The 201,389-nt window shown below is 67.8% G+C and carries 153 protein-coding genes and 7 pseudogenes; 83 read left to right on the forward strand and 77 right to left on the reverse strand.

Going from position 1 to position 201,389, the window contains the following annotated elements:
• Positions 1-105: pseudogene (locus WS62_RS37550) on the reverse strand (IS5-like element ISCARN85 family transposase); the annotation flags it as partial.
• A 245-nt stretch (positions 106-350) separates the two neighbouring features.
• On the opposite strand from WS62_RS37550, the gene WS62_RS34605 reads away from it, so the two are divergent.
• Positions 351-1,088, forward strand: coding sequence for a hypothetical protein (locus WS62_RS34605; RefSeq protein WP_082721196.1), 738 nt, complete (start codon positions 351-353; stop codon positions 1,086-1,088).
• Positions 1,089-1,787: 699 nt separating this feature from the next.
• Positions 1,788-2,813, forward strand: coding sequence for a PhnD/SsuA/transferrin family substrate-binding protein (locus WS62_RS22420; protein WP_066575423.1), 1,026 nt, complete (start codon positions 1,788-1,790; stop codon positions 2,811-2,813).
• Between the two features lie 109 nt (positions 2,814-2,922).
• On the opposite strand, the pseudogene WS62_RS22425 reads toward WS62_RS22420, so the two are convergent.
• Positions 2,923-3,198, reverse strand: a pseudogene (locus tag WS62_RS22425) (nuclear transport factor 2 family protein); the annotation flags it as partial.
• 108 nt (positions 3,199-3,306) lie between these two features.
• Here WS62_RS22425 and WS62_RS22430 point away from each other — a divergent pair.
• A complete protein-coding gene (locus WS62_RS22430; protein WP_066575431.1) occupies positions 3,307-3,696 on the forward strand; it encodes a VOC family protein in 390 nt (129 codons plus the stop codon).
• Here the strand turns inward: WS62_RS22430 and WS62_RS22435 are convergent.
• Complete coding sequence (locus tag WS62_RS22435; RefSeq protein WP_066575435.1) at positions 3,672-4,649, reverse strand: LysR family transcriptional regulator; 978 nt, start codon at positions 4,647-4,649, stop codon at positions 3,672-3,674. The genes WS62_RS22430 and WS62_RS22435 overlap by 25 nt on opposite strands.
• Before the next feature lie 157 nt (positions 4,650-4,806).
• On the opposite strand from WS62_RS22435, the gene WS62_RS22440 reads away from it, so the two are divergent.
• From WS62_RS22440 to WS62_RS22485, 11 genes are all read left to right on the forward strand, one after another.
• Positions 4,807-6,315 carry a M81 family metallopeptidase gene (locus tag WS62_RS22440; RefSeq protein ID WP_066575436.1) on the forward strand — a complete coding sequence of 503 codons (1,509 nt, stop codon included), beginning with the start codon at positions 4,807-4,809 and terminating at the stop codon, positions 6,313-6,315.
• A 281-nt stretch (positions 6,316-6,596) separates the two neighbouring features.
• The gene (locus WS62_RS22445; RefSeq protein WP_066575784.1) at positions 6,597-7,676 is read left to right on the forward strand and encodes an alpha/beta fold hydrolase; all 1,080 of its coding nucleotides are present in this window, start codon (positions 6,597-6,599) and stop codon (positions 7,674-7,676) included.
• 23 nt (positions 7,677-7,699) lie between these two features.
• Positions 7,700-8,212 (forward strand): cytochrome P460 family protein, encoded by a 513-nt coding sequence (locus WS62_RS22450; RefSeq protein WP_082721215.1) that lies wholly within the window; start codon positions 7,700-7,702, stop codon positions 8,210-8,212.
• A 249-nt stretch (positions 8,213-8,461) separates the two neighbouring features.
• A complete protein-coding gene (locus tag WS62_RS22455; RefSeq protein ID WP_066575441.1) occupies positions 8,462-10,540 on the forward strand; it encodes a carbon starvation CstA family protein in 2,079 nt (692 codons plus the stop codon).
• A 10-nt stretch (positions 10,541-10,550) separates the two neighbouring features.
• Positions 10,551-10,757, forward strand: coding sequence for a YbdD/YjiX family protein (locus WS62_RS22460; RefSeq protein WP_059469902.1), 207 nt, complete (start codon positions 10,551-10,553; stop codon positions 10,755-10,757).
• A gap of 69 nt (positions 10,758-10,826) precedes the next feature.
• Complete coding sequence (locus WS62_RS36800) at positions 10,827-11,480, forward strand: hypothetical protein (protein ID WP_156441083.1); 654 nt, start codon at positions 10,827-10,829, stop codon at positions 11,478-11,480.
• Between the two features lie 123 nt (positions 11,481-11,603).
• Positions 11,604-13,655 carry a multicopper oxidase family protein gene (locus WS62_RS22465; protein ID WP_066575443.1) on the forward strand — a complete coding sequence of 684 codons (2,052 nt, stop codon included), beginning with the start codon at positions 11,604-11,606 and terminating at the stop codon, positions 13,653-13,655.
• A 114-nt stretch (positions 13,656-13,769) separates the two neighbouring features.
• Positions 13,770-15,851, forward strand: a complete 2,082-nt coding sequence (locus WS62_RS22470) for a tyrosinase family protein (protein WP_156441084.1) — start codon at positions 13,770-13,772, stop codon at positions 15,849-15,851.
• A gap of 78 nt (positions 15,852-15,929) precedes the next feature.
• Positions 15,930-18,167 (forward strand): LodA/GoxA family CTQ-dependent oxidase, encoded by a 2,238-nt coding sequence (locus WS62_RS22475; RefSeq protein WP_066575454.1) that lies wholly within the window; start codon positions 15,930-15,932, stop codon positions 18,165-18,167.
• 50 nt (positions 18,168-18,217) lie between these two features.
• On the forward strand, positions 18,218-18,655 hold the full coding sequence (locus WS62_RS37555) for a hypothetical protein (protein WP_197422899.1): 438 nt from the start codon (positions 18,218-18,220) through the stop codon (positions 18,653-18,655).
• On the forward strand, positions 18,652-19,740 hold the full coding sequence (locus tag WS62_RS22485; RefSeq protein WP_082721197.1) for a tryptophan 7-halogenase: 1,089 nt from the start codon (positions 18,652-18,654) through the stop codon (positions 19,738-19,740). The genes WS62_RS37555 and WS62_RS22485 overlap by 4 nt, the downstream gene beginning before the upstream one ends.
• 231 nt (positions 19,741-19,971) lie before the next feature.
• Here the strand turns inward: WS62_RS22485 and WS62_RS22490 are convergent, their stop codons facing one another.
• The 6 genes and pseudogenes from WS62_RS22490 to ispH form a co-directional block, all read right to left on the reverse strand.
• On the reverse strand, positions 19,972-20,397 hold the full coding sequence (locus tag WS62_RS22490) for a transcriptional regulator (RefSeq protein ID WP_066575790.1): 426 nt from the start codon (positions 20,395-20,397) through the stop codon (positions 19,972-19,974).
• A 682-nt stretch (positions 20,398-21,079) separates the two neighbouring features.
• Positions 21,080-22,438: an aspartate aminotransferase family protein gene (locus tag WS62_RS22495; protein ID WP_066575458.1), complete on the reverse strand. Its 1,359-nt coding sequence runs from the start codon at positions 22,436-22,438 to the stop codon at positions 21,080-21,082.
• A 437-nt stretch (positions 22,439-22,875) separates the two neighbouring features.
• Positions 22,876-23,328: pseudogene (locus WS62_RS22500) on the reverse strand (LysR family transcriptional regulator); the annotation flags it as partial.
• A 207-nt stretch (positions 23,329-23,535) separates the two neighbouring features.
• Complete coding sequence (locus WS62_RS22505) at positions 23,536-23,889, reverse strand: DOPA 4,5-dioxygenase family protein (RefSeq protein WP_066575461.1); 354 nt, start codon at positions 23,887-23,889, stop codon at positions 23,536-23,538.
• Between the two features lie 524 nt (positions 23,890-24,413).
• Positions 24,414-25,574, reverse strand: coding sequence for an adenosyl-hopene transferase HpnH (gene hpnH / locus WS62_RS22515; protein ID WP_059598135.1), 1,161 nt, complete (start codon positions 25,572-25,574; stop codon positions 24,414-24,416).
• 12 nt (positions 25,575-25,586) lie between these two features.
• A complete protein-coding gene (ispH, locus tag WS62_RS22520; RefSeq protein WP_066575469.1) occupies positions 25,587-26,528 on the reverse strand; it encodes a 4-hydroxy-3-methylbut-2-enyl diphosphate reductase in 942 nt (313 codons plus the stop codon).
• 383 nt (positions 26,529-26,911) lie between these two features.
• Here ispH and WS62_RS22525 point away from each other — a divergent pair, with 383 nt between their 5' ends.
• Complete coding sequence (locus WS62_RS22525; RefSeq protein WP_066575472.1) at positions 26,912-28,102, forward strand: glycosyltransferase; 1,191 nt, start codon at positions 26,912-26,914, stop codon at positions 28,100-28,102.
• 73 nt (positions 28,103-28,175) lie between these two features.
• Here the strand turns inward: WS62_RS22525 and WS62_RS22530 are convergent, their stop codons facing one another.
• A complete protein-coding gene (locus WS62_RS22530) occupies positions 28,176-29,873 on the reverse strand; it encodes a hypothetical protein (RefSeq protein WP_066575474.1) in 1,698 nt (565 codons plus the stop codon).
• 935 nt (positions 29,874-30,808) lie between these two features.
• Positions 30,809-31,816, reverse strand: a complete 1,008-nt coding sequence (gene hpnA / locus WS62_RS22540; protein WP_066575481.1) for a hopanoid-associated sugar epimerase — start codon at positions 31,814-31,816, stop codon at positions 30,809-30,811.
• 158 nt (positions 31,817-31,974) lie between these two features.
• Between hpnA and WS62_RS22545 the strand changes: the two genes are divergently transcribed.
• The 3 genes from WS62_RS22545 (at position 31,975) to WS62_RS22555 (ending at position 35,914) form a co-directional block, all read left to right on the forward strand.
• A complete protein-coding gene (locus tag WS62_RS22545) occupies positions 31,975-32,271 on the forward strand; it encodes an acylphosphatase (RefSeq protein ID WP_059469796.1) in 297 nt (98 codons plus the stop codon).
• A gap of 424 nt (positions 32,272-32,695) precedes the next feature.
• Positions 32,696-33,811, forward strand: a complete 1,116-nt coding sequence (locus WS62_RS22550; RefSeq protein WP_066575483.1) for an OpgC domain-containing protein — start codon at positions 32,696-32,698, stop codon at positions 33,809-33,811.
• A gap of 423 nt (positions 33,812-34,234) precedes the next feature.
• Positions 34,235-35,914 carry a phosphodiester glycosidase family protein gene (locus WS62_RS22555; RefSeq protein WP_066575485.1) on the forward strand — a complete coding sequence of 560 codons (1,680 nt, stop codon included), beginning with the start codon at positions 34,235-34,237 and terminating at the stop codon, positions 35,912-35,914.
• 41 nt (positions 35,915-35,955) lie between these two features.
• Here the strand turns inward: WS62_RS22555 and WS62_RS37560 are convergent, their stop codons facing one another.
• From WS62_RS37560 to WS62_RS38390, 3 genes are all read right to left on the reverse strand, one after another.
• Positions 35,956-36,159 carry a hypothetical protein gene (locus WS62_RS37560; protein WP_066575487.1) on the reverse strand — a complete coding sequence of 68 codons (204 nt, stop codon included), beginning with the start codon at positions 36,157-36,159 and terminating at the stop codon, positions 35,956-35,958.
• A gap of 111 nt (positions 36,160-36,270) precedes the next feature.
• Positions 36,271-37,773 (reverse strand): peptide MFS transporter, encoded by a 1,503-nt coding sequence (locus WS62_RS22565; protein WP_066575489.1) that lies wholly within the window; start codon positions 37,771-37,773, stop codon positions 36,271-36,273.
• Positions 37,770-38,201 (reverse strand): hypothetical protein, encoded by a 432-nt coding sequence (locus WS62_RS38390; protein ID WP_231748383.1) that lies wholly within the window; start codon positions 38,199-38,201, stop codon positions 37,770-37,772. The genes WS62_RS22565 and WS62_RS38390 overlap by 4 nt, the downstream gene beginning before the upstream one ends.
• Here WS62_RS38390 and WS62_RS38890 point away from each other — a divergent pair.
• The 8 genes from WS62_RS38890 to WS62_RS22600 all read left to right on the forward strand — a co-directional run bounded on the left by WS62_RS38890 (position 38,181) and on the right by WS62_RS22600 (position 46,399).
• A complete protein-coding gene (locus tag WS62_RS38890) occupies positions 38,181-38,426 on the forward strand; it encodes a hypothetical protein (protein WP_082721199.1) in 246 nt (81 codons plus the stop codon). The two genes, WS62_RS38390 and WS62_RS38890, sit on opposite strands and share 21 nt — an antisense overlap.
• Positions 38,410-38,991, forward strand: a complete 582-nt coding sequence (locus WS62_RS22570; RefSeq protein WP_066493108.1) for a cupin domain-containing protein — start codon at positions 38,410-38,412, stop codon at positions 38,989-38,991. Before WS62_RS38890 ends, WS62_RS22570 begins: the two co-directional genes overlap by 17 nt.
• Before the next feature lie 183 nt (positions 38,992-39,174).
• Positions 39,175-40,794, forward strand: a complete 1,620-nt coding sequence (locus tag WS62_RS22575; protein ID WP_156441087.1) for a peptide ABC transporter substrate-binding protein — start codon at positions 39,175-39,177, stop codon at positions 40,792-40,794.
• 12 nt (positions 40,795-40,806) lie between these two features.
• Positions 40,807-41,745 carry an ABC transporter permease subunit gene (locus WS62_RS22580; protein ID WP_066493110.1) on the forward strand — a complete coding sequence of 313 codons (939 nt, stop codon included), beginning with the start codon at positions 40,807-40,809 and terminating at the stop codon, positions 41,743-41,745.
• Positions 41,746-41,757: 12 nt separating this feature from the next.
• Positions 41,758-42,660 (forward strand): ABC transporter permease, encoded by a 903-nt coding sequence (locus WS62_RS22585; protein ID WP_066575494.1) that lies wholly within the window; start codon positions 41,758-41,760, stop codon positions 42,658-42,660.
• A gap of 1 nt (position 42,661) precedes the next feature.
• Positions 42,662-43,651, forward strand: a complete 990-nt coding sequence (locus tag WS62_RS22590) for an ABC transporter ATP-binding protein (RefSeq protein ID WP_066575499.1) — start codon at positions 42,662-42,664, stop codon at positions 43,649-43,651.
• On the forward strand, positions 43,648-44,781 hold the full coding sequence (locus WS62_RS22595; RefSeq protein ID WP_066575500.1) for an ABC transporter ATP-binding protein: 1,134 nt from the start codon (positions 43,648-43,650) through the stop codon (positions 44,779-44,781). Before WS62_RS22590 ends, WS62_RS22595 begins: the two co-directional genes overlap by 4 nt.
• A 157-nt stretch (positions 44,782-44,938) precedes the next feature.
• Positions 44,939-46,399 carry an OprD family porin gene (locus tag WS62_RS22600; RefSeq protein ID WP_066575501.1) on the forward strand — a complete coding sequence of 487 codons (1,461 nt, stop codon included), beginning with the start codon at positions 44,939-44,941 and terminating at the stop codon, positions 46,397-46,399.
• 154 nt (positions 46,400-46,553) lie between these two features.
• On the opposite strand, the gene WS62_RS22605 is transcribed toward WS62_RS22600, so the two are convergent.
• From WS62_RS22605 to WS62_RS22615, 4 genes and pseudogenes are all read right to left on the reverse strand, one after another.
• Positions 46,554-47,543 carry a DedA family protein/thiosulfate sulfurtransferase GlpE gene (locus tag WS62_RS22605; RefSeq protein ID WP_066575506.1) on the reverse strand — a complete coding sequence of 330 codons (990 nt, stop codon included), beginning with the start codon at positions 47,541-47,543 and terminating at the stop codon, positions 46,554-46,556.
• 158 nt (positions 47,544-47,701) lie between these two features.
• On the reverse strand, positions 47,702-47,974 hold the full coding sequence (locus WS62_RS22610) for an ATPase (RefSeq protein ID WP_066493121.1): 273 nt from the start codon (positions 47,972-47,974) through the stop codon (positions 47,702-47,704).
• Positions 47,944-48,176: pseudogene (locus tag WS62_RS38895) on the reverse strand (hypothetical protein). Before WS62_RS38895 ends, WS62_RS22610 begins: the two are co-directional and overlap by 31 nt.
• A gap of 151 nt (positions 48,177-48,327) precedes the next feature.
• Positions 48,328-49,731, reverse strand: a complete 1,404-nt coding sequence (locus WS62_RS22615; RefSeq protein WP_066575507.1) for a GntP family permease — start codon at positions 49,729-49,731, stop codon at positions 48,328-48,330.
• A gap of 285 nt (positions 49,732-50,016) precedes the next feature.
• Between WS62_RS22615 and WS62_RS22620 the strand changes: the two genes are divergently transcribed.
• From WS62_RS22620 to WS62_RS22635, 5 genes are all read left to right on the forward strand, one after another.
• Positions 50,017-51,558 (forward strand): sigma-54 interaction domain-containing protein, encoded by a 1,542-nt coding sequence (locus tag WS62_RS22620; protein WP_066575508.1) that lies wholly within the window; start codon positions 50,017-50,019, stop codon positions 51,556-51,558.
• Between the two features lie 109 nt (positions 51,559-51,667).
• Positions 51,668-52,273: a BON domain-containing protein gene (locus tag WS62_RS22625; RefSeq protein ID WP_442855097.1), complete on the forward strand. Its 606-nt coding sequence runs from the start codon at positions 51,668-51,670 to the stop codon at positions 52,271-52,273.
• A 67-nt stretch (positions 52,274-52,340) separates the two neighbouring features.
• Positions 52,341-52,628 carry a hypothetical protein gene (locus WS62_RS37565; protein ID WP_197422906.1) on the forward strand — a complete coding sequence of 96 codons (288 nt, stop codon included), beginning with the start codon at positions 52,341-52,343 and terminating at the stop codon, positions 52,626-52,628.
• Positions 52,629-52,730: 102 nt separating this feature from the next.
• Positions 52,731-53,021 carry an H-NS histone family protein gene (locus WS62_RS22630; RefSeq protein WP_066493124.1) on the forward strand — a complete coding sequence of 97 codons (291 nt, stop codon included), beginning with the start codon at positions 52,731-52,733 and terminating at the stop codon, positions 53,019-53,021.
• Positions 53,022-54,556: 1,535 nt separating this feature from the next.
• On the forward strand, positions 54,557-56,911 hold the full coding sequence (locus WS62_RS22635; protein ID WP_066575510.1) for a bifunctional acetate--CoA ligase family protein/GNAT family N-acetyltransferase: 2,355 nt from the start codon (positions 54,557-54,559) through the stop codon (positions 56,909-56,911).
• 424 nt (positions 56,912-57,335) lie between these two features.
• On the opposite strand, the gene WS62_RS22640 is transcribed toward WS62_RS22635, so the two are convergent.
• The 4 genes from WS62_RS22640 to WS62_RS36810 form a co-directional block, all read right to left on the reverse strand.
• Positions 57,336-57,887 carry a hypothetical protein gene (locus WS62_RS22640; protein ID WP_066575513.1) on the reverse strand — a complete coding sequence of 184 codons (552 nt, stop codon included), beginning with the start codon at positions 57,885-57,887 and terminating at the stop codon, positions 57,336-57,338.
• 131 nt (positions 57,888-58,018) lie between these two features.
• Positions 58,019-59,422 (reverse strand): indoleacetamide hydrolase, encoded by a 1,404-nt coding sequence (gene iaaH, locus WS62_RS22645; protein WP_066575516.1) that lies wholly within the window; start codon positions 59,420-59,422, stop codon positions 58,019-58,021.
• 102 nt (positions 59,423-59,524) lie between these two features.
• Entirely contained in the window at positions 59,525-60,349 is an 825-nt protein-coding gene (locus WS62_RS22650) for an IclR family transcriptional regulator (protein WP_066575796.1), read from the reverse strand.
• 101 nt (positions 60,350-60,450) lie between these two features.
• Complete coding sequence (locus WS62_RS36810) at positions 60,451-60,639, reverse strand: hypothetical protein (RefSeq protein WP_156441088.1); 189 nt, start codon at positions 60,637-60,639, stop codon at positions 60,451-60,453.
• Between the two features lie 388 nt (positions 60,640-61,027).
• Between WS62_RS36810 and WS62_RS22655 the strand changes: the two genes are divergently transcribed.
• On the forward strand, positions 61,028-61,876 hold the full coding sequence (locus WS62_RS22655; protein WP_066575519.1) for an ureidoglycolate lyase: 849 nt from the start codon (positions 61,028-61,030) through the stop codon (positions 61,874-61,876).
• 178 nt (positions 61,877-62,054) lie between these two features.
• On the opposite strand, the gene WS62_RS22660 is transcribed toward WS62_RS22655, so the two are convergent.
• The 10 genes from WS62_RS22660 to WS62_RS22710 form a co-directional block, all read right to left on the reverse strand.
• Positions 62,055-63,350, reverse strand: a complete 1,296-nt coding sequence (locus tag WS62_RS22660; RefSeq protein ID WP_066575521.1) for an O-acetylhomoserine aminocarboxypropyltransferase/cysteine synthase family protein — start codon at positions 63,348-63,350, stop codon at positions 62,055-62,057.
• A 230-nt stretch (positions 63,351-63,580) separates the two neighbouring features.
• A complete protein-coding gene (locus tag WS62_RS22665) occupies positions 63,581-63,973 on the reverse strand; it encodes a VOC family protein (protein WP_066575524.1) in 393 nt (130 codons plus the stop codon).
• Positions 63,974-64,609: 636 nt separating this feature from the next.
• A complete protein-coding gene (locus WS62_RS22670) occupies positions 64,610-67,570 on the reverse strand; it encodes a salicylate synthase (protein ID WP_066575527.1) in 2,961 nt (986 codons plus the stop codon).
• Positions 67,571-67,585: 15 nt separating this feature from the next.
• Positions 67,586-68,353, reverse strand: a complete 768-nt coding sequence (locus WS62_RS22675) for a thioesterase II family protein (RefSeq protein ID WP_066575530.1) — start codon at positions 68,351-68,353, stop codon at positions 67,586-67,588.
• Positions 68,350-69,468: a Gfo/Idh/MocA family oxidoreductase gene (locus WS62_RS22680; protein ID WP_066575533.1), complete on the reverse strand. Its 1,119-nt coding sequence runs from the start codon at positions 69,466-69,468 to the stop codon at positions 68,350-68,352. Before WS62_RS22680 ends, WS62_RS22675 begins: the two co-directional genes overlap by 4 nt.
• The gene (locus WS62_RS22685) at positions 69,465-79,247 is read right to left on the reverse strand and encodes a type I polyketide synthase (RefSeq protein WP_066575537.1); all 9,783 of its coding nucleotides are present in this window, start codon (positions 79,245-79,247) and stop codon (positions 69,465-69,467) included. Before WS62_RS22685 ends, WS62_RS22680 begins: the two co-directional genes overlap by 4 nt.
• Positions 79,240-80,472, reverse strand: coding sequence for an MFS transporter (locus tag WS62_RS22690; RefSeq protein ID WP_066575538.1), 1,233 nt, complete (start codon positions 80,470-80,472; stop codon positions 79,240-79,242). The genes WS62_RS22685 and WS62_RS22690 overlap by 8 nt, the downstream gene beginning before the upstream one ends.
• Positions 80,469-86,915 (reverse strand): non-ribosomal peptide synthetase, encoded by a 6,447-nt coding sequence (locus WS62_RS22695; RefSeq protein ID WP_066575539.1) that lies wholly within the window; start codon positions 86,913-86,915, stop codon positions 80,469-80,471. The genes WS62_RS22690 and WS62_RS22695 overlap by 4 nt, the downstream gene beginning before the upstream one ends.
• A 228-nt stretch (positions 86,916-87,143) precedes the next feature.
• Positions 87,144-87,587 (reverse strand): hypothetical protein, encoded by a 444-nt coding sequence (locus WS62_RS22700; RefSeq protein ID WP_066575541.1) that lies wholly within the window; start codon positions 87,585-87,587, stop codon positions 87,144-87,146.
• 457 nt (positions 87,588-88,044) lie between these two features.
• Positions 88,045-89,004, reverse strand: a complete 960-nt coding sequence (locus WS62_RS22710) for a helix-turn-helix transcriptional regulator (protein WP_066575545.1) — start codon at positions 89,002-89,004, stop codon at positions 88,045-88,047.
• Between the two features lie 341 nt (positions 89,005-89,345).
• On the opposite strand from WS62_RS22710, the gene WS62_RS22715 reads away from it, so the two are divergent.
• From WS62_RS22715 to WS62_RS22730, 3 genes are all read left to right on the forward strand, one after another.
• Positions 89,346-91,421: a TonB-dependent receptor gene (locus tag WS62_RS22715; protein WP_082721204.1), complete on the forward strand. Its 2,076-nt coding sequence runs from the start codon at positions 89,346-89,348 to the stop codon at positions 91,419-91,421.
• A gap of 396 nt (positions 91,422-91,817) precedes the next feature.
• Complete coding sequence (locus WS62_RS22725; RefSeq protein WP_066575549.1) at positions 91,818-93,656, forward strand: ABC transporter ATP-binding protein; 1,839 nt, start codon at positions 91,818-91,820, stop codon at positions 93,654-93,656.
• Positions 93,653-95,503, forward strand: coding sequence for an ABC transporter ATP-binding protein (locus WS62_RS22730; protein ID WP_066575551.1), 1,851 nt, complete (start codon positions 93,653-93,655; stop codon positions 95,501-95,503). Before WS62_RS22725 ends, WS62_RS22730 begins: the two co-directional genes overlap by 4 nt.
• Positions 95,504-95,662: 159 nt before the next feature.
• Here the strand turns inward: WS62_RS22730 and WS62_RS22735 are convergent, their stop codons facing one another.
• The 7 genes from WS62_RS22735 to WS62_RS22765 all read right to left on the reverse strand — a co-directional run bounded on the left by WS62_RS22735 (position 95,663) and on the right by WS62_RS22765 (position 102,968).
• The gene (locus WS62_RS22735; protein WP_231748386.1) at positions 95,663-96,820 is read right to left on the reverse strand and encodes a hypothetical protein; all 1,158 of its coding nucleotides are present in this window, start codon (positions 96,818-96,820) and stop codon (positions 95,663-95,665) included.
• A 320-nt stretch (positions 96,821-97,140) separates the two neighbouring features.
• Positions 97,141-98,499 carry a purine-cytosine permease family protein gene (locus WS62_RS22740; RefSeq protein ID WP_066575556.1) on the reverse strand — a complete coding sequence of 453 codons (1,359 nt, stop codon included), beginning with the start codon at positions 98,497-98,499 and terminating at the stop codon, positions 97,141-97,143.
• A 104-nt stretch (positions 98,500-98,603) separates the two neighbouring features.
• Positions 98,604-99,608 carry a biotin-dependent carboxyltransferase family protein gene (locus tag WS62_RS22745; protein ID WP_066575558.1) on the reverse strand — a complete coding sequence of 335 codons (1,005 nt, stop codon included), beginning with the start codon at positions 99,606-99,608 and terminating at the stop codon, positions 98,604-98,606.
• Complete coding sequence (locus tag WS62_RS22750; protein ID WP_066575560.1) at positions 99,598-100,473, reverse strand: 5-oxoprolinase subunit B family protein; 876 nt, start codon at positions 100,471-100,473, stop codon at positions 99,598-99,600. Before WS62_RS22750 ends, WS62_RS22745 begins: the two co-directional genes overlap by 11 nt.
• On the reverse strand, positions 100,470-101,915 hold the full coding sequence (locus WS62_RS22755) for an acetyl-CoA carboxylase biotin carboxylase subunit (protein ID WP_066575801.1): 1,446 nt from the start codon (positions 101,913-101,915) through the stop codon (positions 100,470-100,472). The genes WS62_RS22750 and WS62_RS22755 overlap by 4 nt, the downstream gene beginning before the upstream one ends.
• 5 nt (positions 101,916-101,920) lie before the next feature.
• On the reverse strand, positions 101,921-102,163 hold the full coding sequence (locus WS62_RS22760; RefSeq protein ID WP_066575562.1) for an acetyl-CoA carboxylase: 243 nt from the start codon (positions 102,161-102,163) through the stop codon (positions 101,921-101,923).
• Positions 102,164-102,176: 13 nt separating this feature from the next.
• Entirely contained in the window at positions 102,177-102,968 is a 792-nt protein-coding gene (locus WS62_RS22765) for a 5-oxoprolinase subunit PxpA (RefSeq protein ID WP_066575799.1), read from the reverse strand.
• 264 nt (positions 102,969-103,232) lie between these two features.
• On the opposite strand from WS62_RS22765, the gene WS62_RS22770 reads away from it, so the two are divergent.
• Positions 103,233-104,147: a LysR family transcriptional regulator gene (locus tag WS62_RS22770; protein WP_066493163.1), complete on the forward strand. Its 915-nt coding sequence runs from the start codon at positions 103,233-103,235 to the stop codon at positions 104,145-104,147.
• Positions 104,148-104,421: 274 nt separating this feature from the next.
• Here the strand turns inward: WS62_RS22770 and WS62_RS22780 are convergent, their stop codons facing one another.
• Positions 104,422-105,804, reverse strand: coding sequence for an HdeD family acid-resistance protein (locus tag WS62_RS22780; RefSeq protein WP_066575566.1), 1,383 nt, complete (start codon positions 105,802-105,804; stop codon positions 104,422-104,424).
• A gap of 186 nt (positions 105,805-105,990) precedes the next feature.
• Between WS62_RS22780 and WS62_RS36820 the strand changes: the two genes are divergently transcribed.
• The 4 genes from WS62_RS36820 to WS62_RS22800 all read left to right on the forward strand — a co-directional run bounded on the left by WS62_RS36820 (position 105,991) and on the right by WS62_RS22800 (position 109,652).
• Positions 105,991-106,137 carry a hypothetical protein gene (locus WS62_RS36820; protein ID WP_156441090.1) on the forward strand — a complete coding sequence of 49 codons (147 nt, stop codon included), beginning with the start codon at positions 105,991-105,993 and terminating at the stop codon, positions 106,135-106,137.
• Between the two features lie 311 nt (positions 106,138-106,448).
• The gene (locus tag WS62_RS22785; protein WP_197422900.1) at positions 106,449-107,309 is read left to right on the forward strand and encodes an SAM-dependent methyltransferase; all 861 of its coding nucleotides are present in this window, start codon (positions 106,449-106,451) and stop codon (positions 107,307-107,309) included.
• Positions 107,310-107,683: 374 nt separating this feature from the next.
• A complete protein-coding gene (gene pip / locus WS62_RS22795) occupies positions 107,684-108,622 on the forward strand; it encodes a prolyl aminopeptidase (RefSeq protein WP_066575575.1) in 939 nt (312 codons plus the stop codon).
• A 205-nt stretch (positions 108,623-108,827) separates the two neighbouring features.
• Positions 108,828-109,652 carry a class I SAM-dependent methyltransferase gene (locus tag WS62_RS22800; RefSeq protein ID WP_066575803.1) on the forward strand — a complete coding sequence of 275 codons (825 nt, stop codon included), beginning with the start codon at positions 108,828-108,830 and terminating at the stop codon, positions 109,650-109,652.
• Between the two features lie 296 nt (positions 109,653-109,948).
• Here the strand turns inward: WS62_RS22800 and WS62_RS22805 are convergent, their stop codons facing one another.
• Entirely contained in the window at positions 109,949-111,568 is a 1,620-nt protein-coding gene (locus tag WS62_RS22805; protein WP_066575577.1) for a methyl-accepting chemotaxis protein, read from the reverse strand.
• Between the two features lie 292 nt (positions 111,569-111,860).
• Positions 111,861-113,894: a propionate catabolism operon regulatory protein PrpR gene (gene prpR, locus WS62_RS22810; protein ID WP_066575580.1), complete on the reverse strand. Its 2,034-nt coding sequence runs from the start codon at positions 113,892-113,894 to the stop codon at positions 111,861-111,863.
• 214 nt (positions 113,895-114,108) lie between these two features.
• Between prpR and prpB the strand changes: the two genes are divergently transcribed.
• The 4 genes from prpB to prpF all read left to right on the forward strand — a co-directional run bounded on the left by prpB (position 114,109) and on the right by prpF (position 120,489).
• On the forward strand, positions 114,109-115,002 hold the full coding sequence (gene prpB / locus WS62_RS22815) for a methylisocitrate lyase (protein ID WP_066575586.1): 894 nt from the start codon (positions 114,109-114,111) through the stop codon (positions 115,000-115,002).
• A 72-nt stretch (positions 115,003-115,074) separates the two neighbouring features.
• A complete protein-coding gene (gene prpC, locus WS62_RS22820; protein WP_066575593.1) occupies positions 115,075-116,247 on the forward strand; it encodes a bifunctional 2-methylcitrate synthase/citrate synthase in 1,173 nt (390 codons plus the stop codon).
• Positions 116,248-116,320: 73 nt separating this feature from the next.
• Positions 116,321-118,915 (forward strand): Fe/S-dependent 2-methylisocitrate dehydratase AcnD, encoded by a 2,595-nt coding sequence (gene acnD / locus WS62_RS22825; RefSeq protein WP_066575595.1) that lies wholly within the window; start codon positions 116,321-116,323, stop codon positions 118,913-118,915.
• 383 nt (positions 118,916-119,298) lie between these two features.
• Positions 119,299-120,489: a 2-methylaconitate cis-trans isomerase PrpF gene (prpF, locus tag WS62_RS22830; RefSeq protein ID WP_066575804.1), complete on the forward strand. Its 1,191-nt coding sequence runs from the start codon at positions 119,299-119,301 to the stop codon at positions 120,487-120,489.
• Positions 120,490-120,891: 402 nt separating this feature from the next.
• Here the strand turns inward: prpF and WS62_RS22835 are convergent, their stop codons facing one another.
• Together WS62_RS22835 and WS62_RS36825 are read right to left on the reverse strand one after the other, a co-directional pair.
• A complete protein-coding gene (locus WS62_RS22835; RefSeq protein ID WP_066575597.1) occupies positions 120,892-121,335 on the reverse strand; it encodes a PaaI family thioesterase in 444 nt (147 codons plus the stop codon).
• A gap of 520 nt (positions 121,336-121,855) precedes the next feature.
• Complete coding sequence (locus tag WS62_RS36825) at positions 121,856-122,080, reverse strand: hypothetical protein (protein WP_156441091.1); 225 nt, start codon at positions 122,078-122,080, stop codon at positions 121,856-121,858.
• On the opposite strand from WS62_RS36825, the gene WS62_RS22840 reads away from it, so the two are divergent.
• The 5 genes from WS62_RS22840 (at position 122,079) to WS62_RS22860 (ending at position 126,954) form a co-directional block, all read left to right on the forward strand.
• The gene (locus WS62_RS22840) at positions 122,079-122,270 is read left to right on the forward strand and encodes a DUF1843 domain-containing protein (RefSeq protein WP_066493179.1); all 192 of its coding nucleotides are present in this window, start codon (positions 122,079-122,081) and stop codon (positions 122,268-122,270) included. The two genes, WS62_RS36825 and WS62_RS22840, sit on opposite strands and share 2 nt — an antisense overlap.
• A 90-nt stretch (positions 122,271-122,360) precedes the next feature.
• A complete protein-coding gene (locus WS62_RS22845; RefSeq protein ID WP_066575599.1) occupies positions 122,361-123,005 on the forward strand; it encodes a DUF1842 domain-containing protein in 645 nt (214 codons plus the stop codon).
• A 52-nt stretch (positions 123,006-123,057) separates the two neighbouring features.
• The gene (locus WS62_RS22850) at positions 123,058-123,648 is read left to right on the forward strand and encodes a DUF1842 domain-containing protein (protein WP_066575601.1); all 591 of its coding nucleotides are present in this window, start codon (positions 123,058-123,060) and stop codon (positions 123,646-123,648) included.
• 75 nt (positions 123,649-123,723) lie between these two features.
• Positions 123,724-125,199 (forward strand): GDL motif peptide-associated radical SAM/SPASM maturase, encoded by a 1,476-nt coding sequence (locus tag WS62_RS22855; RefSeq protein ID WP_066575603.1) that lies wholly within the window; start codon positions 123,724-123,726, stop codon positions 125,197-125,199.
• A 141-nt stretch (positions 125,200-125,340) separates the two neighbouring features.
• Positions 125,341-126,954 carry a methyl-accepting chemotaxis protein gene (locus tag WS62_RS22860; protein ID WP_066575606.1) on the forward strand — a complete coding sequence of 538 codons (1,614 nt, stop codon included), beginning with the start codon at positions 125,341-125,343 and terminating at the stop codon, positions 126,952-126,954.
• An 83-nt stretch (positions 126,955-127,037) separates the two neighbouring features.
• On the opposite strand, the gene WS62_RS22865 is transcribed toward WS62_RS22860, so the two are convergent.
• Positions 127,038-128,636, reverse strand: coding sequence for an MFS transporter (locus WS62_RS22865; RefSeq protein WP_066575609.1), 1,599 nt, complete (start codon positions 128,634-128,636; stop codon positions 127,038-127,040).
• 102 nt (positions 128,637-128,738) lie between these two features.
• On the opposite strand from WS62_RS22865, the gene WS62_RS22870 reads away from it, so the two are divergent.
• Positions 128,739-129,620, forward strand: a complete 882-nt coding sequence (locus WS62_RS22870; protein WP_066575611.1) for a LysR family transcriptional regulator — start codon at positions 128,739-128,741, stop codon at positions 129,618-129,620.
• 216 nt (positions 129,621-129,836) lie between these two features.
• Here the strand turns inward: WS62_RS22870 and WS62_RS22880 are convergent, their stop codons facing one another.
• On the reverse strand, positions 129,837-130,940 hold the full coding sequence (locus WS62_RS22880; protein ID WP_066575616.1) for an AGE family epimerase/isomerase: 1,104 nt from the start codon (positions 130,938-130,940) through the stop codon (positions 129,837-129,839).
• Positions 130,941-131,048: 108 nt separating this feature from the next.
• On the opposite strand from WS62_RS22880, the gene WS62_RS22885 reads away from it, so the two are divergent.
• From WS62_RS22885 to WS62_RS37570, 3 genes are all read left to right on the forward strand, one after another.
• Positions 131,049-131,744 (forward strand): MgtC/SapB family protein, encoded by a 696-nt coding sequence (locus WS62_RS22885; RefSeq protein ID WP_010117834.1) that lies wholly within the window; start codon positions 131,049-131,051, stop codon positions 131,742-131,744.
• Positions 131,745-131,840: 96 nt separating this feature from the next.
• Entirely contained in the window at positions 131,841-133,346 is a 1,506-nt protein-coding gene (locus WS62_RS22890) for a hypothetical protein (RefSeq protein ID WP_442855098.1), read from the forward strand.
• A gap of 191 nt (positions 133,347-133,537) precedes the next feature.
• Positions 133,538-133,693, forward strand: a complete 156-nt coding sequence (locus WS62_RS37570; protein ID WP_197419210.1) for a hypothetical protein — start codon at positions 133,538-133,540, stop codon at positions 133,691-133,693.
• Between the two features lie 337 nt (positions 133,694-134,030).
• On the opposite strand, the gene WS62_RS22895 is transcribed toward WS62_RS37570, so the two are convergent.
• Complete coding sequence (locus WS62_RS22895; RefSeq protein ID WP_082721207.1) at positions 134,031-135,233, reverse strand: MFS transporter; 1,203 nt, start codon at positions 135,231-135,233, stop codon at positions 134,031-134,033.
• A gap of 158 nt (positions 135,234-135,391) precedes the next feature.
• Between WS62_RS22895 and WS62_RS22900 the strand changes: the two genes are divergently transcribed.
• A complete protein-coding gene (locus WS62_RS22900) occupies positions 135,392-135,580 on the forward strand; it encodes a hypothetical protein (protein WP_066575623.1) in 189 nt (62 codons plus the stop codon).
• A gap of 173 nt (positions 135,581-135,753) precedes the next feature.
• Positions 135,754-136,233 (forward strand): GNAT family N-acetyltransferase, encoded by a 480-nt coding sequence (locus WS62_RS22905; protein ID WP_066575624.1) that lies wholly within the window; start codon positions 135,754-135,756, stop codon positions 136,231-136,233.
• A gap of 149 nt (positions 136,234-136,382) precedes the next feature.
• On the opposite strand, the gene WS62_RS22910 is transcribed toward WS62_RS22905, so the two are convergent.
• Together WS62_RS22910 and WS62_RS22915 are read right to left on the reverse strand one after the other, a co-directional pair.
• Positions 136,383-136,811 carry a DUF4087 domain-containing protein gene (locus WS62_RS22910; protein ID WP_066575626.1) on the reverse strand — a complete coding sequence of 143 codons (429 nt, stop codon included), beginning with the start codon at positions 136,809-136,811 and terminating at the stop codon, positions 136,383-136,385.
• 212 nt (positions 136,812-137,023) lie between these two features.
• Positions 137,024-139,948: a heavy metal translocating P-type ATPase gene (locus WS62_RS22915; protein WP_082721209.1), complete on the reverse strand. Its 2,925-nt coding sequence runs from the start codon at positions 139,946-139,948 to the stop codon at positions 137,024-137,026.
• A gap of 557 nt (positions 139,949-140,505) precedes the next feature.
• Here WS62_RS22915 and WS62_RS22920 point away from each other — a divergent pair.
• The 3 genes and pseudogenes from WS62_RS22920 to WS62_RS22925 all read left to right on the forward strand — a co-directional run bounded on the left by WS62_RS22920 (position 140,506) and on the right by WS62_RS22925 (position 146,034).
• Entirely contained in the window at positions 140,506-141,942 is a 1,437-nt protein-coding gene (locus WS62_RS22920; protein WP_066575628.1) for a DUF1254 domain-containing protein, read from the forward strand.
• Positions 141,939-142,096, forward strand: a pseudogene (locus tag WS62_RS38395) (transcriptional regulator). The gene WS62_RS22920 and the pseudogene WS62_RS38395 overlap by 4 nt, the downstream one beginning before the upstream one ends.
• On the forward strand, positions 142,096-146,034 hold the full coding sequence (locus WS62_RS22925) for a DUF748 domain-containing protein (protein ID WP_066575630.1): 3,939 nt from the start codon (positions 142,096-142,098) through the stop codon (positions 146,032-146,034). Before WS62_RS38395 ends, WS62_RS22925 begins: the two are co-directional and overlap by 1 nt.
• A 118-nt stretch (positions 146,035-146,152) precedes the next feature.
• On the opposite strand, the gene WS62_RS22930 is transcribed toward WS62_RS22925, so the two are convergent.
• From WS62_RS22930 to WS62_RS22950, 4 genes are all read right to left on the reverse strand, one after another.
• Positions 146,153-146,374, reverse strand: a complete 222-nt coding sequence (locus WS62_RS22930; protein ID WP_066493208.1) for a hypothetical protein — start codon at positions 146,372-146,374, stop codon at positions 146,153-146,155.
• Positions 146,375-146,639: 265 nt separating this feature from the next.
• A complete protein-coding gene (locus tag WS62_RS22935) occupies positions 146,640-148,301 on the reverse strand; it encodes an alkaline phosphatase family protein (RefSeq protein ID WP_066575632.1) in 1,662 nt (553 codons plus the stop codon).
• Positions 148,302-149,145: 844 nt separating this feature from the next.
• Positions 149,146-149,535 carry a VOC family protein gene (locus WS62_RS22945; RefSeq protein ID WP_066493211.1) on the reverse strand — a complete coding sequence of 130 codons (390 nt, stop codon included), beginning with the start codon at positions 149,533-149,535 and terminating at the stop codon, positions 149,146-149,148.
• 127 nt (positions 149,536-149,662) lie between these two features.
• Positions 149,663-149,956 carry a hypothetical protein gene (locus WS62_RS22950; protein WP_197422901.1) on the reverse strand — a complete coding sequence of 98 codons (294 nt, stop codon included), beginning with the start codon at positions 149,954-149,956 and terminating at the stop codon, positions 149,663-149,665.
• Between WS62_RS22950 and WS62_RS36835 the strand changes: the two genes are divergently transcribed.
• The 3 genes from WS62_RS36835 (at position 149,940) to WS62_RS22965 (ending at position 151,645) form a co-directional block, all read left to right on the forward strand.
• Positions 149,940-150,128, forward strand: coding sequence for a hypothetical protein (locus WS62_RS36835; protein ID WP_066575639.1), 189 nt, complete (start codon positions 149,940-149,942; stop codon positions 150,126-150,128). The genes WS62_RS22950 and WS62_RS36835 overlap by 17 nt on opposite strands.
• A gap of 17 nt (positions 150,129-150,145) precedes the next feature.
• On the forward strand, positions 150,146-151,195 hold the full coding sequence (locus WS62_RS22960) for a phytoene/squalene synthase family protein (protein WP_066575641.1): 1,050 nt from the start codon (positions 150,146-150,148) through the stop codon (positions 151,193-151,195).
• 255 nt (positions 151,196-151,450) lie between these two features.
• Positions 151,451-151,645, forward strand: a complete 195-nt coding sequence (locus WS62_RS22965) for a YqaE/Pmp3 family membrane protein (RefSeq protein WP_066493295.1) — start codon at positions 151,451-151,453, stop codon at positions 151,643-151,645.
• A gap of 310 nt (positions 151,646-151,955) precedes the next feature.
• Here WS62_RS22965 and WS62_RS34685 read toward each other — a convergent pair whose 3' ends face one another.
• Genes WS62_RS34685 through WS62_RS22975 form a run of 3 tightly spaced genes read right to left on the reverse strand, consistent with a single transcriptional unit; the run spans position 151,956 to position 154,550 of the window.
• Positions 151,956-152,126 (reverse strand): hypothetical protein, encoded by a 171-nt coding sequence (locus WS62_RS34685; protein ID WP_197422902.1) that lies wholly within the window; start codon positions 152,124-152,126, stop codon positions 151,956-151,958.
• Positions 152,098-153,105: a cytochrome d ubiquinol oxidase subunit II gene (cydB, locus tag WS62_RS22970; protein WP_066575643.1), complete on the reverse strand. Its 1,008-nt coding sequence runs from the start codon at positions 153,103-153,105 to the stop codon at positions 152,098-152,100. Before cydB ends, WS62_RS34685 begins: the two co-directional genes overlap by 29 nt.
• 32 nt (positions 153,106-153,137) lie before the next feature.
• Complete coding sequence (locus tag WS62_RS22975; RefSeq protein WP_066575654.1) at positions 153,138-154,550, reverse strand: cytochrome ubiquinol oxidase subunit I; 1,413 nt, start codon at positions 154,548-154,550, stop codon at positions 153,138-153,140.
• A gap of 498 nt (positions 154,551-155,048) precedes the next feature.
• On the opposite strand from WS62_RS22975, the gene WS62_RS22980 reads away from it, so the two are divergent.
• The 3 genes from WS62_RS22980 to ltaE all read left to right on the forward strand — a co-directional run bounded on the left by WS62_RS22980 (position 155,049) and on the right by ltaE (position 157,147).
• Positions 155,049-155,393: a hypothetical protein gene (locus WS62_RS22980; protein ID WP_066575659.1), complete on the forward strand. Its 345-nt coding sequence runs from the start codon at positions 155,049-155,051 to the stop codon at positions 155,391-155,393.
• A 15-nt stretch (positions 155,394-155,408) separates the two neighbouring features.
• Positions 155,409-155,963, forward strand: a complete 555-nt coding sequence (locus tag WS62_RS22985; RefSeq protein ID WP_066575662.1) for a glycine zipper family protein — start codon at positions 155,409-155,411, stop codon at positions 155,961-155,963.
• 182 nt (positions 155,964-156,145) lie between these two features.
• Positions 156,146-157,147 carry a low-specificity L-threonine aldolase gene (ltaE, locus tag WS62_RS22990; RefSeq protein ID WP_066575670.1) on the forward strand — a complete coding sequence of 334 codons (1,002 nt, stop codon included), beginning with the start codon at positions 156,146-156,148 and terminating at the stop codon, positions 157,145-157,147.
• A gap of 491 nt (positions 157,148-157,638) precedes the next feature.
• Here the strand turns inward: ltaE and WS62_RS22995 are convergent, their stop codons facing one another.
• Complete coding sequence (locus WS62_RS22995; RefSeq protein WP_066493223.1) at positions 157,639-158,535, reverse strand: HTH-type transcriptional regulator ArgP; 897 nt, start codon at positions 158,533-158,535, stop codon at positions 157,639-157,641.
• Positions 158,532-158,727, reverse strand: a pseudogene (locus tag WS62_RS39065) (hypothetical protein). Before WS62_RS39065 ends, WS62_RS22995 begins: the two are co-directional and overlap by 4 nt.
• Between WS62_RS39065 and WS62_RS23000 the strand changes: the two are divergent.
• Positions 158,716-160,848, forward strand: coding sequence for a penicillin-binding protein 1A (locus WS62_RS23000; RefSeq protein ID WP_066575671.1), 2,133 nt, complete (start codon positions 158,716-158,718; stop codon positions 160,846-160,848). The pseudogene WS62_RS39065 and the gene WS62_RS23000 overlap by 12 nt on opposite strands.
• A 12-nt stretch (positions 160,849-160,860) precedes the next feature.
• Entirely contained in the window at positions 160,861-161,469 is a 609-nt protein-coding gene (locus tag WS62_RS23005; RefSeq protein ID WP_066493225.1) for a trimeric intracellular cation channel family protein, read from the forward strand.
• Positions 161,470-161,487: 18 nt separating this feature from the next.
• Here the strand turns inward: WS62_RS23005 and WS62_RS23010 are convergent, their stop codons facing one another.
• The 7 genes from WS62_RS23010 to WS62_RS23045 form a co-directional block, all read right to left on the reverse strand.
• Positions 161,488-162,306: a heme ABC transporter ATP-binding protein gene (locus tag WS62_RS23010; RefSeq protein WP_066575672.1), complete on the reverse strand. Its 819-nt coding sequence runs from the start codon at positions 162,304-162,306 to the stop codon at positions 161,488-161,490.
• A 160-nt stretch (positions 162,307-162,466) separates the two neighbouring features.
• On the reverse strand, positions 162,467-163,591 hold the full coding sequence (locus WS62_RS23015; protein WP_066575679.1) for a FecCD family ABC transporter permease: 1,125 nt from the start codon (positions 163,589-163,591) through the stop codon (positions 162,467-162,469).
• A 289-nt stretch (positions 163,592-163,880) separates the two neighbouring features.
• Positions 163,881-164,807, reverse strand: coding sequence for a heme/hemin ABC transporter substrate-binding protein (locus WS62_RS23025; RefSeq protein ID WP_066575691.1), 927 nt, complete (start codon positions 164,805-164,807; stop codon positions 163,881-163,883).
• Positions 164,804-165,937 (reverse strand): hemin-degrading factor, encoded by a 1,134-nt coding sequence (locus tag WS62_RS23030; protein WP_066575695.1) that lies wholly within the window; start codon positions 165,935-165,937, stop codon positions 164,804-164,806. Before WS62_RS23030 ends, WS62_RS23025 begins: the two co-directional genes overlap by 4 nt.
• Before the next feature lie 56 nt (positions 165,938-165,993).
• The gene (locus WS62_RS23035; RefSeq protein WP_066575702.1) at positions 165,994-168,273 is read right to left on the reverse strand and encodes a TonB-dependent hemoglobin/transferrin/lactoferrin family receptor; all 2,280 of its coding nucleotides are present in this window, start codon (positions 168,271-168,273) and stop codon (positions 165,994-165,996) included.
• Between the two features lie 497 nt (positions 168,274-168,770).
• Positions 168,771-168,998 carry a hypothetical protein gene (locus WS62_RS23040; RefSeq protein ID WP_066575707.1) on the reverse strand — a complete coding sequence of 76 codons (228 nt, stop codon included), beginning with the start codon at positions 168,996-168,998 and terminating at the stop codon, positions 168,771-168,773.
• A gap of 152 nt (positions 168,999-169,150) precedes the next feature.
• Positions 169,151-170,047, reverse strand: a complete 897-nt coding sequence (locus tag WS62_RS23045; protein ID WP_066575708.1) for a LysR substrate-binding domain-containing protein — start codon at positions 170,045-170,047, stop codon at positions 169,151-169,153.
• 166 nt (positions 170,048-170,213) lie between these two features.
• On the opposite strand from WS62_RS23045, the gene WS62_RS23050 reads away from it, so the two are divergent.
• The 6 genes from WS62_RS23050 (at position 170,214) to WS62_RS23075 (ending at position 175,863) form a co-directional block, all read left to right on the forward strand.
• Entirely contained in the window at positions 170,214-171,065 is an 852-nt protein-coding gene (locus WS62_RS23050; RefSeq protein WP_066575710.1) for an ABC transporter permease, read from the forward strand.
• 4 nt (positions 171,066-171,069) lie between these two features.
• The gene (locus WS62_RS23055) at positions 171,070-172,113 is read left to right on the forward strand and encodes an ABC transporter ATP-binding protein (RefSeq protein ID WP_066493241.1); all 1,044 of its coding nucleotides are present in this window, start codon (positions 171,070-171,072) and stop codon (positions 172,111-172,113) included.
• Between the two features lie 25 nt (positions 172,114-172,138).
• Positions 172,139-173,233, forward strand: a complete 1,095-nt coding sequence (locus WS62_RS23060) for an extracellular solute-binding protein (protein WP_066575717.1) — start codon at positions 172,139-172,141, stop codon at positions 173,231-173,233.
• Positions 173,234-173,243: 10 nt separating this feature from the next.
• Positions 173,244-174,071: an ABC transporter permease gene (locus WS62_RS23065; RefSeq protein WP_066575720.1), complete on the forward strand. Its 828-nt coding sequence runs from the start codon at positions 173,244-173,246 to the stop codon at positions 174,069-174,071.
• The gene (locus tag WS62_RS23070) at positions 174,052-174,597 is read left to right on the forward strand and encodes a lysine decarboxylase (protein WP_442855099.1); all 546 of its coding nucleotides are present in this window, start codon (positions 174,052-174,054) and stop codon (positions 174,595-174,597) included. Before WS62_RS23065 ends, WS62_RS23070 begins: the two co-directional genes overlap by 20 nt.
• A gap of 66 nt (positions 174,598-174,663) precedes the next feature.
• Positions 174,664-175,863, forward strand: a complete 1,200-nt coding sequence (locus WS62_RS23075; protein ID WP_066575731.1) for a porin — start codon at positions 174,664-174,666, stop codon at positions 175,861-175,863.
• Between the two features lie 69 nt (positions 175,864-175,932).
• On the opposite strand, the gene WS62_RS23080 is transcribed toward WS62_RS23075, so the two are convergent.
• From WS62_RS23080 to rpiB, 3 genes are all read right to left on the reverse strand, one after another.
• A complete protein-coding gene (locus WS62_RS23080; protein WP_066575737.1) occupies positions 175,933-178,134 on the reverse strand; it encodes a S46 family peptidase in 2,202 nt (733 codons plus the stop codon).
• Positions 178,135-178,405: 271 nt separating this feature from the next.
• The gene (locus tag WS62_RS23085) at positions 178,406-179,368 is read right to left on the reverse strand and encodes a sugar-binding transcriptional regulator (RefSeq protein ID WP_066575742.1); all 963 of its coding nucleotides are present in this window, start codon (positions 179,366-179,368) and stop codon (positions 178,406-178,408) included.
• Positions 179,369-179,402: 34 nt separating this feature from the next.
• Positions 179,403-179,897 carry a ribose 5-phosphate isomerase B gene (gene rpiB / locus WS62_RS23090; protein WP_066575744.1) on the reverse strand — a complete coding sequence of 165 codons (495 nt, stop codon included), beginning with the start codon at positions 179,895-179,897 and terminating at the stop codon, positions 179,403-179,405.
• A 237-nt stretch (positions 179,898-180,134) separates the two neighbouring features.
• Here rpiB and WS62_RS23095 point away from each other — a divergent pair, with 237 nt between their 5' ends.
• The 7 genes from WS62_RS23095 (at position 180,135) to dhaL (ending at position 187,355) form a co-directional block, all read left to right on the forward strand.
• Positions 180,135-181,652 (forward strand): sugar ABC transporter ATP-binding protein, encoded by a 1,518-nt coding sequence (locus WS62_RS23095; RefSeq protein WP_066575745.1) that lies wholly within the window; start codon positions 180,135-180,137, stop codon positions 181,650-181,652.
• The gene (locus WS62_RS23100) at positions 181,649-182,638 is read left to right on the forward strand and encodes an ABC transporter permease (protein ID WP_197422903.1); all 990 of its coding nucleotides are present in this window, start codon (positions 181,649-181,651) and stop codon (positions 182,636-182,638) included. Before WS62_RS23095 ends, WS62_RS23100 begins: the two co-directional genes overlap by 4 nt.
• Before the next feature lie 31 nt (positions 182,639-182,669).
• Positions 182,670-183,698 carry a substrate-binding domain-containing protein gene (locus WS62_RS23105; RefSeq protein WP_066575747.1) on the forward strand — a complete coding sequence of 343 codons (1,029 nt, stop codon included), beginning with the start codon at positions 182,670-182,672 and terminating at the stop codon, positions 183,696-183,698.
• Between the two features lie 11 nt (positions 183,699-183,709).
• Complete coding sequence (locus tag WS62_RS23110) at positions 183,710-184,480, forward strand: SDR family oxidoreductase (protein WP_066575748.1); 771 nt, start codon at positions 183,710-183,712, stop codon at positions 184,478-184,480.
• Positions 184,481-184,553: 73 nt separating this feature from the next.
• Positions 184,554-185,690, forward strand: coding sequence for an MDR/zinc-dependent alcohol dehydrogenase-like family protein (locus WS62_RS23115; protein WP_066575751.1), 1,137 nt, complete (start codon positions 184,554-184,556; stop codon positions 185,688-185,690).
• Positions 185,691-185,694: 4 nt separating this feature from the next.
• A complete protein-coding gene (locus WS62_RS23120) occupies positions 185,695-186,699 on the forward strand; it encodes a dihydroxyacetone kinase subunit DhaK (protein WP_066575753.1) in 1,005 nt (334 codons plus the stop codon).
• Positions 186,696-187,355 (forward strand): dihydroxyacetone kinase subunit DhaL, encoded by a 660-nt coding sequence (gene dhaL, locus WS62_RS23125; RefSeq protein WP_066575755.1) that lies wholly within the window; start codon positions 186,696-186,698, stop codon positions 187,353-187,355. Before WS62_RS23120 ends, dhaL begins: the two co-directional genes overlap by 4 nt.
• Before the next feature lie 245 nt (positions 187,356-187,600).
• Here dhaL and aac(6')-III read toward each other — a convergent pair whose 3' ends face one another.
• The 4 genes from aac(6')-III to WS62_RS23145 all read right to left on the reverse strand — a co-directional run bounded on the left by aac(6')-III (position 187,601) and on the right by WS62_RS23145 (position 190,435).
• Positions 187,601-188,071: a tobramycin N-acetyltransferase AAC(6')-III gene (aac(6')-III, locus tag WS62_RS23130; RefSeq protein ID WP_066575760.1), complete on the reverse strand. Its 471-nt coding sequence runs from the start codon at positions 188,069-188,071 to the stop codon at positions 187,601-187,603.
• Entirely contained in the window at positions 188,068-188,451 is a 384-nt protein-coding gene (locus WS62_RS23135) for a DUF6232 family protein (protein ID WP_066575766.1), read from the reverse strand. The genes aac(6')-III and WS62_RS23135 overlap by 4 nt, the downstream gene beginning before the upstream one ends.
• 366 nt (positions 188,452-188,817) lie before the next feature.
• Positions 188,818-189,078 carry a DUF2866 domain-containing protein gene (locus tag WS62_RS23140; protein WP_066575768.1) on the reverse strand — a complete coding sequence of 87 codons (261 nt, stop codon included), beginning with the start codon at positions 189,076-189,078 and terminating at the stop codon, positions 188,818-188,820.
• Positions 189,079-189,286: 208 nt separating this feature from the next.
• The gene (locus tag WS62_RS23145; protein ID WP_066575771.1) at positions 189,287-190,435 is read right to left on the reverse strand and encodes a porin; all 1,149 of its coding nucleotides are present in this window, start codon (positions 190,433-190,435) and stop codon (positions 189,287-189,289) included.
• A gap of 301 nt (positions 190,436-190,736) precedes the next feature.
• Here WS62_RS23145 and WS62_RS23150 point away from each other — a divergent pair, with 301 nt between their 5' ends.
• On the forward strand, positions 190,737-191,546 hold the full coding sequence (locus WS62_RS23150; RefSeq protein WP_066493260.1) for a MetQ/NlpA family ABC transporter substrate-binding protein: 810 nt from the start codon (positions 190,737-190,739) through the stop codon (positions 191,544-191,546).
• Between the two features lie 417 nt (positions 191,547-191,963).
• Here WS62_RS23150 and WS62_RS23155 read toward each other — a convergent pair whose 3' ends face one another.
• Entirely contained in the window at positions 191,964-193,079 is a 1,116-nt protein-coding gene (locus WS62_RS23155) for a succinylglutamate desuccinylase/aspartoacylase family protein (protein ID WP_066575773.1), read from the reverse strand.
• A gap of 270 nt (positions 193,080-193,349) precedes the next feature.
• Here WS62_RS23155 and WS62_RS23160 point away from each other — a divergent pair, with 270 nt between their 5' ends.
• On the forward strand, positions 193,350-195,470 hold the full coding sequence (locus WS62_RS23160) for an acyltransferase family protein (RefSeq protein WP_082721213.1): 2,121 nt from the start codon (positions 193,350-193,352) through the stop codon (positions 195,468-195,470).
• Positions 195,471-195,690: 220 nt separating this feature from the next.
• Here the strand turns inward: WS62_RS23160 and WS62_RS23165 are convergent, their stop codons facing one another.
• Positions 195,691-196,473, reverse strand: coding sequence for an ABC transporter substrate-binding protein (locus tag WS62_RS23165; RefSeq protein WP_066493266.1), 783 nt, complete (start codon positions 196,471-196,473; stop codon positions 195,691-195,693).
• A 234-nt stretch (positions 196,474-196,707) separates the two neighbouring features.
• Positions 196,708-197,607 carry a LysR family transcriptional regulator gene (locus WS62_RS23170; protein WP_066575776.1) on the reverse strand — a complete coding sequence of 300 codons (900 nt, stop codon included), beginning with the start codon at positions 197,605-197,607 and terminating at the stop codon, positions 196,708-196,710.
• A gap of 134 nt (positions 197,608-197,741) precedes the next feature.
• Here WS62_RS23170 and WS62_RS23175 point away from each other — a divergent pair, with 134 nt between their 5' ends.
• Entirely contained in the window at positions 197,742-198,932 is a 1,191-nt protein-coding gene (locus WS62_RS23175; protein WP_066575812.1) for a M20 aminoacylase family protein, read from the forward strand.
• Between the two features lie 283 nt (positions 198,933-199,215).
• Here WS62_RS23175 and WS62_RS23180 read toward each other — a convergent pair whose 3' ends face one another.
• Together WS62_RS23180 and WS62_RS23185 are read right to left on the reverse strand one after the other, a co-directional pair.
• On the reverse strand, positions 199,216-199,941 hold the full coding sequence (locus WS62_RS23180; RefSeq protein ID WP_066575778.1) for a TetR/AcrR family transcriptional regulator: 726 nt from the start codon (positions 199,939-199,941) through the stop codon (positions 199,216-199,218).
• Positions 199,942-200,249: 308 nt separating this feature from the next.
• Positions 200,250-201,035 carry an IclR family transcriptional regulator gene (locus WS62_RS23185; RefSeq protein WP_066575781.1) on the reverse strand — a complete coding sequence of 262 codons (786 nt, stop codon included), beginning with the start codon at positions 201,033-201,035 and terminating at the stop codon, positions 200,250-200,252.
• A 227-nt stretch (positions 201,036-201,262) separates the two neighbouring features.
• On the opposite strand from WS62_RS23185, the pseudogene WS62_RS34700 reads away from it, so the two are divergent.
• Positions 201,263-201,389, forward strand: a pseudogene (locus WS62_RS34700) (3-oxoadipyl-CoA thiolase); the annotation flags it as partial.

A 201,389-nucleotide genomic window follows, 5' to 3' on the forward strand; every position in this document is an offset into this window, starting at 1 on the left:
ATAGAGGATCGCGTTGAGCACTTGCAGGTTCGGCAGGCTCACATTGCCTCGCTGTCGCGGCAGGCAATGTTCGATCTGTTTGAATTGGGCTTCGGAGATTTCCATCCCCGAAGCATAACCTTAAATCAATGTGTGTGAACACGCCCTAGCCGGATCGACATCGCAGCACTCACGATAACCACCGTTCGCCGACGGCGGCTTCTGCCGATGACTCGTCCTCAATTGAATACACCGAATGACCGTTCCGATTTGCTACCTACCCTTGGAACCCCGACTGCTCGACCGGTAGCAACGGGTCGATAGGATCCCCTGTCTTCCGCGCTCCAGCGGCTCGTTACCTCAAACGTTAGATGCTCGATATTTATCAGACATACATCACCACTGCAAAGTGGTTAAATGACAACCAAGGGGTTGTCGGTGTTGCCATCTTCGCGGTAACCCTCGGGCTTGGATGGATCAGTGGCATCTTCTCGGCACTTCGTCGCAGGCCGAAGTTCAAGATTCGATTGATTGATGGCCCGACTTTTGTATGCACATTTCGTATAGGCAAAAGGCAAAATGAATTCGATATTCATAGAACCGGAGTCGCGCTGTATTTAAAGATTGCCAATATTGGATCGGCAGCGTCGAGCATCGAACGGATATCGGTCGGGTATCACTGGTACGTCACTCCATTCACACGATCTTGGTTCAAGTATGGGATTGGATGGTTCTGGCTACACGACCAGGCTGTCGCCATATCGGATTTTCAGGCCACGATCGGCGATAACATCAAATTCTATCCATTCTTGACTCAGAGAAGCATTCATGCGCCGACTCCTGTCTCGACATATCTGGAGCCTGGTCAATCCGAAAATGGGGTTGTTTATTTCGAGCAATCAGACAGTTGGGGTGGTTGCTTTCCTACGGCGGGCGCTAAAGGAACTCGAATCAAGATCTGTTTGCGAGATGTTTTTGGTGGGAAACATGTTGCTCGTTTCACGATTCCAAATGTCACACTGGAATATGCCAGAAAGTACAACCCATCATTCGGAAAAACACTCGCGGAACTCCGCAACGAACCACTACCTCACGATGCGAACTTATAGCCCTTCCATCGGGAGGCGCTGTCCAGAGTACGGCCATCTAAAGCGGCCTCACAAACGCCCGCACCTGAGCAGAAGCTAAGGCCGACAACGTCTAGACCAATTCAGCGGGGTAAGCGCCCGTTGTAGCCCGGAAGCGGTCATAGTGGCGTCAGAAATCCGAACGGCAGTTCCGGGTCGGAAAGCGCCCTCCGTCTCCCACAAATCTACGAAGCAATTTTTTACGGGCGTTCATGGGCGATCGCTCGCGACGTGTCGGCGGATGAGGCGAAGTCGTTCGACCGCATCCTCGGACGCGGTGATGAACGTCACGTCTTTCGTCTATCGCAGACGCCGCGTCAAGGCGCTCACGAGAATCACCTGCTCGATGTTCGTGATGGTCGGCTGACGTCGACGTCGATTGCGATTGCGATATCGCCAATGCGACATTCCGTGTGGAATGCCGCGGCCCGCGATTGTTCGACGCGGCTCGACATATCGTCCGAAGCGCGCCTCGATCGCGACGCCATTCAACGCAAGTCTGATGCGGCAAGCGCTGCGCGAACGCGAAAGACGCCCGCGCCCATGTGCATCGGCCATGCACGTTCCCGATAAGCATTTCGCAAATCGATGTTTGTTCGGCCGCGAGCGATTCCCTAAGCTTGGCGTCTGCCGCGCGATCGTGCGCGGCCGCGTCATTCGTCATTCGAGAGGCCGCCGCCGATGAGCCGTCCCGCTTTTCCGCCGTCGTTCGCCGTGCGCCGTCGCGCGTTGCGATGCGTTGCCGCCGCCGTTTCGGGTGCTGTGCTGGCCGGGCGCTTCGCGTCGGCGCTGGCCGCGCAACAGACAACGGCCGCGGCGGCAGGCGTCGACGTGTCCGGCGTCACGCTCGTGCTCGGCGACCAGGCGGGCGGCCTGCGCGCGCTCGCCGAAGCGGCGCGCGTGCTGAACGACACGCCGTATCGATTCCGCTGGGCGAATTTCCAGGGCGCGGCGCCGCTCTTCGAGGCCCAGCGCGCGGGCGCGATCGACCTCGCGCCTGCGGGCGACCTGCCGGTGCTCACGGCCGCGCTCGGCGACCCGGCGCTGCGGATCGTCGCGACGCGCGTCGGTTCGCCGGCGTCGCTCGGCATCGTCGTGCAGCTCGATTCGCCGGTGCGCGGCGTCGCCGATCTGAAAGGGCGGACGGTCGTCGTGTCGTCCGCGCGCGGCAGTATTTCGCAGTACCAGCTATACGGCGCGCTCGAGGAGCGCGGGCTGTCGCGGCAGGACGTCGACGTGCGCTTCGTGCTGCCCGTCGACGCGTTCGCCGCGTTCGAAGCGAAGCGGATCGATATCTGGGCGACGTTCGATCCGTACTATGGGCACGTCGTCAGGCGCGGCGCGCGCGTCGTGCGCGACGGCGGCGGCATCAATTCAGGTCTCGCATTCCTGACGTCGCCCGTCGGCACGCTCGAAGACCGCGCGAAGCGCGCGGCGCTCGCCGACGCGCTTGCGCGGCTCGAACGGGCGGGCCGCTGGGCGCTCGCGCATCCGGACGATTACGCGAAAGTCTACGCGTCGCTCACGCGCCTTTCGCTCGATACGGCCGCCGACATCACGCGCCGCGCGGCGCTCGCGCAGCGGGCCGTCGGCGCGGCCGACATCGCGACGCTGCAGCAGGTTGCCGATCGCGCGTTGCGCGACGCGATCCTGCCGCGACGCGTCGACGTCGCATCGATCGCGGTGCAACGTATCGGCGCGGTCTGATCCGCGCGCAGCGGGCGACGGGTGGCGGGTGACGGGCGGCGAGCGACCGGCGACGGGCGACGGGTGACGGGCGGCGAGCGGCGAGCGACGAGCGTGGCGCGAGCCGCTTTTACCTGCCGCCCTTGCGATACGCGTCGGCCTCGATGATCGGCACGCCGCGCCAGCCCCAATACACGCGATGTCGACGGATCTGGCCGTTCTCGATCTCCATCGTCTCGACGAAATCCATCTGCTCGCCCGTCGGCGTCGCACGCGGGCACGCTCGGATCAGCCGCTTGCGGTCGTTGAAATAGCCAACACGATGGCGCGTGCGCGCGTCCGGCTTGCGCGTCGCCGCCTTCTCGAGCCGCGCGCGAATCCGGTCGCGTCCTTCGAGCATGCCCGATGTGGCCGTTTCCTCCGAAATTTCGCACCGCGACCTATTCTGTATTCGGAGGCGATTCGCGCGGCCCGAGCGCCATTCCCATGGGGCCGCATCCGGCAAGGAGACGACATGAGCGCGCAACTGAACCATACGATCGTCTGGTGCCGCGACAAGCGGCGCTCGACGCAATTCCTGACGGACATCCTCGGCTTGCCTGAGCCCGTTCCGTTTGGCCCGATGCTGGTCGTGTCGCTCGCGAACGGCGTGTCGCTCGACTTCCACGAAAGCGACGATCCGATCTCGACGCAGCATTACGCGTTCCTCGTCGGCGACGACGAATTCGATCGCGCGTTCGCGCGCATTCGTGAGCGAGGGCTCACATATTGGGCCGATCCGGCGAAGCGCCACGCGGGCGAGATCAATGCGCACAGCGGCGGGCGCGGTGTGTATTTCGACGATCCGGACGGTCACTTCCTCGAACTGCTGACGCAACCCTACGATTTGGGAACGGGGGGCTGACTTTTCCGACGCTTGTCTCGCCCGGCGGGACCGCGACCGGCCGCCACGGAAAACACCGCCAACCGCGTCTCGATCCACTTGAGCAACTCGAGCGGAGCGGGGGCGAGCGGACGCCCCGACTTGACGAGCAGCCGCGCATGCGTGCTCTCGAACAGCGGATGGGCGATCGGAACCGTCGTCAGCTCGCCGTTCGCGATTTCCCGGTACGCAGCGAATTCTCCGATCAGCGTGATGAAGTTCTCGGCGGTGACGACGCGCTTCAGCGCGGTGAGCGAATTCGTCGTCATCGTCGGCCGAATCTCGATGTTCTCGGCCAGTTCCAGCATCCTGACCACGTGACCGATGCCGAACGTCGGCGGCATCAGCGCGAGTGGGTACGCGCGAAGATCGTCGATGGTCGCCGGCCGCTTTCGCCGCGCCAGCGGATGATCGCGGCGCAGCAGCAGAACGACCGGCTGCCGCGAGCTCGTGCGATAGGCGATGAGCGGATGGGGCGGCGGATTGTATGCGAGCCCGATGTGCGCGCGGCTTTCCGCGACGTCCTGCAGGATGGTGTCGACCGCCAGCATGTCCAGGCCGATGTCCAGCTTCGGATATTTCGCGCAGAACGGCGCCAGCACGTCGTCGACCAGCGTATCGACGAACCCTTCGCTGACGACGATCCGGACGTGCCCTTGCTGAAGGCCCGTGAGCGCATGAAGCTGGTCTTCGAGCTTTTCCTGTTGAGACCGGTAGCCCCGCCAGAACTCGAGCAGATGAGCGGCGGCTTCCGTCGGCCGCACGCCGCGCGCCTGCCGCTCGAACAGTGTGGCGCCCAGTTCTTCTTCGAGCAGCCTGATCTGCCGCGTGATGACGGACGGCGACGTGTTGATGTGCTCGGCGGCGCCGCGAATGGTGCCGTGCGTCAGGACTTCGTGGAAATACCGAAGGCGCTGCTGATTGATTTCTCGCATCGAGTCGCTCGCGGATCGATTGTGTGTTGTTCATAAGGCAACGATATGTGAACTTAGTTGCTCTTGCTAGTCAGGCATTGCCCTGCCAACATGAACTCAACGCAGCGATCGTCCGGCGGAGGTAAGCGAGACGCCGCGCGTCATACAGGAAAACGAAATGAACATTCTGATTGCAGGCTTCCAGCACGAGACCAATACGTTCGCGCCGACGCGAGCGTCGTATCAGAGCTTCATTCGCGGCGAGGGCTTCCCGCCGTTGACGCGCGGCGCCGACGTGCTGGCGCTGCGCGGCGTCAACGTGCCGATCGGCGGATTCATCAAGGCCGCATCGGCCCACGGGCATGTGCTGCTGCCCGTGATCTGGGCGGGCGCGTGTCCGTCCGCGCACGTCACGACCGACGCATTCGAGCGAATTTGCGGCGAGATCGTCGCGGCGGTCGAGGCGGGCGGGTTCGACGCGATCTATCTCGACTTGCACGGCGCGATGGTCACCGAGCAGATCGACGATGGCGAAGGCGAGATCCTCGCGCGCGTGAGGCGGATCGTCGGCGACCGGATGCCGATCGTCGCGTCGCTCGATCTGCACGCGAACATCACCGCGCGAATGGTTGCGCACGCGAGTGCGCTGATCGCATACCGCACCTATCCTCACGTCGACATGGCGGAAACCGGCGAGCGCGCCGCGCAGGTTCTCGAGCGAATCGTATCCGAAGGCCGGCCGTTGCATTGCGCGATGCGCCGGCTGCCGTTCCTGATCCCGATCAACGGCATGTGCACGCATATGGAACCCGCCGGCGGCACGTATCGGCTGCTCGCGCAGCTCGAACGCGACGGCGTCGTATCGATGTCGTTCGCGCCGGGCTTTCCGGCCGCGGACTTCCCGGAATGCGGGCCGACGGTGTGGGCGCACGCGTTCGACAGCGAGGCCGCCGAGCGTGCCGTTGATGCGCTGTTTTCGAGGCTCGTCGACGAAGAGTCGCGCTGGGACGTGCCGTTCCTGACGCCCGACGCGGCCGCAATCGAGGCGATCCGCCTGAGCCGCGCGGCGGCGAAGCCCGTCGTCATCGCCGACACGCAGGACAATCCCGGCGCGGGCGGCGATGCCGATACGATGGGCATGGTGCGCGCGCTGCTTCGCAACGGAGCGAAGGAGGCGGCGGTGGGCGTGATCTGGGATCCCGATGCCGCCGCCGCGGCGCACCGGGCGGGCGTGGGCGCGCGCATCGGCCTGAGTCTCGGCGGCCGCTCGGGCGTGCGAGGCGATGCGCCGCTCGCGGCCGAGTTCGAGGTCGAGCATCTGTCCGACGGGCGTTTTCGTTTCGACGGTCCGATGTTCAACGGCATGCGCGGCGATCTCGGGCCGGTGGCGTGCCTGCGGATCGAAGGCGTCCGGATCGCGGTGAGCACGATCAAGATGCAGACGTTCGAGCGCAACCTGTTCCGTGTCGCGGGAATCGAGCCCGAGCGGATGAAGATCCTCGTGAACAAGAGCTCGGTTCATTTTCGTGCGGACTTCGAAGCGATCGCCGAGGCGATCCTCGTCGCAAAGGCGCCCAGGCCGATGGCCGCCGATCCCGCGGACCTTGCGTGGGCGCGTCTCGATCCGGATATCCGCATCCGGCCGAAGGGGCGGACCTTCAGGTCGCTTCGCGCGTCGACGCGTTAGTCCATATCCATTTCCATTCGATGGCACGTCACCGGCGCGAGCGATGTCCGCCGGTCGGCCCGGCTCGTGTTTGCCGTTGCGCCGGTGCGGGCCCGGGCCACGTTTCCGGCGACGCCGACGGATCGCGGTCGATTCGATGAACGGCGTCGTTCCGGGAGACGGGGCGACGCATCGAAATGCGGAGCGATCGTTTGTTCACGCGACGCGACGCGTCGCGCGCCGCAAGTTTCGCCGCCGCATGCGATGCGGCGTTTTCCGACAACCTTGAAGGAGGACTGATCATGTCCGATGCGATAAACGTCCGACGCCGTCGGCTGATGGGAACCACGCTCGCGGGCGTCGGCTTGATGAACCTCGGCCTCGACGGTCTCGCTCGCGCACAGTCCGCGCCACGCTCGACGAGCGCGGACAGTGCGCCGGGCGTCCCGAGCGTCCCGAGCGTCCTGAGCGTCGCGAGCGCGGCGTCGTTCGACGCGATCCATCAGATCGACGCCGGCCCGCTCAACGTCGGCTACGCGCAACTCGGGCCGAAGGACGGTCCGGTCGTCATCCTGCTGCACGGATGGCCGTACGACATCCATAGCTTCGTCGACGTGGCGCCGCTCCTCGCATCGGCCGGATACCGGGTTGTCGTGCCGTACCTGCGCGGCTACGGTTCGACGCGCTTCCTGTCCGAAGACACGCCGCGCAACGGCCAGCAGGCGGTCATCGCCGCCGACATCGTCGCGCTGATGGATGCGCTGAAGATCGATCAGGCCGTGCTCGGCGGCTTCGACTGGGGCGCGCGCACGGCGGCCATCGTCGCGGCGTTGTGGCCGCAGCGATGCAAGGCGCTCGTATCGGTGAGCGGCTATCTGATCGGCAGCCAGGAGGCGAACCGCAATCCGTTGCCGCCGAAAGCCGAGCTTGCATGGTGGTATCAGTTCTACTTCACGACCGAGCGCGGCGCGGCCGGGTATGCGGCGAACCGCGACGATTTCAACCGGTTGATCTGGCAGCTCGCGTCGCCGAAGTGGCGCTTCGACGACGCGACGTACGAACGCTCCGCGCAATCGTTTCGGAATCCGGATCACGTGGCGATCGTCATCCACAATTACCGATGGCGTCTGGGGCTCGCGCAGGGCGAGCGTCGATACGACGTGCTCGAAAAGCGTCTCGCGGCCGCGCCGACGATCTCGGTGCCGACGATCACGCTCGAAGGCGATGCCAACGGCGCGCCGCATCCTGAGCCCGCCGCTTACGCGAAGAAGTTCACCGGCAAGTATCTGCATCGCGACATCGCGGGCGGCATCGGACACAACCTGCCGCAGGAGGCGCCGAAGGCGTTCGCCGACGCGATCGCGCAGGTCGCGCAGCTGTGACGAGAGGAGAACATGCGATGTCGATACGAAGTCTTCGAATGGCTCGCGCGCTCGTCGCGGGTGCATTGCTGCTGTTCGCGGCGCAGGGCGGCGGCGCGTTCGCGGAGGCCACGAAGCCGGCCGCGTCGCCGATCTACGGCGTGACGCTTCCCGACGGCTATCGGAAATGGGAGATGATCGCGCCGGCCGAGGAGGCGGCGCCGCTCGACGAATTGCGCGTGGTGCTCGGCAATCCCGCGGCCGTGAAGGCGATCGAGCATGCGACGTTGCCGTTTCCGGACGGCGCGATGTTCGTGAAGCTCGCGTACAGGCGCAAGCCGTCCGACGATTTCGGGCCGGCGACGGTGCCGGGGCCGGCGACGACGGTGCAGGTGATGGTCAAGGATTCGCGCCGGTATGCGTCGACGGGAGGCTGGGGCTTCGGCCGTTTCGTCGGCGGCGTGCCGGCCGACGTAGCGCAGCATCAGACCTGCTTCGCCTGCCATCAGGCCCGGGTGAAGGACCGCGATTTCGTCTTCACGCGGTTCGCGCCGTAGCGCGTCCGCGCGCGGGCGGTTTTCTTTGTCGCCGTTCGGTCTTATATTCCGAAGCATCGAACGGCGCTCGTCCCCTCGCAAACCCGTACGCAATGCTACGTAGCCCCCGTACGTAGTCATGCGCTTGTTAGGTTTGTTCCAAAGGCGAACAATATGGCCCCATCGCTACGTCCCGACGCAGCGTGACGCTTGCCGTCGTTGCGCGCGGCCGCCCGCCGCGCATATTTCGAAAAATAGACAGGAGACGCCATGAATCGGGCTTCCAGTTATCTGCTCTGGATTGCAGTCGCGCTGCTCGGCGCGTTCGCGTTCGGCACGATCGCGCTCGCGCACGGCGAGCGGGTCAGCGCGCTGTGGATCGTGATCGCCGCCGTTTGCGTGTATTTGATCGCATATCGCTTCTACAGCCGCTTCATCGCGAGCAAGGTCGTCCAGCTCGACGGGCTGCGGATGACGCCCGCCGTCAAGTTCAACGACGGCCTCGACTACGTGCCGACCAACAAATACGTGCTGTTCGGCCATCACTTCGCCGCGATCGCCGGCGCCGGGCCGCTCGTCGGCCCCGTGCTCGCCGCGCAGATGGGCTACACGCCGGGGATGCTGTGGATTCTCGCGGGCGTCGTGTTCGCCGGCGCGGTGCAGGATTTCATCGTGCTGTTCATCTCGACGCGCCGCGACGGCCGCTCGCTCGGCGATCTCGTCAAGATGGAGCTCGGCACGGTGCCCGGCGTGATCGCGCTGTTCGGCGCGTTCCTGATCATGGTGATCATCCTCGCGGTGCTCGCGCTGATTGTCGTGAAGGCGCTGACGAACTCGCCGTGGGGCACGTTCACCGTCGCCGCGACGATTCCGATCGCACTCTTCATGGGCGTCTACACGCGCTACATCCGGCCCGGCCGGATCGGCGAAGTGTCGATCATCGGCTTCGTGCTGCTGATGGCGTCGATCGCGTACGGCCAGCACGTGCACGATTCGCCGGCGCTCGCCGCGTGGTTCACGTTCAGCGGCACGGAGCTCACGTGGATTCTGATCGGCTACGGCTTCGTCGCATCGGTGTTGCCGGTGTGGCTGCTGCTCGCGCCGCGCGATTACCTGTCGACGTTCCTGAAGATCGGCACGATCGTCGGTCTTGCGATCGGCATCCTGATCGTCGCGCCCGAGCTGAAAATGCCGGCGCTGACGAGGTTCGTCGACGGCACGGGCCCGGTGTGGTCGGGCAGCCTGTTCCCGTTCCTGTTCATCACGATCGCGTGCGGCGCGGTGTCGGGCTTTCATTCGCTGATTGCGTCGGGCACGACGCCGAAGCTGCTCGACAACGAAACCAACGCGCGCTTCATCGGTTACGGCGCGATGCTGATGGAATCGTTCGTCGCGATCATGGCGCTCGTCGCCGCGTGCGTAATCGAGCCGGGCGTCTACTTCGCGATGAACGCGCCCGCGGCCGTGCTCGGCACGACGCCGGAGGCGGTCGCGCAGACCGTCACGCAATGGGGCTTCATGCTGACGCCCGACATGCTGACCGAAACCGCGAAGGCGGTCGGCGAGACGACGATCATCGCGCGCGCCGGCGGCGCGCCGACGCTCGCGGTCGGCATGGCGCAGATCCTGCATCAGGTGATCGGCGGCCAGGCGATGATGGCGTTCTGGTATCACTTCGCGATCCTGTTCGAAGCGCTCTTCATCCTGACCGCGGTCGACGCGGGCACGCGCGCGGGCCGCTTCATGCTGCAGGATCTGCTCGGCACGTTCCATCCGGCGTTGAAGCGCACCGAATCGCTGCCCGCGAACCTGATCGCGACGGCGCTCTGCGTCGCCGCGTGGGGCTACTTCCTGTATCAGGGCGTGGTCGATCCGCTCGGCGGCATCAACACGCTGTGGCCGCTGTTCGGCATCTCGAACCAGATGCTTGCCGCGATCGCGCTCGTGCTCGGCACGGTCGTGCTGTTCAAGATGAAGCGCGAGCGCTATGCGTGGGTGACGATCGTGCCGACCGTGTGGCTGCTGATCTGCACGCTGACGGCCGGCTGGCAGAAGGTGTTCGACGCGAATCCGAAGGTCGGTTTCCTCGCGCACGCGGCGAAGCTGCAGGCGGCCGCGGCCGAAGGCAAGGTGCTCGCGCCGGCGAAGTCGCTCGCGCAGATGCAGCGGATCATCTTCAACGACTACGTCGACGCGGCGCTCGCGGGGCTCTTCATCCTCGTCGTCGTGAGCATCGCGGCGTACGGCGTGATTGCGGTCGTGCGCGCGCGGCGCGTCGAGCAGCCGACGTCGCGCGAGACGCCGTACGAGCCGATGCCGGCCGCGCAAGCGCTCGGCAGCGGGCGATAAGGAGGCCGCGATGTTCTCCGATCTCGGCGGCGAATTGCGCACGGCGGGCCGTTATCTGGGGCAGGCGTTGCGGCTGATGGTCGGCCTGCCCGACTACGACGGCTACGTCGCGCACATGCGCGCGACGCATCCCGATCGTCCGGTGATGTCGTACGAGGCGTTTTTCCGCGAACGACAGAACGCGCGGTACGGTTCGGGGGCGGGGAAGTGCTGCTGACGGCGTAGTTCGCGGGCGGTGGTGCTTTCGCGATTTCTGCGATAAAGGAAAAGCGTCATGGCGTAAGCCGTGGCGCTTTTTTTCATGGGCGGATTTTCTCGAATCGGCAATGATTTGCCGAGCGCGATCGGCGAGTGCATGAATCGCGGCAGCCGGCATCGCGGTGTTGCATTGCCTTCGCGCAATCGATACTCCACCTGTGGTTCATCGCGCGCTTGCTGGATATTTCATCCCGTGCGTGGCTGTACCGTTCTTCCGCTTCTCATGATCGCGATGAAGGGCCGGTCGGAGACGGCGGCGCTTGCTGCGCTCGGCGGATCGCGCCACGCTTACCGGCATCGGTTGTATTCCAGGCGGCGAGATTGCAATCAATCGGGTTCCGGGTTGCCGGCGTGCCCTCGGGCGGTAGAGCACGCGGTCGTAGCGTACTGTCGGCAATTTCATCGCTTTTCGAGTCTTCCGTCGGTAGAGATTCTGTTCCGGAGGATTGCCCGATGGATCGGATCGACCGTCGGCTGGCTCGATTCCGTCTGCTCAAGTCCCACCGCAATCTGCTCCGCCGAGACGGTTTTGATTGCATCGTCGACTTCCCGGGAAAAAGGCAAGCTCACGCCGGGATGCCAGCATTCTTTTCGATCCGATTTCACTGAAAGGATCGCCATCAAGAAACAGATGGCTCGAATTCACGGTGTCGACTTTTTCCTACAAGTTTTAATAGGTTAAATCGGTTCCATTACCCGTCGCATTGACTTCGTTTTGACCGTCTCCTAAAAAACAGAAAAGCGTAGCCGCGCAATTAAAGACTCATGCCGTTCATTAAGAATATAAAATGCGGGGGTCTAAACCATGTCGCTTATTTTCACGAGTCGCTACTATAAATTGCGGTGCGCCGCGCTGCTGTGCGGCATGCTCGCGAGCACCTTCTCGGCGGCAGCGACCGATGAGAGCCCGGCGGATGTGCGCCTTTTCATGAACCCGCTTGCGCTCTCGGTAAACCGCGTTCCGAAAATGCTGCCGGGCAGGAAGATTTACGATCTGCACGTCAACTACGTTCAAAACAAACTCTACAATCCGGCGACCAACCGTAATGACGACGTCAAATTACGCAGTTACAGCGGCACCGGTACGGATCCCAAAAAACCGTATGTCGCTCCGACAATCGAAGTCAATCCCGGCGAAACGGTCGACATTACGCTGCACGACGATTTGCCGTCCGATTCGAGTTGCAGTCCGGCAAACATGAAGCACAACGTTCCGCATTGCTTCAACGGAACGAATCTGCATTCCCACGGAATCTGGGTCAGTCCGGCCGGTAATAGCGACAACGTCCTGATATCGATCGATCCGGGCGTCAGCTTCAAATACGAATACAACATTCCGCCCGATCATCCGGCCGGGACGTTCTGGTATCACCCGCACCGGCACGGTTCGACGGCACTGCAAGTGTCGAGCGGCATGGCCGGCGCGCTGATCGTGCGGGGCAACCGCCCGCCTACGCGGGATGCGCATGGCGACATCGACGTGATCCTCAAGAAACGCGACGGCACCAGCTTCGCCGAGCGGATTCTGGTGCTGCAGCAGATTCAATACGGCTGCCTCGACAAGGACGGGAACATCAAGGTCAAGAAGGAAGGCGGCAAAGTCGTCGCCTGGGTCTGCGGCGAGGGCGACGTCGGCGGCATCGAATCATATTCGGACAAGAACGGCAATGGGTTCGGCCCCGGATCATGGGCAGAGTCTGGACGCTATACCAGCGTCAATGGCCTTGTGCTTCCCACCTTCAAGGCGAAGGCCGGCGATGTCGAGCGCTGGCGTTTCATTCACGGCGGCGTGCGCGATACGATCGCGGTGCAGTTCTTCAAAGCGAGCGCGCAGCACGCGCCCCTGCTCAAGGGGCTGAACGCCGAGGCTGTCGAGCGCGCCATCTACCAAGACTGCACGGGAGAGCCCTTGTCCTATGAGGTCATTGCCTCGGACGGATTGACGATGGCCGCCGCGCAACGACGCAATATCGACACGCTGCAACCGGGCTATCGCAGCGACGCGCTGGTCGTGTTTCCCAAGCCGGGACGCTATTGCATCGTCAATGCCGAGATATCGGCTCCCGCCTCTGTGTCGAGGCAGGCGGTTCCGCGCCGGTTGCTCGGCTTCGTCGATGTCTCGCCCGGCACGCAGGTGAAGCACGTCGATAGCTACATTCAGAGCCAACTCATCGCCGGTGCGCAGCGTGCATTGCCTGCTCCCATTGCTTCTGAGGTCGTGGCCGATCTGAAAAACGGCATGCGCCTGACTCGCTTCACGCCCCACGCCGAAATCGCCGAGGCTGACGTGCGGGGCCTGCCCATTCAATACCTGACGTTCTTCATCAATACCCACGCGCAACCGATCCAATTCGAGGTCGGCAGCGGGCCGTTCGACAAGGACCTCAAACTCGCGCCTTATGATCCGAATCGGATCGATCGCCAACTCACTGTGGGCACGGCGCAAGAATGGCAAATTCAATCCCACTTCGTTGGCCATCCTTACCATATTCACGTCAACCCGTTCCAGATCGTCAAGATTCTCGATCCGAATGGCAAGGACGTGAGCGAGCCCGGTGCGATCGACGTCGGCGGAGCAGCCAAGGAACCGCCGGATCCGCAATATCGAGGGCTGAAGGGGGTCTGGAAGGACACGCTCTGGATCAAGGGACCCAGCAAGCCCAACGACAAGAAGGGTATCTACACGATCGTCTTGCGAACCCGCTATGAGCGTTACATCGGAGACTTCGTGCTGCATTGTCATATCCTCGATCACGAGGATCAGGGAATGATGCAGAACGTTCGCATCGCGTTGCCCGAGGCTTCGACGTCGAACGCCCAGGCCAGCAATATGGTCCGTTCGGACATGTCGCACTAGGATCGACCGTTTGACGGTGATCGGGCGATCGCCGTCGAAACCGTTGCGAACAAGGTTGCTGCATGTGCCCGTCGAGCGGCACCATCTCGACGCGCTCGCGTGGAGATCCCGTTCATGAGCGATTACACCAGAGTCAAGAAAATACTCGCCGCCGCGGCGGGCGGCGGCCCATGGAAATACGCGGAGCTCGGCAGCTTCTGGGAACTGCCGCTCGAGCAGTTGATGGAGGTCAAGATCCTCGATCTCCACCTCATTGCCCCAGCCGGAACATCATCCTGCTGCGACCAACAAGAGCGCCGGAGTGCGCGCTCCGGGCTCATCCGGGCGCTGCGCGGCACGGCGCCTTTCGACGGCTCGCGTTTCGCGCAGTTCCGATGGGACGGCAAGCCCATGGCCGAAGCCGATATCGGTGTCGTGGCCGCTTGGATCGATGAAGGCTGTCCGTGCGACGATCCTCGCTCGATCCGGCTCGCGATGGGCGAGCCGGAGATATTTCATGCGCAGGTGACGGACCTCGAGTTCGCGATCGGCAACACGAATGCTCGGCGATACGTGTACCACGAGGGCGAGCCGCGCCAGCGCGCCAATATCGATTGCCTTTCCGACACGGAGCTCGACCGCCTGGGCAATGCATTTCGCCAGCTTTACGAGCTCGACAAGCACGAACAGGATCGCCGCAACTACAACAATCAAGCATTGATCCACCAGAATCACTGCCAGCACGGCTGGGAGCGCTTTCTTCCGTGGCATCGAGCCTACGTCTACGAATTCGAGCAGAACCTGCAAGACTTCGATTCCGGCCTCATGCTGCCTTACTGGGACTGGACGATGCCGTGCTATCGGCCGCACGAACCCGAGCACGGACGCATCATTCCGAGTGCATTTCAGGGCTATCTGCGCGAAGAGCAGGCGAACGAGCTGATCAATCGGCTGTCTCCCCGGCTCACGTCCGAACAGGAGCGCGGCTTTCGCGAATTGGCGCGGCTGCGGAAGGGCTTCGTTTCGCAGGACAAGTTCTTCCGCCACGTGATCGAGGAGATCGGCTATACGCACGTCAAGCCCGCTCCCGCTGACCAGAACCGGCGAGCGATGATCGACGCGCTGCTGGCGTCGAATGCACTCTGGTATCCGTTGCGCTATCCGGCTGAATTCCCGGGCGGCCGGACGATCGAGCAGCACATTCACTATCACTACCCGAGCGCGGAAGACATCGCGCAGATCCTGCGCCTGAACAACTTCCGGGATTTCGGCGGCGGCAACGTCTACAACGCGTCGTTTGGTTTTCTCGACCAGAATCCGCACAACACGATGCATATCTGGACCGGCGGTCAAAATCCCCAGATCGACGAAGACGGAAAGCTGCGCCCGGACTACGACTGGGATCGAGATCGAGCGGCGGCGGTCGAATATGCAGCCGGCGAGCGGCTCGCGGAAACACGCAACTTCGCCGTATCGATCAAGCGCCGCAGGTTCCATTCGAGAGACGATCTCTACTCGCAGCCGCCGGCGGGCGACATGTTCTCCAACCTGACAGCCTCTTATGATCCGGTGTTCTGGCCAATCCACGTCAACGTCGACCGTCTCTGGCACGAATGGCAAACGAGAAATCCGACGGCCCTGCCTTATGACCTCGATGCGGTGTTGTCACCCTGGAACTACACGATCAGGGACATGCTGGAGATTTCCCGCTTCGGCTACGAATACGTGCGCAGTTCCTTCTTCATGCCCGTGGGCACGGAAGCGCCCATTGGCCGTTTCACTTCGGCGCCGATCAAGATCGGCACGCAGGCGCGGCATTTCAAGCATGCCGAGATCCGCTTGCACTGGGTTCCCCAACTGCCGCGCTCCTGCTTCGTGCGCGCGTTCCTGAATCTGCCCGGGGCGGATGCGTCGACGCCGATTCGCGACAACGAACATTACGCCGGTTACCTGGCGATTTTCGGCCACGGCGAATGTTATGGCGGGCCTGGCCACTGCGATTTGCCGCCGGCTCGCACGCGCGCATTCGATCAGCGCACGCGCAACCACAATACCCCGCGCAATCATCGTCTCGACGTCACCGCCGCCGTGCGAAAGATGCTTGAACGCGCCCCCGATCAGGAGTTGCGAATCACCCTGCTCGTCATCGGTGCCGATTATCGCGAAGACAAGGAACTGTTGAGGCTCGAAGGCGTTTCGCTCAACCTGCTCGATTGACGCACGCTCGGCAAAGAAGCATCGAGACAGCGCGCGCAAGTGCCGTTCGACAACCATCGCACTCGACGGAGAAGGCAAATGGCCACGTACAAGATCCATCCCGGTATCGGCATCGCGAGGCTCGGAAACAGCGATACGGAGTTCTATCTTGCCCCCGAGACGCCAGCCGGCCTGCCGCTGGCATGCGACGACGCGGGTAATCAGCGATTCGATTCTGACGGAGTCGGTCCTTTGTTCGTGACCAACTTTCGCGACGCTCGAGGCCTCATCAAGCGCCAAGCCGCACGCTTCCAGGTCTTCGTGTACGACGACGACTCGCCGCAAGGTCGTCCGCTCAAGATAGGCGAGCCCATCGAGGGCGGCGGCAATCACGGCACCCTGAAAGAGATCGTCTGGCGAGTCCATCTCGCCAACAAGAAGGCCTGCTGGTATCGCTTCGATGCGACGCTCGGCGAGCACGGCTACTCGCCTCGTCATCCTCGCCGCAATCCTCACGTCGTCGACCGCAGCCGGCTGATCATCGATCCCGGCCCGCGCACGGTCGAACATAATAGGCGACGCGCGACATTTGACCGCTCCGGCGGGGAGGGGCGGTATGCCGCGACGTTTCCGCCGCCGCTCGTTCCCCAATCGATCGATACCCTCGGCGAACTGAGACTCGACGACGCACAGCGGCTGCTCGTGCTGGGCGGACATGGCTGCTCGGGCTCGGAGCGAAGCGGCCCGGGCGAACCGCATATCGAAGACTACGCCAACAACGACGGCTGGTACGACGACGTGTCGGACGGGCCGGTGATGGCCCGGTTGGTCATGGACTCGAAGCAGGTCGAGCGCACCCGGTTTATCGACGTGGAATACCCGGCCTGGGTCATCGTCGGCTATCCGCGCTATGTGCCGGAGATCCTCGACATGGTGACGATGGACGAGGTGCTGCACGATCTGTTCCTGCGCAAGTTCGCCACGGATACGCGCGTCTACGGCCGTCTCGGAACCTTCAAGGATCCGGAGCGCGTCGATTTTCGCAATGAAGCCCAGCTCCGGCAATGGCGCGACAGCGGCCGGCTCACCTGGAACGACGCATGCCGGCCGGATTTTTATCGCGACGTTTGGACGATTCTGTATCGCGCCGACCAGTACCGCTATCTTTGCGATATTTTGGCGCAATCGAATTTTCCTCATGACCAGCAGCAGCGCGGTCTGTTCGATCCCGACAAGCTGTCCGTCGTGCCGGGCAGTTCAGCCGCGCGAGCACAGGCGCAGGACCCGGAGAAAAGCAGCGCCCCGCACTTCGCCCGACGCCTGGATTTCCTCGGCGCGATGCCCGGCCGCGCGGCGTCCGCGCAGGACGATCCCTACGGCCCGCTGCGGCAGTACCTGTTCGGATTGCTGCGTTTGGCCGGCGAGGAAAACGAATTCAAGATCGAGGACCGTGTCAGCAGCCGCATACACAACTTGCCGCTGATGCCGCTGCTGTGCGGCGACAATCCGCTGACCAACCATGCGCCGTCGAAGTTTCTGCGCTTGACGGACCATATGCTGTTCATTCTCAAGCAATGGGCGAACGGATGCTTCGACAACGAACTCGATGACGGCCGGCTCGCACGCCCTCCTTACACGCCTTATCGACCGTATTCGACGGCGCTTCCCGCGACAGGGCGCGAACTCGACCGCGGCGTGCTGAGCAATGTCCTCGGCGGCGCCTTCTGCCCCGGCGGGGAGGCCGGCTGGATCATGCGCAATCCGGCGATTTACTGGGAACCCTATCGCATCAAGGCCGACCGCTCGCTCTCCGACTTTGCCGTGAGCGCGGCGCAACAGAACACAGGCATCGGCGGCATCGAGGCCGATTACACGTTCAATGTGGATCGGCCGCTCAGCCAAGACAGCGATTTCGCCAAGGGGCTGCAGCCGGGCGATATCACCAAGTATTCCGCATTGCCGTGGCAAGCGGATTTCAACGAATGCACGACAAACAAGATCGACGTCACCTATGCCGACTGGAACGTCAACTATCCGGACAGCGAAAACGACGACGAGCTGCGCAGGAACACGCAGACATGGGCGACGCTTTGGTGGCCGGCCCATCGCCCGCTGCAATATTGGGAAAGGTCCGCCGCGGGAGAGGAGAATCACGCGTACGCCTGGACAAACTGGAGCGGCGGTGTCCCGCAAACGCTCGCGGGCGATCTCAAGATGGTGACTGAGTGGGCGAGGCTCGGCTTTATCATCCGCAACCCTTTCCTGCCGCCGTCGAGCGACGACTCGGCCCCGACCAGTCTTTACGTTTACGTCTCGCTGGAAAGCCAGCAGCGCTGACATCGCACGTCATGGCGCCGACGAGGCGCCTCTCGCACGAGAGACTTGCCGTGGACGACCTCACGAGCAGAGCACTGTCCTTCGATCGCCGAGCCCATCGCCGTTGCCTTGGCGATCCCGACATCGAGCCGGCTCTCGACGAGCCCGAATCCGATCGCGGTGCCACGGTCATCGACGAAGCGCCGTTGCCGTCCGTGCCCGGCCGCATCGGTGACGACGGCGGGCCCGTTGGACCCGGGGGCGCTCGCGGCGACGGCAACCTCATGCATGCGCGTCTCCAGCGCGCCGGCATCGTCAATGTCGAGCAGCGGATCTACGGCGACGAGGGATGTCGGGCACCGGATCGTCCGAGCGACATCGCGCGGGTTCCGGCGATCGACGGCTCGGTCGTCCGCAGGCTCCCGCGTTGGGGCGGCGGTCCCGGTACATTACTGACCGGCGGCATCGTGTGCGCTTGCTGCCCATTCCGGGGCGGCCCAGACGCATGACGATATTCGACGTATTGATCGCGGGCGCCGGGCCCGCCGGATGTGCGACGGCTTTGTCGTTCGCGAGCTTCGCGCCGCAATTGCGTATCGGGCTCATCGATGCCGCGCGCCCGGGCGAATCGCGCCTGGGCGAAGTAGCGCCTCCATACATCCAGCCTCTGCTCGCCCACCTCGGCTTATGGGATGAATTTGCCGCTGCCGGACATCGCGCATCGTATCGAACAGTGTCGGCATGGGGGCAGCCGGGCTTGACCAGCAACGAATTCCTCTTTCATGCCCATCAGGTCGGCTGGCGCCTCGAGCGTGGCGACTTCGATTGCATGCTTCGCAGAGCGGCGTCCGCACGGGTCGCATCCGCGATCAATGCGAAGGTGACGAGGATCGCGCGTCCGTTGACCGAATGGCAGGTGTTTCTCTCCGACGGCACGACACTGGCCGCACGCTATGTTGTGGACGCCACGGGAACGGCGGCGGCCTTGGCGCGTCGCTGCGGCCTGCGCGCCATCGCGAGCGACCGGTTGGTCGGTTGCAGCCTTCGCACCGGCTCGCTCAGCGATGGCAGCGAAGGCCTGATGATCGAAGCCGTCGAGCACGGCTGGTGGTACAGCGCCGCCACCCCCGGCGCACGCGTGGTCGCCTTTATGACTGACGCCGATCGGCTGCGCCCGCTCGGGCTGTTGTCCGCCGCGAGTTTCCGCCGTCTTGCCGAGAACACGCGATACATACGGCAGGTCGCAGACCTTGATCACCTCCACGGCCGCCCCATGACCTGCCCCGCGAGTTCGCGGTTCATCGAGACAACGCCGGCCGTGCCGCTCCTGTGTGTGGGCGACGCGGCCATTCGCTACGATCCGCTGTCCGGCCAGGGCATCGCCAAGGCATTGCAAAGCGGGATTTTCGCCGCTTATGCGATCGCCGATTCGCTATTGCGCGGGGACGCGCGTGGGCTGTCGCGTTATCGATTGATGCTGCAGCGTGATTTCGGGAGCTATCGCCAATCGCTGCACGAGTACTACGCCACGGAACGTCGCTGGCCGAATGAACCGTTCTGGCAACGCCGTCACCAGGATCTTCCGCGCCGCTAGTCGGCAGTCGACATGCCGCCGATCAGCGGCGAGGCGTGCTTGAGTTCCTGCCATTCCACACGTTCCAGCGGACAGTCTCTTCAGCAGCCCTGCACCTGACGTGCGTTACGGTCTAGTTCGTCACGCGCGTCTCGGTGGCGCCGCCACGCGGTTTCTGAGCAAGCTTCGGCGTGAGGCGCCCCCTTTGTTCACAAGCAGTCCGGAATCGGCGAGCGAGACACGATGCGCCGCTCAGCGGCGTTTCGGCGGATCGCCGTAAAAATGCTCGATCAATTCCTGCATCAAATAGCGCTGATGCGGCGACAGCGCCTCGATTTTCGACGCGAGTTCGATCGTCTCCGGCATCGGCGCGTATTTCTCGTTGCGCCGCAGCGGTTGCGACGTCTTGCTGCCGGGCGCGCCGGGCGGCGGGCCGTAATGGAGCCAATGCAGGTCGACGCGCAGCCAGTCGGCGAGCGTGCGCAACTTGTCCGGCGTCGGGATCGTGCGGCCCGTCAGCCATTTGTGCGCGGTCTGCGGCGAAATCGGCTGCGCGCCGTGATGCCGCAGGTTGAAGTGCAGCGCGAGGGCGGTCGCACCGGGGATTTTCTCCGGATTGCGCTTCAAGGCGAATTTGAGGCGTTCTGCGAACGCCGCTTTTTCTTCGAGCGTCGGCATGGCCGCATTGTGCGGCTGCACATCCTCGAGGCGGACAACCAAATAGGATATAAATAACCTATATAAGGTATATTTGGCTTGGTGCTGAAAGGTTGTCCAGGTGATTTTTGGTCGCCAGATTGCCTGTTTGAATGGTGTTTATTTTCTGTTTAGCGCGTGCCGTGTTTTCGATTGTCAGGTTTTAATTAACTTATATGAGATAATCGATGTGCCGCTTAGGCATTCGCGCAAACCGGCATCTCGTTTTATACCGTGCCATTTTTCTACGGTATTTCGCGATCGCGTCGCGTGTATTGATCGCTGTCGGCGCGGCTTTTGCACGTTCCGATGCAGATTCGGGATCGGGATCGAATTGCGGATCTTGCCATAATTGCCACCTTCGAAGGGGCCACGCAACAATGTGGCGAGCGTCTGTGGCAGCGGATTGCTTGCGTTGCTTCGTTGCCGGGCGGCGGGGCGTTTGCGATGCGCGTACATGCGGCCGACGCGCCGCCGTGGAGCAACCGGCCTGCGCCAAGAACGGCCCGCGCAAGGGCGGCGTGATCGTCGCGCACCGTCGCGCACCTCGATGCCCGTCCGTCGAACGGCTGCCGAATCGGCCGATCGCGACGCAACGCATGCCCGGTGCGCGTTCCCGCAACACGCACGCACGGCGCCACTCGCGCCACTCGCGCAACGTCGCTCACGTCATCTCGCCGACGCACGCGTCGAACGCCGCGATCAGCCGATCGACGTCGTCCTTCGTCGTTTCCCGGCACACCAGCATCATGTTGTGGAACGGCGTGATCAGCACGCCGCGGTTCAGCAGATACAGATGCACGATGTGCTCGAGTTCGCTGTCGAGCTGCATCCCGGCGTCCGTGCCGCTGCGCGGCGGCGTCGGCGCGAACTGGAATTCGGTGCGCGCGCCGATCCGCGTCACGCACCATGGCAGCCCGCGTCGCGTGATCACGTGTTCGAGGCCGGCCGCGAGCCGCTCGGCGAGATCGAACATGTGCGCGTATGCGGCGTCCGTCATCACGTCGGCGAGCGTCGCGCGGATCGCGCGCATCGCGAGCATGTTCGCGGTCAGCGTCGTGCCGATCCCGGAGTGGCCGGGCGGCGCGCTCGCCTTCGCGTGCTGCGCGCGCTCGGCGAACCGCGCGCTGAAGCCGTACACCGCGCACGGCACGCCGCCGCCGATCGGCTTGCCGACGACGAGCAGATCCGGCTCGAGCCCATGCGCGACCGCGTAGCCGCCGGGGCCGCTGCTGATCGTATGGGTTTCGTCGATCGCGAGCAGCGTGCCGTGGCGGCGCGTCAGCGCGCGCGCTTCGCGCCAGAAGCCGGGGTCGGGCAGCACCATGCCGATGTTGGTCAGCGCCGGCTCGGCGAGCACGCACGCGACGTCGCCGCTCTCCAGCGCGGCTTCGAGCGCGGCGAGATCGTTGAATTCGACGACGCGTGTGTACGCGAGCAGATCGTGCGCCTGGCCGAGCAGGCTGTCGCGCTGCACCGGCTTGCCGTCGACGAGATCGACGAACACGTCGTCGACGGTGCCGTGATAGCAGCCGTTGAAGACGACGATGTGCTTGCGGCCCGTCGCCGCGCGCGCCCAGCGCAGCACGAAGCGGTTCGCGTCGCTCGCGCTCAGCGCGAACTGCCAGTACGGCAGCCGGAAGCGGCGCGCGAGTTCCGCGCCGACCCACGCGGCATCCTCGCTCGGCAGCATCGTCGTGTAGCCGCGCGTTGCCTGCTCGGCGAGCGCGCGCGCGACGGGCTCGGGCGCGTGGCCGAACATCGCGCCCGTGTCGCCGAGGCAGAAGTCGACGTAGCGATGACCGTCGATGTCGGTGAAATGCGCGCCGCGCGCGTGATCGACAGACAGCGGGAATGGCGTCGACCAGTCGCGCATCCAGTGCAGCGGCACGCCGAACAGCAGGTGTTGCGCCGCTTCGGCGGAGCGTGCGCGCGATTTCGGCATCGCCCGTTCGAAAGCGTCGCGTTCGCGTGCGAGGAGCGCGCGGGCGCGCGCCAGGTTGACTCCGTGGCGGATCTCCAAGTTTGGCTCCTTGTGCGGGGTGAAACGGAATCGCGAAACGTTGGTGAAAGCTTCGCATATTCGTTCGGGTTGGTCGATCCGGGCGGGATGGGTTGGGGCGGGCGGGGGGTGGCGAAGGTTGGCGTTCGGGCGGATGCGCCGCGAGAGGCGGGAAGCGGCGGGAAGTGCCAAGACGTGCCGGGCAATGGCGGCGAGCGGTGGAGAGCGGTGATTGCGGGTCGTCGATAAGTCCGCCGAGCGTCGCGCGACGCGGGGGCGGTGCCAGGTCGCGCGGGCGCGTCTATGGTAATCAGCTACGGCGAAAGTTTGTGCAATCGATGAGATCGGATTGATCACGAGCAGCACGGTCGATGCGGCCGAATACGGTGTTTCCAGCGCCAGCAGGTACGCGACGCCGAGCGCGAGCGCGGCCGCGACGTTCGAGCGTGCGATATAGGCGCTGCGCTGATGAACAGGTCGATGCGGCCGCTGCGCAGCGCGTCGTCGTCGACATCGTCTTCCTCGGGCGTGAAGCGCAGCATCGCGCGCGGCATCCCGCGCGCCATCTCCTCGAGCAGCCGGCCGCCGTGCATGCCGACGAAGATGTCGTTCGCGCGCACGTTGAACTGCTTGTCGAGCGTGCGCAAATCGACATCGGCGCTCGGCGCGAGCAGTTGCGACGCGCGCTCGACCGTCTCGCGCACGACGCCCCGCAGCGCGAGCGCGCGCGGCGTCGGTACCATCTTGCGGCCGGCCTGGACGAAGATCGGGTCGCCGACGGTTTCGCGAATGCGCGCGAGGGTGCGGCTCTTCGCGGGCGGACTGAGATTCATGCGGCGTGCGGCGCCGGCGACGCTGCCTTCTTCGAGCAGCGCGTCGAGCGCAATCAGCAGATTCAGGTCAGGTGCCATCGGCTCCTCCGTGTCGTAGCGTGCGTGCCACGCAATGGTATTGCGGGAGCCGATTGTCTGGCGATCCGCGTAATTGCATATCACGCATGCAACGCGTGTGCGCGACGGCATTGACGATCCGGCTTCGCGGCCGCGCGATGCTTGTCGCAGGAACGCTGCGTGCTGCGTGCTGCGTGCGGCGTGCGGCGTGCGGCGGCGCGCCGTCTGTCAGCCGCCGAGCGCTTCGAGATTCAGCGTGTACGAATGGCCGATCCAGACCGCAGCGTCGCGATGATCGCGCAGTTCGTCGCCCGTGTTCGGATGCAGGAAGACATCGAGCGCGTCGTGATGGAGCACGAGCCACGGAACCACTTCGGCGAATTGCGCCGGTTCGAACGCGATCTGATACGACCACGCCGGATGCGGCCCGACCAGGCGCTCGTGAAAGCGGCCGAGCTGCACGGTCGCGCCGAAGCGCCGTTCGATGATCTCGCGAAACGCCCACGCCGCGTCGCGGCTCGCTGCGTCGAAATACACATGGGCATGCCAGCCGGTGATGGCGGCTACATTGGATGAAGTCATGGCGGTTCTCGGAATGTCTGCGCGTGCATGGCGGTGTCGGGCGGTTGCACGCGGCGTTGTCGATGGCGGCGCGTCATCGGGCGCCGGTTCGAGAGGATCGTAACGCGACACGGGCTAGCGCGCTCGCCGACGGGCAACGTCTTCGTTGCCGATCGATGTGCGACGGGCGTCGCGCGTCGCGCTGGTCGTCGTGCCGGAAAGCGCGGCGATGGGCGAAGCCGAAGGGCGCGCGCCATGGATTCCGGGTTGCCCGCGCTCGCGATGGACGACGCAGCGGGCATCGCCCGAACGCGTCGACTGTCGCGAGCGGCGCTGCCTGTCGTCGGCCGCACGCCGCACGACAACACGCCACGCACCGCGAAACGCGAAACGCGCGACACGTCGACCGACGCGTCGCAAAGCGCGATGAAAACGCCGGCCCAAACCGTAAAAATTACGCCCAAAACAAAAGGCGCCCCGGACGGAATCCGGGGCGCCCTCGTCGACGACGGCGGACGCTGCCGCGTCCGCATCGCCTGCGGCCGTCAGGCAGTCGCGGCCGGCTTCACCGACTTCTGCAGCTTGCCCTTGCCCGCGCGCTGGATCTCTTCGAGCTTGATCTCGACGTGGCGCGAGAACACGTACTCGGCCGGACGCTGCTTGTCGATCGAGATGTCCGGCGCGAACTTGCCTTCCGTCTTGATGCCGCTCATCGACACCTTCAGCGCCTTCAGCGGATGCGCGATGGTGTCCATCACGGCCGTCGCCTCGAAGCCGCAGTGGACCATGCAGTCCGCGCACTTCTCGTAGTTGCCGACGCCGTAGTTGTCCCACTCGGTCGTCTCCATCAGCTCCTTGAAGGTCTTCACGTAGCCTTCGCCAACCAGGTAGCACGGCTTCTGCCAGCCGAACACCGTGCGCGCCGGGTTGCCCCACGGCGTGCACTTGTAGGTCTGGTTGCCGGCGAGGAAGTCGAGGAACAGCGACGACTGGCTGAACGACCAGCGCTTGCCGCCTTCGCCGCGTTTCAGGATCTCGCGGAACAGGTTCTTCGTCTTGTCGCGGTTCAGGAAGTGCTGCTGGTCCGGCGCGCGCTCGTACGCGTAGCCCGGCGACACCGTGATGCCGTCGACGCCGATCGGCTTGAGCGTATCGAAGAACTTCGCGACGCGCTCGGGGATCGCATCGTTGAACAGCGTGCAGTTGATGTTCACGCGGAAGCCGCGGCGCTTCGCTTCCTTGATCGCCGCGACGGCCTTCTCGTAGACGCCTTCCTGCGACACCGAGTGATCGTGCATCTGCTCGTCGCCGTCGAGGTGGACCGACCAGACGAAGTACGGGCTCGGCTGGTAGTCGTCCATCTTCTTTTCCATCAGGAGCGCGTTCGTGCACAGGTACACGAACTTCTTGCGCTTCATGATGCCCTTGACGATTTCCGGCATGTCCTTGTGCAGCAGCGGCTCGCCGCCCGCGATCGACACGACGGGCGCGCCGCACTCGTCCACGGCCTGCAGGCATTCTTCGATCGACAGCCGCTGGTTCAGGATCGGATCGGGGTAATCGATCTTGCCGCAGCCGTTGCACGCGAGGTTGCAGCGGAACAGCGGCTCGAGCATCAGCGCGAGCGGATAGCGTTTGTTGCCGGACAGATGTTGGCGCACGATGTACGCGCCGACGCGGGCTTGCTGGAGCAGCGGAATAGACAAGAGATGTCCTCCTTAAACTTCGCGGGCGACAGCTTGCGTGAGCTTCGCCGGCAACTTGAATTCGACTTTTTCCTCGCGGCCGGACATCGTCGCGACCTCGACCGGACCGAGCGCGCGCAGTGCGGCGATCACGTCCTCGACCATTTCTTCGGGCGCCGACGCGCCGGCCGTGAGACCGACTGTGCGTGCGTCGGCGAACCAATCGGCGCGGATTTCCGAGCCGTCCGCGACGAGATAGCTCGGCACGCCGCTTTCGGTGCCGATCTCGCGCAGCCGGTTCGAGTTCGAGCTGTTCGTCGCGCCGACGACGAGCAGCACATCGACCTGTTCGCTCAGCTCGCGCACGGCTGCCTGGCGGTTCTGCGTCGCGTAGCAGATGTCGCGCGTGTCCGGGCCGATGATGTCGTTGAACCGGCGTTGCAGCGCCTCGATGATGCCGCGCGTGTCGTCGACCGACAGCGTCGTCTGCGTGACGTACGCGATGGGCGTATCGGCGGGCAGCGTCAGCGTGTCGGCCTCGGCTTCACTCTGGACGAGGATCACCTCGCCCGGAATCTGGCCGATCGTGCCTTCGACTTCCGGGTGGCCGGCGTGACCGATCAGGATCAGCCGGCGGCCGGCCGCGACGTACTGGCGCCCCTGCACGTGCACTTTCGTGACGAGCGGGCAGGTCGCGTCGAGGACGTCGAGGCCCCGGGCCTCGGCATCCTTTTCGACCGTCTGGGCGACGCCGTGCGCACTGAAGATCGCGACGGCGCCGTGCGGCACTTCGTCGAGTTCCTCAACGAATCGCGCCCCTTTATTTCTCAGGTTTTCAACGACGTGCCGATTATGAACGATCTCGTGACGTACATAGACCGGCGCGCCGTGCTGTTGCAGCGCGCGATCGACGATCTCGATCGCGCGGACAACTCCCGCACAAAAGCCGCGAGGCTGGGCAAGGATGACTCGCATATTTGGGCGAACTCCGACGACTGACGCGGGTTGCGAGCGGCCGGCAGGCCGGGCCGATCGCCCCAACTTGGATGTTATGAATGCAGGAACGGGCCCGGCACCCCGAAGTAATCGCGCATTTTAACCCTATCGGCTTTTGCGTGCTTTACCGTTCCTGACGTTGTGGCAATTGGAGCAACCCCGGGGGTCCGGCGCTTGCGCGCGCGTCAAACCCAGTAAACTAGGCGGTTTTCACCGATCCTTTCGGTTCGCTGACGCCGGAAGGCACTTAAAGGGCTGATTTGCATGGAAGTCGATCGTAACGAAACGGGCGCGGCGGCGCGCCGGGCCGCCTGCGCGGGCCGCGCGCCGGGCCGCCGCGGCGCACGGGCGGAGGGCCGCGCATGACGCTGATCGTCGTGTTTCTGCTGTCGTGCCTGTCGCTCGTGATCTGGCTCGTGCTGCTGTTCGCGCGCGGCGGCTTCTGGCGCGCGCGCCCCGCGCGGCGCCTGCCGCCCGACGCGCGCGGCGCGGCCACCGACGCCGGCTGGCCCGCGATTGCGGCCGTCGTGCCCGCCCGCAACGAGGCCGACGTGATCGGCGAGGCCGTCAAATCGCTCGTCGAGCAGGACTACGCGGGCCCGTTCCGTCTGATCGTCGTCGACGACCACAGCACCGACGGCACCGCCGACGCAGCACGCGCGGCCGCGGCGGCCGCCGGCCGCGCCGACCGGCTGACCGTGCTGAGCGCCGAGGCGCTGCCTGCCGGCTGGTCGGGCAAGGTGTGGGCGCAGTCGCAGGGGATCGCCGCGGTGCGCTCGCTCGGGCTGCCCGCCGACTATCTGCTGCTGACGGATGCCGACATCGGCCATCCGCCGGACGCGGTCGCGCAGCTCGTCACACGCGCGCAGGCCGAGAAGCGCGATCTCGTGTCGCTGATGGTGCGGCTGCGGTGCGATTCGTTCTGGGAAAAGGCGCTGATCCCGGCGTTCGTGTTCTTCTTCGCGAAGCTCTACCCGTTCTCGTGGGTCAACGATCCGCGCAACAAGACGGCGGGCGCGGCGGGCGGCTGCATGCTGGTGCGGCGCGACGCGCTTGAGGAGGCGGGCGGCATCGAATCGATCCGCGGCGCGCTGATCGACGATTGCAGCCTCGCCGCGCAGATCAAGCATCGCGGCGCCGGGCATCATCCGATCCGGCTCGACCTGGCCGAGCGTAGCGTGTCGTTGCGCCCGTACGACAGCTGGCGCGACATCTGGAACATGATCGCGCGGACCGCGTTCACGCAGCTCCGCTACTCGCCGGTGCTGCTGCTGGGCACGCTCGTCGGAATGACGATCATCTATCTGGTGCCGCCCGTCGCCGCGCTCGCGTATGGCGCGCGCGCGTGGCCGGCGTGGCTCGCGTGGGCGTCGATGTGCACCGCGTACGCGCCGATGCTGAGCTATTACCGCCGCTCGCCGTGGTGGGCGCCCGCGCTGCCGCTCGTCGCGCTGTTCTATGTCGGCGCGACGGTCGCGTCGGCGATGCGCTACTGGCGCGGCAAGGGCGGGCAGTGGAAGGCGCGCGTGCAGGCGCCGGTGCAGGACCGTTGACGCGTCGTGACGGCGGCGCGGCCGCCGATAGCGGTTCGGCGCGCCGGCAACGAGACGGCGCGCCGCCGCCGCCTCACTTCTGCGTGAGCAGCATGTATAGCTGGATCACGATGTCCGGCGAGAACGTGAACGGCACCCAGCCGTAGCCGCTGTGCCGCGCGACGAGCAGGCGGTCGCCGTTCATCTGCTTCTGCACAGCCATCAGCGGATTGCGCGTCGACACGAAGCGCCAGCCGGTCGGCAGACCGGTCGGCTGCTCGATCGTCATCGACGCACGCGCGTGCGCCAATTCCTCGATCAGTTGACTGAGCTGCTGCGGCGGCAGCGACACCGAGCGTTCGCCGAGCGCGAGCGTGATCTCGTCCTGCGACGGCCGTGCGACGTGCAGCGACGGCTGGCTCGGCTGGCCGTTCGCCGCTTGCATCGTCGCGACCGGCGCAGCGGCAACGACGACCGCGCGGTTCTGCTCGGTCTGCGACGCGAGCGATTCGGCCGTCGCCTTGTAGCTCGCGGCGCGCGCGGCAGCGGCTTCCGCAGCCGAGCGTTCGGTCATGGCCTGCGTGAACAGCGACTCCGCCGCCTCCTTGTCGGCCGCCGCCTGGACGGCGGCCTGCTCGGCAGCCGTGCGGTCCGCCGCGGCTTGTGCGGCGAGCGACTCGGCCGCGGCCTTGTCGCTGGCAGTCTGCGCGGCCGCGGCCGCGGCGTCGGCGGTTGCGCGGTCCGTCGCGGCTTGTTCGGTCGCGTGCGCGTCGGCGGCTGCGCGCTCGGCGCTCGCCTGCGCGGCGAGCAATTCCGCTGCCGCCCGGTCGGCCGCTGCCTGGGCGGCGGCCTGCTCGGCAGCAGCGCGGTCCGCGGCCGCTTGGGCGGCGAGCGCTTCGGCCTTCGCCTTGTCGTCGGCGGCCTGCGCAGCTGCCTGTTCGGCCGAGGTGCGATCGGCTGCGTCCCGCTCGGCGATGCTCGCATCCGCCGTCACGTGCGCGGTCGCCGCTTGGGCGGCAAGCGATTCGGCTGCGGTCTTGTCGGCTGCTGCCTGAGCGGCGGCTTGTTCGGCCGCTGCGCGATCCGCCGTCGCTTGGGCGGCGAGCGATTCGGCCGTGGCCTTGTCGGTCGCGGCCTGGCGTGCGGTGTGTTCGGCTGCGGCCCGGTCGGCGGCCGCTTGCGTGACCGCGTGCTCGGCGGTCGCGCGCTCCGATGCTGCCTGCGCGACGAGCGATTCGGCGGAGCTCCTGTCGGCGGCGGCTTGAGCCGCCGCGTGTTCCGCGGCTGCGCGAGCGGCGGCCGCCTGCGCAGCAAGCGCTTCGGCGGCGGCCTTGTCGGTCGCGGCCTGTTCCGCAGCCGCGCGTTCGGTTGCGGCGAGCGACTCGGCGGCCGATTTGTCCGCCGCCGCTTGCGCCGCGGCGTGCTCGGCAGTGGCGCGATCCGCTGCCGCCCGGGTGGCGAGCACTTCGGCTGCGGCCTTGTCGGTGACCGCCTGCGCAGCGGCGGCTTCGGCCGCGGCCCGGACGGCGGCAGCCTGCGTCGCGAGCGACTCGGCGGCGTTCTTGTCGGCGGCCGCCTGAGCGGCGAGGGCTTCGAGCGTCGACCGTTCGACGGACCTCTCGGCGGCTTCCGCGTGCTTCGTGGCGGCTTCTTCGGCGGCGGCCCGCGCGGCGGCCTTGTCTGCGGCGGCAGTGGCGGCGGCTTCCTGGGCTGCGCTCGCCACCGCACACACCGTATGGATGAGCTGATCGACGCGGCTGTCGAGCGTATCGATCTGATCGTTCAAGTTCATGCGTGCATTCTCTAGTAAGACCCGCGATTTTACCCGCAGGCCCTGCGTAGGTTCGAGCGTTGCATGTAACAAAATGCTGGTAACGCCATGGCGATGGCTATTGCGACGGTTGCCGGGCGTGTTGGTTTGCGTCGTTGGAGGCGGTTCGGCACTATTCGAGACAGCATCGGGCAAGATGTCGATGGATGGCGGCATGAAGGTCATGCGCCCATGCTTCGCCGCGTTTGGCGATCATCCGATTGCCGATTCTGTCTGTCGGCATGTGGCGGCGCGCTTCACGTCGGCTGCGATCGGACGGCGCCGGCAGACACTGCCGGCGACGGGCTGGCGATGTTCGTCGCCGTATCGGCCGGGATATGCACAAGTGGCGACATGAATGCCGATGCAGGTGAGGCTGCGCTGTGTTTGGCGATCTCGAATCGCGTGTAATTCTCTTCTCGTCGGCCGCACGAAGTTGCCGGCATGGCTTCCGCAGCCGGATGCTCCGGTCGGCGCCGTTGACAACGTGGCGGCTTCGATCGCCTCCGTATTGCGTGAGACGCGGGCGGATGGCCGTGCGAAGAGCCGATACGCGCATGGCCGCATGCCGCTCGTTGCATGCCGTATACCGCGCGACGCGCTTTCGATCGCCGATTCCCGCGTCGGCGATTGGGCGCCGGGCTTCGCGCTTTCCGCAAGGAGGAGGCGATGCGCCGATATCCTGCCGCGAGCCACGAAAGAACCGGAATGTCGCAAGGGCCGTGAGAAGCGCGTGCCAAATCGCCGCTTGGCCGCGCCGCCCGTTCGATTCTGAAGCGCGTTTTCAAAGCGTTTTCAAAGCGCCTCCGAATCGCCTCCGAAGCACCCCGAAGCACCCGAAGCACCCGAAGCGCCTCCGAATCGCCTCCGAGGCGCCCACGAATCGCCGCGGCGATCCGCCCACGCTCGCGCGCCGCTCAGCGCAAGTAGCCCGCCTGCCGGAACCAGTCGAGTGCGTCGCGGATGCCTTCGCGATACGGCCGCGCGCGATAGCCGAGCTCGCATTCCGCCTTCGCCGACGTGAAATACATCTTGTTCTTCGACATCCTGAGCGCGTCGACCGTCACGAACGGCTCGCGCTTCGTCACCTTCGCGACCGCCTCCGCGCCGAGCGCGATCGGATACAGCGGCCAGCGCGGCAGCGCGAGCGTCGGCGCCTTGCGGCCCGTCAATTGCGCGATGTCGGCGAGCATCGTCTGCAGCGGCAGGTTCTCGCCGCCGAGGATGTAGCGTTCGCCGATCCGCCCGCGCTCGAGCGCGAGCAGGTGGCCGAGCGCGACGTCGTCGACGTGCACGAGGTTCAGCCCCGTGTCGACGAACGCCGGCATCTTGCCGAGCGCGGCTTCGACGATGATCCGGCCGGTCGGCGTCGGCTTCACGTCGCGCGGGCCGATCGGCGTCGACGGATTGACGATCACCGCCGGCAGCTTGTCGTCGGCGATCATCCGCTCGACCGCGCGCTCCGCGAGCACCTTGCTGCGCTTGTATACGCCGATTGCCTGCTCGGCCGCGAGCGGCGACGATTCGTCGGCCGATGCGCCCGACGGCGTCACCTTCAGCGTTGCGACGCTGCTCGTGTAGACGATCCGCTCGACGCCCTCGGCGAGCGCCGCGCGCATCGTCGCGACCGCGCCTTCGAGATTCGCGCGCTCGATCTCGAGCGGGTCGGGCGCCCACAGCCGGTAATCGGCCGCGACGTGCAGCAGGTAGCGCACGCCGCGCAGGGCGGCGCGCATCGACGCCTCGTCGCGCATGTCGCCCGTCGCGATCTCGGCGTCGAGATCCGCGACGTTCGTGCGCGGGCTCGTCGGCCGCACGAGCACGCGCACCCGATAGCCTTGCTGCCGCGCGGCGCGCGCGACGGCAGAGCCGACAAAACCGGAAGCGCCGGTCACCAGAACGAGATCGCGTTGTGTGTCAGTCATAGTCCTCATGGCCGCGCGGTCGTGCGGCGCGGCTTGTTGTGCGTCGTGCGAGATTGTACGTGGTCGCCTCGCATGGGCGGCGCGCTGTGCGTCGAGCGCCGTTCACGGCGCGCGACTACAATGCCGGGCTTGATCGATTGGATGACACGGGGGATGCGATGAACGGCGACGATCTGGACGAACGGATCGAAACCTATTACGTGCGGGTGCGCGGCGTGGTGCAGGGCGTGGGCTTCCGGCACGCGACCGTGCGCGAGGCGCATGCGCTTCGTCTGCGCGGCTGGGTTGCGAATCTCGACGACGGCTCGGTCGAGGCGATGCTGCAAGGCACGGCGCCGCAGATCGACCGGATGCTCGCGTGGCTGCGGCACGGGCCGCCCGCCGCGCACGTGACCGAGGTGACGTTCGAGGAGCGCCGGACCGACAAGCGCTTCGAGCGCTTCCAGCAGCATTGACCGCCGCGTTCGAGTATTCGCGGGCGGGGCGGGGGATCGCGCTGTCGGTGGCGGCGTCGGCGCGCATCGATCGCGCGACACGCATGTGAATCCCGCTCATCGCCACAGCGGGCACGCCGCATGCCCATCCGCATTCGCGACGAGCGATCCGTCTTGTAATCTGTCTAAAGATTTCGTTTCATTTTGTTACTTAGGGCATACCCTTAGCGGCGATTAGAATTTTTGAACGAATTCTTGCGCCTACGGGCCCGCCCATGAACGGTCATGTTTTCACGTCGCAGGGGCGCTGCTCCTTTACGGCGGCGCATCGCCGGACAATCCCCCGGTACTCGCTTCCGATCGCGGCCGAACGGCTCGCGAGCCTGATTGTTCCGCTCCCCGCCGCCAGCGCCGCGCTCGCCACACGCATTGGCCCGGCCGTGCGATGAGTTTTCCCGCCATGTCTGCCCAAGCGGCCGCCGGACGCTCGATCGAGGTCGACTTCTTTCGCGGCCTCGTGTTGCTGACGATCGTCGTCGATCACATCGGCGCGAGCGTGCTGTCGCGCGTGACGCTGCACGCGTTCGCGCTGTGCGACGCGGCCGAGGTGTTCGTGTTCCTCGGCGGCTTCGCGACCGCGAGCGCGTATCTCGCCGTTAGCGCGCGGCACGGCGCGGGCGCCGCGCGGCGGCGTTTCGTGCGGCGCGCCGCGCAGATCTATCGCGCGTTTCTCGCGACGTCGACGCTGATGCTCGTCGTGTCGGCCGTGCTCGACCATTACGGGATCGACGCGCCGAACATGGCGCTCGACGACATCAGCGTGCTGCTCGCGTCGCCGCTCGCGGGGCTTATCGAACTGCTGACGTTCAAGCGCCAGCCGTATCTCGCGTCGGTGTTGCCGATGTACGTGCTGTTCGCGCTCGCAACGCCCGTCGTCGTGCCGCTCGCGCGGGCGAAGCCATGGTGGCTGCTGTTCGGCAGTGTGCTGCTGTGGAGTTGCGCGGGCTGGCTCGCGGCCGAGCTCCTCGACACCGATTCGTTCCGTTGGAATTTCAATCCGTTCGCGTGGCAGCTGATGTTCGTGCTCGGCGTGCTCGTGCGCTGCTGGCCGCTGCATCGCGATGTCGCGGCGGGGCCGGGTGGCGCCGCGATCACCGCAGTCGCGCTCACGGTCGTACTCGCGTGCGCGTACTACAAGCTGTTTTCCGGATTGCCGCTGCCGGAAGGCGAGCTCAAGCGCAATCTCGCGTGGCCGCGCGTGATGAACTTCATCGCATTCGCGTGGCTGATGGCCGAACTCGTTCGCTACGGCTGGATCGCGCGGATCGCGCGCGCGGCGTGGCCTGTCGTGGCGGTCGGGCGGCGCGGGATGCTGTGCTTCGTCGTCGGCGCGGCAATATCGCTGACGCTCGATTCGGTGCTGCACGGGATGAACGGCAACGCGCGGATGCTGCAGGTCGGAGTCGGTCTTGCCGCGGATGCGTGCGCGCTCGCGCTGATGCTGACCGTCGCGAGCTCGGGACAATTGTTCCAGCGCATTCGCAGGAGCGTGGCCGCGTAACGCAAGCAGGTGGTGCGCACTGCCAATCTTTTTCACGTGCGCTTGCCGTTCGCGTCGTCGTATGCGCCGCACGTATCGCTCATTGCGCGATGAGCATCGGCGGTACCGCCGCGACGTCCTGCCGGTCGTCGAGCCGCCACGGCCCGCCGCGCGCCGCCGCGCGCGTCCGTTCGGCGCTTGAGCGCGTGTCGCCACGCTTCACGCATATCGCATCGAAATCCTCGCGTCGCATCGGCCGGGGCGACGCGAGCCGGGCAGCGCCGCGTTGCGTGCTGGGGATTCGGCATCGGCTGAGCGCTGTTCGGCGCGCGGCCGCTCGCTCGTGCAGGTCGCCTCGCCTTTAACCGCGCCGTCATGGGCAGTTCGTATACTCGGTCCCCGCCGCGTTGCCTTGCAACGGACGAAATCGATCGAGGAAAAATCGTGCGGACAACGAAATCAATCAGAATCTTCGCGGCACGTCTGCTGCCCGTCGTCGCGTTGACGCTCACGCTCGCGAGCTGCGGCGGGGACGATCTGACGCCGGCTGCGCAGCGCTGGGCAATGCCCGCGAACGAGATGCCGCTCGGTCCGCAAGGCCTTGCGCAGGGCGTGTCGTCGCAGTCCGTCGCGACGGGCGTCACTTATTACCAGATCAAGCGCGGCGCACCGAGCGCGGCCGACTTCTGGACTGTCAACATCGGCTTCTATGCGACGCAGGCCGCGACGCAAACCGATGCGGCGAATCTCGCCGCCGCCGGCTTCACGGCGCGCGTCGACGCGTCGGCGGGCACCGACCTGCAGGGCAACGTGCTCGGCTACTGGCTGTCGGTCGGCCGCTACGCGGCGCAGGCCGACGCGACGGCGGCGGCCGTGCAGATCGCGCAGGCGACGCGAAATCGCTACAAGCCCGGCACGCGGCATACGTCGCTCGCCGGCAATCCGACAACGGGACCGTGGATCGTCAACGTGCTCGCGATCGACCCGTCGCGGGCCGGCGCGGCGCTGTCGGTCGCGCTGCCGGGCGGCAACGATCTCGGCGCGGGCGGCGAGACGGTATCGGCGGCGCAGGCGCGCGTCAACGCGCTCGCCGGCATCAACGGCGGCTTCTTCACGAACATCAATCCGTTCGGCGCGCCGCTGCCGCCGCGATCGCCCGTCGGCGCGACGGTCGTCGACGGACGCCTTGCCGCCGCGGCGATCGGCAAGCGTCCCGGCCTGCTGCTCGCGCGCGACGCGAACGGCCGCCAGCGCGCGACGATCGTGCGCAACCTCGCGACGACGATCACGCTGACCGACGCGCAGGGCAGCGCGATCGCGGTCCAGACGCTGAACCGGCCGATCCTCGGCACGGTCGTCAATTGCGGCGTGCAGGCGCAGACGCCGACGCGCGAGCCGGCGCAGGACACGGTCTGCACGAACTACGACGACCTCGTGATGTACGACGCACTGTATCTGCGCGGCGGCGCGTCGAACACGCTCGTCGACGCCGGCTATCGGGGGGCGCGCTACGAGCTGGTGGTCGATGCGAACGGCGCGGTGGTGTCGGGCCACGCGACGCTCGGCGCGGCGCCGCCGCCGAACGGCTACGTGCTGCAGGGGCTCGGCGCGAGCGCCGCGTGGCTGCAGGCGCACGCGACGCCGGGCACGCGCCTCGCCGTATCGCAACGGCTGTCGGCGAACGGCGCGAACCTGGCGTTCGCATCGGGCACGTCGCTCGTCGAGGCGGGGCCGACGCTATCGGTGCCGAATCTCGCGCAGAGCGCCGCGCAGGAGGGATTCGCGCCGACGGTGGGCGGCGTCGACGCAGGCGAAGGCGGCACCGCGAACGGCAACTGGTACAACGGCTGGTACGTTGCGCGCAACGGGCGCACGGCGGTCGGTGTCGCGGCCGACGGCACGATCCTGCTCGTCGAGATCGACGGCCGGCAGCCGGCGCTGAGCCTCGGCACGAGCATTCCGGAGACGGCGGCGGTGATGGCGTGGCTGGGCGCGACGTCCGCCGTCAATCTCGACGGCGGCGGCTCGAGCAACATGGTGATTGGCGGAAAGACGGTCGGACATCCGTCCGACACGACGGGCGAGCGAGGCGTCGGCGACACACTGATGCTGTTGCCGAGCTGACGAAGAAGCCGTGCGCAAGCGGCGCGCGCGGCGTGGCGGCATCAATGGCGCAGATCTGTCCTCGTTTGCTTCGCGCTCGCCGCGTCGTCCTGCGTCGCGGCGTCCGCGTCGGGGGGATCGTCGTCGCGCTCGGTCAGAAGCGCATCCACGTCGGTTGCCGCGGCCGCCGCGCGCAGCGCCGTGCAGCGTTGCGCGTGGCGGATGTCCGACAGCATCCGCCAAAGCCTCGTTGACTTGTTTTTCATCGTTCTCTCCCTGCCGATGTCGCCCGTGCCGGCGAGTTGTTTCAGTGTAGGACGCTTATGGGCGAACCGTAGGGAGAATGTGGCGCGCAAGTCACACGTCGAGGGATTTCACTAGTGCGCGGCGACCGCCTGCGCGTTGCGGCGCTCCGCTTCGCAGCGAAGATGCTCGCGCGACAGCTTGTTCATCAGCGGCAACAGCAGCAGGCCGATCGCCATGCCGCCCGCCGCGAGCCAGCCGAGGCCCGTGAACAGCTCGATGTAGAGCGGCAGCGACGCGGTCGCGGGGAGATCGTGCGACGGCATCTGCGCGAAGTTCGCGATGACGCTGCCGAGATATTGCGATACGCCCGTCGCGACGAAGTACGCGCCCATCATGAAGCCGCCCATCCGGGCCGGCACGTAGCGCGCGATCATCGCGAGGCCGAGGCCGCTCACGAGCAGTTCGCCGAGCGAGTAGAAGCCGTAGCCCGCCACCATGAACCACGACGACACGCGGCCGTCGACCGCGAAGCGCCCGCTCATCGCGAACGCCAGGTAGCCGAGCGCGACGACGCCGAAGCCGAGCGCGTACTTCCCGGCGACGGGCAGATCGCGGCCGCGCTTCGCGAGACCGTTGTAGATCACGACGAGCACGGGGCTCAGCAGCATGATCCAGATCGGATTGAGCGCCTGGAATTGCGCGGCGCTCCACGTGAAGAGCGTCGTGCCGAACAGGATGAAGCGCGGATCGACGTTGCGCAGCGCGAACAGCGTGAGCGACGTCGACATCTGCACATAGAAGACGAAGAACAGGATCACCTGCGCGATCAGCAGCAGCGCGGCGATGAGGCCCGCGCGCTCGGAGCGGTTCGACTTCACGATCATGTACGCGAAGATCGCGAGAATCGCGAATGCGGCGGTCCACACGCTCGCGACCGCGAGCCGCTTGTGGCCCAGCACGTACATCGTGACGAGACCGAGCGCGACACTGCCCGCCGCGACGGCCGCGAGGCGTCGCCAGTGGACGGGCTCCGCGTCGGGCTGCGAGCCGATGTGCGCGAGCGTGCGATGCATCAGCACGAAGTTGAGGACGCCGAGCGCCATCCCGGCGCAGCAGACGGCGAACGCCGCGTGCCAGCCCCAGTGATCCTTGATCCACGGCGTCGCGAGCATCGACGCGGTGGAGCCGATGTTGACCGCCATGTAGTAGATCGTGAACGCGCTGTCGATTCGTGCGTTGTCGCCTTCATAAATGCGGCGCACGAGATTCGCGGCGTTCGACTTGAAGAGCCCGTTGCCGACGACGATCACGCCGAGCGACGCATACATGAACGCAAGATGATCGTTCGGAATCGCAAGCATCAGGTAGCCCGCGCACAGCACGATCGCGCCGGCGATCATCGAGCGGCGCGCGCCGAGCACCTTGTCGCCGATCCAGCCGCCGATCGACGGCGACGCATAGACGAGCGCGGTGAACGCGCCCCAGGTCAGGTTCGCATGGCCGTCGGTGAAGCCGAGCTTGTCGACCATGAAGAGGACGAGCAGGGCCGCCATCCCGTAGTAGCCGAAACGCTCCCACATTTCGATCAGAAAGACCGTGGTAAACGAGCGGGTCCGCGACACGCGAGTATTCATTGTGCACCTCCGGATTGAGCAGACGAAACGCCGCGCGCGACGACGCGACGGATAGCGGGCGAGACGCCGGCCGCGACGCGGCGGCGGGCCGGGCCCGGCGGATCGGCGCTGGCGCGAGGGCGGTGCAGTGCGGGTGGCGAGATGCGAAAACGTGCGCGCGCGGCGCGCGAGAAAGAGGAAAGGGAAGTCATGTCGATAGGCGGGCAAGCGCCCGGATCGGGGCGCACGACGAGGCGCCGCGCGCAGCGGATGGGCCGCGCGCCGTCGCCGGTGAAAAACGGGCGGTCCGCGAGATCGTCGCGGCTCGCGAGGCGGCCGCGATTCTCGCGGCCTGTCGGATCTTCGTCACTCAGGGTAATCCCCGAAAAAGAGGGCTGTCTTCTTTGCTGCTCATGGTCGTGGGCTGATTGAAAGCCGTCTGCCGTCATTTGCCGCAACACGCGCAAACCCGCGTGGAGCTTGCCTGTGAAGGCGGTGAGTCTGGCAAGATAGCGTGCCGTCTCGATCTCGGCGCCGCGGCTCGCGGCATCCGATTCGGGCTGGCAGCGCTATTCGAGACGACGAAGAGTAAGTCATATCTATCAAACTTCGTTATTTTCCATCAAACATTTTTTGACGATAAGATTTCGGCCTGCTATGGTTCCTTCCACTGAAAACACGCGGCCTGCCAATGCTGGCGTCGCGCTCGGTAGCAAGATTCGGGCGCTGCGGCAGAGGCTGAAGCGCACGCTCGACGAAACAGCGACTGCCGCGGGTATTTCCAAGCCGTTTTTGTCGCAGGTCGAACGCGGGCTCGCGTCGCCGTCCATCACGTCGCTGGCCGGCATCGCGCATGCGCTGGGCGTCACGGTGCAGTACTTCGTCGAGACGCCGAGCGAGGAGCGTTCGGTTTGCCGCGGCGATCAGCTGCGTTTCTTCAGCTTCGCCGATTCGGCGAACCTGTTCGCGCGGCTGACGAACGTGCCGGAAGGGCGCCAGCTCGAGGCGATTCTCGTGCGGATGCCGCCGGGGCAGAAGCGGTCCGAGGTCACGACGCATGCAGGCGAGGAATTCCTGTATGTGATCGAAGGTGAAGTGTCGTTGACGCTGGAGGGCAAGACGTTCGTCCTGTACGCCGGCGACAGCGCGCATTACCAGTCGACGGTCCCGCATAGCTGGGTCAACACCGCGAAGATCGAGTCGGTGGTGGTCTGGGTCGGGACGCCGAGGTTGTTCTAAGGCGGGGCATTCCTTCGTTTTCTCGAACGGGATGCCTGTCGAAAGCAACGTAAGGATGACTAACATGAAATACAGGCACCAGGGGCCCCCCGTTTCTTCGCAGCCTTAAGCGTTCTTCGCGCCGCGCCGCGCACGGCCTTGTACCGCGCGCCGCTTTCCCGCTATCACTACCAATCGCACACGATGAAACACACGCATGCCCTCGCGGCCGTGCTGGCCGCGCTCGCCCTGACCACGGCGCAGTTCGCCTCGGCCGTCTCCGTTCCCTCGAACGTCGTTCTCGCCGATCAGCAGGATCTGACGCGGCAGGTGCCCGCCGAAGTCGAATCGCTCGATCCCGCTCACATCGAATCGTGGACCGGCAACACGATCGGTCTCGATCTGTTCGAAGGGCTCGCGCGCATCGCCGCGGACGGGAGCGTGGTGCCGGGCGTCGCGCAGTCGTGGGAGCACAAGGCGCCGGATACGTGGATCTTCAAGCTGCGCCGCGACGCGAAGTGGAGCAACGGCCAGCCGGTGACGGCCGCCGATTTCGTGTATTCGTGGCAGCGTCTCGCCGATCCGAAGACGGGCTCGAAATACACGATCCTCGTCGAGTTCGTGAAGAACGCGTCGGCGATCGTTGCGGGCAAGCAGCCGCCGACGAACCTGGGCATTCGCGCGGTTGACCCGTACACGGTCGAAGTGACGACCGAGGTGCCGGTGTCGTACTTCCCCGAGCTGACCGCGATGGCGCCGCTCACGCCCGTCAACAAGGACACGGTGACGAAGTTCGGCGGCGCATGGACGCAGCCGAAGAACATCGTGAGCAATGGCCCGTACACGCTCGTCGACTGGCAGCCGAACAACCGCATCTTGATGGCGAAGAGCGGCAAGTACTGGAACGCGCGCAACGTCGTGATCCGCAAGGTCACCTATCTGCCGATCGAGAACGACGAGACCGCGCTGCGGATGTACCAGGCGGGCCAGATCGATTACACGTATTCGATTCCCGCGGGCGGCTTCGGCCAGGTCAGCAAGCAGTTCGGCAAGGAGTTGCGGCCGGGGTTGCAGCTTGCGACGTATTACTACTTCCTGAAGAACAGCGACCCGGCGCTGAAGGACAAGCGCGTGCGGGAGGCGCTTGCGATGGTGCTCGATCGCGAGATCCTGACGTCGAAGATCACGCAGGCGGGCGAAGTGCCGATGTACGGGCTGATGCCGAAGGGCGTGAAGGGCGTGCAGCGGCCGTTCACGCCGGACTGGGCGTCGTGGCCGATGGGCAAACGCGTCGAGTATGCGAAGAACCTGCTGAAGCAGGCGGGCTACGGCGACTCGAATCCGCTCACGTTCACGCTGACCTACAACACGAACGACCTGCACAAGAAGGTTGCGCTTTTCGCGGCGTCCGAATGGCGCACGAAGCTCGGCGTGACGGCGAAGCTCGAGAACGTCGAGTTCAAGGTGCTGATGAAGCAACGTCATGACGGCAAGGTGCAGGTCGCGCGCGACGGCTGGTTCGCCGACTACAACGACGCAATGACGTTCTTCGACCTGATTCGCTGCGGCAGCCCGCAGAACACGGTCGGCTATTGCAATCCGAAGGTCGACGCGCTCGTCGCCGAAGCGAACCAGAAGCTCGACGACGGCTCGCGCACGGCGCTCCTCACGCAGGCGCACGATCTCGCGATGAGCGACTATCCGATGGTGTCGCTCTTCCAGTATTCGGCGGACCGTCTCGTGAAGCCGTATGTCGCCGGCTACACGCTGACGAACTACATCGACATGCGCGCGTCGCAGGACATGTATCTGACCAAGCACTGAGCGGAGCCGATCATGCTGGCCTATGCATTGCGGCGCACGCTATGGGCGGTGCCGACGATTCTCGCCGTCATCACCGTCTGCTATCTGCTGCTGCATTTCACGCCCGGCGGGCCATTCGACAGCGAGAAGCAGATGTCCGCCGCGACGCTCGCGAACCTGAACGCGAAGTACCACCTCGACGAGCCGCTGTGGAAGCAGTACCTGCTGTATCTCGGCTCGCTGCTGCACGGCGATCTCGGTCCGTCGTTCCGTTATACGGACTGGACCGTCAACGATCTCGTGCGCAAGGCGCTGCCCGTGAGTCTCGGCGTCGGCGGCGTGTCGATTCCGCTGTCGATCGTGCTCGGCGTGCTGCTCGGCACGATCGCGGCCGTGCGGCGCGACAGCATCGTCGATCGCGTCGTGATGCTGATCGGCAACTTCGGCAACGTGATTCCGCCGTTCGTGCTCGGCCCCGTGCTCGTGCTGATCTTCGCGATCCTGCTGAAGACGTCCGAGGGCGCCGGCTGGCTGCCCGCGGGCGGCTGGGGCGACGGCGGCTGGCGCTATCGCGTGCTGCCCGTCGCGCTGCTCACGCTGATCAACGTGTCGCTGCTCGCGCGCGTGATGCGCGGCTCGATGATCGAGACGCTGTCGAGCAACTTCATCCGCACCGCGCGCGCGAAAGGCCTGCCCGGCCGCACGATCGTGATGCGCCATGCGCTGAAGCCCGCGCTGATGCCCGTCGTGTCGCTGTTCGGCACGGTCTGCATCTCGTCGATCACCGCGGCCGTCGTGACGGAATCGGTGTTCGCGCTGCCGGGCCTCGGACAGCTCGTCGTCAACGGCGCGATCAATCGCGACTACACGCTCGTACTCGGTCTCGTCGTGCTGACGACCGTCTGCGCGGTGCTGTTCAACCTGCTGGTCGATCTCGCCTACGCTTGGCTCGATCCGCGCATCCGTTATTGAGAGGGCGACGCGATGACGCCTGTTTCTCCTTCGATCGATCTGCCGCAGCCGGCCGATGCGCCGCCGCGCTCGCGCACGCCGCTCGAGCTCGCCGCACGGCGCTTCGTGCGCAACCGCGCGGCGCTTGCGAGCCTTGCGGTGCTCGTGCTGATCACGCTCGCGTGCTTCGTCGGGCCGCTTCTTTCTCCTAACGATCCGGCCGCGAGCGACTGGTCGTCGATCAGCCTCGCGCCGACGCTCGCGAACATGCACTGGCTCGGCACCGACGAGCTCGGCCGCGATCTGCTCGTGCGCACGCTGGTTGGCGGGCGCGTGTCGCTCGAAGTCGGCTTGCTCGGCACGCTCGTGTCGGGACTCTTCGGCGTTGCGTGGGGCGCAATCGCGGGCTTTGCCGGCGGACGCGCCGACGCGACGATGATGCGGATCGTCGACATGATGTATGCGATTCCGTATCTGCTGATCGCGATCCTGATGATGACGCTGTTCGGCCGCTCGTTCATCCTCGTCGTGCTGACGATCAGTGCGTTCTCGTGGCTCGACATGGCGCGCGTCGTGCGCGGCCAGACGCTGTCGCTGCGCACGCGCGAGTTCGTCGACGCGGCGCGCGCGATCGGCGTCGCCCCCGCGACGATCGTCCGGCGCCACATCGTGCCGAATCTGCTCGGCGTCGTGGTCGTCTACGCGACCGTCAGCGTGCCGACGATCGTGCTGACCGAATCGGTGCTGTCGTTCCTCGGACTCGGCGTGCAGGAGCCGATGACGAGCTGGGGCGTCCTGATCCAGGACGGCGCGCAGAAGCTCGAAGCGATGCCGTGGCTGCTCCTCGCGCCCGCGGTGATGCTGTGCGTGACGCTCTACTGCGTGAACTTCGTCGGCGACGGTCTGCGCGACGCACTCGACCCGAAGGACCGCTGAGATGGCGCTACTCGAAGTCAAGAATCTCGGCGTGCGCTTCACGCGCCGGGAAGGCGAGCCGGTCGACGCTGTGTCGGGGGTGTCGTTCTCGCTCGACGCGGGCAAGACGCTCGGCATCGTCGGCGAATCGGGCTCCGGCAAGAGCCAGACGGTGATGGCGCTGCTGGGCCTGCTCGCGGGCAACGGCTCGACGTCCGGCGAAGCGCTGTTCGACGGCGAGAACCTGCTCGACATGGGCATGCGGCAGTTGAACGAAGTGCGCGGCAACCGGATCGGGATGATCTTCCAGGACCCGATGACGTCGCTCAATCCGTTCCTGACGATCGAGCGGCAGATGACAGAGAGCCTGCAACTGCATCGGAAGATGTCGCGCAAGGACGCGATCGGGCGCGCGATCGAAGCGCTCGAAGCGGTCAGGATTCCTGACGCCGCGCGCCGGATCGGGATGTACCCGCACGAGTTCTCGGGCGGCATGCGTCAGCGCGTGATGATCGCGATGGCGCTGCTGCTCGAGCCCGAGATCCTGATCGCCGACGAGCCGACGACCGCGCTCGACGTCACCGTGCAGGCGCAGATCATCGAGCTGCTGCGCGAGCTGAACCGCGAGCACGGCACGTCGATCGTGCTGATCACGCACGACATGGGCGTCGTTGCGGGGCTCGCGGACGACGTGATGGTGATGTATGCGGGCCGTACGGTCGAATACGCGAGCGCCGACGCGATCTTCGCCGCGCCGTCGCATCCGTACACGATCGGCCTGCTGAACGCGCTGCCGCGACTCGACGCGCCCGACGACACGCCGCTTGTCGCGATTCCCGGCAACCCGCCGCTACCCGGCCAAGGCATGCTCGGCTGCGCGTTCGCGAAGCGCTGTTCGCATGCATCGGATCGGTGCGGCGCCGAGCGCCCCGAGCTGATCGCCTATTCGGACACGGGCGCCGTGCGCGCGTGTCATCGGCCCATTGCGGAAATCATGGGAGGGCTGCGATGAGCGCCGCGACCGATCTCGTTTCTTCGACTTCGTCGTTCGTTTCCGCTTCGCCGGACGCGCCGGGCGGCGTCGGACCCTCCGGTGTCGGTGCGCCGGACGCAGGTGCGCGAGGCAACGACGCTTCGCACGACGCCGATGCGCTGCTGTCGGTGCGCGATCTCAAGGTGCATTTCCGCGTGCCGCTCGGCGGCTACCCGTGGTCGCCCAAAGGCACGCTGCGCGCGGTCGACGGCGTGTCGTTCGACGTGAAGCGCGGCGAGACCGTCGGGCTCGTCGGCGAATCGGGTTGCGGCAAGTCGACGCTCGCACGCGCGCTGATCGGCCTCGTACCGGTCACGGCGGGCACCGTGCAATGGCGCGGCGAGCCGATCGTGAGCGGCGCGCGCCGCGACGCGCGCAAGATCCGCCGCGAGATGCAGATGATCTTTCAGGATCCGCTCGCGTCGCTCGATCCACGGATGACGATCGAGCAGGTCGTCGCCGAGCCGCTCGTCACGCATCGGCCGGGCATCGGCCGCGAAGAAGTGCGCCGCCGCGTGCTGACGATGCTCGAGCGCGTCGGCCTGAACGTCCATCATCTGCTTCGTTATCCGCACGAATTTTCCGGCGGCCAGTGCCAGCGCGTCGGCATTGCGCGCGCGTTGATCGGCGAGCCGCATCTCGTGATCTGCGACGAGCCCGTGTCCGCGCTCGACGTGTCGATCCAGGCGCAGATCGTCAACTTGCTGCGCGATCTGCAGCGCGAGCTGTCGTTGTCCTATCTGTTCGTCGCGCACGATCTCGCGGTCGTCAAGGCGATCAGCCAGCGCGTGCTCGTGATGTATCTCGGCCGCGTGATGGAATTCGGCACGCGCCGCGACGTGTACGGCGCGCCTCAGCATCCGTACACGCGTGCGCTGCTCGCCGCCGCGCCGACGCCGGAGCCCGCGCGCGAGCGCGCGCGGCGGCCGCTGTTGCTCGCGAGCGAGATGCCGTCTCCGCTCGATCCGCCTTCGGGCTGCGCGTTCCGCACGCGATGTCCGGAAGCGATCGACGCCTGCGCGCGCGAGGTGCCGCAGCCCGAGGTGCGCGGCGGATCGGCCGCGCGCGTCGCTTGCATTCGGGCCGGCATCGCGGGCGCGCGACGCTGAGCAGTACCGACAAAGACACAACAAGCCAACAGGGGTGTGGACGGCGCGGAGGATCTTCGCGTCGTGGGAAGGCGCGTCGTCACGGCGGCGCGCCGGGGTGTCGCCGGCCGCGATGCGCGGCCGGCGCGTGGGTCGTCAACATAAAAAGAGAAGCGCAATGACACAACATCAATCGATGAAGAGGGTCGCGCGAGCAGTCCTGCTCGCGTGGGGACTGCCGATGCTCGCCGGCGTGTCGATCGCCGGCGCGGCGCGTGCGGATGACGCGGCGCCGGCCGCGCCGGCTCAGGCGGCGCCCGCCGCGACGCTTGCGCAGCAGGCGACGACGCCAAACGCGATCATCAACGCCGACGCCACGCAGGAGATCATGCCGCCGGAGCCGGTGTCGAGCCAGTCGAAGTCGAAGGGCTTCATTGCCGACAGTCATTTCGACGTGCTGTTGCGCAACTACTCGGACGTGCTCGATTCGAAGGGCGGACCGCATCGCCACGCGTGGGTCCAGGGTGTGATGGCGAACTTCGAGTCCGGCTATACGGGCGGGCTGATCGGCTTCGGCGTCGACGCGTCGATTTACGCGGCACTGAAGCTCGACGGCGGCGCGGGCGCGGGCAACATGGTGCACATCGCGAAGGGCGGCGGCGGCTCGAACCAGCTCGCATGGGCGTTTCCCGGCATCTACGACGTGAAGGCGCGCATTTCGAACACGGTGATCAAGTACGGTTTGCAGGCGGTCGACAATCCGTTCATGGAGCAGCACGATAACCGCGCGCTGCCGCCGACGTTCCTCGGCGCGACGATCGTCAGCAACGAATTCAAGAACGTGATGCTCGAAGCGGGCAGCTTCACGAAGACGAACGCGCGCGGCCACACGACGCTCACGAACCTGACGACCCAATACGGCGGCACGCGCGTCGATCGCTTCACGTACCTGGGCGGCACCTGGGATTATTCGTCGGCGGGCTCGGCGTCGTTCTACGCGAGCCAGGCCGACGACGTATGGCGCCAGTACTACGGCTCGGTCAAGCAGAGCTACGGCTCGCCGCAGGCGATCAAGTGGACGGGCTTTGGCAACTTCTATTCGACGCACGACACGGGCGACGCGCGCCAGGGCAAGATCGACAACAACGCGTACAGCCTGTCGCTCGCCGCGCAGCACGGTCCGCACGAGCTGCTGCTCGGCTATCAGCAGGTGCTCGGCGACCAATTCTTCGATTACCTGAACGAAACGAACGGCATCTTCCTCGTCGATTCGATGGACGTCGACTACAACGCGCCGCACGAAAAATCGCTGCAGTTGCGCTATACGTTCTACGGCAAGGAGGCGGGGCTGCCCGGCTTCAAGGCGATGGTGTGGGGCGTGACGGGCTGGGGCGCGGATGGCTCCGCGAGCGCGGCGCTCGATCCGACGCGCTCGAGCATCTACTGGAAGGACGGCGCGCCGGTGCAGGGCCGCCACCACGAGTTCGGCTTCATCCCATCGTACACGATCCAGAGCGGCAAGTTCAAGGACACGAAGATCACGTTCATCGCGATGTGGCACGTCGGCTCGACGCACTACTCGGACAGCACCAACCAGGAATACCGGCTGGTCGTGAACGTGCCGGTGAAGGTGTTCTGAGCATTCCGAAACGATTCGCGCGGCGGCGCAAGCTCGGCTGCCGCCCGACATCGACATTTCTGCGGCGGCATGCGGCCCGCGTCCGAATGCGCAAGCCGCCGCCGTTCGCCGCGCCCCGGACGATGCGCGTGCACGCAGCCGCGCATCCGTTCGATCAGGCGGTCTTCGTTGCGGGGGCGAGCACCGCTTCGCTCGCTGCTTGCGGATCGAGTTCGATCAATTGCCGGCCCGTGTCGCGCCATGCGTCGAGGCCGCCGCGAAGTGCGAGCGCGTCGGCAAAGCCGGCCTGCTTGAGGCGCTGAGCCATCAGCGCCGCCGACACTTCGTTCGGGCACGAGCAATAGATCACGAATTTCTGCGTCGCCGGATAGTGCGCGACGATGGCGTGCAGATCGCGTTCGTCGGCGAACTGCGCGCCCGGGATCGCGTACGGATCGAGCTTGCGGTGCTCGGGCGAGCGCGCGTCGACGATGACCGGCGCGGGATCGGCTTGCAGCAACTGGCCGAGTTCGTCGACGTCGATCCGCGCGTTCGCGAGCTGGCGAATCAGCGCGCGGCGGCGCATCCAGCGCGTGGCCGTATAGAGCGCGAGCAGCACGACGATCACGACGAGCACCGCGCGGCCGAGCCGGTTCGCGCCGGTGAAAAGCCAATCGATCTGTTTCGCGAACACGAACCCGACGGCGATGCCGCAGCTCGCCCACAGCAGCGCGCCAAGGCCGTCGTAGCCGACGAACGTCCGATAGCGCGTGCCGAGCGCGCCCGCCATCGGCACCGAGATCAGCGACAGACCGGGGATGAAGCGCGCGACGGCGAGCACGCGCACGCCCCAGCGGCCGAAGAAGCGTTCGGTTTTTTTCACGCAGCTGTCACGCGACAGCGAAAGCTTGCATAAGGTTTTCAGCGCGCGGCCGCCGAAATGCCGGCCGGCGACGTACCACGCGGTGTCGCCGATCAGCGCCGCGAGCACCGCGAGTGCGAGCACGGGCGCGAGCTGCGCGCCGATCGCGTCCGGATGCAGCGTCGCCATTGCGCCGAACAGCACGAGCGTCGGCATGGCGGGCACGGGCAGGCCGATCGCGGCCGCGAGCACGTTGGCGAACACGATGAGCGGCCCGAAACGGGCGACGAGATCATGAAGCATGACGAAACGATGGAGGGTCGCCGCGAGAAGCGCGCGGCATGGAGCGCGTGGATGTGCCGATTATCGGCTATTTTCGGGAAGGGGATCACAGCGCGCATCGGCGCGCGGCGGAGACGGTGAGGGCGCGGGTCGGCCGCGGCCTCACCATGGCGGCGGGATCAGGGCGTCGTGCTGCGGACGAGCGGGGTGGTGCCGTGCGTTTCGCCCGGCAGTTCCGCGCCGTGCGAACGAATCGCGGCGATCAACTCGGCGGGCGTGATTTCGTAGCGTACTTCCCGATGGATGCCGGGCTTGCGTTCGTCGATTTCGATGAGCAGTACGCTTTTGCCGTCTTCGGTGGCCGCGAGACGCAGCGAGCGAAGCTCGCGGCCGTCGGCCGGATCGAATTCGGTCAGCAGGGTCATGGCCCCGGAAGAACCGGTCGTGCGCATTGAACGTGTCCTCGTGTCGTGAAGTAGGAAATGTTGCTTTGCGGACTGCTTGAATGCAGTTTAACCGAACCGGGCGGCGGCAATGAGAATTTCGCGAGGCGTTCGATCGGTATGGCCGGGCGGCCTGGCGGAGCGTTGCCGCGCGTTGCGCGGCGGGCCCGTCGGCGTTCGCGTAAATCCGCATGTTGCGGCGGCGCGTCACGATAAAAGTATGAGAGAAAACGGAATCGGCCCGGCGCGCCGTCGAGCGGCGGGCGCCGGGCCGATTTGTTCGCCGGCGCTTCGTCGAAGCCGGCCGGCGGCCGTCGCGAGACGGGCGCGTTGTGCCCGTCGTCATTGCGCCCGTCGTCAGATCACACGAGCCCCGTCAGATAATAGACGGCGATCACGAAGAACACCGCGAGCGTCTTGATGATGGTCACCGCGAAGATGTCGCGATACGACTCGCGGTGCGTGAGGCCCGTCACCGCGAGCAGCGTGATCACCGCGCCGTTGTGCGGCAGCGTGTCCATGCCGCCGCTTGCCATCGCGACGACCCGGTGCAGCACGTCCATCGGAATCTGCGCGGCCTGCGCGCCCTTGATGAAGAGATCCGACATCGCCGCGAGCGCGATGCTCATCCCGCCCGACGCCGAGCCCGTGATCCCCGCGAGCGAGCTGACCGACACAGCGGCGTTGACGAGCGGATTCGGGATGTGCTTCAGCGCATCGCCGACGACGATGAAGCCCGGCAGCGCGGCGATCACGCCGCCGAAGCCGTATTCGGACGCGGTGTTCATCGCGGCGAGGAGCGCGCCGCCGACTGCCGCCTTGGTACCGGTCGCAAAGCGCTCGTGCACGCGCTTGAACGCGGTGATGACGACGAGCAGGATGCCGAGCAACAGCGCCGCTTCAACCGACCAGATCGCGACGACGGTCTTGATCGGCGTCGTGATCGGCGCGTGGACGCCGGGCAGCACGTCGGGCGGCACCGTGTACGACGCGCCGCCGTACCACACTGGAATCAGTTTCGTCAGCGTGAAGTTCGCGACGCCGACGAGCACGAGCGGCGACACCGCGAGGATCGGATGCGGCAGCGACTGCGTTTCGACGCGCTCGGGCTCGTTGATGAGCGACGTGCCGTAGCCTTCGCCGCGCGCGAGCGCCGAGCGGCGGCGCCATTCGAGATACGACAGGCCGACGACGATGATGAACACCGACCCGATCGTGCCGAGCGCGGGCGCGGCCCACGCGGTGGTCTTGAAGAACGTCGTCGGGATGATGTTCTGGATCTGCGGCGTGCCCGGCAGCGAGTCCATCGTGAACGAGAACGCGCCGAGCGCGATCGCGCCCGGCATCAGCCGCTTCGGAATGTTGCTCTGACGATAGAGCTCGGCCGCGAACGGATAGACGGCGAACACCACGACGAACAGCGACACGCCGCCATAGGTGAGGAGCGCGCAGACCGCGACGATCACCGCATTCGCGCGCGAGCGGCCGATGTAGCGGATCGCGGCCGCGACGATCGCCTCGGAGAAGCCGGATAGCTCGATGACCTTGCCGAACACCGCGCCGAGCAGGAACACCGGGAAGTAGAGTTTGACGAAGCCGACCATCTTTTCCATGAAGATGCCGGAGAAGACGGGGGCGACGGCGGCGGGATCGGTCAGCAGCACCGCGCCCAGCGCGGCGACGGGCGCGAACAGGATCACGCTGTAGCCGCGGTACGCGGCGAACATCAGGAAGGCCAGCGCAGCGAGGACGATCAAGAATGACAAGAGAGTCTCCTAAATCTTGGTTGTTGTGCGGGCGGGCGCGCCAGACAGACGGCGCGACGCTCCGGCAGCACTTCCGCAGGATTCGTGCCATCGGCCGTGCGGCGGGCCGCAGCCGCGCCGGCAGCGGGGCGTGCTGGGTCGCCGGCTGCCGGCTGCGTCCGATTCTACAGAAAACGTCTCTATGTGTAGACGAATGCGGTGCGGCCGGCGTCTCGATCGGCCCGCCAGGCTTGTGCGGCGGCCTCTTGCTGTCTGTCTCCTGCGTGAGATAATCCGTCTCGCTTTGTGGACAAGAAAGAAATAGTGGAGACGAACGCACAGATTTCGGACGGCTGGGTCGCGCTGCCCGTCGATTACGGCGACGTGCTGCGGCGCGCGGCGGAGTCCCTTTTCAAGACCTTCGAGCATTCGAGCGTCGGCACGCTGATCGTCGACAAGGATGCGCGCGTCGTCTGGATCAATCAGCGCTATGCCGCGCGCTTCGGCTTTGCCGATCCGCTGCAGGCGATCGGCCGCGATTGCGAGGCGGTGATTCCGCACAGCCTGATGCGCGAGGTGGTCGCGACCGGCCGCCCGATCCTGCTCGACATCATGGAGACCGGCCGCGAGCCGCTCATCGTCACGCGCCTGCCGCTCACGGGCGAGGCGGGCGAGACCGTCGGCGCGATCGGCTTCGCGCTGTTCGATGAGCTGAAGACGCTGACGCCGCTCTTTTCCCGCTACATGCAGCTCCAGCAGGAACTGATCGCGACGCAGCGCTCGCTCGCGCAGGCGCGGCGTCCGAAATACACGTTCGCGAGCTTTGTCGGCACGAGCGCGGTGAGCCTCGAAACGAAGCGGCAGGGGCGGCGCGCCGCGCAGGTCGATTCGCCCGTCTTGCTGCTCGGCGAGACGGGCACCGGCAAGGAACTGCTCGCCCATGCGATTCATGCGGCGTCCGCGCGCGCGCTGAAGCCGCTTGTGACGGTCAACGTCGCGGCGATTCCCGACGCGCTGCTCGAAACCGAGTTCTTCGGCGCGGCACCGGGCGCGTATACGGGCGCGGACCGCAAGGGCCGCGTCGGCAAGTTCGAGCTCGCCGACGGCGGCACGCTCTTTCTCGACGAAATCGGCGACATGCCGCTGCCGCTGCAGGGCAAGCTGCTGCGCGTGCTGCAGGACAAGGAGTTCGAGCCGGTCGGCTCGAACCGGATCGTGCGCGCGAACGTGCGGATCATCGCGGCGACGTCGGCCGAGCTGCCGGCGCTCGTCGCCGAGGGGCGCTTTCGCGCGGATCTCTATTACCGGCTGAACGTGCTGACGATCCTTGCGCCGCCGCTGCGCGAGCGCGCATCGGATATCGAGGCGCTCGTCTATACGATGCTCGAGGCGCTTGCCGCGCAGCACGGACTTGCCGAGCACTGCGAACTGACCGACGATGCGCTGCGTCTGCTGTGTGCCTATCCGTGGCCCGGCAACGTGCGCGAACTACGCAACACGCTCGAGCGTGCGCTGATGCTGTCCGATCGCGCGCTGATCGATGCGCGCGCGCTCGCGCCGTTCATCGGGCCGGGGCGCGGGGCGGCCGCGGTTTCCGGTGCCGCGCCCGGCGCCGGCGCAAGTGCGACGGCCGGTGCGGGTTCCGTCTCCGGCGCGGTATCGACGGTTGCGTCCGATGCGCGCGCCGCGTCTTCGTCCTATGCGTCCGCGTATGCCGCGTGGGAGCGCCAGTTCCTGATGGACGCCCTGGCCGCATGCAACGGCAAGGTAACGGAGGCGGCCGCGCGCATTGGCATCGGGCGCGCGACGTTCTACAAGAAGCTCGCGGCGCTCGGCATCGACACATAGCAGACCGAAGCGCGGCACGCATTCGCCGCGCTGGTGTCGACGCTCGCGCGTGAGCGGGCGTATCCGCATGGAGGTTGCGATGAAGCGCATCGAGCTCGCCGCATCGTGCATGGCGCTCGCGGTCGCCGCGCATGCGTTCGCGCAGGACGGCGGCGTGCCGTCTGCATCGTTCGTATCGACTGCAACGTCGAGGTTGGTGACGTCGAAGACTTCGGTGCCTGCGTCATCTGTGTCATCTGTGTCATCGACGTCGTCCGCATCGTCGGGATCGTCTGCTTCGGTCGAGCGACGCAATTGGTACGACGATCCTTTTTTTGCATTGTCGAATGCGATTGCCGAATGCCCGGTTCCGCTCGGTCCGTTGATGACGCGTGCGCAAATGGAGGACGATGCGCATTACCGCGTCGAGCGCGGAACGACTTGCTGGCTCGCGCATCGCTGTAGCAAACCGAATTCCTATTTATATGACAAGCCGATTGCCGAAGAACTGAAAAAGGAATTTGCCGGCGGCGATGCGGCTTTGGCCGGCACGAGCATCTGGATCACGATTCAGCGCCGCTTCATTTATGCCGAGGGATGCGCGCCGGCGTCGTTCGATCGCGATGCGTTGCGACGCAGGCTCGAGGCGCTGCCCGACGTCGAGCAAGTATTCATTCGGCTTACCGACGATCCGCACGGCCGTGCGCCCTATAAGACACTCGTTGCGCCCGATTGATCCTTTGTCGCTTGGCTTGGCATATACTCGCGTCGTCCAAGAAGAAAGCGGAGCGATAGGCAGATTCATGAAACAGACGGGTGCGCCGGCGCCGGGGCAATGCGGCGCGTTCTTGCGAACAGGATTTTTGATTGCTTTAATAGTGGGGCTTTCAAGCTGCGGAGGTAGCGCGCCGCTGTTTACGTCCGACGGGCGTTCGACCACGATGGTCCAGTGCCCCGCCGGCGGTCCTTGGGACACCTGCATTCAGAATGCGCGCGGCATTTGCGGCGGCGATTTCGATACGATCAGGCAATCGGTCGATAACGGCGTGCGGAACCTTCTCTTCGCATGCAAGGCTGGAAATGGCTTTTGAGCATCGCTTGCGGGATATGAAAGCAACGCGAAAAATGTTCGATTGATTTGGAATTGATTTATATACTTTCATCTATAAATAACGAGACGGAGCTTCATCCATATGGCGACCTATAGGCAACTGACTGCACAGCTCGAAAAACTTCAACAGAAAATCGACAAGGAACGCGAAAAAGCGATCGCGGACGCCATTGCCGATATCAGGGCGAAGATCGAGGAATACGACATCACACCGGACGAGTTGGGATTCAAGAGTATCAAGACGACGGCGAAGCCGAAGCGCCCGCTGCCGCCGAAGTACCTCAATCCGAAGACGGGCGAGACCTGGAGCGGCCGCGGCCGTGCGCCGGCTTGGCTCGGCAAGAATCGCAACCGTTTCCTGATCAAGGACTGATCCCGAAAACCCTCACCTTTGGCGCCTTGAACGACGGTGCGAATGGCAAACCGGCCATTCGCACCGTTTTGTTTTTGGCACGCGGTTCGTTTGTTTCACGGCGGTCGCGCGATTTCGCGCCGCAGGTGGTTGTGCGTAGATTCGACGTTGAAACGACTGGGTTTAGTCAGATATTGCGTTATTTCACGTTCGATTCGAACTTGCCGATTCGGCGAAATTGTTTCACGCTGCATCGTGCAAACGGGACGCCGTACGCGGTTTTTTCCGTTTCGATTTGCGATATTTGCGCAGCCCGGCGCGCAATCCCGAACATCCTCACCTTGGCTCCCGAAAACGCTCACCTTTGGCGGCGAGGCGCGAGTCCTGTTTCCGCACCATCCGCGTTTCGTCTTGCGCTCGGATCGGGAGCACGAAACGCGATTCGATTGCGACGCCGAGAAAGCGGCGGCGCGCCGATACGTTGATTCGTCTGTCCAATCCCGCGACGCGATATGCGGAAATGGATAACGCGTCCGAACCGTGGGCCCGCGCAGGCGACCTTCTTGAGACGGGTTTCTCAATCGAACGGCACGCCGCTTGATGCATGTCGTCGCCGGTGTGAATGGAAAACGATCGTTATCCGCGGAAGAAGCGCTCTTCAATGCCTCGCCGTGCCGGTTAGCGCATATTTGCGTTCGTCGCGAAGCGCGAGCACATGTGTATCGCGAGCGGCGCACCGTTTGCGAGACCGCGAGCGAAGGGCCGTTCGACGATGCGATATGCGATGTGGCGGCTGTTCTTGCACGCGGCTGCGATCGTACCGCGCGGCTACGCCACGATTTCGACTCCACTCGAACTTCGAACTGTATCGTTCGATTGCAGGCGTAGTGGACCTGCGCAATGCGCGGAGAGTGTCTGCTATTCGGCAACGCATCAATTTTTCTGGCCTGGCTTTTCCGATTCTTCATTCGGCGCGATCGAATTTTCGAGACGGCGGTTTCAAAACGAATGCGCGTGCCTTTTAATGCTGTGCGGCGAGGCACAGCGAGATGCGAGACTGGACGCAGACGCGTAAGCAGTTTCGAATTTCGACCGCCGGAGTCGAAACCGCGGGGGCTGGGGTCATTCGAGCGGACCGTGGTTGGCTGCGTTGTCGGTAGCCGTGTCGCCGGCCGAGTCGGCGAGGCAAGCGCGTCGAGCATCACGCGCAGCGTGTCCGCGACGGCGTGTTTGCGGTGCGAGCAGCACGCAGCTTCGTCAAAGAGGCGGGGCGTCGTCGCCGGGAGCGCGGTTTGCTCGATGCATCCGTTCATCCTTGTCTTGCTCCATTTCGAAAGACCGGTATCCCCGACCCGCGTTTTCGGCGGAGAAGGGCTTGTTCGCCACCGACGGGGCGGCCTCGGTATTGATGATGCCGATGCTTGCGCGAATCGGCGATTCGGCCGAACGGCATATAGGCGTCGCCCGGCGCTTCGCCTATCCTATGGACTCGCAGGCTAGGTCCGGCAGGGCTGCGCCTTCGATCGTCGTCGCTCAATCCTTTCAGCGGAGCTGCCGTGACCGTTCGCAATCTCGATGCGTTGTTCCAGCCGACCTCCGTCGCCGTGGTCGGCGCCTCGCCGCGTCCCGGCAGCGTCGGCGCGATGGTCTGGGCGTGCGTGCTCGATGGCCGGTTCGGCGGCACGATCTGGCCCGTCAATCCTAAATACGGCGAACTGAACGGGCACAAGGTGTACCCGTACGTCGATCAACTGCCGAGCGCGCCGTCGGTCGCGCTCGTCTGCACGCCGCCCGCGACGTGGCCCGGCATCGTGCGCAAGCTCGGCGGCCTGGGCGTCCGCGCGGCGATCATCGTCGGCGAGGTCCGTTCGAGCACGGATCGGGCCGCGCTCGAACGGACGCTCGCCGCGGCAAAGCCGTACCTGCTGCGCATCGTCGGGCCGGGTAGCCTCGGTGTCGTCTCGCCCGTGCTGAATGCGCATTTCGGCGCGCCGGCGTGCATCGTCAAGGCGGGCGGGGTCGCGTGGGTGTCGCAATCGAACGCATTGACGAACGCGGTGCTCGGCTGGGCGCATGCGCGCGGACTCGGTTTCTCGCACGCCGTCGCGCTCGGCAGCGAGGCGGACGTCGACGCGGCCGACGTGCTCGATTACCTGGCGAGCGATGCCGCGACGCGCGCGATCCTGCTCGAGCTCGACACGGTGAAGTCGGCACGCAAGTTCATGTCGGCCGCGCGCGCGGCGGCGCGCAACAAGCCGGTGCTCGCGCTACGCACCGGACGCGGCGATTCGGGCGACCTGCTCTATACGGCGGCGTTTCAGCGCGCCGGGATGGTTCGCGTCGAGGCGCTCGACGATCTCCTCGACGAAATCGAAACGCTCGGCGTCGGCCAGGCGGCGGCGAGCGGCGCGGCGACGCTCGTGACGAGCGACAAGGGCGTCGCCAAGCTGGCGGTCGATGCGCTCGCGGCGGCGGGCGAGACGCTTGCGCAATGGCCGCAGGCTGCCCTCGACGAAGTCGCCGGCGCGCTGCCTGCCGGAATCACCGCCGGCAATCCGTTGCTGCTCGGCGACGATGCGCGTCCCGAATATTTCGGCGCGGCATTGAAGGCCCTCGCGCAGCATCCGCCGACGGGCACCGTGTTCGTCGTTCACGCGACGTCGCATAGCGCGCCTGCCGGCGACGTTGCAAGCGCGTTGATCGAATCGCGCAAGTTCGCGCGCCGCGGCATGCTCGCGTGCTTCTTCGGCGGCGTCGATGCCGCCACGCGCGATGCGTTGCACGAGCACGGCATTCCCGTGCACACGACGCCGCAGCGTCTCGCGCGCGCGCATGCGCGTCTCGTCGACTATCAACTGGGCCGCGAGTTGTTGATGCAGACGCCGGAGGGCTCGCCGCCGCAACCCGCGGCGTCGGTCTCGGCTGCGCAAGAGGTCGTGCGCACGGCGCTCGCGCAGGGGCGCGACGCATTCGAAGGCGATGCGGCGCTCGGCTGGCTCGCCGGCTTCGGCGTCGAGCGCGCAACCGATGCGGACGTCGGCGATGCGATCGTCGACATCACGGTCGAGATGTTCGACGACCAGAACTTCGGTCCGGTATTCCGTTATTCGGTGCCGCCGGTGGACGGCGTTTCGGCGCCGTTCGTCGTCTACGGGCTGCCGCCCTTCAATACCGTGCTGGCGCGAGCGGTCGTCGCGCGGTCGCCGTATGCGCGCCGTGCGCCGCCCGGGCCGCTGCTGCATGCGTTGACCGCGCTTTCGCAAGCCGTGTGCGAGGTGCGCGAAGTCGTGCAGATGTCGCTCGTGTTGCGCGTGCGGCCCGAGCGCGTCGTCGCGGTCGCACCGCACATCCGGCTCGCGACGGGGCGCAGCCGGCTGGCGATCGTCCCGTATCCCCGTTATCTGGAGCAGAAGATCGACTGGCGCGGCGAGCACGTCACGGTGCGCCCGATTCGTCCCGAGGACGAGGATGCGCATCGCGAGTTGCTGAGCGCGATGACGCCGGACGATTTGCGGATGCGTTTCTTCGGCGCGATACGCAACTTCGATCATTCGCAGATCGCGCGGATGACGCAGATCGATTACGACCGCGAGATGGCGTTGATTGCGACGGTCGACGACGCCGACGGCCGTGCGCATACGCTCGGCGCTGTACGCGCGGTGACCGATCCGGACAACGAAGCAACGGAATTTGCGATCGCGGTGCGGCCCGATCAGAAGGGCAAGGGACTTGGACGACTGCTGATGGGACGCATCATCGAATATGTGCGTTCGCGCGGAACGGGCTGGATGATCGGCGAGGCGCTGCGCGAGAACACGGCGATGATCTCGCTTGCGAAAGACAGCGGCTTCACCGTGTCGGCGACGGAAGAGCCGGGGGTGGTCGGTTTCAGGTTGAAGCTGCAGCAGTGATGCGGCCGTACGGCGTGCGTCGTCGCACGCGTGCATCCGGTGGACGAGTCGGGTTGTCGTCGCGGTATGCGGTCGGTGTCGCCGACGCTTTTCAATCCAATGCTGCCCGGGGCTGCCGATGAGTTGGATGTTGCCGAAGCCGTCGAAGCCGCCAACATCGCTGACGGCTGACGGCTGACGGCTGACGACTGACGACTGACGACGTCCTCGATGCTCCGCGCCACCAACACCACCAACACGATTTCTCGGCGGTGAGATCTTACGGGATATGAAATCGGGAGAGAGGTGAGGTTTTCCGGGAGAAGGCTCGACCGATGCGCATCGCGCAGCGCTCCTCATCGACCGCATCGGGCGGCGACGCACCGGCGGCATGCACGAACGCGCATCCGCCGATCCGTCGCGCCTGAATGCGCGAGGAAGAGAATCAAGCCGCGAGCTTCGCCGCCGCCTCGTCCACCTGCACGCGAGAGATCGCGAGCTCTTCGAGCAGCGCTTCCGCGTAGACGGCGCCCGTTTCACGCTCGAGACGGGCGACCGTCAGCGCGCAGCGCGCAGTGTCCTTCGGCATCGCGATGAAGCGCTTGATCGATTCGCCTGCCTTGAACGCGTCGAAGAGCGGCAGCCGCACTTCGTCCGGCAGCGTCTTCGTCCATTGATACGGCTTGCCGTTGACCGTCAGCGACGGCGGCAGCGAGCGCTCCTTCTTGCCCGCCGCAATGAGGCCGTACGTGCGCGCGGCTTCGCCGATCTGCTCGGGGGAGAAGAGCTCGTCGGGCGTGATGTCGAATTGCGCGATGTAGTTTTCGATCGCATGCATCGCGGCCGCGCGGTCGTCGCGCTTTTGCTGCGCGCGCGCGACGATGTCGCGCAGTTCGTCCGCTTCCTCGGGCGTGATCGTGAAGCTTGCCTGCTTTTGCTGAAGTTCGGAGAAACGTTGGAATTCGAGATCGGTCAGAAGTTTGGCCATGACATCCATGAGGCGCCCGCCGTCAGCGACGACAGCGGGCGGTGTTTTGAAGGGGGCGCTATTTTAGCGTAGCGCCGCGCGCCCGGCGGATTCGCGCGCCCGATCAGCATCGGTACGCCGGCTCGTGCGCGAGCCTTGTGTCACGCCGTACGCGTAAGTAGCCGCTCCACTTCGCGCGCGATCGCGAGCAAGCGCCGGTCGCTGCCCGCAGGTCCTTCGAGCATCAGCCCGACGGGCATGCCGGTGTGCTTCGACAGCCCCGCGGGAATCGACACCGACGGCACGCCGCCGAGCGTCGCCGGCCCTGTCTGACGGATCACGCGCGCAAACAGCGCATGCGCGGCGTCGGGCGGAAGGTCGTGGCCGCTGTCGGCGACGAGCGGCGCTTCGCATTGAACGGTCGGCAGCACGATGCAATCGACGCCCGTCCGGTGGAACGCCTGGTCGTACCAGCGCACGATGTCCTGCAGCACGCCCAGCGCCGCCGCGTACGCGTCGCTGGACGGCGGCGTGTTGAGCAGCATCTGGAAGATGCGCCGCACGTCGTCGCTGCCGAGCCGTGCAACGAACGCCGCGAACGGCAGATCGAGTCGCTCGGCGCTGAAGCGCCGCCAGTACGCGAGCGCCTCGAACCCGGCGATCTCGAAGCCGCACGCGTCGTCCGTTTCATACAGCGCGCGGGCGGCGAGCGGGATCAGGCGCGCGCCCGCGCCCGTTAGCGCGGCGAGCGCGTGCTCGGTCAGTTCGGCGACGGCCGGATCGAGTCCGTCGAAGTACGGCGCATCCGGCACGCCGATCTTCAATTCCGCAAGCGCGAGCGGCGCGGGTTCGCTCGCGTCGCGCGTCAGTACGGCATCGAGCAGCAGCAGATCGTCGACGCTGTGCGCGATCGGGCCGACCGTATCGCGTGTCGGCGACAGCGCGAGCACGCCTTCCGTCGAATAGCGGCGCAGCGTCGGTCGCAGCCCGGCGACGCCGCAGAACGCCGCCGGAATCCGCACCGAGCCGCCCGTGTCGGTGCCGAGGCCGAACGGAATGCCCGCCGCGACCACGGCCGCCGTGCCGCCGCTCGAGCCGCCCGCGATGCGCGCCGGGTCGCGCGGGTTGCGGACCGCGCCGAAATGGCCGTTCGCGCTCGTGATGCCGAACGCGAGCTCGTGCATGTTCGCCTTGCCGAGCGGCACCGCGCCCGCGTCGAGCAACTGCTGGACGGCCGTCGCGTTGCGCGTTGCGTTGAAGCCGAGCAGCGCGGGGCTCGCGGCGTGCGTCGGCATGTCGGCGGTGAAGAGGTTGTCCTTGATGACGAACGGCACGCCCGCGAGCGGCAGCTTGCGGCCGCTCGCGATCTGCGCGTCGACGTGCGCGGCGGCTTGCCGCGCGATCTCCGGTGCGACGTGCGTCATCGCGGCGAGCGGCTCGATGAGCGCGAGGCGTTCGAGTGCCGCCTCGGCATGCTGGACCGCGCGCGTCCGCCCGCTGTTCACCGAATCCGCGACGTCCCGCACGCCGGCGGACTGAGCGAAGGTTTCACGATGTGACGTCATTGGCCTGTCTCCATGTGATGTGCGCCGCCGGACGCGGCGCTCGTTATCGGCATGATCGGAACGACGAGGCCTAGATGATTTCACATTTTTGCCGGATCGATGTCAGGCGGACGTCTCCTTGGACATCGACAGATGCTTCGCGGTGTCGCGCAGCTGCGCGGCGACTTCGTCGATCGGCGGCGCGGCGTACGCGTCGATCCGGCGCATGTATGGGCACGTCAGCGCGGCGATCGCGTGGCCGGACGGCCCGAGAACCGGATAGGCGATGTCCGTGACGCCGAATGCCTGGTGGCTCTCCTGCTTGAGCCCGCCCGTCGCGCGGATCTCGCGCAACTGCGCGTCGAACCCGTGCATGTCGAGCGCGCTTTCGCCTTCGACCTTCGTATGTTCGGCGAGCATCTGCGCGCGCTGCTCGGGCGTCTGGAACGCGAGCATCACGGGGCCCGACGCGGTGTCGACGAGCCCGACGCGCGAGCCGAGCCGCACCGAGATCCCCCATGCGCCGGGTCCGTCGACCTGTGCGATCACGAGCAGGTTGCCGCGATCGAAGACGGACAGGTGGCACGATTGCTCGGCCGCCTCGGCGAAGCGCTGCATCGGCGGCAGCGCCTCGGCGATCAGCCGCTTGAGCGGCGGATGGCGATGCGCGAGCGCGTAGAGCTTCAGGCTGAGCGTGTAGCGGTCGCCGGCCGGCGAGCGGATCACGTAGCGGCGCGCGACGAGCCGTTCGAGCATCCGGTAGATCTCGCTCGCGTTGCGGCCGAGCTCCTTCGTGATCTCGGTGCGCGTCAGGCCTTCCTTCTGCTCGGCGAGCAGCTCGAGAATGTCGAGCCCCTTGTCGAGCGCGGGCGCGCGATAGCGCTCGATCTCTTCGCAATCTTGCGGCTCGTCGACGTCGTCGACCGGCCGGTCTTTCGTGGGTTTCATCGGTGGGTTGATCTTGTGGGGCGCGACGCATCGATCGCCGGTGCGGCGCATGCTTCGCGGCCGCGCGGCGTGTGTCGATGGATCGTTGATTCATAAGTCAATTAAGCAACTGCTCCAACAACAATGATAATCAACGAATGCGAAACCAATGCTAATTTTGTATGCATTTGTTGAATAAAAAACACCGCCGGAGCATTGGTGCGGTCAAAGTATGCGTCGGAACGGCGCGCCGGCCGCGCACCGGCAATCGGCGCGGAATGTGGAGTCGAAGCGGAGCCGACGTCGGACACGTGCGCGTCGCGCCTGTCGGCCGCAGGCACGGGCGGCAGACGCTGGCGCGGCAGACGCAGGCGGCAGGCACGGGCAGCAGGCACGGGCAGCAGGCACGGACGGCAGGCACGGACGGCAGGCACGGGCGGCAGGCACGGGCAGCAGGCGCAGGCAGCAGGCGCAGGTAGCAGGCGGCGAGCCGCCCGTGGCCACGAAGCCGCGGCTGCCATCGCCATCGCCGAGCATGCGCGTCGCCAGCGTCTGCTCCAATAGTCGTTATCCGCGATGCAGCGTTTCTTCTCGCGCCGCGGATGGTACAAATTCCGCAAAGGGCCCGCGGGCGACGCTGCCGCGCCGCCTGAATTAAGCTCGCTGGGTTTTCGTCCTGAACTGAAGAGGTCGCTTGCCATGAAACTGCTTCGATACGGCCCCGTGGGCCAGGAAAAGCCCGGTCTGCTCGACGCCGACGGCCGCATCCGCGATCTGTCGGCGCTGATCGACGACGTCGCGGGCGACGCGCTGTCCGACCCGAGTCTCGCGCGGCTCGCGGGCGTCGATCCCGCGTCGCTGCCGCTCGTCGCGGGCGAGCCGCGAATCGGCGCGTGCGTCGGCCGGATCGGCAAGTTCGTCTGCATCGGCCTGAACTACGCGGACCACGCGGCGGAAGCGGGCCTCGCGGTGCCGACCGAGCCCGTCGTGTTCGGCAAGTGGACGAGCGCGGTGAGCGGCCCGCACGACGGCATCGAGATTCCGCGCGGTTCGGTGAAGACCGATTGGGAAGTCGAGCTCGGCGTCGTGATCGGCCGTGCGTGCAAGAACGTCGACGAAGCCGACGCGCTGTCGTACGTCGCCGGCTATTGCGTCGTCAACGACGTGTCCGAGCGCGAATGGCAGATCGAGCGCGGCGGCCAGTGGGACAAGGGCAAGGGCTTCGACACGTTCGGGCCGCTCGGTCCGTGGCTCGTCACGCGCGACGAAGTCGCCGATCCGCAGGCGCTCGATCTGTGGCTCGACGTGGACGGCCGGCGCTATCAGAACGGCAACACGCGCACGATGGTGTTCACGGTCGCGCGGTTGATCGCGTATCTGTCGCGCTGCATGAGCCTGCAGCCCGGCGACGTGATTTCGACCGGCACGCCGCCCGGCGTCGGGATGGGCGTGAAGCCGTCGCCCGTCTATCTGAAGCCGGGGCAGACGGTGCGCTGCGGGGTCGCGGGTCTCGGCGAGCAGCGGCAGACGACCCGCGCGGCGGAGTGAAGCCGCCGCGCGTCGGCGCGCGGCAGCCGATGTGCCGGCAGCGGTTCGCGTTGCGCGGCCTCGTCCGCTGTTTCGCGTGGCGGACGGCGCGTGTGCGACGAGGCGTCGATCGCCGCCGTTGCGCGTCGCGTCCCGTCGCGTCGTGATCGAACGCGCGGACGTTCGATCACGACGTCGTTCACACCTTCGCCAGCGCCTGATCGAGATCGGTGAGCAGATCGTCGATGTGCTCGATGCCGATCGACAGCCGCACCGTCTCTTCCTTCACGCCCGCCTTCGCGAGTTCCTCCGGCGATAGCTGACGATGCGTCGTCGAGGCGGGATGCGTCGCGAGCGACTTCGCGTCGCCGATGTTGACGAGCCGCGTGAAGAGCTTCAGCGCATCCTGGAACGCGGCGCCGCCCGCGCGCCCGCCTTTCACGCCGAACGTGAGGATGCCCGGCGCGCGGCCCGACAGATAGCGGTCGACGAGCGCGTGATCCGGATGATTCGGCAGTCCGGAATAATCGACCCATTCGACCTTCTCGTGCCCCGCGAGATGCTGCGCGATTCTCAGCGCGTTCTCGCTGATGCGGTCGATGCGCAGCGCGAGCGTCTCGATGCCTTGCAGGATCTGGAACGCGTTGAACGGCGAGAGCGCCGCGCCGGTGTTGCGTAGCGGAACGACGCGCGCGCGGCCGATATACGCGGCGTCGCCGAACGCTTCGGTGTAGACGACGCCGTGATAGCTGACGTCCGGCTCGTTCAGCCGCTTGAAGCGGTCGGCGTGCTTCGCCCACGGGAACTTGCCCGAATCGACGATCGCGCCGCCGAGGCTCGTGCCGTGTCCGCCGAGATACTTCGTCAGCGAATGGACGACGATGTCCGCGCCGTGCTCGAACGGACGCAGCAGATACGGCGTCGGCACCGTGTTGTCGACGATGAGCGGCAGGCCGTGGCGATGCGCGACGTCGGCGAGCGCGGCGATGTCGGTGATGTTGCCGAGCGGATTGCCGACCGACTCCGCGAAGATCGCTTTCGTGCGCGAATCGATCAGCGCGTCGAATGCCGCCGGGTTGCGCGGATCGGCGAAGCGCGTCGTGATGCCGTACTGCGGCAGCGTATGCGCGAAGAGGTTGTAGGTGCCGCCGTACAGCGTGCTCGACGAGACGATGTTGTCGCCCGCCTCGGCGATCGTCAGGAGCGAATAGGTGACGGCCGCCTGGCCCGATGCGAGCGCCAGCGCGCCGACGCCGCCTTCGAGCGCCGCGACGCGCTGTTCGAGCACGTCGTTGGTCGGATTCATGATCCGCGAATAGATGTTGCCCTGGACCTTCAGGTCGAACAGGTCGGCGCCGTGCTGCGTGTCGTCGAATGCGAACGCGACTGTCTGATAGATCGGCACCGCGGCGGCGCGCGTCGTCGGATCGGGGCGATAGCCGCCGTGCACGGCGATGGTTTCGAGGCGCCAGTCGGCGGATGCGGGCTCGGTCATGATGGGTCTCCGATCGGTCTGCTTTTGTGAAGGTGTCGGCCGATTATAGGAGCCGCGGCCACGCGCTTTTAGCTTGTTTGGTGCCAAGCTTATTCACGGACAAGACAAATGCCGGGGCGCTGCGCGGAGGCGCGCGAACGACGGGCGACGAGCCGGGTGCGGACGCATCGCGCGTGCGCTTTTGTCGCCCGTTTGTTTCGCGTGCTCGTTTGCCTGCGCTTGCGCGAGCGTTAGCCGCCGGCGTCCGCCGCGAAATTCAATTCGACGCCGTTTCCCGCCGGATCGTCGAAGAACAACTGATGCTGATGCGTCAGCGGCACGTCGGCGCCCGTGTATCGGATGTCGAATTGCCGCAGACGGGCAATCGTTCCCGGCAGATCGCGGCAGGAGAACGCGACATGGTCGAACGTGTTCGTGACATTCGGCGCACGCGATTCGCCGGGCCCGGCTTCCGACAGATGCAGCACCGCTCGCGTGCCGGCATACAGCCAATAGCCGTGGCTCCGGAACGGCGGGCGATCGCCGAGCCGCAAGCCGACCACGTTTATGTAGAAATCGCGGAGCGTGTCGAGGAGCGGACGCGGCGCGCGCAGGTTGTAGTGATCGAGGCCGGTGACGGGCATGGCGGGCGGTCGGGGGAGGGAACCGGAGCGGCCATTCTAGCGCGTGTCGAAGGGCGATGTGATGGGGTGCGTCGAATGGCAGGCGCGGTGTTTCGACGGTTGATTCGCCGCTTGCAACAGAGACGAAGCCAATTGCTCGGGACGTGCGAACCTGTTCCAGGATTCGCCCGGCGGCGGGCGTCCGTCCGCCGCCCGCCGCGGTGTTCGGATTGTTCGCCGCGGACGCCGCGTGATGCGCCGGTTGCGGAACGATGTCGAGCTTCGCCGAGGGGCGCAGGCGCATCGTGGCGACGCGCGATTCGTCCCGGGGCGGCGGCGGATGGCCGCATCGCCCGCATCCGGGCGGGCGATTGTCCGAACGGCTTCGACGGTGGACGTTGCTGGCTTGCGAATGCCGGCGTCGCGATGCCGATGCGTGCGACGCCGCTCGCGCACGTTGCCGGTACTGCGCGACTGCCGCGCTTGCCGGCTGCGTCATCGACTGGGTCCGACCAATCGCACGGCGCGACATCGTGCCGTGCGGCGCGGCTTCATGGATGCTTCCGCCACGCCACGCCACGCCACGCCACGCCACGCCACGCCACGCCTGGCCTGGCCGCCCCGCGCAACGCAACGCTACCCCGCGCCGCACCGCGCCTAGCCGCCTGCCCGCCCCTGCAAATGACGCGCGACCGAAGCGAGCTTTTCGCAAGTCTCCGTCCATTCACGATCGGGCGTCGACAGCGCAACGAGCCCCGCGCCGGCTTGCAGCCAGCAGCGTTCGCCGTCTCGATACACGGAGCGCAGCACGAGCGCGGCATCCATCGCGCCTTCGCTGTCGACGACGAATACGCAGCCGCTGTACAAGCCGCGCAAGCGCGGCTCGTGGCGTCGAATGCTGTCGAGCGCCTCGCGCTTCGGAATGCCCGAAGCGGTGACGGCGGGGAACAGCTTTTCGAACGCATGCCATGCGTGGCGGCCCGCCGCGAGTCGTCCGCGCACGCGCGATGCGAGATGCTGGACGGTGCCGCGCCGATAGACGCTCATGAATTCGCTGACGCCGAGCGTGTCGGCGTCGCAGACTGACGACATTTCGTCCATCGCCAATTGCACCGACACCGCGTGTTCGGCGATTTCCTTCGCATCCCGCAGCAGTTCGCGCCGCAGACGCGCGTCTTCGGCGTCGTCGCCCGTCAATGCGCGCGTGCCGGCGAGCGGTTGCGTGCTGACGAAGCCGTCGGCGCTCACTTCGACCACCGTTTCGGGGCTGAAGCCATATGCTTCGAAATCGCCGTCGCGGAGCAGGAACGAGCGCGCCGGCGTGTTCGTCCGCCGGCCCGCGACGTAGCTCGACACCGTGTCGAGCGACGCCGGAACCTCGACCGCGCGCGACAGGATCACTTTCTGATACGCGTCGGCCTGCATCTCGCGCACCGCGGACGCGACCTGTTCCTTGTACGCGCGCGCGTTGCCGTCGCCATCGATCGTTTCGAGACGCGCGCCGGGCTCGGCCTGCTGCGCGGCGTCCTGCGCGTCGACCAGCTCGGCGAGCGTCGCGATCGCGCCGGGCTCCAGGCTGCGGATCAGCGCGCGGCCGCTCGACACGCGAATCTCGCTTTGCGGAATCGCGAGCCGCAGCAGCGGTTCGTCGCCGCGCGCGCCGTCGATGCCGTACGTCAGATGAGAAAACTCGAAATGGGCGCGCCCGTAAGCGCGCCATGCGTCGATCCGCACGTCCGCGAGCGCGTGTGCGATCGCGTCGCACGGCCGCGCATCGCGCCAGCTTGCGCCGTCGCTGCGGCGCACTGTTCCGTCCGGCTCGACGATCACGCTCAGCGCCGAATCGATGCCGATGCTCCATTCGCCGCCGCGCTCGTAGAGCATGCAGTGCCGGCTCGGCAAAGCGCGCATGATGCGCGAAGCCAGATCCAGCGGGTCGCTTCGCACGCTCAGATGGCGTTCGACGTAGCGTCGCGCCGGAGCGGCGTCGCGCGCCTTGGCGATCTCGATCAATCGTTGCTTGTCGATCTTGCCGACCGACGTCAACGGCCAATGCGCGGCGATTTCGATCTGATCCGGCAGCTTGAATTCGCTGAGCCCGCGTGCGCGCAGCGCCTGCTTGAGCGTCGCCGCATCGAGCGTGTCGCGTTGCGGCCGCACGAATGCGCAGATGCGCTCGCCGAGCAGTGCGTCGGGAACCGCGACGACGGCCGAGTCCCGCACATCCGGCAACGCGTCGATCAGCAGCTCGATTTCCGCGGCGGAGATTTTTTCGCCGCCGCGATTGATCTGCTCTTTGATGCGCCCTTCGACGATCAGATTGCCGGCCGTGTCGCGGCGCACGAGATCGCCCGTGCGGTAGTAGCCGTCGTCCGTGAAGCTGCGCGCGTTGTGCTCCGGCGCGCGGTAGTAGCCGCGGATCGTGTACGGCCCGCGAGTCAGCAGCTCGCCGACATCGCCGGCGGCGACGTCGCGGCCGTGCGCGTCGACGATGCGCACTTCGTCGCGCGGCGACAGCGGCCGCCCCTGCGTATGCGCGATCGTGTCGGGCGGATCGTCGAGCCGCGTGTAGCACAGCAGTCCTTCAGCCATCCCGAATACCTGTTGCAGACGGCAGCCGAGCACGTCGGGCAGGCGGCGCGCGAGCGCCGGGTCCAGCCGCGCGCCGCCGACCTGGACGAGCCGCAGGCTCGACAGGTCGCTGCGTTCCCATTCGCGCGCTTGCGCCCAGAGCTGCGCGAGCGGCGGCACGAGCGCGACGTGCGTGATCCGCTCGCGCGCGATCAGCGGCATCGCTTCGTCGCAGCTCGCCGTGTCGGACAGCACGACCGTGCCGCCGCTCGCGAGCGTGCCGAGTATGCCGGGGCATGCGAGCGTGAAGTTGTGCGCGGCCGGCAGCACCGCCAGATAGACGCTCGTATCGTCGAGCCCGCAGAGCGCGGCCGATGCGCTGAAGTTGTATGCGTAGTCCGCGTGCGTGCGCGGAATCAGCTTCGGCGTGCCGGTCGTGCCGCCCGACAGGAGCAGCAGCGCGACGTCGTTCGGCGCGGGCGGCGTCAGTGCGCGCGGCGGCGCGTCGAGCGACGCGAGCGGCACGACGCGCTCGTCGGCATCGTCATCGTCGCGCCGGCCGGGCTCGCCGTCGACGACGATCCGGCGCAGCGACGGATGCGCGTCGAGCATGTCGGCGGCGAGCGATCGGGCGTCGAAGCCGTCCATTCCGTCCGCGATGAAATAGGCGGTGGGCCCGGCGATGCGGCAGAGCGCGTCGATGTCATGCGAGCGTTGGGTCGGCATCGCGAGTACGGGCACCACGCCGAGACGGAACAGCGCGAAGCAGACGGTGACGAACGCGATGCCGTTCGGCAACTGCACCATCGCACGGTCGCCGGGACGCAGGCCCAGCTCGTGCAGTGCGGCCGCGAGCCGGTCGACCCGGCGATCGAGCGCGGCGAACGGCACGCGTTCGCCGCCGGCGACGAGCGCGGTGCGCGTCGCGTGGTCGGCCGCCCAGCGGCGCAAATGTTCGCCGAGCGGCAGCGCGGCGGACGAGATGTCGGGTTCGGCGGCCACGGCGTCGGCCGTTTCGTTCGGATTCGGATGAAGAAGAGTTTCCATGAGCTTCTCTGAGGGTCATACACACGCGGAGGTCGACTCGAGCCGGCGCAGGATCTGTTGCAGAAAGGCGCGCGGTCTGCGGGTCACGTAGAAGTGGTCGCCGGGCATCGCGATCGGTTCGTCCGCGCGGCGCAGCCAGTCCCGCCACGCGGCGACTTCTTCCCGCGACGCTTCGATGTCGCGGCTGCCATGGACGAGCAGCGTCGGCGTGTCGATGCGGCGCCGGTCGGCGCGCGGCATGCGGCGATAGGCTTCGGTGATCCGGAAGTCGGCGCGCAGCATCGGCAGGAAGATCGCGAGCAGCGATGGATCGGACAGCAGGGTGGCGTCGCTGCCGCCGATCTCGACGAGTTGATCGACGAACGCGCGGTCGTCGAGATGGCTGAGCAGGCGCCGCCCTTTCAGGTGCGGCGCGTGGCAGCCGGACAGCACGAGCGCGAACGGCGGCGCGCCGCGCTGCTCGAGACGCTCGCAGGTCTCGAACGCCACTTGCGCGCCCATGCTGTGCCCGGCGAGGATCAGCTTGCCGGGCGACGCCTGCGCTTCGACCAGCTCGTCGGCGAGCTGATCGGCGAGCCGGCCGATGTCGTCCGCGCCCGGCTCGCGCAGCCGGTGGTCGCGGCCCGGATAGATCGCGAGCGAGACGTCGATGCCGAAGTCGTCGACGTTGCGCCAATCGCGGAATGCGCTGCTGCTGCCGCCCGCGAACGGGCACATGACGAGCCGCCACGCAGCCGGCTCCGGCGACAGGATCCACGGGCGCAGCATCCGCCGCTCGTTCATGCCGCCACCTGTTCGTCGGGCGCGGCGTCGGCGAGCGTGCGCGGGTCGATCGCCGGCGGCGGCGCGACGCGGCGTTCGCGCGCGGGGCCCGCGCATTGCAGTGCCTTTTGCCAGATGCGGGCGAGCGCGAGCTGATAGGCGGGATCGAACGCGGCGGGCGCCGCCGCGCCGTCGAGATGCAGGCGCAGCGCGTGCAGCACGTGCGCGACGCCCGCGGGGCCGTCGACTTCGAGCGCGTCGCGCCAGCTTGCCGGCGCGGGATGCAGCGGCAGGGCGGGCGGCCGATCGAGATGCGCGCTTTCGGCGCCCGTCGTCCGGTACGCGCTGCGATTGCCGTCGCGATGCTGCGGGTCGTATAGCGCGGCGGTCCAGACGACTGGGCCGTAGCTCGCGTCGAGCGACAGATAGCCGGAAGGCCAGCCGAGCGTGAGCTGATGCATCGCGAGGCTGTGCAGATCGGGATCGTCGGGATCGAGATAGGTCTGCAAACGCAGCGTCGCGCGGCAGCCGGGCAGGCCGACTCGCAGCGCGTGGAACGCGGGATCATCGTCGTGCGCGGCGTCGAGCGTCGCGTCGACAGCGCCGCTCGCCTGCAGCAGCAGATCGAGCGACGAGTAGAGCAACTGTCGGCTCGTCGCGAGATGCGCGAAGTGCGCGTGCTCGCCGCCGAGCGCGCGCCGTACGCGCCGAGCGCGATCGATCCAGCAGCGGCCGGCCGGCGTGTGCGCATAGAAGCTGTTGACCCAATAGGCGCGCTCGCGTTGCGCGGCGAGCCGCTGCAGGCGGGCGACGTCGTCCGGATGCAGCGGATGCTCCTGCACGACGTGCGCGCCGCGTTCGAGGAATGCCTGCGCGAGCGACGTGCCGGCGCCGCCGACGACCGTCGAGCGGACGACCACGCATGCGATGTCGATGTCGCCGGGCACGTCGTCGATCGATGTGTAGAGCGGAATGCCGAATGCGTGAGCCAGTTGCCGCGCGCGCGGGCTGCCGTTCGCGAGGAGTCCCGCGAGCTCGAGCCCCGGCTGCGGCGCGAGGAACGCATTCAGATAGATTTCGCCGAATTTTGCGCCGGCGACGAGTACGCGCCTGTTGCGCGCGTTGAGCGGTTTCATGCGACTTTCTCCTGCGGGCGGCGATGGTTGTCGCGCCACTGCCGGAACAGGGCGGCGACGTTCTGTGCTCGTGCGTCGTCCATCACGAGCGTCCAATGGTCTGCGTCGAGCGTGTGGCGTTCCGCGTGCGGGTCCCAGCCCTGCCAGTCGAGTTCGGCCGGTTGCCAGCGGGACGGGCGGTGCGCGGCGGCGATCCACAGGCAGCGGATCGGCAGCGGGGCGGGCGCGTGGTGGCGCGCGAGCAGGCCGAGCAGGCCGCCGATGCGCGTCAGCCAGCGCTGCGCATCGGCGGCGCTCGTGCGCTCCGGCAGCAGCCCGGCCGTTTGCGCGGCGCGGACGAAGCACGCGGTCTGCTCGTCGGCGTCGAGCTGTTCGAGGTCGTCGGGCAGCGGCACGACGGCGCGCCCTTGTGCGAGCAGACGCAGCAGCGACGCGCGATCGGCATGATCGAAATCGGCGCGGCAGACGGGATCGAGCAGTGCGAGTTCGACCGTCTCGCCATGCTCGTGCAGCAAGCGCGCGGCCTCGGCGGCGACGGACGCGCCATAGGACCACCCGATCAACGTATACGGCCCATGCGGCTGCAACGTGCGGATGGCTTGCACGTAGCGATCGGCGAGCGCGCCGAGATCGTCGGGCAGCGTCGCGTCCGTCGCGCGCAAGCCGTGAACGCGGCAGTCCAGATGCCGCGCGAGCGGCACGTACGCGGCGAGCTCGCCGTCGGACGCGTGGAACATGAACACACGCGCCGGATCGCGCCCCTCGGCGAGCGCCACCAGGCAGCCGCCCGCATCGGCTGCCGCTTCGGACGCGGGCGGCGCGTTCAGCGTCGCGCAGAACGCGCCGAGCGTCGGTTCGGCGAAGAGCGCCTGCAGACTCGCGCCGCGCATGCCGTCGCGATTGAGCTGCGCGATCATTCGCGTCGCGATCAGACTGTCGCCGCCGCATTGGAAGAAATCGCTGTCGCGATGAACCGGGCACTTCAGCAGCGCCTGCCACACCGCGCCGATGCTGCGTTCGAGCGCGGCTTGCGCTTCCGGATCGCGCGGCGGCGCGACGGGCGCGACGGGCGCGGTCGACGAGTGCGCCGTGTGCGACGAGTGCGACGTGTGCGACGTGTGCGACGCGCGAGCCGCACGGCTCGACGCGCCTTCGTTCGATTCGTCGGGCCGTTTTACGTGGCGGTCCGCATGTCGATCGATGCACTCGCATTGCCGGATGCGCACCGGCGGCAGCGCGTCGCCGCAGCATGCGCGCAGGCCGCGTTCGAGCACCCCGAGATCGAGCCGGCCGACATGCGTCGCGCGTGCGAGCACCAGGTGCTGACGCAGCGGGCTGCACGCCTGCTCCGGCCACGCGAGTTCGACCGCGAAGCCCGCCTGCCCGAGCGCGTCGCGCCACATCGGCAGATCGAGCATCGGCTTGTCGTCGGCCGTGCGGAAGTCGTCGTAGCCGTTCAGGCCTTCGATGAAGCCGATGCTCGCCATCTGCAGCGCGCTGTCGCGCTCGGTCGCCTCGATCATCAACAGGCGGCCGCCCGGCCTCAGCAATTGCCCGAGGCGGCGCAGCGACCGCACGACGTCGCTCGCGTCGTGCAGCACGTTGACCGCGACGATGACGTCGTAGCCTGCTTCCGGATGCGCATCGAAATCGACCGGCGCGTTGATGTCGAAGCGCGCGTAATCGAGCTGCGCGTGGCCGGCGAAGCGTTCGCGGGCGGCGTCGAGGAATAGCGTCGACACGTCGGTGAAGCGGTAGCTGTGCAGCCGGCCGTCGAGCGCCGGCACGAGGTGGCGCGTCGTCGCGGCGGTGCCGGCGCCGACTTCGAGCACGCGCAGCCCGCCCGAGCGCTCGCCGAGCGCGCGCGCGATCTGCGCGGCGCCGCGATTCAGGCAGTCGATCGCCGGATTGTCGCTGTACAGCGCGCGGGTGAGCGCATCGTCGTCGTCGAACAGCAGCGCGAGCGGCGCTTGCGTGCCGTCGAACAGCGCATCGTGACGCGCGATGCACGTATCCAGATACGCGCCGAGCGCGCGGCTCCAGCCGGCTTGCGGTAGCGCCTCGGCCGGGCCGGGAACGGTATCGAGCGCACGTTCGCCGACGAACGCGTCGCCTTCGCGGCGCAGCCAGCCGCGCTCGGCCAGCGCGAGCAGCCATTGCCGCGCGAGCCGGCGATACTGCGGCCGCGCGCGCAGGCGCGACTGCACTTCGTCGAGATCGTGGCGTTGCCCGGCCTGCGCGAACAGGCCGTGGCGATGCAGCGTCCGGGCGATGCCGCGCAGCGCGCGCGCCTCGAGCCAGTGCCATGTCGCATCGATTTCCGCGAGCTGCGACGCGTCGAGCATCGGCAGCGCAGACGTCAGGGTCAGCGGCGCGTCGATCTCGGGCGGCGGCGCGACCTGCGCGCCGGCAGCCGACACGACGATGTCGAGCGTGCGACCGTCTTCGGCGAGCGCCGCGTCGGCATCGGATACGCCGTCCTGCGCGCGCAGCAGGTCTTCGATGTCGCGCAGATCCATGCCCGCATCGTCGGCACGCAGCGGCCAGCGGCGACGCGCGAAATCCGCCCATGCGCCGTCGTCGCGCAGCTGCGCGAGCCCGGACTGCGTCATCCGTTCCGGTTGCGCGGCGATTCCGCGCAGCAGGCATCGATAATCGTCGAACATCGCCTGCGCGGCGCCGTGTGCGAGCACGTCATCCATGCAGTACCAGCTGAACACGAGATCGCCGTCGACTTCCATCACCTGATGATCGAGCCAGACCTGCGGCGTCTGAGTGAACACGTGCGCCGGCTCGCCGAACAGGCTCGTCATCGCCTGATCGATGCTCAGGCCGTCGAGCGACATCCCCAGCATGCTCGTGAACACGACCGGCATCAGCGGCCGGCGAGGATCGTGCGCGCGGCCGCGCGACAGCTCGCGCATCAGCTCGACGCCGTTGACCTGGCTGTGCGCGAGGCGCTGCCAGAGCCGTTCCTGCGTGCGCTCGATCGTGTCGCGCAGCGTCGGTGCGCCGTTCAGCGCGAAATCGATCAGCAGCACCGACGTGAAATCGCCGATCAATTGAGAGACCTGCGGGTGATCGGGACGCCGGTTGAAGAACGTCAGGTTCAGCGTGAAATCCGGATGCCGGCTCCAGCGTTCGAGCGTGTGCGCGAAGAGCGCGAGCAGCGCGGCCGACGGCGTCGCGCCCCAGCGCTGCCATTCGCGTTTGAGCTTGTCCCAGTCCGCGCGTTCGAGGCGCGCCTGATATGTGGTGAAGCGGGGCCGCGCGCGGTCGGCGCGTTCGGGGTCGAGCGGCAGCACGGGCGCGGGCGGCAGTTGCGGGAGCGTGCGTTGCCAGTAGCGCCACGATGCCTGCCAGTCGGGCGCGTCGCGGCGCGCCTGATCGGCGAGCACGTAGTCGCGGAACGTGATCTGCAGCGGTTCGAGCGCCGCGCCGCGATAGGCGCGCGCGAGGTCGTCCATCATCACCTTGAAGCTCTGCACGTCGAACAGCAGCAGGTCGAGGTTCATGTGGAGCCGGTAGCGCGCATCGTCGAGCTCGGTCACGGCGAGCTCGAACAGCGGCCAGCGGTCGGCGGGAAGCACGCGGTAAGACAGTGCGTCGCGGGTGTGTTCGAGCGCGCGCGCCTGCTCGTCGGCGGCGAGGCGCTTCAGATCGTGCCGCCGCGGCCGGTAGGCGGGCACGTCGCGCAGGATGCGCTGGCGGCCGTCCGCATCGACGATCATCCGCAGCATGTCGTGACGCGCGACGAGCGCGTTCCAGGCGGCCTCGAAGCGCGCGAGGTCGAACGTGTCGTGCCGCATGTCCCATTCGAACAGTACGTGACACGCGACGCCGCCATAGGCGATCAGATCGGTGCGGCCGAGCCAGTACGCGTGCTGGATCGGCGTCAACGGGAACGGCTCGAAGCGGTTCGCGGGATCGTGGATGAGCGCGCCGGTGTCCGAAGCGGGCGCGCTGGCGTCGGCGGGCGCGGATTCGACGATCAGCCGGCCGATTCCGGCGACCGTCATGTCGCGATACGCGCGCTCGGCGTCGAGCTTGACGCCGAGCTGCGATTCGACCGCGCTCCGCAATTCGAGGAACAGCAGCGAATCGAGGCCGAGCTTCAGCAGATCGCGTTTCGGCGTGAGTTGAGCGAGATCGTCGAGCTTCAACTGCGCGGCGATGCGCGCCGTCAACCATTGGCAGACGGCATCGGCATCGCGCGGATCGGGGCGTGCGGCGGCGGGAATCGCAGCGGTGGCCGCCGACGCCGAAGCGGCGGAGGAGGCCGCCGTCGGCGAGCGCGCGAGCCGGGCGGATGGCGTATCGGCGTCGAACAGCGCGCGGCGGCCGGCGTCGAGCCGCTCGCGCAGCACGCGCATCGCGAGCCGGTATGGCGCGCCGCGCATCACGGCCTGTTCCAGATGCCACAGGCCTTCCGCGCTCGACAGCACGCCCATCCCGCTTTCCGCGAGCTTGTGTTGCAATGCGGGCTCGGCCGCGCGTCCGGCTTCGCCCCACGCGCCCCACGCGATGGAGATCACCGCCGGCGCTTCGCCGCTTGCGCGCGCTTCGGCGAGCCCGTCGAGGTAGGCGCTCGCGAACGCGTGCGCGCCTTGTCCCGGCGCGCCGAGCGCGGCGGCCGCCGACGAATAGAAAAGCAGATAGCGCGCGTCGTGCGCGCCGAGCCAGTCGCGCAGCACGCGCGCCGCGTCGGCCTTCAGCGCGAGCACGGGCGCGATGCGTTCGGCGTCGAGCGTGGCGAGCGGCGCGTCGTCGAGGACGCCGGCCGCATGGATCGCGCCCGCGACGCCGCCATCCGCGTGCAGCGCTTGCAGCGCCGCCGTCAACTGCGCGGGCTCGGCGACGTCGCAGCGCACCCAGCGCAATTCGCATGCATGATGCGCTTCGGCTTCATGCTGGAACGCGGGCCAGTCGTCATGAGCGCGAGGCGCGACGAGCGCGATGCGGCGCGCGCCGTGGCGCGCGAGCCAGCGCACGCTCAGCCGGCCGAGGCCGCCGAACGCGCCGGTGACGACGTGCCAGCGTTCGCCGGCGAGCGCGCCGGCGGGCAGCGCGGGCGCGACGTAGGGTTGCGCCGCGAGCGATGGCGCATGCGCGCGGCCGTCGCGGACCGCGAGCCAGCGAGCGCCGCTGCCGAGCGCATCGAGCGCCGGCAGCAGATCGCGCCACGCGGCGGCCGGATGCAGGTCGATCGCGGCGAGCACGCGGTCCGGCTGTTCGGCGGCCGCGACGCGCAGCAGCCCCCAGGCGGCGCGATGCGCGGGGTCGACGAGATCGTCGGCGTGGACCTTCCATGCGCCGCGGGTCACGACGACGAGCGGCGCGCGGCTTGCATCGGCCAGCGCGGCGAGCAATGCCGACGCGATCGCCTGTAGCGGCTTTTCATCCGGATCGAGCACGAACAATCGGCGATCCGCGTGCGGCGCGACCGGCACGCCCGCGTCGCGCAGCGCGTCGGCGAACGACGCCGACTCGGCGTGCAACGCGATGCCGTTCGCATCGGTAGACGCATCGGGCACGGGCCGCCAGCGCCAGCCGTAATGCGTATCGCGCGCAGGCAGCGGCGCGGGCAGGCCGCCTTCGGTGGAATCGGCGTCGAGCGGCCGCCACGCGCCGGTTTCGTCGCGCGCGTCGAGCGCGATCCGCGCCGCGCCGAACGGACTGGCGCACCAGCGCAGGCGTACGAGCGTCAGCCACGCGGGCGCGCGCTCGGGCGCGCGAATCGTCGGCGCCGCCTGGCCGCCGCCGTGGCGGCCCGCCAGTTCCGCGCCGCCGCGCGCGAGCCGTTGCTGCCAGGCCTCGCGCCGGCCCGCGCAATCGGACCAGTCGGCGAGATACACGCCGTCGTCGGTGAGCGGCTGACCGAGCAGCGGATCGGCGTCGTCTGCGAGCCACGGCGCGACGCCCGCCGAGCGGCCCGGCGCGGACGCGAGCACGATGTGCTCGCTGATGCCGGACGTCGGCGCGCCGTCGTCCGGCAGCCAGTCGATGCGCTCGAAGCCCGCCGCGATGCATTGTTCCTTCCAGCGCGCGGTCGACAGGAACAGCTCGCCGCCGCGCGCGTCCTCGTCGTGCAGCGGCAGCACGAGCGGGCCGAATACGAAATCGAAGAGGCGCATCGGCCGCGTGATCTCGCGCATCAGCAGACGGCCGCCCGGTTTCAGCAGCGGCGCGAGGTTCGCGAGCGTACGGCCGACGTGCTGCGTCGCATGGATCACGTTGGCCGCGACGATCAGGTCGTATGCGCCTGCTTCGAAGCCTTGCGTTTGCGCGTCTCTTTGCAGATCGAACACGCGATAGCCGACGCATTCGTGAGCGGCGAATTTCTGCTCGGCGCGCCGCGTGAAGATCGGCGAGATGTCGGTGAAGTCGTAGCGGACGTTCGGCTCGCCGTCGAGTTCCGGCAGCAACCACGCGGTCGTGCCGCCGGTGCCGCCGCCGACTTCGAGAATCCGGAACGGGCGGTGCCGGCGACGGTTCGTCTGCCGCTCGCGGACCAGCCCCGCGACGACGCCCGCGGCGATCTGGTTGAAATAGCGCCCGAAGCTGAATTCCTGATACAGCACTTCGACGCCGCTCGACGCGCTGTCCGGGAAGATCACCGCCACCGGCTCGATGTCGCCGCTCATCATCGCGTGCAGGCTGTCTCCCGCGCGCGCGACGGTGTCGGCGATCACGTCGAAGCCTTCGCAGCAGTCGCGCAGGATCTGCAGCAGCGCGTCGCGTTCCGCGTGGGGCACCGCGAGCGCGAGCGCGGGCGCGTAGCGGTCGTCGTCGCGGCGGTAGTAGCCGTCTTCGACGCACGCATTCAGGAGCCGCACGAGCAACTGGCGATGGCGCGGCAGCAGACGGCCCGCGCGCAGGATGTCGAGCGCGGTCGCGCCTTCGTCGAAGCGCTCGCCGATGCAGCGGCGCACGAGTCGATCGACGTAGATCGCATGCAACTGCGTGACACATGCGTAGAGTCGCTGCAGGCGCGGCAGATCGAGCGATGCGGCGGCCGCGGCCGCGACCCGGCGGCCTTCGGCGAGCGCCGGGTCGATATCGCCGCCGTGCGCCGCGGGCAGTGTCACGGCCGCCGGCTGCGCATCGCGCCAATAGCGTTCGGCATCGAACGGATAGCGCGGCGCGTGCAGCTTGCGGCCGGACGACGGCAGCACGTTCGCCCACGGCAGCGCGACGCCCGCCGCATAGAGTTCGAGCGTCGCTTGCCGCGTTTGCGCGAGCGCGGGCTGTTGCCGGCGCGCGCTCGCGATCCAGCGCGCGCGTTGCGGCGACTCGCGCAGGCCGATCCCCGTCAGCTGCGCATCGGGCCCGAGTTCGAGAAACACGCCCGCGCCCTGTGCGATGGCGTGACGGACCGCATCGGCGTAACGGACCGGTTCGCGCATGTGCCGGCGCCAATAGCCGTGCGCGTTGAGCCCATCCGCGTCGATCGGCTCGCCGAGCAGCGTCGACACGAGCTGTACGCGGCCGGGCGCCGCATGCAGTTGCGCGGCCGCACGTTCGAACGCGTCGAGCACCGGATCGAGCAGCGCCGAATGCGCGGCGCCCGGGACCGTGAGCCGCGCGTGGCGAATGTCTTTTGCGGCGAGCGCGGCGGCGAGCGCGTCGACTGCGTCGCGACGGCCGGAGAACACGAGATGACGCTCGCCGTTATGCGCGGCGACGTCGACGCCCGCTTGCCCGGCGAGCGGCAGCAATTCGTCGGCGCACGCGAACGCGGCGAGCATCGCGCCCTCCGCGCAGTGCTGCATCAGCGCGCCGCGCAGCCGGACGAGCGGCATCGCCTGCTCGATCTCGTAGTGTCCGGCGACGACCGCGGCCGCGTATTCGCCGACCGAATGACCGATCACGATCTGCGGCTCGAGACCGAGTGCGCGCCAGTGCGCGGCCATCGCGAGTTCGAACGCGACGATCGCGGGTTGTGCGTAGTCCATCCGTTCGAGCAGATCGCCGCGCTCGCCGAACATCGCGTCGCGCAGCGGGACGTCGAGCTCGCCGTCGCAGGCCGCGAAGCAGCGGTCGAGACACGCGGCGAACGCGGGCGATTGCCGATAGAGCGCCTGTCCCATGCCGGGCCAGTGCGAGCCCTGGCCCGTGAAAAGCCAGACCATTTGCCCGGCTTCGCCGCTGCCGCGATGGACGAGCGCATCGTCTTCGCCCAGCGCGAACGCGTCGAGCGCCGCGACGGTCTCGTCGCAGAACGGCACCGCGAGCCGGTGCGGCAGGTCGAGCTGCCGTCCGCGCAGCGCGGTGTGGAGCAAGTCGCGCGCGCTCGCATGCCGCAGCGCGTGCGCGTAGCTGCGCGCGAGGCGTTGCAGCGCCGGCTCGCTCGCCGCGCTCAGCAGCAGCGCCGCGCCCGCGTCCGGCTGCGCACGGTCGTCGCCGCCGGCCGCCGTGCGCAGCGCGTCCGGCAGCGACGCGACGACCACATGGCAGTTCGTGCCGCCGATGCCGAACGACGACACGCCCGCGACGCGCGATGCGTCGTCCCAGGGCTGCGCTTCGGTGGGCACGTAAAACGGGCTGTCGTCGAGGCCGAGCGCCGGATTCGGCTTGCGGAAGTGCAGGCTCGGCGGAATCGCGCGCCGCTCGACGGCGAGCACGGCTTTCAGCAGGCTCGCGATGCCGGCCGCCGTATCGAGATGCCCGAGGTTGCTCTTGACCGAGCCGAGCGCGCAGCGCGGTCCTTCGCCCGCCCGGTGAAAGACGCCGCGCAGCGCTTCGAGCTCGATCGGATCGCCGAGCGGCGTGCCGGTGCCGTGCGCCTCGACGAGGCCGATCTGCGTGCTGTCGACGCCCGCGAGCATCAGCGCGTCGCGGATCGCGTCGCGCTGTCCGGCCGCCGACGGCGCGGTGTAGCCGACCTTGCGGTCGCCGTCGTTGTTGATCGCGCTGCCGAGCAGCACCGCGACGACGGGGTCGCCGTCGCGCAGCGCGTCGCCGAGCCGCCGCAGCACGACCGCGCCGACGCCGTTGCCGGCGAACGTGCCTTGCGCGTCGGCGTCGAACGGCCGGCAGCGGCCGTCCGGCGAGAAGATCATGCCCGGCTGATGCAGATAGCCCGCGTGCTGCGGAAACGATACGGCCGCGCCGCCCGCGACGGCCATGTCGCATTCTCCGGCGCGCAGGCTTTCGCAAGCCAGGTGCGCCGCGACGAGCGAGCTCGAGCACGCGGTCTGCACGGCGAGCGCCGGGCCGCGCAGGTTCAGCTTGTACGCGACGCGCGTCGCGACATAGTCCTTGTCGTTGCCCATCAGCGATTGCAGGCCCTTGACCTGCGCGACTTCGGCGATCCGCAGCGGCTCCCTGCCCGGATACGTGCTGATGCGCGCGGACCCGAACACGCCGGTGCGGTGCGGAACGTCGCGCGGCGCGTAGCCCGCGTGCTCGAGCGCGTGCCAGACGATCTGCAGGAAGAGGCGCTGCTGCGGGTCGATCGATTCGGCTTCCTGACGGGAATAGCCGAACAGCGCGGCGTCGAACGCGTCGGCGTCGCGTACGACGGTGCCGACGTTGACGAAGTTCGGCGCGTCGATCGTCGCGGCGTCGAGGCCCGCGTCGAGCAGCGCCTGCCGCGTGAAGCGGCGGCTGCATTCGGCGCCGGCGAGCAGATTGCGCCAGAACGCGTCGCTGTCGTCCGCTTCCGGAAAGCGGCATGCGTGGCCGATCACGGCGATCGGCTCGCCGTTCGGGTAATGCGTCGCGAGCAGCGCGTCGAGGTCCGCGGCCGGGCGAGCGGACGAAATGGCTTTATCCATGACTGGTTTCGAGAGAGGGTTCGTGGGCGGCGGGAGAAAGCGCGGGCGTGGCCGGCCGCGCGAGCCGACGGCACAGCCGGCTCGCGGGCCACAGGCTCGCGACGGCCAGCGCGGCGAGCAAAGCGAGCACCGGGCGATAGCCGACGGCGTGGCTGACGCGCAGGACGGCCATCGACATCAGCATGGCGACGGCCATGTCGGTCGACTGGAACAGCGCGTAGTCGGATGCCGGCTGGTGAGGGCGGGTGAGTCCCATCAGCACGTTGTAGAGCGTGACGAAGCCGATCGCCGCCGCGACGTTGACGAAGCCGAACGCGAGCGTCCATTCGCGTATGCCGAAGCGGGGGTAGCCGATGGCGAGCACGCCTGCGAGCAGCGGGAACGACAGCATGACGGGCAGCACGCACCGCCACGCGCCGAAACGGCGCATGGCCCAGCCGCCGAGCGCGATGCCGACGCCGCTCGCGACCGTGCTGTAGATCGTGACGACTTCGCCGAGCGCGCTCAGGCCGAGCCCCGCATCGACGAGCAGCACGGTCTGCAGCGCCATCAGCCCGCGCATCGCGACGAGGTAGATCGCGGTCAGCGCGAGCGCGGGCCCGATCCCGCGCAGATCGCGCCAGCGCAGGCGCGGACGCGCCGAGCCGACGGGCGCGGCCCGCATCGGCTGCCGGATCAGCAGCGGCGGAATCAGCAGCAGCAGCGACAGCGCGGCGATGCCCGCGAAGCCGTAGCGCCAGCCGGCGCGCTCGGCGATCGCGAGGAACACGAACGAACCGAGCGGAATCCCCAGATAGCTGCCGCCGACTTGCGCGACGTTCGCGAACGGGCGGCTGCGGGCGTCGGTCGTGCAGATCGCGATGCCGTTCGCGTAGATGCCGTGGCTCGCGGACAGCAGCGTCAGCAGCGTCAGCGACACGACGATCGCGCCCGCCGCGTGCGCCGGCGGCAGCAAGCCGATGCACGCGATGAGGGCCGCCATGCCGAGTTGCAGCAGCACGAGACTGCCCTGATAGCGGTTGCCGCGCAGCGGCAGCGCGTGGCGCTCGCACCACGGCGCCCACAGGAATTTGCCGACCCAGGGCAGCATCGCGAGCGACAGCCAGCTCAGCTGAGCGAGGTCGGCGCCTGCGTGCCGGAAGTAGCCGACGACGCCCTGCATGGTCAGCGCGCTGACCATCCCCTGGTGCGCGTAGTAAGACCAGTACGGCAGATAGCGCTTCATGCGGCGGCGCCTCGCCTGCGCTGCAGCCTCGCTCTGCGTTGGTCGAGGAGCGCGCGCCGGTTCGCGTCGTCGGCCTGGGCCGGCGCGTGCGCGCCGCCGAGATGCGCGGCGAGCGCGTGCGGCGATGCATGCGTGAAGAGATCCGTCACCGCGAGCGACGCGTAGCCCGCGTGCCGAAGCTTGACGTGCCATTGAACGAGTTCGAGCGACGATGCGCCGGCTTCGAAGAAGCTTTGTCGCGCGGCGATCGGCAGGCCGAGCGTCTGTTCGAAATGCTGGCGCAGCCGGCCGACGAGCGCGGCGTCGACCGGCGCGTCGTCGCGAGGCACATCGATCGGCGTGGTGGACGCGGCGGGCACGGCGGTCGCAAAACCGACGGCGCGCTCGTCGCGCATCGTCCGCGCGCCGGCCTGGTTGACACGCGGCACGAGGACGTCGAGCGGCAGCCGCCACGCCGATGCGTCGGTCGCGAGCCGCTGCAGCAGCGCGACGTACTGATCGAACATCGCGCGCAGCCGGTCGGGCTCGAACAGCGCTTCGACCGCATCCCAGTTGAAGCGCAGCTCGCCTTCCGATTCGTAGACCTGGTGATCGAGCCATACCTGCGGCGTCTGCGAGATGCCCGAGCGCGGTTCGAGCCACGACGCGTGGGCGAGGAAGCGGTCGTGATCGAAGCCGAGCGCGCTCGTGAAAACGACCGGCATCTCGGCGGCGGCCCGGCCGTGCCGCTGCGCGAGCTGGCGCATTACCCAGAGCGCCGATACGTCGCGGTGCGCGAGGTCTTGCCACAGCCGCTGCTGCAGCCGCTGCGCGCTCGCGAGCCAGTCATTCGCGGGCTGCCACGCGAGCAACAGCAGCGACGTGAAGTCGCCGAGCACCTGCTCGATCTGCGGATGCACCGGCTGCCGATCGAACAGCGTCAGGTTCACGCACAGCTCGCGCTGCGCGCTCCACGCGGACAGCACGGCCGAATACGCGGCGAGCAGCAGGGCCGACGGCGTCAGGCTCGCCGCGCCGGCGTGCGCCTTCAGCGCGCGCCATTGCGCGCGCGACAGGCGCGCCGACAGCCGCACGAAGCGCGGCGTCCCGATTTCCGCGGGCGTGCGGCGAAGCGGCAGTTGCGGTGCGCAGGGCAGGCCGTCGAGCCGGCGCTGCCAGTAGGCGAGCGACGCTTCGCTGGCGCGCCGGCCGGCGACGTGCGTCACGTAATCGCGAAAGCCGATGTCGAGCGGCGGCAGCGCGCGATCGGGCGCGACATACAGGTGTTCGAGCTCGGCGAACAGGATCTGCATGCTGAGACCGTCGAGCATCAGATTGTCGAGACACACGTAGAGCCGGCTGCGCTCGCCGCCGTCTTCGGCCGCTTGCACGTCGAACACGGGCCAACGCGCGGGGTCGAGGACCTGATGCGCGAGCCGCTCGCGCAGCGCGGCGGCGTCGGGACCGTCGAGGCTCGCGACGCGATGGCGCGTCAACGCGAACGGCGGCGCTTCGGCGAGCACCTGCTGCCGGCCGTCGCGGACGACCGCGCGCAGCATGTCGTGGCGCGCGATCAGGCGGTTCCACGCCGCTTCGAATCGCACGACGTCGAGCCGCTCGACTTCGAATTCGACGAAGAAGTGCGAGCCGACGCCGCCCAGCGCGAAGCCGGCCTGGCGGCCGACGAGATACGCCTGCTGGACGTCGGTGAGCGGGAACGGCTGGAAGCGCGACGCGGCGTCGGGCCGCAGCGTGTCCGCTGCCGGCTCGATGCGCGGGCGCAGCGTCGCGGCGAAGGCGGCGAGCGTCGGGTAGTCGAACAGATCGCCGAGCCGCGCCGTGTAGCCCGCCCGATCAAGTTCGCCGATCAGGCGCGTCGCGAGCAGGCTGTCGCCGCCGAGCTGCAGGAAGTGGCTGTGCCGATGCACCGCATCGACTTGCAGCAGGCGTCGCCACAGCGCGGCGACGGCCGTTTCGGCGTCGCCCTGCGGCGCTTGCCGCGCGGCGTCGGCATCGGCATCGGCATCGGCATCGGCATCGGCATCGGCATCGGCGACAGCGGCGGCGGCGGCGGCGGCGGCGGCGGGCGCGCAGCGGGCCAGCAGCGCCTTGTGGTCGATCTTGCCGTTCGCGGTGAGCGGCAGGGCGTCGATGAAGTAGAGGCGCTGCGGCAGCATGTAAGACGGCAGGTGCGCGGCGAGCGCCGCGCTCAGCTTTCGCGGAGCGGGCGTGCGCACGATGGCGGGCGCGCGCAGCACGAAGCGCCGGTGCGCGCCGACGTCGTCCGACTGCTCGCACGCGAGCGCGCGATCGTCGAATGTGCGCCGCCAGTCTTCCGCGCGACGCAGGCTGTGCTGCGCGGCAGCGCCGCCCGCGAGTAGGTCGGCGCTGACGAGCGCGAGCGCCGACGCATCGCGCAGCTCGGTCACATAGACAAGTGCCGACGGCGCGGCCAGCTCGACGAGTTCGTCGAGCGCCGCATCGCCGAGGCGGTGCAGCGCGTTGTTGGCCCAGACCACGTCAGCGCCGTGCGCGAGATCGTTCAGCGACGCGGGGGCCGCGCGCCGCGCTTGCGCATGCGGGAACGCGGCGAGGCGCGCCTGCGCGCGCAGCACCATGTCCTGCGACGCGTCGACGGCCGTGTAGATCAGCCGTTGCGCGTCGAGGCGGCGCAGCAGCGCTTCGCCGCACAGGCCGCTGCGCGCGCCGATCTCGACGAGCCGTGCGGGCCGCCCCAGCGAGCGGGATAGCGCCGCGACCGCGGTGGCGAGCGCATCGATCGCTTGCCCGGCGCCATCGCTGCGCAGCAGCAGCGATTCCGGCGACCAGAACGGATGGTCGAGCAGCGTGTGCGCCGGGCGCAGCCCGCGCAGGATCGCGCCGAGCGCGTCGTGGTGAGCGAGCAGCGCGTCGGCGGTCGTGAAGAGCGGATCGTCGGCGCGCGGCCGGCGGCGCGCGTGGTCGTAGCGCGGGCCGCGGCGATACGCGCCGTCACGTTCGGCGAGGCGGCCGTGCGCGGCCAGCAGCGCGAGCCAGCGCGCGAACAGCGCACGCCACGCCGGCTGCGCGCGATAGCACGCGAGCGCCGCGTCGACGTCGAGCGGCGCGTCGAAGGCCACGCCTTCGCGTTGCAGATGGTCGTGCAGGAAATCGGCGACGAGACGTTCGATGGCCGCGTCGGACTTCGCGATGGCGTCGGCATCGGCATCGACATCGACATCGCGGCTGGCGTCTGCGATTGCGCTCGCGTTGCCGATGGCGTCGATGGTGTCGACGGCGCGGCCGGCGCGTGCATCCGCATCCGCGTCCGCATCCGGATCGGCTTCCCGAGCGGCTTCCCGAGCGGCGCCGCAATCGCCCATGGGCGCGAACAGCGCGCGAAAGTCGGACGGCCATGCCGCATCCGCCCGCCGTTCGTCGAACAGCGCGTCGCCCGACGGCACGACGAACGCCGCAAGCGATTTGTCGCGCTCGCCGGCCGCGAGCGCGATGCCGGTCTTGACGCCGTCGATGCGATTGAGCGCCGCGTCGATCTCGCCGAGCTCGATCCGGTAGCCGCCGATCTTCACCTGCTTGTCGCGCCGGCCGAGAAACTCGAGTGTGCCGTCGGGCCAGTAGCAGCCGTGATCGCCCGTCCGATACCAGCGGCCGCTCGCGTCGTCGACGAATTGCCGCGCGGTGCGTTCGGCGTCGTTGAAGTAGCCGAGCGCGACGCCTTCGCCGCCGATCCACAGCTCGCCCGGCACCCAATCCGGGCAATCGCGGCCCTGCTCGTCGACGACGCGATAGCGCTGGTTCGCGAGCGGATAGCCATAAGGGATCGAGCGCCATGGCGGCGGCACGTCGCCGACATCGTAAGCGTTCGACCAGATCGACGCCTCGGTCGCGCCGCCCATGGCGACGAGCTCGCCGTCCGCGCGAAACGCGCGGTAGCGCGCAGGCAGATCCAGACCGATCCAGTCGCCGGACAACATCGCGACGCGCAGCGTCGACGGCGCGCGCAGCTCGAAGCCTTCGGCGTACGTGACGAGCATGTCGAACAGCGCGGGCACGCTGTTCCATACGGTCACGCGATGGCGGTCGAGCAGTTCGCACCAGACGGCCGGATCGCGCCGCTGCGCTTCGTCGACCAGCACGAGCGCGCCGCCCGCCGCGAGCACGCCGAAGATGTCGTAGACCGACAGATCGAAGTGCAGCGCGGACAGCGCGAGCACGCGATCATCGGAGCCGACGCGGTAGCGCCGGTTCAGCTCCGCGCACGTGTTGAGCGCGCCGCGATGCGAGATCACGACGCCCTTCGGCGCGCCGGTCGAGCCGGACGTGTAGATCACGTACGCCGGCATGCGCGGATCGACCGCGACGGGATCGCGCAGCGCGTCGGCCGCGACGGCGTCCTGCCACGCGAGATAGCGCGCCGGATCGTCCGGCGCCGCGATCGCCGCCGGATCGTCGCGGCAGACGAGCACCCGCTTCACGCGAGCGTCGTCGTAGATCTTGCGGCGGCGTTCTTTCGGCTGGTCGAGCGGCACGGGGACGTAGACCGCGCCCGCGTGCAACACGCCGAGCACCGCGACGATCTGCCCGATGCCCTTCGACATGCTGACGGCGACCGTGTCGCCCGCTCCCACGCCGCGCGCCGCGAGCGCGCCCGCGCAGCGGCGCGCCTGTTCGGCGAGCGTCGCGTAGCTGAGCCGCGCGTCGCGATGGATCAGCGCGACGGCGTCGGGCGTGCGCCCGGCCGCGTGGAAGAAGCCGTCGTGCAGGCAACCGTCCGGCACCGGCCGCGCGGTGTCGTTGACGCGCGCGCGGACCGCGCGCTGCGCGTCGGGCATCGGATCGGGCAGCGGCTTGCGCCAGGCGCCGGCGTCACGCACGAGATGCCGCACGAGCGCGACGTACGCATCGAACAGCGCATCGACGAGGCTTGCCGGAAAGAGCGCGTCGACGCTGTCCCACTGCAGCCATACCGACGCGCCGTGTTCGAACGCGAGATGGTCGATCCATACTTGCGGCGTTTGCGAGATGCCCCACGCGGGCTCGCCGAGCGCGGCGGCGGTGTCGCGGCCGTACAGCGGGCGGCCGAGATTGCTCGTGAACACGATGGGCGCGCCGTGCGGATGACGTTGTTCCTTGCGCAACTCGCGCAGCAGCTCGACGCCCGACCAGTGGCGATGCTCGTAGGCGTCGGCGAACGCCGCCTGGTTCGCGCGCGCGAGCGCGTCGAACGGCGCGCCTTCGGCGGCGAGATCGATCAGCAGGATGTTCGTGAAGTCGGCAATCATCCGCTCGACGGCCGGATCGAGCGGCTGTCGATCGAACAGCGTCAGGTTCAGCAGCAGGCGCGGCTCGCCGCTCCAGCGCGCGAGCACCGCGCCGAAGCACGTCGCGAGCGCCATCGTCGGCGTGACGCCGCACGCGCTCGCCTGCGCCTTGAACGCGCGCCAGTCGGCGTCGCCGAGCGCCGCGCGGCGGCGGCTGAAGCGCACCGGCGCGACGCGCTCGGGTTCCTGGGCGAGCGGCAGACGCGGCGCGGCCGGCAGTTCGGGCAGCTTCGCGCGCCAGTAACGCTGCGCCGTTTCGCGCGCGGCCGCGCTGTCGTGCCGCAGATGCGCGACGTAGCTGCGAAAGTCGTAATCGCTGCCGATGTCCGGCAACGCGCGGCCGCCGACGAGCGCCGCGAGCTCGTCGAACACCAGCGTGAAGCTCGCCGCGTCGAGCACGAGCAGATCGAGGTCGACGTGCAGGCGATGCCGCCCGCCGGGAAGCAGCGACAACTGGAAGTCGAACGTCTCGCCGTGCTCGACGTCGAGCACGCGATGGCCGAGGCGTTCGCGCAATGCGGCGAGCGCCTGCTCGCGCTCCGCGTCGCCGCAGGCGCGCAAATCGTGCACGGCGACGCCGGGCCAGCTCGAACCCGCACGCCATTGCTGGCGGCCGTCCGCGCGGAACGCGACGCTCAGCATCGGATGGCGGGCGATCAGCGCGCGGACGGCGGATTCGAGCCCGTCCGGCGTGAGCCCCGCGCCGTCGAACTCCTGATACAGATGGCAGCCGACGCCGCCGAGCGGCTGCTGCGCGGCGCGGCCGACGAGATACGCGTGCTGGACGGGCGTGAGCGCGAACGCTTCGCCGTCGCGCATCGTCGGCCATGCCCGAGGCGCGGCGGGCCGCTCGGCGACGCGCGCGGGGCTGCGCCGCATCAGCGCGAGCCAGCCGGCGAGCGTCGGCTCGCGGTACAGCTCGCGCAGCGTCAGCGTATGGCCGCGCGAGCGCAGCCGGTTCAGCCACGCCATCAGGCGCATCGAGTCGAGACCCAGTTGCAGCAGGTTGGCGTCGGCGTCGAGTCGTTCGGGATCGACGGACAGATCGGCGGCAAGCTCGCCGCGCAGCGATGCGCCGTCGAGCGCGATGCGGTCGGCTTCGACGGCTGGATCGGGGGCGAGGCTCGTATGAAGGTCGGACATGAATGAAGATCTCGAGTCGGTTGTGATGCGAAACCCGGAACGCAAAGACACCCCGTCGACGCGCGCGCCGCAGCCCGTTTGCGGGCGGTGGCGCGATGCGTCGTGCGGCCGTCGGTCATCGGATGAGGGGCGGCGGATTGCGCACGCGACGGGGAGCGGCGGCCGCGGCGTGTGCGATGCGCGATGCCGCGTGCCGGTTCGATCGGCGCGGCGTTGCCGCGCGCGTCGCTAAGGACTTCGGCGCGCGTCGCGCGTCGCGGCCGGCATGCGTGCGCGGCCGTTGCGCTGCTCGAGCCAGGCGCGCGCCTGCGCGCGCGCTTCGATGTGCGTCGCGGCGATGCGCAACGGATAGGGCGCGTGCTCGGCGCGATCCCGCGCGCGGGCTTTCTCTTCATAGGCGCATCGCCGCGCGAGGTCCGCCTCGATGCGGATCGCGCCGGCGCAAAACCGCTGCTGCGCGACGTTGTCGCGACTCCATTGAACGTAAGCGGATACGAAGCGCGGCGAATGACGCGGCAATTCCTCGCCGTCCATCAGCAGCACGAACGGCTCGGCGCGCGTGTACAGCGCCTTGAACTGCGCGAGCCGCGCGTCCGCTTCCGTATCGGGAACCTGCGCAGGCATGTGCAGGTACACGAGCGGCCAGGAGCGGGTGTCGATGAAGTCGTTCATGAGTCCCTCGTCGGTAACGCCACGCAAGCGGCAAGACTCGGGACAGACGATGCGTCGGACGGCTTTCGGGCGAGACGCGCAATCGATTCGCGGTTGCCTGAAAGATCCGCTGGCGGATCTGCGATCCGTCATCTGCCTGCCCCGAGTGCAACGGCGCTGTGCGACGCGCGCTGCCTCGATTTGCGGTGCTTCTTATGACTGTGAACGATAAGCATTATTGTTTAGAAGCTCTACCCGAAACGGGTTTATTTCCGCTCGCATCGGTATCTTGCCGCCGCCCCAATAGGGTTCGCCCGGCACGGATGGCGATGCATCCGCGCCGGGCGAGCAAGGCGGGCAAGGGTGGCGAAAAGCGTGTGCGGGCGCGGACGGGCCGCGCCGCGAAAGAGAACGTCGCGAAAGAGAACGTCGCGGAAAGCCTGCGCCGCGAAAAGCCCGAACGCCGCCGAACCGATCGTCAGCGACGCTGCTTGAACGCCGAGGGATTGACGCCGAACTGCTTTTGGAACGCCGCCGTGAAGTGGCTCGCGTTCGCGTAGCCCATGTCGGCCGCGACGGTCATCACCGGCATGTCGGCGCTCGACAGCCGGCGGCGCGCTTCGTGCATTCGCTCTTGCTGGAAGAGCCCGTAGACGCTGTGATCGAACAGTTGCCGGAACCCGCGCTTGAGCTTGAGCACGCTGAGTCCCGTTTCCTTTGCGAGCATCGCGATCGTCGGCGCGCGGCTCAGATCCGCGAGCAGAAGATCCCGCGCGCGCAGCAGCTTCTGCCGCTCCGCCGCCGGCAGCGGCCACGCATGCGGCGCGGCGTCGCCATGCGCCTCGATCACGAGGCTCGCGAGCGCGAGGCTCTGTCCGAGCAGCCACATCGACGGGCGGCCCGCGCGGCCGTGCGCACACCGATGCCTGTCCTGCAGCGCATGGCTCAACGATTGCGCGGTCGCGCGCATTTCCGCGTCGCACCGGCACGGCGCGCAGCAGCGCGCCGAATCGAGCTTGCGTTCGAGCGCCGCGTCCAGGTCGGGTGCGAGTTCGCGCACGAGATCCGGCCGGATCGACACGGTCACGCTTTCGATCTGGCCCGAATGCGTTGCGCGGCCGCTGCAATCCGGCGTGTAGCTGATGCATCCCGTGCCCGCCGACAGCACGTGCTCGGTTTCGCGGCTGCCGGCGTCGATCGAGAAGCGCGAGCGCCCCTGCAGCGCGCAGCAAAAATGAACGCGGCCCCAGTCGTCGCGGACGTTCATCGAGATCGGCTGCCGCAGCGCGCCTTGCCAGACGAGCACGTCGATGCCGTCTTGCAGCGCGACTCTGAGCAGCCGGCAATCGGGCGCGGATTCGGCGGGCGGTGTCGGATCGGCGAGCAGCGTCGATATCGCGACTTCGGGTTTCGCAAGCGTAGAACTGGAAGAAGGCATCGGTGATCGTCTCCGCGCGGCATACCGATTGGGGTAGAAGTCGACCCGATCGGGGTGGAAATGTAAATGAGAATTGTTATCATTATTGCAATTCCAGTCGCCGCCGTCGAGACAATCTGCTCGTTCCGGAGAGTCAGTCTGCCTCGGCGGCTTCTCGCGCCCTTCGGGCGCGCGACGGTCTCGTTTCGCCATGGCGCGCGCCCACGGCGAGACAGGATTCCTCGTGACGCACGATCGCACGATGAGTCCGCCCGGCCGTCCTTCGAGATCAACAAGGAGTGTGTTTCATGCGGTATCAGCGAGCCTGGCGGGGCAGGCTCCCGGCGTCGAACGCCTTTGCGATGGCAGTCGCGATTTCTCTCATTCCTTTGTCGGGCGTCGCTCATGCAGGCACTGCCGGCGCGGCGTCCGGCGTGACGGCGGCCGGCGAGCTGTCCGCCGTGACCGTCACCGCGAGCAAACGCGATCAGTCGCTCGCGACGCTCAACGGCGCGGCGGTCGTCGTCGAACAGCCGGCGCTCGACGACGCGCAGGTCGCCAACACATTCGATCTCGCGCGCGTGCTGCCCGGCGTGCAGATCACGAGCGGCGGCTCGATGCTGTTTCCGATGATCGGCCTGCGCGGCATCTCGTCCGCGCAGGATTTCTACAACCCGGCGTTGACCGTGTATGTCGACGGCGTGCCGCAATTGCCGACGTTTTCGTCGCAGACGCTCCTCAGCGTCGATCGCGTCGAGTTGCTCAAGGGTCCGCAAGGCACGCTGTACGGCAAGAGCGCGGAAGGCGGCGTGCTGAACATCGTCACGCTGCCGCCCGAGAACACGCCGCGCGTGCATCTGCGGGCGGGCGTCTCGAGCCGCGGCGGCAACGTCGAGCAGGCGGAGGTCGCGGGGCCGCTCGTCAAGGACTTGCTGTACGGCGCGGTGTCGCTCGCGCACGTCGATGCGCCCGGCGATTTGCGCAATCCGGTCAGCGGCGCGAATCATCAGGGCGGATCGCGCTCGTTCGCCGGCAGCGCGAAGCTGCGCCTCGCGCCCTCCGGCGCACCGTGGGAAGTGAACGTGTCGGTCGGGCGCGATTGCGCGAAGGCGACGCAGGACATTTATGTGCCCTTCGACGACATCGGCAGCCGCACCGCGAACATCGATCCGCGGCTGCCTGCGCAATATGCGGAGCCGTACATGCGCCGCTGCGGGAACAGCTATGCGCTGTCCGGGCGCTACGATTTCGGCCAGTGGCGTCTGTCCGCGATTTCGGCGTGGCAGACGGTCGACATCGAGCGGCGCTTCCCGTTTCTTCAGTATTTCACGCAGCAGCCGGAGGACTGGCGGCAGAATGTGCAGGAACTGCGGCTCGCGACGCACGCGCCCGGCCGGCGCTGGGACGCGGTGTTCGGCCTGTATCGGCAGGACGTGCATCAGTCGCGCACGTACGTCAACGACATGGTGATTCCGTCGGTCGTCAATCTGTCGACAACCGCATCGAGCAACGAGAGCAAGTCGCTCGCCGCGTACGGCGACGTCACCTGGCACGTGACGGACGCGCTCGATCTGTCGGCCGGCCTGCGGGCGTCGCGCGATCAGGCGTGGACGCAGTTCGCCGGCACCGCGATGGCGTCCGCGTCGACGTACGCGCCGTTCGCCGGCGTGAACGGCGCGGCCGGCAACCGGATGCTCGGCAAAGTGTCCGCCGGCTATCAGATCGATCCGGCGTGGCGTGTCTATGCGAACGTGTCGCAAGGCTATAAGCCGGGCGGCTTCAATCTCGCGCCGTCTAGCCTCGCGGATGCGCAAGGCTACGGTCCGGAGCGCGCGGTCAGCTACGAGCTCGGCGCGCGCTACACAGGGCGGTCGCTGCGCGGCAGCGTCGCGCTTTATCGGATCGACATCCGCAACGCCCAGCTCTACGGCAGCGATCCGCTCGGTTATCAGTCGCTGCGCAACGTTGGCGACACGCGCTCGACGGGCGTCGAGTTCGGCGTCGAATGGGGCATCGCGCGCGGCTGGACGGCGGGGCTCGACGGCTTCGTCAATCACGCGACGTTCCGCAGCTATGCCGATCCGTTCGGCTGCGCCACGTGCGCCGGTAACGACGTGCCGTTCGCACCGCGCTACGGCTTCACGCTGAACGTCGGCGGCGAAGTGCCGACGCTGGCCGGCACGGTCCGGCCGCGTGTCGCGGTGCGCTGGCTCGGCGCGCAGTATTTCGACGTCGCGAACAAGTTGCGCCAGGGCGGCTATGCGCTGGTCGACGCGTCGCTCGGCTGGCGTCCGCGCCGCGACGTCGAGCTCACGCTCTATGCGCAGAACCTGACGAACCGCGACTACCGCACGTATGCGTTCCGTGCGCCGACAGGCAATCTCGCGCAGGTCGGACTCGGACGCACGGTCGGCGTGACGGTTGCGTTCGATTACTGACCGTGTGCGACGCGACGCGGCCGGCCGTAAGGCTCGCCGCGTCGCGCGCGATGAGCGCGGCCGCGTGCCGCGCGTAGTGCGTTTCGTCGACGCAGGCCGTGTGCGTCGCGCGTGTTGTCGTGGCGTGCACGTGCCGTGCGTTGTCGCGCGGTCATCGCGCGCCGTCGCGCATCGCCTGCGCCGGTGTTCGTGATCGTGCGGCACGGCGCCGATCGCCGTGCGTCGTCGCATGCTGTTGCAAATCGTCGCGCGCGAACGTGGGCGCGCCGTTTCGATCCCATTTAGCTCCGCCCGCTGCCGGGCTCACGAGGAATCGCCATGTCCGAACCACCAACCGAAGCCGTCCACACAGACCGCCGAAGGCGCGCGGATGCCCGCCCAAACCCGTGGAGCATCATGCGCCCGGTGCGTGCGCAAGTCCGTTTCGCGATGGTCGTCTCGTCGCTCGCGACGCTGCTGAACGTCGCATTCCTGCTGTCGCTCGCATGGACAGTCCGGCAGCTCGTCGAGCGGCCGCATGTCTGGCCGGCGTGGCCGGTCGCGGGCGCGGTCCTGTGCCTCGCCGGCAGCTATTTTTTGCGGCTGGGCGCGTTCAGCCAATCGCACTACGCGGCATTCCGCCTCGAAAAGATCCTGCGCGGCGATCTGGCGGATCGCCTGACGCGCGTGTCGCTCGGCACGCTGCAGCAGGTCGGCGCGGGCGCGCTGTCGAAGGTCATCCACGACGACGTGAAGGCGCTCCACATTTTCGTCGCCGACAGCACGCCACTCTATGCGCGCGCGTTCGTCGGGCCGGCGTGCACGCTCGTCGTGCTGCTGTGGCTCGATTGGCGGCTCGCCGCCGGCGCGGCCGCGGTGATGGCGATCGGATTCGGCGTGCTGACGCTCGCGATGCGCAACGCCGCCGAGATGAGCCGGCTGTACAACGACGCGCGCGAGCGCGTGAGCGCGGCCGTCATCGAGTTCGTGCAGGCGATGCCTGTCGTGCGCACGTTCGACGCCGGCTATTCGACGTTCGGCCGTTTTCAGCACGCGCTCGATGCATATCTCGACGTGCTGACGCGCTGGTATCGGCAGGCGGGTTTCTCCGCGCGTTTCTCGTTCGCGATGCTCAATCCGCTGCCGACGCTGCTCGTGCTGCTGTGGCTCGGCGCGTGGCTGATCGCGCGCGATGCATCGGATTTCGGCGCGTGGATCGCGGTGCTGCTCGTCGGCACGGGGATGGCGGAAGCGATGATGCCGATGATGATGCTCAATCACATGGTCGACAAGGCGAAGCTGAGCGTCGCGCGGATTCAGCAGACGTTGGCGCTGCCGACGCTGCCGATGCCCGTCGACGGGCGTGCGCCGGCCGACGCGAGCGTTACGTTCGAGGACGTTGGCTTCGGCTATGGCGCGCCCGCGGATGCGGAGCCGGGAACCGTGCCCGCCCGCCGTCATGCCGGCCATGACGATGAAGTGCAGGGCAACGGCAACGGCAACGGCAACGCGCGCGTGCTGCGCAACGTGAGCTTCCACGTCCCGCAGGGCTCGACGACCGCGCTCGTCGGCCCGTCGGGCGCGGGCAAGACGACCGTCGCGCGGCTGATTCCGCGCTTCTGGGATGTCGACGCGGGGCGCGTGCTCGTCGGCGGCGTCGACGTGCGCGACATGACGGCCGACGTGCTGATGTCGCAGCTCGCGTTCGTGTTCCAGGACACGTTCCTGTTCGCCGACACGATCGCGAACAACATCCGCCTCGGCTCGCCGAACCGCACGATGGACGACGTGATCGCGGCAGCGAAGGCCGCGCAGGCGCACGACTTCATCATGTGCTTGCCGAACGGGTACGACACGCTCGCGGGCGAGCGCGGCGCATTCCTGTCGGGCGGGCAGCGGCAGCGCATCACGATCGCGCGCGCGATCCTGCAGAACCGTCCGATCCTCGTGCTCGATGAGGCGACCGCGTTTTCCGATCCGGAGAACGAGGCCGAGCTGATGCGCGCGCTGTCCGCGCTGATGCGCGGCAAGACGGTGATCATGGTCGCGCATCGCCTGTCGACGATTCGTCATGCCGATCAGATTCTCGTGTTCGATCGGGGCGCGCTCGTCGAAGCGGGCCGCCACGACGCGCTGTTGTCGACGCGAGGCGTTTATGCGCGGCTGTGGGACAGCCATGAACGCGCGCAGCGCTGGGCGTTGCGCGGCGGCGCGCAAGAGAATCGGAGCGGCATCGAACTGGAGCGCACGCGATGAAACACGAATCGACCGAAACCCGGCGCCCCGCATCGTGGCGCCTGACGTATCGACGACTGACGAGCGTCGCGGGCCCGAACGCAGGCGCGCTGCGCGCGAGCATCGTCGGCCTGTGCATTGCCGCGGCTGCGCAGGGACTCGCGCTTGCCTGCCTGTTTCCGCTGATCGCCGCGATCGTCGACAAGCGGCCGGCCGCGTCGGCGCTCGGCTGGCTGATCGCGATGACGCTGATCGCGGCGTTCGCGACGTGCGCGCGCTGGCGCGCGCAAGGCTTCGAATACAACGGGCGAATGGCGCACACGACGCACGCGCTGCGCATGCGGCTCGGCGAGCAACTGCGCCACATGCCGCTCGACCTGCTGCAGGACAAGCGCTCGGGCGAGATGAACGCGCTGCTGCTCGGCAACGTCGACGAGAACCTCAACTACACGCTCGCGATCGTCAACATGATCGCGCTCGCGACCGTCACGCCTTGCGTCGTCGCGCTCGCCACGCTGTTCGTCGACTGGCGCGTGGGCCTGATCCTGCTGCTCGTGTTCCCCGCGATCGTGCCGCTTTACCGCTGGCGCCGGCCGGCGCTCGGGCGTGGGATGCGCGCGCTCGCGGACGCGCACAGTCGATTGAACGCCGACATCGTCGAATTCACGCAAGGGTTGCCGGTGCTGCGCGCGGCATGCAGCGACGCGGCGAAAGCGTCGACGCTCGCCCACGGCTGCGCGAAACTGCTCGATATGCAGACGGCCGCGCATCGCAAGAGCGCGAAGCCGAATCTCATCGTCGCGAGCGTCGTCGAGCTCGGCCTGCAACTCGTCGTCGCGGCGGCCGTCACGTGGGTGGTGATGGGCACGCTCGAACTGTCGGTCGTCGCGGCCGTGATGGTGATCGTCGTGCGTTTCTCCGAGCCGATGGCGACGTTGATCGGCTATACGGCGGTCGTCGAGATGATCGAGGCCGCGCTGGAACGCATCGAGGCGCTGCTCGCGATCGAGCCGCTGCCGTCGCGGCAGCCGCCGTGCGTGCCGACCCGCTTCGAGCTGCGTTTCGACGACGTGTCGTTTCGTTACGCGCGCGCGACGGGCGACGCGCTCGGCGGCTTCAGCGCAACGCTGCCGGCGAACGGGATGACGGCGCTCGTCGGTCCGTCGGGTTCAGGCAAGTCGACGATCGCGCGCTTGCTGCTGCGTCATGCCGATCCGCAGCGCGGCTCGGTCGAGATCGGCGGCGTCGACATCCGGCAGATTCCGGAAACGGCGCTGAATGCGCTGATTTCAGTCGTGTTTCAGGATGTCTATCTGTTCGACGACACGGTGCTCGCGAACATCCGCATGGCGCGGCCGGATGCGACCGACGAGGAAGTCGAGGCCGCGGCGCGCGCCGCGCAGTGCCACGAATTCATCGAACGCCTGCCGCAGCGCTGGCAGACGCGGCTCGGCGAGATCGGCGGCAGGCTGTCGGGCGGCGAACGCCAGCGCATCTCGATCGCGCGCGCATTGCTGAAGGACGCGCCGATCGTGATTCTCGACGAGCCGACCGCGGCGCTCGACGTCGAAAGCGAGCTGGCGGTGCAGCGTGCGATCGATGCGCTCGTGCGGGACAAGACCGTCGTCGTGATCGCGCACCGCCTGTCGACGGTCGTCGGCGCGGACCGGATTCTCGTGATCGACGGCGGGCGGCTCGTGCAGCAGGGGCGGCACGACGAGCTGATCGCGGTCGATGGACGCTATCGGGCCATGTGGGAGGCGCAGTATCGCGCGAAGGCGGCGTTCGACGGGTTCGGCGCCGGGCCGGGCGATTGTCGCGCACCATCGCCGGCGACGACGGATGGCGCGGTGGCGTCGAGCCGCTGACAAAGGCAAGGGCGATTGGAATGCATGCGGCTTCGTTCGTTCGGGCGAAATCGCGTGCGATCCGGTTGCTGCGATTCGGCGTGACGGCGCGCGCACACGCGTGCCCGTGCCCGTGCCCGTGCCCGTGCCCGCGCCCGTGCCCGGCCGCCAGTGGCCACGTCAATCCGCGGTGTCGCCGCCCTTCGGCACTTTCGCATGCGCCTTCCTGCCCGGCGCGGGCGACCATGCGGGACGCGTCTTGCGCTCCGAATCGACGACGACGAGATAGCGGCCCGCCCAGGGCGTGATTTGCCGATGCGCGCGCAGCACCCACGGCGCTTCGCCGTCGGCGGCGCGCGCTTCGTACTCGGCGTCGAGGATGCCGTGCTGATCGACGAAGACATTCAGCGACGCCGGAATCCGCACGCACCCCTTCGAGTGGCGAATGCCGAGCAGCGGTTCGAGAAATTCCGGGTCCGTCGCATGCATCTGGAAGCGCATCTGCGATACGCCGCCCTTGCCCCAGCCACGCTCCGCGTCCGCCCAGCCGAAATCGTAGATGCGCATGTCGTGCTGACCGTAGCCGCGAATGCCGTTGTCGTTCATCGTGCCTTCCGCGCGGAAATCCATGTTCGCGGGCGTGTGCTCGAACACGCCGAGCGGCGTCACGAAATGGTCGTACTGGCCGGGTAGCCCGGTCGCGACGGGCGACGCGCCGATCATCTGCCATGCGTTGTTCCGCGTCGTGCGGAAGTAGATGAACGCTGCCTGCACGTTCCGGGCGCGATCGACGAGCACGACGTATTCGCGCGCCAGCTCGCCCAGACCATTCGCGTCGAGCGTTTGCTGCAGACGCTCGCCATACGCGCGCTGCTCGGCGAGCGGCACTTTCAGGCGTCGCGTGACTTCCTGCGCGAACGCCGTGCGCAGCGCGAGCGCGCGGCGTGTCACGTCTGCCGACTCGGCGTCGGACAGCGGAGGTACGGACGGCACGGTGAACGTTCGGGGCTGCGTGCTCTGCGCGCCCGATCCTTGCTCGGGCGCGGATGCGGCGGGCGTTTGGGATGCGGCCGACGCGCTCGACGCGCTCGACGCAGCCGACGCAGCCGATGCGCCGGACGATTCGGGTGTCCTCGATGCGCTCGCACGAGCGTGAGGCGTCGATGAAGGAGAGGATAAAGACGAAGAAGACGCGGCGGATGCGTCATGGGCCGATTGCGCGGCCCCGGCGGGTTGCATGACGGACGCCGCGATGCCCGCGAGCGCGACGCATATGATCGCGCAAAGCGTACGAACACGTTCAAACGAGCGTTGCCGTGTGTCGCCAGGCTGATTCATCAAAGCAGTGCCCCGGGTCGTTCCAACCAATGAGACATCGGTTCGGCGCGAGTCGGTATCGTGGGTCGCAAGCGTCGAATTCTTTTATCTACTTGGTTCGCATTTTCGATGCCGAAGTTCCGGCGTTTTTCCGCTCGCCCAACGAATGCGCACGGCCCATGCAATGACGCTCAATATCGTTTCGGTGCTTATTTTACGTATGCCGGTGAGCGGTTTTTTGATCGAGATCTGAATTCGAGCATTCAATCTTCAGACATGAAGGGCGGCGGCATCTCGTTTTTAGGCGCGGCCTGGCCGCGCCGGCGCCGCTCGGCGCAGCGTCACATCTCCCGCACGAACCACGCCCGCTTCGCCGACGCAAGCATGCCGCGATAGACTATCCACGATACGGCGAACGTCGCCGGCGCGGACAGCGACTGCACGAAGCCCGACGACGCCGTCGTCAGCATCATCCCGACGAATACGCCGGCGAACCACGCGCTCATCCCGCCCGGATTGAACGCGGGCACATGCGTGTCGCGGCATTCGATGTCGCCGCCGAGCAGTTCTTCGTAGCGCGTCGACAGGATGTGCGCAAGCGCGACGCCGACCCACGCGACGATGAACACGCCCTGCCACGCGAGCGCCTGCAGCAGCTTCGAGAAGACGTCGGCCATCATCAGCGCGTAGACGACCGCGCCGACGACGAGCGCCCACACGTATTTCGGCGCGCGCAGCCCGGCGACTTTCTGGAAGAACGCCTGCATGTTGACGGTCGCGAGATAGTAGTTCGCGGTATTGATTCGCGATTGCGTGACCCAGACGAACAGCAGCCCCCAGACACCCATCAGCTTGAGCAGCGCGGTGACGACCGATACTTCGGATAGCGTACCGAGCCCCGGAATCGTGCTGACGAGATAGATGCCGGCCGCGCCGTTGACGACGAACGTGACGAGATAGAACGGCATCCCGAAGTTCCAGCGGCCGTGATAGGTCGCGTCCTCCCGGCGGCCGAAGCGCGCGTAGTCGAACGTGAACATCATCAGCACCCACACGCCCATGTAGTAGACGAAGCAGTTCCACCAGCCGTTGGCGGGCACGCTGCCCTTGGGGCCGAAATCGAGCCATGCGGCGTTGTAGCCGTAGCGATGCGTCGCGAGCACGACGGCTGCGAGCAGTCCGAACAGATAGAACGGCAGCAGCACGCCGTTGAACTTGTCGAGCCAGTGCTGCACGCTGCCGAAGATCAGCGGCACGCTGTAGCAGACGACGATCAGCGCGGCCCATTTGTAGTCGAGCGCCGGCATCAGGCTGTGCGCGGCGACCGCGATCACCGAGCCTTCGAACACCGCGTAGTAGATCGCGGTCGCGAAGAAGATCAGCGTCGCGAGCGCGGCGCCCGCGCTGCCGAACAGCACGCGCGAGAACAACGCGACGGACAGGCCGGTGCGAATCGCATAGCGGCTCATCACCGCATTGATCAATCCGTACGAGACGACCGACAGCACCATCCCGATCAGCGCGTTGCGCGCGCCGTAGTCGAGCGCGAGCGTCGCGCCGACGACGATGTAGAACACCGCGCTGCATACCGCCCACCACGCCATCGTCAGCGCAAACGCCGGCATTCGGACGCCGTCCGGTATCGCGACCGTCGAAAGATCCAGCTCGCCTTCGGCGGCTGCCTGAGTGGTATTGGCCATGATCCTGCTCCGTTGGCACTTGCATTCGGGAAATGCGCCGCGCGATTCGTTATCGATATCGGCGGGAAGCGCGGGGCGGCGTCAGCCGTCCCGAGCGGCGACCATCAGCCGCCGTGCGGCCACAACGCGTCGCGCAGACGCGCGAGCCGGCGCTGCGCGTCTCGCCGGGCGGCGAGCGCATCGGCCATCGTCACCGCGACGAAGCGCGCCTGATGGTTCGGCTGCATCTGGCCGATCAGATCCATGTCGGCGCTGATGACCGTGCCGATCGTCGCGTAGCCGCCGCCCGACACCGCGTCGCGATGCAGGATGATCGGCTCGATGCCGGCCGGCACCTGAATCGAGCCGATCGGATAGCACGCGTCGACGATGTTCGACGGATCGGCGCCCGCGCCGAACGGCTGCTCGCGCTCGCGAAAGCGCAGCGCGCGGCCTTGCCGGTAGCGATAGCCGATGCGGTCCGCCTCCGGCGCGACGACCCACGTGTCCTCGAAGAACGTGCGCGCCGATTCGTCGGTCAGCCGGTGGTGGTAGAGGCCCGGCAGCACGCGCAATTCGACTTCGCGCGCGAGCCGCGTGCGCAGCGTGCCGGGCAATGCTGCGCCTTCGCGGCCGGCGCGCTTCGCGGCACCGATCGGCAGCGTGTCGCCTTTCTGCAGACGCCGCCCTTCGTGTCCGCCGATCGCGCCGAGCGTGTACGTCGAGCGGCTGCCGAGCACGACCGGCACGTCGATGCCGCCCGCGACCGCGAGATACGCGCGCGCGCCCTGCTTCACGTAGTCGAACGTCAGCGTACTGCCCGCGCGGATGCGCAGCGCGACGTTGCACGGCTGCGCGGCGCCGTCGATCCGTGGCGCCATCTCCGCGCCCGTCAGCGCGATCAGCGCGTCGCGATGAAACAGCAACTGCGGGCCGAGCAGCGTGCATTCGAGCACCGCGGCGTCTTCGTCGTTGCCGACGAGCAGGTTCGCCGCGCGCAGCGAGAATTGATCGAGCGCGCCGGACGGCGGAATGCCGACGTGGTAGTAGCCCTGTCGGCCGGCATCCTGCACCGACGTCGCGAGGCCCGGCTTCACGACTTCGATCACGTTGAGCGAATCAGTGGGCATCCAGCACCTCGACGAGAGAACGGTTGTACGCGTGCGGATCGCGCAGGAACGCATCGAGCGCGAACTTCACCGGCTTCACGCGCAACGTGAACGTGCCCGCTTCGACCTCGGCGATCGCCGCGTCGTATGCGGCGCGATCGATCGGCTTGAACTTCACGATGTCGCCGGGGCGGAAGAACACCATGAAGTCGCGCAGGTAATCGAGCCGCTGCGCCGGATCGAAGATCGGCGCGGGCGTCACGCCGAACATCTGGTAGCCGCCCGCGCCGCGCACCGAGTAGATGCAGCCGAAGCAGCCGCCGTGGCCGACGGTGAGTTTCGGCGTATCGGTGCGCGGCCGCAGATATTTCGGCACCTGAAGCTGCCGTCCGCGTTCGACCATCTGGTACATGAACGGCAGGCCCGCGACGAAGCCGACCATCGACACGAACCACGGCGAGCCGGAATGCGCGGCGATGAATGCGTCGACGTCCCGCTTGCCGTTGATTCGCGCCGCGTATTCGAGGTCGGTCGAGTCCGGCTCCTGATGCCGTTCGCGAAAGCGCATCAGCGTCTCATGCGTCCACGGATCGTTGTAGAGCACGGGCACTTCGACGATCCGCGTATCGAGGTTCAATTCCGCAACGCCGATGTCGGCTTCGATGTCTTTCAACAGCGCGAGCAGCGCGTCCGGCGCGATCACGTCGGGATCGTAACGAACCTGGTAGGACGCATTCGCCGGGCAGATCTCGCTCACGCCCGGCACCTTGCGGCGCTGCAGCTCGCGCGTGATCGCGGTGCCCTTGAAGAACGCGTCGAGCGACATCGATTCGCTGATCTCGACGAAGATGAATTCGTCGCCGCCGAATGTGTATCGGATCGTCATGCTGCCTCTCCCAGCCTCGGCGATGCGCCCGCATCGGCGTTAAGCCGCGCGCGCCATGCGCTCATCCAGGCTTCCAGATAGTTCGTGTGATAGCGGCCCGCGCGGACGTCGTCGTCTTCGAGCAGCGCGCGGTGCAGCGGCGCGGTCGTCTTCACGCCGCCGATGCGCAGCTCGCGCAGCGCGCGCGCGAGCCGCGCCAGCGCGGCCGCACGGCTCTCGTCGTGCACGATCAGCTTCGCGAGCAGCGAATCGTAGAACGGCGGCACCGTGTAGCCCGGATAGAGCAGCGTATCGATCCGCACGCCAGGGCCGGCCGGCCACACGAGCTCGTCGATGCGGCCGGGATTCGGCCGGAAATCGTGCACCGGGTCTTCCGCGTTGATCCGGCATTCGAGCGCGGCGCCGCGCAGCACGATGTCGTCCTGCGCGAAGCGCAGCGGCTCGCCGTCCGCGATGCGCAGCATCTCGCGCACGAGATCGACGCCCGTGATCGCCTCCGTCACCGGATGCTCGACCTGGATCCGCGTGTTCATCTCGATGAAGTAGAACTCGCCGCGCGCTTCGTCGAACAGATATTCGAGCGTGCCCGCGCTGCGATAGCCGACCTGCCGCGCGAGACGCGTCGCCGATGCGCACAGCGCGGCGCGCCGCGCGGGCGTCAGCGAAGGCGACGGCGCTTCTTCGAGGATCTTCTGACGCCGCCGCTGCAACGAGCATTCGCGTTCGAACAGATGAATCGCGTTCGTCCCGTCGCCGAGCACCTGCACTTCGATGTGACGTGCGCGCGCGATGAAACGTTCGAGATAGACGCCGCCGTCGCCGAACGCGGCCTGCGCTTCGCGCTGCGCGAGCGGCAGCTCGGCGTCGAGCTGCGCGGCGTCGTGCGCGACGCGGATGCCGCGCCCGCCGCCGCCCGCGGCCGCCTTGATCATCACCGGGTAGCCGATGCGCGCGGCCACCGCGCGCGCTTCGTCGAGCGACGTCACGACGCCGTCGCTGCCCGGCACCGTCGGCACGTTCGCGCGCCGCGCGGTCTCGCGTGCGCGGGCCTTGTCGCCCATCGTCGCGATCACGTGCGCCGACGGACCGACGAAGATCAAACCGGCCGCCTCGACCTGCGCGGCGAAGCCCGCGTTCTCCGACAAAAAGCCGTAGCCAGGATGAATCGCGTCGGCGTGGCATTGCCGCGCGGCGGCGAGAATCGCGTCCGGGTTCAGATAGCTCTTCGCCGCATGCGACGGGCCGATGTGCACCGCTTCGTCGGCCATCCGTGCGGCGAGGCTGTCGCGATCCGCGTCGCTGACCGCCGCGACCGCGCGCATGCCGAGTTCCCGCGCGGCGCGGATCACGCGCACCGCGATCTCGCCGCGATTCGCGACGAGCACCGTCCTGATCCGCGACGGTCGGTAGAACGAATCGTGCGTCGAATTCATGTCGTTCATCGCGTTCACGCCTCGATTCGCATCAGCACTTGCCCGGCGTCGACGGGCTCGCCGTCGTCGACGAGTACCGCCACGACGCGGCCCGCAGCCGCGGTTTCGATCTCGGTGAACTGCTTCATCACTTCGACGAGCCCGACGACCGCGCCGAGCCCGACCGTCGCGCCGACTTCGGCGTAATGCTCTGCGTCGGGCGACGGACGCCGATAGAACGTCCCGGGCAGCGGACTGACGATATCGTGTAATGCCATCTCGGTATGCTCCTCAAGCCTGATCGATGCGGATTGCGGCCGCGGCGGGCGCGGCGATGCGGATGTCGTGCGCGACGAGCGCGTCGCGGGTCGCCCGGACGAGCTGCAGCGCGCCCGGCGTATCGCTGTGAATGCAGATCGAATCGAAATCGATGTCGATGTCTTCGCCGTCGACGGTCGCGACGCGGCCGTCGACGCACGCGCGCAGCACTTTGTCCGCGACCTGTCGCGGATCGAGCTTGCCGACGCGGCGCGTGAATACGATCGAGCCGCTGCGGTCGTAGTCGCGGTCCGCGTAGAACTCGCGAACGACCGGCTGTCCGAGCTCGCGCGCGATCCGGTGCGTGACCGACGCTTCCATGCAGAAAAGCAGCAGCGTCGGATCGAGCTGCTGCAGCGTCTCGACGAGGAGCCGCGACAGCGCCTCGTCGCGCGCGGCGCGCATGTAGAGCGCGCCATGCAGCTTCACGTGCTGAACGCTCACGCCGTGAAAGCGTGCGAATTCGCGCAGCGCGCCGAGCTGATACAGGATGTCGTTGACGAGCGCTTGCGGCGCTTCGTTGACGTCGCGGCGGCCGAAGCCCACGAGATCGCGAAAGCCGGGATGCGCGCCGATGCCGACGCCCGCGTTCTTCGCGAACTGCACGGTGCGCGCCATGATGTTCGGATCGCCCGCATGAAAGCCCGTCGCGATGTTCGCCGAGCTGATGAGCGGCATGATCTCGTCGTCGACCCCGTCGCTGATCTTCCACGGACCGAAGCCTTCGCCCATGTCGGAGTTCAGGTCGACGCTGTGCTTTCGCATGCTGAATGCCTCCTTCGTCGTCGGCCCGCGCACCGGAAAGGGCGCCTCGACCGCGTTCGAAGCTAGGTTAGTCGGGCCGCGGCCGCCAAAATAGTTCTATTTTTATATGTCTCGATATCGATTTTTTCGATATCGGCCGATGTGCATGGATTCGTCAGATCGTTGTCGGCCGCGTGCCGGCGGCATTTTTGGCGGATGCGCACGCGATGAAGATCGACTGATAAGATACCGCCGGCTGCGTTATCGATTTTTCAGGTGGTCGCCATGGCGTTAACCCTCAGGCAACTGAAGTATTTCGTTGCGACCGCGGAGCTCGGGCAGATCTCACAGGCGGCGATCCAGTTGACCATCTCGCAATCGGCCGTCACGAGCGCGATCCGCGAACTCGAAGACAGCCTCGGCACGCAGCTCTTCATGCGCACGGCGACGGGTGTCACGCTGACCCACACGGGCCGGCGCTTCCTGAATCAGGCGTACACGATCCTGTCGTCGGTCGACGAGGCGATGCGCATCCCGAACCTCGAAAGCACGCTGACAGGCACGCTCGCGATCGCCGCGAGCTACACGGTGCTCGGCTATTTCCTGCCGCATCATCTGATGCGGCTGAACACGCAGTATCCGCGGCTGACGATCCAGCTTCACGAGCTGAATCGCGAATCGATCGAAGAAGGCTTGATCGCGGGGCGCTACGACATGGCGGTGCTGCTGACGTCGAACGTGTCGAATCCCGAGCTCGTGCTCGAGCCCGTCATTCATTCGGCGCGCCGGCTGTGGGTCGGCGCGCATCATCCGTTGCTCAAGCGCGAGAGCGTGACGTTCGCCGACGTCGCGCCGGAACCGTTCGTGATGCTGACGGTCGACGAAGCCGCGTACACCGCGTTGCGCTACTGGAACGAGACGCCGTACCGGCCGAACGTGATCCTGCGAACGTCGTCGGTCGAGGCGGTGCGCAGCATGGTCGCGAACGGCAGCGGCGTCGCGATTCTGTCGGACATGGTCTATCGGCCGTGGTCGCTCGAAGGGCGGCGGATCGAGACGGTGCTGTTGCGCGATCCGGTGCCGCCGATGAGCGTCGGGCTTGCGTGGCGCAGGAATACCGAGTTCAGCCCGGCGATGCATGCGGTGCGCGAGTATTTCCGGCACACGTTCATGGAGCCGCGCGCGGGCGGCGGCGCTTGACGCGCACGGACGGCGATCGCGAGTGCGCGCCTGACCGAAATTCGCTGCGCCGGAAAGGCGTGCTTCGATTCTCGCTCCGATTCGTCCGTTCCGGCGTATCGCTGCTCTCGATCGCTCATTCGTCGCGTCGTTCGGCGGGCGGCGGGCGGCGGCGACAGCGTGCGTCGCGCCGTCGATCGGCGTCGAACCGGCGCGCGTGGCGGCAGATCAGACATCGATCGAGCGAGCGGCCGCGCGCGATGCCCGCCGGCGCCGCATCGCGCGCGGCCGCGCGTCAGCCCTGCGACTCGGCCGCGCGCGCGTCCTGATCGCGCCATTGCCGGCGCTGCTCGACGAGCCTGCCGATCGTTGCGCGTGCAACCTTCCACCAGGCGAACGGACGCGGATCGGCGAGCATGCTGAGCGCGCGTGCGTAGTCGAGCGTGAGTCCGGGCGTCCAGGCCATCGTCACCGCACGCTTGCGGATCTGCGCGGCGACCCACAGCTCCGGCGTGACGATCACGCGCAGAAAGCTGCGCCAGCCCGCGGCGCCGCCGCGCAGGCGGCCGATCGCGCCGTCGAGCGCCGCCTCGAGCGCGTGCGTGACCGTGCTCGAGCAATTGCGGTGCGTGAGGTTGTAGGTCGTGTCGAGACGATAGCGATGCCAGAACGCGTCGAGTTTCGCCGGATCGTAATTCCTGATGCGCACGCGCACGGTCGACGGACACCATGCTTGCGATTCGGTCGCGTAGTCCGGCTGAAACGTGCCGGGCACGTCGTTGTCACGCGTCGCGCGCAGGATGCGGCCGAACTCGTCCGGCGAGCGGTCGATCTCGACGGCGGGATACAGGCTGATGTAGATGCCTTCCGGCGATTCGAGCGCCGCATGGCCGGTGGAAATCACGCCGTTGACGTCGATGGCCGCGATGTAGCGATCGATGATCGGCTGCCGCTGCGCGGGCGCCTTGGACGTGCCGGTCGGCGTCCAGACGTGCACGGTCAGCGCGCGCTCGTCATCGGTCGGCGGACCGTCCCACTCGGTTTGCCGGAATACCGGGCCGTTCACCGGCGTTTCGCTGTCCGGCAGCAACGCGGGATGGCGCGCGCTGCGCAGCGCCGGGTTGCTGGCCATGCGCCGCACGCGCGCCGCGAGCAGGATCAGGTTCAGGCCGCCGAAGATCAGGAACAGGCCGAGGCAATACGGCAGCGTGCCGACGTAGTGGGTCGGATACGGCTGATAGAAGAACGCGGCGATCAGGATCTCGACGATGCCCCACGCGAACGCGACGCGCCAGCGGCGGTAGCGGACGAGCCATGCGGATATGCATTGCAAGAGGCCGTCGACGAGAAACAGCGTGCCGAAGATCATCGACAGCAGGAAGTTGCCGTGATGATGGCCGGCGAAGATCAGCGCGGCCGCGCCGACGACCGCGAAGCCCTTCACGTATCGCAGTGCGCGCTGCCCGCCGACGCCTGTCCACGCGAGCGCGAGCGTCGCGAGGCCTTCGATGAGGAACAGCCATGCGAAGAAGTTAATCGGGAAGTACGCGGCGTTGTCGAGCGCATCGATGAAGACGACGAGGCCGGCGACGAGCCAGATCGCGCCGATGACGACGATCGCGCGCGCACGCTCGCGCAGATATTCGACGCCCAGCAGCAGCATGACGAGTCGGATCATTCGAGTCTCTCCGTTTCGCTCAATGCACGTCGGCGCTTCGATGCCGCGCGGGCCGCGCGGCGCGGCCGGTGCGATGCGCGCGCGGCGAGCCGGGAAGCGCGAAGCGCCGACAGCGATCGGAAAGCGGCCGGCGGCGTGACGGTTCGGGCGTGGTTGTGGTCATGGTCTTATCGTCCGGATGTTTGCATGTGGGAAGCGACTGCGGTCGGCGCGCGACGCGACGGCTTGCGAATACGATCTGCGGCAGCGCTGGCGCTGAATGATTCGGTATCCGGCACAATCGACGCGACGGATATGTCCGCCAAATATGCGTCGGCGCGCGACTATCGATGAGGCGAAGTAAGTATAGGATGCTTTCGTTTGCATTCCACGTGCTGCGCGTTTCGGCATCCCGAAGCGCGTGCCTCATTCGCGTTCGGTGCGTTGAAACATGCGTCGAAGCGTAGAGCGAGAGCATGTGACCGCCTGGCGGTGTCGTCTCTGTCGGGGCGCGTTCCGATTCGACGATCACGCCGCGTCATGCGCGGCGGAAGTCGCACAAGCGCGAGCGCATGCGACGCACTGCCCGCCGATACGCGGACTACACTGAACAAGCAGTCCAAACGAACCCGACGAACATGCTCTGCCGACGTCTCGAAATGGCCATGACAGCCGCGCAGACCGGCGCGCGTCCGATTGCGATGGTCGCCGTCGAACAGCGGCTTCCGGCGGACCGGCGCATCATCGACGACGACCTGGCCGGCGCGATCGCGCCGTTCCGCACGCGGGCGCTCGTGTCGCTGCTCGGGCCGCGCGCGGCGGCCTGGATGGCGGCGACGGCGGAACGAAAATTTCCCGGCGTGTGGGGCGGCATCCTGTGCCGCAAGCGCTACATCGACGAGAAACTGCTCGAATCGGCCGGCGAGATCGACGCCTTCGTCAATCTCGGCGCGGGCTTCGGCACGCGCGCGTATCGGCTTGCGCCGCTCGCAAGCCTGCCGGTGTGGGAGGTCGACCAGATGCGGAACGTCGAGGCCAAGCGGCGCCGGCTTCGCCGGTTGTTCGGTGCGGTTCCCGAGCACGTGACGCTCGTGCCGGTCGATTTCGAGCGCCAGACGCTCGCTGCGGAGCTGACCCGGCACGGCTATTCGAGCGGCCGACGGCGTTTCTTCGTCTGGGAAGGCGTCACGCAGTATCTGACCGAGGCGGGCGTGCGGAAGACGCTGGATTTTCTGGCGACCGCCGCGCGCGGCAGCCGGCTTGTGTTGACCTATGTGCGCAAGGATTTCATCGACGGCCGGAATTTCTATGGCGTCGAGAATCTCCATCGGCGCTATGCGAACAGAGGCAAGCTTTGGCATTTCGGCCTCGAACCGCGCGATTTGCCGGGCTTCCTCGCGCCCTATCGTTGGCGTGTCGTCGAGCATCCCGAACCGGCTGCGCTCGCGCGGCGCTACATCGCGCCGACCGGCCGTGCGCTGACGTGCATGCCGCTCGAACGGATGGTTGATGTGGAGAAGATATAGGTGCGATAAAGCAGCCGATCGGAAACGATCGGCCGGCACGTCGACGAATTCTCGTCGCGCCTGAGCGCGGAGTGTCTCTCCCCGACGCTGCGTCGACATCGCGCCGTCACGACGGCCCGTAGCCCGGCTTCTCTTCGGCGGCGTTTGCGCCGCTGGTCGATGCGCCGCGCTGCGACGCACAGCGCGAACGCGGACGAATGACGGCCGGTCGTGTCCGAAGCCGGCGCGCGCACCGTTTTTCCGGCGACTCGGCATAATGAAGCGTCGCTTTCGACGTCGAGCCGAACCGGAGCCTCGGCGGCCAGCGCGCGTGTGCGCGGGCTGGCTGCGCCCGATCGCTCCAGTCGTTTTCTTCCATTTATCCGGAGCGCCCCTTGTATCCACCGATCGAACCCTATGCACAAGGCTTCCTCGACACCGGCGACGGCCATCGCGTGTACTGGGAGCTTTGCGGCAATCCCGACGGCAAGCCGGCCGTCTTCCTGCACGGCGGCCCGGGCGGCGGCTGCAACGCCGATCACCGCCGTCTTTTCGATCCCGCGCGCTACAACGTGCTGCTGTTCGACCAGCGCGGCTGCGGCCGCTCGACGCCGCACGCGAGTCTCGACAACAACACGACATGGCATCTCGTCGACGACATCGAGCGGCTGCGCGAGAGGTTCGGCGTCGAGCGCTGGCTCGTGTTCGGCGGTTCGTGGGGCAGCACGCTCGCGCTCGCCTATGCGCAGACGCATCCGGCGCGCGTCAGCGAGCTCGTCGTGCGCGGCATTTTCACGGTGCGCCGGTCGGAGCTGCTCTGGTATTACCAGGAAGGCGCGTCGTGGTTGTTCCCGGACCTCTGGGAAGCATTCGTCGCCCCCATTCCGCTTGCCGAGCGCTCGGACATGATGGCCGCCTATCGCCGCCGCCTCACGGGCGACGACGAAGCGGCGAAGCTCGAAGCCGCGCGCGCGTGGAGCGTCTGGGAAGGCCGGACGATCACGCTGCTGCCGAATCCCGCGCACGAAGCGCATTTCGGCGACGCGCATTACGCGCTCGCGTTCGCCCGCATCGAAAATCATTATTTCGTTCATCAAGGTTTCATCGAAGAAGGGCAGTTGCTGCGCGACGCGCATCGTCTCGCGGACATCCCGGGCGTGATCGTGCAAGGACGCTACGACGTCGCCACGCCTGCCCGCACCGCGTGGGAGCTGGCGAAGGCGTGGCCGAGGGCGTCGTTCGAGATCGTGCCCGATGCGGGCCACGCGTACGACGAGCCGGGCATCCTGCGTGCACTGATCGCGGCCACCGATCGCTTTGCGCGGGCGCGCTGATTCGCGGTCCGGCGCAGGCGCGCGATTGACGTCGCCGCCGAATCGCAAAGCGGCGCGTTCGATGCGCGCCGCTTCGAAGCTTCCTTCGAAATCTCCTTCAATGTAAGCCGTAGTACAGAGACGCGCCCGGTCCGGTGACAATACTCGAAGTGAGTTCAACGAAGTGCGGCAATTCGCCGGAGCGGTCGGCGAAGAGGGGGGAATCGTGGGCGAAGGGTTCGTGCAGGACCGCATCAATCAGGCTGTCTGGCGCAGCCGCAGTGCGCTTCGCGGGTACGGGAGCGCAATCGGCTGGACCGATCCGGGCGAGGCGGCGGCGCTCGCGTGGATCGCCGAGCGCGTGCGCGACGAGCCGGTTCTCGACGTCGGCGTCGGCGGCGGACGCACCGTGCCGATGCTGAAGGCGATCAGCGCCGATTACACGGCCGTCGATTACACGCCCGAGCTCGTCGAGATCTGCCGGCGCAATCACCCGGGCACGCGCGTCCATCGAATGGACGCGCGCGACATGCGGGCGTTCGCGAACGAGCGCTTCTCGCTCATCGTGTTCAGCTACAACGGCATCGACGCCGTCGATCACGACGGCCGGATGTCGATCCTGAAGGAATTCGCGCGCGTGCTGAGGCCAGGCGGCTTCGCGCTGTTCTCGACGCACAATCTCGCGGGGCCGAGCTATCGCGAAGGGCCGTCACGGCTCATTCGCCTGCCGCGGCGCTCGGCGAATCCGCTTTCGATCGCGCTCGACGCGGCGCGCATCGCGTATTCGCTGCCGATCGGCGTGTTCAACTATTTCCGCAATTCGCGTTTCAATCGAGCGTTCGACGGTTATGCAATGCGGGTGTGCGCCGCGCACAAGTTCGGGATACTCATCATGTATACCGATTTCGCGACGCAGCAGCGGCAGCTCGCCGACGTCGGCCTGCGGCTGCGCGCGGCGTTCGGCGGCTCGACCGGCAAGCCTTTGCGGCGCGATCAGGATCTCGGCGACGAAGCGTGGTTTCACTTCATCGCGAGCAAGCCGTGCATGTAGCGTCGGAGCGATGCGTAGGGGCGGCGCGCCGGCGAACGTCACATCGGATTCGAAGCATCGGCGTGCGTTGCATGCGCGAATCCAGACGCAGCGACAAAGCGTGCATGTGCGTTCGCATTGGAGTCGAGCCGCGGCGGTCGACGCGCGCATCGTTAGACGGCCGATGGAGCGGCGGCCAATGACGCTTTACCGAAATACTGCCCGCTGACGGAGCGGCAACGCGCGCGCGCTTCGTCGCACACGATCCGTGTCAGATCGCGTCCAACCGGCGTTTCGCCGCGCCGATCGCTTCACCTTCAAGCGAATGCCTCCGCCGGCCGCAAATCGCGCTCGGCGGGCTGCCGCGTATCGCGCGCGCTGCGCACAGCGTCGCGCTCGGCGGCGCGGTCGCCATGCAGCTTGAACACCGCCACCGCGCCGTGCAGCGCGCGCGCCTGTTCGGCGAGCGCATGCGCGGCCGCGGACGCCTCTTCGACGAGCGCCGCGTTCTGCTGCGTCACGTTGTCCATTTGCGCGACCGCGTGGTTGACCTGCTCGATGCCGACGCTCTGCTCGTTCGACGCCGACGCGATCTCGCTGACGATGTCCGTCACCTGCCGCACCGAACCGACGATCTCGCCGATGATCCGCCCCGCGTCGCCGACGAGCGCGGAGCCCGCGCCGACGCGCTCCGTCGATTGCTCGATCAGCGTCTTGATTTCGCGCGCGGCCGTCGCGCTGCGCTGCGCGAGCGTGCGCACTTCGCCCGCGACGACCGCGAAGCCACGCCCCTGCTCGCCCGCGCGCGCCGCCTCGACGGCCGCATTCAGCGCGAGGATGTTGGTCTGGAACGCGATGCCGTCGATCACCGCGATGATTTCGGCGACCTTGCTCGAGCTGTCCGCGATCCCGTGCATCGTGTCGACGACTTGCCGCATCACGTCGCCGCCGCATGTCGCGGTCGTCGACGCCGCGCCTGCTACCGCGCACGCATGCTGCGCACGCTCGGCATTGCGGCGCACGGTCGACGTGAGCTCGTCCATGCTCGCGGCCGTTTCTTCGAGCGATGCCGCCTGCTCCTCGGTGCGCGACGACAGATCGAGATTGCCCGACGCGATCTGCGCGCTCGCCGTCGCGACGCCGTCGGCGTTGTGCCGCACGTCGCGGACGACGTGCGACAGGCTCGCCTGCATGTCCTTCAGCCCGGCGAGCAGTTCGGCGATCTCGTCGTCGCCGCGCGCATCGATCGGCGTCGACAGATCGCCTGTCGCGATCCGGCGCACGCACGCGAGCGCGTGTGCAAGCGGACGCGCCACGGTGCCGCTGAACCACACGCCGCCGCCGAGTGCGAGCGCGAACACGACGAGCGTCGCGACGATGCCGACCGTCGTCGCGCGCACGGCGTCGCTTGCGGCATCGGCCGATACGCGCGCGCTGTCGGCGGCGATGCCCTGCGCGGCCTTTTCGAGCAGCGCGGCGGGCGCACGATCGACGCCCGCGACTGCCTGATCGCCGGCGGACGGATCGAAGCCCGATGCCTTGAACGCTTCGAAGCCCTTACGATAGCCTTGCCCCATTTCCGCGTGCGCCGACGCGAATTGCTCGATCAGCCGGCGGCTCTCGCTGTCGGGCAGCTTCGACTTCAGTTCGGCGGCGAGCGCATCGACAGTCTGTTCGCGCTGCCGGAACGCGCTCCAGTACTTGTCGAGTTTCGCGGGGTCCTTGCCGCGCAGCAGCGTGTCCTTCCACTCCTGAACTTGCAGCTTGAATGCAACGAGCGTCGCGGACACCATCCGCTCGTTCGCGACGTTCTGCTGGACCGTCGTGCCGTACGTGTCGAGCGAGCGATTGAGCGCGTGGATGCCGTAGAACGCGCCGGCGGACGTCAGGACGAGCGCTGCCGCGAAGGCAAGGGGGATTTTGCGGCGGAGCTTCATTTGACCTCGGGAATGGCTGGGGAATGCGGTGTCGCCTGCTGGCGATGGCTGGTTATCGGCGCGACCGCGTGTTCCTTAAATCAGATGAATAGCTGCGTATCGATGTAAATCGCGAATGCCGAAAAGGACTGGAACGTGCGTTCCGTCGCGCGATGCGCGCGCGCCGCCGCTCGCGTTTCGCACGTCGCGAACGACGAATGGCGAATCACGAGCGGCAATCAGAATGACTCAAAAGCCGGAGTGAAAGAACGCCGCCATGAAACCGCGAAACGCGAAACGCGAAACGCGAGCGTCACGCGCCGCCGCCGCCCTTCCCGCCGCCCCGAACGCCGCGCGCTTTCCCTTCGTCCGCGGCGAGCTTGCGCCACAGCGTCGTCTTGCTGATGCCGAGCATCGCGCACGCGCGATCGCGATCGCCGCCGCATGCGTCGAGCGCGGTGCGGATTTCGTCCGCCTCCGCGCGCCGGCGGCGCTGCACGAGCGTCGGACCTGGCGCGGCGCGATCACCGTCGCCAACATCGGCATCGTCGTCACCGCCGTTGCCGCCGTTGCCGCCCGTTGCGAACGCATCGGCCGCGAGCACCTCGGGCGCTATCGCACGCAACGTGTCGACGCTCACGGCCGCATCGGCGAGCTCCACCGCGATCCGCTCGATCACGTTCTGCAATTCGCGCACGTTGCCGGGCCACCGATAGCGCATCAGCGCCGCGTTCGCCGCTTCGAGCGCACGCGCCGCGTCGTGTGCGTCGCGCAATCGCTCGGCGAGCCGCGGTTCGCGTCGCGCGGCTTGCGCCAACAGCGTCGCGGCGAGCGCGGGAATGTCGGCCGCGCGCTTGCGCAGCGGCGGCAGCCCGATGTTCAGGATGTTCAGCCGGTAATACAGATCCGCGCGGAACGTGCCCGCTTCGACGGCCGCGAGGAGCGGCCGGTGCGTCGCCGCGACGACGCGGATGTCGATCGGAATCGGCTCGGTCGAGCCGACGCGCACGACTTCGCGTTCCTGCAGCACGCGCAGCAGCCGGCTTTGCAGCGACGGCGGCATTTCGCCGATCTCGTCGAGGAACAGCGTGCCGCGGTGCGCGGCTTCGAAGAGCCCCGCCTTGCCGCCGCGCCGCGCGCCGGTGAACGCGCCTTCCTCGTAGCCGAACAGCTCGCTTTCGAGCAGCGCTTCCGGAAACGCGCCGCAGTTCACCGCGACGAACGGATACTTGCGGCGCGCGGACAGCGCATGCAGGCTCTGCGCGATCATCTCCTTGCCGGTGCCGCTCTCGCCGAGGATCAGCACGGTCGCGTCCGATTTCGCGTAGCGCCGCGCGAGATCGCGCGCGTGCGCGATCGCGGGCGATGCGCCGACGACGTCGTCGAGCCGGTAGCGCGCGGTGAACTGCTGCGCGTGCTGATGCGAGCGCAGCGTGCGGTCGAGCCGCTCGACCGCGCGCGATTCCTGGAACGTCAGCACGCTGCCCGGTGCGCCGGCGCTCGCGGCGAGCGGGCCGCGATGGACGACGTAGCGCACGCCGCGCACGGTCGCGAGCGTGTCGCCGTCGGCCGCGCGCAACGTGCGCAGCTCGGGTGTCAGGTCGTGCAGCGCGCGGCCGACCGCGGCCGACGGCTCGACGCCGAGCGCGAGCGCGAGCCGCTCGTTGATCGCCTCGACGCGGCCCTCGCCGTCGAGCGCGACGACGCCGTCGCGCAGATGCTGCAACAGGTTGTCGAGGCGTTCGCGGCGCAGCGCCTCGCCGTGCGTCGCGTGCGCGACTTCGAGCGCGGTGTTGACGGCCGCGCGCACCGACGCGTGCGAGTAGAGGAACACGGCGCCCATCCCGACGTTCGCGGCGAGATCGGTGACGAGCCCCGGCCCGACTACGGTCTCGATGCCGCGATCGCGCATCTCGAGCACGCGCGTCTGCGCTTCCTGCGCGCTCTGGTACGACGCGAACGCGACGTCGAGCCCGAACGCGGCCGCGAAGCTGCGCACCTCGGGCGGCGTCTCGCCGTAGCTGACGAGCGCGATTCGCGTCGCGTCGCGCCGCGCGCGGGCGAGCGCATGCATCACGTCGAAGCCGGTCGGATTGACGAGCACGACAGGCACGCGCACGCGCGCCTTCAGATAGGTGCCGTTCGAGCCGGCGGCGACGATCGCGTCGGGGCGCTCGGCGCCCGCCGTCGCGAGCGCGGTGATCGCCTCCTCGTAGCCGCGCGCGACGATCCGCAGGTCGGCGCGCTCTTCGTATTCGTCGGCGATGTCGCGAAACAACGCGCGCAGCCGGCTGATGCCGACCGCCCAGACGCGCGGCCGCACGCCGGTTTCGGGTAGGGTGCTCATGCTGAATGAAAGGCTGAACGAGCGTGGCGCTCGAACGGATGGATGACGATCCGCATTATCGCGCCTGGATTTCAAATATGGAATTTCAATTTCGATATTGCAATCATCTGATGTGAGCGCCGAGCATGGAATGCGCGCAGAATCAGCAAGTTAGCGGCCGGCGAACGACTTGGCCCGGACCTTGCTACTTACGAGCATCTTTCAGGAGGAGTCGATGGGCAACCCACAACTGATCAGCGCCGGCGCGAAATTCCGCGCGGCGGTCGCGGCCGAGCAGCCGCTGCAGGTGGTCGGCGCGATCACCGCGTACGCCGCGAAGATGGCCGAGGCGGTCGGCTTCAAGGCGGTCTATCTGTCGGGCGGCGGCGTCGCCGCGAACTCGCTCGGCATTCCCGATCTCGGCATCAGCACGATGGACGACGTGCTCGTCGACGCGAACCGCATCACCAACGCGACGAACCTGCCGCTTCTCGTCGACATCGATACCGGCTGGGGCGGCGCGTTCAACATCGCGCGAACGATCCGCTCGTTCATCAAGGCGGGCGTCGGCGCCGTGCACCTCGAGGACCAGGTCGGCCAGAAGCGCTGCGGCCACCGTCCGGGCAAGGAATGCGTGCCGACGGGCGAGATGGTCGACCGGATCAAGGCGGCCGTCGACGCGCGCACCGACGAGACCTTCGTGATCATGGCGCGCACTGACGCTGCGGCGGCCGAGGGCATCGATTCGGCGATCGAGCGCGCGATCGCGTACGTCGAGGCGGGCGCGGACATGATCTTCCCCGAAGCGATGAAGACGCTCGACGACTACCGCCGCTTCAAGGAAGCGGTGAAGGTGCCGATCCTCGCGAACCTGACCGAGTTCGGCTCGACGCCGCTCTTCACGATCGACGAGCTGAAGGGCGCGAACGTCGACATCGCGCTGTATTGCTGCGGCGCGTATCGCGCGATGAACAAGGCCGCGCTGAACTTCTACGAGACGGTGCGCCGCGACGGCACGCAGAAGGCCGCCGTGCCGACGATGCAGACGCGTGCGCAGCTATACGAATATCTCGGCTATTACGCATACGAAGACAAGCTGGACCAGCTCTTCAGCCAAGGCCGCAACTGAAGCACGGATACAAGGATTCAAGGATTCAAGGATTCAAGGATTCAAGGATTCGAACCCCAGGAGAGTGTAAGGATGAGCGAGACAAAGGAAGCAGCAGCAACGAGCGCCGCGGGCGGTTTCAAGCCGAAGAAGTCGGTCGCGCTGTCGGGCGTCGCGGCGGGCAACACGGCGCTGTGCACGGTCGGCAAGACCGGTAACGATCTGCATTACCGCGGCTACGACATTCTCGATATCGCCGGCTCAAGCGAATTCGAGGAGATCGCGCATCTGCTCGTGCACGAGACGCTGCCGAACGTCACCGAGCTGGCCGCGTACAAGACGAAGCTGCGCGCGATGCGCGGACTGCCCGCGAACGTGAAGGCGGCGCTCGAATGGGTGCCGGCGTCCGCGCATCCGATGGACGTGATGCGCACGGGCGTGTCGTTGCTCGGCACCGTGCTGCCCGAGAAGGACGATCACAACCTGCCGGGCGCGCGCGACATCGCGGACCGGCTGATGGCGTCGCTCGGCTCGATGCTGCTGTACTGGTATCACTATTCGCACAACGGCAAGCGGATCGAGACCGAAACCGACGACGACTCGATCGGCGGCCATTTCCTGCATCTGCTGCACGGCAAGACGCCGTCGAAGTCGTGGGTCGACGCGATGCACACATCGCTGATCCTGTACGCGGAGCACGAGTTCAACGCATCGACGTTCGCGGGCCGCGTGATCGCCGGCACGGGCTCCGACATCTACTCGTCGATCACGGGCGCGATCGGCGCGCTGCGCGGGCCGAAGCACGGCGGCGCGAACGAAGTCGCGTACGAGATCCAGAACCGCTACCGCACGCCCGACGAAGCGGAAGCCGACATCCGCCGCCGCGTCGAGAACAAGGAAGTGGTGATCGGCTTCGGCCACCCGGTCTACACGATCTCCGATCCGCGCAACAAGGTGATCAAGGAAGTCGCGCGCAAGCTGTCGAAGGAAGCGGGCGACCTGAAGCTCTTCAACATCGCCGAGCGTCTCGAATCGGTGATGTGGGAGATCAAGAAGATGTTCCCGAACCTCGACTGGTTCAGCGCGGTGTCGTATCACATGATGGGCGTGCCGACCGCGATGTTCACGCCGCTCTTCGTGATCGCGCGCACGTCCGGCTGGAGCGCGCACATCATCGAGCAGCGGATCGACAACAAGATCATCCGCCCGAGCGCGAACTACACCGGCCCGGAAGACCTGAAGTTCGTGCCGATCGAGAAGCGCTGATCGGCGGCATGCGGCGGCCGGGCTCGACGCCCGGCCGTTTCGCGACGATCGTTACCCAGTCCGTCCCCACGCAATGAACACTGCCAACCGCAAACCCCTGCCCGGCACGTCGCTCGATTTCTTCGACGCGCGCGCCGCCGTCGACGCGATCAGCCCGGGCGCGTACGACACCCTGCCGTACACGTCGCGCGTGCTCGCCGAGAACCTCGTGCGCCGCTGCGACCCGGCGATCCTCGCCGATTCCCTGAAACAGCTCGTCGAGCGCAAGCGCGAACGCGATTTTCCGTGGTTCCCGGCGCGCGTCGTGTGCCACGACATCCTCGGCCAGACGGCGCTCGTCGATCTCGCGGGCCTGCGCGACGCGATCGCGGAGCGCGGCGGCGATCCGGCGAAGGTGAATCCGGTCGTGCCGGTGCAACTGATCGTCGATCACTCGCTCGCCGTCGAATGCGGCGGCTTCGATCCGGACGCGTTCAAGAAGAACCGCGCGATCGAGGATCGCCGCAACGAGGACCGCTTTCACTTCATCGAGTGGACGAAGAAGGCGTTCGAGAACGTCGACGTGATCCCGCCCGGCAACGGCATCATGCACCAGATCAATCTGGAGAAGATGTCGCCCGTGATCCACGCGCAGGACGGCGTCGCGTACCCGGACACCTGCGTCGGCACCGACAGCCACACGCCGCACGTCGACGCGCTCGGCGTGATCGCGATCGGCGTGGGCGGCCTGGAGGCGGAGAACGTGATGCTCGGCCGCGCGTCGTGGATGCGGCTGCCGGACATCGTCGGCGTCGAGCTGACCGGCAAGCGTCAGCCCGGCATCACCGCGACCGACGTCGTGCTCGCGCTCACGGAATGCCTGCGCAAGGAGAAGGTGGTCGGCGCGTATCTCGAATTCCGCGGTGCCGGCGCGAAGAGCCTCACGCTCGGCGATCGCGCGACGATCTCGAACATGGCGCCCGAATACGGCGCGACGGCCGCGATGTTCTTCATCGACGAGCAGACGATCGACTACCTGCGCCTGACCGGCCGCAGCGACGAGCAGGTGACGCTCGTCGAGACGTATGCGAAGGCGGCCGGCCTGTGGGCGGACAGCCTGACGCACGCGCAGTACGAGCGCACGCTGACGTTCGACCTGTCGTCCGTCGTGCGCAACATGGCCGGCCCGTCGAACCCGCACAAGCGGCTGCCGACCTCCGAGCTCGCCGCGCGCGGCATCGCCGGCCAGTGGGAAGAAACGCCCGGCCGGATGCCGGACGGCGCGGTGATCATCGCCGCGATCACGAGCTGCACGAACACGAGCAACCCGCGCAACGTGATCGCCGCAGCGCTGCTCGCGCGCAACGCGAACGCGCGCGGCCTCGTGCGCAAGCCGTGGGTGAAGAGCTCGCTCGCGCCCGGCTCGAAGGCGGTCGAGCTCTATCTGAAGGAAGCGAACCTGCTGCCCGATCTCGAGAAGCTCGGCTTCGGCATCGTCGCGTTCGCGTGCACGACCTGCAACGGCATGTCCGGCGCGCTCGATCCGGCGATCCAGCAGGAAATCGTCGATCGCGACCTGTACGCAACCGCCGTGCTGTCCGGCAACCGCAACTTCGACGGCCGCATCCACCCGTATGCGAAGCAGGCGTTCCTCGCGTCGCCGCCGCTCGTCGTCGCGTACGCGATCGCGGGCACGATCCGCTTCGACATCGAGAAAGACGCGCTCGGCCACGACCAGGACGGCCAGCCGGTCACGCTGAAGGACATCTGGCCGACCGACGAGGAAATCGATGCGATCGTCGCGTCGAGCGTGAAGCCCGCGCAGTTCCGCGCGGTCTACGAGCCGATGTTCGCGCGCGCGGCCGACGCCGGCGAGCGCGCCGCGCCGCTGTACGACTGGCGGCCGCAGAGCACGTACATCCGCCGTCCGCCGTACTGGGAAGGCGCGCTCGCGGGCGAGCGCACGCTGCAGGGCATGCGTCCGCTCGCCGTGCTCGGCGACAACATCACGACCGATCACCTGTCGCCGTCGAACGCGATCATGGCCGACAGCGCTGCGGGCGAATATCTCGCGAAGATGGGCCTGCCCGAAGAGGACTTCAATTCGTACGCGACGCACCGGGGCGACCACCTGACCGCGCAGCGCGCGACGTTCGCGAACCCGACGCTCGTCAACGAGATGGCGGTCGTCGACGGCGCCGTGAAGAAGGGCTCGCTCGCGCGCGTCGAGCCGGACGGCAAGGTGACGCGGATGTGGGAAGCGATCGAGACCTACATGAACCGCAAGCAGCCGCTGATCGTGATCGCGGGCGCGGACTACGGCCAGGGCTCGTCGCGCGACTGGGCGGCGAAGGGCGTGCGGCTCGCGGGCGTCGAGGCGATCGTCGCCGAAGGGTTCGAGCGGATTCACCGGACGAACCTGATCGGGATGGGCGTGCTGCCGCTCGAGTTCAAGCCGGGCACGAATCGCGCGACGCTCGGCATCGACGGCGCCGAGACGTTCGACGTGATCGGCGCGCGCACGCCGCGCGCGAATCTCACGCTCGTGATCCATCGGAAGAACGGCGAGCGCGTCGAGGTGCCGGTCACGTGCCGGCTCGATACGGCCGAGGAAGTGTCGATCTACGACGCGGGCGGCGTGCTGCAGCGCTTCGCGCAGGATTTCCTCGAATCGTCGCAGGCGGCATGACGGCGCGGTGACGCGTCTTTGTCGGGCGATGCGGCGACGCGTCGCTTCACGGGCCCGTTCGCCGCGCGGGTGAACGGACCCGAGTCACGCGCTTTGCATGGGACTTGAGTGCGAGCATAGAACTTGAGTGCGAAGCATGGGACCCGAGTGCGAAGCATGGGACTTGAGTGCGAAGCATGGGACTTGAGTGCGAAGCATGGGACTTGAGTGCGAAGCATGGGACCCGAGTGCGAAGCATGGGACCCGAGTAAGTGCTGAAGCACTAACTCAGGTCGACATATGTGCTGAAGCACTAACTCAGGTCGACATAAGTGCCGAAGCACTAACTCAGGGCGACATAAGCGCTAAAGCGCCAACTCCGGTCGACACAGGACAACATGAAGATGGCTCACATCCCTCAAATCAGAATTCCCGCGACCTACCTGCGCGGCGGCACCAGCAAGGGCGTGTTCTTCCGGCTGCAGGACCTGCCCGAGGCCGCGCAAGCGCCGGGCGCCGCGCGCGACGCGCTGCTCTCGCGCGTGATCGGCAGCCCCGATCCGTACGGCAAGCAGATCGACGGGATGGGCGGCGCGACGTCGAGCACCAGCAAGACGGTGATCGTCGCGAAGAGCGCGCGGCCCGGTCACGACGTCGATTACCTGTTCGGCCAGGTGTCGATCGACAAGCCGTTCGTCGACTGGAGCGGCAATTGCGGCAACCTGTCGGCGGCGGTCGGCCCGTTCGCGATCGCGGGCGGCCTGATCGATCCGGCGCGCGTGCCGGAAAACGGCGTCGCGACCGTGTGGATCTGGCAGGCGAACATCGGCAAGACGATCGTCGCGCACGTGCCGATCACGAACGGCGCGGTGCAGGAGACGGGCGACTTCGAGCTCGACGGCGTCACGTTCCCGGCGGCCGAAGTGCAGCTCGAATTCATGGACCCGGCCGCCGACGAGGACGGCGCGGGCGGCGCGATGTTCCCGACGGGGAACCTCGTCGACGATCTCGACGTGCCGGGCGTCGGCACGCTGAAGGCGACGATGATCAACGCGGGGATTCCGACGATCTTCGTCGAGGCCGATGCGATCGGCTACACCGGCACCGAGCTGCAGGACGCGATCAACGGCGACGCGAAGGCGCTCGCGATGTTCGAGACGATCCGCGCGCACGGCGCGCTGCGGATGGGGCTCATCCAGTCGCTCGACGAAATCGCGACGCGTCAGCACACGCCGAAGGTCGCGTTCGTCGCCAAGCCGGCCGATTATGTCGCGTCGAGCGGCAAGCGCGTCGCGGCCGCCGACGTCGACCTGCTCGTGCGCGCGCTGTCGATGGGCAAGCTGCATCACGCGATGATGGGCACGGCCGCCGTCGCGATCGGCACCGCGGCCGCGATTCCGGGCACGCTCGTGAATCTCGCGGCGGGCGGCGGCGCGCGCGACGCGGTGCGCTTCGGTCATCCGTCGGGCACGCTGCGCGTCGGCGCTCAGGCGAAGCAGGAAGGCGGCGAATGGGTCGTCACGAAGGCGATCATGAGCCGCAGCGCGCGCGTGCTGATGGAAGGCTGGGTGCGCGTGCCGGGCGACGCGTTCTGACGTTTCGGCGCTTTGGCAATGCGGTGATCGGGCGTTCCGGCATTTCGGCATTTCGACATTTCGGCATTTCGACTTGCCGGAGCGCCGGCGTTCGCGAGGTCGGGTGCTTGGGCGTACTGGCGTCCGGGCGCTCCGGTGGCTCGATATGTCGATGGTCCGGCATTCCGATCGCCCGGTACTTCGGTGGCCCTGCATCGGGCCCGCGTCTCGATGATCCCGCATGCGGGTAGCCCGACTTCCTGCTATTCGGATGCTCGCCGCAACGGTTCCGCGGCGCCGCCGCCGCCCGCCACATCGCGCGCGCGGCTCTCGCCGCCCGCATCGCCCGCGCCCGGCCGGCGCCGCCGCCATGTCCGGCCGTCGCGGGCCGGGCGTGGCGGCCGGGCATGGCGCGGCGGCACGCTACGCCTTTTCTTCGACGGCGCCCGTCTCGCGCCCGTCTCCGACCCGATTGATCGTGCCCTGCGCGACCGCGACGAGCCGTTCGTGATCGCCGTCGATCACGAATACGTGGCACTGGCAGGTCGCCTGATTCCGTCCCGCATAAACCAGCTTCGCGCGCGCGATCAGCGTGCCGACGACGGCCGGGCGCAGGTAATTGATCTTGTATTCGGCCGTGACGACGCGCGGCCCGAGCGCGAGCGCGCCGGCGAACGTCAGTGCGTTGTCGGCGAGATAGCTGATGACGCCGCCGTGGACGAAGCCGTACTGCTGCCTGAGCTCGTCGCGGATCGACAGGCGCAGCGACGCCTCGTCGCCTCCGATGTGCACGAGCTCGGTGCCGAGCAGCATGCTGAAGGGTTGCGCGCGCAGGGCGCCGCGCGCGTGATCCACGATGTCGGTCATCGACGTTCCCTCGCTATCGATTGAATTGATACGTTGAACAATGCGGCGCGATGCGCGCGCCGCCGATGCAATCCGGCTCTTTGCGCTCCACTCTAGGAAGGGGGCGCGCGATACGCAAGGAAATTCGTCGTGCCGGCGCACTAGCGGAGAGGTTTGTTCGCCGAATTGCGTCGAAGCTCGGTTTCGGCGGCGGCGCGGCCGCGCGTTCGGATTCGGCGGCGCCGGACGATGCCGCCGCGGTACGTCAGGCGCGGCGCGCGGGTGAATCGCCGAACGGCCGCCGATCTTGCGCCGATCGTGCGCCACCCGCGCGCCGACCGTGAGCCAATCGTGGCGGGGCATTCAGCGAACGACGCATCGTCGCCTGGCGATCGGCGAGTCGCGCGGCCGGCCGGCGGACCACTACCAGTTTTGGTAGATAGCGAAAGCGCACAGGCGACCTAACCTTAGTACGCAGACCATTCGACGCATAGTGGTAGATGCGTCCCGCCGAACCGGCGGACGCACGGAGACGACCGCGTTACCGCCATAGAACAACGACGCGCCGGTTCAGAAGGATAACTAATGGCAAATCACGGGCGGCAAGCGGCACGGTGCGTGACACCGTGCCGCCGCTTCGCGGGAAACGCGTCATCCATCGACGAAATTCCCGATCCTGCAGATCCACGACAGCCGGACGCACATCGCCGTTGCAGGAGAGATCAGGGGGCTGTCGGCCGTCGTCCTTTTTCAGGAGGAACAACATGAATCAAGCATCCGGTCATCCGATCACGCCCTACGGCGTCGCGATCCACCAGGCGATCGCCGGCGGCGATCTCGCGCAGATGAAGACGCTGCGTGCGCAGGCACAGGCGCTGCTGAGCCAGCAGGGCAACCTGTCCGCCGCGCTTGAGCTGCTCGAGGCCGAGATCGCCAGGCTCGAACAGAAGAAGTAGCCGCGAGTCCGCCGCCGCCGTTCGTCGCTTCGTCATGGCGGCGATTCAGCGTTTCGTCGTCGTTCAACCACTCGCATCAAGGAGACTCACATGTCCGAAGATCTACGCGTCGGTCTTTTTCCGGTTCGCTACAACGTCGGCACCGGGCTCCCCGGCGCGCCGCAGCTCGCGCTCAACCTGGTGGTCGATACGACGGAGCGCAGCGTCGTCGGCACTGCGACCATCTCGCAGGCCGTGAACCCGCCGCTCAACTTCCGCGCCGAAGTCTGGGGCACCTACGTATTCCGGCTCGGCCCGCCGCCGCGCCGCGACGGCCGCGGCGCGATCGTGCAGATTTCGCTGCAGGGCGGCCAGGTCGGCCAGGCCGGCCAGGGCGCACCGTTCATCACGTTCTACGCCGAGCTGCTGTTGCGCGGCGACGGCAAGTCGGGCGTCGCGTCATATCGCTACTACTCGAACGGCACCTGGCACGAAGTCGAGAACGTGCCGGTCAAGGCCGATCCGGAAGTGGTGCCGCTCGAGCCCGGCCCGGTCATCCTCGAAGCGGCGCGAAGCGCGTACGGACCGATGCCGATGTACGCAGCGACGATCCAGTATGCGACTGCGTCCGGCGATCTCGCGCACATGAAGACGCTCGCTTCCTATGCGCGGCAGCAACTGGAAAGCCGCGACGACATCGCGTCCGCGCTGAACGCGCTCAAGGCGGAAATCGCCAAGCTCGAAAGCCGGCAGTGAGCGGCGCGGCCTTGCATCGACATCGTTCGTTCATCTTCGTGGAGCTAACGCCATGGCTACTACCGGTCTCTTTCCTGTCCAACTCCGTGTCTCGACGCCCAATCTCGGCGCGCCGGTCCTCTGGCTGTACCTGCTCGTGAATACGTTCGAGAAGACCGTCTCGGGCTTCGCACGCATCACCCAGTCGATCTATCCGCCGCCGCATTTCCGCGCGCGCGTCACCGGACAGTTCCATCAAGTGAGGCTGGATCCGCAGTCGCCGCCGTCGATCGCGCTGAGCATCACGGGCAGCCCGACGGGGCCGATCGCGCCGCAGGTGGTGATACTGGAACTCAACGGCCTGCTGCATGACGACTGGCAATCGGGAACGGCGAACTACCGGTACCTGGACGACGGTCGCTGGCATTCGATCGAGCACGCGATCGTGACGAAGGACAACTCGCTGATCCCGCTCGAGCCCGCGCATGAGCACGTGGTGCCGCTGTACGGCGTCGGTCTGCAGGAAGCGCGGGCGTCCGGCGACCTGAGCCGGATGAAGGCGCTCGTGCAGCAGGCGGAGCAGCAGCTCGCCGATCATGACGCGATTGCCGCCGAGCTGTCGAAGCTCGAAGCGGAAATCGCGCGTCTGGAACCGCGCCGCTGAGCCGAAACGGCCGGCGCCGCACGCGCGGGCATGCCCGTGCGTGCGGCGCCGGCTGGGTCACGAGGAGACATCGACATGAGCACAACGGACGCGCGTCCGGCCCGCTACCTGAGCGACAGCGACTATCAACGCTTCGTCCCGGTTCATGCCGTTTGGGAAATCACGCTGGCCTGCGATCTCAAATGCCTGCACTGCGGCTCGCGGGCCGGCCATCGGCGGACGAACGAGCTTAGCACCGCCGAATGCCTCGAAGTCATCGAGTCGCTCGCGCGGCTCGGTACGCGCGAGGTTTCGCTGATCGGCGGCGAAGCGTACTTGCGCAAGGACTGGACGCAGCTGATTCGCGCGATCCGCTCGCACGGCATGTATTGCGCGATCCAGACGGGCGGCCGCAACCTGACGCCGAAGCGCCTCGCGGAAGCGATCGACGCCGGCCTGAACGGCGTCGGCGTGTCGCTCGACGGGCTCGCGCCGCTGCACGACAAGGTGCGCAACGTGCCGGGCGCGTTCGACCGGGCCGTCGACACGCTGCGGCGCGCGCACGACGCGGGCCTCGCGGTGAGCGTCAACACGCAGATCGGCGCGCAGACGATGGCGGATCTGCCCGCGCTGATGGACACGATCATCGAGCTCGGTGCGACGCATTGGCAGATCCAGCTGACGGTCGCGATGGGCAACGCGGTCGACAACGACGAACTGCTGCTGCAGCCGTATCGGCTGACCGAGCTGATGCCGCTGCTCGCGAAGCTGTATACGAACGGCCTGAGCCGTGGCCTGCTGATGAACGTCGGCAACAACATCGGCTATTACGGCCCGTATGAGCATCTGTGGCGCGGCTTCGGCGACGAACGGGTGCACTGGACGGGCTGCGCGGCCGGCCAGACCGTGATCGCGCTCGAAGCGGACGGCACCGTGAAGGGCTGCCCGTCGCTCGCGACGGTCGGCTTCTCGGGCGGCAACGTGCGCGACTTGTCGCTCGAAGACATCTGGCGCACGAGCGACGGGATCCATTTCGGCCGGCTGCGGTCGGTCGACGATCTGTGGGGCTTCTGCCGGAGCTGCTACTACGCGGACGTGTGCCGCGGCGGCTGCACGTGGACGTCGCACTCGCTGCTCGGCAAGCCGGGCAACAATCCGTACTGCCATTACCGCGTGCTCGAGTTGCAGAAGCAGGGGCTGCGCGAGCGGATCGCGAAGGTCGAGGAGGCCGGCTCCGCGTCGTTCGCGGTGGGCCGCTTCGATCTCGTGACCGAGCGCATCGCGGACGGCGAGCCGGTGTCGAGCATCGTCCGCTCGGGGCAGGTGATCGAGCTCGCGTGGAAGAACAAGGGCAAGCGTTCGCCGGACGTCGGACGCGTGCCGCCGAAGCTGAAGCTCTGCCGCAACTGCGACGGCTACGTGCATGCGAGCGAGCAGACCTGTCCGCACTGCGGCGGCGATATCGAAGCGTCGGCGCGAACGCACGAGCAGGAGACGAAACGCCGGCACACGTTGATGAACGATCTCGAGCGCTTGCTGGGCTTGCCGGCGTCGACGTTCGACGGCGCATGACGCGTGCAGGCGCGCCCGGTGCGGGTCGGCGGGCCGCGAGCGATCGGAGAGTCCACACGCCGCATGCGTGATCGCTCAAGTCCGCCGCCGAAATGCCGCTAAAGCCAAGGCAGTACTTCTTCTTGGCTCTAACGGAAATTCATGTTCAGCAAAATCAAGCTCGCATCCGGCCTGCTCGGCGTGCTCGTCGTGTTCTGCCTGTTTCTGATCGCGGTCGAAGGGCTCGGCTTCTGGTCGTTGTCCGAGTCGCGCCGCAATGTCGACGATCTGTCCAACGTCGCGATCAAGCAGGTCGATGCCGCCTCCTTCGCGACCCAGTACATGCTCGACGCCCGCACCAACCTGTCCCGCGCCAGCACGCGGATGGTGAAGGGCGATCCGATGCCGACCGAGACGCTCCAGCATGTGCGCGACCAGCTCGTGCTCGCCGATCGCGCATACGCCGGCTTCACGGCCGCGCCGACGATCAGCGCCGAGAACACCGAGCGCGCCGCCGCGCTCACCCATCGCTACCGCAAGTACCACGCGGCGCTCGTCGATCTCACGCAATTTCTCGAAACCAACAACATGCAGGCGTTTCTCGATCAGCCGACGCAGGAGATCCAGGACACCTATCTCGGCGAGCTGCGCACGTTCTCGGAATTCAGCAACAAGACGAGCCAGCACGCGCTCGCCATGATCGACACCGGGATGCGGTGGTTCGAGACGGTCGGCGCCGTGCTGCTCGTGCTGATGCTCGCGTGCATCGCGGGGATCTACGTCGTTGCGCGGCGCGCGGTCGTCGCGCCGCTCGCGCAGGCGGGCGTGCACTTCGAACGGATGGCGCAAGGCCGCCTCGACGGGAGGGTGACGCCGCGCGGCGTCCACGAAATCGAGCGCTTGCTGCGCGGGCTCGCCGAGATGCAGGCGAGCGTCGCGGGAACCGTGCGCACCGTGCGCAACGCGTCGAACGCGATCCACCTCGGCGCGGCGGAGATCGCGAGCGGCAACGCGGACCTGTCCGCGCGCACGTCGAGCCAGGCCGCGTCGCTCGAAGAGACGGCGGCGAGCATGGAGGAGCTGACGGCGACCGTGCGCCAGAACAGCGACGGCGCGCGCGCGGCGAGCACGCTCGCCGACGAGGCGCTGCTGGCGACGAAGAACGGCGGCGCGATCGTCGACGACGTGATCGACAAGATGCACGGGATCGCGCGCAGCTCGGGCCGGATCGCCGAGATCATCGCGGTGATCGACGGGATCGCGTTCCAGACCAACATCCTCGCGTTGAACGCGGCCGTCGAGGCGGCGCGCGCGGGCGAGGAAGGGCGCGGCTTCGCGGTCGTCGCGGGCGAAGTTCGCGCGCTTGCGCAGCGCAGCGCGCAGTCGGCGAAGGAGATCAAGGCGCTGATCGAGGAGTCGGTCGCGCAGATCGACGGCGGCTCGGAGCTCGTCGAGCGTGCGGGCGAGGCGATGCGCTCGGTGTCGGCGTCGATCGAGCGGGTCGCGCAGACGATGACCGAGATCACGGCCGCGTCGATCGAGCAGAGCGCGGGGATCGAGCAGGTCAACCAGGCCGTCACGCAGATGGAGCAGTTGACGCAGCAGAACGCGGCGCTCGTCGAGGAAGTCGCGGCGGCGGCCGGTTCGCTCAACGAGCAGACCGAGCAATTGCAGCAGTCGGTCTCGGTGTTCGAGCTCGGCGACGCGCGCGAACGCCGGCCGGCCGGCGGCGCGGTGCGCGGCGACGCGGCCGAGCCGCGGCTCGCGCGCGCGTAGTCTCGAATGCGCCGGGCGCGCGGCATCGGCACGACGGGCCGCGCGTCATCCGGCGTCCCGCGCTCGCCTCGGCGTGGCCGCGCTCATGCGGCTCGCTTCGGCGTTGCGCCGACGAGCAGCCGCACCGCGACGGCCGCGACGAGCGCGAATGCGCCGCTCACGCACAGCGCGACCGAAAAGCCGCTTGCGAAGCCCGCCGGCGCGAGCCGCGCGAGCGCCGCGCCGATCTGCGGCGGCTGGCCGCGCGTCGCCTGCGCGAGGTCGCCCGCGAGCAGGCTCGACATGAAGTGCGGGTCGAGCGCGCCGAGCAGGTCCGGCGCGCCCGCGACACGCCGCACGAGCGCCGCGTGGGTCCGCGCGGCGAGCACGGCGCCGAGCACGCCGACCGACGTCACGATCGCGGAGAAGCGCGTCGTCGTGCTGATCCCGGACGCCATCCCGGTTCGCTCCGGCGGCACGCACGCCATGATCGCCTTCTGCGTGTCGCCGTTCAGAATGCCCGCGCCGCATCCGGTGATCAGCATCCCGAGCGCGACGAGCCCGTAATGCGACGCGCCCGCGAGCGCCGCGGTCGCGAAATTCCCGATACCGATCAGCGCAAGCCCGCATCCGAGCACCGTCGCGGCCGGCGCGCGCGCCGACAGCGCCGCGCCGAGCGACGGTCCGACGATCATCGCGAGCGCGAACGGCAGCATGCCGAGCCCCGCGCCGATCGCCGACATCCCGAAGCCGATCTGAAGATAGAGCGGCAGAAACGTCATCATCACCTGCGCGCACGCCGCGTAGCCGAACATCGCGAGCAGCGCGCCGACGAAGCGCGGCTCGCGGAACAACGCGAGGTCGATCATCGGCCGCCGCTGCCAGCGCTCGACGCCGACGAACGCGACGAAAAGCGCCGCACTGGCCGCGAAGCGCGCGAGCGTGCCGGGCGCCGACCAGCCGTGCGACGGCGCGTCGATCAGCGCCCAGATGCCGACCGCGAGCGCCGAGCCGAACAGCAGGCTGCCCGGCGCGTCGATGCGCTTCGCGTGAGGATCGCGCGATTCGTCGATCGTCGCGCAGACCGCCGCGGCGAGCGCGATGCACACCGGCAGGTTCAGCAGGAAGATCCAGCGCCAGCCGGCCCATTGCGCGATCGCGCCGCCGACGAGCGGCGCGATCGTCGTCGCGATCCCCATGCACATCCCCCAGATCGCCCATGCGCGCGCGCGGTCGGGGCCGTCGGGGAAGCGGTTCGCGATCGCGGCGAGCGCCGAGGTCAGCAGCATCGCGGCGCCGACGCCCTTGACCGCGCGCGCGACGTTGAGAAACACGGCCGTCGGCGCGAGCCCGCAGCCGAGCGAAGCGAGGAAGAACACCGCGAGCCCGATGAGCAGCACGCGCTTGCGGCCGACGCGGTCGGCGAGCCCGCCCGCCGGCAGCAGGCACGCGGCGAACGCGGTCATGTACGCGCTCACGACCCACTTGATGTCCGCGAAGCTCGCATGGAACGTGCGGGCGATCGACGGCAGCGACACCGCGACGACGTTGGTGTCGAGCACGATCAGCGAGCAGGTCGCGGACGCGGTCGCGAGCGCGCGCCATGGGGTGCTGCGGTGGGGCTGCGCGGGCTCCGTTGCGGCGGGGTTCGATACGCGAAGGATAGGCTCGAGGGGAGCGGGGCGAGGAGAAGCGTCGTGCATGCCGGATACCGTGATGCGAGGGGGAGAGCGGCATGTTAGGCTGAATGACTATTGCCAGTCATTGACACATAAATTCATCTTTATTGCACCAGGGAGCAATAAATGGATCGCCTCGAACTACGCCACGTCCGCGCGTTTCTCTGCGTCGCCAGGCATCTGCACTTTACCCGTGCGGCGGACGAGCTCGACGTCGCGCCGCCCGCGCTGACGCGGCTGATCCAGGACGCGGAGCGGCTGCTCGGCGTGCGGCTCTTTCATCGCACGCGGCGCTCGGTCGCGTTGAGCGCGGCGGGCGCCGTCTATGTCGAGGAGGCCGAGGCGGCGCTCGCGCATCTCGCGCGCGGCCGGGAATTGGCGGCGCTCGCCGAGCGCGGCGAGATCGGGCGGATCGAGGTCGGGTACGTGTCGTCGGCGGCATACTCGGGTGTGCTGCAACGCACGGTCGGGACGTTTCGCGACGCGCATCCGCGCATCGGCGTCAACGTGCGCGAGGTGTCGATGGACGACGTCGCCGCGCAGCTCGACGCCGGCACGCTCGACGTTGCGTACGTGCGTCCGCCGCTGCCGCTGCCGGACGGCGTGCTGATGCACACCGTGCATCGCGATGTGTTCGTGGCGGCGGTGCCCGAGCATTTGCCGCTCGCGAAGCGCGCGTCGATCCGGCCGGCTGCGCTCGCGGGCGAGCGCTTCGTCGTGCCCGAGCAGGCGTTCGGCACGCTCGAAGTCGCGCGCCGCGGGCACTTCGAGCCGATCGTCGGCGCGCGGCCGGGCGCGCTTGTCGCGGTGCTCGCGTACGTGTCGGTCAGCGGATTCGTCGCGGTCGTGCCGCAGGCGCTCGTCGGCTGCATCGCGCTGCCGGGCGTCGCGTATCGGCCGATCGAAGGCAAGCCGATTCCGTCGGAAGTGGCGCTCGCGTATCGCAAGCACGAGAAGGCGCCCGCCGTGCGCGCGTTCGTGCGGTACGTGCGGCAGGTTACGCTTTAGAGGGCGGCCGGGTCGCTTGCGTGGTGCGTGGCACGCGGCATGCTGTCGCGGTGTGCGCGGTGTGCGCGGGATGAAGGATGCGCGGGCGGCAGCGTGTGAATGTCACGGCGCGAACATGGACGAAGCCAGACTGCATGGGGGCGAACGGGCGTGCGCGCACGGCGACGCGCCCGCCTGCATGAGCGGCGGCGTCGCCGTCCGCGCACGCATCGCGCGTCACGCGCCCGCCGGCAGCGACGCGTACGCGGTCGCGAGGTGATACGGCGTCGTCGACGGCATGTCCGCGCGCGCCACGCCGCCCTGCGCGGTCTTGCATTCGTACCAGCCGCGCGGATGCAGGAACCGTTCGCTGAAGCGCGCGATCTGCCGGGCGAGCGCGTCCGGCTCGCCGCCGTGCGTCGCGAGCGCGCGCAGATATTCGGTTTGCGCCCAGATCCGCTGCGTGCCGTCGATGCACGCACCGTGCGCGTCGGTCGCCGCGCAGACGCCGCCCGTGTCCGGATCGACGCCGTGCCGCTGCGCGAACGCATAGGCGTGCGCGAGCGCGTCGGGCAGGCCCGTTGCCGCGAGCCGCGCACCCGCCGCGCTGACGAGATAGAACCACTCGAACTGATGGCCCGGCTCGAAGCGGTTGTCCGCGCTGCCGAGCGGCAGTTCCGCGACGCAGCCGGTGCGCGTATCGACGAAGGTGCGCTCGACCACCTGTGCGGTGCGCAGCAGCGCGTCGTCGAACGCGGCGTCGCCGAACGCGCGGCTCGCCGCGAGCCAGCCTTCCGTCAGGTGCATCAGCGGATTCTGCAGCGGGCCGCCGGCCGTCGCGGCGAAGTCCTCGCTGCGGGCCGAGTCGAGGAGCGCGTTGCCGGGCTGCGGCGCGAAGCGCTCGCCGATCAGCGCCGCCGTGCGTTGCGCGACGTCGCGCGCGTCGCGATTGCCGAACGCCGCGAAATATTCCGCGCACGCGAACACGACGAACGCGTGCGTATACAAATCCTTCGTGCGGTCGAGCGGCGCGCCCTGCGTGTCGACGCTGTAAAACCAGCCGTCGTGGCGAAGATCGCGGAAGTGGCGGCACAATGCGGCAAAGAGCGCGTGCGCGTGCTCGGCGTCGCCCGACTGCGAGAACACGAATAGCTGGCGCGCGCACGCCATCGCGCGATAGCGGGTGACGGGCAGCGGCGCGTACGTGTCCGGCGCGACGGCCTCGAACGGCAGTTGCAGCGCCTGGTTGAAGCCGGGTCCGCGCCAGAGCGGCAAGACGATTTGCGCGAAATGGCGGCGCAATTGAGCGGCCTGGTCGGAAACGGAGACGTGGGCGGACATGACGAATGACGACGCGGTTGGCATTGAAATGACGCGGCACCGGACGCGCGGGCCGAGCGGCAAGGATAAAGCATGCGGCCCGCCGCCGTCGAAAAAAGGAGAGTACGGATGCTGAACAACGTCGAACTCATCATGCGGCTGATTCTCGCGGCGGCGCTCGGCAGCGTCATCGGCGTCGAGCGCGAGCGCCTGTCGTGGGCGGCGGGGCTGCGCACGCACATGCTCGTGTGCGTGGGCTCGGCGCTCATCATGATCGTGTCGGCGTTCGGCTTCGCGGACGTGCTCGGCCAGGCGCACGTCGATCTCGATCCGTCGCGGATGGCCGCGCAGGTCGTGTCGGGCATCGGCTTTCTCGGCGCGGGGTCGATCCTGCTGCGCGGCGAGATCGTCCGCGGGCTGACGACGGCGGCGAGCCTGTGGTCGGTCGCGGCCGTCGGGCTCGCGGTAGGCGGCGGGCTGTACGTGGCGGCGATCGCGGCGACGATCATCATCCTCGTCATCCTCGCCGGCATCAAGCCGCTCGAGCGCCGCTACCTGACCGTGCGCCAGCGCCGCCATCTCGTGCTGCTGGTCGAGCGCGGCACGCTGACGTTCGATTCGGCGCACGCGGCGCTCGGCGTCGACAGCGCGCGCATCAAGCGCTTCATCGTCCAGCAGAGCGAGGACGCGGAAGACAGCGACGAAGTGACGATCGCGCTCGGCCGTGTGTCGGACGTCGAATACGAGAGCATTTGCGCCCGGCTGCGGCAATTGCCGGGCGTGAAGGGTTTTACCGAGCAGAAGAGCGGCTTGCCGGACGATTAAGCTACGGGATCGCCGGGCGGGCATGAGACAATGCCGCCTTCCCGAAATTGTTCGCAGCATTGTCCGGCGCGCGTGCGGCGCGCCGCTGCACGACCTATGACCGATTCCGCAGCATTCCCACGTACTCGTTCTTCCCGATCGTCCCTGTCCAAGCGCCGGTCGCGCGCCGCGGCGGCGGGCGGCGGCCGTATGCAGTCGCGCGCCGCGGCCGGGCCCGGCCGCGATGCGACGGTGAGCGAAGCGTCCCGCGACGAGCACACGCTCGATCTGTTCGGCGGCAGCGCCGCGAGAGAAGCGAAGCCGACCGCCAAGGCGGAAAGCGCGCGCAGCGCGCGTGCGACGGCGCGCGGCGGTGAACTGGTGGGCGAACAGGCCGATCTGCTGAGCGGATTCGCGCAAGATTCGGCCGCGCGCACACAAGGCGGGGCCGACGAGCGTTCTGCTGCCGACGCGGCTGGCATGCGCGCGCAAGATACGGCTTCGGTGGGTGAATCCGCGAGCGCGCCGGCGAGTTCCGTCGAGTCCGCATCGGCCGATGCGGGTTCGGGGCGGCGCGATACATCTGCCGTCCAGGCCGCCGAGCCGGCGACGGCGAAGTCCGGCGCAGACGATGCGACGGCAGCCAGCCCGACCGATTCCCGCCGTTCGTCTTCGCGTCGCGCGGACAGCAAGAAGCAGGCGGCCCAGCGCGGCGCGCATCGAGGTTCGGCATCGCAGGGCGATGCAACGCGGGGCCAAGCGGCTCGAGGTCGAACCGTCCAGGGCGAAGCGGCGCACGACCAAACGCCCGAGAACCCGCCACGTCAAAGCTTCGCCGACGAAGCTCGCTCGGCCGAAGCTCCCGCGGCCCAGGATACGGCGAACATCGGGCCAATGAACTCGACTCGAGCCGATCCGAATCAGGCGGATCCGGAGTCGACGTCGCCGGTCGCGACTCGCGCCGCGGCCGTCCCGGAGCGCCGCGACGCCGGCGAGTCGGCCGATACGCCGGTGCTGGCGAAATCGCCGAAATCGCCGCACACGAGCGGCAACGCGACGCCGGCCCCGGTCTTGTCCTCGACGCCCAGCGGCCCCGGCGGCGGTAACGTTACCGGCGTGCCGACTCAGTCGACGCCATCCGCCGCGTCACCGACGTCGTTCCCGGCGTCGGCGTCCCCTGTCCACGAGCGCCAGACGGCGGCATCGCAGGCGGCTTCGGCGCCGCCGAATGCGCCCGCAGCGCTGGTCGAACTCGACGCCCACCTGCGTCCGCTCGGCGACCGAATCCGCGCGCTGCAATCCGAAACGGCCGATCTGCGCCGGGCGGCCGATACGGAAATGCGCCGCGTCAACCGCTTGCTGCTCGCGCTTGGGGTGGTCGCGCTCATGGCGATCGTCGCGCTGGTCGTGCAGGCGATGCAGCTGTCGCGACAGCGCGACGAATCTGCTGCGCTGCAACAGCGCATCGACCGGCTCGTCGCCGTGCAGGCGACCCAGGAGGCGACCGTCGCGACGCTGTCTCAGCGCCAGGACGAACTTGGGGCGCAGGTGGATCGCTTGACGAGTCGCCTCTCCAGCCCCGCGATGCCTGTCAAACGGCCGCGCAGAGGCCGCGGACACTGAAAAAAGGGGACGGTTGGCGGCTGCGGCGAGATGTTGCACATGTGTTGCCGAGCCGCAACGAGGCGGTTCCATTCGTGCCTGAAAAGCCCGGTCCGCGAAGATATTGTTGCGATGCACTATCTGTGTCTAGGGAAAACCCTTAGAATGTGTTTTAGGTGAAAACCCTAATCCTTCGCTGACAGGAGTCGCAAATGAGCCTCATCTTCGCGCTGCTTCAAAAGATCGAAGATCTCTTCACGTCGCCGCATCTGCCGCTCGACGCCGAATATTCGTACGAAGCCCGCCACGCCGAAGCGGAGCGTGTGCGCAAGTCGCACGTCGCACAGGTCGGCCTGATCCGTCGCTGATGCATTCCGCCCGGTGCGGGTGCGCCGGGAGCGTTGCGGTTTCGCTCGTTTGCCGGCGAATGAGCCGCCGTATCTGACGGAACGACGGACCGCCGCTGCAAGCTCGACGAACGCGGCCAGTTGCAACCAATTCGGCACACCGCCGACAGGCCGAGAGCCGTCGGCACCGCGCGCGAGTGCGCCGGTCGGCATCGACGAGCATCTTTCGCCGCGGCCGTTGCCGATTGGATGGCGCGTTGCGCTATCGCGCGGCCGACGATCGCGCGACCGTGCGGCGGCGGCGACTGCCGCCGGGGCGCAACGGCAGTGGCGGCGCGCTTCGTCGCGCGCCGCTTCGTCACTCGCAACATGAGCGGAGCGCCGCTTCGCCGCGATAGACGTTGATCGCCATGACGATCGAAGCCAGGCTGCACACAAAGCCGACGACGAACACGGCCGACGTATCGGCGAATTTCGCAATGACGCCGGCGAGCGGCGCCGACAGGCCGATCGCGATGTCGAAGCAAGCATCGTAGAAGCCGATCGCCATGCCGAAGTTGTGCTGCGGAACGCCGCGAATCGCAACGAGCGCGAGCAGCGGATAGATCATCGACACGCCGAAGCCGCTCAGCGCGGCGCCGAGAATCGACATCGACGGGCTCGTCGACTGCCAGATCAGCAACTGCCCGACTGCTTCGATCGACAACATCCACACCGCCATCGTTGGCGAGTTGTTCCTGTCCGTGCCCGAGCCGAGCAGCAGGCGCGCGCTCACGAAGCCGACCCCGAATGCGGACAGCGCATATTCCGCGCCCGACCAGCCTTTTTCCATATACGCGATCGCCACGAAAGACGTGACGGTCACGTATCCGACAGTCGCGAGCCCGAATACCAGGCCCGGCCGCCAGATCTTCCTGATCGTCTCCGGCGCGTTGCCCTCATGATTGGCGGGCGCGGCCAGATGCGCGTTCTGCAGCCGCATCGCGATGAGCAGGCCGACCAGCGGGATGATCGCGGTCGCGAGCGCGACGATCCTGAAGCCGAACATTTCATTGAGCGCGGCGGCGAGCGCTGCTCCGGCCGAAATGCCGGCGAACATCGCGATGCCGATCCACGACAGCGCCTTGCCCGCGTTGTCCGCGCCGAATAGGCCGATCGGCCAGGTGCTGCCGCCCGTGAACAGCAGGCCTTGCGCGAAGCCCATCGCGATCCGGCCGACGACGATGAGCGCGAGGCCGAGTGCCGGCACCGACGCGAATTCGCTGCCGACGAGGTAGAACGCACCGGATGCGAAGCTGCCGAGCAGACCGATCAGCACGGCGATCTTCGGACCTTTGCGGTCGGCGGTGACGCCGGCGAAATGTCGCGTGAGCAGCGTCGCGACGGATTCGACGCCCATCACGATCCCGACGACCGTCATTCCGTATCCCAATTTCGTGTTGACGAAGGCGGGGACCGAGCCGAGCGGCATGCCCATCGCCATCAGGCCGAGAAAGACGACGACTGCTATCGGAAAGAAGCGGCCCATGCGGGCCGATTGCACTTCAACACGCTCGATCATCGATGTTTCTGTCAAGAAAGGCGTCAAGAAAAGACTCGCGGTAAGCGATCGCTTTCTCCAAACGGGCGTGCTGCGCAATGTCGTTGTTTTCGATCCGGAGCTCGGAATCCGGCTCCCGACGGATTCTATCCGCTGCGCCGAATTTCTTCAGACGATCGATGCGCTTGATCGAATACGGTCAGCGCGGCGGCCGGTACTTCGTTCTCGAGGCCGCTTGGACGGCTAACGAGCGCGATGACGCGGAAGCGAGCGAGAGCGAGTCGAGCACGGAGCGCGGAAAAGGACGGACGAGCGGATGGCGTGCGGCGGCCGGCGAAACCGTCGTCGCCGCAATGGGCGCCAAATGATCGGAAGCGGACCGTGAGCCGGCCGCGCGCGAATATGGATGCGTTCCCGGAACCGCTCGAACCGCCGAGCACGAACCTCGGCATCCGGCGACCCGCAAGCGAATTCCGATTCGCGCAATCGCGCGTCGCCCACTACACTGGGTGGTATCCCGGCTGCTTCGAACAGGTGCGGCATGCTAAAGATGCATCCGATGACCCAGACGGAATTCCGCGAATATCGCGCGCACGCCGCGCGCGGCTATGCGCGCGATCTGATCGAGTCCGGCCAGAGCGAGCCGGACGAAGCCGACGAGCGCGCGCTCGCCTGTATCGACACGCTGCTGCCCGACGGGCTCCTTACCGACGATCAGGTGCTGCTGACGCTGAGCGAATCCGGCGACGGCGTCGTGCTCGGCCATCTCTGGTACGGCGTCGTCTCGGAAGGAGCGCATCGGACGCTCTTCATCTACGACCTCGAAATCGAGCCCGCCTTTCGCCGCCAGGGCTGGGCGACGCGCGTGCTGCAGGCCCTCGAGGACGACGCGCGGCAACTGCACGTGAGCGAGATCGGCTTGTCGGTGTTCAATCACAACGCGGCCGCGCTCGCGCTGTATCTCGAGCTGGGCTTCGTCGCCGCGACAACGACGTTCGTCAAGTCGATCGAGCCGCTTTGATCTTGCGGGCGTGCTGCCGCTGCGAGCACGGCGGTATGTCGCGGCTGCGACGGGCGGTCTTCACATCGATGCGGATTTGCGTAGCGTTTCGACGCGCGCGGCGAAGATGCGCGGTGCCGCGCGCGTTCAAGCCTGTCCGTTATCCCCGTTCATTCCGGCTCTTTGAGCCGCTTGTCGCGCCGACACCGCGATAGCGGGAGCTGTTTCGCCTTCAGCACTTTCACGATCCGCCGTTCCTGCTTGTCGGTGATCACGGTGAGGCACGCGCATCCGTAACCGTGCGGGCCGTTGGTTTCGACATATTGCTTGCCCGACATGTCGGGAATCAGGTCCATCCCGTCGGCTTCGGGGCCGCCCATCGTGCTGAGCGTCCATGCGCCGGTGCGGTCGGTGAGCCACCAGTTCGCGGGCGTCGGGTTCTCGAGCCAGCCGCATCGGATTTCGGCCGCGTGCGCCTGCTGGAGCCCGAATGCGAGCGTGAGCGCGGCGAGCAGATAGCTTCCGCTGCGGCGTGAGGGCGAAGCCGCTGCGGTCGCTTGCGCGTGCTTTGCGTGGTGGCGGGTAAGGGATAAGGTCATGCTGCGTGATGGGCGGCGCGTTCGTCCGTCGCTGTCGTCCTGTCGATGCGCGAAGTCTAACGCAGTCGGGCACGCCGGCGTGTCGCGATTTGTCGCGCGCCATCGTCGCGAACGGCCCGCGGCCCGCGGCCCGCGGCCCGCGATGTACCCACGAGCCGCGGGCCGCTTGCTTCATGCGCGGCGCTGGCTGTCGCGATCTTTCTTATTGCGGCTCAGCGCGCTTCACCCTTCCAGCGCCGCAGCAGCAACGCGTTGGTCACGACGCTCACGCTCGAAAACGCCATCGCCGCGCCCGCGATCATCGGATTCAGCCAGCCGAGCGCCGCGAGCGGAATCCCGACCAGGTTGTACGCGAACGCCCAGAACAGGTTCTGCTGGATCTTCCGATACGTGCGGCGCGAGATGTCGACCGCGTCCGCGACGAGCGCCGGGTCGCCGCGCATCAGCGTGATGCCGGCCGTGTGCATCGCGACGTCGGTGCCCGTCGCCATCGCGATGCCGACGTCGGCGGCGGCGAGCGCGGGCGCGTCGTTGATGCCGTCGCCGACCATCGCGACGATGCCGTCGCCCGCCGTCCGCTTCATCTGTGCGACGACGCGCGCCTTGTCGTCCGGCAGCACTTGCGCGTGAACCTCGTCGATGCCGAGCGCCGCGGCGACGGCCGCCGCGCTGCCGTGGTTGTCGCCCGTCACGAGCGCGCTCTTGATGCCGCGCGCCGCGAGCCGTTCGATCGCGCGCCGCGCATGTGGCTTCACGGTATCGCCGAACGCGACGAGCGCGAGCGCTTCGCGCGGCGCGTCGGCGCGCATCAGCCACGATACCGTGTTGCCCGCCGCTTCCAGCGCCGTTGCGCGGCGCGCGAGGTCGGCCGGCGCGGCGATGCCGAGCTCGTCGCGCCAGCGCGTGTTGCCGAGCGCGAGCAGGCGGCCGTCGACATGCGCCTCGACGCCGCGGCCCGCGACCGCGCGCGGCATGCCGGCGCGCGCGGCGGCGAACGGCGAACGGCGCGCGTCGGCATCGGCGTCGAACGCGGAGACGACCGCGTGCGCGAGCGGATGCGCGCTGTCGCGCTGGACGGCGGCGGCGAGCGCGAGTGCGTCGGCGCGCGGAATGCCGATCGCGTCGAACGCGGTGACGGTCGGCTTGCCTTCGGTCAGCGTGCCGGTCTTGTCGAACGCGACGGTGCGCGCGCGCTGCGCGAGCTCGAGCGCCTGCGCGTCCTTGATCAGCACGCCGTGCCGCGCGGCGACGCCCGTGCCCGCCATGATCGCGGCGGGCGTCGCGAGGCCGAGCGCGCACGGGCACGCGATCACGAGCACCGCGACCGCGTTGAGGATCGCCGTCTCGACGCCCGCGCCCGCGACGAGCCAGCCGGCGAACGTGACGAACGCGATCGCGACGATCGCGGGCACGAACACGGCGCTCACGCGATCGACGAGACGCTGGATCGGCGCTTTCTCGGCCTGAGCGGATTCGACGAGGCGGATGATGCGCGCGAGCGTCGTCTCGGCGCCGATCGCGGCCGTCGCGACGGTGAGCGCGCCTTCGCCGTTGATCGAGCCGGCGGTCACGCGGTCGCCCGGCTCCTTCGGCACGGGCAGGCTCTCGCCCGTGATCAGCGATTCGTCGACGTGCGTGACGCCCGCTTCGATCCGGCCGTCAACGGGCACGCGCTCGCCCGGCAGCACGCGCACGACCGTGCCGACGCGCACCTGCGCGAGCGGGACGTCGCGCTCGACGCCGTGCTCGACGATGCGCGCGCGATCGGGGCGCAGCGCGTTGAGCGCGCGAATCGCGTCGGTGGTCTGCCGCTTCGCGCGCGCTTCGAGCCATTTGCCGAAGCGCACGAGCGTGACGATCACCGCGGACGCCTCGAAGTACAGATGCGCGGTGTGGCCGGGGTCGCGCAGCATCAGCCAGATGCTGAGGCCGTATGCGGCCGACGTGCCGAGCGCGACGAGCAGGTCCATGTTGCCGGCGCGCGCCTTGAGCGCGTGCCACGCGGCGCGGTAGAAGCGTGCGCCGAAGCCGAACTGCACGATCGACGCGAGCACGAGCTGCAGCCACGCGGGCAACGCGGCGTCGATGCCGAACGGCGCGGCGAACATCGGCAGTGCGAGCGGGACGGTCAGCACCGCGGATGCGATCACGAGCCGGCGTTCGCGGCGGGCTCCGGCGAGCTTGCGGTCTTCGGTGGTGGGCGGCGCGGGGAGGGCCGGCGCGGTTGCGGTGGAGGCTGCGGACGCTGCGGAAGCTGCGGAAGCTGCGCTCACCGGTGAGGCGCGATAGCCGGCGCGCTTCACCGCTTCGACGAGACGGGCGGCTTCGAGGCTCGCGTCGGCTTCGATCGTCGCTTTTTCGGTCGCGAGGTTGACCGTCGCGCGAGCGACGCCGGGGACTTGCGACAGCGCCTTTTCGACGCGGCCGGCGCACGACGCGCAGGTCATGCCGTCGATGTCGAGTTCGAGCGTCGCCGCCGCCGCGGCGTGCATGGGCGGCGCGACAGTCGTTTCGTTGGCCTCGGGCGCCGTCGGCGACACACGCGACTGCGCCGCGACATCGAGCGCGCACGCATCGGGCGGCGGTAACGCGTCGACGCGCGCGTCGCGCACCACATCGGCCCGGTAACCGGCCTGCTTCGCGGCGGCGACGAGCGTCCGCGCATCGACATCGCGCTCGATGTCGACCGTCGCGCTCGCTGTCGCGAGATCGACCTTCGCGCCCGTCACGCCGGGCACTTTCGCGAGCGCCTGCTCGACGCGGCGCGCGCAGCCGCCGCAGGTCATCCCGCCGACAGCCAGCGTGACGGCCGCCGCACGCGTCACGACGGCATCGCCGTCGCCGTTTGCTTCACCGGCGCCGTCGTGCCGTGCGTCGGCATCCCGGTGCGCGGCGGGCTCCGCTGCGACCGTCGCGCGGTATCCGGCGGCAACGAGCGCGTCGACGAGGCGGGCCGCGTCGACGGCGGGCGTCGCGTCGACGGTCGCCGTGCCGGCGTCGAGATCCACGGTCGCGCCGGTCACGCCCGGCACCTGGGCGAGCGCCTTCTCGACGCGCGCCGTGCAGCCGCCGCAATGCATGCCTTCGACGAACAGCTTCGTCGTGACCGATGCGGCAGGAATGAGCAGGTTTGTCATCTGCAATCCGATTCGATAAGGCGGGCGATGCCGCCGACAACTGCAAGTATCAACTTTCCCATGATGGGAAGGTCAAGCGGACGATGCAGCACCGATGCCGATCGTCGGAGCGCGGGCAGAGCGGGGCTGCCGCGGTCGCGGGCGGCCGCGCAAGGCTTCGCCGGGCGTTCGGGCGGGCGGTCGCAGCGCCGGGGGCATGCGCACGGCGCGGCGTTTGGTCGCGCGTCGGCGGCCGGTTTCACACGAATCGCGAGACGGCGATCGCACCAGGCGTTCGTCGCAGCGCGCCGCCGTCTGTCCGCTTCTCGAGTTCGCCATCCCAAATATTGAAAACACGTCGGCACGCCGAGGCGCTCCACTTCGGCCAGAATCGCCTTTTCACGCGATCGGGCATTGTTTTTGCCGGGGCGACGAGAGTACGATACTGCCGATCCAAAAATAACGATCTGATCAAGCAACAGCCGGCCGGCACGCACGCTACGAGGAAGACCCCGCGCCCTACGCGCCGGCCGCCGATCAACACGCGCGGCCCTGCCGCGCGTTCGCCGTGCCACCGAATGATAAAAAACCGACGAGAATCCACTGTTTCTCTGCGGCGCGCTTGCGCGTCGCTTGCCGCGCTGGCGCTGCTTGCGGCCTGCACGTCGACGCCCGAGGCGATCCAGCGCAAGACGGGCTGGATGCGCAGCGAGGTCGCAGATTCCTATATCTATGCTTATCCGCTCGTGCTGATGGACGCCGCGAAGGAGGCCGCGACGGCCGACGGCGCGCCGGGCGGCGCGCCCGTCAACACGCTGCGCCACGCGCAGGCGCTGCCCGCGCCGGGCACGGCGAATCCGCCGCTCGCGAGCGTCGACATGCTCGATTCGACCGGCTGGCTCGACGTCGCCGACGAGCCGGTCGTCGTCGTGCTGCCCGATGCGCGCGGCCGCTATCTCGATGCCCGCGCGCTCGACATGTGGACCAACGTGCTGTGGTCGACCGGCCCGTCCGCGAATCCGCGCTCGGGCCTGAGCCGGGCGCGCGCGGTCGCGTTCGTCGGCGCCGGCTGGGAAGGCCGGTTGCCCGAAGGCGTCGCGCGCGTCGACGTGCCCGCGCGCAATGTGTGGCTCGACGTGCGGATCCAGACGAGCGGCGGGCGCGACCTCACCGCCGTGAAGAAGCTGCAGCGCGCGATTCGCGTCGTGCCGCTGTCCGTCTACACGGGCGACGCGCGCGGCGTGTCGCGCGCGGTGCACGCGGGCGCGACGCCCGCCGATCCGGCGTCGGAGGCCGCCGGGCCCGTCGCGCAGGTCGCGGCGCTCGACCCGCCCGGATTCTTCTCGCGCGTCGCGCGCGCGTTGCAGGACAATCCGCCGCCCGCCGCCGACGCGCACGCGCAGGAGATCCTCGCCGACATCGGCGTGACCGCGGGCGCGCCGGTGCAATGGAAGGGCGACAAGCTGATCGGCGCCGAGAACGGCGCGGCCGAGGCGCGCGAGCGGCTCGCCGCGCTGCCGCCGAACGTGCTGACCGCGAACGGCTGGAGCTGGCTCGGCGACAGCGCAGGCAGCTACGGCCAGGATTACGCGCTGCGCGCGTACGCGGCGTCGACGCAATTCGGCGCGGCGACGCGCGACGACGAGACCGTCGCCGTCGTCAAGACCGATAGCGCGGGCCGGCCGCTGAACGGCGCGTACCGCTACGTGATCCGCTTCGCGCCGAACGCGCTGCCGCCCGCGCGTGCGTTCTGGTCGCTCGCGCCGTACACGCCGGACGGTGCGCTGCCCGACCTGGGCCGCGCGCGCCGCTCGATCGGCGAGCGCGACCGGCTGCGCCGCAACCGCGACGGCTCGCTCGAGATCGTCGTGTCCGCAACGCCGCCCGGCAAGGGCTACGCGTCGAACTGGCTGCCCGCGCCGCGCGCCGACTTCGCGCTCGCGCTGCGGCTCTATGCGCCGAAGCGGCAAGCCGCCGACGGCACCTGGCAGCCTCCCGCCGTCCTCCGCAAGTGAACGTTCGCGCGCGCCGCCCGGTCATAAGGCCGGGCGCGGCGCGCGCCGACGCCCGCAGCCTCGCTGCGTCGCGAAAGGCGCAGCGCCTATACTGGCGAAAGCCGGACCTGCCCGTCCCGATTTACTCGCTGCCGTCTCGACGGCGATTCAGTAATGGCATTCAATAAAGAAACCGTCCAATCGACCTTGCAAAAGCTCGGCGTCGCCGCCCGTTCGCGCCGCGCGAAGCGCACCGGCATCGGCGTCGCGATCTTCCTCGCGGTGTTCGGACTGCTCGGCTTTTTCGCGGCGCCGCCGTTGATCAGACACATCGCCGAGCAGCAACTGAGCCAGCAGCTCGACCGTCCCGCGACGATCTCGCGGATCGCATTCAATCCTTACACGCTACGGCTCGAGGCCGACGGCGTCCACGTCGGCGAGCGCGGCGGTCAGGGCGATTTCGTCGACATCGGCAAGCTCGTCGTGCGCGCGTCGTGGACGTCGCTCGCGCGCTTCGCGCCGATCGTCGACGAAGTGCGGCTCGATCAGCCGCGCTTTCACATCGTCCGCTACGATGCGCAGCGCTTCAACTTCACCGACCTGGTCGACAAGTTCTCCAAGCCGTCGCCGCAGCCTTCGACGAAGCCGGCGCGCTTCTCGGTATCGAACATCCAGGTCAACGACGGCCGCATCGAGTTCGACGACCGGCTGCTGAACGCGAAGCACGTCGTCGACCAATGGTCGGTCGGCATTCCGTTCATCGCGACGCTGGCGTCGAAGACCGACATCTTCGTCATGCCGAAGCTGCGCGCGCGCCTCGACGGCAGCGGAATCGCGATCGACGGCAAGACGAAGCCGTTCGCGCAGTCGCGCGAATCGTCGATCAACCTGAAGTTCGACGGCCTCGACGTGCCGCGCCTCCTGTCCTATGCGCCGACGAAGCTGCCCGTCGACGTGCGCTCGGGCAAGCTGTCGAGCGATCTCAACTTGAATTTCGCGATGTCGGGCGATACGCCCGCCCTGCGCGTGTCGGGCACCGTCGATCTGAACGACGCGCAGGTGACGAGCCCGGCGAACGAGCCGCTCTTCGCCGCGCACGCGGTGCACGTTGCGGCCGCGCAGCTCGAGCCGCTGCGCAACGTGCTGCATTTCGACGACATCCGGATCGATCAGCCGGTCGTGTCGCTCACGCGCGACAAGGCAGGCGTACTGAACGTCATGAAGCTGGCGGGCGGGGCGGAGGGGACGCCGGCCGCGGCAAAGGCCGCCGCTTCAACGCCGGCGTCGGCCAAATCCGCTGCTGCTTCGGGCGATCCGGCCGTCGCGGCAGCGTCCGCGTCCGGGGCGGTCGAGCCGTCGCCGGCCAGCGGCGCGCCGGCTGCGGCCGCGTCCAGCGCAGCCGCGACCGCCGAGAAAGAGAAGACCCAGCCGCTCGACCTGATGATCAAGCGTTTCGCGATCAACGACGGCACATTCGACATGAACGATGCGTCGCTCGCGACGCCCGCAGCGATCTCGCTCAAGCACGTCGCGACGACGCTCGCCGATTTCACGCTGACGGGCAAGACGCCCGCGCGCTATACGCTCGCGACCGACGTCGCGAGCGGCGGCTCGCTGAAGGCCGAAGGCGCGTTCAACCTCGCGGCGCGGCAGGCGGACGCGAAGCTCGTCGTCGACGCGCTCGCGCTGCCCGTCGTGCAGCCGTATCTCTCCGGCGCGACGTCCGCGCGGGTGCTCGACGGCGCGCTCAGCACGTCGGTCAATGCGAAGGCGGACTGGTCGAAGACGCCGCTCGACGCGCAGGTGAGCGACAGCGAGCTCGGCCTGAAGTCGCTGAAGATCGCGCTGCCGAACGCGAAAACGCCGGCGGTCGCGCTGCCCGATGCGCGCGTGAAGGTGACGAAGATCGACTTGGCCGCGCGCACCGCCGAGATCGCGAGCATCGATGCGACGGGCCTCGCGCTCGACGTCGCGCGCTTGCAGAACGGCAGGATCGATCTCGCGTCGCTCGCCGGCGCGCACGAAGCGGCGCCCTCGCCGCGCGCGGCCGCACATGGTGCGCCGCCCGCCGCACCCGCCTGGCGCTATAAGATCGACGAACTGAACGTGAAGGACGCGAAGGCGAACTTCACCGATCGCTCGACGCCGCTGCCGGTGAAGCTCGCGTTCGCGCCGCTGCAGCTGAGCGTCAAGCAGATCAGCGAAGACCTGTCGAAGCCGCTGCCTGTCAAGCTGACGACGACGCTGAACCGCAAGGGCTCGCTCGACGTGTCGGGCAACGTGACGGCGACGCCGCTCAAGGTCGGCCTGAAGCTGAACGGCAACCGGCTCGACGCGGCCGCGTTCGAGCCGTACTTCGGCAGCATGCTGAACGCGACGGTTGCGAGCGCGCTGCTGAACGCGAAGGGCGACCTGAATGTCGAGCAGGCGAAGCAGTCGATGAAGGCTTCGTATCGCGGCGACGCGGCGCTCGTCGATGTGCGGATGCTCGACAAGGCGACGTCCGATCCGTTCGCCGGCTGGCGCTCGCTCGCGCTCACGAACCTGAAGGCGAATTACGACAACGTGCGCGGCACCGATGTCGACGCGTCGCGCGTGACGTTTTCGAATTTCTACGGCCGCGTGCTGCTCGACGCACAAGGGCGGTTGAACTTGCGCGAGGTCGTCGCGAAGGAAAGCGGTCCCGCGCAGTCGTTGACGCGCGATGCGAGCGGCAAGGAGCCGGTGCCGCTGACGCCGCAGGCGGCGTCGCAAGCGAAGGCGGCCGCCGCGGCGTCGGTCGCGGCGTCGGCGCCGGTGCTCGCGTCGGCGGCCGCCGCGTCGGCTGAGAGCGCGTCGGCGTCGGCCGTATCCACGTCGGCCGTATCCACGTCGGCCGCCTCCGGCGCCGCCGTCGTGCGCGCGGCCGCGCCGCCGCAGCACCCGGTGCGGCTGCACTTCGGCCAACTGCTGCTGCAAAGCGGCCGCGTCACGTACACCGACAACTTCATCAAGCCGAACTACACGGCGAACCTCGTCGCGATCAACGGCACGGTCGGCGCGTTCGGCACCGACTCGACGACGCCCGCGCCCGTCGACGTTGGCGCGAAGCTCGCGGCGAACGGCCCGATCACGATCAAGGGGACGGTGAACCCGTTGATCGAGAAGCCGGCGCTGGACCTGACCGCGACCGCGCACGACATCGAGCTGACGAACCTCACGCCGTACTCGGCGAAGTACGCGGGCTATCCGATCACAAAGGGCAAGCTGAACGTCGATCTGCACTACAAGCTCGACAATGATCAGCTGAGCGCGAACAACCACATCTTCATCGATCAGCTGACGTTCGGCGACCACGTCGAGAACGACACCGCGACGAAGCTGCCGGTGCGGCTCGCGATCGCGCTGCTGAAGAATTCGCGCGGCGAGATCGACGTGAATCTTCCGGTGTCCGGATCATTGTCGAATCCGGAGTTCAGCGTCGGCGGCCTGATCTGGCGCGCGGTGCTGAACCTGATCGCGAAGGCGGTCACGTCGCCGTTCACGCTGCTCGCGCACGCGTTCGGCGGCGACGGCGAGGAGCTCGGCTACGTCGAGTTCGAGCCGGGGCTCGCGAAGCTGTCCGACGCGTCGGAGAAGAAGCTCGACACGATCTCGAAGATGCTTGCGGAGAAGCCGGCGATCCGCCTCGACCTGATCGGCCGCGTCGATCCGGTCAAGGACCTGCCGGGCCTGCGCGACGCGTACGTCGATCGGCTCGTCCGGCAGCAGAAGCTGAAGGACGTGGTCGGCCAGGGCGAGAGTGTCGATCCGATGACGGTGAAGGTCGATCCCGCCGAGTACACGAAGTATCTGACGAAGGCGTACAAGGCCGCCGACTTCAAGAAGCCGCGCAACGTGATCGGCTTGACGAAGACGCTGCCCGACGACGACATGAAGCAGGCGATCGCCGATCATGCGCCCGTCGACGATTCGAGCCTGCGCGCACTCGCGCAGAGCCGCGCGCAGGCGGTCCGCCAGTATCTGGAGGGCAAGGTCGACCCGAGCCGGATGTTCATCGTCGCGCCGAAGCTCGACGCGAAGGGCATCGAGGACAAGGGGGCGACGACGCGCGTCGACTTCGGTCTGAAGTGACGCCGCGCGACGTCGCATGACGTCGGCTCGACGAAGGCGGCGCGGCTCGATCCGCGCCGCTTTTTTTATTTCCGTGCCCGCGCACGGCCCTCGTGCGCGGCAGACGCGGCGCGCCGCGTCAGCGCGCCGCGACGGCCGGGGCGCGCTTCTCGAGCTCCTTGCGCGCGGCGAGCGGAATGCGCGGATCGTTCCACGCGGTCAGCCATGCGACTTCCTTCGCGGTGAATACCTGACCGTAATTGCGCAGCGCGTATTGCAGAGAATCGATGATGTGATGACGGATGATCTCGGGCGTGCGCGCGTCGTCGAGCACGCATCGGAAGGCTTCCAGCGTGGCCATCGTGATGCTCCGGATAAGGACGATCTCCTTATCGCATGACAATAGTCCTTCGCCAACCTTGAAAAAAAATCGCCCGGCGGGCCGGACGTGCGGACGTCGCGGCATGCGCCGGGCGGCAAGTCGCCGCAGAGGGCGGGCGGCGAACGCGCCGATATGCGCGGCGCGCGATCTTGTTTAGACGAACCGGATGGTTCGGATGTCCGGATCGGGCGGAAGGGCCGGCTGCCGCCGATATGTAGGGGCGGCCGGCCCTTCCCTTGCTTCTTCAGCGGTCGAGACCGAGGCCCGGCAGCACGCGGGTGCCTTCGAGCGCGACGGCGCGCAGCAGGCGCGGCTCGAGGCCGAGCGAGCGCAGGATCGTCGGCGCGACTTGCGTCGTCACGACCGGCGCGTCGATCGTGCGGCCTTGATGGAAGCCCGCGTACGACACGACGAGGCCGAGGTGGTTGTCGTCCGGCGCGTTGCCGCCGTGCTCTTCGTCCTTCTTCTTGCTCGACGTGTAGATCACGCCCGGATTCGGCTGCACGACGATGTCCGGCGTGCGGCCGAGTGCCGGACTGCCGAAGCGCTCGGCGACGCTCGCGCCGGACAGGATGTAGGCTTGCGGGCCGTCCGCGCAGATGCCGGGCGCGTTGCAGCCGAGGTTCGCCTTCAGCTTCGCGACGACCGCGTTCAACTGGCTCTGGTCGCGCAGCCAGACGAGGCCGACGTCGTCGGTCTGCACGAAACCCGTGCCCACGAGGCCCGTGCCGTCGTTCAGGTTGCCCGACGCCGTGTTGTTCTGCCCGAAGTTGCCGTTCGGGTCGAGGAAGTTGTTCGCTTCGAGGAGCGCCGTCAGCGTGTCGCCGTTCTTCACGAGCTTCGTGTGATCGGCTGGCGACTGGCCGTGCTTCGCGGTCACGATCACGACGGTCGAGTCGTACAGGCCGCGCTGCTTGAGCTCGGCGACGATGCGGCCGAGCGCGCCGTCGACGTATGCGATCGCGTTCGTGACTTCCGGCCCCGGCGTGAAGCTCGCGTCGAGATAGCCGCCGCCCGATGCGACGGTCGCCTTCTGCGCGATGGAAAGCGTCTGGAAGTTCGTGCCGAACACGGTCGGCACGGGCGCGGCCGCGGCGCCCGTCGAGTTCTTGCCGTCGATCTGGTTGACGATCGCCTGCACGTGATAGTTGTCGAACTTCTCGGTGTGCGTGTAGATGTCGGTGTAGCTGGTGTTCGTCGCCGGATCGATCGAATTGATCTCGGTGCGCGCGAGGTCGTCGACGCCCTTGCCCGACGGGCCGTTCACCCAGTCGTAGCCCCACGCGTGCTTGTCCGCCCACGCGGTGTGCGAGCCGCGGATGTGCGCCTTGACGACTTCGAACAGGGTGTTCGTCTTCACGTAGTCGTGCGGATAGACGGGCACGCACTGGCCGTTCACGCGCGCGTGCGGGATCGCCTGCGGGTTGAACGCGCCGCCGCCGTCGAGGTGCGTGAGCGCGCCGCCGTTCTGCGCGTCGATGCCGGTCGTTTCGTCGAACACGACGTTCCAGCCTTGCTTGCCCGAGCACGTCGTATCCGACGGTGCATACAGCGTGCGGTCGTACGACACGTCGTAGAAGAGACCCGCGCTCTTCGGCGAGCCGCCCGTCACGAGCGCGGCGAGACCCGGGAACGAGTCCGACAGACCCGGCGTATGCGCGTTCGTGTACGTGACGCCCGACTTCGCGAGCAGCGCGAGGTTCGGACACGTGTTCGCGCCGACGCAGCGCGCGACGTCCTGCTCGTGCAGACCGTCGACGCTGATCAGGAGCACGTGCTTCGCGTCGACGGGGCGGTGATCTTGATCCCGATCCTGCGCGGCGGCGGCCGAAGCCACGCTCGCGAATGCGAGCGCGCCGGCGCCGAGCCATGCACCGATTTCGAACTGCTTACTATTGCGTTTCATTGTTGACCTCGTCAATTGGACTGACATACCCACACCCGGGGCTGCAATCTGCACGCGCATTGCGAATGTGTCGTGACGTGTCGCTTTCGTTTGTCTGTCGATGCGCGCAGCGGCGCGCGACGCAAGCGTGGCGGGCGGTGCGGCGATGTTGTGAGAATTTGTATCGCGGCGAGGCGGCGGGAGGGCGGCGGGTGCGAGGGGGCGGGATCGGTCGTTGAGCGCTCGTCACGGCGCGCGCGAGCGCGGCGCCTCGATGCGCGCAGCAAGGCGGAGCGACGGGCCGCTCAATTTTCGAGACGAGCGGGCTGCTGCGCTGTGTGCAACAGCGACCGACGCGTCAGGTGTCGCGTGCGATGACGCGCGTGGCCGATGGCGAAGGATGTGCGATGACGCACTCGAATCGGAGCGCTGCTGCTCGTTGTCGGGACGCCGCTTGTCAACGCGAATTCGCTGCGCTCGATCGTGAATGCGAACGCATTGCATCGAGGCGGCGCGCAGCCGGGGTGTCTCGATCGAACGCCGGGCGCCGGGCGCCGGGCGACGAGCGACGAACGCCGAACGCCGAACGACGAGTGCCGAACGCCGAACGCCGAACGACGAGTGCCGAACGCCGAACGCCGAACGCCGAACGCCGAGCGACGAACGACGAACGACGAACGACGAACGACGAACGACGAACGACGAACGACGAACGGCGAGTGCCGAACGCCGAACGAGAGCGTGCCGAACCGCCGGCCGCGATGGATGCGCGCGCAACCATCGCGTGCCGTGCGTCGCATGTCGATGCCGTATCGCACGATGCATCACATGTCGCGCGGCGCTTTCGCCACTCGCAAGCGCGCGCTCAGCTCGGCTGCGAATTCTGCAGGACGATCCGATAGCCGTCCGGGTCTTCGAAAGTCACGCCTTGACGATCCCAGTACGGATTCTCCGAACGGTGCGGCACGGCGCCGTATGCGCGCATGCGCTCGACGGCCTCGGTCCACGCGCCGCGGTCCGGCAGATAGAACACGAGCAGATGCTCGGCGGTCGGCGCGCGCGCGACCGTTACGCCATGCTGGTGCGTGAACTCGATTTGCCACGGATAGCCGGCATGGCCGACGATCGCGCCGTCGAAACCTTCGTGATTCTCGAAGCGCGCGACGATGTCGAAGCCCAGCGCCTCCGTGTAGAAGCGGATGAGCGCATCGATGTCGTTGGTCGGGCGGGCGACACGCAGGACGGGTGGATTCATCAGGTCACTCCTGTTTTCGAAGAGTCGATGAGAGGGGTTATGCGGAGCTCCGTTTTCAGCATAGGTCGAAAATACGGCGTGGACCCTGCATGACCTCACCCGGCGCGCCGTGCGGCGCTTGCAGTATTTACTCGGTGGTTTCGTCGAGGCCGCGCTGCAGCAGTTCGGTCAACAATCCGGTCATCCCGTCGGGGTGCGACGCCGCCCGTTCGTTCAGGCGCGCGACGAGTTCGATGTTGAGCTTGCACGCGAACGGCACGAGACCCTGCGCCTGCTCAAGCTTGCGCCGCTCGCGACGATCGGGTGCCGTGTCATCGGCGCCCTTGCCGAAGCGGGCGGATGTCGTGTGCTTCATCGCTTGCGTCAGCTTCAACGCCTTGTTCTTCTCGAGATCGGTTTTCTTCATGGCCATCGCGTTCACCTCATGCTGGAAAGAATGCGATTGTACGCATTGCGGCGCGGCGCGGATATCGATCGCGGCATTGCCGGACGCCGCGCGCGGCTCGACGGCGCTTGCCGGTGGCGTGCGCCGCCCACAATCGCCCGGCGGCCCGCGCGCGTTTGCCGATACAATGCGGCAGCAAATCGTATGACCGACCTGATCCGATCCATGGGCAATCCCTCCCGGGCCTTTCTGCTAGGCCCTCTGCTGAAGGGCGTTTCTCGCTCCTTCTATCTGACGCTGCGCGTGCTTCCCGAAGGGATGCGCGACCCGATCGGCCTCGCGTATCTGCTCGCGCGCGCGGCCGACACGATCGCGGACACGCCGCTGATCCCGCCCGCGCAGCGGCTCGAACTGCTGCTGTCGTTGCGCGCGCAGGTCAACGGCACGCCCGAACCCGACGCGCTCGCGCGGATCGCGGGCGAAGTCGCGGGGCAACAAATGCTCTCGGATGAGAAGACGCTGCTCGAATCGCTCGGCCCCGCGCTCGCGGTGCTGTCGCAACTAAGCGCGTCCGATCGCGACGCCGTGCGCGACGTCGTGACGACGCTCACCGAAGGGATGGAATTCGATCTGCTCACGTTCCCCGACGAATCGTCGGGCCGGATCGCCGCGCTGCGCGAATGGCCGGAGCTCGATCGCTACACGTATCTCGTCGCCGGCTGCGTCGGCGAGTTCTGGACGAAGATGACGTGTGCGCATCTGCCCGGCCTGCTGACCGAGCATCCGGACACGATGGCCGAGCGCGGGATTCGTTTCGGCAAGGCGCTGCAAATGACCAACGTGCTGCGCGATTGCGGGAAGGATCTGCGGATCGGCCGCTGCTATCTGCCGCAGGCGATGCTCGACGGGTACGGCCTGCGCGCCGACGATCTGCTGCGGCCGGACGCGTCGCGGCGCGCGCGGCCGCTGCTGCATGCGCTCGTGCGCAAGACGCTCGAACATTTCCGCGCGGGCATCGACTACACGTTCGCGATTCCGCGCCGCGCGCCGCGCTTGCGGCTCGCGTGCCTGTGGCCGATCGTGATCGGCCTGAAGACGCTCGCGCTGCTCGTATCGAATGACGCATGGCTCGACCCGGCACGCGCGTCGAAGGTGCGGCGCGGCGACGTGTATCGGATCATCGCGTATTCGTTGCCGCTCGCGATGTCGAACGGCGCGCTGCGTGCATGGCTCGATCGCCTGATCGCGGACGTCGAAGCGCGGCTCGCGGCTTGATGCGCTGCGCTTGCCCGCTCGTTCGCTCGCGCGTCGCGTGGTGGAATGGGGAACCGGAACGCGCTTTCCCATTTTTAAGGACCGTTTAATTTCAGGTCTGCTATAACGATCGCGTGGCTGGCCGGCGCGCCAGCCAGCACGCGGACGGTGGAATATTCGACGCACCGCCGCGCGCCGCTTGAAATTCGGCGCCGAGCCGCCATCTATGCGCCGATCGACTACGATCATCGGCAATCCGACAAAGAGGAAATCACGATGCGTCTTCTGCTCGCCTTGCTGCTGCCCTGGCTGCAGTTCTTCACGATCGGCCGCCCGTTCGCGGGCATCATCTGCCTGATCCTGCAAATCACGCTGATCGGCTGGCTGCCCGCCGCGATCTGGTCGGTGTACGCGCTCAGCCAATACAACACCGACAGGAAGATCGAAGAGGCGATCGGCCGGCGTTCGTAATCACGCGTCGTCGCGCGGCGCCTGCGCGGCGCGCGCGGCACACGAAGCGGATGCGCCGCGCTGTTTTCCAATACGTCGTCCCGTCCGCATCGGCGCTTCGATGTGGCTCCGTGAGATTGCCGTGGCGAAGAATCGTCGCCCAGCGATTTCATCGTGGCGACGCCGTTGCAATGCCGCTCGGCGCTGCGTCGTCGCACTACGGCAACGCGTTGCGACAAGCAGCGCGCTCGCCGCGCCTCGTCGCGGCTAGAGGGCGAGCCGCTTCCCGCACGACGCCGCATCGCGCGGCGTCGTCCCATCCCGATTGACTTTACTTCACGGCGAACAGCGTCGCGTACATGAACAGCTTGAACGCATAGCCGAGCGTCACGGCTCCCGCGACGCCGCCCATCCACAGCAGTCCGAACCAGATCCAGCCCGGCAGCCGCACGCCGCGCGCGACGGCGCGCGGCTCAGTGGTGGTAGTAATGCTGGTCTTCATGACGCACCTTTCCACGGAACACCCAATAACCCAACGTCGTGTACGCGAGGATGATCGGGAGGATGACGGCCGCGCCGATCAGCGTGAACGTCTGGCTTGAACGCGGCGCGGCGGCTTCCCACAGCGTCACGCTTTGCGGAATCGCGTACGGCCACAGGCTCACGAGCAGCCCGACGTAGCCGAGGAGCACGAGCGCGAGCGCGAGCACGAACGGCAAGGTGTCGTGGCGGTTGCGCACCGCGCGGCGCATCAGCACCGCGCACGCGGCGACGAGGAACGGCACCGGCAGCAGGCGCCAGAAGAGTCCCGACGCGAACCAGCGTTGCGCGATGTTCGGATCCTGCAGCGGCGTCCACAGGCTCACGATCGCGATGAAGCCGAGCAGCACGACGGTGAGCGGCCACACGACGCGATGCAGGCGGCGTTGCAGATCGCCTTCCGTCTTCGCGACGAGCCAGCAGCAGCCGAGCAGCGCATAGGTCGCGACGAGGCCGAGGCCCGTCAGCAGGCTGAACGGCGTGAGCCAGCCGAACGCGTCGCCGGCGAAGCGGCCGTTGTCGACCGGGATGCCTTGCAGGAACGCGCCGAGCGCAATGCCCTGGAAAAACGTCGCGCCCGTCGAGCCGCCGATGAACGCGAGATCCCACAGGTGCTTCGTGCGACGGGATTTCGCGCGAATCTCGAACGACACGCCGCGGAAAATCAGGCACACGAGCATGAAGACGAGCGGCAGGTAGAGCGCCGACAGCACGGTCGAATAGACGATCGGGAACACCGCGAAGAGTCCCGCGCCGCCGAGCACGAGCCACGTCTCGTTGCCGTCCCACACGGGCGCGACGGTGTTCATCATCAGATCCCGCTCCCGCTCGGCGGGGAAGAACGGAAACATGATGCCGATGCCCAGATCGAAGCCGTCGAGCACCACGTACATGAAGAGGCCGAGTGCGATGATCGCGGCCCAGACCACGGTGACATCCATTTGCTAACCTCGCTTGCTTTGGCTCGCCGGCTTCACGCGGCGTCGATCAACTGGTTCGCGGCCGACAGCGGGCGGCGGGCGGTGCGCTCGGGGCGCGCGTCGTGCGCATCGTCGGGCGCGTCGTCCGGCAGCGCGGGGCCCTTGCTCATCAGCTTCAGTATGTAATAGGCGCCCGTGCCGAACACGAGGAAGTAGACGACCACGAACGTCATCAGCGATACGCTGACCTGCTGCATCGACAGCGGCGACGCCGCGTGCGCGGTGCGCATCACGCCGTAGACGACCCACGGCTGGCGGCCCACTTCGGTCGTCACCCAGCCGGTGAGCAGCGAGATGAAGCCCGTCGGCCCCATCGCCAGCGCGAACCTGTGGAACCACTTCGCTTCATAGAGGCGCCCGCGCCGACGCAGCAGCCAGGCGGTGGCGGCGAGGCCGATCATCGCGAAGCCGAGCCCGACCATCACGCGGAAGCTCCAGAACACGATGGTCGAGTTCGGACGGTCTTGCGGCGGGAACGATTTCAGGCCGCGAATTTCGCCGTCCCAGCTATGCGTGAGGATCAGGCTGCCGAGATGCGGAATCGACACCGCGTAGCGCGTGGTTTCCGCCTTCATGTCGGGGATGCCGAACAGGTTGAGCGCGGTGCCGCCTTGCTCGGTTTCCCACAAGCCTTCGATCGCGGCGAGCTTCGCGGGCTGATGCTCGAGCGTGTTGAGGCCGTGCTGGTCGCCGATCACGGCCTGCAGCGGCGCGAGCACGAGCAGCAGCCACAGCGACATCGAGAACATCTTCTTCACGGCCTTGTCGCGGCGGCCCTTCAGCAGGTGCCATGCGGCGGTCGCGGCGACGACGAGCGCGGCGACGATGAACGCGGCGATCGCCATGTGCGCGAGCCGGTACGGGAACGACGGATTGAAGATGATCTCGAGCCAGTCGGTCGGCACGACCTGGCCGTCGACGATCTCGAAGCCCTGCGGCGTCTGCATCCAGCTGTTCGACGCGAGAATCCAGAACGTCGAGATCAGCGTGCCGATCGCCACCATCAGCGTCGCGCCGAAGTGCGCGCGCGGGCTCACGCGATTCCAGCCGAACAGCATGATGCCGAGGAAGCCCGCCTCGAGAAAGAACGCGGTCATCACTTCGTACATCAGCAGCGGGCCGGTGACGGAGCCGGCGAAGCTCGAGAAGCCGGACCAGTTCGTGCCGAACTGATAAGCCATCACGACGCCGGACACGACGCCCATGCCGAACGCGACGGCGAAGATCTTCGACCAGAAGAGACAGAGATTTTTGTAGTACGCCTTGCCGGTCTTGAGCCAGCGGTATTCGAGCACGGCGATGAAGCTCGAGAGCCCGATGCTCAGCGCGGGAAAGACGATATGGAAGGAGACTGTGAATGCGAACTGCACGCGGGCCAGATCGAGGGCCGAAATAGCGGTTTCCATGCGAGTAGACCGAAGCTGACGACGCCCGCCGGCGGGCTGCCGGCGGCCCCTGCGCCGCGTGTGCAAGGCCGCGGCTGAAGAGTCGGTTCGGAGTATGGGCCGCCGTGTTGCGGTGCGAAATGTGCCAACTCGTCGCAGATGTCCAGCGCGCGGGCGCGGTTTGTCGATCTAAATCGTTGATTGGCATCAAGTTTGGCGCGCTTTTGTGTGGTAACGCCCGGCGCGGCGGGTTGACGCGCCTGCGGCAATTCACCGCGCTGCAAGCGCGCCGCGTCCGGAACGGCAGCCGGCGCATCGCGTGCGCCTTTGTTGCCGGACATTACCGCGTAACGAAAGCCAGTGTCGCGAGACGGTTCGAGCGGCCCGTTTCGTCACGTATGTAACGTACGGCAAGACCGCTCGCCGCCGCGTGCGTTGAAGCCGCCGCGCATTCGGCATAGCGTGCTCATGTCGAAATCCGGCGCGGGACGATCCCGCGTCGAAGTGGCGGAGAGACATGTGAGCAACTTGAAGATCGTGTTCAGCGTCGCGGTCGCGGCGGCCGCGTGCGCGAGCGGCGCCGCGCAGGCGGCGCGGGTGGGCGTCTACATCGGGCCCGGCTACCCGTACTACTACGCGCCCGTGCCGTATTACTACTATCCGCCGCCCGTCGTGGTGGTGCCGGTCGAGCCCGCGCCGCCGCCGGAGTACATCGAGCAAGGACAGGGCGAAGGCCGGGCGGGCGCGGCCGCCCCTGGGCGCGGCGACGGCTTCTGGTACTACTGCGACGCGTCGCACGCCTATTACCCGAACGTGAAGCAGTGCGCGTCCGGCTGGCGCAAGGTGCCGGCCCGGCCGCAATAAAAGGATGCGACGAAGATGACCAATCCGATCGATCACTATGCGAGGCGGGCGCTGCTCGTCGCATCGGCGGGCCTGTTGAGCGCGTGCGCGGTCGTGCCGACGGGGCCGAGCGTGATGGCGCTGCCGGGCACTGGCAAGACATTCGACCAGTTCCGCGCCGACGACGCGAATTGCCGGCAGTTCGCGTTCGAGCAGGTGGGCGGCGTGAGTGCGAACCAGGCATCGACGGCGAGCGCGCTCGGCAGTGCGGCCGTCGGCACCGCGCTCGGCGCGGCGGCGGGCGCGGCGTTCGACGGCGGCCGCGGCGCGGCGGTCGGTGCGGGGGCGGGGCTGCTCGCGGGCAGCGTGCTCGGCGCGGGCGCGGCTCAGGGTTCCGCATACGACGTGCAGCGCCGGTACGACTACGCGTACCTGCAGTGCATGTATGCGGCGGGCGATCGCGTGCCGGTGCCGGGGCGTGTCCGTCGCGGCTATGACGGCTACGGCGGCTACGAAGGCGGAGGGTACGCGCCGAACACGCCGCCGCCGCCGCCCGGTTCGCCGCCGCCTCCGCCGCCCGGCGCGTATTGAGCGTGCGCGGCGCGCGCCCCGAGGCGGCGCGCCAAGCCGCGATCGTTTGACCTGCCGGATCGGCGTGCGCTCCGCCGCGCGGCACGCGCTGCAGTCGGGAGCCGGATTGCGTACACTCGGGGTTCCGCCGCCCCGCGTCGGGGCGGCGCTTCTTCGACCTGACGACTCGGACGGAACCCCGAATGATCGATTTACGCAGCGATACCGTGACGCGCCCGAGCGCACCGATGCTGGCCGCGATGACGGCCGCCGAAGTGGGCGACGACGTATGGGGCGACGATCCGACCGTCGCGCGCCTGCAAGCCGTCGTCGCCGAGCGCGCGGGCAAGGAGGCGGCGCTGTTCTTTCCGAGCGGCACGCAGAGCAATCTCGCCGCGCTGATGTCGCATTGCGGGCGCGGCGACGAGTACATCGTCGGCCAGGCCGCGCACACGTACAAGTACGAAGGCGGCGGCGCGGCGGTGCTCGGCAGCATCCAGCCGCAGCCGATCGAGAACGCCGCGGACGGCACGCTGCCGCTCGACAAGATCGCGGCCGCGATCAAGCCGATCGACGATCACTTCGCGCGCTCGCGCCTCCTCGCGCTCGAGAACACGATCGGCGGCAAGGTGCTGCCCGAAGGCTACGTCGACGAAGCGGTCGCCCTCGCGCGCGGCCGCGGGCTCGCGACGCATCTCGACGGCGCGCGTGTGTGCAATGCGGCGGTCGCGTCGGGCCGCACGATCGCCGCGCTGTGCGCGCCGTTCGATTCGATCTCGATCTGTTTTTCGAAGGGGCTTGGCGCGCCGGTCGGCTCGGTGCTCGTCGGCAGCCGCGCGCTGATCGACCGCGCGCACCGCTGGCGCAAGGTGCTGGGCGGCGGGATGCGGCAGGCGGGCGTGCTCGCCGCGGCGTGCCTGTACGCGCTCGAGCACAACGTCGAGCGCCTGGCCGACGATCACGCGAATGCCGAGCGCCTCGCCCGAGGGCTCGCGCAGATTGGGCCGGTGAAGGTGCTGTCGCAGGCGACGAACATGGTGTTCGCGCAGATTCCCGAAGCCGATTGCGCGCCGCTCGAAGCGTGGCTCAAGGCGCGCGGAATTCTCACGCAGATGCTGTATTCGACGCGCTTCGTCACGCATTGCGACGTGTCGCGCGACGATATCGATACGTTCGTCGCCGCGATGAAGGCGTACTTCGCATAGCGGGCCGGGGCCGCTCGGCGAAGCGGGTGCGCTCGGGTGGGCTGGCGGCCCGTCGTCGACAGGAGCGGCCGATAGCGCGTCGCGCCCCGCCGCTTGTCGGTAAGCGGACGCCGACGCCCACGCCGACGCCCACGCCGACGCCAACGCCAACGCCGACGCCGACGCCGACGCCGACGCCAACGCCAACGCCAACGCCAACGCCAACGCCCACGCCCACGCCCACGCCCACGCCAACGCCCACGCCCACGCCCACGCCCACGCCCACGCCAACGCCAACGCCAACGCCGACGTCAGGACCCGGCGCGCACGTGCCGGCCACGACGCTCGCCGCGACGCCCCCGACACGCCCGCATTCGTCGCGATGCCCGCCGGTCGCTCGCCTGCAAGCGCTCGACATCGGCTATGGCGAAGCTTCCGAAACCCGTTCCTGCACGTTCACGCAGTCAAGCCGACGGCGCGCGTGCCGTCACGTTCGCCACGCGCGCGCACGCTCAAGCGGATCGCAGCAGATCACGCGCGGCGTCGACGACGCGCGCCGACAGCGACTGCATGCTCGGCGACTGCACTTTCCACGCATGCCAGTAGAGTGCGACATCCTGCGGATGCGCCGGTGCGAGGTCGACCAGGCCCTGCTGGTCGAGCGGCCCGCCGCCGGCGAGCAACTCGGGCACCATCGCGTAGCCGAGCCCGTGCCGCACGGCGGCGAAGTGCGCATGCGTGCCCGGCACGTAGTGGCACGGAAACGCGCCTTCCGGCAGGCCGAGCTTGCCCTTCAGGAACGACAGCTGAAGCGCGTCGCGCCGGCTGTGCGCGACGACGGGCGCCTGCCGGGCGCTCGTGCGCGTAAGGCCGCGCGGAAACCAGCGCGCGGCGAATTCCTTCGACGCGAGCAGGCGATAGCGCATCGTGCCGAGCGGCGCCACGACGCAGCCGCGCATCGGCTTGCTCTCGGTCGTCACGCAGCCGATCACCATCCCGTTTTCGAGCAGCGCGAACGTGTAATCCTGATCCTCGACGAGCAGCTCGAACAGCATGCGCTCGCCCGCGAGCACCGACGTCAGCGCTGGCAGGAACCACGAGCCCAGGCTGTCCGAATTGAGCGCGATCGCGACCGCGATCGCCGAGCCGCGCTCGTCGGCGAGATCGGCTTGCAGATCCGCTTGCAGGAGCGCCATGCGGCGCAGGTGCTGCAGCACGCGCTGGCCGGCGGCGGTCGGCCGGCACGGCCGGGTGCGCAGCAGGAGCGGCGCGCCGAGGCTGGTCTCGAGCGCGCGAACCCGCTGCGTGACGGCCGAAGCGGTCACGTGCAGCCGCGACGCCGCCTGCTCGAAGCTGCCGGTATCGGCGACGGCGAGCAGCGCCGCCGCTTGTTTCGGATCGATCGTCATCTGTCGCTCGCGTCTTGCCGCCGGGAGAGGCGGCTTCCTAAATAAAATTTAGCGTAATCAACTTAGGCTAAATATTGTACCGACATCGAGATCCTCCCCGGACAATGCGCGCGTGCGCTTCGTGCACTGCAACATCCACGCGATGCCCGCATGCCGCATCTGTAAAGGAAGGATTTCGAAATGACCGATCACACGCCGAATTCGACGCCGGAGACCACGCCGACGCCACCGCAAGGGCCCGCGCCGCGGCGCCGCCGCTATCTCCGCACGCTGGCGGGCCTGCTGGTCGGCGCGGCGATCGCGGGCGGCGCGGTCGGCACGTGGACGCTGCAGCGCATCTGGACGCAGTTGCCGTCCGTCGAGCCGCTCGCCGTCTATCGGCCGGCGCTGCCGCTGCGGATCTTCTCGCGCGATGGCGAACTGCTCGCCGAATACGGCGTCGAGCGACGCGAGTTCGTGCCGCTCGAACGCATTCCGCCGCTCGTCCGGCACGCGCTGCTCGCCGCCGAGGATGCGCAGTTCTATACGCACGGCGCGGTCGACGTCGGCGGTCTCGCGCGCGCGACGTTCGCGAACGTCGTCACCGGCCAGCCGGGACAGGGCGGCAGCACGATCACGATGCAGGTCGCGCGCAACTTCTTCCTCACGCGCGACAAGGTGCTGAGCCGCAAGCTCGCCGAGATCCTGATGTCGTACAAGCTCGAACGCGCGTACAGCAAGGACAAGCTGCTCGAGCTGTACATGAACGAGATCTATCTCGGCGAGCGTGCATACGGGTTCGCGGCTGCCGCGTCCGTCTACTTCGGCAAGCCGCTCGATGCGCTGACGCCGGGCGAGGCGGCGGTGCTCGCCGGCTTGCCGAAGGCGCCGTCCGCGTTCAATCCGGTCGTCAATCCGGCGCGGGCGACCACGCGCCGCAATTACGTGCTCGGCCGCATGCGCGCGCTCGGTTATCTCGATGAAGCCGCGTACCGGCAGGCCGCAGGCGCGCCGATCGCACTCGCGACCACGCCGCCGCCCGGCATCGTCGCCGCGCCGTACGTTGCCGAGCGCGCGCGCCGGATGATGGTCGAGCGCTTCCACGACGACGCCTACACGCTCGGCCTCGATGTGACGACGACGATCGCGATGCGCGATCAGCGCGCGGCCGAGGCGTCGCTGCAGCGCGCGTTGTCGCGCGGCGGCCGGCGCGACGCGAAGGACGGGCTCGAAGGCGCGCTCGTGTCGGTCGACGCGGCGACGGGCGACATCCTCGCGCTCGCGGGCGGCGCGGATTTCGCGCGCAATGCGTTCGACCATGCGCTGCAGGCGTATCGGCAGCCCGGCTCGAGCTTCAAGCCGTTCGTCTATTCGGCCGCGCTGGAAAAGGGCATGTTCCCCGGCGTGCTCATCGACGATACGCAGCGCACGCTGTCGCGCGACGAAACCGGCGCGAATCCGTGGCGGCCGCGCAACTTCGGCAACAACTACGAAGGCTTCATTCCGGTGCGGCGCGGGCTGATGCGATCGAAGAACCTCGTCGCGGTCAGCCTGATGCAGGCCGCGCAGCCGGACTTCGTCCAGCAGCACGCGGCGCGCTTCGGCTTCGAGCCGCAGCGCAATCCCGCGTCGCTGCCGCTCGCGCTCGGCGCGGGCGCGGCAACGCCGCTTCAGGTTGCGAGCGCGTATGCGGTGTTCGCAAACCAGGGCGTGCGGATGGAGCCGCGACTCGTCGAATCGGTTCGGCAGCGGCACGGCGGCGTGCTGTTCGACGCGCAGCCGACGGCGGGCGTGCGCGCCGTGTCGGAGCGCAACGCGTTCGTGATGGACAGCATGCTGCGCGACGTCGTGCGTCACGGCACCGCGCGCCGCGCGCTCGCGCTCAAGCGCGTCGACGCCGCCGGCAAGACCGGCACGTCGAACGGCTCGAAGGACGTCTGGTTCGGCGGCTACTCGTCCGGCGTCGCGTCGGTCGTCTGGATGGGCTACGACGCGCCGCGAAGTCTCGGGCGCGCGACGGGCGCGTCGCTCGCGCTGCCGGTGTGGGTCGACTACATGAAGACGGCGATCGACGGCCGCCAGGCGATCGAGCGCACGCCCCCCGCGGACGTCGCGCTCGTCGACGGCGATTACGTCTACGCCGAATACGCGGGCGGCAAGTGCACGCCGGCGCTGCCGCCGTTCGTGCGCAGCCCGTTCGCATGCGACGCGACGCGACGCGCGTCGGCTGACGGCGACGCGCCGGCCGGCGTGGCGGCGGGCGCGCCGGCGCCGCCCGCCGTCGACGCGGCCGAGCGCGCGCGCGTGCTCGAACTGTTCCGTACGGAAGATTGAGCGAGGACACGCATGCATACGCTCTATTTGATCGCGATCGTCGCGGAAGCGATGTCGGGCGCGCTGATGGGCATGCAGCGCGGGATGGACCGGTTCGGCCTCGCGCTCGTCGGCGCGGTGACCGCGCTGGGAGGCGGCACCGTGCGCGACGTGCTGCTCGGCCGCTATCCGCTGACCTGGGTCGCGCACCCTGAATACCTGCTGCTGACGCTCGCCGCGGCGACGTTCGCGTCGATGACGGCGACGCACGTCGCGCGGCTGAAGTCGCTGTTCACGACCGTCGACGCGCTCGGACTCGCGGCGTTCTCGATCATCGGCTGCGACGTCGCGGCGACGGTGAACGATAGCCCGACCGTGATCGTGCTCGCGGGCGCGATCACCGGCGTCTGCGGCGGGATGCTGCGCGACCTGCTCTGCAACGAGATGCCGCTCGTGCTGCGCAGGGAGCTGTACGCGAGCATCGCGTTGCTGACGGGTGCGCTGTATGTCGGGCTGAAAGCGCTCGGCGCGGCGGGCGGCATCGCGACCGTCGTCGCGCTGGTCGTGGGATTCTCGGTCCGGATGCTTGCGGTGCGGCGCGGCTGGCGCTTGAAGGCGTTCCATACGGCCGACGCCGGCTGACGCCGGCGCCGCTGCCGCTCATGCGGGCACGATGACGGGCGCCGCGCCGTCGCCCGCGTCGACGAGCCGCACGCGAAATCCGTAACAGCGTTCGATCAGGTCCGGACGCAGCACGTTGGCGGGTGTGCCGTCGGCGACGATCGCACCGTCCGCGAGCATCGCGATGCGATCCGCGTGACGTGCGGCGAGATTCGGATCGTGGACGATCGTCAGCACGCCGATTCCCCAGTCGCGCGACAGGCGCCGAACCGTGTCAAGCAACTGATGCTGATGCGCGAGATCGAGCGCGGCGGTCGGCTCGTCGAGCAGCAGGTAGCGGGGCGCGCTAGCCGATTCGCCGGACGGCCAGAGCTGCGCGAGCACGCGCGCGAACTGCACGCGTGCGAGCTCGCCGCCCGACAGTGTCGTGACGTCGCGCGCGCGGAGCGTCGACGCGCCCGCGAGCGCCAGCGCGTGCGACGCGATATCGCTGTCTTCAAGCGCGAGCGCGCCGGTGCGGCGCGTGTGCGGATAGCGGCCGAGCAGCACGATTTCGAGCGCGGTGAACGGAAATGCGGGCTGCGACGCTTGAGGAAGCACTGCGCGCAACCGCGCGAGGTGCGGTGCGTCGATCCGGTGGAGTGGCTCGCCGTTCAGCGTGATGTTGCCGCGGACGGCCGCGCCGCGCGCCGCGCCGCCGATCCGCAAATCGCCCGCGAGCACCTTGAGCAGCGTGCTCTTGCCTGCGCCGTTGCGCCCGAGCAGCGCGGTGACGCAGCCGGGCGCGATCCGGATCGACAGGTCGCGAAGGATGACGCCGCCTTCGCGTGCGACGTGAAGACGATCGGCAATCAGCATGGCATTCGATTCGGTGTCGGTGCGCGGCTCGGCATGGCCGTTCGCGAAGCAGCGTGCGCGCTTGCCCCCGCGAGTGAGATCGAGATCGTTCCGGCGCGGCCGAGCGAGCGGCGTGTGCGCAGGCGCGCGAAGTTTCGACGATGAGATTCGGCTCGCAACGTCATGCTCCCAGTGCGCCGCGCCGTTTCCACAGCAGTGCGAGAAAGAACGGTGCGCCGATCAGCGCGGTCAGGATGCCGAGCGGAATCTCGGCCGGTGCGGCGAGCGTTCTTGCGGCGAGATCGGCGGCGACCGCGAGGAGCGCGCCGAGCAGCGCCGCGCCCGGCATCACGATCCGCTGATCGGGGCCGGCCGCGAGCCGCACGCAATGCGGCGCGACGAGCCCGATGAAGCCGATCACGCCGGTGCACGACACGAGCGCGCCGACGCACATCGCCGTTCCGACGAGCACGCGCCGCTTCACGCGTTGCACCGGCACGCCGAGATGCAGCGCCTCCGTTTCGCCGAGCTGCAGCGCGTTCAGCGCGTGGCGCTCGCACGCGAGCAGCGCGCAGCCGGCGAGCGCGAACGGCGCGACGGCGGCGATCATGCGCCATTGCGCGCCGCCGACGCTGCCGAGGCTCCAGAACGTCAGCGACCGCAACTGCGCATCGTCGGCGACGTAAGTGAGGAGACCGATCGCCGCGCCGGCGAGCGCGTTGATCGCGATGCCGGCGAGCAGCAGCAGCGGCAGTGCGAGCCGGCCGCGCGTGATAGCGAGCCGATAGACGAGCGCCGCGACCGCGAGCGCGCCGGCGAATGCGGCGGCGGGCAGGAAGCCGAGCGCGACCGGAGCGGCGGCGACGAGCGGGCCGAGCACGATCAGCGCCGACGCGCCGAGCGCCGCGCCGCTCGACACGCCGATCAGGCCCGGATCGGCGAGCGGGTTGCGAAAGAGCGCCTGCATCGCGGCACCCGCTGCGCCGAAGCCCGCGCCGACGAGCAGCGCGAGCACGACGCGCGGCGCGCGGATGTCCAGCAGCACCGCGCGCGCCTGACGCAGCGCGGGATCGCTCGCGAGCCGTGCGTCGGGCGCGACGAGCGCGCCGAACAATTGCGCGGGCGCGAGCCGGAATGCGCCGACACAGAGCGCGGCGATCGATGCGACGGCGAGTGCGGCGATCAGGATGGCGAGTGTCCACACGGCGCGCCGTCGGCGGAAGGCGGCGACGGTCGATGACGCGAATGCCGGGCGGCGCGCGGCAGGCGTCGGATCGACTGACGGAGAACGGGCAGCGATGCTCATCGTGGAAGATCGAATGGGATAGATTGCGATTCCGTCGACGCACGTGCGAAGTGGCCGATATGCATCGCGTGCCGTACGGCGGCGGCTGCTTCGCAGCGCGCGAAACAGCGCGCACCGATTGCGTCGGATCGGACGGCGGCAGGCACGGCGGCAGGCACGGCGGCAGGCACGGCGGCAGGCACGGCGGCAGGCACGGCGACGAATTCAGGAAACCGAACGATCGCGAGCGATCGCCGCGCGACGCGGCTCGTCGCGGCGAATCGATGCGAGCATCGTCGATCTCGCATGCTCAAGCCAGCACGCGATTCAACCGGCGTTGCAACGCGGCGACCGCCTGCGGCAGACGCGGCCCGAAGCCGAGCAGGAACAGCGCGTCGAGCGAGACGACGCGCCGCGCGCGTCCGGCCGGCGTCGCGGCGAAGCCGGGCGTCGCGAGCAGCGCATCGCGTCCGCCGACCGCCTCCAAGCCCTCGTCCGAGATCAGCACGACATCGGGTGCCGCCGCGACGAGCGCTTCGGCGGTCAGCGGCTTGTAGCGATCGAATCCCTGCATCGCGTTGTGCGCGCCCGCGTAGCGGATCATCGCGTCGGCGGCCGTCTGCTGGCCGGCGACGAGAGCCTGGTTGCCGGTGTGATTGAGCACGAACAGCACGCGCGCGGGCGTGCGCTGCGACGCGCGGGGCGGTGCGGCGTCGACCGCCGCGCGCGCCGCGAGCCAGTCGCGATCGAAGCGCGCGAGCAGCATGTCTCCCGCGCTCTGTAGCGAAAGTGCCTGCGCGATTCCACGAATCTTGCGGCGCACGGATTCGACATCGTGCGCCTCGTCGAATGTCGTGACGGTAACGCCGGCGTTCTTCAGTTGCGAGAGCGCGGCGGGCGGTCCGGCCTCCGCCGACGCGAGCACGAGATCGGGCCGAAGCGACAGCAATCCCTCCGCGGACAACGTGCGTTGATAGCCGATCTTCGGCAAGCGCCGCGCGGCGTCCGGGTATGTGCAGGTGGTGTCCGTGCCGACGAGCTCGTAGCGCGTGGTTCGCGCGCCGCCCAGCGCATAGATCGTCTCGGCGAGCGCGCCGCCGACCGCGACGACGCGCTTCGGCGGCGCACTCGCCGGCGCGCGCGCGAACGCGCCCGGATGCGTGGCCGCGAACACGAGCGCGCCCGTGCCCGCGAGCCATGCGCGCCGGCGTGCATCGATGCGCGACGACTTGCTCATCGCGCAACCTCGGTATCGGTCATGCCGGGGACGTTTGCCGCGCGCGTCGCGCTCGCGGCATCGATCGTCGGCAGCGCGCCCACCAGCTCGCGCCAGCCTGCCAGCTCCGGCTGTCCCGGCTTGCGTGCGCCGAACAGCATCGCGATGTTGTCGCCCGCTGCGTCGAACAGCTCGACCGACGTGACGATGCCGTCGCTCGTCGGCTTTCTCACGGCCCACGCGGACGCGACGAGATCCTCGCGCAGATGCAGGTTGAAATCCTCGTCGAGCACGTTGATCCACGCACCCATCCGGCGGATGTTCGTGACGGGGCCGGTATGGATCTGGATCATCCCGCGATTGCCGACGAACACCATGATCGGCAGCCGCGTCTGCGCGGCGCGTTCGAGCACGCGCCGCATCGCGTCGGTCGCGACGCGATGCGCGCGCGTCGTGCCGGCGAGCCGCAGCGCCTGCGTGCGCGCGACGCCGAAGCGGCGCACGACGCCATGGAACTGGTGCGTGTCGGTCATCGCATCCCATGCGTCGCGCAGGGCCGCCGCGTCGATCTCGCCGTCGGGCCGCTCGACGAACGCCGGGGGTGCGGGCTCGACCGCGAACACGGGTGATTGCACCGGCATCCGCCAGCGCGACACGAATGCGTCGAACGCGTCGTGATCGCTGTGCTTGCGCAGATAGACCTTGTGCACCGCGTCGCCTTGCGCGTCGAAGAACTGCAGGCTCTTCATCACGCCGTGCGCGGTCGGCTCGTAGACGGCGAAGCCCGCCGCCCAGTTGCGGTAGAAGATCCGCAGATCGATCGCGCCGAGCGCGAGCCCGACCGGGCCGTCATGGCTCATCTGCTCGAACACGCCATCCTTCTCGTGCACGGCTGCCGCGTTGCGCGTGAGCGCCATCACGCCGCCCAGGCGCGGCATCTCTTCGAACAACTCGACGAAGCTCGGCTCGAGCCGCACGACGCGCTCGCCCGCGAACGCCGCGAGCGCCTCGCCTTCGCTGATGCCGAGCAATTGCGCGACGTCGCGGTTGCGCAGCTTGCGGGTTTCCTTCAGGTGGAGGAACGCATCGCGCAGTTCGTCCGGCGCGAGCGCGCGGTTCGACGAAGAGGCGGGAGCGGCGGTGTTCATCATGTCGGAGATCCTCGATTGCCGGATTGGGCGGAAGGGAAAAAGGCGTGCGGGCCGCATCAGAAATCCACCTTCATGCTGACCGCGACGCTGCGGCCCGGAGCGGTGTATGCGTCGAGCACGTTCGAATCGGCGGCGATGCCGCGCACGTCCGACCAGTTCCAGTACTTGCGGTCGAACAGATTGTGAATGCCGAGATAGGCGCTCACATGCTTGTTGAAGCGATAGCCGCCGCGCAGGTCGACGACGAACGACGACGGCGGCGTGAAGCAGCTCTTCTTCTGGCATGCGTCCGACGACACGTCGCGGCCGCGCTTGCCCGCCTGGAACAGCAGGTCGGCCTGTGCGAACCAGCGCTCGCTCGGCTCGTAGCGCACGCCGAACACGGCGGAAAACGGATTGACCGTGTCGAGCGGCTCGCTCGCCGCACCGTTGTCCTGCGTCGTGCCCTTCGTGAACGCCATCGCGGTCTTCAGCGTGAAGCCGTTCGGCATCACCCATTCCGCCCGCCCTTCGAAGCCGTGAATGCGCGCGTTCGCGAAGTTCACGTACTGGAACACGAGCGGATCGTTCGGCCGGGCGCTGCCGCCGATCGTGCGCTGCGAGATGAAGTTGCGATAGCGGCCGGTGAAGGCGGCGACGCTGTAGCGCATCGGCCCGTAGCCCGTGCCGAGCGTGCCGCGCAGGCCCGCTTCGAACGTGTCGCTCGTCTCGGGCTTCAAGTTCGGATTCCCGATCGACGTGTAGCCGTACAGCGGATTCGAGAAGCTGTTGTTGACCTGATCGGGCGTCGGCGTGCGGAAGCCGTGCGCGTACTGCACGTACGGAATCAGCGCGGGCGTCACCTCGTACAGCACCGACACGCGCGGCGACAGCTCGTGATCGCTCGAGCTGACCGTCTTGCCGGTAAAGAGCGGATCGCCCGTCGTCGGGCTCAGCCGATATGCGTCGAAGCGCAGGCCCGGCGTGACGAGCAGCTTGCCGAAGCCGATCTGATCCTGCACGAACGCGCCGAACAGCGTGTAGTCGGTATCCGGAAACGCCTTGTTCGGGAACGATTCGCCGGGACTGGGAATGGTGCCGTCGCGCAGGCTCTTGATGCGGTCGATGCTGCCGTCGACGCCGTACAGCAGCTTGTGCGCGAGCGGTCCGGTCGAGAAGCCGCTCTCGGCGAATGCGGCGCCGCCGAACGCGCGCTCGCTGTAGTGATTCGAGCGCGAACGCGACTGCAGGCTGCCGCCGCGCGTCTCGAACGAGTCCTGATCCTGTTTCGACTCCTGATAGTAGAACTGCACGTGCGCGGTCTGGAACCAGCGCGCGGCGTCGTCGCGAAAGTCGTAATCGATGCTGAAGCGGTTGCGCTCGAGCTTGTCGTTCGCGGCGAGGCCGAGCGTCGCCGGCGGGTTGATCGCCGACAGCACGTTCGTGTCGATCCGGCGCCGCACCGTCTCGGCGGTGAGCTTGAACGTGTCCCGCGACGTCGGCGTGATCGTCAGCTTGCCGAGCAGCGATTCCGTATAGATATCCTGAGGATTCGCGGTCGTGCGTTTCGTGCTCGCGGAGTTGTCGTCGCCGTGCGTGTCGGCCTCGTGGCCGCGGCGGCCCGACGCGATCAGCATCCCCTGCACGCGATCGTTGCCGGCGGCGGCCGACACGGTCGCGCCGACGCTGCGGTCGACCGAATCGTAGCTCGGCCGGAATGAGAAGTAGGTCTTCTTGCGATAGATCGACAGCAGATCGGACGGATTCTTCGTGATGAAGTTGACGGCGCCCGTCAGGCCATCGCTGCCGTATAGCGACGATGCCGGGCCGCGCAGGATCTCGATGCGCTTCAGCGTATCGAGATCGGCGTAGTCGCCGCGGCCCGCTTCGAGCGGACCGAACGAGAACGCGCTCGGCAGCCGGATGCCGTCTTCCATCAGCAGCACGCGGTTGCCCTCGAGGCCGCGAACATTGATGCTCGAATCGCCGTCGCGGCCGCCGCCGAGCGCGGCGGTCGCCGGGCGGTACGCGGTGCGGCGCACGGTGACGCCCGGCTCGTAGCGCAGCGCGTCCTTGATGTTGTCGGCTTGCTGTTCTTCGAGGTCCGAATCGGTGATCACCGACACGCTCGCCGCGGTGCGGCTCGCCGCCGAAGCAGTGCGCGTGGCGGTGACGGTGATCGGGTCGAGCGCATGCGCGTCGGTGCGCGCGGCCGCGATCGTTGCATGCGGCGCGGATGCCGCGGACGGCGGTGCGGCGACGGCAGCAGGTTCGGAAGCGGCGCTTGCGGCGCGCGCGGCTGCCGCATAGATGCCGAAAGCGCCGAACAGCGCGGCGCGAATTGGCCGCCGCGCCAACAGAGGTTGATGCACGGTTTGGTCTCCCAGTGACGAATTAGCCCGGAGGCTGGCTGGGTGACGCGTGCACCTGGCTGGCGCCCGCGCGCCGTTCACGGCGCGGGCAGGATGAAAGGAAATGTTCGTTGAAACGAATGGAGAGTGTAATTGAGAATCATTCGCAATTCAATTGGAGAAAGCGACTTGCGCGCCGCGCGGGAAATCGGCGGATGTGGCGTGCATGGCCGCGCCGCTTGGACTCTGCGGCGACATTGTTCGCAACTAACGGTCCGCCTCGATCGACGCCTTCAAGGATGCGCGCGCGCGGGCGCTGCATGCAGCGCGAGCCTGAACGGCGCCCGCCTGCGGCGGGCGAGCAAGGATCGCGATGCGGCCATCCGGCGTGATTTCGCGCCGACAGCGGGTGAGTCGAGCGTCGACGATCGGCACGTATCCGTCCGTCGTCCGCGCGCACCGACGCGGCGCGCGACGGTGCGGCCGGCGCGCGTTTTCGCGTCTCACGCCATCGACTCGAGCCGAATCAGCAGCTTGCGCACGTGCGCCAGAAACGCCTCGTGCGCTTCCCGATCGCGGGGGGCGTCGAGATGCGACGTTTCCGCGAGCTGGATCTGCCGGTCGAATTCGTCGGCGAGCGTTTGGCGCGTCTCGAGCGCAAGCGCGCGAATCAGCGAGACGAGCAGCAATTCCTGAGCGTGAAGCATGCCGGACAGCGCCTGGACGTTCATGCCGACCTCCGTCGAAGAAGGGAAAGCAGCGCGGCGGGATCGCGGGCTGCCCATCTCTTCATACTAGGTCCGTCGCGCGCAAAAGCCGAGTTCCGCGCGCATTCGTCGCGTTCGGGGGGCCATGCGCTCAACGCAACCCTGCACGCGTCGCGTCAAGCGCGCCCGCACTCGCTCAGCATCCACGCGCGCAGACGCCGCAGCGACTCGCTCGTGTCCAGCCGTTCCGGCGCACAGCACAGATAGTGGCTTTGCTCGTCGACGTCGACAGGCGCGTCGAGCGGCTGTGCGAGCGTGCCGGACGCAAGCTGATCGCGAATCAGGAATGCCGGGACGAGTGCGATCCCGAGCCCCGCCAGCGCAGCCTGGATCAGCACCGAGTACTGCTCGAAGCGTGGGCCGGCGAGCGCGTTCATGTGCGCGACGCGATGCCGGTCCGCCCACGCGACCCACGCGCATTCGGCTTGCTCGTGCACGAGCCGCGGCGCGGCCGCAACGTCCGCCGGCGCGCGCAGCGCGTAGCGCTCGGCGAATTCCGGCGCGCACACCGGCACGAACGTGCGGCCGTCGAGATAGTCGCACTGGACACCTTCCCAGCGGCCGTCGCCATAGCGGATCGCCGCGTCGAGTCCGAACGGGAACGGGTCGCCCGGCGCGAGATGGCGGCGAAAGCTCAGCGTGACGTCGGGCGCGGTCTCGAGAAAGCGCGGCAGGCGCGGCACGAGCCATTTCGTCGTGAACGTCGGCACGCTCGCGATCGTCAGCAGATCGCTGTCCTCGCGCGCGCTCAGCAATTCGAGCGATGCGTTGCCGATCTCGCGCAGCGGTCCGCCGACGCGCGCCTGATAGACCCGGCCCGCGCGCGTGAGCGTGAGGTTGCGGCCTTCGCGGACGAACAGCTTCACGCCGAGCAGCGCCTCGAGGCTCGCGATCTGCCGGCTGACCGCGCTCGGCGTCAAGCCGAGCTCGCGCGCCGCGTACGAAAAGTTCAGATGTTTCGCAGAACTGGCGAATGCGTGCAGCTCGGCGACGTTCGGATACAGATGCTTCATCGCGAAGTGTTCCGTCGATGCAAAGAGCGATGCGGAGTTTGTACGTTTCTTTCATGACGGTGCCATGTCGCGCGGACAAACTGGCGGCCGTCACAACGATGCGCGAAACGCCTGTTCCGACGGGCTTCCCGCGTGCCGCCGCCTTTCGTCGCCAACGGGAGCAGTCATGCGCTCATCCACCGCCCCGGTGCTCGCCGGCGGTATTCCGATTCGTCGCAGCAGCAAAGGCCGCTCGTCGTTCGGCGCCGTCGTCGTCAACGGCATCGTCGCGCTGTTCGCGCTGTATCTGCTGATGCCGATCGTGCTGCTGCTGATCGGCTCGGTCGGGCAGAGCTGGACGAATACGCTGCTGCCGGTAGGCTTCACGTGGCGCTGGTTCGCCGAGCTGGCCGCCGATTCGAGCTTTCGGCGCGCGTTCGGCGTGAGCTTCGTCGTCGCGCTCGCGTGCTGCGGGCTCAACGCGATCGTCGGCGTGCCGCTCGCCTACGCGCTGCACCACCGCGCGCAAGCGGGACGCGGCATCGCCGCACGCGTCGTGATGCTGATGCCGATCGGCGTGCCGGCGCTCACGCTCGGCTTCGGCTACATCGTGATCTTCGGCGGCGACGCACTGCCGTGGCTCGGCACGCTGCCGCTGATGATCGCCGCGCACGCGGTGCTGACGCTGCCGTATTTGCTGCAGACGCTGCTGAGCGACCTGCGCCATCTCGATCTCGCGAAGCTCGAAGCTTGTGCGGCGACCCTCGGCGCACCGCCGCTGCGACAGTTCTTCACGATCGTGGTGCCCAATTTGCGACAGAGCCTGTTTTCCGGGCTCGTGATGGTGGCCGCGCTGTCGATCGGCGAATTCCAGGTATCGAACCTGATCGCGGGCTTTCGCTATCGCAATTTCCCCGTCGTGCTGCTGCAGGCGTTCTACGGCGCGTCCGGCATCGCCTGCGCGGCGACTGTCGTGCTGCTCCTGCTCGCCGTGCTCGCGACGCTCGCATCGATCCACACCGTGCAACGACTGAAGTGAAGCCATGAGTCTCGAATTCGACAACGTCAGTTTCAGCTACCCCGGCGCGGCGCACGGCGTCGACGCCGTCACGCTGCACGCGCAGCCCGGCGAACTGCTCGCCGTGATCGGGCGCAGCGGCTCCGGAAAATCGACGCTGCTGCGCCTGAGCGCGGGCCTGCTGAACGGCTACGGCGGCCGCATCGCGATCGGCGGCGCCGACGTGGCCGGCGTGCCGGTATGGCGACGCGAAGTCGGCATGGTGTTTCAGCAGTACGCATTGTTTCCGCATTTGTCCGTCGTCGACAACGTCGCGTACGGCCTGCGCATGCGCGGCGTCGCGGCCGCCGAGCGCAGGCGGCGCGCGCTCGAGATGCTCGAGCGCGTGGGCCTGGCCGCGCATGCGGCGCGCAGCACGACGCAACTGTCGGGCGGCCAGCAGCAGCGCGTCGCGCTCGCGCGCGCACTCGTGATCGAGCCCGCGGTGCTGCTGCTCGATGAGCCGCTCGCCGCGCTCGATGCCGGCATCCGGCATCAGCTTCGCGACGAGATCCGCGCATTGCAGCGCGCATGCCGCGCGACGACGCTGTTCGTCACGCACGATCAGGACGAGGCGCTCAGCATGGCGGACCGCGTCGCGATCGTCGACGGCGGGCGCGTGCTGCAGGTCGGCACGCCGCGCAGCCTGTACGAGCGCCCGGTGTCGACGCAGGTCGCGCGCTTCATCGGCCACTCGACGATCCTGCGCGGCCGCGTGCGGTCGAGCGGCGCGGTCGACGTGCGCTTCGCGACGCTATGCGCGGACACGGGCGCGCATCGGCCGGGCGCCGAGGTCGACGTGCTCGTGCGTCCCGAGCACGTGGAGCCCGATCCGCCCGAGCACGGCGTGAACCGCATCGGCGGCGCGCTCGGCGAGGTCCGCTACTTCGGCGCGACGCATCGCTACGACTTCGTGCCGCACGGCGCGGCCGAGCCGCTCTTGTGCGAAGGCCGCGTGCTCGCCGCGCGCGGCATCGCGATCGAGCCGCGCCATCTGCTCGTACTGCCCGCGGCGACGGCCGCGCAATGATTGATTCGTTCAACGGAGATTCACGATGTTTGCAGGTCGACAATTGCTGACGGCGATGCGCCGCATCGCGCTCGTGTTCGCATTCGGTGCTTGCGCGACGCTCGCCGCGAACGGCGCGCATGCCGCGCCGCTCTATGCGGGCGAAGACGCACTCTATGCGAAGGCCGCCGACGAGGGGCTCGTCGTGTCGTTCGACACCGGCCCCGAATGGGCGAACTGGAAGGCGCTGTTCGCGGCGTTCCGCAAGCGCTATCCGAAGGTCGAGCTCACGTACAACGACATCGGCTCGGCCGCGACCGTCGTCGCGCTCGACAAGTCGCGCCGCCGTCCGCAGGCGGACACCGCGTACTACTTCGCGGCGTCGGCGCTCGAAGCGGCGGGCAAGGACGTCGTCGCGCCGTTCAAGCCAATCAACTTCGATCGATTGCCGTCCGTGTTTCGCGACGCTGACGGCCGCTGGTTCACCGTGCATTCGCTGGACGTCGCGTTTCTCGTCAACAGGAAGCTCGTGAAGAACGTGCCGCAGCACTGGTCTGATCTGCTGAAGCCCGAGTATAGGAATGCGGTCGTCTATCTCGATCCGCGCTCGACGGGGCAAGGGCAGGTCGTCGTATTCGCGGCGGCGTCCGCGCTCGGCGGCGGCGTCGACAATCCGAAGCCCGGCACCGATTTCTTCGGCAAGCTAAAGAATGCGGGCAACGTGCTGCGCGTCGAAGGCACGACGCCCTACGCGAAGTTCGTCAAGGGCGAGATTCCGATCCTGATCGGATACGAGAACGACGGCCTGAAGGCGAAGTACGCGGACGGCATGGGCGACGCGGTCGACGTCGTGATTCCGCAGGACGGCAGCGTGTCCGCGCCGTATGCGATGAGCCTCGTGAAGAACGGCCCGAACCCCGCGGCCGCGCAGCTCTGGCTCAACTTCGTGATGAGCGAGGCCGGCCAGGCGCTCTTCGCGCGCGGCTACGTGCGGCCCGCGGTGCCGGGCGTCGCGCTCGCGCCGGACGTCGCGCAGAAGATGCCGAACGCGCCGCAGGTGCGCCCGCTCGATGTCGCGAAGGCCGCCGCGCGCAAGGCCGAAGTCGACAGGCTGTGGTCGCAAGCGACGCTCGGCCAGTAAGGAGCGCGACGTGCAACGATCGTCTCTCGACCGCGGCTTATTGCGCCGCTTCGGCGCGGCGCCGGCGGGCGGGCTGCTCGCGCTGTTCTTCGTGCTGCCGCTCGCCGCGCTCGTGAGCGCGGCGTTCGCGGAAGGCGGCCGTGCGTTCGCCGCGGTGCTGCGCGATCCGCTCGTCGCCGACGCGATCGGCCGCTCGCTTGCGCTCGCGGTCGGCACGGGCACGCTGTCGACGTGCGTCGGCGTGCCGCTCGCGCTGTCGCTCACCGATCAGACGCCCGCGCGGCGCCGCTGGTCGCTCGCGTTGCTCGGCGTGCCGCTCGCGTTCTCCGGGCTCGTGATCGCATACGGCTTCATCCTGACGTTCGGCCGCGCCGGTTTCGTGACGACGCTGCTCGCCGGCCTCGGCGCGGATGCGGCGAAGGTGGGCGGCGTGATCTACACGACGTTCGGCCTCGTCGTCGCGTACGCGTACTACCTGATTCCGCGCGTCGCGCTGATGCTGTTCCCCGCGTTCGCGAATCTCGACCGGCGTCCGCTCGAAGCGGCGATGACGCTCGGCGCGAAGCCGTGGCGCGCGTGGCGCGATGTCGCGTGGCGCGAACTGTGGCCGTCGATCGCCGCCGCGTGGTGCCTCGTGAGCGCGATCGCGCTCGGCACGTATGGCACCGCGCTCGCGCTCGCCGGCACGCAGATCAACATCCTGCCGCTCCTGATGTACCTGAAGCTGTCCGACGGACAGACCGATTTCTCGCAGGCCGCCGTGCTGTCGATCGTGCTGACGGCGCTGTGCACCTGCGTGCTCGCGATGGGGGAATACGTTGCGCGACGACATCGTTGAATGCCCGTCGGAGGCGATGGCCGCGCTCGCGCGCGTCGCGCTGCGCCAGCAGGGGGCGCGGCGTCATCTGATGCCGGTCGGCCTGATCGGCCCGCGCGCCGCGACCGACGAGCAGATGCGCATCGCCGAGACGATCGCGCACGCGCTCGCCGCGACGGGCATCGCGATCGTCGGCGGCGGCAAGTGCGGCGTGATGGAAGCGGCCGCGCGCGGCGCGCGCCGCGCGAACGGCTTCGTGATCGGCCTGCTGCCCGAGGACGACGCCGAAGGCGCGAATCCGCATCTGAGCGTCGCGCTGCCGACGGGGCTCGGCATTACGCGCAATGCGCTGATCGCGCGCGCGTCGCTATGCCTGATCGCGGTCGGCGGCGGGCTCGGCACGCTGTCCGAGATCGCGCTCGGCTTGCAGTGGGGCAAGCCGGTTTTCACGATTTGCGATGCGCCGCAAGTGACCGGCGTCGAAAACTTCGACGCGCCGGATCTGTTGCTCGCGCGCGTCGCGCAATGGCTCGTCGATTCGGCCTAGCCGCGTCGAGGGTTGGGAGATGAAGCGCGTCATTCGTTTTGATTCAATCTGGCAGGAATCCTATCCATGAAAAAAGCGGCAGTGGCATTGTTGGTGACGGGGAGCGCATGCGTCGGCGCGCATGCGCAGGGCACGGTGACGCTCTACGGGATCGTCGACGCGGGGCTCGGCTATACGAGCGACCAGCGGGTCGCGCAGAGCAAGGGCGCGCTCGGCTCGCCCGTCAGCTACCGGAACGAGTCGAGCTACAGCTTTGCGAGCGGCACCTGGTCGGGCAGCCGTTGGGGGCTGAAGGGCAAGGAAGATCTGGGCGGTGGCCTCGCAGCGGTATTCCAGCTCGAGAACGGCTTCAACATCGGCACGGGCCAGGCCGGGCAGGGCGGGCGGATGTTCGGGCGGCAGGCGTGGATGGGGCTGTCGAGCACGCGCTACGGAACGCTCACGATGGGCCGCCAGTACGATCCGATCGTCGACTTCGTCGGCACGATCAGCGCGGGCACGTTCCTGACCGGCATGGGCGCGCATCCGGGCGACCTCGACAACATCGACAACCAGTCGCGCGAGAACAACTCGATCAAGTACGTGAGCCCGAAGTTCGGCGGCCTCACGCTGGGCGCGCTGTACGGCTTCGGCAATCAGGCCGGCAGCGTGAAGAACCAGAACACGTGGAGCGTCGGCGGACAGTACGTGAACGGGCCGTTCTCGATCGGTGCCGCGTACCTGTATGCGACGAACGCGTATGGTGCGAACGGCGGCGCGTGGACGGGCTCGTACGACGGCACGTTCGGTTCGTCGATCAACGAGGGCTACGCATCGTCGAAGAACATGCAGATCGTCGCGGCGGCGAGCACCTATCAGATCGGCGCGGTGACGCTCGGGCTGTCGTACAGCAACACGCAGTACAAGTCCGGCGCGTTCTCGACGTTCAACGGCACCGCGACGTACAACTCGATCGGCGGCACCGTGTCGTGGCAGGCGACGCCCGAACTGCGCGTCGCGGCGGGCTACGACTTCACGCGCGGCAGCTCGATCGACGGGCAGTCCGCGCCGAAATACCATCAGGTGAACTTCGCGTCGTACTACTACCTGTCCAAGCGCACCGCGCTGTATGGCCTCGTCGGCTATCAGAAGGCGAGCGGCAAGACGCTCGACCCGTACGGCAACGTCGTGAATGCGACGGCGTCGGTCGGCGACGTCGGCAACGGCATCTCGTCGGCGGGCGACACGCAGACGCTCGTGCGCATCGGCGTGCGTCACACGTTCTGACGCGTGGCGCGTCCGCGCGCCGGCCGCCGGGCGCAGGCGGCCGGCGCGATGCGTGCACACGCAGCGCGTTCAGTGCGTCACGTTCACCCGCATCTCGTTCAGCAGGTTGTCCGCGCGATCGAGATGATGCATTACCCACAGCATGTACCGGACGTCGACATGGATCGAGCGATCCATGTCCGGCTTGTAGTGCCAGCCCGAGCTCACGCCTTCCCAGGTGCTGTCGAAAGCGAGACCGACGAGCCGGCCATTCTTGTCGAGTGTCGGCGAGCCCGAATTGCCGCCCGTGATGTCGAGATTCGCGAGAAAGTCGACAGGCAGCGTGCCGAGCGTCGGCGATGCGAAGCCGTCGAAAGCGCGCGCGCGGATCGCAGCCAGTTGCGCGGCGCTCGCGTTGAACGGCTCGACGCCCGTCTGCTTCTGGGCGATGCCCTCCACGGTCGTGAACGGCGCATAGCGGACCGCGTCGCGCGGCGCGTAGCCCTGGACCGTGCCGAACGTCACGCGCAGCGAGCTGTTCGCGTCGTGATAGACGGGGTGGCCGCGCGACTGCTCGAACGCGATCAGCGCGGTCATGTAGCGGGCCCGCAGACGCGAATCGTCGGCGGCGATCGCCTTCTGTTCGCGCTCGTATGCGAGCAGGTCCGGCATCAGCGCATGCATCAGCACGAGCCAGCTATCGTCGCTCGCGGCGATTTGCGCGGGCGTCGCGTCGAGCCAGTGCATCCGCGCCGCGGTGTCGGCGAGCTTCGTGCCGCGATAGAGATCGGCGACCTTGCGCGCGAGCGCCGTATCGTCGGATGCGCCGGCGAGCCAGCGGTCGAGCGCGGCGAGCCGCTGGTCGGCCGGCAGCTTCACGTAGCGCTCGAGCGCGTAGACGAGGACCTGCTGATCGACGGCGGGGTCCATCGTGCGATCGACCCGCTGTTCCTCTCCGGCGATACGAATCTCGTCGCGCTTCTGATAGCCCGTTTCGCGTTCGATGTCGTCGGCCTTTCGCTTTTCGTCGGCGAGCCGGACGATCTTGTAGGATGCCTGATAAAGCCCGACATTCGACAGGAGTTCGCCGACGAAATTGCGCTCGCGCAGCCGCTTCTGCCGTTCGACGAGCTGCCGGAGCGCATCGAAATCGGCCTTCAGGCCTGCGCCGTCGAGCTTGCCGTGCGCCGGCCGCGCGGCGAGCCAGCGATCGAGCGCGGCCTCGTCGGCGCGCTTGTCCGCGAGTGCGGAGCTGTGCGCGAGCCCGTCGAGATTGCCCTCGAAGTTCTTCATCATGTTGTCGAGCCCGGCGACGCGGTTTGCGTAGCGCACGCCGATCGCCGGGTCTTTCCTGCTTGCCGCGGCGATGATCGCGACTTCGTCCTTCGCCATCCGGATTTCGGTCGGATAGCGCCAGTCGATCGCGTTCTGCAATTCGTCGGCAAGCCGATAGCGCTCGGTGCGCCCCGGATAGCCGGCGACCATCACGAAATCGCCCGCGTTCACGCCGCCCGGATTGATCGTCAGCCAATGCGCGGGACGATACGGCACGTTGTCCTTCGAATACGATGCGGCGCTGCCGTCCTTCGCGACGTACGCGCGCAGGAAGCTGAAGTCGCCGGTATGGCGCGGCCACATCCAGTTGTCGATCTCGCCGCCGAACTTGCCGATCGACAGCGGCGGCGCGTAGACGAGCCGCACGTCGCGGATTTCGCGCTGCCGGATCAACTGATAGCTGTAGCCGCCGCTGAACGTGTAGACGTCGCAGCGATAGCCGGGCTGTTCGCAGTCCCGAACGAGGCGCTTCTTCGCGGTGTCGATGGCGGCGTAGCGCGCGTAGCCCGCGATGCCGGGCGTGAGCGCCGCATCGATCTTGTCGGTGACGTCGCGGATCTGCTCGGTCACGTACACGCGCTGCGTCGGATCGGCGGGCAGTTCCTCGCCGCGCTGCCGCGCGAGAAAGCCGTTTTCGATCAGATTGTTCTGCGGCGTCGAATTGTATTGCAGCGCGCCGTAGCCGCAATGGTGGTTCGTGACGATCAGGCCGTCCGGCGATACGAACGACGCGGTGCAAAAGCCCAGGCTGACGACGGCGTCCATCGGCCACGCGGTCAGCGTCGACAGCTTGAGCGGGTCGAGCGTGAGGCCGCGTTGTTCGAGCGTATTGGCGAGACCGGGCAGTTGGGGCGGCTGCCACATGCCTTCGTCGGCATGGGCGGCGCTCGTGGCGAGCGCACAGGCGAACAGCAGGGAGCGTGCGGCGGACGATGCGGGTGACGCGGGTGATCGCATGTATTCCTCGGATTGTTCTTGGCATGCGGGCGTCGGCGCGCGGGTGGGCGCGCCAGCGGACGGTGCCGCGCGAGCGGGTATGTCGCAACGGCGGAAGCTGACGAAACGAATGCCGGGTGAAGCGCACGGCGAAACGCCGCGCGACAGTGTAGCGGCTGTGGCGGCGTTTTCAATTCTCGCTCGTCGATCGAGCGACGCGCCGGCGCGGCTGCGTTTCGGGCGATCCGGGACGCCGCGCCCGTTCGCCAGGGCGCGCCGGCGCGATTTCTTCCTATTCCGCCGTCGCCGTCTCGGTCGCCTGCGCGAGGCTCAGCACCGTCTGCGCGATCGATTGCGTCGTCGCCAGCGTGTTGATCACGCCGGAGCGCAGCGCGCCGAGGATGCCCGTCGCCTTCGTCGGCTCGCTCGCCGTCGCGATCACGTTGGGAATCCGCTTCAGGTCTTCGAGCGTGAGCCCGATCACGCGGCCGCGCAGCATCGTCGTCGCCGGGCGGCCGTGGATGTCGATGAAGTCGTAGCCCATGATGTCGCCGACCGCGCCCGCGCGCTTCGCCTCCGCCATCTCCTCGGGCGTGAACCAGCCCATCCGGACCATGTTGCTGTCTTCGAGAATGTCGCCGATCCCGACGAGCGCGATCGACGCGCGGCGCGCCTTGTCGAGCGACTGGCGCACGACGTCGTTCTCGAGCAGCGCGGTGAAGAGCTGCGGATCGTTGACGAGCGCGGGCGCATACAGCGTCTCGCTCTCGCCGCCGAAGCGCGCGGCGAGGCGGCGGCAGATGTGGTCGGCGTTCATCGTCTCGCCGCCGCGATACGAGCCGCCGATCGCTGACACGAACGAGCAGTTGCGCTGCGTCGTCGACACCGCGTGCCGCGACACCGCGCTCACGTTGCGGCCCATGCCGACCGCGACGATCGCGCCGTCGGCGAGCACGCGGTCGAGATAGCTCGCGACGAGGCCCGCGAGCAGTTCACGCTGGCTGTCCTGATCCTTGTGGTCGACCGAGATGATCGCGCGCTGGATTCCGAAGCGCGCGACCAGTTCCTGCTCGAGATCCTGCACCGCGCGCGGATGATGGCGCACGCGGATCTCGACGATGCCCTCTTCGATCGCGCGCTTCAGCAGCCGGCCCACCTTCGGGCGCGAGATCGCGAACTTCTGCGCGAGTTCTTCCTGGGTCAACCCGTCGACGTAATAGCACTTCGCGAGTTGCGTGAGTTCTTCGTTCGTCATGTCGTAGTGGAGTGGAGCGGCGCGCCGCGCGGCGTCATGAACCGCAGTGCGCGTCGTTCGGACCGGCCTGGGTGAGGCCCGTCCGGCGTTCGTAATCGGCGATCCGCTGCACCTTCGGCTGCGAGCGGCCGCCGTCGAATTCTGCCTTGAGCCACGCGTCGACGATGCTGTTCGCGAGCTCGGTGCCGATCACGCGCGCGCCCATCGTGATGATCTGCGCGTCGTTGCTGCGCCGCGCGCGCTCGGCCGAATAGGTGTCGTGGCACTGCGCGGCGCGGATGCCCGGCACCTTGTTTGCGGAGATCGCGACGCCGATGCCCGTGCCGCACAGCAGGATCGCGCGCGGGAACTCGCCCGCCGCGACCCGCTGCGCGACCTCGATCGCGATGTCGGGATACAGCACCGCCTCGTCCGCGCTGTGCGTGCCGAAGTCGAGCCACTCGACTTCGGGATGCTTCGCGCGGAGGTGCCGCTTGATCGACTCCTTGAGCGCGTAGGCCGCTTCGTCGCAGCCGATCGCCACTTTCATGGTGGACCTCCGGAGGGCAGTTGAGTGCGCAAATGTGCAATGCCGAGCAATTATAACGACCTGTCTGAACATTTGGCAAAGGGTGAAATTTTGCTCGTACGCTTGCTGTGCTCAGTAAATTCTATATAAATCAAAGCATTGATGATGATTCTGCGCTGATGGTAAGCGTTTACCAGTAATTGACACCCCAAAAAACCGATGATTACCATGCTGTCACGCTGTATCAAATCATCGTTAATGAACAAAAGTTCATTCGCCATCCGGGATACGACAGTGACTCCTGTTCTGCTTGAAGCAAGCCAGGTAGCGAAGCGGTTCAACGGCGTGAGCGCATTGCGTGACGGACGCTTGAGCCTCACGGCCGGCCGCGTGCACGCGCTGTGCGGCGGCAACGGCACCGGAAAATCGACGTTCCTGAACATCCTGATGGGGCTCCTGCGTCGCGACGAGGGCGCGATCCGGCTGAACGGCCGCGATGTCGATTTCGCGTCGCCCGCCGAAGCGCTCGCGAACCGGATGGCGATCATCACGCAGGAACTGTCGCCGGTGCCCGGGATGACGGTCGCCGAAAACCTGTATCTCGGCCGCGAGCCGACCCGTGCGCGCGTCGTCGTCGATTTCCGGACGCTGAAGCGCCGCGCGCAGGACCTGCTCGACCGCCTCGGCTTCGCGATCGACGCGGGCGTGCCGATGCATCGGCTGAGCCTCGCGCAGACGCAACTCGTCGAGATCGCGAAGGCGTTCAGCCACGACTGCCAGGTGATGATCATGGACGAGCCGACGTCGGCGATCGGCGAGCGCGAAACCGAGACGCTGTTCGCCGCGATCCGCAACGTCACCGCGCACGGCGCCGGGATCATCTACGTGTCGCATCGGCTGAGCGAGCTGTTCGATATCGCCGACGACTACACGGTGTTTCGCGACGGCGCGTATGTCGAGAGCGGCAGGATGGCCGACATCGATCGCGCGCATCTCGTGCGCGCGATCGTCGGCCGCGAGATGCCCGTCGTCGACAAGGCGCGCCGGCCCGCGCACGGCGAGCCGTGCCTCGCGGTCGACGGATTCACGCGCTCGGACGAGTTCGAAGCGGTGAGTCTCGACGTGCGGCGCGGCGAGATTCTCGGCATCTACGGGCTGATGGGCGCAGGCCGCAGTGAATTCCTCAATTGCGTGTACGGCCTCACGCGGCCCGATGCGGGCACGGCGACGCTCGGCGGCGAGCCGCTGCCGCAAGGCGATCCCGCGCAGGCGATCCGCGCCGGCATCGCGCTCGTCACCGAAGACCGCAAGGACTCGGGCCTCGTGCTGTCCGGCAGCGTGCAGGAGAACATCGCGATGGCCGCGTACCGGCGCCTGTCGCGCGGCGGCGTGATCCGGCGCGCGCTCGTGCGCCGCCTCGCGCAATCGATGGTCGAGCGGCTGCGGATCAAGGCCGCGTCGCTGCGGATGCCGGTGGCCGCGATGAGCGGCGGCAACCAGCAGAAGGTCGTGCTCGCGAAATGCCTGTCGACGGAGCCTGTGCTGCTGCTTTGCGACGAGCCGACGCGCGGGATCGACGAAGGCGCGAAACAGGAAATCTATCGGCTGCTCGATACGTTCGCGCGCAACGGCGGCGCGGTGATCGTCGTGTCGTCGGAGGCGCCCGAGCTGCTGTATCTGAGCGACCGCATCGCCGTGTTCAAGGGCGGCCGCGTCGCCGCCGTCTGCCCTGGAGACGGCGCCACCCAGGAATCCCTGCTCCACCTCGCTTCATGAACAAGACCATGAACACACAGACCCTGACCCGTCTCGAAGCGGCGCCGAAGCGCGTGAACGTCGCGGAGCTCGCGAGCCGTTTCGGCATCCCGATCATTTTCGTCGTGCTGTGCGCCGTGCTCGCATTCGCGAGCCCGTACTTCCTCACGTGGCGCAACTGGAGCGACATCTTGCGGCAGACGTCGATCAACGGGATTCTCGCGATCGGCATGACGTACGTGATCCTGACGAAGGGAATCGACCTGTCGGTCGGCTCAGTGCTTGCGCTCGCGGGAATCGTGAGCGGCCTCGTCGGCGCGGCGGGGCACGGGCTCGCGGCGTCGCTCGCGGTCGGCGTCGCGTGCGGCGCGGCGCTCGGCGCGATCAACGGCGTGACGATCGCGCGCTTCAACGTGCCGCCGTTCGTCGCGACGCTCGGCATGTTGAGCATCGCGCGCGGCGTCACGTACATCGTCAACGACGGCAGCCCGGTCGCGAACCTGCCCGACGATTATCTTTCGCTCGGCATCGGCAGGCTCGGCCCGCTCGGGATGCCGGTGCTGATCTTCGCGGCGGTCGCGCTCGCGTGCTGGTGGGTGTTGCGCTACACGACGTACGGCCGCTATCTGTACGCGGTCGGCGGTAACGAGAAGAGCGCGCGGACTTCAGGCATCGGCGTGCGCAAGATCGTGTTCTCGGTGTACGTCGTGTCGGGCGCGCTCGCCGGTCTCGCCGGGATGATTCTCGCCGCGCGCACGACGTCCGCACTGCCGCAGGCGGGCGTGTCGTACGAGCTCGATGCGATCGCGGCGGTCGTGATCGGCGGCACGAGCCTGTCGGGCGGGCAGGGCGGCGTGGTCGGCACGCTGTTCGGCGCGCTTTTGATCGGCGTGATCAACAACGGGCTGAATCTGCTCGGCGTGTCGTCGTATTACCAGCAGATCGCCAAGGGACTCATCATCGTGCTGGCCGTGCTCATCGACGTGGCCCGCAAACAGCCGCGCTGACGCAGCGCATTCCCATCCGGAGGAGACGACAATGCAAACACGAAACACCTGGCTCGGCCGCTTCGCGGCCGCAACCGTGCTCGGCGTGACGCTCGCGATCGCGGCGGCGGGCGGCGCGGCGCACGCGGCGAGCGGGCCGTACCGCGTCGGCGCGGCGGTGTACGGCATGAAAGGCCAGTTCATGCAGAACTGGGTGCGCGAGATCAAGGCGCATCCGGCCGTGAAGAGCGGCACCGTGCAGCTCACGGTGTTCGACGGCAACTACGACGCGCTCACGCAGAACAATCAGATCGAGACGATGCTCACGCAGCAGTACAGCGGCATCCTGTTCGTGCCGATCGACACGAAGGCGGGCATCGGCGTCGCGACGCGCGCGGCCGCATCCGACACGCCGCTCATCGCGTCGAACACGATGCTCGCGACGCCGAAGGTGCCGTACATCGGCAACGACGATGTCGAGGGCGGTCGTCTGCAGGCCGAAGCGCTTGCGAAGCAGATCGGCGGCAAGGGCCGCATCGTCATCATCCAGGGGCCGATCGGCCAATCCGCGCAGATCGATCGCGAGAAGGGCGAGATGGAAGTGCTCGCGAAATATCCGGGCATCAAGGTGATCGAGAAGAAGACCGCGAACTGGTCGCGCGCGGAAGCGATGAACCTGATGGAGGACTGGCTCAACGCGCATCCGAAGCAGATCAACGGTGTGATCGCGCAGAACGACGACATGGCGCTCGGCGCGCTGCAGGCGATCAAGAACCGCGGGCTCACGCCGAAGGACATTCCGATCACGTCGATCGACGGGATGCCCGACGCGATCCAGGCCGCGAAGCGCGGCGAGATCACGACGTTCCTGCAGGACGCGCAGGCGCAGTCGCAAGGCGCGCTCGACCTGGTGCTGCGGCAGCTCGTCGGCGCGAGCTACAAGCCGCAGTCGGTGATCTGGCAGCGCTACGCGAAGGATCTGAGGTGGGACGGCGGCACCGCCAAGCGCTACATCCTGCCGTGGGTGCCCGTCACGCCGGCGAATGCCGATCAGCTCTACAAGCAGGTCACGGGCGGTTGAGCGAGGCGGCCATGACGAATCTCTGGGACAGGGCGTTCGATCTGACGGGCCGCGTCGCGCTCGTGACGGGCGGCGCGGCGGGCATCGGGCACGCGTGCGCGCAACTGCTCGCGCAGCGCGGCGCGAGCGTCGCGCTCGTCGATCTGCATCCCGAAACGATGCGGATCGCCGCGACGCTGGAAGGCGGCGCCGCGCGCCACGCCGGCATGTCGCTCGACCTGCGCGACTGCTCGGCCGCGCAGGCGGCGGTCGAGCTCGCCGCGTCGCGCTTCGGCGGTGTCGACCTGCTCGTCAACAGCGCCGGCGTCGCGCTGCTCGACAAGGCGCTCGACGTTGGCGAGGCCGCGTGGGACGCGACGATGGCGATCAACGTGAAAGCGTCGTTCTTCATCGCGCAGGCGGTCGCGCGGCGGATGATCGCGGGCGGCAGAGGCGGGCGGATCGTCAATCTCGCGTCGCAGGCGAGCGTGGTCGGCCTCGACCGGCATGTCGCGTACTGCGCGAGCAAGGCCGCGATTGTCGGGATGACGAAGGTGCTCGCGCTCGAATGGGCGCCGCATGGGATCACCGTCAACGCGGTGTCGCCGACGATCGTCGAAACCGAGCTCGGCAAGAAGGCGTGGGCGGGCGAAGCGGGCGAGCGCGCGAAGCGCGAGATTCCGTCCGGCCGCTTCGCGCGGCCGGACGAGATCGCCGCACTCGTGCTCTATCTGTTGAGCGACGCAGCCGCGATGATGACGGGCGAGAATGTCGTGATCGACGGCGGCTATACCGTGCGTTGAAGCGGCGGCGGGCCGCGCGGCGGCCAGGCCGTCATCGTCGGGACAACCGACAGAAGATATAAGGAGACGTTGCATGTCGTCGATAGCCGAAGCGCCGCCGCAACGCGCGGCCACACACAGCGACGCGGGCGCGCTGCCCGCCACGATGCGCGCCGTGGTATGCCACGGTCCGGAGGACTACCGCCTCGAGCAGGTGCCCGTGCCGAAGCCGGGGCCCGACGAGATCCTGACCGCAGTCGAGCTCGTCGGCATCTGCATGGGCGACATCAAGACGTTTCGCGGCGCGCCGTCGTTCTGGGGCAACGCGGTGCAGCCGCGCTACGTGAAGCCGCCGATGATCCCGGGCCACGAGTTCGTGTGCCGCGTCGTCGCGCTCGGACCGGGCGCTGAGCGGCGCGGCGTGAAGGTCGGCGATCGCGTGATCTCCGAGCAGATCGTTCCGTGCTGGGGCTGCCGCTTCTGCGGCCACGGCCAGTACTGGATGTGCCAGAAGCACGATCTGTACGGATTCCAGAAGAACGTGCACGGCGCGATGGCCGAGTACATGATCTTCACGAAGGAGGCGATCGTCCACAAGGTGCCCGATTCGATTCCGTCCGACGAGGCGATCCTGATCGAGCCGCTGTCGTGCTCGCTGCATGCGGCCGATCGTGCGAACGTCGGCTTCGGCGACGTGGTCGTCGTCGCGGGCGCGGGCACGCTCGGGCTCGGCATCATCGGCGCGGTGCGGCTGCGCCATCCGAAGAAGCTGATCGTGCTCGACATGAAGCCGGAGCGCGCGGCGCTCGCGCTCAGGATGGGGGCGGACGAAGTGTGGAATCCGGGTGAAGAGAACGTGATCGAGAAGATCCGGTCGATCACGGACGGCTATGGCTGCGACGTCTATATCGAGGCGACCGGCCACCATCGCGCGGTCGGTCAGGGGCTCGCGATGCTGCGCAAGCTCGGCCGCTTCGTCGAATTCAGCGTGTTCAACGACGACGCGACCGTCGACTGGTCGATCATCGGCGACCGCAAAGAGCTCGACGTGCTCGGCTCGCATCTCGGCCCGTACATGTATCCGCGCGCGATCGAGTTCATCGGATCGCGCAAGATCGACGTGCGCGGCATCGTCACGCACACGTTTCCGCTGTCGCGCTTCGCGGAGGCGTTCGCGGTGATGGAGCGCGGCGAGCAATCGTTGAAGGTCGTACTGGAACCGCGAGGTTAATTGCATGAATCGTGTCATCAATCATCCCGACTACGTCGTCGAGGACATGCTGCGCGGCATCGTCGCCGCGCATCCGCAGCTCACGCTCGATGCGGACAATCCGCGCGTGATCGGCGTCGCGCAGCCGGCGCCGGGCAAGGTCGGCGTCGTCACGGGCGGCGGCTCGGGCCACGAGCCGGCGTTTCTCGGCTACGCGGGGCCGGGGCTCGTCGATGCGGTCGCGGTCGGCGAGATCTTTTCGTCGCCGACCGCGAAAAGCTTCGTCGACGCGTTCAAGCGCGCCGATCGCGGCGCGGGCGTCGCGTGCCTGTACGGCAACTACGCGGGCGACAACATGAACGTGAAGATGGCCGTCAAGATGGCGGCCGCGCAGGGCATCGACGTGAAGACCGTCGTCGCGAACGACGACGTCGCATCGGCTTCGCGCGACGAACGCGCGAAGCGGCGCGGCGTCGCGGGCGAGATCCTGATGTGGAAGGCGGGCGGCGCGCGCGCGGCGGCGGGCGGCAATCTCGACGCGGTGATCGCGAGCGCGCGGAAGGCGATCGACAACACGCGCTCGGTCGGCATCGGCCTGTCCGCGTGCACGATTCCGGCGAACGGCAAGGCGAACTTCCACATCGCCGACGGCGAGATGGAGGTTGGCATCGGCCATCACGGCGAGCATGGCGTGCGCGTGATGCGCACGGTGCCCGCGAAGGACATGGCGGAAATGATGCTCGACATCGTGCTGCCGGATTTCCCGCTCGAACGCGGCGAGGAAGTCGCGGTGCTCGTGTCGGGGCTCGGCGCGACGCCGCTGATGGAGCAATATATTCTGTATGCCGAAGTAGCGGAGCGGCTCGCGGCGGCCGGATTGAAGATCGGCTTTCGTCTCGTCGGCAATCTGTTCACGTCGCTCGAGATGATGGGCGTCACGCTGACGATCACCCGGCTCGATCACGAGCTGAAGCAATTGTTCGCCGCGCCGTGCAGCAGCATCGGCCTCACCGTGGGAGAACGCGCATGAACACCGCCGCCATTCAGCGCTTGCCGCTCGCCGACGCCGGTTTCGTCGTGCGCGAGCTCGTCGACGTGATCCAGCGCAACCGCGATCCTCTGTCGGAGATCGATGCGGCGATCGGCGACGGCGATCACGGCATCAACATGAGCAAAGGCTTCGGGCAGTGCGGCGCGCGGCTCGACGCGCGCGCCGCGACGAGCCTGCCGGATGCGCTCGACGTATTGTCGGCGTCGCTGATGGACGGAATCGGCGGATCGATGGGGCCGCTTTACGGCAGCTTCTTCATGGATTTCGCGGCGGCGCTGAAGGGGCGCGACACGCTCGATGCGGCGCTGTTCGGCGAAGCGCTGTCGGCGGGGCTTGCGGGCTTGCGGGCGATCAGCGATGCGAAGATCGGCGACAAGACGTTGATCGACACGCTCGCGCCCGCCGACGCCGCATTTCACGAAGCGCTACGCGCCGGCGACGATTTCCGGCACGCGCTCGCGGCGATGAGCGCGGCCGCCGAGCGCGGCAAGGAATCGACGCGCTGGCTGCAGGCGAAGATCGGACGGGCGTCGCGGCTCGGCGAGCGGTCGGTCGGCACGCTCGATGCGGGTGCGGTGTCGTGCTGCCTGATTCTGTGCAGCATCGCGAGTTCGATCGGCGCGCGGCTGAACTGACCGGATAGGCCGCTGCGACGATACGGCGGCGGGCGAGTCGAGCATAAACGGCAACTGGCAATCGGAGCGGCGATCGACAGTCGCCGGCATTGCGCAGGTGGCCCGAGCCTTGCAACCTGAGAGCCCTGGCTCTTGACTCGACTCGTTGCAATTCGAGCGCGGCGTTCGACATGCGGCATGCGATTCGCCGTCCGGAGTCCGCAAAGCCTGCAATCCGCGCCGCGATGCGCGCGCCCGCCGTCGCGTCAACGTGCGAGCGTTTTCCGAAAGAAGACCACCCGCTCGGTTTCGTCGAAGCCGAGTGCGCGATGCAGCGCGTGCGACGCGGCGTTGTCGAGCGGCGCGTCCGATGCGAATTCGGCGCAGCCGCATGTCGCGCCCCAGACAGCGGCGGCCGAGCATAGCGCGCGGGCGACGCCGCGGCGGCGCGCGGCCGGATCGACGAAGATGCCTTCGAGAAACAGCACGGGCGACGTGTCGCAGCCGTTCACGTAGTCGCGCCGCACGGCGACCTCGGCGAAGCCGAGCGGCGCGCCGTCCGGCGTCCACGCAATGAAGCACGCATGGCGGTTCGGCGCGTCGAGTTGTTGCGCGACATCGCGCGCGTGCTCGGCATCGTCCGCATGCGGCCACAGCGCACGGCGAAGCTGCCGCCACGCGAGGGCATCGGACGCCGCGGCGGCGCGGATCGTGAAGAGAGAAGTGGGGTGCGTCAAGTTGCCGCGCTTGTCGCGCGGGCTGCGTTCACCGCGTGCGCGACGCGCTCGACGAATTCGCGGTCGACGCTCATGACCGCCTCGCGCTTGCCGTCTGGCATGTCGACGATGAGGCGATGCGTGACGTCCTGCGTGGTCCATGCGAGATAGCCGACGACGATGAGCATCACGCCCACGACGAGCAGTGCGCTCGTGCCGAGCGTGCCTCCCGCGATCGCGGCGGCGACGCCGATGAGCGAGATCGACCACGGAACGATCTTGTTTTTCCTGACGGTGAGAACCTCGACGCCGCGGATTTCCCGCAGCGCGAAGATTTGCCCTGCGGCGGACAGGCTGTTGCGCGTGACCATGACGCCGCGTTCGTTGAAGGCGTTTTCCATCAAAGGGGGTGCGAATTGGAAAACGCGCAGCGTAGCAGATTTGACCGGAGCGTCAACAAGGTCCGATGACGCACGGCGTCGAAATCGGGGCAGACCGATGCGGGTGAACGGCAGGGAAGATCGGTAAGGACTGCCGGTTACGACGGCTGGACCGGATGATCGGGGCGGGATGACCTGCGAAGGCGGCTGCGCGACGCGGCGTGCGACCTCGGCTGGCAACTCCGGCCAATCGGCGAAAGAGAACGGAGAACGGACAAAAAACGACAGGAACGATCGGAAGCGGCTCATTCGGCGTGGGAACGCGTCGCCGTGTCGCGCGGGCGCAAGCCTCGCCGAGCGTGGCGGCGAATCGCGCCGGAGCGCCCGTCAGAACAGCGCGGCGCCGCCTTCGTACAGGCGCCCGGGCACGTGCGACGCGACCGCCTCGGCGATTTCCGCCTCGGTGCTCTCGGCCGGCACGATCCGGCGGCGCGCCGGCGCGTCGAGATGCATCGTCCATTCGACGAGCCGGTACGGGCGTCCCCACGGGCGCTGCATCGCGATCGACACGCGGCAGCTTTGCACCGGGAACGCGTGTGCGTGCGTGAGTAACGTGCGCAGGCCGCTGTAAACAGTATCTTCGACCATCGTTTCCTCCGATCCTGTCTTGCGTTGGACGGTCTGCGCCGCCGCAATCGGGATAAAAAAATGCCGCCGATGCTCAGGCGGCCAACAGGGGGGGTGTGAGCATCCTCTCAACCCAGAATTAAGCGAAACTTAAAAGCAGCAAAAAAAAGCGCCCCGCTCGAGGCGGGGCGCTTTTGCCGTAGTGTGCCGCGAGTTGTCGAGCGAATGCTCAGAACTTGTGGCGGATACCGACGCGCGCGGCGAACTGGTTCTTCGAACCCGTGCCCGACGTGTTGAAGTAGCTCGTGCTCGAACCGATCTGCGCCTGCAGGTTGTTGCCCGACGCTTCCTGGTAGATCGCGAGCAGGTACACGTCGGTGCGCTTGCTGAGCGCGTAGTCGAGCGCGCCGTTCACCTGGTTCCAGTGGCCCGAGTTCGCACCCGACACGCGCGAGTACGTGTAGCCGACGCCTGCCGACAGCGCCGTCGTGAACGCATACTTGCCGCCCGCTTCGTAGGCGTTGTACGTCGTGCTGCCGCCCGTGACCGGCTCGAGGCGCGTGTTCGTCCACAGCGCCCAGAGGGTCGCCGGGCCCCAGATGTAGCGGCCGCCGACGCCGAAGCTGCGCAGGTCGCGAACGTTGTTGATCGTCAGGTTCGCGATGTTGGTCGTGATCGCCGGCGTCGACTGGCCCGGATAGCGGATGTCGGTGTACGCGGCGCCGAGGCCGATCGGGCCGTTCGCGTAGTTCAGGCCGAAGCTGTACGCGCGCGAGGAGCCCGCCGTCGTCGTCGTGCCCGTCGTCGTCGCCGGTGCGCCCGCGAACGACGTCGAGTTCGAGAAGCCGTACAACGCGCCGAACGTGAAGCCCGAGTAGTTCGCGCTCTGGAACTTCACCGCGTTGTTGATGCGGCTCGACGTCAGTTGGTCGATGTCGTTCACGTGGTACGCGTAGTTGCCCGCGACCGTGTTGCCGCCCGTCGAGTAGTTCGAGCCGAGGATGTCGGTCGAGAACGAGTATTGACGGCCGAACGTCAGCGTGCCGGCGTCCTTGTGCGACAGGCCGACGTACGCTTGGCGGCCGAAGATCGCGCCGCCCTGGCCGATCGTGCCGTTGCCGCTGTTGAAGCCGCTTTCGAGCACGAAGATCGCCTTCAGGCCGCCGCCGAGGTCTTCGGCGCCGCGCAGGCCCCAACGGCTGCCCTGGGCCACGCCGTCGTCGTACTTGAAGAGCTTGCTGCTGCCGCTGGCGCTCTTGCTATGGTTCACATAGCTGACGCCGGCGTCGATGAGGCCGTATAGGGTGACGCTGCTTTGCGCATGGGCAGCGCTCGCGGTTGCGGCGAGGATAGCGGTGGTCAACAGTTTCTTGTTCAAGGCAAATCTCCGAGCAGTAAGAATGTTTGCAGTTCCGCTGCGCTCTTAAGGCGTTTGGAAGGGGAACGGTAGCGCACTGTATCGACGGGGTGCTTAATGAATATGACAATTGCCGTCATGTTCACGTCTGTAGCGCCCGCGCCACACGTGATGATGGCGGCTTGCATTCGTCGCGTTATATCGATTCCGCCGGATGATTGACCGGGCGCAGGAATATATGTATGAAAATTGCTTGGTTTGTCCCTTTGCCGCCACATGCGACGATTCGCGCTTTCATGAAAAAGGGATGCGAGGACAAGCCATGCAACGATTTGCTTCGATCTTTCGCCGGGCGGCCGGCGGCGCGGCGTTCGCGATCGCGGCGACGCTCGCACACGCGGGCGGCCCGGCGCTGAAGATCGGCACGATGAGCGGCCCGGACGCGCAGATCTGGGCCGAGGTGACGAAGGTCGCCGCGCGCGACGGGCTCGCGATCAAGGTGATCGAATTCAACGATTACGTGCAGCCGAACGCGGCGCTCGATGCGGGCGACCTCGACGCGAACGGCTTCCAGCACCAGCCGTTTCTCGACAGCCAGATCAAGCAGCGCGGCTACAGGATCGTGAACGTCGGGCTCACGTATACGTCGCCGATGGGCTTCTATTCGAAGAAGCTCAAGTCGCTGAAGGATCTGCCCGTCGGCGCGAAAGTCGGGATTCAGAACGATCCGTCGAACGGCAATCGCGCGCTCCTGCTGCTGCAGAAGTACGGGGTCGTCAAGCTGAAGCCGGGCGCCGGCGCAAACGGCGTGAACGCGACGCCGCTCGACATCGCCGAGAATCCGAAGAAGATCAAGCTTGTCGAACTCGACGCCGCGCAGTTGCCGCGCGCGCTGCCGGACCTCGACGCGGGGTCGATCAACACCGACTATGCGGTGAAGGCGGGGCTGTCGCCGGTGAAGGACGCGATCGCGATCGAGGATCTGAAGGGACCGTACGCGAACCTGATCGCGGTGCGCGCGCAGGACAAGGACAAGCCGTGGGTGAAGAAGCTCGTCGCCGCGTATGAATCGGACGACGTGCGCAAGTTCATCGATACGAAATTCAACGGCGCGATTATTCCGGCGTTCTGACGAGGCCGACAGGGGCGGGCGGCGCGCCGCGCGTGCGCCCGGACGCATCGCATCGCGCGATGCTCATGCAAGCACGAGCACGATGCTTGCGCTGATATGAGTTTGGAGAGCGACTCGCCCGCCTTGCGCGGGCGAGCGTTTTTGGGCGCGTGTCTTTTCGGGGCGCCCGCCGTTGGGCGGCGGCGGCGAGGCGGGCGCGCGGAATGCGTGACGAAAACGCGGCGGATGTTCTCGGCGCCGCCCATTTTGGCGCCCATGCGCTTCCCGGCCGCGGCGCGCCTGCGCGATGTCGGCTGAGGGGCGATTCGGCGAAGGCTGCCGGGTCGCCGCGGGCAATGCCGCAGCCCGCGATCGAAACATCGCGGCCGCATTCAGCCCGGCCCCTCGCGGCCGGCCGCCGGCCGTGCACGCGCCCGCTCAGGCCGTCAGCAGCGACCCGGTGCGGATCGGCTTCGCGCCGGCGACCCGCGCGACCTCCATCCCGGCCGTCGCGAAGCGCGCGATCTGGCGCGCGTACAGCACGCCGGACACGCTGCTCTTCAACGTGACGACGCGGTCGGTCAGCGGATCGACGATGTCGGCCACTTCCTGACCCGCCTCGATCCATACGCCGACGGGCGTACGGAACACGATCACGCCTGATACCGGCGCGACGAGCGGATCGGTGCCCGCGAGCGGCGTCGCCGCGAATTCGAGCGGCGGCTGCGGCGCGGGCGTGCCTTCGATCGCGCCGCGCAGCGTCAGGTATTCGATCAGCGCTTGCGCGTCGTGCTCGGCGAATTCATACGACACGTCGCGCTCGCTGCGCAGCTCGACCGTCACCGAAATCGCGCCGTTCGGGATCGGATGGCGTTCGCCGAAGCGGTTGCGCAGCTCGGACCAGCAGAAGCTGTGAATCTCGTCGAACGGGTTGCCGATCGAGTTCAGCGCGAGCAGCGACGCCTTCGCGCCCAGGTAGCGCGCGAGCGGCTCGACGTCGTCCCACAGATCCGGATTCGTGTAGACGTGCATCACCGCGTCGCAGTCGCAGTGCAGGTCGAGCACGATGTCGGCGTCGAACGACAGCCGCTGCAACGCGAGCCGCTGCGATTCGAGCTCGGTGCGCGGCTTCTGCTCGCCGAGCGCTTCGCGCATCGCGTCGCGCGCGATGGCGAGGTTCGCGGCCGCGTCTTTCGTGAGGCGGCCTTCGATGCGCGGGATCACGAGCGCGGCGAGGTCGTGGAAGTTGCGGTTGAAGTTCTGCATCGATCCGAGCTCGAAGCGGCCGAGATGATCGCCGAACACGTGCTGCGCGAGGCCGATCGGATTCGCGACCGGCACGACGACGATCTCGTCGCGCAGCTTGCCCGCCGTCTCGAGCGCCGCGAGCTTGCGGCGCAGCAGCGTCGCGACCAGCATGCCGGGCAGCTCGTCCGCATGCAGCGACGCCTGGATGTAGATTTTTTTCCCGCTGCGCGGGCCGTAGTGGAAGCTCGTGATGTGGCGCGCCGTGCCGACGGCCGGCGAGATCAGCGGATGGGTCTGCGTTTGCATGATGGGAATGAGCGGCGCAACCGCCGCGCGCCTTCTGTCGATGTCGGTGAGACAACGATTGTACGTGGATCGTCATCGACGCACCAAACCTGTGCCGGAGGTTCACCGTTTTTCTGCCCGATCAATGACTTGCGTCGAACGCAGCGTGCTCGCCGGATCAAAATTATGACGATTTTTTAATCGATACACTGTCTGCCGCAGCGCGTGCGGGGCGTCGATTTTTTTATCGTGCGAATGCGGGCGGCGAAGGCTCGGCCAAGGATCGATCCTATGACAGTGAGCGAGATGCAGTTGATGGGCAGCCGGACCGGCGAGCCGAGGATACGCGAGAAAACCGCATACCTTCCGTACATCGACGGCCTGCGAGCGTGGGCGGTGCTGTCCGTCATGCTGTATCACATGGATGCGCGCTGGCTTCCCGGCGGTTTTTCCGGCGTCGACATTTTTTTCGTGATTTCGGGCTTCGTCGTGAGTTCGTCCGTCGCGAACCTCGGGCCGATTTCGTTCGGGCAATTTCTTTTGTTTTTCTATGCCCGGCGCATGCGGCGGATTCTGCCGGCGCTGGTCGTTGTCCTGCTCGTGACCGGCTTGATCGCGACGCTCTTCATTCCGGCGTCCTACCTGAGCGACAGAAATCAGAAAACCGGACTGCTCGCATTTTTTGGCTTGAGCAATTTCATCCTCGGCGCCACGGGCAGTGATTATTTTTCTCCGAAGGCGGAGTTCAATCCGTATACGCACACGTGGTCGCTCGGCGTCGAGGAACAGTTTTATTTGATCTTTCCGTTTCTGTTCTGGGCATGGCTCGCTCGCAAGAACCGGAAATATCTGTCGACGGCGCTGATTGCCGTCGGGCTGTGTGTGTCGTTGTCATGGGCTGGCTGGGTGGGACCGGGAAAGCACACGCAAGCGTTCTATTTCATCTTCGGTCGATTCTGGGAGCTTGCCGCGGGGGTGCTGCTCTATCAATGCGTCGCGCCTTCCGGATTTTCCGCGGGCGAGCCGGCGCGATCTTCCGCCGCCGCCGGAATCAAGGCGGGCGCCTGGGCGTTTGCGTCGGCGGTGCTGGCCGGATTCGTCATGTCGAAGCCGGATCTCTATCCTTTCCCCGGCGCGATCGTTCCTGTCGCCGGCACGCTGGGGCTGCTCGGCTTGCTATACGGGCGCGGGCCTGCGGGCCTGATTTCCACGATTCTGGAGAGCCGCGCTTTTCGATTCGTGGGCAGGATTTCTTATTCGCTATATCTGTGGCATTGGCCGATCTTCGTCGTGTTTCGCTGGACGATCGGGCTCGACTCGGCAAGCAGCAGAGCCTGCGCGCTGGTTCTCGCGTTCGCGCTTGCGGCTGCTTCGCACCGTTTTGTCGAGACGCCGTTTCGTCGCGGTTCGTCGGTGCGCAGGGTGCCCCGCATCGTCGTGGTCGCATATGGGTTGGGCTTGATGGCGGGCGGCGCGGGACTCTCGTCGATGCTGGCCGTCGCCCAACCGACGCTGTCGCTCAGTACGGTCGCGCGAAACCGGCTGGATTGGTATCCGTACGGCGCCGACACGAACCCCGCCTATCCGGGCTGTCTTGCGGACGTCGACAATCGGGACGTCCACGGCGGCAGGTTGTGGATCTATTCGCGCAAGCATTGCGACTGGCCGCCGGAAAGCAGCCATCGTGTCTTCGTGATCGGCGATTCGCACGCGATGGCCTATGCCGGCATGTTCAAGCAATTCGTCGTTCGGACGGGCATCACGGTCTATTCCTATAACAACGCGGGGTGTCCGTTCGTCAGCCTTCAGCCGTGGCGCGAGGGCGGCGATCCCGGATGCCGTCGATACGGCGACGCGGCGCTGACGGACATGCTGTCGAAACTCGAGCCGGGAGACGTCGTTTTCCTGCCGTCTCTTCGCCTGCCGCGCCTGATCACCCAGTGGGCGTTCGTGGGCGACGGGGCCGCGCGGCAGTTGCTGTTCGGCGGCGCAGCGGTCGACCAGCGAAACCGGGCCGTCGCCGATGCCATTCCGGTGTTGCAGGACATCGAGCGGAGAGGGGCCAGGATCGTGCTGGAAGCGCCGACGCCGATATTCAGAATGGTCCCGTACCGCTGCTCGGACTGGTTCAATCGACACAACGCGATTTGCGAACGCGGCCCGCTTGTCAGCAGGCGCGAGATCGACGAGCTGAGGGCGCCGGTTCTGGAATCGTACGCGCGGATCGCGGCCCAGGTGCCGAACGTTCATACGTGGGATCCGCTGCCGCTCCTGTGTCCGGAGAAAACGTGCTCGGCGTACGACGGCAAGCGGCCGTTGTTTTTCGACGGCGATCACATCAGCGGTTATGGAAATTTGCGGGTCCTGCCCGGCTTCGAGGCGTTCGTACGCAAGTTGATCGGCGTCGCGTAGCGCCGATTTGCCGACGCCGGGCGGCAACCGGCGAGGGCGACTGCCGAATGAAGGCGCGGGCGCGCATGCATGTTCGGCGGGCGCTGCCCGAGCCTGCCGTCGGGTTGCGCGCGTCGATGCCGGGCGCAAAAAAAACGGGCTTCACTGAAGAGCGAAGCCCGTTTTTCGCCCCGCAGGGCGGCGCGCCGCGTCGCGTCGGTCGCGCCGTCCGCGGGCCGGCTTACTTGCCGTACACGTCGAAATCGAAGTACTTCTTCGCGATCTTGTCGTACGTGCCGTCCTTGCGCATGTCGGCGATCGCCTTGTCGATCTTCGCCTTCAGATCGGTGTCTTCCTTGCGCAGGCCGATGCCGGCGCCTTCGCCGAGCGTCTTCGGATCGTCGAGATCCGAGCCGGCGAACGCGAAATCCTTGCCGCGCGGCGTCTTCAGGAAGCCGATCTCGGCCTGCACGGCGTCTTGCAGCGCCGCGTCCAGACGGCCGGCGAGCAAGTCGGCGTAGACCTGATCCTGGTTCTGGTACGGCTGAACCTTCACGCCCTTCGGCGCCCAGTAGGTCTTCGCGTACGTTTCCTGGATCGTGCCCTGCTCGACGCCGACCGTCTTGCCCTTCAGCGAGTCGGCCGTCGGCATCACGTTCGAGCCTTTCTTCGTGACGAGGCGCGTCGGCGTGTTGAACAGCTTCGACGAGAACGCGATTTGCTCTTCACGCTGCGGCGTCATCGACATCGACGACAGCACGCCGTCGAACTTGCGCGCCTTCAGCGCGGGAATCATGCCGTCGAAGTCGTTTTCGATCCACACGCACTTTGCTTTCACACGCTTACAGATTTCGTTGCCGAGATCGACGTCGAAGCCGACCACCTTGCCGTCCGGGCCTTTCGATTCGAAAGGCGGATAGCTTGCGTCGACGCCGAAACGGATCGTCGACCAATCCTTCGCATAGGCGCCGCCTGCCGACACTGCGAGCAGGGCCACGGTCAAAGCCGCCAAGAATTTTTTCACTGTTATTCCTCGTGTAGTTCGATGATTGCGCGCGGTTGTGCCGCAAGTGCGCTTCGGCCCGGCGCGGCTGCGGGCCGGGCTGACTGGTGCCCTCGTCCGGTGCGGGACGAACGGTGCGCCAAGATTACCAAGACAAAATAGCGCGGCGCTTCCTAGTGGAAGCCCCGATAGCGGTTCGGCGCGCGTCGAGGCGGTTTGTGCGGCGCGGTGCGGCGTTGCCTGTCCGGGAATGATCTATGTCAACGTTTCGTCAGCCGCGTGCCGGAGACAGGCGATGAATTGCGTGACGGCGGGCGTCGGCAGCAGGTCGCGGCGCGACAGGATCGACAGGTCGTAGCTCGGCAGCGTGTCGTCGAGCCGCGCGGCGCGGATGCCGAGCGGCGCGACCATCGCGGCGAGCGGCTTGGTGAAGCAGCCGATCACGTCCGAGCGCGCGACGAGGCCGAGCGTCACCGCGAACGACGACGGCGCGCGCAGCAGCCGCTGCGGCAGCGGCAGCCCGTGTGCGTTGAACATCGACATCATCACGCTGTGCGGGAAATGATCGGCGCCGACCGTGACGATCCATTCGGCGTTGAGCAGCTCGGCCAGCCGCCGCGCGCCCGCGAGCGGATGGCCTTCGCGCATCGCGACGACGAATTCCGTCGAGCACAGCGGCGATTGCGCGAAGTCGCGCTCGAGCGCGGGGAGGTGGTGGATCGCGGCGATGTCGAGCTCGCCGTTGCGCAGCCGCGCGAGCGCGTCGGGCACTGTCACTTCCTCGAGCGACAGGTTCACGCGCGGCATCGTCGCGCGGAACTTCATCACCGCGCGCGGCAGCGCGGTCAGCGCGATCGACGGCATCGTGCCGACCGCGATGCGCCCCGACATCTCGCCCCTGACCTGCTCGACCGCCTCGACGGTGCGGCGCATGTCGCCGAGCAACTGCTCGGCGCGCGGCAAGAGCGCGTGGCCGCACGCGGTCAGCTCGACGCCGCGCACGCTGCGCACGAGCAGCTCCGCGTTGAGCGCGCTCTCGAGCTCGCGGATCGTGTGCGTGATCGCGGGCTGCGTGACGCCGAGCTCGCGCGCGGCGGCGCGCAGGCTCTTGTGATGGGCGGCGAAGACGAACGCCTGCAGTTGCTGGAGCTTCATGGCGGCGAAGGAGGGTGATAAACGCAGTTTATCGCGGTGAAAAAAACAGCATCTTATTGAATCGTCATGGCGTATATATAGTGGCCCGCTTCTGCGCGTCCGATTGCACGGACGCCGCCGCCACGGAGCCTTCGATGAACGACGCACGCTTGACTGAGGTCGACGACCTCGCCCCCCTCGCCGACGCGCTGCACGAGATCCGCCATTGCATCCACCGTCATCCGGAGCTCGCGTACGAAGAGATCGAGACGGCCGCGCTCGTCGCCGACAAGCTCGAGGCGTGGGGCTGGCAGGTGACGCGCGGCGTCGGCGAGACGGGCGTCGTCGGCACGCTGCGCGCGGGCGACGGCGCGCGCAGCGTCGGCGTGCGCGCGGACATGGACGCGCTGCCGATCGTCGAGGCGACCGGGCTGCCGTACGCGAGCGCCGTGCCCGGCAAGATGCACGCGTGCGGCCACGACGGCCACACGACGATGTTGCTCGGCGCCGCGTGGCGGCTCGCGCGGACGCGCAATTTCTCCGGCACCGTCCATCTGTATTTCCAGCCGGCGGAAGAGCACGGCGTCGACAGCGGCGCGAAGAAGATGATCGACGACGGCCTCTTCGAGCGCTTTCCGTGCGACGCGGTGTTCGGGATGCACAACCATCCGGGCGTCGAGCCGGGCGTGTTCCTGATGCGGCGCGGGCCGTTCATGTCGGCGGGCGACAAGGCGGTGATCGAGATTCACGGCGTCGGCGGCCACGCGGCGCGGCCGCATCTCGCGGTCGATCCGATCGTCGTGGCGGCGAGCATCGTGATGGCGCTGCAGACGATCGTCGCGCGCAACGTCGATCCCGCGCAGCCCGCCGTCGTCACGGTCGGCTCGCTGCACGCGGGCACCGCGAACAACATCATTCCGAACCGCGCGCGGCTCGAGCTCTCCGTGCGCTCGTTCGACCCGGCGGTGCGCGCACTGCTCAAGCGCCGCATCGCCGAGCTCGTCGAATCGCAGGCGGCGAGCTACGGCGCGAAGGCGAGCGTCGAGTACATCGAAGGCTATCCGGTCGTCGTCAATTCGGACGCCGAAACCGACTTCGCCGCGCAGGTCGCGAAGGAGCTGGTCGGCGAGCGGAACGTCGTCGAGCAGGCCGACATCCTGATGGGCAGCGAGGACTTCGCGTTCATGCTGCAGCGGCGACCGGGCGCGTTCGTGCGGCTCGGCAACGGTGCGGGCGCGGACGACGGCTGCATGCTGCACAACCCCGATTACGACTTCAACGACCGCAATCTGGCGATCGGCGCGGCGTTCTGGGCGCGGCTCGTCGAGCGGTATCTCGGGCGGTAGGCGGGCGCTGCGATGGCGCAGCGGGTAGCGGCGGGGCGTGAGCCGTCCGTCCGTATGCCGAAGTTGCCGGCCCGGCGCCAGGCGAGTGTCACGCGATAGAGTTGGCGCGGGACGTCAGGCGGAGCGAGGCAAGCAGCTTGGACAGCAAAACGGGAAGCTGCCAAGCGACGAGCGACGAGCGACGAGCGACGGGCGAAGGGCGAAGGGCGAAGGGCGAAGGGCGAAGGGCGAAGGGCGAAGGGCGAAGGGCGCAAAAGTCCGCGCCATCCGCCCCGCCCACGCCCTAAGCCTGTTCCTGCGCCCCCGGCGAACGCGCGCCGCAAGCGCGCAGAATCAGCCGCACGACCTCCTCCGTCGTCGCGTCGAACGCCTTCGCCGACAGCGCGCGCTTGCCGGACAGCGCGACGATCTGCGCGTCGAAGTCCGCGTAGTGCTGGGTGGCCGCCCAGATCATGTAGAGCAGCGTCTTCGGCTCGACCGGCTCGACGAGCCCGCGCGCGATCCAGCGCTCGATCAGTGCGATCCGTGTGTCCATCCAAGGCTTCACGCGCCCGAGCAGCAGATCCTGCATGTGTTCCGCGCCGCTGATGATCTCGTTCGCCCACACCTTCGAGCCGAGCGGCCGCTTGTACGAGAGCGCCATCTTCGCGCGCACGTATGCGCCGAGCGCGGCAACCGGATCGTCGCCGATGTCGAAGCTGTCCGCGGCGCTGTGCCAATCCTCGAGCAGGTCGTCGAGCACGCGCCGGTACAGCGCGAGCTTCGTCGGGAAGTAATAGTGCAGGTTCGCCTTCGGCAGCCCGGCGCGCTCGGCGATCAGCGCGGTGCTCGCGCCCTCGAAGCCGCGCTCGGCGAACACGGCCTCCGCGCAAGCGAGCAGGTGCGCTTCGTTCAGCTCGCGGATGTGCGCCTTGCGCGCGCGGCTTGGCGTGCGCGCCGTGTTCGTCCGGGCGCGCGGCGCGGGCGCGTCGGGGGGCGGCGTGGGCGTCGTCGGATCGTCGTGTTGCATGGCGTGCGCTTGGTGGATGGCGGCAACGGGAGGCGGTCATTGTAGACGCCGCAGCCGCCGGCCGACGCATCGCGGACCGCCGGCGGCCGTTCCGCCGCGCATAAGCGACACGTTTTTTTTAATTCATTGAATTCACGGCGCTAATGCGCTATAACCTGACCATTCGGACAGGATTTGATCGGCAAGCGGCGCTGCTTGATAAAGCAAAACAAAGATAGGGCCGTGCAGGCGCCGCCGTGCCGTTCTGGCCGAAGATGAAGTCGGAGAGTGCGCGCTTGGGGGCAGGGGCGGCCCCCAAGCGCGCCATGTCATCCGCGTCGCGCGACGAGTTGCGACACGGTCTGCGCGGCTTCCAGCAGCGGGTCGAGAAACGTCTTCACCATCTGCTTCGTGGAGTGTCGCTGCGCATTGCCGCTGATGTTCATCGCGGCGATCACGTGCCCGCGCCGGTTGCGGATCGGCGCCGACAGCGAAATCAGCCCGGCTTCCAGCTCCTGATCGACGATCGCCCAGCCCTGACCGCGCACCTGCGCGATCGCGTCCTTCAACGCGGCAGGATCGGTGAGCGTGCGGGGCGTGTACGCGCGCAGCGTGCTCTGCGCAAGCGTGTCGTCGAGCGCGGCGTCGTCGAGCGACGCCAGCAGCACGCGGCCCATCGACGTGCAGTACGCCGGCAGCCGGCTGCCGATCGACAGATTGATCGTCATGATCTTGTGCGTCGGCACGCGCAGCACGTAGACGATCTCGGTGCGGTCGAGCACGGCCGCCGAGCAGCTTTCGTGGATGCGCGCGGATAGCTGCTCCATCACCGGTTCCGCGAGATTCCAGAACGGCATTGATGTCAGATACGCGAACCCGAGATCGAGGATCTTCGGGGTGAGGCGGAACAGGCGGCCGTCGGCTTCGACGTAGCCGAGCGTCTGCAGCGTCAGCAGGATGCGCCGCGCACCCGCGCGGGTCAGGCCGGTCGCGGCCGCGACCTCGGTGAGCGTCTGCTCGGGATGCTCCGCGTCGAACGCGCGAATGACTGCGAGACCCCGTGCGAACGACTGGACGTAGGAGTCGCCGGGTTTTGCCTGAAGTTCTGTGCTCATGGCCGCTTGGAATAATGTGCAGCGGAGAAGATTAGCGCATGGGGTCGGTTGCGCCAACCCGCGTCCTGCATGGGCGCGCGCTTGACGCGAGCCGGCGCGCTCCCTATGATCGCACGGAAACGTTCGATTAACGATCTTAAGTTCTTTTATCGAACAAATCTCGGGGCGAGCGGCGACGGCGGTTTCCGTCGTGCCGGCTCGCGTGATCAGATTGACCGGAGACGACGATGACCGAAGCTTTCCTGTGCGACGCAATCCGCACGCCCATCGGCCGCTATGGCGGCGCCCTGGCCCCGGTACGGGCCGACGACCTCGGCGCGGTGCCGCTCAAGGCGCTCGTCGAGCGCAACCGCG

Origin of the sequence: Burkholderia sp. ABCPW 14 (assembly GCF_001523835.1) — a bacterium.
Lineage (GTDB): Bacteria > Pseudomonadota > Gammaproteobacteria > Burkholderiales > Burkholderiaceae > Burkholderia > Burkholderia mayonis.

Excerpts from the sequence above, each read along its gene's own strand:
- WS62_RS34605 (WP_082721196.1), top strand. The coding sequence starts at position 351 with ATGCTCGATATTTATCAGACATACATCACCACTGCAAAGTGGTTAAAT.
- WS62_RS22420 (WP_066575423.1), top strand. The coding sequence starts at position 1,788 with ATGAGCCGTCCCGCTTTTCCGCCGTCGTTCGCCGTGCGCCGTCGCGCG.
- WS62_RS22430 (WP_066575431.1), top strand. The coding sequence starts at position 3,307 with ATGAGCGCGCAACTGAACCATACGATCGTCTGGTGCCGCGACAAGCGG.
- WS62_RS22435 (WP_066575435.1), bottom strand. The coding sequence starts at position 4,649 with ATGCGAGAAATCAATCAGCAGCGCCTTCGGTATTTCCACGAAGTCCTG.
- WS62_RS22440 (WP_066575436.1), top strand. The coding sequence starts at position 4,807 with ATGAACATTCTGATTGCAGGCTTCCAGCACGAGACCAATACGTTCGCG.
- WS62_RS22445 (WP_066575784.1), top strand. The coding sequence starts at position 6,597 with ATGTCCGATGCGATAAACGTCCGACGCCGTCGGCTGATGGGAACCACG.
- WS62_RS22455 (WP_066575441.1), top strand. The coding sequence starts at position 8,462 with ATGAATCGGGCTTCCAGTTATCTGCTCTGGATTGCAGTCGCGCTGCTC.
- WS62_RS22460 (WP_059469902.1), top strand. The coding sequence starts at position 10,551 with ATGTTCTCCGATCTCGGCGGCGAATTGCGCACGGCGGGCCGTTATCTG.
- WS62_RS22465 (WP_066575443.1), top strand. The coding sequence starts at position 11,604 with ATGTCGCTTATTTTCACGAGTCGCTACTATAAATTGCGGTGCGCCGCG.
- WS62_RS22470 (WP_156441084.1), top strand. The coding sequence starts at position 13,770 with ATGAGCGATTACACCAGAGTCAAGAAAATACTCGCCGCCGCGGCGGGC.
- WS62_RS22475 (WP_066575454.1), top strand. The coding sequence starts at position 15,930 with ATGGCCACGTACAAGATCCATCCCGGTATCGGCATCGCGAGGCTCGGA.
- WS62_RS22485 (WP_082721197.1), top strand. The coding sequence starts at position 18,652 with ATGACGATATTCGACGTATTGATCGCGGGCGCCGGGCCCGCCGGATGT.
- WS62_RS22490 (WP_066575790.1), bottom strand. The coding sequence starts at position 20,397 with ATGCCGACGCTCGAAGAAAAAGCGGCGTTCGCAGAACGCCTCAAATTC.
- WS62_RS22505 (WP_066575461.1), bottom strand. The coding sequence starts at position 23,889 with ATGACTTCATCCAATGTAGCCGCCATCACCGGCTGGCATGCCCATGTG.
- ispH (WP_066575469.1), bottom strand. The coding sequence starts at position 26,528 with ATGCGAGTCATCCTTGCCCAGCCTCGCGGCTTTTGTGCGGGAGTTGTC.
- WS62_RS22525 (WP_066575472.1), top strand. The coding sequence starts at position 26,912 with ATGACGCTGATCGTCGTGTTTCTGCTGTCGTGCCTGTCGCTCGTGATC.
- WS62_RS22530 (WP_066575474.1), bottom strand. The coding sequence starts at position 29,873 with ATGAACTTGAACGATCAGATCGATACGCTCGACAGCCGCGTCGATCAG.
- hpnA (WP_066575481.1), bottom strand. The coding sequence starts at position 31,816 with ATGACTGACACACAACGCGATCTCGTTCTGGTGACCGGCGCTTCCGGT.
- WS62_RS22545 (WP_059469796.1), top strand. The coding sequence starts at position 31,975 with ATGAACGGCGACGATCTGGACGAACGGATCGAAACCTATTACGTGCGG.
- WS62_RS22550 (WP_066575483.1), top strand. The coding sequence starts at position 32,696 with ATGAGTTTTCCCGCCATGTCTGCCCAAGCGGCCGCCGGACGCTCGATC.
- WS62_RS37560 (WP_066575487.1), bottom strand. The coding sequence starts at position 36,159 with ATGAAAAACAAGTCAACGAGGCTTTGGCGGATGCTGTCGGACATCCGC.
- WS62_RS22565 (WP_066575489.1), bottom strand. The coding sequence starts at position 37,773 with ATGAATACTCGCGTGTCGCGGACCCGCTCGTTTACCACGGTCTTTCTG.
- WS62_RS38390 (WP_231748383.1), bottom strand. The coding sequence starts at position 38,201 with ATGACGGCAGACGGCTTTCAATCAGCCCACGACCATGAGCAGCAAAGA.
- WS62_RS22570 (WP_066493108.1), top strand. The coding sequence starts at position 38,410 with ATGGTTCCTTCCACTGAAAACACGCGGCCTGCCAATGCTGGCGTCGCG.
- WS62_RS22575 (WP_156441087.1), top strand. The coding sequence starts at position 39,175 with ATGAAACACACGCATGCCCTCGCGGCCGTGCTGGCCGCGCTCGCCCTG.
- WS62_RS22580 (WP_066493110.1), top strand. The coding sequence starts at position 40,807 with ATGCTGGCCTATGCATTGCGGCGCACGCTATGGGCGGTGCCGACGATT.
- WS62_RS22585 (WP_066575494.1), top strand. The coding sequence starts at position 41,758 with ATGACGCCTGTTTCTCCTTCGATCGATCTGCCGCAGCCGGCCGATGCG.
- WS62_RS22590 (WP_066575499.1), top strand. The coding sequence starts at position 42,662 with ATGGCGCTACTCGAAGTCAAGAATCTCGGCGTGCGCTTCACGCGCCGG.
- WS62_RS22595 (WP_066575500.1), top strand. The coding sequence starts at position 43,648 with ATGAGCGCCGCGACCGATCTCGTTTCTTCGACTTCGTCGTTCGTTTCC.
- WS62_RS22600 (WP_066575501.1), top strand. The coding sequence starts at position 44,939 with ATGACACAACATCAATCGATGAAGAGGGTCGCGCGAGCAGTCCTGCTC.
- WS62_RS22605 (WP_066575506.1), bottom strand. The coding sequence starts at position 47,543 with ATGCTTCATGATCTCGTCGCCCGTTTCGGGCCGCTCATCGTGTTCGCC.
- WS62_RS22610 (WP_066493121.1), bottom strand. The coding sequence starts at position 47,974 with ATGCGCACGACCGGTTCTTCCGGGGCCATGACCCTGCTGACCGAATTC.
- WS62_RS22625 (WP_442855097.1), top strand. The coding sequence starts at position 51,668 with ATGGCGCTCGCGGTCGCCGCGCATGCGTTCGCGCAGGACGGCGGCGTG.
- WS62_RS37565 (WP_197422906.1), top strand. The coding sequence starts at position 52,341 with ATGAAACAGACGGGTGCGCCGGCGCCGGGGCAATGCGGCGCGTTCTTG.
- WS62_RS22630 (WP_066493124.1), top strand. The coding sequence starts at position 52,731 with ATGGCGACCTATAGGCAACTGACTGCACAGCTCGAAAAACTTCAACAG.
- WS62_RS22640 (WP_066575513.1), bottom strand. The coding sequence starts at position 57,887 with ATGGATGTCATGGCCAAACTTCTGACCGATCTCGAATTCCAACGTTTC.
- iaaH (WP_066575516.1), bottom strand. The coding sequence starts at position 59,422 with ATGACGTCACATCGTGAAACCTTCGCTCAGTCCGCCGGCGTGCGGGAC.
- WS62_RS22650 (WP_066575796.1), bottom strand. The coding sequence starts at position 60,349 with ATGAAACCCACGAAAGACCGGCCGGTCGACGACGTCGACGAGCCGCAA.
- WS62_RS22655 (WP_066575519.1), top strand. The coding sequence starts at position 61,028 with ATGAAACTGCTTCGATACGGCCCCGTGGGCCAGGAAAAGCCCGGTCTG.
- WS62_RS22660 (WP_066575521.1), bottom strand. The coding sequence starts at position 63,350 with ATGACCGAGCCCGCATCCGCCGACTGGCGCCTCGAAACCATCGCCGTG.
- WS62_RS22665 (WP_066575524.1), bottom strand. The coding sequence starts at position 63,973 with ATGCCCGTCACCGGCCTCGATCACTACAACCTGCGCGCGCCGCGTCCG.
- WS62_RS22670 (WP_066575527.1), bottom strand. The coding sequence starts at position 67,570 with ATGGAAACTCTTCTTCATCCGAATCCGAACGAAACGGCCGACGCCGTG.
- WS62_RS22675 (WP_066575530.1), bottom strand. The coding sequence starts at position 68,353 with ATGAACGAGCGGCGGATGCTGCGCCCGTGGATCCTGTCGCCGGAGCCG.
- WS62_RS22680 (WP_066575533.1), bottom strand. The coding sequence starts at position 69,468 with ATGAAACCGCTCAACGCGCGCAACAGGCGCGTACTCGTCGCCGGCGCA.
- WS62_RS22685 (WP_066575537.1), bottom strand. The coding sequence starts at position 79,247 with ATGGATAAAGCCATTTCGTCCGCTCGCCCGGCCGCGGACCTCGACGCG.
- WS62_RS22690 (WP_066575538.1), bottom strand. The coding sequence starts at position 80,472 with ATGAAGCGCTATCTGCCGTACTGGTCTTACTACGCGCACCAGGGGATG.
- WS62_RS22695 (WP_066575539.1), bottom strand. The coding sequence starts at position 86,915 with ATGTCCGACCTTCATACGAGCCTCGCCCCCGATCCAGCCGTCGAAGCC.
- WS62_RS22700 (WP_066575541.1), bottom strand. The coding sequence starts at position 87,587 with ATGAACGACTTCATCGACACCCGCTCCTGGCCGCTCGTGTACCTGCAC.
- WS62_RS22710 (WP_066575545.1), bottom strand. The coding sequence starts at position 89,004 with ATGCCTTCTTCCAGTTCTACGCTTGCGAAACCCGAAGTCGCGATATCG.
- WS62_RS22715 (WP_082721204.1), top strand. The coding sequence starts at position 89,346 with ATGGCAGTCGCGATTTCTCTCATTCCTTTGTCGGGCGTCGCTCATGCA.
- WS62_RS22725 (WP_066575549.1), top strand. The coding sequence starts at position 91,818 with ATGCGCCCGGTGCGTGCGCAAGTCCGTTTCGCGATGGTCGTCTCGTCG.
- WS62_RS22730 (WP_066575551.1), top strand. The coding sequence starts at position 93,653 with ATGAAACACGAATCGACCGAAACCCGGCGCCCCGCATCGTGGCGCCTG.
- WS62_RS22735 (WP_231748386.1), bottom strand. The coding sequence starts at position 96,820 with ATGAATCAGCCTGGCGACACACGGCAACGCTCGTTTGAACGTGTTCGT.
- WS62_RS22740 (WP_066575556.1), bottom strand. The coding sequence starts at position 98,499 with ATGGCCAATACCACTCAGGCAGCCGCCGAAGGCGAGCTGGATCTTTCG.
- WS62_RS22745 (WP_066575558.1), bottom strand. The coding sequence starts at position 99,608 with ATGCCCACTGATTCGCTCAACGTGATCGAAGTCGTGAAGCCGGGCCTC.
- WS62_RS22750 (WP_066575560.1), bottom strand. The coding sequence starts at position 100,473 with ATGACGATCCGATACACATTCGGCGGCGACGAATTCATCTTCGTCGAG.
- WS62_RS22755 (WP_066575801.1), bottom strand. The coding sequence starts at position 101,915 with ATGAACGACATGAATTCGACGCACGATTCGTTCTACCGACCGTCGCGG.
- WS62_RS22760 (WP_066575562.1), bottom strand. The coding sequence starts at position 102,163 with ATGGCATTACACGATATCGTCAGTCCGCTGCCCGGGACGTTCTATCGG.
- WS62_RS22765 (WP_066575799.1), bottom strand. The coding sequence starts at position 102,968 with ATGCGAAAGCACAGCGTCGACCTGAACTCCGACATGGGCGAAGGCTTC.
- WS62_RS22770 (WP_066493163.1), top strand. The coding sequence starts at position 103,233 with ATGGCGTTAACCCTCAGGCAACTGAAGTATTTCGTTGCGACCGCGGAG.
- WS62_RS22780 (WP_066575566.1), bottom strand. The coding sequence starts at position 105,804 with ATGATCCGACTCGTCATGCTGCTGCTGGGCGTCGAATATCTGCGCGAG.
- WS62_RS36820 (WP_156441090.1), top strand. The coding sequence starts at position 105,991 with ATGTGGGAAGCGACTGCGGTCGGCGCGCGACGCGACGGCTTGCGAATA.
- WS62_RS22785 (WP_197422900.1), top strand. The coding sequence starts at position 106,449 with ATGACAGCCGCGCAGACCGGCGCGCGTCCGATTGCGATGGTCGCCGTC.
- WS62_RS22805 (WP_066575577.1), bottom strand. The coding sequence starts at position 111,568 with ATGAAGCTCCGCCGCAAAATCCCCCTTGCCTTCGCGGCAGCGCTCGTC.
- prpR (WP_066575580.1), bottom strand. The coding sequence starts at position 113,894 with ATGAGCACCCTACCCGAAACCGGCGTGCGGCCGCGCGTCTGGGCGGTC.
- prpB (WP_066575586.1), top strand. The coding sequence starts at position 114,109 with ATGGGCAACCCACAACTGATCAGCGCCGGCGCGAAATTCCGCGCGGCG.
- prpC (WP_066575593.1), top strand. The coding sequence starts at position 115,075 with ATGAGCGAGACAAAGGAAGCAGCAGCAACGAGCGCCGCGGGCGGTTTC.
- acnD (WP_066575595.1), top strand. The coding sequence starts at position 116,321 with ATGAACACTGCCAACCGCAAACCCCTGCCCGGCACGTCGCTCGATTTC.
- prpF (WP_066575804.1), top strand. The coding sequence starts at position 119,299 with ATGGCTCACATCCCTCAAATCAGAATTCCCGCGACCTACCTGCGCGGC.
- WS62_RS22835 (WP_066575597.1), bottom strand. The coding sequence starts at position 121,335 with ATGACCGACATCGTGGATCACGCGCGCGGCGCCCTGCGCGCGCAACCC.
- WS62_RS22840 (WP_066493179.1), top strand. The coding sequence starts at position 122,079 with ATGAATCAAGCATCCGGTCATCCGATCACGCCCTACGGCGTCGCGATC.
- WS62_RS36825 (WP_156441091.1), bottom strand. The coding sequence starts at position 122,080 with ATGTTGTTCCTCCTGAAAAAGGACGACGGCCGACAGCCCCCTGATCTC.
- WS62_RS22845 (WP_066575599.1), top strand. The coding sequence starts at position 122,361 with ATGTCCGAAGATCTACGCGTCGGTCTTTTTCCGGTTCGCTACAACGTC.
- WS62_RS22850 (WP_066575601.1), top strand. The coding sequence starts at position 123,058 with ATGGCTACTACCGGTCTCTTTCCTGTCCAACTCCGTGTCTCGACGCCC.
- WS62_RS22855 (WP_066575603.1), top strand. The coding sequence starts at position 123,724 with ATGAGCACAACGGACGCGCGTCCGGCCCGCTACCTGAGCGACAGCGAC.
- WS62_RS22860 (WP_066575606.1), top strand. The coding sequence starts at position 125,341 with ATGTTCAGCAAAATCAAGCTCGCATCCGGCCTGCTCGGCGTGCTCGTC.
- WS62_RS22865 (WP_066575609.1), bottom strand. The coding sequence starts at position 128,636 with ATGCACGACGCTTCTCCTCGCCCCGCTCCCCTCGAGCCTATCCTTCGC.
- WS62_RS22870 (WP_066575611.1), top strand. The coding sequence starts at position 128,739 with ATGGATCGCCTCGAACTACGCCACGTCCGCGCGTTTCTCTGCGTCGCC.
- WS62_RS22880 (WP_066575616.1), bottom strand. The coding sequence starts at position 130,940 with ATGTCCGCCCACGTCTCCGTTTCCGACCAGGCCGCTCAATTGCGCCGC.
- WS62_RS22885 (WP_010117834.1), top strand. The coding sequence starts at position 131,049 with ATGCTGAACAACGTCGAACTCATCATGCGGCTGATTCTCGCGGCGGCG.
- WS62_RS22890 (WP_442855098.1), top strand. The coding sequence starts at position 131,841 with ATGACCGATTCCGCAGCATTCCCACGTACTCGTTCTTCCCGATCGTCC.
- WS62_RS37570 (WP_197419210.1), top strand. The coding sequence starts at position 133,538 with ATGAGCCTCATCTTCGCGCTGCTTCAAAAGATCGAAGATCTCTTCACG.
- WS62_RS22895 (WP_082721207.1), bottom strand. The coding sequence starts at position 135,233 with ATGATCGAGCGTGTTGAAGTGCAATCGGCCCGCATGGGCCGCTTCTTT.
- WS62_RS22900 (WP_066575623.1), top strand. The coding sequence starts at position 135,392 with ATGCGCTTGATCGAATACGGTCAGCGCGGCGGCCGGTACTTCGTTCTC.
- WS62_RS22905 (WP_066575624.1), top strand. The coding sequence starts at position 135,754 with ATGCTAAAGATGCATCCGATGACCCAGACGGAATTCCGCGAATATCGC.
- WS62_RS22910 (WP_066575626.1), bottom strand. The coding sequence starts at position 136,811 with ATGACCTTATCCCTTACCCGCCACCACGCAAAGCACGCGCAAGCGACC.
- WS62_RS22915 (WP_082721209.1), bottom strand. The coding sequence starts at position 139,948 with ATGACAAACCTGCTCATTCCTGCCGCATCGGTCACGACGAAGCTGTTC.
- WS62_RS22920 (WP_066575628.1), top strand. The coding sequence starts at position 140,506 with ATGATAAAAAACCGACGAGAATCCACTGTTTCTCTGCGGCGCGCTTGC.
- WS62_RS22925 (WP_066575630.1), top strand. The coding sequence starts at position 142,096 with ATGGCATTCAATAAAGAAACCGTCCAATCGACCTTGCAAAAGCTCGGC.
- WS62_RS22930 (WP_066493208.1), bottom strand. The coding sequence starts at position 146,374 with ATGGCCACGCTGGAAGCCTTCCGATGCGTGCTCGACGACGCGCGCACG.
- WS62_RS22935 (WP_066575632.1), bottom strand. The coding sequence starts at position 148,301 with ATGAAACGCAATAGTAAGCAGTTCGAAATCGGTGCATGGCTCGGCGCC.
- WS62_RS22945 (WP_066493211.1), bottom strand. The coding sequence starts at position 149,535 with ATGAATCCACCCGTCCTGCGTGTCGCCCGCCCGACCAACGACATCGAT.
- WS62_RS36835 (WP_066575639.1), top strand. The coding sequence starts at position 149,940 with ATGGCCATCGCGTTCACCTCATGCTGGAAAGAATGCGATTGTACGCAT.
- WS62_RS22960 (WP_066575641.1), top strand. The coding sequence starts at position 150,146 with ATGGGCAATCCCTCCCGGGCCTTTCTGCTAGGCCCTCTGCTGAAGGGC.
- WS62_RS22965 (WP_066493295.1), top strand. The coding sequence starts at position 151,451 with ATGCGTCTTCTGCTCGCCTTGCTGCTGCCCTGGCTGCAGTTCTTCACG.
- WS62_RS34685 (WP_197422902.1), bottom strand. The coding sequence starts at position 152,126 with ATGAAGACCAGCATTACTACCACCACTGAGCCGCGCGCCGTCGCGCGC.
- cydB (WP_066575643.1), bottom strand. The coding sequence starts at position 153,105 with ATGGATGTCACCGTGGTCTGGGCCGCGATCATCGCACTCGGCCTCTTC.
- WS62_RS22975 (WP_066575654.1), bottom strand. The coding sequence starts at position 154,550 with ATGGAAACCGCTATTTCGGCCCTCGATCTGGCCCGCGTGCAGTTCGCA.
- WS62_RS22985 (WP_066575662.1), top strand. The coding sequence starts at position 155,409 with ATGACCAATCCGATCGATCACTATGCGAGGCGGGCGCTGCTCGTCGCA.
- ltaE (WP_066575670.1), top strand. The coding sequence starts at position 156,146 with ATGATCGATTTACGCAGCGATACCGTGACGCGCCCGAGCGCACCGATG.
- WS62_RS22995 (WP_066493223.1), bottom strand. The coding sequence starts at position 158,535 with ATGACGATCGATCCGAAACAAGCGGCGGCGCTGCTCGCCGTCGCCGAT.
- WS62_RS23000 (WP_066575671.1), top strand. The coding sequence starts at position 158,716 with ATGACCGATCACACGCCGAATTCGACGCCGGAGACCACGCCGACGCCA.
- WS62_RS23005 (WP_066493225.1), top strand. The coding sequence starts at position 160,861 with ATGCATACGCTCTATTTGATCGCGATCGTCGCGGAAGCGATGTCGGGC.
- WS62_RS23010 (WP_066575672.1), bottom strand. The coding sequence starts at position 162,306 with ATGCTGATTGCCGATCGTCTTCACGTCGCACGCGAAGGCGGCGTCATC.
- WS62_RS23015 (WP_066575679.1), bottom strand. The coding sequence starts at position 163,591 with ATGAGCATCGCTGCCCGTTCTCCGTCAGTCGATCCGACGCCTGCCGCG.
- WS62_RS23025 (WP_066575691.1), bottom strand. The coding sequence starts at position 164,807 with ATGAGCAAGTCGTCGCGCATCGATGCACGCCGGCGCGCATGGCTCGCG.
- WS62_RS23030 (WP_066575695.1), bottom strand. The coding sequence starts at position 165,937 with ATGATGAACACCGCCGCTCCCGCCTCTTCGTCGAACCGCGCGCTCGCG.
- WS62_RS23040 (WP_066575707.1), bottom strand. The coding sequence starts at position 168,998 with ATGAACGTCCAGGCGCTGTCCGGCATGCTTCACGCTCAGGAATTGCTG.
- WS62_RS23045 (WP_066575708.1), bottom strand. The coding sequence starts at position 170,047 with ATGAAGCATCTGTATCCGAACGTCGCCGAGCTGCACGCATTCGCCAGT.
- WS62_RS23050 (WP_066575710.1), top strand. The coding sequence starts at position 170,214 with ATGCGCTCATCCACCGCCCCGGTGCTCGCCGGCGGTATTCCGATTCGT.
- WS62_RS23055 (WP_066493241.1), top strand. The coding sequence starts at position 171,070 with ATGAGTCTCGAATTCGACAACGTCAGTTTCAGCTACCCCGGCGCGGCG.
- WS62_RS23060 (WP_066575717.1), top strand. The coding sequence starts at position 172,139 with ATGTTTGCAGGTCGACAATTGCTGACGGCGATGCGCCGCATCGCGCTC.
- WS62_RS23075 (WP_066575731.1), top strand. The coding sequence starts at position 174,664 with ATGAAAAAAGCGGCAGTGGCATTGTTGGTGACGGGGAGCGCATGCGTC.
- WS62_RS23080 (WP_066575737.1), bottom strand. The coding sequence starts at position 178,134 with ATGCGATCACCCGCGTCACCCGCATCGTCCGCCGCACGCTCCCTGCTG.
- WS62_RS23085 (WP_066575742.1), bottom strand. The coding sequence starts at position 179,368 with ATGACGAACGAAGAACTCACGCAACTCGCGAAGTGCTATTACGTCGAC.
- rpiB (WP_066575744.1), bottom strand. The coding sequence starts at position 179,897 with ATGAAAGTGGCGATCGGCTGCGACGAAGCGGCCTACGCGCTCAAGGAG.
- WS62_RS23095 (WP_066575745.1), top strand. The coding sequence starts at position 180,135 with ATGAACAAAAGTTCATTCGCCATCCGGGATACGACAGTGACTCCTGTT.
- WS62_RS23100 (WP_197422903.1), top strand. The coding sequence starts at position 181,649 with ATGAACAAGACCATGAACACACAGACCCTGACCCGTCTCGAAGCGGCG.
- WS62_RS23105 (WP_066575747.1), top strand. The coding sequence starts at position 182,670 with ATGCAAACACGAAACACCTGGCTCGGCCGCTTCGCGGCCGCAACCGTG.
- WS62_RS23110 (WP_066575748.1), top strand. The coding sequence starts at position 183,710 with ATGACGAATCTCTGGGACAGGGCGTTCGATCTGACGGGCCGCGTCGCG.
- WS62_RS23115 (WP_066575751.1), top strand. The coding sequence starts at position 184,554 with ATGTCGTCGATAGCCGAAGCGCCGCCGCAACGCGCGGCCACACACAGC.
- WS62_RS23120 (WP_066575753.1), top strand. The coding sequence starts at position 185,695 with ATGAATCGTGTCATCAATCATCCCGACTACGTCGTCGAGGACATGCTG.
- dhaL (WP_066575755.1), top strand. The coding sequence starts at position 186,696 with ATGAACACCGCCGCCATTCAGCGCTTGCCGCTCGCCGACGCCGGTTTC.
- WS62_RS23135 (WP_066575766.1), bottom strand. The coding sequence starts at position 188,451 with ATGGAAAACGCCTTCAACGAACGCGGCGTCATGGTCACGCGCAACAGC.
- WS62_RS23140 (WP_066575768.1), bottom strand. The coding sequence starts at position 189,078 with ATGGTCGAAGATACTGTTTACAGCGGCCTGCGCACGTTACTCACGCAC.
- WS62_RS23150 (WP_066493260.1), top strand. The coding sequence starts at position 190,737 with ATGCAACGATTTGCTTCGATCTTTCGCCGGGCGGCCGGCGGCGCGGCG.
- WS62_RS23155 (WP_066575773.1), bottom strand. The coding sequence starts at position 193,079 with ATGCAAACGCAGACCCATCCGCTGATCTCGCCGGCCGTCGGCACGGCG.
- WS62_RS23160 (WP_082721213.1), top strand. The coding sequence starts at position 193,350 with ATGACAGTGAGCGAGATGCAGTTGATGGGCAGCCGGACCGGCGAGCCG.
- WS62_RS23170 (WP_066575776.1), bottom strand. The coding sequence starts at position 197,607 with ATGAAGCTCCAGCAACTGCAGGCGTTCGTCTTCGCCGCCCATCACAAG.
- WS62_RS23175 (WP_066575812.1), top strand. The coding sequence starts at position 197,742 with ATGAACGACGCACGCTTGACTGAGGTCGACGACCTCGCCCCCCTCGCC.
- WS62_RS23180 (WP_066575778.1), bottom strand. The coding sequence starts at position 199,941 with ATGCAACACGACGATCCGACGACGCCCACGCCGCCCCCCGACGCGCCC.
- WS62_RS23185 (WP_066575781.1), bottom strand. The coding sequence starts at position 201,035 with ATGAGCACAGAACTTCAGGCAAAACCCGGCGACTCCTACGTCCAGTCG.